Origin of the sequence: Dermatophilus congolensis (genome assembly GCF_900187045.1) — a bacterium.
GTDB lineage: Bacteria > Actinomycetota > Actinomycetes > Actinomycetales > Dermatophilaceae > Dermatophilus > Dermatophilus congolensis.
This window is the reverse complement of sequence record NZ_LT906453.1, coordinates 748,352-979,037: the sequence shown is the minus strand read 5'-3', so window position 1 is coordinate 979,037 and position 230,686 is coordinate 748,352. Positions and strand designations below refer to the sequence as shown.

The window sequence follows — 230,686 nt, the reverse complement described above, 5'->3', positions numbered from 1 at the left end:
CACATGGTTGCGTTGTCGATGATGTATCGGCGTACTGCATCGGAGTTGGGACCGTCGGTGTTGAGGGCCCATCCCCATGGGGTGTGGTGTTTGTCGGTGAAGTAGGGGCCGAATTCGCCGAGGTAGTTGCCGTCTGGGCCGAGATGGTTGTAGACGACGTCGAGGCACACTCCCAGGCCGCGTGCGTGGGCTGCGTCGACGAATCGTTTGAATCCGTCTGGGCCGCCGTAGGGTTCGTGTACTGCGTAGGGGGCCACGCCGTCGTATCCCCATCCGTAGTCGCCGGGGAATGAGGCTATGGGCATGACTTCGACGATGTCTACGCCCAGGTCGACTAGGTGATCGAGGCGTTCGATGGCTGCGTCAAAGGTGCGTCCGGGGGTGAATGTACCGACGTGCATTTCGTAGAAGACAGCGCGGTCTAGTTCGACTCCGGACCAGTCGGTGTCTGTCCAGGTGAAGTTGTGGTCGTAGACCAGGGATAGGCCGTGGGGTCCATCGGGGAGGCGTAGTCCTCGGGGATCTAGGCGCGCTTGTCCATCATCAATGACGAATCCGTACATTTCTCCCGCGGCTGCTTGGGCGCGCACTGACCACATGTGTGCGTAGGAGCCTTCGGTGGTGTTGCGTTGCATTGGTACGCGCTCGCCTCGTAGCACGAGGTCAACGCTTTCTGAGGCGTTGGGTGCCCATACTTCGAATGTGCGCATGCGTATGTCGGAGATGTCCTCGCCGATGTCGGCCTTGTTCTCCGGGTTCTCCGGGAGTTTCGCAGACAGGTCGATGGGAAGGTTCAGGGAAGCGATTGAGGTGGGTTCGTGTGTCATGTTCTGTGGGGTCTCACTGGGCGAGTACGGCTACGGGCAAGCGGTGTAGGAGGTCGGCGAGTCGGACGTGGCCGCCTTCGTAGGTGATGTCGTCGGTTAGCACGTCGTGCCATGTGCCTTCGGGAAGGGTCACGGTGCTTTCACCAAATCCTCCTGCGGCTTCTAGGCGTTGAGGTGCGCGGGAAACAACTGTCACGAGGTTGCGGGATTTGGCCCAACCCAGTGCTGCTGCGATGCGTCCTGCTGTGGTGGATCGTTCGAATCCAACAACGAATTCACTGGTGGTAGTCAGTGGCGTGTAGCTGCTGCTGCCGTTGAACAGTGCGGGGGCATCTTTACGGAGTTTGAGTATCCGGGAGGTGATGTGCAGTTTTTCTTCGTCGAGGGAGGGGTTTTCTCCTAGTCCTAGACGGTTGAGTGCTTCAAGGAGCCCAAGACGGCGAGCGTAGTCCACGGGGCGGCGGTTGTCTGGGTCAACCAGGGACAGGTTCACCACTTCGCAGCCTTGGTACACGTCGGGCACTCCGGGCATCGTCAGTTGGAGTGTTTTAGCTCCGAGTACGTGGGCACGGATTGCTTGAGTGTTTCTTGCAACGATGCGTTCGATAGCGTCATGCAGCGCACCACCTGAGCGCACTTTGTCTGCGAATTCGACTATCCGGCGCTCGTATTCTTCGTCACCGTCAACCCATGAGGTGTGTACTTTCGCCTCACGTACCGCTTTTTGTAGGTACCCCTGGATGCGTTCATGATCGATGTCACCAACTCCGACCAGTGTTTGCCACACCAGGTGTGCTGTTGGCATGTCCACGCCCATTTCCTGGGCACATTCACGTGACAAGCGGGAGAGTTCTTCCCACCCTTGGGTGTCGCCTGCAATAGCCAGGATCCGTGCGCGTACGTCTTCGCTGCGTTTGGTGTCGTGGGTAGAAAGGGTTGTCATGCCGCCGGGCCAGTTCTGGACCTGGTGTTGGGCCCAGGTGTGCAGTTTTTGGGCAGAGCCGTGTTCGAGGTCGTCAGGGTCTCCACCTACTTCGTTCAGAGCTACCAGGCGATGGTTGCGGTAGAACAGGGTGTCTTCGATGCCTTTAGCCATCACCGGCCCCCACGTTTGCTGCAACCGGACGCTGAAGTCGATAGCCGGGGCAGTAGATTCATCGTCGGGCACAGCCAGTGGGACAAGAGCCACCAGCTCATCGTCAAGATCGGGCCGGTTTGCTCGTGCTGTGGAGAATGCTTCGGTCAACCGGCGCCGCGCATCGGGTGAGAGTTTTTCGTCCGCGCGTAGGTAGGCGCGGTACACCTCACCGGAGACAAGTAGTTCAGCAATTGCCTCGCGTAGCCGCTCGGGGTCGCGCTCGGGGAGGACTTCGCGTGCACGACGTGTCAACCGTTCTAGTTCTGGGCCAAGTGATTGGGCCACCACTTGACGTTTGGCTGCTTCGGAAGCGCCAGCGAGATCTTCGTCACCGCCACTGGCGCGCCACTGTTGGGTGATGACTGGCTCAGCGGCTGTGTCCACTAGCGCGGCTTGCACTACGCGCAGTCCGTCGTACCCGGTGGTGCCAGCACATTTCCATTTTTTGGGGAGAACTTCGCTGCCTTCGATGATTTTCTCTACGAAGATGGGGGTACCGCGTTTCGTGGCTGCAGCCAGGTTGTTGAGGTACTGCTCTGGGTCTGCCAAACCGTCCGGATGGTCGATGCGGAATCCATCGATTACGCCTGCTTTGTGTAGCTCGAGCAGGAGGGCGTGGGTGGCGTCGAAGACTTCTTTGATCTCAACTCGCACTGCGATGAGACCGTCTACTTCGAAGAAGCGGCGGTAGTTCAGGACGCTGTCTTTGTCGCGCCAACTCGCGAGGCGATAGTGCTGACGGTCCAGCACTGCACCCACGATTTCTGAGTCTGCGCACCCTGGCCAGGCCTCACCTTCGGTCCCCAACGCGACAGGAAGTACGTGGTCGAAGTAACGGATTACCCATTCGGCGCGGCCGTCTGTGCAAGGAAGTTCCACCCGGTCGAGCGTGATTTCTTGCGCTTCCAGTACAGCGGGAAGGTCATCGCCAAGAATCGGTAGTCCTAGACGGCCACCGCCGACACGCCAGTCAATGTCGAACCATTCTGCTGTCGGGGCGTCACGCCCATCGCGCAGCACTTCCCACAGCGGCTTGTTAGCGCTCTCGGGAGCCACGAATGCCATGTGGTTAGGCACTACATCCACGATGACGCCTAGCCCGCGTTCGTGTGCAGCAGCAGCTAAGGATTCGAGCGCTTCTCGACCACCCAGCTCGGCATTGACACGGCTGTGGTCCACCACGTCGTAACCGTGCATCGACCCTTGTGCAGCCTGTAGCACAGGCGACAGGTACAGGTGCGACACACCTAGGGCGGCCAGGTACGGCACCACAGCCTCCGCGTCCGCGAACCCGAAATCGGCGTTCAGCTGGAGACGGTAAGTACCGGTGACGTTCATCGAAAGGATCTCCTCACAGGGGGCCGTACGGGGGACGAACTAGCAACCGCCACAACCGTACCGACTCCACAGAGTGTCGAAGACATCCTTGGTCACGCCTCACCCACAAGGGCGGGTAGTCACTTGCTAGGCGACACCGAGGGCGAACACTGTGGATCGCATTGCTTCCACGCTCAGTGGATCCCACAACGGGCAGACGAACTCGATCTCGTCGAATTCTTCATCCAGGCTGTCCACACGACGTGCCCCAGTTTCAACGAACCCGGCACCGCGCAGGAGGTCAGCGCATCGGCTTTCTTCCCGGACTGACATGAACACGTTTGAGACCCAGTGGTCACGCATCCATTCAGACAGGCGCGCGATCAACGCAGCCGCCACGTCTACTGCGGGTGCGCCCGGCTCACGAACAACGTGGAGGAAGGCAACTTGCCCCAGTCGTTCTTCACCTTCACGGTCCACATATCCGGACACAAAACCAACAAAGCGGCCATGGGAATCCACGGCAGCAAAAGCCGCGGTGCCCCAGCGCATGAATTCACGGGCGCGCGCCACCCAGTCTGCGTCGCCATGGGCGAGCGCTTCATCCAGGGTCTCGGCATAAACGCCTGGTGCTTCGGCGAGCATGTCGAGCCACACCCGGCGAAGCTGCTCCGCTTCAGGGGGGCCGACAGCAACGAACTTGATGTCCAACTGTCTCACCTGACCCACATTAGGCGCCCTGACCGGCCAAGTCAGCCTCGCGAGCGTATGGATTGATTTCGATTCCACGTAGTGGGCATTTCACAGACCCAGCGGAATCTATACATACGTACAGGAAACGACCGTTCACCTAGTACGTCACGCTCTGGCCGCGCTGACTAGTAAGCGATATACACACAGTCAAAAGTGACGAACATCACGTTTTCCGTGCATGTCCGAAACGGGCCTACCTCACAAGAGCGACGCCAAGTCCCGAACCCACACAACCAACTCCCCCACCTCATCCGAAGCTGTCAGATCAACCACCCCGATAATCCGCCAATCTCGTTCTTGCTCAGGGTCATCGAGGATCTGCTCAACCCGCCACACAACGTGATCTTCCGCCCCGGGGCCAGCCGGATCATCGTCCTCGAAAGCCGGTTTTTCATCGATGCGGAAAAATTTCGGCCCGCGCGCATCTGGCCCAGTACCAATCGAATCCGGCACCTCGCCATATACGTCCTCATAGCCAGCAAGCGCGTCATCCCACTCTTCAGATGTAAGCGGGGGCACTTCAGCTCGGCGCAAATCCAACACATCAGCAGCGGATGAATCCAGCTCCGCTAGACCCAACACGTTGCCCTCAGCCAACAACTCCACGCGTCGCCACATTGCCTGACGCAGCCACATACGGAAGATCCGAGGGTTGCCTGTGATGGGGCGTGCTTCCACCTCCGGTGGGCGGACCTCTTCGGTCTGTTGCCGTTGCGGATCGGTGAGTGCTTCCCACTCATCCAGCAGCGAGGAGTCCGTAGCCCGGATAAGTTGCCCGAGCCAGGTGATGATGTCGTCGACCTCATCGGTGCGATACACCTCAGGCACCGTCTGGCGCAGGGCGCGGTAGCAGTCCGTGAGATAGCGCAACACCACGCCTTCAGATCGGGCGAGCTCATAGACCCGCACGAACTCTCCGAAACCACGTGCGTTCTCGAACATTTCCCGCACCACGGTTTTCGGGCTGAGGAGATCTTCGGTCAGCCAAGGGCGGCCCTGACGGTAGGTGTCGTAGGCCGCGCGCAGCATCTCCTCACACGGCTTGGGCCACGAGACATTTTCCAGCAGTTCCATCCGCTCGGCATAGTCGATGCCGTCGGCTTTCATCTCAGCGATCGCTTCGCCTTTAGCCTTGCGCTGCTGGGCCCACAGCACAGCGCGGGGATCCTCCAGCGTTGCCTCCACCACGGACAACAGATCAAGAGCGTAGGTCGGTGAGTCTTCGTCAAGCAGTTCCAGAGCAGCAAGGGCGAAGGTGGATAGCGGCTGATTCAACGCGAATCCATCTTGGAGGTCATCAACCAAACGCAGGCGCTTACGCAGATCGAAAGCGGGGGTTAGTTGATCAAATTCGATGTCTTCAGATCCGATTCGGTCATCGGTGTCGCAGCTGACTCCGCCGGGAACCGCTGAGGCCGGTAGCCGGAAAGTTTCCACAATGTCCGCGGTCTTCAAGGCACGCAGGATTTCAATTCCGCGGCGCTGCAACCGGTATTTGCGCCCAGTGGGTTCATGGCTGTCCCAGATGAGGCGCCGCATGAGCAGAACCGGGTCTGCATCATCCAGTTCAGAGCGGGCAATGACATCAAGAACCATGGCATGCGTCACCCGCATCCGAGACACCAGCGGTTCTGGCTGGCCTTCCACCAGTCGCGTGAACGTGTTCTCGTCCCAGGAGACAAACCCCTCGGGGGCTTTCTTTTTCTGAGCTTTCTTCTTCTTTTTCGGGTCGGCAGCAGCCTTCTCTTCGGCCTTGATGTTTTCGATGACGTGTTCGGGAGCCTGCACTACGACGGTTCCTGTGGTGTCGAACCCGGCACGGCCAGCTCGACCAGCGATCTGATGGAACTCGCGCACCTTCAGTACACGTTGGCGGCTTCCATCGAATTTAGTCAGACCAGTGAGCAGAACAGTACGGATCGGCACGTTGATCCCCACACCAAGGGTGTCTGTGCCACACACCACTTTGAGCAGACCAGCTTGAGCGAGGGTTTCCACGATGCGTCGGTACTTGGGCAGCATCCCGGCATGGTGGACACCGATGCCGTGGCGGATCAGCTTGCTCAGCGTGGTGCCAAAGCCTTTCCCGAACCGGAACCCACCCAGCATTTCGAGAATCTTGTCGCGGTCTTCACGGCTAGCGACCTGCACACTCAACAAAGCTTGCGCCCGTTCTAGCGCGTCTTTCTGGGTGAAGTGCACTACATACACAGGGGCTTGGCGAGTCTGGATAAGCTCCACAAGCTTGTCCGTGATCGGCTCAGTCGAATACTCAAAAGACAACGGGACCGGGCGTTCAGCGTTATCGACCAAGGCTGTTTCTCGCCCTGTACGTGCCGTCAAATCACTGCGGAAGAACGACACATCACCCAACGTGGCACTCATCAGCAAGAACTGGGCCTGCGGGAGCGTCAAGAGCGGAACCTGCCACGCCCAGCCACGATCAGGCTCAGAGTAAAAATGGAACTCATCCATGACGACGGTGGAAACAGCCAGATGCTCCCCATCACGCAGAGCCAAGTTGGCGAGAATCTCAGCGGTACACGCAATGATCGGAGCATCAGCATTCACCGAAGCATCACCGGTAATCATGCCGACGTTATGCGCCCCAAACTTGCCCACAAGGTCGAAGAACTTCTCACTCACCAACGCCTTAATCGGGGCGGTGTAGTAAGTACGGCGACCAGTACGTTGAAAGTCAGCCAGCGCAAAAAAATGAGCCGCGAGCGCCACCATGGATTTTCCTGACCCGGTAGGGGTGGCGAGGATGACGTTCGCCCCGGCCGCGAGCTCCAAAGCGGCTTCTTCTTGATGGGGGTAGAGGACCACGCCGGTCTCTAGAGCCCACTGGGTAAACCCTTCAAATAGGGCATCTCCCTCGGGAGCGGAATCGGTGGTGGGCGGCATGTGGTCGGTCAACGCAGTCATCACCCACCATGGTGGCAGGTTCAGCCAGCCACAGTAGAGGTGAACCGCCCCACCGACGCCCACAACATCAATGTGGTGGCGTTGCGGGGGCAGGAAACTCAGCTGTGCTTAAGCACAGCTGCCGCGATTCGGTGCCGCGGCGAGCCGATATCTGCTGCGGCGCGGCGGCAAGGCCGGTTTGTCAGCTGTGTTTTTCTGGGCTGTCGGCCTGACGGGCTTCGTCTTCAATGTGGCCGTGAGTGCGGCCTGTGTTTTGGCCGGGTTGTCCGTACCCGGCCTGCCCAGGGTGGGCATCTTCGGCGCGTTGTTTAGCAGCCTCCATCTCTTTGGCTTCGCGGTCGCTGCGTGAGACCTCAACAGGGTCATGTGATTGCGTCATACGACGAGGCTGCCCCGCGCCTGCCCTGACCGCAACACATGCCGGGGCGACACGCTAGTTCTGCTGACTGCGCTGCTGCGAGCAGGCGCACAGCAGCTGTGCGTTTGGGTTTTCTGACCTTGTCCCCATCACAACAGCTGGCGTGCCCAGCACCACCACGTGCCCAGACACGCCAGCTGTTGTGACGGCGCCACCAGATGTGAGCTACGGCTCACACCTCAAGGGAATGCAGCACGTGCTTAATGCGCGTGTACTCCTCCAACGCATAGACAGACAAATCCTTGCCGTACCCAGAGTTTTTGAAACCGCCGTGCGGCATTTCAGCAGCAAGCAGCACGTGCGTGTTCACCCATACACACCCGAAATCCAAATCTCGGGAAACCCGCATTGCTGTGCCGTGATCACTGGTCCACACACTCGAGGCGAGCCCATAGTCCACCCCGTTAGCCAGCTCTACTGCCTCTTGCTCAGTGCTGAATGTCTGCACCGTCAACACCGGAGCGAAGGTTTCCTCCTGGACCAGCTCATCATCTTGGCGAACCCCATCAATGATCGTGGCCGGCACATAGAAACCCTCACGCTCCAACGCCGCGCCACCAGTCAACACCCGCGCGTGCGCAGGAACACGCGCCAGCTTTTCCTTCACTTGAGCGAAGTGCCGAGCATTGTTCAGCGGCCCGAAATCATCCCCCTGCCCTGTGCCCGTGGTCGTGTTGCGCGCAGCAGCCACGAGAAGGTCCACAAACTGCTCATGCACACTCTCCTGCACCAACACCCGTGTCACGGCGGTGCAGTCCTGCCCAGAGTTAAACGTCCCGAACATGACCAGTTGCTCGGCCGTACGCTGCAAATCAGCATCCGCGAACACCACCGCAGGGGCCTTACCACCCAACTCCAGATGGGCCTGCTTCAACCCTGCAGCCGCCCCAGCAGCAACCGCACGACCAGCACGCACCGACCCAGTAATCGACACCAGCCCCGGCACAGGATGCCTACTCATCAACTCACCAGTAGAAGCATCACCAAGAACAACATTGACCACCCCTGCGGGAAACACCTCCCCCGCCAACCGGGCCAACACCAGCGTGGACTCCGGAGTGGTATCTGAAGGCTTCAATACCACCGTGTTCCCCGCAGCCAACGCCGGACCCAACTTCCACAACGCCATCAAAATGGGGTAATTCCACGGAGTGACCTGCGCGACCACACCAATAGGTTCACGGCGCACATACGACGTGTGCCCTTCCAAATATTCCGTCGCAGCACGACCCTCACACGTACGCGCAGCCCCAGCGAAAAAACGAATATGGTCAGCTCCAGCCATGACCTCCTCATCGAGGATCTGCTGACGCGGCTGCCCCGTGTTCCGGGCCTGGGCATCAACAAGTTCCTCCCCAGCCGCCTCAAGCGCATCCGCGAAAGCCAAAAGCATCTTCTGACGATCACCAGGAGTGCTGTTCCTAAACGTCCGCGAAGCACGCAACGCCGCATCAAAAGCAGCATCCACATCACGGGCACCAGAAATCGGCGACACCGCAACAACCTTCCCCGTGGTGGGGTCGACAACATCAAGACTGTCCGTCGCGCAAACATCGACAAAAACGCCGTCAATGAAATTCTGCAAACGATTCATCGTGGTCCTTTCGTAAACCCGGAGAAAAAGTCAGCTCGCAGCGACAACATCCACGAAAGCCTGCTCGAGCACATCAAGCCCCTCACGCAGCAGATCCTCACCAATCACCAGCGGGGGCAGGAACCGCAACACATTCCCGTACGTGCCAGCCGTGAGAGTGACCACCCCCGCAGCGTGACAAGCAGCACTAATACGTTTCGTGACCTGCGGGTCAGGAGTCTTCGTTCCAGGTTTAACGATCTCGAGGGCCATCATCGCCCCCCGACCACGAATGTCACCGATAACGCCACAACCAGCAGCAATACCCTCCAAACGCTCCTGCAGAATCGACCCAATACGGCGAGCCCGCCCAGCCAAATCCTCCTCACGCATCGTGGCAACCGCCCCCAACGCCGCCGCACACGCAACCGGATTACCGCCGTACGTGCCACCCAAACCACCCGCATGCACCGCATCCATGATCTCTGCACGCCCCGTCACCGCCGACAACGGCAAACCACCCGCAATGCCCTTAGCCGTCGTGATCAGATCCGGCACTACCTGCTCAGCCTGGCAGGCAAACCAATCACCCGTACGGCAAAAACCGGTCTGCACCTCATCAGCAACAAACACCACACCGTGCTGCTTGCACCACTGCGCGATCCTGGCCAGCCACCCTGGCGGCGGCACAATAAAACCGCCCTCACCCTGAATCGGCTCAATCACCACCGCCGCCACATTCGACTCACCCACCTGCGCATGCACCGCAGACTCAAACGCCTCAAACGCGTCCTGCACCATCGACTCCGCAGGCCCCGGCCACCGATACGGATACGCCATCGGCATCCGATACACCTCACCGGCAAACGGCCCAAACCCCTGCTTGTACGGCATATTCTTCGCCGTCAACGCCATCGTCAGATTCGTGCGTCCGTGATACGCGTGATCAAACACAACCACCGCATCCCTACCGGTAAACACCCGCGCAATCTTGACCGCGTTCTCCACCGCCTCAGCACCGGAATTAAACAAAGCACTACGTTTGGGATGGCTACCCGGGGTGACCTCATTCAACATCTCACACACCTGCGTATACGCCTCATACGGCGTCACCATGAAACACGTGTGCGTAAACCGCTCCAACTGCTCAGCAGCCGCAGCAACCACCCGCGCATCAGCATTACCAACAGAAGTCACCGCGATCCCAGCCCCAAAATCGATCAGATGATTACCATCCACATCGACCAACACCCCACCACCGGCACGCTCCACATACACCGGCAACCCAACCCCCACCCCCGAAGACACAGCAGCACACGTCCGCTCATGCAACTGCCGACTACGCGGCCCCGGCACCTCCGTCACAAGACGGCGCTCCTGAACAACTTCCGATGAAAAACGGGGCTGGCTGGTCAACGGTCCTCCTCAACAAGACACACCGCGAGCCACCCGCCAACGGGCGACACCGCGACAACTGTGGCGCAGTCCCCCCACTCTCATACCCGCACCCGAAATCTGTCCGATGAATTCCCGCACCGTTGTTAAACAATTCGTAAAAAAATTCAGCACAGCCACAAAATCACCCCCAACCCAACAACCCAACACCGCCTGTCCACCACGACGAACCACCCCGCCAGACGTAGCGTCAACACATGCGCATCTTCCCCACGGTCCCCGCCCCCGCACCAACGACCGTCGATGCCGTCCTCGCCGCCGCACACGGACCCGACATCATCAACGACAGCCTCACCATCGCCACCCACCTATCCCCCATCGCCAACACCCTGGGCAACGACACCCTCGCCTACTTCAACCAACTCGCCCACATCGCAGCCCTCGACCTCACCGTCGCACGCACCATCGAACCCCACCTCGACGCCCTCACCATCCTCACCCAAGCCAACCCCGTCGACCTAAGCAGAATCACCGTCGACCACAACTCCACCTGGGGAGTCTTCGCCGCCAACACCCCCGGCCACGGCCTCCACGCCCACCCAAGCCCTCACGGCCCCACCATCTCCGGCACCAAAACCTGGTGCTCCCTCGCCGACCACCTCACCCACGCCCTCGTCACCGCAACCAACCCCGACAACACCACCAGCCTCTACGCCATCGCTCTCACCGACGGCATCACCATCGACTCCCACGACTGGGCAGCACGCGGCCTCACCCACATCACCACCTCCACCATCACCTGCACCGACGTACCCGCCATCCCCATCGGCCCACCCAACTGGTACCTCGAACGCCCCGGATTCACCTGGGGCGGCATCGCCGTCGCCGCGATCTGGTACGGCGCCGCCCGCGCAATCGCCCAACAGCTCTACCACCACAACCCCCACCGCGAACCAGACCAAATCGCCCTAGCCGCAATCGGCCACACCGACATCGAACTCGAAAACGCACGCCACGCCCTCGAAATCGCCGCAACCCTCATCGACACCGGCCACGCCACCGGAAAACACGGCACCATCCTGGCCCTACGCACCCGCTCCATCGTCGCCGCAGCCGCCGAACACACCATCACCCACGTCGGCCACGCCACCGGCCCAGCACCCCTAACCCTGAACAAAACCCACGCCCGCCGCGTCGCCGACCTCACCGTCTACCTCAGACAACACCACGCCCAACGCGACCACGCCACCCTCGGCAAACACCTCCTCAACACCACCAACACACCATGAACACCACCCCCACCTTCCACCACACCGACCCTGGCACCCCCGAACACACCTGGCTCCAAGACCCCCGCTGGGACCACACCCCCACCCTGAACACCACCACCCTGTTCAACAACCACACCCACCTACTCGTCGCCTCAGCCCACCCCGACGACGAAACCCTCGGCGCCGGCCTACTCATCCAAGAAGCCCACCGCGCCGGCCTACACATCACCATCCTCGTCGCCACCAACGGCGAAGCCTCCCACCCCCACTCCCCCACTTGGACAGCAAACATGCTCTCCACCACCCGCCACAACGAACTACACGAAGCCATCAATACCCTCGCCCCCGGCGCCACCATCACCCACCTCAACCTCCCCGACTCCAAACTCGCCAACCACCACAACCACCTCACCCACACCCTGACCACCACAACCAACAAACACACCATCCTCCTAGCCCCCTACCCCAAAGACGGCCACACCGACCACGACACCCTCGGCGCCGCCGCCCACACCGCCGCCACCACCACCGGCGCACTCCTCATGCACTACCCCCTCTGGCTCTGGCACTGGGGCACCCCCAACGACCTGCCCTGGAACAACACCATCACCCTGCCCGCAACACCCCACACCCTCACCACCAAAAAAACTGCACTCGCCAAACACCGCACCCAAACCCAACCCCTAAGCCCCCTACCCGGCGACGAACCCATCATCACCCCCAACGTCACCACCCGAGCCCACCGCCTCATCGAAACATTCATCCTCACCACCCCCACCCACACCACTGACCTAGCCACACCCCCCACACCTCCAGACCCCACCCCCTTCACCACCATGTACACCCACAACAACGACCCCTGGAACTTCGAAAACTCCTACTACGAAACCCGCAAACGCGCCCTCCTCACCGCAATCCTGCGCCAACCCACCCACAACGCCACCCTCGAAATCGGCTGCGCCGACGGCCGCCTCACCGAAGAACTCGCCAAACACACCCACACCATCACCGGTATCGACATCAACCCAACCGCCATCAACATCGCCCAACAACGAGGCATCCCCGCAGCCACCTTCATCACCGGAGCCACCCCATACGACCTACCCGAAGGCCCCTACGACCTCATCATCAACTCCGAAATCGGCTACTACCTCACCCCCCACGACTGGCTCGCCACCCTGCGCCACTGCCGCCGCATCCTCACCGAAGGCGGCCAACTCATCCTCGCCCACTGGCAACACCCCACCACCAACATCCCCCTCGACGGCCCCCACATCCACGCCCAAGCCGCCCCCCTGCTCGACCTACCCCACACCGCCCATTACCGCGACGCCGACCTCACCATCGACATCTACGGCGGCCCCACCTCCATCGCAAAACAGGAAAACAGATGACGCCCCGACACGTCATCGTCGCCATCCCCGCACACAACGAACAAGACCACCTACCCCGCTGCCTCACCCACCTCACCAAAGCCACCACCCAAGCACACACCCACACCGGAATCACCTGCACCACCGTCATCGCCCTCGACGGATGCACCGACACCACCCCCACCATCGCCCGCTCCTACGGCGCACTCACCACCACCCTCAACGCACACAACGTCGGCGCCGCCCGCCACAGCGCCATCTGCACCGCCATCGCCACCCTCGACCCACACCTCCTAGCCGCCCCCGAACACATCTGGATCGCCAACACCGACGCCGACACCCTCGTCCCACCGCACTGGATACGCGCACAACTCACCCTCGCCAGCAACGGAGCCGACCTCATCACCGGCACCGTCGAACCCACCCCCCACACCAACCCCACCCTCCTCAACACCTGGCACGCCCAACACAACCTCACCGAAACCCACCCCTACATCCACGGCGCAAACCTCGGAATCCGCGCCTCCACCTACCTACAACTAGGAGGATTCCCCACCATCACACTCCACGAAGACAGCACCCTCGTCGAACACGCCCGCACCGCAGGAGCCCACATCATCTCCACCGACACCACCCGCGTACGCACCTCCAGCCGCCTGCACAGCAAAGTCGACGCAGGATTCGCCGGATACCTACGAAACATCACCACCAGCTAGCCACACAGAAAAAGAGGCCGTGCGAAGACAAACTCCACACGACCCCTTTTCACCTCACCCATCAAGCATGCGCAACAGGTGCCTCACTGGTGTACTCCCCTAAAAGAGGCGCCTTCGCACAGGCCTGACGAACCACATCAGCGAACGCATCCACATCCTGCGGTGCCGTATCGAACGAACACATCCACCGCACCTCACGACGCGCCGGATCCCAGTCATAGAAGGCGTACTGCTCACGCGCCACATCAGCCACCCCCTCAGGCAAAATCGCAAAAACACCATTGGCCTTGGTTTCCTGAGTGAACATCACTCCCGGAACCCCCTCCAACGCAGCCCGCAAACGCGCAGCCATCGCATTAGCATGCCGCGCACTACGCAGCCACAAATCACCCTCAAACAACGCAACAAGCTGCGCAGACACAAAACGCATCTTGCTCGCCAACTGCATGTCCGCCTTGCGGTTGTACCGCAAGGCATCCTTAACACCAGGCAGCTTGTCAGGATCAAAAACAACAATCGCCTCAGCGCCCAAAGCACCATTCTTCGTGCCACCAAGACTCAGAATGTCCACACCGGCATCCACCGTGAACGCCCGCAAATCCACCCCCAACGACGCCGCAGCATTAGACAGTCGAGCACCATCCATATGCAGCATCATGCCCAGCTCATGCGCACGATCCGCGAGAGCACGAACCTCCTCAACTGCATAAATCGTGCCCAACTCAGTGGACTGCGTAATCGAGACTGCAGCTGGTTGAGCACGATGCTCATCACCAAAACCCCATGCCTCGGTATCGAGCAACGCAGGCGTGAGCTTGCCATCAGGAGTGTCCACCGAATAGATCTTGAAACCACCAACCCGCTCCGGCGCACCCCCCTCATCAACATTGATATGCCCCGTACGAGCACACACCACAGCACCCCACCGAGGAAGAACTGACTGCAAAGCAGTCACATTGGCACCTGTGCCGTTAAACACTGGGAACGCCTGCGCTTTAGCGCCAAAATGGCTACGAATTACCTCTTGCAACCGTTGGGTATACACATCTGAGCCGTAAGCGGATTGGTGACCACCATTAGCTGCAGCAATCGCGTCCAAAATTTCTGGGTGCACACCTGAATAGTTATCGGAGGCAAAGCCACGGCGGTTGATGTCGTGAAGTGGTTTAGCGGTGGAGGTCATGTCCTCACTGTTCCTCGTGAGTAGTAGGTGTGTGGCTCAGAAGTGTCAGAAGACGTTGCGCCACGTCCGTGACGTCGCTGTACCGCGAGTAGTCCTTATCGGGGTTGGCTGCACGGTCTGCTTCAGTCACTAGGGCCATGACTCGCTCAACATGGGCTACGCCTTGCTTCTCGCGCAGAGCGTGCCCCACGCAGGCGAGCCACGTCTCTGCTGCTGCTTTGGTGGCTAGATAGTTCGCGTTCCCGGCGGTGCAGCGCTCCAGACCGGTAGTGGAAACGATGGCGACTCGAGGTGCAGCCGCGTTGAGCAGAGCTGGTAAGAAAGCACGAGTCGAGTTACGCAGTGTGGTGACAATCCTAGATTCGAGGAAGCGGTAGTCCTCATCGGTTTGTCCGGCTAGTCCTTTGCCACCGCGCCACCCGCCGATGAGGTGAAACAACGCGTCCACGGGGCCGTCGGCAGTGACGGATTCGGCGAGTTTATGGGTGGCGTTCGGGTCGGTGAGATCACAGGCGTGGGTTTGTAGTCCCTGTTCTAGCTCCACTGCGCTGTGGTGGACAGCAACGACGTCGTGGCCTGCATGGATCAGGGCAGCGCAGGTCGCGCGGCCCAGCGGCCCGGCTGCTCCGGTGACAACGACTCTCATGCTGCTTCTCCTGTGATGCCTTTAGTCGAGGCGATCACATCGCGCACCTTTTTTTCGTATGCCTCGAAGAACATAGACAGGGGGAATTCGTCATCGAGTACGGCGTCGGTGAGTTCGCGGGGTGTGCCGTTTAAGGGCAAGTCCCGTGTGGCCCATTTGCTGGCTACGTGGGGTTCAAGCACTGAGGCGACGAGGTCGTAGGCAGCGAACCAGTGGTTCACTTTGGGGCGGTCGATGGACTGCCAGTACAAGTCGTTGACTGCATCGCCTAGTTCGTTGACCATGTCGGGGACTCTGTCCCAGTCGAAGGTCAGTTTGGTGTCGGTCCAGTGCAGGACACCTTTGCGGTGGAGCCAGGCGAACAGGAGTTGTCCGCCCAGACCGTCGTAGTTGCGGTTTCGTCCCCCGGTGACAGTGAAACGGAAGATGCGGTCGAAGATCACTGCGTATTGGACTAGGCGCGCGTGCCGTGCCAGGGAACGTTGTTCATCGGAGACGTCTGGGGAGGCAGCGATGATGCGTTCGATGCGTAGTGCCTCCCGGAAGGCGGTCAGGTCGCATCTGAGTTCTTCTAGCGAGTAGAGGAAGTAGGGCATTCGCTGTTTGATCATGAATGGGTCGAAGGGGAGGTCGCCGCGCATATGGGTGCGGTCGTGGATGAGGTCCCACATGACGAATGTTTCTTCGGTGAGGCGTTGATCGTCGAGGAATGCGCGTGCTTCTTCGGGTGGGTCTAGTGATGTGATTTCGCATGCGGCAGCGAGGACTTTGCGGAATCGTGCGGCTTCCCGGTCAGCGAATATTCCGCCCCAGGTGAATTGGGGGATGGCTCGTACTGCGACGGTTTCTGGAAATAGCACTGCTGAGTTGGTGTCGTATCCGGCAGTGAAGTCAATGAAACGGATAGGGACAAAAGCTGCGTTGGTGTAGTCGCCTGCTTCGAGGGCAGCGACAAAGTCGGGCCAGATCACTTGGATGAGTACTGCTTCGAGGTGGCGTTCGCTGCTGCCGTTTTGGGTGTACATCGGGAAAACGACGAGGTGTACGAGCCCGTCAACTCGGTGCAGTTCTGGGTGGAACGCGACGAGTGAGTCGAGGAAGTCAGGCACGGTGAATCCGTTGTTGGCCCACGTGTGTAGGTCGCTTCTGACTGCGGTGAGGTAGTCGGCGTCGTGGGGCAGCAGGGGCGCTAGTTCTTCGATGCCTTGAGTGATGTGGGTGATGAGTTCGCGTGCTTTTGCGTGTTCGGTGGCTTCTGTGATGGATCCGTCGGAGCTTTGCAGGGCCTGGATGCTGGTTGCGGCCTCACGGATGCTGATCCACGCGGGATGAGCTCGTAGTTTTTCGATCTCGGCGTGAGTCATCGCGGTGCCGGTGGCGTCTTTGACAGCGGCGGAAGTGGTGGTCATGCAACGACTATGACTCTCGCGCATAGCAATAACAAGAGAAAATGCCGGAGCGGCGTCGTTCATTTAACGGAAGTCAGAACCGCTGTCTGAACGGTTCTTTGCGGGGTCTCTTGGTTTGGTTCGGTGCTGTCCAGGGGGTGGGTGGAGGGCACAAAAGGCAGGGCTAGTTCCTCAAGCGCAGGGCTGGGGTTTATGCGTCGAGTCGATAGCCCAGGCCTGGTTCGGTGATGAGGTAGCGCGGCTGGCTGGGGATGGGTTCGAGTTTGCGTCGCAGCTGGTTGGCGTAAACGCGCAGGTAGTTTGATTCACGACTGTATTTGGGTCCCCATACTTCGTGGAGGAGGTCTGTGTGGGGCACGAGTCGGCCGCGGTGGCGTGCGAGTGCGGTCAACAGGCGCCATTCGGTGGGGGTGAGGTGGATGCAGGTGCCGTCGGTGAGGGTGGCGCGGCGTTCTTGGAGGTCGAGGGTGAAGTGGGGGGTGTGTACCGGTGGTGTGGGGTCGTCGGTGTCGTTTGCGCTGCGGCGCATGGCTGCGCGTATGCGGGCCATGAATTCGTCCATGCCGAAGGGTTTGGTGACGTAGTCGTCGGCGCCGAGGTCGAGTGCTTCGACTTTGTCGTCGGCTTCGTGTCGGGCGGAGAGCACGACAACGGGGACGGAGCTGTTTTCGCGCAGGCGGCGTAGTACGTCGACGCCGTCGATGTCGGGCAGGCCTAGGTCGAGGACGATGAGGTCGGGGGTTTCTTCTTCGGCTGCGCTGAGGGCGGTTCTGCCGTCTGCGGCGATGATGACGTGGTAGCCGCGGGCGTTGAGGTTGATGCGTAGGGTGCGGGCGATGGCGGGTTCGTCGTCGACGACGAGGATGCGTGGGGTGTTCGCTGGTGGGGTCATGGTTGTGAGCCTGTCGCAGCCGGTGGTGGCGGGGTGGTGTTTGGGGCGGTGGTGGGTAGATCGATGGTCATGGTGAGTCCGCCGCCGGGGGTTGGGTCGGCGGTGATGGTTGCGCCCATGGTTTCGGCTAGGCCGCGGGCTACGGCTAGGCCGAGTCCAACTCCGTCGCCGGAGGGGGCGTCGCCGCGGCGTTGGAAGGGGGCGAAGATGCGTTCGAGGTCTTCGGTGGGTACGCCGGGGCCGGTGTCGACGACGCGGATTTGGGTTCGTTGTGCGATGACGCCGATGTCGGCGGTGACGTCGTGGCCTGGTGGGGAGTAATGCAGGGCGTTTTCGAGGAGGTTAGCTAGGCAGCGGTCGAGCAACCCAGGGTCGGCCCATCCTGGTGTGGGGGTGGTGGTGTGGATGTGGATGCGGTGGGGTTCGCTGGTTGCGGCGGCGCAGGTGCGGGCTTCTTCGGTGATGTCGAGGGCGCGGCAGCGGGGTTTGACGACGCCGGTTTGGAGTCGGGAGGCGTCCAGGAGGTTACCGACGAGGGTGTTGAGGCGGTCTGCGGAGTCTTCAATGGCGGCGAGGAGTTCGGCTTGGTCTTCGGGGGTGAATTGGACGTCGGTGGAGCGCAGGCTGCTGACTGCTGCTTTGACTGCGGCAAGTGGGGTGCGTAGGTCGTGGGAGACGGCTGACAGGAGGGCGGTGCGGGCGCGGTTGTCGCTGGCTAGGGAGGCTGCGGTGGCGGCTTCGGCTTGGAGGGCGCGGCGGGTCAGGACTGCGTAGGCGTGGGATGCGTATGCGGAGACTAGTGATTGGTCGGTGCTGGCTAGGACGGGGCCGATGAGGACGAGTTCGGTGTTTTCGTCGATTTTTTCGCGGACTGCAGCGTTGTGGAGGTGGTTGGGGTTGTAGTTGTTTGTTGCGGCGAGGGTGGTGGGGGTGGTGGTTTCTGGGTTGTGTCGAATGATGGCGGCGGCGTGCATGTCGAACATGTCGAGGCATTCGTGGACGAGGAAGTCCAGGGGGTCGGGTGCGGCGAGCATGGCGTGGGATGCGCGGGTGAGTGATGCGGCTTCGCGTTCGGCGGCGCGGGCTTGGCTGGCGCGGCGGGCGCTGAGGTGGACGGCAGAGGAGACAGCGGCGGCGACGAGGACGAAAACGATGAGGGCGACGACGTTTTGCGGGTCAGCGATGGTGAAGGTGTGGATGGGGCGGGCGAAGAACCAGTTGAGGGTGAGGGATCCGACGATGGCGGTGAATAGGGCGGGGCCGAGTCCGCCGATGAGGGCTGATAGGACGGTCAGGGCGAGGTAGAGCAGGACGTCTAGGGGTAGGTCGTGGTGGTTGCGAGTTGCGGTCAGGAGGGTGGTGAGTAGGGCTATGCCTGCGGTGCCGATGGTGAATCCGGTGATGCGGCGGGTTCGGCTCAGGGTTGCGCGGGTGGGTAGGTAGGTGCGGCTTGGGTGGGCGTGGTCGTGGTTGACCATGTGGATGTCGATTTCGTCGGCGTGAGTGACGACGGTTTCGCCGACGCCGGGGTCGAAGAGTCGGCTCAGGCGGGAGCGTCGGCTTGTTCCGATGACGATTTGGCTGGCGTTGACGCTGCGTGCGAAGTCGAGCAGGGCGGTGGCGATGTCGTCGCCGCTGACGGTGTGGAAGGTGGCGCCGAGGTCGGCGGTGAGGCGTTGTTGTGCTGCGACGGATGCGAAGTCGGCGCTGGTGAGGCCGTCGCTGGTGGTGACGTAGACGGCGTGGACTTCGCTGCCCGCGCCGCGGGAGGCGATGCGGGTGGCGCGGCGGAGGAGTTGTTCGCCTTCGGGGCCGCCGGTCAGGCCGACGACGATGCGTTCTCGTGCTGGCCAGGGGGCATTGATGCCGCGGTTGGCGCGGTATTTCTGGAGGGTTTCGTCGACGCGGTCGGCTAGCCATAGGAGGGCTAGTTCTCGTAGGGCGGCGAGGTTGCCGGGGCGGAAGTAGCTGGCCAGGGCGGCGTCGACGCGTTCGGGGCGGTAGACGTTGCCGTGGGCGAGTCGGCGGCGGAGGGATTCGGGTGACATGTCGACCAGTTCGATTTGGTCGGCGCTGCGTACAACGTGGTCGGGGACGGTTTCTTGTTGGCGTACGCCGGTTATGGCTAGGACGGCGTCGTTGAGGGATTCGAGGTGTTGGATGTTGACGGTGGAGATGACGTCGATGCCGGCTTGGAGGAGGGTTTCGATGTCTTCGTAGCGGCGGCGGTGTGGGGATCCGGGGATGCAGGTGTGGGCGAGTTCGTCGACGAGAACGACGTCGGGGTTGCGGCGCAGGACGGCGTCGACGTCGAGGTCGGTGAGGGTGGTGCCGCGGTGGGTGCGGGTGATGCGGGGGATTGTTTCTAGTCCGTGCAGCATTTTGGTTGTGTAGCTGCGGTCGTGTGTTTCGACGATTCCGATGACGACGTCGGTGCCGCGTTCGGCTCGTCGGTGGCCTTCGCCGAGCATGGCGACGGTTTTGCCGACTCCGGGGGCGGCGCCGAGGTAGATCCGTAATCGTCCTTTGCGCACGAGTTCATTGTCGCCCGTGGTGGGGTGTGGTGGGGGTGTGTTGTGCATGAGTGTTGGGTGTGTTTTTAGTGGTGGGTGTGGGCGAGGTCGGCGTTGAGTTCGGTGACGTTGACGCGGGGTTGGCCGAGGAATCCGAGGGTGCGTCCTTGGGTGTGGTGGTTGATGAGTGTGTGGATGTCGGTGAGGGGGATGCCGCGGGTTTGGGCGATGCGGGGTGCTTGCCAGTGTGCGTATTCGGGGCTGATGTGGGGGTCTAGGCCGGAGCCGCTGGCGGTGAGGGCGTCGGTGGGGATGGGTGTGGTGGCGTGGGGGTTGGCGGCGGTGAGGGTGGCGCGGCGGTGGTTGATGGTGTTCAGGTGTGTGGTGCTGGTGGGGCTGAGGTTGTCTGATCCGGAGGTGTTTGCGGCGTAGTTGGAGGTTGAGGGGCGGGGGGTGAACCATTCGGGGCCGCTGGTGGGTTGGCCTAGCAGGGTCGATCCGATGGTTTTTCCGTGGGTGTCGTGGATGAGGGAGCCGTTGGCTTGGGTGGGGGCGATGAGTTGGGCTAGGCCGGTAAATGTCAGTGGCCAGGCGAGGCCGAGGGTGAGGGTGAGCAGGGTGAGGGCTTTGATGGCGGCGGTGGTTTGTCGGGTGAGTGTGTGCATGTCAGGCCAATCCGGGTAGCTGGGAGACGAGTAGGTCGATGAGTTTGATGCCGATGAATGGGGTGATGATTCCGCCGATGCCGTAGAGGGTGATGTTGCGGCGTAGGAGGGCTTGGGCGTTGAGGGCGCGGTAGGTGACGCCTTTGAGGGCTAGTGGGATGAGGGCGACGATGATGAGGGCGTTGAAGATGACTGCGGAGAGCATGGCGGTGTGTGCGCTGTGTAGGTGCATGATGTCCAGCACGGCTAGTCCGGGGTAGACGCTGGTGAACATGGCGGGGATGATCGCGAAGTATTTGGCGACGTCGTTGGCGATGGAGAAGGTGGTTAGGGCGCCGCGGGTGATGAGTAGTTGTTTGCCGATGCTGACGATGTCGATGAGTTTGGTTGGGTCGGAGTCGAGGTCGACCATGTTTCCGGCTTCTTTGGCGGCGGAGGTGCCGGTGTTCATTGCGACACCGACGTCTGCTTGGGCTAGGGCGGGGGCGTCGTTGGTGCCGTCGCCGGTCATGGCTACGAGTTGTCCTGCGTGTTGTTCTTTGGTGATGAGGGCGAGTTTGTCTTCGGGGGTTGCTTCGGCGAGGAAGTCGTCGACGCCTGCTTCTTTGGCGATGGCTTGGGCGGTGAGGTGGTTGTCGCCGGTGATCATGACGGTACGGATTCCCATGCGGCGTAGTTGTTCGAATCGTTCACGCATGCCGGGTTTGACGATGTCTTTGAGGTGGATGACGCCGAGGATGCGGCGGTGGGGGGTGTTGTTGTGTGGGGTTTGGGTGGCGATGACTAGGGGGGTCCCTCCGGCGGCGGAGATGTTGTTGACGGTGGCTTCGAGGTTGTCGGGGATGGTGTCTGCGGTGGCACGTACCCAGGCGGTGATTGCGGTGGCGGCGCCTTTGTAGACGGCGCGCCCGTCGGGGAATTGCACTCCTGACATGCGGGTTTGTGCCGTGAATGGGATGAATTCGGCGCCGTTGTTGGTGGCGGTTGTGCGGGTTTGGGTGGCGGTGTCGGTGGTGTGGCTGTTGATGAGGTCGATGATGGAGCGGCCTTCGGGGGTTTCGTCGGCTAGTGAGGACAACAGCGCGGCGTCGCGGACGTCTTCGTCGCTGACTGCGGTGGCGGGCAGGATTTCTACGGCGCGGCGGTTTCCGAAGGTGATGGTTCCGGTTTTGTCCAGGAGCAGGGTGTTGACGTCGCCTGCTGCTTCGACGGCGCGGCCGGAGGTGGCCAGGACGTTGCGTTGGACGAGTCGATCCATCCCGGCGATGCCGATGGCCGATAGTAGGGCCCCGATGGTGGTGGGGATGAGGCAGACGAGCAGGGCGACCAGGGTGATGATTGAGACGGTGAGTCCAGAGTAGGCGGCCAGGGGCGCCAGGGCGGTGACGGCGAGTAGGAAGATCACTGTCAGGGTGGTGAGCAGGATTCCCAGGGCGATTTCGTTGGGGGTTTTTTGTCGTTGGGCGCCTTCGACCAGGGCGATCATGCGGTCGATGAAGCTTTCGCCGGGTTTGCTGGTGACGCGGACGATGATCCGGTCTGATAGGACGGTGGTTCCGCCGGTGACGGCGCATCTGTCGCCGCCTGATTCGCGGATGACGGGGGCGGATTCGCCGGTGATGGCGGATTCGTCGACTGTGGCGACTCCTTCGATGATGTCGCCGTCGGCGGGGATGACGCTGTGGGGGCCGGGTTCGACGATGACATGGTCACCGATGGTGAGTGTGGTTGAGGGTGTTTGTGTGGTGGTTCCGTCGGGGTTGAGCAGCAGGGCGGTGGTGGTGGTTTTGGTGGCGCGCAGGCTGGCTGCTTGGGCTTTTCCGCGGCCTTCGGCGATGGCTTCGGCAAGGTTGGCGAAGATGAGGGTGGCCCACAGCCAGGCTGTGACGCAGATGGAGAAGGTGTTTGGGTCGAGGGCAGTGAAGATGGTGGTCAGGACTGATCCGACCCATACGACGAAGAGGACGGGGGTTTTGACGGTGTAGCGGGGGTCAAGCTTGGCTAGTGCTTGGGGCAGGCTGTTCCAGGCGATGCGCCCGAGCGAGGGTGTGGTGGTCACGGTGTCTCCGTTGTGGGGTGGTGGTGTTGGGGTGGGATAGGCGGCGGTCATAGCGTGGCTTCTGCGATGGGGCCTAGTGCCAGGGCTGGGAAGAAGGTCAGTCCGGCGACGATGATCGCGGTGGCCAGGAGCAGCCCGGCGAATAGGGGTGTGTGGGTGGGCATGGTTCCGGCGGTGATGGCGCGGCGGGGTTGGGCTGCTAGGGATCCGGCGAGGGCGAGGACGAGCACGATGGGCAGGAATCTGCCGATGAGCATGGTCAGGGCGAGGGTGAGGTTGTACCAGGGGGTGTCGGCGTTGAGTCCGGCGAAGGCGCTGCCGTTGTTGTTGGCGGCGGAGGTGTAGGCGTACATGATTTCGCTGAGCCCGTGAGGTCCGGTGTTGGTCAGGCTGGTCAGGGCTTGGGGTAGGAGTGCGGCGGTGGCGGTGCCGGTGAGAACCAGGGCGGGCATGACGAGGATGAATAAGGCCGCGCAGGTGATTTCACGGCGGCTGATCTGTTTGCCGAGTAGTTCGGGGGTGCGTCCGACCATGAGCCCGGCGAGGAAAACGGTGATGATGACGAGGATGAGGGCGCTGTAAAGGCCGGTGCCGACGCCGCCGGGGCTGATTTCGCCCAGCAGCATGTTGAGCATGTAGGTGCCTCCAGCCAGTGGGCTGGCGGAGTCGTGCATGGAGTTGACGGCACCGGTGGAGGTACCGGTGGTGGCTGCGGAGAACAGCACTGATCCGGGCACTCCGAAGCGCAGTTCTTTGCCTGCGAGCGCTCCTTGTGCGGTGGTGGCCAAGGTGAGTTCGGCGGTGAGGGCTGCTGCCCAGGTCAGGGTGGACAGGGTGGCCATGAGGGCGAGGACGACGTGGCCTTGTCGGCGGTCTGCGACGAGGATTCCGTAGGTGCGGGGTAGGGCGAATGGAATGAGCAGGATGAGGACGATTTCGATGAGGTTGGTGGTGGGGGTGGGGTTTTCGAAGGGGTGGGCGGAGTTGGCGTTAAAGAATCCGCCGCCGTTGGTGCCGAGGAGTTTGATGGCTTCTTGGGAAGCTACTGGTCCGGCGGGCAGGGTTTGTTGGGTGCCGGTGATGGTGGTGATGGTGTGGGGCTCGGTGAGGTTTGGGATGACTCCGCCGGCTAGGAGAAGCAGCGCAGCGATGGCGGTCAGGGGTAGCAGGATGCGGAAGATGCTTCGGGTGAGGTCGACCCAGAAGTTGCCGATGCGGTCGGTGTCGTGGCGGGCCAGGCCTCGGATGAGGGCGATGGCTACGGCTAGTCCGACTGCGGCGGAGAGGAAGTTTTGGACAGTGAGTCCGAGCATTTGGACTAGGTGGGTGGCGCCGTTTTCGCCGCTGTAGCTTTGCCAGTTTGTGTTGGTGACGAAGGAGATGGCGGTGTTGAGGGCGCCGTCGATGCTTTGGTGGCGGCCGTCGGCGAATGGGAGTGTGTCTTGAGCGAGGATGAGTCCCCACAAGGTGAGGATGCTGACTGCTGAGAAGCTCAGGACAGCGGTGGTGTAGGTGGTCCAGTGCTGTTGTGATTCGGGGTCTACTCCCACGATCCGGTAGCAGAAGCGTTCTACGCCTAGGTGTTTTTCTGTGGTGAAAACATGGGCTATGTAGGTGCCTAGGGGGATGTGAGTGGTGGCCAGGATGAGCGCCACGCACGCGAATGTGGCTGCTGCGCTGGTGAGGTCGCTCATGAGAATCGCTCCGGCCGGATGAGCGCATATAACAGGTATCCCAGGAGTGCGAGGGCAAGCAGGCCCGCGGCGGCGTAATCAATCACGGTGTTAGTTGACGTGCGCCGGTGGGTGGGGGTGGTTGGTGTTGATGCGGGGTTGATGGATCTTGACGTGTTTTTAATGCGGTGGGTGGCTTGGGGGTGCTCGCATCAGTTTTTTGGCAATGATGTCCAGGGTTTCCTCAGCTGATTTTGTGGTGTTTGATTTATCCCACTTTTGTGGATTGTTGTTTTGCTCACCAGTCCCCCTGGCCGCAGCTGCCGTCAACGGCATACCTATTTGACGCTGTCGCTGCTCGAAAATGGCCAGCGCATCCCACCCAGCTGCCCGTCGCAAAGAGCCTTCCTAGGCCCTGCAGGGGCTCTTGGGGTTCACCCACCCTGCATGCCTGGACCGCCCACCTGTTGCCACCATGAGGGATCATTTCGTCCACATAGGGATCACTTGTGTATTGAAGTGAACTGAGGCGCATTCCGCGCCACATCACGAACCCCCCTCACTCGGAGGTCGCATGTCGCACAGCCATCAAGATCGTCTGCATTCAGAACAAATCGGATATCAGCAGACCCTCGGACGCCGTCACGTCCAGATGATCGCCCTCGGAGGCGCCATCGGCACTGGCCTCTTCCTCGGTTCCGCCTCCCGCCTGCACAGCACCGGACCAGCACTGCTGTTCAGCTACGCCTTCGTGGGCATCGTTGCCTACTTCCTTATGCGTTCCTTGGGCGAGCTTGTCCTGCACCGCGCCACTTCTGGTGCCTTCGTGTCGTACATGCGGGAGTTCTTCGGCGAAAAATGGGCCTTCATCACCGGCTGGATTTATTGGCTTCACTGGTGCTTGACCGGTATCGCTGAACTCTCTGCCGTGGCCTTGTACATCAAGCACTGGTGGCCGGATGTTCCTGCCTGGCTGACTGTCCTCATCAGCCTGGCTGTGGTGCTCATCATTAACTTGCTCTCGGCTCGCGCATTTGGTGAGTTCGAGTTCTGGGCTTCCTTGCTCAAGGTCGCCGCTATCGTCCTGTTCCTCGTGGTCGGTGTGGTGATGGTGCTCTTCCAGCTACGCATTGGCGACCATCAGGCAGGCATCAGCAACCTGTGGAGCAACCCTGGCGGTTTCTGGCCTACCGAAGCGCCTTACAACTGGTACGGCCCCATCCTGGTGATGTCCGGTGTTGTCTTCGCTTACGCCTCCATCGAAATGGTGGGTATCGCTGCTGGTGAGATGCAGAACCCTGAACGCGAAGTCCCCAAGGCTGTCAATGCCGTCATCATGCGTATCGCTGTTTTCTACTGCGGTTCCATCCTGCTGCTCGCATCGATGCTGCCCACCAGCCAATACACCGCAGGTACCAGCCCCTTCGTGACCATCTTCGACACGATGGGCTTCCACTGGATGGGTTCTGCTATCCAGGCCGTGCTCATCATCGCCGCGATGTCCAGCCTCAACTCCGGCCTCTACACCACCGGCCGAGTGTTGCGCAGCATGGGTATGGCTAGCCAGGCCCCGTTCTTCACTACCCGCATGAGCCGCGCCGGGGTCCCCTGGGCCGGGATCCTTTTGACCAGTGCCGTATTGCTCATGGGCGCTGTGTTGAACGCCCTGGCCCCAGACGCCTTCGAAATCGCCCTCGAATGCTCCGCTATCTGTGAGCTTTTCGTGTGGGGAACGATTTTCGCCTGCCAGCTGCGCCTGCGCCAGCTCGTCAACAAAGGCGTCATCCCTGCTGGCCCGTTCCAAGCCCCCGGGTACCCCTGGACCAGCTGGTTCGGTTTGGCGTTCTTGGTGTTCGTCATCATCGGCATGTCTATCTCGGGCTGGAAGTCTTCCCCTGACTTCTGGCACAAAACCGACTTCGTTGTTGTCATCATCGGTATCCCAGTGTTGGCGCTGATCATCGCGCTCGGATGGCGTATCGTGCGCCCAGCCGTGGAGAAAAACACTGGTGGACGCCTTGCCGCCGTCTGGTCCGATAACGGCCTGACGTACCCTGACACCAACCCCGACGTTGCCGACGCGCTGGCCTCGGGCACCACCAACAACGATACGAAACCTGACACCACCGCAGGGAAGTAATCCATGGCAGCCTCCGCCGCTGAGAACACATCCGTTGCCGATCTCGAAGCGCTCCTAGCCGACGTCTCACCATTCTCGGCCCTGCCTTCGAAAAACCGCACCCGGATGGCGGAGGCTGCCGAGATCACCATCTATCAACCCGGTGATCTCATTCTCGACGGGTTCCACCACCCAGCCACCGGTGTCTATCTCGTCATGAAGGGCAAGGTGGGGATTTGGCAAGAGGTCCAGGCCCACGGACACCCCGATGACACTCTGCGCACCGGGGGGTTCTGCGGATTCTCTGCCATGCTCACTGGCCGCACCGTCGGCCCTCGCGCACGTGCCTTAACTAAAGCCACTGTCGCTTTCATCCCCCGGCACGCCTCCAGCGAAGCCTTCCTCACTCCTGAAGGCGCACAATTCATCACCAACCATCTACTGACTTTGGCGGAGAAAACACGCCAACTTCCTGGGTTCGCCACCACCGGAAGCCTCATCGACCAGTCCCCCACCGTGGTTGATGACACGGTCCCGCTCGTGGATGTTGCCCGGGAACTCACCCAACGACGCCAGCCTGGGGTTGTTGTCCGCCGCGCCGACGGCACTTTCGGGCTCGTCACCGACGGGTCGATACGCCGCTGCGTCTTAGCTGAGGGGCTACCTGTCACCGCCACTGCCGGCCAGGCGCTTGCCCGCGATGTGCCCACTGTGCAGATCGGTGATTCTGCCGGGGAATCATTGACCCAAATCCTCACCGCCAAAACTGAAGCCGCCATCGTCACCGATAAATTCGGAGAGCTACGCGGCGTGGTGGGTCTGCGCGAGTTCAGCCTCAGCCCCACCACCGCTGATGTTGCGTTGCACGAGCAGCTACGGCTGGCCGCCTCACGCGAGGAACTCATCCAACGTTCCCGCCAAACCCCAGCAGTGCTTTCCAGTCTGCTTTCGCAAGGACTAGCTGGCGCCCAAGTTATCCGCGTCCACTCCGGTTTCGGAGACGCGATCGTGCGTCGCGCGCTAGAGCTATGCCTCGAAGAACACCCTGACCTGTCTATGGATGGGTTCACGTGGCTCACACTGGGCAGCAACGGCCGCCGCGAAACTGCGCTCTCTTCTGACTTGGAAAGCGCAGTCGTGTTCCTCGACGACACCGACCTGACCACACGGCGGCGGTATCGGGCTCTTTTCGCTGACGTCGAATCTTTGCTTGAACAGGCCGGTTTCGCTGGCGACGACAACGGTGTCAGCGCCCGCCGCGACATCATGTCGCGCACCGCCAGCGCGTGGCAACGCGCCACCAAAGCATGGCTGGCCTCACCACATGAAAACCAAGGCGCCATCATGATCTCTTTGTTCCTGGACAGCAGAGCTGTCTTTGGTGATGTCGCCACGGCCGCTGCCAGTTTTGACCTGCACCAGCTGCGCAGCCACCCCGCCACCCTGCGGCTGCTTTTGGGAGATGCGCTCAGCCAGCGCCCGCACGCCCGCCGTCACGCTCCCGTCTTCCGGCGAGAGGCAACATTCGACATCAAAAAAGATGCCCTGCGCCCACTAGTGAACCTCGCCCGCTGGCTCGGTTTAGCGATGCAATCCACCGAACTGTCTACCGCCGATCGGCTCCGCGCCGCCGAAGAATCTTTCCTACTGGCACCAGGACAGGGCACTCTGCTCGCCGAAGGGTTCGACGTCCTCCAACGCGTGCGGTTACGCAGCCAAATCGCGCAGGTACAGGCAGGTAAACCCCCCACCAACACCATGCGCATGTCTTCTATGTCACCGTTTGACCGCAGCGTTTTGGCCGAGGTGGTCCACGAAATCATTGTGGCGCAGCGCCGACTGGCCAATGTGGCTGCCTGGTCTGACACGGATGACTGGCGCCCCTCACCTGAACGAAGCTGACGATGCACCACGTCGTCATCGGAGATGTAGGCGGACACCTCGACACCCTCGTGAAGGAACTGACCCGCCTTGGTGTCGACCCGCACACTGCCACCATTCCCGCCGGCTTGAGCATCGTGCAGGTGGGAGACCTCATTCACCGCGGCCCAGATTCTGAAGACGTCATCGCTCTGGTCGGCCGTTTGATGGAAGCCAACCCGGGGCGATGGACCCAGCTTGCAGGCAACCACGAAGCCCAATATCTACGGCCGCCCGTTTTCAAATGGCGTGACTGGATCTGCCCAGCAGCTGCAGACACTCTGCGCAGCTGGTGGGCCAGTGGACTGTTAAAGGTCGCTGCCGCTATCCCCACAGCAGGGCGCGACATCCTCGTCACCCATGCTGGACTCACTGAAGGGTATTGGCGCACAGACTTGGGGTCGCCGATGACCGCTGCCGCGGCCGCAGCCCTTTTGAACCAATCCGCGCGCGATAACTTTGCATGTCTATTCCGTCCCGGTGTCATGCTCACTGGCCGCGTGGACCTAACTGCTGGGCCGTTGTGGGCCGAAGCTGGCAGGGAACTCATCACTAGTTGGGAGGGAAACCAGATGCCCTTCAGCCAGATACACGGGCACTCTTCTCTCATTGACTGGGATGGGGGCGCGTGGCGTGCGCACAAAGAGATCGTTGCGCGTACCTTGCTTGACCTGGCTGCCTGCCACGAAACCACCTTGATGGCAAGCGGATTCATCATCGGCATTGACCCCCAGCACGGGGCTACTCCCAGACAACGCTGGCATGCCTGGGAGTTACCCACCACACCGCAGTAGCCCCTGTTGCTTTGCGGGCCGACCTGTAGTGGTTAGCGGTAGCGGACTCACCGTATTGAGCGGCGTAGCGCAGCAAGCCAAGCGCGGTAGGCAACACCGCTGAGGAGCGCGCTCGCTGCGAGGGTCGCTGCCACCGGCAGCGCAGATGTTGCGGTAACCGGCCATCCCAATACACCAATCACCCACAGAGGTGTCTGCGCAATACCGGACCCTCCAAAGACAAGACTGATGACAGCCACAACGAGAAGCACACCGATCGCCGCTGCAGCGCTGAACCTCGTAGCAAGCCACGAACTGACAAAGAAAACAGCCGCACCAACCGCGTAGATCAACACAGCCACCCGGATAGCCGCAATAGCGCTACCACCTGTCGCGATGACAATCACGGCCACCCACGCAACGATTAGTCCAATTAGCAGCAACGCCATCCGCGCCATCACCTGCCCCTGGTGGGCAAGATCTGCACGCAACATAGCGATACGACGTCCTGGAGCCTCAGCGGTTTCGATGAGGCAAGCGCATATGCAACATCCGAATGGAACAACAAGCCACGTGGCTAGCCCAATAACGAAACCGGGTGACCAGATCCACCCTGCTGCGGCAATCACCAGCAAAGTCATTCCTGTCAAAGGCGCGATGCCTGTCCCCCGCCATACGATGTGGTGGGCCTTGCTGATCACATCCGGGCCACGTTGCACTGGTGTGTGGGCCGCCGGTACAGCCGCGTGCACGCTGTGCAGTTGGGAGGATTTCCTAGGTAACCGTGCGCTCAGCCCTGGCCGTTGTTGTACCCAACTGTGGGCGCGCAGGGCAGAGAAGAACAGAGCTGCTGCTGCCACTACAGCTGAGGCAATAGCTGACAACCAGGGGTTCCACTCCCATATAGGAGAGTTCGTTTCGAGGGCTATGCCGTTAGCGTGGACGCCGAGCAAGGGCTGAGCCGCGTGGACACCCCATGTCCACGGCTGCGCCCACCACGTCGCTGTCTCGGACTTCAACGTGCCGACCACTTGCCAGACCATCATGAGGGAAATGGTCGGCAGCATTCCAACAACGCGAGACATCGCGAACCCGACCATCAGTGGTAGCAGCGATGTCGCCCAAAACACCAACCACAGGGAAAGCATCCGAGTGATAGGTGGATCGCTCAGCCCACCGGCCCAGCCGATCAGCAGTAGTGGGAGTGTCAAAGGCGCGTGGAAAAGAAGAGACTGCCACGCAAGCACAAGGCCTCGGCAGAAGGTAGCCATCGGGGCGCTCAGAGGACGCATCCAGGTGCCGCCCTCGCGTGCTCTTTTTTCTCGAGAAACTGTGACCGCGGCAAGGAGAGCAACGATGGGTGCCAGCAGAGCAGTGGCGTACATGGTTTGCCACCCGAAGAGACCGTTCCAGTCGGGGATAGCCCGGGTAGCAACAAACCTCCACCCCATTGCTTGCAGCACAGCGATCGCGGCACCTGCGAGCGCGAACCGTGATGAGGCGCTGGATTTGGTGCGGGTTAGTTCGGCGCGAATAGCTTGCTGGAAAGTGATGTGCTGGGTTGGTGTCGCGGCGGTGTTGGCGATGCTCATCGCTGGCTCCCGGTGGTTGCTGCGAGGTAGGCAGCTTCGAGGTCTCCCTGGGCGAAATCGTTAAGTGGGCCTTCGTAGAGGAGTCGTCCGTGGGCTAATACACCGATGTCATCTGCAAGGCGGACTACTTCGCCGAGTTGGTGTGAGCTGATCAGGATTGTTCGTCCTTGTGCAGCTAGACCTCGGATCATGTCGCGTAGTTCGATGATTCCTTCAGGGTCCAGTCCGTTTTGTGGCTCATCGAGGATGAGTATCTGCGGGTCTGTGAGCAGGGCGATCGCTAATGCCAGACGGGCTTTCATGCCGGTGGAGAAGGTTTTTGTTTTTGCTTTTCCTGTGGTGGCTAGGCCGACATGGGCCAGGACTTCGTTGATGCGGGTGTCGTTGATTCCGGTGAGGTGGGCGTGGACGCGGAGGTTGTCTTTGGCGCTGAGGTGCCCGTAGAGGGCGGGGCCGTCGATGCTTGCTCCTACGTGTGCCAGGGCGTTGCGGGTCAATGGGTTTCCTAGCAGGTAGGTTTGCCCGCAGTCGGGGGTAGCTAGGCCCAGCATGATTTTTAGGCTTGTTGATTTTCCGGCGCCGTTGCGGCCTAGTAGTGCGTAGACGCGTCCTGCGGTGACGGTGAGGTCTAGTCCGTCTAGGACTCGGTGGGTGCCGAAGGTTTTCGTGATTCCTCGGCATCCGAAGGCGATGTTGGTGGTGGTTTCTGTCATGCCTTCAGCGTGCGTTGATGCAGGTCACCTGGTCTTCCTGCTACGGCATGGTTTGTGGGGTGGTGGGCTCCTCCTGTGGGAGGAGTTATCGGATCGGTACGGTTCCTGGTGATCCGGTCAGGCCAACACTGTGGGCGAGGATGACCAGGGCGACGCGGTCGCGGGCGTTGAGTTTGAGCAGCAGGTTGCCTACGTGTGTTTTTACGGTGGTGTGGGCGATGAATAGTTCGCTGGCGATCTCGGTGTTGGTCAGGCCTTGGGCGATGAGTCGTAGTACGTCGATTTCGCGTGGGGTCAGGGCGGCGATGCAGGTGTGTTGTTCGTTGTTTGTTGGGGTGTTGATGGGTGTGTGGAGGGCGGCGAGCAGGGCTGGTGTTGCTTGGGTGGCGATGACTGCTTCTCCTCGATGCACGGTGCGGATTGCTTCGAGGACTTCGGTGGGTTCGGCGTCTTTGAGGAGGAAGCCGCGTGCTCCTGCGCTGATTGCGGCCAGGACGAGTTCGTCGATGTTAAAGGTGGTGAGGATGAGGACGTTGACGTGTTTTATTGCGCGGGCCAGGATGCGGCGGGTCGCTTCGACACCATCGAGGTGTGGCATTCGGATGTCCATGAGGACGACGTCGACGGTGGTGGTTTCAAGCAGTTCGACTGCTGCGGCGCCGTCGGTGGCTGTGCCGACGATGTGCATGTCAGGTTGATTGTCGATTAGTGCTGAGAATGCGGAGACAAGCAGGGGTTGGTCGTCGACGACGGCGACGCGGATTGGTTCGCTCATGTGAGCTCCCGGGGGTGAGCGAGGTGCGGGGTGTTTTCGTGTGTGAGCGGGATGGTGATGTTGAGGTTGAAGCCTTCGCTGCTGGGGGCGGCTTTTATTGTTCCGTTCAGTAGGGCTACACGTTCGGCTAGGCCTATGAGGCCGAATCCACTGGAGTCGCCTTGGCTGATGGTGTCGTTGGTCAGGCGTAGGTGGCAGGTGTTGTTTTCTTCGGTGATGCTCAGCTGTGCGTGGGGGGTTGTTCCGCCGTGTTTGATGACGTTGCTGATGCCTTCTTGCACAGCGCGTATGAGTGCCAGTCGCGCTGCTGCTGGCCAGCGGTTTTGCCAGTCGGCCAGTGTTGTTGGATCTAGGTTGTGTTCGAGGGTGACGCCTGTTTTTTGGGCTTCTTCGGTGAGTGTGATGAGGCGGTGTAGGTCGCCGGAGACTTCGTTGTCTTGTTTTTCTCTGAGCACTTTGACCAAGGAGCGCATCTGGGTGATGGCGTCTTTGCTGGCGTCTTTGATGGTGGTGAGGGATTGGTGCATCTGGTTTTCGGTGCCGATGGCTAGTGCGGTGGCAGCTTGGACGTTCACGACGGCGAGGCTGTGGGCGACGATGTCGTGGATTTCTCTGGCGATGCGGGCGCGTTCGTCGGTTTGGGCTTGTTGCACGCGGCGGTCCAGGTCGCGGCGGTGTTGTTCTTCAGCGCGGCGCAGTTCGGTGGTGTAGGCCAGTTCTGTGCGTCTGCGTCCTGCGGCCCATAGGTAGGTGCCGACCATGCACAGGATGAGCAGGGGTATTGCTGCTTTGTTGTTTCCCCCGGGTAGGTGTTCGAGTGGACTGATGAAGGAGCCGGCTATTCCTAGGAGTAGTGCGGTGGCGCTCCACGCTGGTGGGTCGTGGCGGGCGACTTTGTAAAGGGACAGCGGGGCGCAGAGGATGAGTGGGCTGACTCCGAGGTTGATTGGTGCGAGCCACATGAGGGTGGCCATTGCTGCCAGGAGGGCGTATGTGGCGATGAATGAGCTTCGCCGTGTGGTGGTGCGGGTGGCCAGGGTTGTGGTTAGTCCGATGTGGATGAGGGCGAAGGCGATGGCGTACCAGGTGGGGGTTTGGATGGCCACGGTGGTATAGATCCCGGTGACCAGAGTTGCTCCTGTGGTCAGGAGGATGTCGACGGTTGGTGGTCTGGTCACGGTTTGATCGTAGGCAAGCGGCTGGGTGGCGTCCTCCTTCTTGGGAAGGATTCGTTTGGGTGTTCCAGGTGGTGCTGCCGTGTCGGTGTGCCTGCGGTGTTGGCAGGCACACCGTGATGCATGTGGGTGTGAGGGTGGTTTTTGGCTATGCCTGGGGGGCGGGTTCGGGTGCCGCGGTGAAGGGAATGACTTTGGCGTCTTCGGTTTCGATGACTGGGGCAGCGATTGGCTCGGGGTCTGGGGCAAGTGATGCTGCGGCGTCGAGGTCGGCGAATAGTTCGCTCAGTGGTTTGGTTTCTGACAGGACTGAGCCGATTACTTCGTGGTTGGTGGTGGTGTTTTCTTCTTCGTCGAGCTGGGGCATGAGGGCGTGGAGGATGTCGGCGGTGGTGACGACTTGGCCGCAGCTGCTGGCAACGGAGCGTGCTGCCATTTCGTGTTCTTCGCGGCTGTGGTCGGCCATTGCGTCGGCAACGAAGAAGGGCTGGAGTTTTTCGGCGGAGGCGACTAGCGCGGTGGCTAGGCAGTTAACGTGGGCGTAGATGCCAGTGATGATGAGTTGGTCACGGCCTTCTTGGCGCATCCGTTCACGTAGTTCGGAGTCGTGGAAGTCTGAGTACTGCCATTTTGTCAGGACGGTGTCGTTTTCTTCCGGGGCTAGGTGGTCAAGGATGTCGGCACCGTCGAGGTCGTCGTCGTGGGGTTCTTCGGGGTCTTCGGGGTGGGTTTCTTCTTCACCGTTGTCGGTGGCTGGTGGTGTTTCGTCGTGGCTGGCGCCTAGTACGGGGCCGATGTTGTCGAGTTCCTCTTCGCTGGTTTCTTCTTCGTTGCTGCTCCCAGCGTCGGTGATGTGCTCTTCAGCTGCTTCGCTTTCTGGTGCGGGCTGGTCAGCAGCGTCTTGGTCATCGGTGTTTTCGGCGGTAGAGGGTTCTTCGTCACCGGTTTCTGCCTGCTCGACGTCTTCCTGCTCGACGTCGGCTGTGTCAGCTTCGTCGGTTGGGGCGATGGCTTCGTCGGTGGTGTCTTCGTCATCGTTGGCGTACGGGTCTTGGGCGGTGTAGATGACGGGGATTTCGTGCTCGCGTGCGATGTCGAGCAGGTCGATGATGCGGGCGGTGGCGATGGAGGCTTGGCCGCCGGGTTCGAAGGCATCGATGTAGTGGCGCTGCATGTCGTGGATAAGCAGGACGGCCCGTTCGGGGTCCACTTTCCAGTTGGTGCCGTTCAGGGCTAGGGCGGTGCGGGAGTCATAGGAGTATCGAGCGATTTTGGGCAGGGGCACAGGTGCACCTTTCGATGGGGAGAGAAAGAAGGAGAGAGGGCTTGCACGGGAGTCGCTCACCGTGAGCACGCAAAAAAGGAATGCATATAACCTATCAAGTTACGTTTTTCCTAATCAAGATGTGTCTATCCGGCGGAGTAATCCAACTTTTTTGACGGATTACCTTGGTGAGGTGCTCGCTTCAACTTTTGTTCTCGTCTCTTCGCCGTGCGATGCAGCGTTGTCCTCTGCGCTGTTAACGCAGGCCGAGAAGGCGCGGGCGGAGACTTTTCGTCGTCGTGAGGATGCGGTGCGGCATGCGTCAGGGCGGGTGGTGGCGCGGTATGCGGCAGCGTTGGTAAGCAAAAAGACCCCTGAGAGTGTGACGATTGTCACTATTGAGGATGGGCCGCGGCGCGGTCAGCCAGTGAGTCGCATAGGCGGGCTGCGCGGACCATTTGTTTCGATCGCTCATGCTGGCGGCATAGTTGTGGCAGCTGCTTCGTCAGTGCCGTGTGGGGTGGATGTGGAGGCCGAATCCGCGGTGGCGGCGTTGGGTGCTAATGAGTACGCCTTCACTCGGGGCGAATTGGCATCGCTATCCACCAGCACCTCACCTGGGGAAATGACGCGCTGGTGGACAGCGAAGGAGGCGGTAGCCAAGGCGGTAGGAACGGGTTTTCTTTCCTCGGCTACGGCACCGGGCTGTGTGGACGGGCGGGCAGAGACTGTTTCGGTGGCCGGATGTACGTGGCGGCTGTCCGATGTGCACGTCGCTGCCGGGTATCGCGCGGTGGTGGCGTTACCTGCGTGGTCGACCAGTCCGGTGGAGTCGTATGTGTTTGATATTGCTCACCCGTCTTCGTTGGGGTCGGTGTCTTTTTCCTAGGGCGTGGCTTGGTCTGGGTCTTCACAGGGGTGTTCTGTTGGTGATGATCGTGCCGTGAGGTGGTGGGCGAAGGCGAGCATGGATGCGGCCCGGGCGTCCAGGGCTTGCAGGTCTGCTCCTACGTGGCCACTGGTGGGTTCGTGATGCCAGTGCACGGGTCCGCGGGCACGCCACCGTTGGATGAAGGTGTGAGTGTCGTCAGCGATGCGTGCGTCTGCTCCCATGCTGGCTAGCCACAGTGGCGGCAGGGGGTCGCGGGCGGAGGTGACCAGGTGCAGTGGTGATAGTTCGGTGCGTCGGGCTGGGTCGGTGGGAAACTCGTGGGACCAGAAGGCACCGTTTGCATGGCGGTCGAGGTGGACGAGGTCAAGTAGTGGTGCAGTGACGGCCACGGCTGCGATGGGCGTGGTTTCTGGGTTGTCTGATAGCGCTGCAGCCAGGGCTACGAAGCCACCGTGGGAGGCTCCGCAGACGGTGATGCTGTGTGGGGCAGCGATGTTGTTGTGGCGTAGGTGGTGGGCGATGGCGAGTAGGTCACTGATGGCGTGGTGTTTGTTTTCACCGCGTCCAGCCTCGTGCCAGTGGGGGCCTTCTTCGCCTCCGCCGCGTACGTGTGCGGTGGCGACGATGCCGCCACGGTCGCACCAGGCTGCCACGGTTGGTTCGGGTTCTGGGTAGTTTTCGATGCCGAATCCACCGTAGACGGTGAGGAGTACATGTGCGGGGGTGGGAGTTTCGGGTCGGTGGGTGAGGATGTAGGGGATGGAGGTGCCATCGGGGGCGGTGGCGGTGTGGCGGGTGTGCTGTAGGGGCTGATTGATGTCTTCACTGATGGTGGGGGTTGTGGTGTTCAGGGGCAGGTGATGGAGGGTGGTGGGGTGGTCGGCGGTGGCTGTGACGTACCAGAGTCCCGCTTCAGTGAGTGAGGCCGAGGTGAGGGATTCGCCGATGTTGCCTTTCCAGAGGGCGGTGGCTGGTGTGTGGGGGTGGAGTTGATGAAGGGTGATGTGGCCGTTGTTGCTGGTGGCGACCAGGAGGGTTTCAGGGTCGCGGGGATGCAGGGCGAGCCAGAGCAGTCGCCCTGGGGGTGTGGCCCATTGGTTGGTGGTGGCGGTGGGGTGTTCGGAGATTGTGGTCAGTGTTGTTGTGGTGGCGGCCAGGAGTTGCCCGCCGCTGGTGAGCAGGGTGGTTCCGGCTGGGAGTGTATGCCAGGGGGTCTCATGGGGTGTGACGGTGCAGGTATGTTCGTTGTTGTCGTGGAGGTGGACGTGGTGGATGCCGGTGTGACTGCTGCTGCGTTCGATGAGGTGGATGGTGTCGGTGGTGCGGGTCAGGTGGCGGCGCACGCCTGGCGCTCCGGTGGGGCAGAGTGCCAGGCGGCCGTCGCTGGTGAGGGTGGGGGCAGCGAAGGGGCTGATGTGGTGGGCGATGGTGTGCGGTGTGGTGGTTTCGTTTGTGGTGGGTAGAAGTACGGCGTCGCGGTGTTCGTCGTCGTTGCGGCGGGTGAGTGCGACTGTTGCGTGGGGGCAGGTGAGGATACCTATGGGTTCACCTGGTAGTTCGATGTCCAGGCGGGTTCCTGGGTTGGCGTGTGTGAGTTGGTTGGATGTGGCGGTCCAGATGCTTCGTCGAGTGTGCCCTGGGGGGCAGTGCAGGTGAAGGTGGCCGTATGGGGTGGCGGTTGGTGCTGACCAGCGGGGTTGATGGCCGATGGTGCGGATGGCGTTGAGGTAGTTGGTGGTCAGTTCTTCGGGTGGCTGGGTGGCGGTGGTCATCGGCCCACCCGGTCGCGGTGCTGGGGTGCGATGGCGTCGTCGAACCAGCCGAGGTGGCCGCCGTCTCGTAGTGCGCTGGGGGCGGCGGCGGTGGTGATGGGGTTTTCTGGGGAGCTGGTGTCGATGATGTGCATTTGGCCGTGGCCGCCGCGGGTGACGATGGCTGTTTCGCCGGTGGGGTCGGCGGCCACGGCGCGGCGGTCGGCGGCGTCCCATGGTTCGCGGCCTGCTTTGGGGCCATGTTCCAGGGGTGGCAGGTGCCAGCTTGCGCGCAGGCTGAGGTCAGTGAGGTTGTGGGCGGTGAGTTCGTCGCCGTCGGGGTGGATGCGGCTGGCGATGAGGGCGGTTTCGGTCAGGGCGCAGCGGAAGACTAGTCCGGGGCCGAGGTTGGTGGTGCGGGTGGTGCCGGTGTCTAGGTCGAGGATCCACAGGGTGTTAGTCCAGGTGTGCCAGGCTCGGGGGTTGTCTCCGCCGTGGCGGCAGGTAGCGGCGATGATGCGGCGGCGGGGGCAGTGGCGTAGGAAGTAGGCGCGGCCGGGGTTGGTGTCGGGGTCGCCCCAGGGGTGGATGGGGCCGGGGGTAAGGGTGGTGTCGTCGTGGGTTTCTAGGCCGCGGGCGGTGGCGGTGTAGATGGTGCCGGTGGTGGTGTCGTGGGCGTCGCCGTGGCCGGTGGGGTCGATGTCTTCGGTGGTGGTTCCGGTGACGTGGGGGACGTGTGGGCCTGCGTCGGTGATTTCGGTGTAGGTGAGGCGTTGGAGCGCGCCAGGTTCGCGGTGGCGCAGGATGACTGCGGTGTCGGTGAGAGTGATTCCGGGTTCTCCGCTGCGAGTGCGTACGCGGCGGGCGCGGGGTCGGGGGGTGGTGAGGTCGATGAGGGTGACTTGGTCGCTGGAGGGGGTGAAGGATGCTCCGAGGCCTGTGCTGACGCCGATGTAGTGGCCGGTGGGGTCGGTGGCGATGTGTTCGCCGGGGATAGCGATGGCGATGCGGGTTGGGTTTTCAGGTGCGGCGGGGTCTAAAAGGACGAGTTCACCGGAGGCGTCGTCGGCGAAGGCGATGCGGCCGTCGGGCAGGTGGAGTAGGCCTGCGTGTTCGGCTAGGACGGTGTCTTCTAGTGGGGTGTTCCAGGTGTTGGTGGTGGGGTCGTAGAGGTGGATGAGGCCGGCTTTTTGGTCGGCGACAACGATGGTTTTCATGCGAGTTTCTCCTGGTTTTGGCGTTAGTGTCGGCCTGGGGACTGGGCAAATCGGCTTATTTTGCAGTAACTCTCAGCCAATTCTCTCTTAATGAGATTGACTCTCAATATTAATAGTGCGTATGGTGTTACCACGGCACCAACCGGCGCCGTAAGTCCAGACACAAGGAGCTAGACATGCAGAACGATGCAGTGCTTGCCGAGATCCAGGACACCGAACACCTGGCCCACCTTTCGGCATCCCACTCCAACGCTCTCGTCGAGAACCCCTTCGACGCCTGAGACATCTAAAGCAGGCCCGTGGACACATCCCGTCCACGGGCCTGCCCCGTCCCCGCACGCAAAACCACCACCCCGCACCACCCAGAACGACACGACCACGAACAACACAACAACGGCACCAGCGAGCGAGACATGACACCCCAGCGACTCCCCCACGGCGACGACCAAGCCGTCCGCACCCCCGACGGCACCTACATGCACATCGCCCCCAACACCGACGCCGACACCCTCGCCACCGCACTCGCCACCCGCGCCGAATCACGCCGCCCCCACCACCCAACCATCACCACCCACGGCCACGCCCCCCAACTCTTCGACCCCCTCCTGGCCGCACTCACCACCGCCTGCACCACCCCCAACGACAACACCACCCCACCCACCATCGCCCTGCACGCCATCACCACCCCCGAGGACGAAAACCTCGCCCACACCCACCTCACCAACGGCACCACCATCCTCGCCGTCCACCGCGAAGACGACGTCCTCTACATCCACCCCCTCGCCACCCCCGAAGACCCCCAAGCAATCTCCCCCCACCACATCCGCGCCCGCCGCCTCGCAGCCAGCCCCGCCCCAGACCTCGCCCACACCCACTGGCACACCCACGGCGGCGACCCCCTCACCGACCTACCCCCCCACGCCGCACACCTAGCCAGCGCACACCTCCTCACCAACCTCCTCACCCACCTCCACCACATCCCCCAACGCGGCCCCCACCTCCTCACCCGCATCGAAATGACCCCCTTACGCATCACCACCCACCCCATCATCGCCGTACCCCCCACCGAACCCCTCCCCGCAGGCCGGTGACCCCCCACACCCTCACCGTCCCCGCCCACGACGGCACACCACTACACACCATCCACATACCCGCCGACACCACCACCCAACCCGCCCGGGGCATCATCCTCCTACGCACCCCCTACGGCGCACACCACCTCATCGGCGAAGCAACCACCTGGGCAAAAGCAGGCCTACACGCCTACGCCCAAGACGTCCGCGGACGCCATAACTCCGGCGGAATCTGGCAGCCATACACCCACGAAGGCCCCGACGGCACCGCCACCCTCCACACCCTCACCACCCGCCACCCCAACCTCCCCATCCTCATATCCGGCTCCTCCTACGGCGCCCACGCCGCCATCGAAGCCACCCGCCACACCACCGCCACCAACGGCCCCACCATCACCGGCACCATCGCCATGGTCCCCGCCCTAGGCCTATGGGACACCGCCCACGACCCCGACGGCACCCCCCGCATCCGCGACCGCATCGGCTGGTGGACCCAACACGGCCACGGCCCCCACTCACACCCACCCCTACCCCCACACACCCTCGACCACCTCACCCGCCTAGCCACCACCGGCCACCTCACCGATCTCTTCACCAACACCCCCCTAGACACACCCTGGCGCACCCTCTGGGCCGCCCCACAACCCAACCCCCACACCCGCTGGCACCCCGCCCACACCCCCCTACTCACCATCGCCGGCGACCACGACTTCTTCACCAAAGACGCCCACCAACTCCACCAACACTGGCCAGGACCCTCCGCACTCATCCACGGCCCCTGGGGACACGGACTAGGCACCGAACTGGACAAAAACCACCCCACCCGCACCGCCCTACGCACCCACGGCGGACTCTTCACCCCCATCCTCACCTGGGCAAACACCCTCCTAGACCCCAACACCACCCCCGAACACCCCCACCTACACACCACCACACACCTCCACCTCGACCACGGCTGGCAACACAGCACACCCAGGACAAGGAGCACACCATGACCAACCCCAACCCCTGGCCCCTCGACAGCCTCGTCGACGAACACACCGGCATCATCCGACGCGTACGCACCGTCCTACGCCCCGACCGCGCCCCCACCTCCTACACCTCCATGACCGCCGAAGTCTCCGACGCCCGCCGCCTCGGCGAATGGCCCGCCGACCGCGTCTCCCTCGGCACCACCTTCGGCGACCCCCAAGGCGCCTGGATCGCCGCCGTCGCCGAAGCCTGCGAACGCTACTGCGGCAACCACCTCCCACCCAACGGCGACACCCTCCGCCGCGGCACCGCCACCGAGCTACACAACGACGGCCTACACCTCACAACCCCCGACACCCTCCCCCGCCACGCCCCCTGGCAACACCAACGCCCCAACTTCGAATACACCCCCCTCACCGACACCACCCCCACCCTGTGGACCCGCTGCCACATCGACCACCCAGACCAACCCGGCCGCGGCACCGCCGGCGAAATCTGGGCACCAGCATCCCTGGTCTACCTCAACTGGCGCCTACGCCGATACCGCGACCTACCCCGCACCCACCACCTCAACTACGCCGGAATCGCCACCGGACAAGGCTTCTCCGACGCCTGCGACCGCGCCCTGTTCGAAATCATGGAACGCGACGCCCTCGAACTGTGGTGGCACCTGGGCTACCCCGCCCACGGCATCGACCCCGACACCATCCCCGGCCTACACGAAGCCATGAGCGGCACCGACCTCGAATACCACGTCGTAGCCATGCCCCACGACTACGCCCCCGCCTTCGCCGCCCTCGTCTACGACCCCCAAACCGGGCTCTACGCCGCCGGCTTCTCCGCCAAACCCGACCCCGCCGAAGCCGCACGCAAATCCGTCCTCGAAGCCGTCCACACCTGGATCTACACCCTCGGCACCCAACACGCCGACGGCTGGGTATTCCAAGCAGTCCAAGCCGGACTCATGGCCTCCGGCCTCTACCTACCCCACCGCACCGACGCCCGCTACCTCGACGACGCCGGCCCCCACCAACAACACGTCCGCGACCTAGGCGCCCACGTCCAAATCTGGCAAGACCCCCGCACCCACCACCTCGCCCAACGCTTCACCAACCCCGCCCTAGGCACCATCCCCCTGACCGACATCCCCCCAGTCAGCCCCGCCCAACTACGCCGACGCCTCGCCGACAACGGCCACACCGTCATCGTCCGCGACCTCACCACCCCCGACGTCGCCCCCACCGGCCTAGCCGTCGCACGCGTCCTGGTCCCCGACATGATCCCCAACACCCCCGCAGCATTCACCTACTACGGCATGCCACGATTCACCACCGAAGCACACCGACACGGACTACCCACCCCCACCCCCGAAACCCTCAACCTCATCCCCGCCCCCCACATGTGAGCCCACCCATGCACCCCAACCCCTTCAGCCCACAAACCCCCGGACCAACCACCCACCCCGGCCCCCGCACCAACACCTGGGAAGGCCCCACCCACACACCCACCACCACCGGCGCACCCCTAGCAACCATCATCCGCGCCCTCGGATGGGGCCCCCACTTCCACCCCAACCCCCACACCGGAGAACCCACCAAACTCCGCCAACGCGGCGCACCCTCCGCAGGCGCCTGCCAACCCCTCCAATGGCACATCACCTGTGGCACCGGATACGACCTCCCACCCGGACACCACACCCTCCACCCCGACACCGGCACCTACACCCAACGCAACAACCCCAACGACCCCCCACCACTGCCCCACGGCCACGCCACCATCACCATCACCGCACTCCCCCAACGCACCGCCGCCCGCTACCACCACCGCAGCGCCCCCGCCATCATCGGCGACGCCGCCTACGCCACCGCACTCCTGCACGCCACCACCACCGGCACCAACCTCACCCCCCACCCCCTACCCGGCGACGCCACCGCCACCGCAACCCGTATCGCCCTACCCCCACCCACCACCTGGACCAACCACTGGCCCAACACCCCCACCGAAATCCCCCTCACCGCAACCCACATCACCACCCCCGACGCCGACCCCACCACCACCCCCCACACACACCACACCACCCCCACCGGCAACTGCCAACCCCAACCCCCCACCACCCCCACACCCCCCTACATCCCCGACACCACCGACCTCGGCCTCGACACACCACCCCCCACCCTCAACACACTCGACACACCACCCCCACCCATCACCATCCCCACCCTCCTCACCCGACGCAGCCCCCACCCCCACCAACTCACCACCCCCACACCCCCCAACACCACCGCCCACGGCCACCCCCCACTAGGCCCCTGGTGCGCCAACCAACACTGGATCGACCAAACCCCCCACCTCCACCTCTTCCACGCCAGCCCCAACCCCCACCACCAATGGACCGCCCACTACCAAGCCGCCCACACCCTCATCACCCACCTCACCCACGGCCGTAACGCACGCCCCATCTCAGGCTGGACCCACAACCCCCAACACGGAAACATCAGTCACGCACTCGCCGTGGAGGCCCCATGAAAAACCACCTCAACAAACTCATCAGCCACATCATCGAACCCCGCCTGTGGAACCTAGCCACCCAACACCCCCGCCTCCTGGCCACCACCACCGCCCTCACCATCACCCACACCCTCACCTACTGGATCCAAGCCCTCTTCCTCGCCCTAGCCCTCGCCGCCCTCGCCACCCCCAACACCCCCCTACCCACCATCCCCCTGGCCGCAGCACTCACCTGCATCCTCGCCCGCACCGCCATCAGCCACGCCCTCGCCACCACCTCCGCACGCCTCGGCGAAAAAATCCGCACCAACCTACGCACCAACCTCCTCAACACCCTCCTGACCCCCACCAGACTCCACGACACCGACGAACGACTCGGCGCCCGCCGCCTCGCACTCACCGACGGCATCGACGGCATCGACGCCTACACCACCCGCTACATCCCCACCGCCCTGACCACCCACATCCTGTGCCCCACCGCCGTCATCCTCCTCGCTTTCCTCAACCCCTGGGCCGCCCTGACCACCGCCATCTTCCTCACCATCGCCATCCACGGCCCCCGCCTATGGAAAAAAACCATGACCCAACGCGGCCACCACCACTGGGACAGCTACGAACAACTCTCCGCAGACCACCTCGAATCCCTCCGCACCATGCCCACCCTGCGCGTACTAGGCGCCGTCAACCGCCGCCGACAACTCCTCCAACACCGCTCCGACACCCTCCACCGCCACACCGTCGCCACCATGCGCATCTCCCTAGCCGACACCGGCATCATCGACCTCGGCATCCAAGCAGGACTAACCACCGCAGCCATCCTCGCCGCCCTCACCGCCACCGGAAACATCACCACCCCCACCACACACACCACCATCGGCCCCTTCACCGGAACAGCCATCACCTACCTCATCCTCCTCATGGCCTCCGAAACCTTCCGCCCAGTCCGCGACCTCGCCCGCCACTGGCACTCCGGATACCTCGGCCTCACCGCCCTGGACTCCATCGACACAGCCCTAGGCAACACCACCACCCCCACCCAAACCCCCCACCCCACCACCACCGACACCGACACATCCCTCGAAGCCCTCACCGCCACCAACATCCACTTCTCCTACACCCCCGAACACCCCGTCCTCACCGGCGCCAACCTCTACCTCACCCCCGGAAAACTCACCGCCCTCACCGGCCCCTCCGGATCAGGAAAAACCACCCTCTTCGACATCCTCCTAGGCCTACTCACCCCCGACACCGGCACTGTCACCCACCCTGGCCGCATCGCCGTCGTCTCCCAACACTCCTACCTCTTCCCCGGAACCATCGCTGACACCCTGCGCACCGCCGCCCCCCAGGCCAACGAACAACAACTCTGGCAAGCGCTCGAAGCCGTCGGCCTCGACACCGAAATACGCACCTGGCCTGAACAACTCAACACCCGCCTCGGCGAAGCAGGAACCGGTATCTCCGGCGGACAACGTCAACGCCTAGCCATCGCCCGAGCCCTCCTAGCTGACGCCGCCGTGCTACTCCTCGACGAACCCACCAGCGCACTCGATGACCACAGCGCCAGCATCGTCTGTCAAACCCTGCGTAACGAGGCCCGCAACCGCATCGTCCTGATGATTGCTCACCGCCCCGAAGCACTCGCCGCAGCTGAGCAGACCCTGCGCATCACCGACCACCACATCGAGCACTCCACCACCGCACTCGGCCAGGAAGCATCATGAACACCACCACCGCGACTCGCACCTCAACCTTCCGGGACCTCGCCAGCCTCGCACCTTCTCTCCGATCCGAAGCTGCTCCCCTAGCGTGGACCGTTTTTGTCGATCTCATCGCTAACCTCGCCCTGATCGGCTTGTCTGTTGCTACTGCGCACGTCGTCGCTGTCGCCGTTATTGAGCATCGCGTCGACGATCCGGTGTGGTGGTGGGCTGCCATTGTGTTGGCTTTGCTGCGCCCGATCATCAGCTGGCATGAGATGGATATCTCGCACTCGGTCGCGTATCGGGTGTTGGCTCGGCTACGTATGGCACTGTTCGATGGTTTTGCCCGTGGTGTCCCAGCTCGTACCGGTCTGCACTCGGGCAGGTTGGCGGCTACTGCCATGACTGACGTGGAAAAGCTGGAGTTTTTCTATGCGCACACCGTTGCTCAGCTGGCGGCGGCGGCGTTGCTTGTGGTTTTGGCGTTGCCTGTGGCGTGGCTGGTTGCTCCTGCAGCGGCGTGTGTGGTCGCTGCCGCTGTGGTGGCGTTGTGGCTGGTGACGTGGCCCACGCTGGGCCGTGGCGAACGGTTGGGTGCTGAGCAGCAGTCACGGCGGTCGGCGCTGTCTGAGGCTGTTGTTGACTTGCTTGCTGGAACGCGTGAGGTGCTTGTCTTTGACCGTAAGGAGCAGGCGGTAGCTGGTGTGACTGCGGCGGCAGCTGCGGTGGATGTTCCGGCTCGCAAGATCCGCACGTTGGAGGCTTGGGGTGCGTCGTTGCGTGAGGCTGTTGTGGTGGGAGCTTCGGTGGCGTTGGTTGTGGTGGGTGCTACGTCGGTGACGTTGGATCCGGTGTGGGTGCCGTGTTTGTTGGCGGGGTCGTTGACGTTGTTGGCGCCGGTGGCTGAGGCGGTGGCTGTGGTCTCGACGTTGCAGCCTCATCGGGCTAGTGCGCGGCGGGTGGCTCAGGGGGTGGCGTTGGTGTCAGAGGGTGCTGGTTCGGTGGCGTCTGTTGCTGGTGAGGTGGGTGTTGCCGGTGGTGATGGTGTGGCTGTGTCGACGTCTGGGGTGCAGTTTGCGTATCCGGGGCGTGCGGTGATTGAGGTGCCGGATATGTGTGTGGCGGCAGGTGAGCATGTGGGGATTGCGGGTCCTTCAGGGGTGGGTAAGTCGACGTTGGCGCGGTTGTTGACGGGGTTGTGGCGTCCGGATGGGGGTGTGTTGCGGGTGTGTGGGTTGTTGCCTGATGAGGTGCCTGCTGATCGGTGGCCGGGGTTGGTGCAGTTGGTGGAGCAGGATGCTCCGTTGTTGCATGGTTCGTTGGCGGATAATTTGCGGTTGGGTGTTCCGGATGCTTCGGATGCGCAGTTGGGTGAGGTGTTGGAGCGGGTTGGGTTGCCGGTGGATGGTGGGGTTTTTTCGGCTGGGTTGGATACGCAGTTGGGTGAGGGTGGTGCTGCGTTGTCTGGTGGTGAGCGGGCGCGGGTGGCGTTGGCGCGGGCGTTGTTGTTGTCTCCTGCTGTGTTGGTGTTGGACGAGACGACGGCGGCGTTGGATGCGGTTGCTGAGGCTGGGGTGATGGATGTGGTTGCGGGTGTGGATGCGACGGTGTTGGTGATTTCGCATCGGCAGCGGACGTTGGAGCGGATGGATCGGGTGGTGGTGTGGCCTAGTTGATGGGTGTAGTGGTGTGGCCGTGGCCTCTGGTGGTGGGGGGGGTCACGGCCGTGTTGTTGGAGGGGTGGGTTAGGTGGTGTGGATGTAGTGAGTGGTGGGGTGTGGGTGCATGAGGAATTCGTGGTGGGAGATGTTCCAGGCGTAGGCGCCGGCGAGGCTGAATGCGATGCGGTCGCCGGCGCGTAGGGGTGTGGGGATGGCGCGGGAGAGGACGTCTTTGGGGGTGCAGAGTTGTCCGGAGACGATGGCGTGGTGTGGTGTGGTGGGGCTGGTTGGTCGGGGCCAGGGGTGTGGCCAGTGGTTGATGGGGATGACGGTGGCGGGTTGGTTGTGGTTTTTGGTGGCGGGGGTGCGGATGTGGTGGGTACCGCCGCGGACGACGGCGACGGTGCTTCCGTGGCTGGTTTTTACGTCGAGGATTTCGGTGATGTACCAGCCGCAGTAGGCGGTGAGTGATCGGCCGGGTTCGATGCGTAGGGTGAGGTGGGGGTTGTTGGTGAGGATGGTGTGTATGCCGGTGCCGTAGGTGTTCCAGTCGAAGCGCTGGTGGGGGTTGGTGTAGTCGACGTTCATGCCGCCGCCGAGGACGATTTCGTTGAGGGGGATGTTGTGGCGGTGGCTGAGGGCGGCGGTGTGGTTGATGATGTGGCCAGCGTTGGTGAGGGCTTCGGTGGCGTTGAGGCCGCTGGCGAGGTGGGTGTGGATTCCTTTGAGGTGTAGGTGGGGGTAGGTGCCGTTGGTGAGGAGGGTGAGGGCGTGGTGGGTTTGTTCGGGGTCGAGGCCGAAGGGGGTGGGGGTGCCTGCCATGGTGAGGGCGTGGTGGGTTTGTGTTGGTGGGTTGGGCAGGTTGAGGCGTAGGAGGATGTTGGTTGGGTGGTTGGGGTTGGTGTGGTGGGCTAGTTGGTGGAGTTCGTTGATGCTTTCGATGTGGATTCGGTGGGTGTTGTGGTTGATGGCGGTGGTGAGTTCGGTTTCGGTTTTTGCGGGGCCGCTGAAGGCGATGGGTCGTTGGGTGGTGTGTTGGGTGACGTGGGTGAGTTCGCCGCTGGAGGAGACTTCGAATCCGTCGATGTGGGGTTCGAGGGTGGTGAGGATGTGGGGGTCGGGGTTGGCTTTGGTTGCGTAGTAGAGCTCGAGGTTGGGTGGGAGTGCGGCGCGGATGGTGGTGATGTGGTGGTGGAGGCTGGGGAGGTCGTAGATGTAGGCGGGTAGTTGGGTGTGGTGGAGGTTGCGGGCGAGTCGGGTGATGGCTGGTGGTGTGTTCATGGGGTGTGGTTGGGGGTTAGGGGGGAGGTGATGGGGATGTAGGTTGCTTGGCGGTCGGGTAGGCGGTTCCAGCGGGTGATGAGGTTGGCTTTGGCTGGCAGGGGTGCGCCGTTGAGGAGTTCGGTGAGGGGTTGGGGGTTGTTGTGTTGGTCTGCGTAGTTTTGGAGGGTGGTTCGGGTGTCGTCCCATAGGTGGGTTTCGAGGTGGGGGTGGATGTCGGTGAGGGTGGCGGCGAGTTCGGTGAGGTGGTTGGTGAAGAGGCAGTAGGCGATGCGGTTCCAGCCTTGTTCTGGGGTGTAGGTCAGGGGGGTGGCGATGTGTGGGGGAGGTTGTTGAGGAGTTCGGTGTGGTGGTGGTGGAGGAGTTTGGTGCCTTCGAGGTCGCGGAAGATCATGCGGGTGGGTGTGCCGGTGGGGTCGGTGCAGACGATGACGTTTTGGAGGTGGGGTTCGAGGATGAGTCCGTGGTCGAGGTATGCGGTGAGGACGGTGGGGATGAGGAGGTTGTTGTAGGTCTGCCACCAGGTGCGGATGGTTTCGGGGGTGGCGTTGTGGAGTAGGTGGCTTGCGTGGGCGTTGCTGTGGGGGTGTTCTTCGGCGATAGCGGCGGCGAGGTAGGGGGTTTCGTTGGGTTGGCGGTGGTGTTGGAGGCCTTCGCGGAGGATGACGCTGAGTCCTTCGAAGAGGGTGGTGTTGGTGGTGCCGTCGGGGTTGGGTAGGGCGATGGTGCGGTAGGCGGGTTCGCGCAGGATGGTGGTGTTGGGGTGGGTGTGGTGGAGGGTGTCGAGGGTGTTTTTGAGGTGTTTGGTGAGGGTGATTGAGCCGGTGAGTTCGTAGGTGGCGTTGGTGCGGATGCAGTTGGTGATGCGGATGGCGAGGCTGAATTTGAGGAATTCGTGGCCGTTGTAGAGGGTGCGGACTGATGCGGTGGGGTGCCAGGGGCGTGCGCCGGGGCCTAGGTCGATGATGTCTCGGCGGGTGAGGGCGTGTTGGAGGGTGGGGTTGGTGGCGAGGAGTTGCCATTGCCAGGGGTGGGCGGGTAGGTAGCGGTAGCCGTGTGGTGTGGGTGGTGCGTGGCGGTCGAGGGGTTTGGTGGCGTTGTCGTGGGCGGTTTCTTCGTGGATGAGGTGTTCGCGGATGGCGAGGTTGCGTAGGGGGAAGGAGGTGGTGGCTTCGGGGGCGTATCGGTGCCAGTGGGTGTCGGAGCCGGTGTGGGCTTTGGGGGTGGGGTGGAAGCGGTGTCCGTGGATGAGGGTTTGTTCGGAGTTGATGTAGTTCAGGTGGGGGGTTCCGGTGCGGGGGGTGTGGGTGGTGTGGTGGGTGGTGGCGAGGTGGATGTGGTGGAGGCTGGCGCGGACTTGGTCGATGAATTCGTCGTTGGTATGGCCGGTGTGGTGGGTGAGTTCGGTGTTGATGAGGTGGGCGAGTCGTTCGGCGTTGATGGGTTGCCAGGTGTTGTTGTGGTGTTCGTGGAGGGGGCCGTGGAATCGGGGGGTTCCGGTGTGTGAGGGGCGGCGGAGGTGGATGCGTAGTTGGGTGTTGGTGTGGGGCAGGGTGATGTGGAGGTGGTTGTTGGTGGTGTGGAGGTGGTTGGGGGTGCAGAGTTCTCTGGTGAGGCAGTTGAGGAGGGTGTGGGTGGTGATGGTGTCGGCGTCGGTGGGGGTGGGTTGGGTGGTGGGGGTGGTGTTGGTTTCGGTGGTGGTCATTGGTGTCCTTGGTGGTGGCTGTGTGGTTTAGGGGGTGGTGGTGAGGTAGTTGGGTGCGGGTAGGTAGTACTTGTTGATGTCGCTGGCGTGGTGGCGGGTGCGGTGTTTGGGTAGCAGGGTGCCTGCGGTAAGCATGGCTTTGATGGGGTGGGTGGGTGCGTTGAGGATGTGGGTGCGGATGAGGTTTTGGGTGTGGGGGTTGGTGATGGTGTTTGTGGCTTTTTCGAGGTGTTCGCGTAGGAGGGGCAGGCTTGTTCCGGGGGTGAGGCGTCCGGTGTGTTCGAGGTGGATGGCGGGGGCGGCGCAGCATAGGTGGAGGGTGATGGTGGTGAACATGTCGGTGAGTTGTTGGGGGGTGTGGGCGGTGATGCGGGGGTCGTTGAAGGTGGGGTGGTGGGGTGGTGTGAGGTGTTGGTGGAGGTGGGGGGTGTAGATGCGGGGGCTGTCGTTGTCTTTGTAGAGGAGGCGGATGTGGTGGCCGCTGGGCAGGGTGGTGTGGTTGGGGTGTGGGGTGTGGGTGGGTGGGTCGATGACCAGGGAGATGTTTTGTTGGTGGGATTCGAGGGCGATGCCGTGGTCGAGGAGGGTGATGTGCCAGGTGAGGAGGGTGTCCCAGAGGGTGGTGAGGAGGGTGGTGTGGTTGCCGTTGGTGTGGCGGTCGGCGAGGTCGTCGATGACGAGGCGGCCGGTGGGGGTGGTGGCGGTGAGTGCTGCTAGGGGTAGGACGAGGGAGTTGGTGATGGTGGTGGGTAGTTGGCGGGCTAGGCAGGCTAGGAGGGGGTGGTTGGCGTGTGCGTAGCCTTGTTCGTTGGCGTGGAGGATGTGGTGGTTGTTGGTGGTGGTGGCGATGTGTTGGATGAGTTGGTGGCCGGTGGCGGTGTCGGTGAGGCTGCCGGGGGTGATGGTGCGGGTGTTGCGGTTGCCGAGGGTGGCGGTGTTGATGGGGAGTTTGAGGTGGGTGAGGGGGTTGGTGGTGAGGGCGAGGGTGCGTAGGGAGAGTGTGGGGATGGTTTCTGGGCCTGGGGTGTGGAGGAGGTGGGCGGTGGTGAGGCCTGTTTCTGTGAGGGCGTTGGTGAGGTGGGGGCCGATAGTGAGTGGGTGGATGGGTAGGGCGGTTTCGTGGGGGGCTAGGCCGGGGATGTCGGTGCGGCTGGGGGTGGCGGCGCCGGGGTTGGTGGTGAGGGTTTCGGTGGGTAGGGCTAGCCAGTGGAGGTGGATGTGGGGTGCGGTTTCGGGGGCGTATTTGTGGATGTGGTGGGGGGTTAGTCCTGTGCGTGCGTGGCTGGTGGGGTAGACGGGGTGGGGGGTGCGGGCGGCGAGTGCGTCGAAGGCTAGGGAGGCGTGGGGGCCGTACCAGGTGGAGGTGTCGGGTCCGTGGGTGGTGGTGAGGTGGTGGTGGAGGGTGTGTTGGGTGGTGTCGTGGATGTGGGTGGTGGTGAGGTGGTTGGCGCATTCGGTGGCGAGGGTGGTGAGGCCGTTGCGGGTGTCGTTGTCTAGGAGGGGGGTGATGGTTGTGAGGAGGTGGGGGTAGGTGGTGATGTGGGGGCCGGGGTCGGTGCGTGGGTGGGTGGGTCGGGTGCGCCATTGGCACATGAATTGGGTGGGTTGGACGGGGATGAGTAGGTCGGTGGTGGGGGTGAGTGTGCGGCGTAGCCAGGGGCCGTCGTGGTGGTGTTCGAGGGTGGATTTGGTGCGGATGTTGCCGATGTCTTCGCGGAGGAAGGTGTCGAGGAGTTGGTGGATGAGGTGGGTTTCGTGGGGGTTGGTGGGTTTTGTTGGGGTCATGGTGTGATTTCCCATGTGAGGGTGGCGAGGTGCTTTTCGGCGGCGGTGTTGACGGCGGTGCGGGTGGTTCCGGTGGTGCGTAGTACGCCGAGGTAGTCGCGGTTGGTGTGGTGGAGGGGGTGGGTTTCGCCGATGTTGCGTAGGGGTGTGTAGGTGAGGTGGGTGGTGCCGTCGGTGTGTTCGTGGGCGGTGGGGGCGGCGGTGAGGGTGCCGGGGGTGGTGGCGTGTGGCCAGTCGATGCGGGCGGCGATGTTGGTGCGTAGGGGTAGGTGTGTGGGGAGGGGGTGTCCTAGGTGGGTGAGCCAGACGTGTTCGAAGTAGGGGATGTTGTGCAGTTCGGCGAGGAGGAGGTCGCATTGGTCGCCGATGGAGCGGTAGTTGACTTCGATGAGGTGGACGTGTCCGTTGTTGATGATGAATTCGGTGTGGCAGGCGCCGAAGTTGACGCCGAGGATGTTGAGTTGGTGGAGGACTTGGTTGGTGATGTTGGTGGGGTGTGTGGGGGTGTAGTGGCAGGTTGTTTCGATGAAGTAGGGCGGTGGTGTGGTGGTGGTGTGGAAGCCGCCGAGGATGTGGAGGTGGTTGTTGTCGCCGAGTGTTTCTAGGGTGCAGAGGTCGCCGGGGAGGTATTCCTCTATGAGGAGGGTGTCGTGGGGGCGGCGGGTGCGGATGGTGTTGATGGCGTTGGTGAGGTGGTGTGGGGTGTGGGTGAGGATGACGTCTTCGCTGGCGACGCCTTCGCAGGGTTTGATGACGCAGGGGTAGGTGATGGGGAGGGTGTGGATGGTGTTGGTGGGGGTGTCTGGTGGGAGTTCGGTGGTGGTGATGCCGGCGCCGTGGCGGGCGAGTTGGCGGCGCATGAGTGCTTTGTTTTTGGTGTGGAGGGTGGCGCGCCAGTCTTTGCCGGGGAGGTTGTAGTAGGCGGCGGCGAGGGCGGTTTGGGTTTGGAGGTGGTCGCTGTTGCTGAGGATGACGTCGGGGTGGGGGTGGTTGCTGATGGTGGTGATGACGTCGTGGTGGTTGAGGACGTTGCAGTTGATGATGCGGGTGTTGGTGGTGGGGGTGTAGTCGTTGGGGTGGTCGGTGAGGATGGTGGTGTTCAGGCCGAGGCGGTGGGCGGCTGGGAGGTAGCCGTGGGTGAGTGAGTGGTTGGGGTTGCGTGCGAGTAGGTATGCCTGCATGTGTGGCGGGCTTTCGGTGGGTGCTGGTGGTTGTTTTGGGGTACTTGGTAGGCCAGGCATACCTATCTTATTTCGCTAGTTTGCTTCCGGCAGTGTGATGTTCACTTCTCAATGAGGCGCTTTTTTGCAAGCACCCCCAACCATCTCCATCTTTTTTGGACCACCAATCTTCATGGAAATCCAATTAAGAAGTTCGAGTGAATATCACTGTGGCTCAATCGAATTCGACTGAGCCACAGTGATATTCACTCCTGCGATTAAGCTTTCTGAGGATCTACTTCAAAAATTTTCGCTAGATCATCCATGACCAAATCTGCACCTTGCAGAGAAACAGAAGTCATCCAATTCTGGTCAGAAACTTCATGCACGTTTCCCTCTTTGACTGCTTCTAGGCGACCCCAGAGCGGATTTGCTTCAAATTTGGCTTTTTGCTCTTTCCCTCCAGAAAACGAGCTGACGAAGATGTGATCTGCGTCAGCTAGCCCAATCTGTTCTTCGCTGATTTCTTTGGTCAGCTCGCCTTTCTCCTGCTGAGCGTCGGGCCGTTTGAGCCCCATGTCAGACAGGATGATGCCACTGAAGGAGTCTGGTAGGTAGAGGCGGACAGGGCCATCGACAAACCGCACCACCGAAATGCTTGGGTCTTTACCTTTCTCTTTGATCGCTGATCCTAAGGATTGAGCCCTCTTCTCGTAGGCGTCTAGCTGTGTTTTCGCTGCTTTTTCTTCACCAAGCACCTGGCCGAGGAAGGTGATGTTCTGCTTCCAGATCGGCCCTGTGGTTTTTACGAAAACGGTAGGGGCGATGCTGCTCAGCCGGTCATATAGCGCGTCATGGCGCACGGTGGCCGAGACGATGAGATCTGGCTTCAAAGCCGCGATCTTCTCGAGGTTGGGGTTGTCGAGTGGCCCGACATCAACGGTGTCCTTCACAGCCTCTCCGAGGTAGGGGGGCCAGCCTTTTTGATCACGGTAGTTACCGATTCCACCAACGAGCGGAGATTTCAGCGTCACGACTGCCTCGGCCAGGCTGTTGTCGAGAGCAACCACGCGTTTTGGTTTGACTGCGATAGTGGTGCTGCCTTTGTCGTGCTTGATGGTGCGGGGGTAGCTCTCCCCATGGGTACCCGATGCCGTTGTGTTGGCAGATACTTCTGCGTTTCCGGGATTTTGAGCGCCACCGCACGCAGCGAGAGTAAGAACCAAAAATGAGGCGGCTATCGCTGAGGTAAGAGCGCGTGATCGAGTCGCAATGGACATGGGTGTCCTGTCCCCCCTGAGATGGATTTACGTTAACGACACTCGATTGATCCGAGGCAAGGCTTACCTTAGTGTTTGCATTGATGTCGTCAATCATGCCCACCACAAACGCAAAAGATATTCCGCCCCCCACGGTGCGCCCTCCTTTCCAGAGCCGACGCGTCGTCTTTCTTGCATCCCTGATCGTTGCTCTTTTTTTCATCGTGCTTGCGTCTTTAATGATTGGCACTAAGGACATTCCTTTACGAGATGTCCTTAGTGCGCTCACTGGCAGTTCTGAAGGTGATTCGGTCATTGTCAGCGGCCTGCGACTCCCCCGCACTTTCCTCGGCTTAGCGGCTGGAGCTGCTCTGGGGGCCGCGGGCGCTATCGCCCAAAACATCACTCGCAACCCATTGGGTGATCCTGGCCTCATCGGCATTTCGGCAGGAGCTGCTTTTTCCGTTGCGGCAGCTATCGGCATCCTTGGCTTAGCTTCTCCGTCCGCCTACGTGTGGTTCGCGTTTCTCGGTGGCGCCATTGCTGGCGTTCTTGCCTATGCCGTTGGGGGTACGGGGCAAGGCGGCGCCACTCCCGCCAAACTTGCGCTCGCTGGTGCTGCAGTAACTGTTCTCTCGGACTCTGCTACGCACACTCTCGTCCTTCTTGATGTACGCACCTTGGATCAATACCGCTCTTGGGCGGTCGGAGCGCTTGCTGGCCGCGGTCCGGATGTATGGAGTCAGGTGGCTCCCATTGTTGTAGTTGGCTTAGTACTCGCTTTTGCGCTTTCTGGTCCACTCAATGCTTTGGATTTGGGTGATGATCTTGCGGCGTCGCTGGGAACGAGGGTTGCTGCAACTCGGGCCTTAGGTGCTGTAGCGGTCATTCTGCTCACTGGCGCCTCGGTTGCGGCTATCGGTCCGGTGACTTTTGTTGGTCTTGTCGTCCCACATGTGGTCCGCGCGTATGCGTCGGCCGATCTTCGTTGGTCTATTCCGTGTTCGGCTCTGGGCGGGGCACTACTTCTTCTGGGGGCAGACGTTATAGGTCGTTTGGTGGCACGGCCCGGTGAGCTTGAGGCCGGGGTGGTTACTGCCTTGGTTGGCGCACCTTTCTTGGTCTTTCTGGTTAAGTCGGGGCGACTCAAGGAGCACACACGGTGAGGCACGGAATCACGCTGGGGCCTATTGGTTTTGAGTTCCGCCCTCGAGTGTTGGTTGTTGTCAGCATTCTTGTTCTCGGGTGTTTCTTAGCCGTTATCGGCTCGGTGATGCTTGGCACGGTACCCATCGTTTTTGGGACTGCTCTTCGTGAGTTGGTGGGTTTGCCCAGCGACGCTAGTGCAGGGTTGATTATTCGGGAACTGCGATTGCCTCGGGCGTTGGTTGCCATTTTCGCAGGAGCTGCGTTCGGGTTTGCGGGAGCCGTGTTCCAGACTGTGACGCGTAATCCTTTGGCAAGCCCTGACCTCATTGGTATCTCTGCAGGGGCAGGGGCAGGGGCAGTTGCAACCATTCTTTTTGGTGGTTTTACCTCCGCAGCTGCTGCTTCAGTGGGGGTGGTGCCATGGGGGGCGCTGGTAGGCGGGGTGATTGCTGCAGGTGTGATTCATCTGTGCGCTTCGCGCAGCGGCTCGGTAAGTGGCTACCGTTTCGTTTTGGTGGGGCTGGCAATGAGCGGGGCGTTGGCAGCGTTAACGCGGTGGATGCTGGCCCGGGCGGACATCACTGAGGCTTCACGCGCGATGGTTTGGTTGGTTGGCAGCCTTAATGGCCGTTCGGCTGTGCACGTGCTGTGGATTCTTTCAGCCTTGGTTGTGTGTGTTCCGTTGTTGTGTGCGTTGGCTCGTCCTTATCGGATGCTTTCGCATGATGAAGACACTGCTTGTTCTTTAGGTATGCCGCTTCATCGAGTTCGGGCTGTTTTGTTGCTTGCTGCAACGGTGTTGACTGCGATGGCGACTGCGGTGTGTGGCCCAGTCGGGTTTGTGGCGTTATGTGCACCTCAGATAGCTCGGCGTTTGACTGGAAGACCAGGCATTCCACTGCTGTCTAGTGGAATTCTCGGCGCGCTTTTATTGTCCTTGGCCGATCTATGTGGTCGGACTGTCGCTGCTCCGATTGAGCTTCCGGTGGGAATTGTTACGGGAGTCCTGGGAGCCCCGTATTTGTTATTGATGCTTGCGATGGCCAACCGGGCTGGTAGTGGAGGTTAAAAATGGTCATAGGCGTCCATCCGGAGTCCGGTGTTGCAGAAGATTCTGAAGTAGCGGTGGCGTTACGGGCTCATGGGTTGAGGCTGTCATATGGCGGCCCGGTTGTTTCTGAAGATCTTGAGGTGATCGTTCCCCCAGGGAAAATCACTGTGTTGGTGGGGCCTAACGCGTGTGGAAAGTCAACGCTTTTACGTGCTTTGGCGCGGCTGCTTCGCCCGGAGAAGGGTGCGGTGTTTCTCGGGGATGAGAACGTAACTCAGTTGAGTGCGCGCGATATGGCGTTGCGTTTGTCTTTACTTCCACAATCGCCGCAGGCTCCGGAGGGTATTACGGTTCGTGAGCTGGTTGGGCGTGGCCGCACTCCGCATCAACGCTGGTGGCGACAATGGTCTGCTGCTGATGAGCAAATGGTTGACGAAGCGTTGCATGCTACGGGCACAGAGGAGCTTGCTGACAGGTCTGTGGATGAGCTTTCAGGTGGTCAGCGTCAGCGGGTTTGGATCGCAATGACTTTGGCTCAGGACAGTCCAATCGTTCTTCTTGATGAGCCGACTACGTATCTGGATTTAGCGCACCAGGTTGATGTCCTGCGTTTGATTTCTCGTCTTAATCGTGAAAAAGGACGTACCATTGTAATGGTTCTGCATGAGCTGAATCAAGCTGCTCGTTATGCCGATCATCTCGTGGCTATGCGTCAAGGACGGATTATTGCTGCAGGTTCTGCAGCTGAGGTGATCACTCCCGATGTGGTGGAAGAGGTGTTTGGGTTGCCTGTGGTGGTGGTTCCTTCACCGGTTACAGGCACTCCTTTAGTGATCCCGTCTGAGCCGTCGTAAACCGTGTGAGCCCCCTCCAGATGGAGGGGGCTCACACGGTTTTAGTGGGGTGTGGTGGTTATTTCGCGGGGTAGAAGGCTTCGTTCATGCTGGTGACGGCCTCGAGGTTGCCCCAGGTTCCGGGGAGGAGTTCGGAGGCTGGCAGGGCGACGATGCGGTCGTTTTTGACGGCTTCGACGTTGGCGAAGTTTTTGGCGAGCCATTCGCGGGTGCGTTTTTCGTGGTCTTTTCCGGTGGAGGAGAAGACGATGACTTCGGGGTTTTTGTCGACGAGTGTTTCGCGGGAGATTTCTGCGGCAAAGAATTTGGCGAAGGCGGGGTCGTCGGGGTTGAAGACGTTGTCTCCTCCGGCTGCGGCGACCATGGAGTGTTCTACGCCGCCACCGATGGCGGAGATGGTGTCGCCTTCGATGAATAGTTGGGCGACTTTGGGTTTGGTTTGGTCTTTGGCGCGTTCTGTGGCGGCGGTGAGGATGCCTTGGGCTTTGTTGTGGAGGTCTTGGGCTTCTTTGTCTTTGCCGAGGATTTTGCCGAGGGCGTCGATGTCGGTGAGCAGGTCAGCGACGTCGGCTTTGCCGCGGCGGTCGAGGCATCCGGCTGCGGCGATGTAGACCTCGGCGCCTGCTTGGCGGAGTTGGTCTTCGGTGGCGTAGCCCTTTTCGGCGGTGAATTCGTAGGTGGTGGGTGAGAGAACGAGTTGTGGCTGGGTGCCTAGTAGTTGTTCTTTGGTGGGTGGGGCGCTGTCGGACAGGACTGTGGGTTTGTGTCCGTTGGCGGTGAGGCTGGTTGGGATGGGGGCGCCGTTGGTTTGGGCGATGGCGGTGACGCGCTCGGCTGCGCCGAGGCGGGCGATGAGGTCGCCTTGGCCTGGGTTGAGGGCGACGATGCGTTCTGGGTTTGCGGGGTAGGTGCGTGCTTTACCGCAGTTGGTGATTTGGGCGGCGTTGCCGTTGCCGTTGCTGGCGGAAGAGTTGCTGACTCCTTGGCCGCAGGCGGTGAGGGTGAGTGAGCCGATGAGGGCTGCCGCTGCGGTGGCGGCGAGGGCACGGTTTTTCATGTGTGGTTCCTGTCTGTGTTGTGGGGGGATGGTTGGGTGACGCGGCGACGGAATGAGAGGACGGTGCCGCCTCGGGGGTCTGTGAGGGCTACTGATTCGATGCCGAGCACGTGGTCGATGAGCTCGGTGGTGAGTGTGGTTTCGGTGGGGCCTTCGGCTAGGACGGTGCCGTTGTGGATGACGACGGCGCGTTGGGTGTAGGTCAGGGCGAGGTTGACGTCGTGGAGGGCGGCCAGAACGGTGGCTCCGCGGCTGGTGACGATGTGGAGTAGGTCGTGTTGGAAGCCGAGGTCGGCGTGGTTGGTGGGTTCGTCGAGGAGGAGGACGGGGGTTTGTTGGGTGAGTGCGCGGGCCAGGAGGATGCGTTGTTTTTCGCCTCCGGATAGGGCGGCGAAGGTGCGGTTGGCCAGGTGGGGTGCGCCGACGTCGCGTAGGGCGGTGTGGGCGATTTCGAGGTCTTGTGGTGAGTCTGCACCGAATCCGCGTTGGTGGGGTACGCGGCCTAGGAGGACGACTTCGATTCCGGTGAGGGGGAAGTCGGTGCCGGTTTCTTGGGTCATGACGGCGATGCGTCGGGCAGCTTCGATGGAGGTGAGGCTGTGGATGTTGTCGCCGTTGACGGTGATGTGGCCGCTGGTGGGGTGGTGTACGCGGTAGGCGGTGCGTAGGAGGGTGGATTTTCCGGAGCCGTTGGCGCCTAGGAGGGCGACGGTGGTGCCGGTGGGGACGGTGAAGGTGGCGTTGTTGACGATGGTGTGGCCGCCGAGGTCGACGCGTAGGTCGTGGAATGTGAGGTCCATGGTTTCAGATGTCTTTGTGTCGCATGAGCCAGAGGAAGAAGGGTGCGCCGGTGACGGCGGTGAGGATTCCGATGGGGATTTCGATGGGTTGGAACAGGGTGCGTGCTGCGAGGTCGCAGAGGGTGAGGAAGGTGGCTCCTAGGAGGGTGGCGATGGGGATGACGCGGCGGTGGTCGGCGCCGATGAGCATGCGGGTGGTGTGGGGGATGATGAGCCCGACGAAGCCGATTCCGCCGGCGACGGCGACGGTGGCGCCGGTGAGGAGGGCGGTGATGGCTAGGAGGAGGCGGCGTAGGTGGGGGACGTTGACGCCTAGTGCTGTGGCTGTTTCGTCGCCGGTGGTGAGGGCGTTCATGGCGCGGGTTCGGGTGCCGACGACGATCAGGGCGATGGCTAGTACTGCTGCGGTGGCGGGCAGGGTTTGCCAGCTGGCTGCGGAGACTGATCCGAGGAGGAAGTGCAGGATGCTGTAGATGTTTTGGGCGTCGGTGGTGGTGATGAGGAAGTTGGTGAGGGCTGAGAGTAGTGAGCCGAGGGCGACGCCGGCGAGGATGAGGCGGGCGGGGGCGATGATGCCGCGTTTTTGGGCGAGGTAGTACAGGACTGCGATGGTCAGGGCGGCGCTGGCGAAGGCGGCGGTGTTGAGGGCTAGGCCGGTGATGGCGGTGCTGCCGGTGACGATGGCTAGGACTGCGCCTAGGCCTGCGCCGGAGGAGATGCCCAGGATGTAGGGCTCGGCGAGGGGGTTGCGGACGGTGACTTGGAGGATGACGCCGGCCAGGGCTAGGGATGCGCCGGTGAGGGCAGCGAGGAGGGTGCGGGGTAGCCGAAAGGTCCAGACGACTTGGTCTTGGGCGGGGGTGATGCTTCCGTCGCTCATCCAGGGCATGTTGGGGACGAGGTGTCCGATGACGATGCGGGCGGCGTCCAGGGGTGGGACGGCGAGGGGCCCGTTTGCGGTGGAGACGAGGATGGCGGTGATGAGGATGGCGGTGAGGACTAGGCACCACGGTAGGGTGTGGTGTCGAGTGGTGGGTGGCACTGGGTTCCTTCCGGGTGTCCTGGTCCCTCCTGGCAGAGACTTCGATAATCATTATCATTAACAGATTGGGTGGGGCCACTTTTTTGACGCTTCACGCGACTATTTCGCGAGGCGCTGACCACCCTGTGGATACCCGATGTGCTTTCTGCGGGTGAAAAGTTGTACGGTACGTGTGGAACTTCCACTTTGTGGCGTTCTGAAGCGTCGTCTTACACTGTTCACGCAGCGCAAGGCTTCAAGCGCTTCGGGCCTCTAGCTCAGTTGGCAGAGCATCGGACTTTTAATCCGCTGGTCGTCGGTTCGAGCCCGACGGGGCCCACAACAAACCTCCAGGTCAGACTTCGTCTCGACCTGGAGGTTTTTTGGTTTTCTAATCAGATAATGCGCTCAAAGCCCTGAGATCGATGGCTATGCCCCGCCACCCGTTGCCGGGCGGGCGCGCAACTTACTCACGCATCATTGACATGCTTGCAGGGCCCGGATGGCATCTGTGATCGTGGCACCGGGGTGTTCAGCTCGGTAGCTCTTAATGTCAGCGGCGTCGGGAATCTCCCCAGATATACCCGCGGGGTTACCCACTGTTTCTTTTTCTGACCACGACATGAGGCCAACGAGGAAAAACATTATTCCCATCAGCTGCTCTTGCGTTCCGAACCACACATACAAGCCCACGGTCAAAAAAATCCACGGTACTGAAGCTCGCACCCAAGGAACATATTTACTCATCACGTAAAACCTTTTCTTATAAAGAAGAACCAGTCACAATTTTCCTTCAGCAAAAGGATCAGGATGGCGAGCGGCGCCACTGAATCACCCGAAAACTTCCTCGTAACTACAGGTTTCTTGCACCTCAACCCCGCACCGTCTCTGGGCGTGCCATACCGCAGCGACAGATCTTCTCACCACTACGATACGAACATATTGACAACACCAGGCCGCAGGAGAGAAGTGAAATCACCTTGCGGCTACACAGTCGGCATCGAAGTACTCCCCGGGCTTTTGCTCTTCATCCGGCTCCTGCAGCGAACCACCGCAGTTGATGCACGCATCACGCACTGCAGCAAAGCAATACCGCAGCTTGCTATGCACACCGTTGTGCCCGCGCGAATCGCTCAGCGTCTCTGTAGATACCGATGCTTCAAGGTTGTTCACCTTCGAGCGACTCCGACATGTGAGAGGAAGCTCCATGACCACCACCGTCCCCGGGCCTGAAATCCGCCCCGTCGTCGGCACTTTGCACGCCCTGGATCCCGAACGACCAATTCAAGTGAGCATGGAGCTGGCCAAAAAGTATGGGGAAATATTCCGCCACCAGTTTCCCGGAAGACCAGCGGTGTATTTTGTTTCCTCACTTAAACTCGCCGATGAACTTTGCGATGAGTCCCGTTTCGATAAACGTGTACATGGCTCACTAGAAAATATTCGCTCTTTCGCCGGAGATGGCCTTTTCACTGCATATACCGGAGAAGAAAACTGGGGCAGAGCTCACCGAATCCTCATGCCCGCTTTCTCACCTTTAGCGCTACGCGGAATGTTTGACGGCATGAGCGACATCGCTGAACAACTCATGCTGAAATGGGAGAGGCTCGGCCCGGACGCCGATATCGACGTTGTTAACGATTTCATCAGGCTGACCCTAGACACGATCGCCTTGTGCTCATTTAGCTACCGGTTTAACTCTTTCTACTCCGATTCCTTGCACCCCTTCGTGAACGCGATGGTGGAAGCACTCAACGAATCCGGGCAGCAGAACCGCCGCATTCCTCTGCAGAACCGCCTCATGGTGGTTCACCAGCGCCGATACGCCGAAAACATCCGCGTCATGAAAGAAATCGCTGGCAAGCTCATCACTCAACGGCAGGCCACTCCCCTACCCAACGGCAACAGCGACATCCTCGACACCATGCTCAAAGCCCGCGATCCACAAACAGGTGAAGGGCTCTCTGACGAGAACGTCCGCTACCAAATGGTGACGTTCCTGATCGCTGGCCACGAAACCACCTCCGGGCTACTCAGCTTCACTGTGTACGAGTTGCTGCGTAACCCGCAGGTGATGGCCACTGCACGCGAACTAGTCGATACCGTGCTGCAGGGAAGATTCCCCACATATGAAGACCTCAGCCAGCTGGGCTACCTGGACCAAATCCTGCGCGAAACACTGCGCCTATGGCCCACCGCACCCGCCTTTGCCCTCCACCCGTACGAAACCACTCTGCTGGGAGGCAAGTTCCAGATACATCCCGAGGAGACAGCGATGGTTCTCACCCCGTCGCTGCACCGTGACCCCGCAGTGTGGGAAGACCCCGAACGGTTCGACCCAGACAGGTTCTCCTACGAACGCGCCAAAGATATCCCCGCCAATGCGTGGAAACCTTTCGGCAACGGACAACGCTCCTGCCTGGGCCGTGCTTTCGCCCTCCAAGAGGCACAGCTCGTTCTTGCTCTTCTTCTGCAGCGGTTCGAGATCGACTGGTCTGACCCCACCTACACACTAAAAATTAAAGAAACACTCACTCTCAAACCTGATGGCCTGTTCGTGCGGCTGCGTCGCCGCGAAGGTGTCGGCGCAGCTCGCAGCACCAACGCAGCAAAAAACACTGCCGAAACCGCGCCCGAAACTGCCGCTGAGGCACATGGCACCCCCGTGCAGATCCTTTTCGGCTCCAACGCCGGCACCTGCGAGGCCTTCGCGAACACCATCGCTGGAAAAGCGAAAACCCTGGGCTACTCCCCCACTGTTCAGTCTCTCGATGAGGGCATCGATAATCTCTGCCGCGACGGCGCAACCCTCATCGTCACCGCCTCCTACGAAGGACAACCACCAGACAATGCCCGCCGTTTTGTGAACTGGCTAGGCGAGCAAGCCCCGGATTCTCTGCGTGGAGTGCGTTTCGCTGTGTTCGGTTGCGGTAACACTGACTGGGCTCGCACCTATCAACGCATCCCTACTGTTATTGACCAAGGCTTGCAGGCAGCTGGCGCGCAACGGCTACTCGAACGCGGTGAAGCTAACGTCAAGGGTGACTTCTTCGGTGACTTCGAAACCTGGCAGGAGTCGCTGTGGCCCGCTATCGGTCACGAGCTAGGAGTTGCCACCCCCGCACCAGACACCGTCAACGCGGGAGTACATGTCGAAGTTTTGGGTGAGGGACGTAGCCCCATCCTCGCTTCTTCGGAGCTGGGTTTTGGCACAGTCGTCGCCAACCGAGAACTTGTCGACACCTCCCAGCCCGGTGGCCGCAGTAAACGCCATCTAGAGATCGCGCTACCTGCCGGGGTGGAGTACCACACTGGCGACTACCTGGTTGTTTTGCCATTGAACCCTGCTCCGGTGGTAGATCGTGTTCTCAACCGGTTCGACCTTGCCTATGACACCCGGCTACTTATCGAATCAAGCGAAGAAATCTCCACCAAGCTTCCCTTGGGCGAACCTATTTCGGCAGGTGAACTATTCGCTGAATACGTGGAGCTATCCCGTCCCGCTAGCAGACGCCACATCACCCAGTTGGCTGATGCGTGCTCTTGCCCACCGGAAAAGAAAGAACTGCTTTTCCTGGCTGAAGAAGAAAACTATGAGCAGGAAATCCTGGAGAAACGTCGATCCGTGCTGGATTTGTTGGAGGAGTTCCGTTCGGTTTCTCTTTCTCTATCGAGTTTCTTGAGCATGCTCACTCCGTTGAGCACCCGGCAGTACTCAATTAGTTCTTCACCTTTGTGGAGCAGTGACCATGTCACTTTGACTGTCGCACACCTGTCCGAACCTGCTCGTTCCGGGCGTGGACAGCACCACGGGGTGGCTTCTTCGTATCTGGCTGGCACCCGCCCTGGTGCCAGAATCCCGGTGAGTGTGCGTAGCAGCAGCATGGCAAATAACCTCCCCCAGGATGTGAGAACTCCTGTGATCATGGCGTGCACCGGAACAGGCATCGCGCCGTTTCGCGGGTTCGTGCAGCAACGCGCATTGCAAGCCCAAGAAGAAGGAGTCACACCTGCTGCGGCATTGCTCTTTTTCGGCTGCCACAGCCCTCACACCGACTTGCTGTATGCCGAGGAATTCGCGGCCTGGGAGCAAGAAGGAATTGTTGATGTCCGGCCGGCTTTCTCACGCACTCCCGAAGAAGGCCCTGAAGGACCTATGCGGTACGTGCAAGATCGCATGTGGGCCGACCGCAACGACATTATCGACCTGGTCAACGACGGTGCGAGCCTGTTTGTGTGTGGAGACGGTGAACGTATGGCGCCAGCGGTTCGTCAGGTGTGCGCACGTATTTGCGCCGAGGCGAAAAACATCTCCATCGATGAGGCACAGGAATGGCTAACTTCAATGGAGCAGGAACACGAGCGATATGTTTCTGATGTCTTCGCCTAACCCAGATATTTTCGGGGCATATCAAACACACAAGCAGTTTTAAACCTGTTGTGAATGTGGAGGCCCCTGGTGGAAGAAGAAATTGGTATCGCGCAGCGACAAGCCAAAGTTGCCGAGCTGATCAGAAACACACGCGTGGCGATGATGACAATGGTCGATAAAAGCGGCGGCCTTGTCTCCATCCCCATGGCAACCCAAGAAGCCGAAGTGAACGGGACTTTCTGGTTCATCACCGAGAAAAATTCAGCGAAAGTGCGCCACTTGTCCACGAACCCGCGAGTGAACCTGGCATTCGCGGGCTCTGGCTCTTGGGTTTCTGTCTCTGGCACCGCACGCATCTTGAACGATCCAGAAAAGTTGAAAGAACTGTGGGGCACCTTCACAGACGCGTGGCTCAAAGGCGGGCCAGAAAACCCAGACAACGTGTTGTTGCGTGTCGATGCCGAGACAGCTGAGTACTGGGATTCCTCCGGAAGCGGAATGATTGTGCAACTGGCCAACCTCGTGAAGTCGGCAGTCACCGGCGAGCGCATGGAAGGCGAAAACGAGGTGGTGCGTTTCTCCGCGAAGGAAGAAACGCACCACAACTCGAATTCTTAACAGGTCGGCGGCACACAGAACACGGCACCAAGCACACGTGACCTGATCGCCGTCTACAGCCGGAAACGCGAAACCAACGTGTTGAGAGTGGTTGCCTCATCAGCGAGTTCACGGGCTGAATCAGCCGCGGTGAGCGCCACTGTCGATGATTGACCGGCACGATCCACCAGCGCAGCCAACTCACGAGAAATACCTGTGGTGTCGTTAGCGGTGCGGTGAATGTTGGCGCCCATCTCATTGGTGGTCGCGGTCTGTTCTTCCACTGCCGAAGCGATAGTGGACTGCGTGTCATCGATCTGGCGAATGATCATGCTGATCTGCTCAATAGCAGCCACAGCCGCGGCAGTGTCTTCTTGGATCTCGGTGATGCGTCGGCTGATGTCCTGCGTCGCGGTGGAAGTTTCCCGCGCGAGATCTTTCACCTCACCAGCCACCACAGCGAACCCTCTACCTGCTTCTCCGGCGCGCGCAGATTCGATCGTGGCGTTCAGCGCGAGCTGGTTGGTTTGGTTGGCGATGGTCCCAATGGATTTGATCACCGAGTCGATCTGGATGGAACTTTCACCGAGTTTGGCGATGGTGCGGTTGGTCATCTCGGTAGCGGCAACGGCACGACCGGCAACACCTGCGGCCGCTTCAGCGTTCTTGGCGATCTCTCGAATGGAAGCTGTCATTTCTTCGGCACCGGCGGCGACGGCCTGGACCTGATCGCTAACTCCTGCGGTTCCTTGAGAGACTCGCTGCATTCCCTCAGCAACAGCGGTTGAGGTTTCCCCGAACTCTTCTGCAATTTGAGCTAGTCGGCTCGATGATCCAGAGACGGCAGTGGAAGCAACCGTTACTTCAGAGATCACTTCACGCATCGATAGGCGGGCGTCCTCGATAGCTAGGGCCATCCGCCCCAGTTCGTCTTGCGAGGTCGGCACCGAGGGGACGGTGAGGTCACCGCGGCTGAGAGCACTCACGCTTTCAAGTACGGCGCTGATGTTTCCGAAAATGCGGCGGGACACTCGATACACGGTGAATGCCAGAAGCGCGATTGCCAGCACTAGAACGACCGCGAAAATCCAGCTCATCGTGGTGGCGACTTTAGCTACGTCTTTTTGTTTTTCTGCTGAGCGGGCGCGCACCGATGTGAAGAGGGCTTTGCCGTTGTTGTCGATGATGTCGTAGGCGTGTGCAGCGGTACCGGGGGTTTCTGAATCGTCGATGATTTCGTCAGCTTTATCGAGGTTTGCTGGTGTTTTGGTTCGGTACAGAGCCACTGCACGCGCATCCGCGTCGAAGAATTGTTTCCACGCTGCGGTCATGGCGTCCCAATGAGCACGTTCTTGTGTGCTGAGTTGATCGACAGGGAACGCGGCGAGTTGTTTTTTCAGATCTTCGGTCGCGGCAAGGTATGAGCCACGGTTGGTGTCTTCCCCACCAGCGACAGCCTCGGCTGGATCTTTTCGACGCGTGTCCCAGACATAAAAAGCCTGCCAGCCGCTGACGTCTGCGTTGGCGTAACGGATGGCTTCGACTTTGCGGTTGACATCCCGCAGAGCTTCGATCTCATCGGAAAGGGAACGCTGTTGCCCCACAGCGATGAGTGCGCTGATGCCAAGAAGAATCATCCCGATGATGCCCACTGCCCCGATCACACCGATCTGCGCCTTAATGCCCGTCCACCGGGATTTTGCTTTTGTCTGCTCGCGCATGCGCCATCTCCATCTTTCGCAGCCGGTCGATCTTCCGGGCATGAAAGATCTGGGGGCAGGGTCGTGGATCTCATCGGCGATGACAGCCGTGGTGTGAGTGTCCTTCTGCTGATGCTCTCTTGGCAGTTCTGACATCTCAGAAACTTTTCTGAAACACCGATATGAAGAAGACCTGCATCACCACACATTGGTGCTCACTTTTCGAGAGGACTCTCCCTGTCATGTCGCTTCCTGCCAGCACCGTGGATCAGGCCAGAGAAGGCCGCACTCCTCCATGGCTCGCGAATCTTCCTCTTTCCCGCAAGTTCATGGCCATTGTGGCGGTGATGTCACTGGTCGCGATCGTGATTACGGGCGTGAATGTGTACGCAGGTCAGCAGACAGTGCAGCGAACTGAAAGTGTTCGGGATTTGCAGGAAATCCGTGACCCGCTCAACCTGCTGCGCCGCAAACAACTGTTTATCCGTGGTCTGTTGTCGAGCATTTCGGCTGCTCGCTCCGCAGAAGAAACCCAAACTCTGCAGAAGAAGTACACGACCAATGACGCCGACGTGAAGAAAATCATTGCGGATCTGTCGAACAATCCTTCTGTCGCGGAGGTCATGCCTACGTGGAGCGAGTTCACGAAACGCTACGACACGTGGCTGGCACACCGTGACTCTGTCGTCTACCCGGCAGCTTTAAAGAACGACCCGAAAACATACGAGTCGACGGAAATTCCTGGCCGTAGTCGTGAACTGCTGCAATCATCCGATGACGCACTAGATAAAGCCGCTAAAGAACTCGAAGCTACTGCAGCGCAGTACTCAGATGAGGCCTCCTCTACACAGCGCGCAGCGCTCGTGGAAAGTTTGCTGGTGCTCCTGCTCGGTCTAGCGCTGTCGTTGTTCGTGGCATGGGCGATCATCCGGGCAGTGAAGCGGCCAGTGGAGCAGGTCAAGTCCGCGCTAGAGACCATGGCTGCCGGTGACCTGACACGGCAGGTGCAAGCCACATCCACTGACGAGATCGGTCGCATGGCTTCAGCGCTGAACGAAGCCCAGTCGCACCTGCGTGATCTGATTCAACGTGCCACCGAAGTGGCATCGAACCTGGCTGACTCCAGCGGCCGCATGACTGCCACGGCAGACACTCTCCGTACCTCTTCTTCTGGTGCAGCAACCCAGCTCACAAACGTCACTTCAGACACCAACCTGGTTTCGGACAACATCCAAACCGTGGCTGCAGGGACAGAAGAAATGACCGTGAGCATCCGTGAAATCGCGAAGAACGCGAATGCTGCTGCCGAAGTGGCTGCTTCTGCGGTGCGGGTCGCTGACCGTACGAACGAAACTGTTGGAAAGCTAGGCGAATCGAGCCACGAGATTGGTGAGGTGATTAAGTCGATCACCAGCATCGCTGAGCAGACCAACCTGCTGGCGTTGAACGCCACGATCGAGGCAGCCCGTGCCGGTGAGGCTGGTAAAGGCTTCGCGGTTGTTGCTAACGAGGTCAAGGATCTGGCCCAGGAAACCTCCAAGGCCACCGAGGACATCGGCCGCCGTGTCGAGGCCATCCAGGTGGACACCGAGGCCGCTGTGACCGCTATCGCAGAGATTTCTTCGATCATCGCCCAGATCAACGACACCCAGGCCACGATCGCTTCGGCCGTGGAAGAGCAAACCGCCACCACGAACGAAATGGGCCGCAACGTTTCTGACGCGGCACAGTCGGCAGCGGGCATTGCCGGGAGCGTGGAGACTGTCTCTCGTTCGGCACAGGAGTCCAACGACATCGCCTCCACCATCGCTGATGAATCTCACCAGCTCTCTTCTCAAGCTGATGAACTACGTCGATTGGTGCAGACCTTCCACGTGTAATACCACGACGCAAAGAAGGGGGGTCCGGCGCGCTACTTGCCCGCCGGCCCCCCCTTCTTTGCGTCAGCAGCGGCGATCCGAGATCGATACGCCGGACCTGCCCTGGCTGTTAGTGCGCTGTGCGGCCTCGACTGGGAAACTGTTGTGGCCACGCCAACCGCACATGTTTACCTGGGCTGCTTTGACAGATACGGCGAGAGCAGTCAGCCATCCCCAGCCCTGCCGCCACTAAACCTGCCAAACCCCACATCGGAGCAAGATCTGCAGGGATCCCATCCGTACCGAACACGGCCATAAGCGCGATAGCTAAGAAAAGAGCAGCCGCGCCGAGGATCGTAGCGATCTCGGTGAAAAAACGGGTGAGCACAGAGCTATAGGAACGACCACCGCGGCTGAGTTTCCTGCCGTGATGGATGAACATGCGAGAGGCGATAATCCCCCACGCGGCAAGAGTGACCAGCCCAGTAATGCCCACTGCAGCCAGCATCGGCACCGAATACGTCCCAGAACTGACGCGCAGAGTAAGCGGCGCGGCGCGGCGCTGCCGGTTGGGGTAGGTGCGTGCAAACGCGGTGGCAGCGTAGGACCCATCGAGGATGAGCGGTTGCGGAGAAGACGTGAAAAGTCCGCGGTCGAAGACAAGAGCAGAGTTGCGCTGTTGGGATTCTGGGGTGCGCCCTAGCCTGCCGATGACAGGGTAGGTATTTCCCTGGTAGGTGACTGTCTCACGGCCAGCGTGGTCAACAGTGGTGGCGACGTGACTGCCGACAAGAGCAACACCGCTCTCATCGGGGCGAGGCAACCGCCCCATATAGGTGGAGATAGGCAGCTGGGCGGCATCGGTGGTGGCAACAGCTTGGGCGGTGGTGATGTCGCGTTCGCCAGGCAGTGGCGCGAAGACTGAAAGGTCGTCTTCGGGGGTGGCTCTGGCTAAGAGCTCAGCGGCGACACCGTGCGCTTCAAACGCGGTAAGGGTATGGAGTTTGTTGCCCTCAGCGAAGGTGAGGGTGTGGTGTTCCTTGAATAGGAGAGTGCCGGTAACGAGAGCCAACGCGATAACTGCGATCACTCCCAGGACAAGTCGTTTGTGCCAAGTCATGGGCGCCTCGCCTTTGCTGCTAGGCCGCTGTGGTCAAGTGGGTTCCGCGCCAGCGTAGTGCTTTTCGTTTGTGGGATGTGGGGTGGGTCAGAGCAGACGCATTTTCTTACGTGGACGGAATTCAGGGATGACGTAGTGCTCAAAAAGCTCTAGACCAGTGGAGTCGTATGCGGCCTCGGGGAAGTACGCGATGGCGTAGTCCAGGCCGATGGCGCGCATTTCGTCAAGATAGTCACAAATTTTGTCTGGAGTCCCCACCAACGGTTGGGCCCGCAACTGTTCTACTTGTGCGTGTGCCTGCTCCGGGGTGATACCGCCGTCGATCATGCGGTTGCCGATAGTGCGCAGTCTTTCGTTAATGTCACTGATGTCCGCTCCAACGATGACGGTGTACGTGGCTGTGTGAGTGATGGTGGCCGGGTCTCGGCCAACATCAATGCAGTGGCGGGTAAGAACGTTGGTTTTGTGGGCGAACTTTTCGGCAGTGCCTTCGAAGTTGGTGTAGTCGGCGTGCTGGGCAGCCAGCCGCAAAGTTTTCTTTTCTCCCCCACCAGCAATACACACCGGAATGCCATTGACTGGTGACCCTGTCACTAACGTGCCTTGCAAGGGTCGAGGCTCAACGGTGGCGTTTTCAGCGATGTAATGACGCCCATCAAAAGTGACTGTGCCGGTAGTCCAGGCTTGCCGGAGAATCTGCATTCCTTCAGCAAGCATGCCGATGCGTTCACCAGCACTAGGAAACCCATACCCGTAGGCCAGCCATTCTTCTTCATACCAGCCTGCGCTTAACCCAACATCCAGGCGCCCTTCCGAAATGATGTCGACAGTGGCGGCCATTTTGGCCAAGAGCACTGGGTTTCGGTACCCCATGGTGGTGCTCATCTGCCCCAGCCGAACCCTGCCGGTTACTGCCGCGAGAGCGGCAGTAAGGATCCATGCTTCATGGGTGGGTTCGTTGGTGGGTTCGGGGACTGTGCGGAAGTGGTCATGCACCCAAATGGATTCCCACATGTTGTTGGCGTCGGCGGCGCGGGCTAGCCCTGCCATGACTCCCCAGTGTTGCGCCGCCGGAATCCCCACCAGATCCATCCGCCATCCTTGCGGGATGAACATTCCGAACCGCATGGTTATCGCCCTTTCGCGCTGCGTTTTTTAGGTGCGCGGCGGCCGGGCTTGGTCGTCGTGCGTGTCCAGTCTGCCTTGCCAGAACCGACACGGCTGCGAGCGAAACCACTTGTCCTCAATGGATATCCGTCTCATGTCGGACAGAATCGGGTCGATGAGGAGGCATTGGTCCGTCCTCGCCCAGCGGCGCACCAGCGAGGAGGGGAAATGGCGGTAGTCGATATGGTCGGTTCCTCTGGTCAACGGAACTGGCAGCCACCGCAGAGCGCGCAAGCTGCGCCCCGGTCGGCGTGGTTCCGCCTGACCCGGGTGTTATCGGTGTTGGCTGCCTGCAGTGGTGTCGCATATGGCTGGGTGTTAGCGATGCCGATCGTGGGACACAGGATTATCGACCCGTGGCCGATGTATTGGGGGTTCGCTGCTGCCGGAGCAGGCGCGTTACTGCTGCGCGGGTGGCGGCACCTGCCGGTGTATGTGGTTGCGGTGTTTGTGGGTTGCTGGAACGCCTCCCATATTTTTCGTGCGTCGTTGCCAGGTATGGCTGACACAGATAATGCTCGCGCCAGCGCTATCGCTGCCAGCTGTGTGTTGTGCGCTCTTGTGGGGTTGTTTCTGCATTCCCCGGGCGCGACTAGGTGGATGTGGCTGGCTATCACTGTTGCCTCGCTACCGATGGGCGTCAGCGAAGCCGTAACTGGCGTGCACCACTACACGTGGACAGGCGATCCGCATGCACCAGTAGCCATGTTTATTAATACGAACAATTACGCCACCATCCTTGTCCTGACCATTGGGATCACCCTTGGGTGGGCGACAGAACAGATAGGGATTCTGTCTCGACTGGCGCTCGTAGCAACCGCGGCAACCTGCATCTGGCTCACCTGGATGACCGGTAGCCGTTCATCTTTGATCGCTGTGGCCATTGTCTTGACTTCTGCTTTGGTGCTTGCGCTCACTCGCTCCAGCAATGCCCGCATGTGGTGGTCTCGGCTGCATCACCAACGACGTCACGCTGGCCCTCGCCCGCCGGCGGCACGCATCGTCAGTGCCATGTTCTCCCTGGTGATGGTCGTTGTTGTCGCTGCGGCGCTACTGCCATTCCGGAACGTGGTTTTAGCTGTTCTAAACCCCGGTGATCCTTCCACTATTCGTTCTGACAACCTCCGGCTCGAACTCATCCGGTTCGCGCTCAACCAGTGGAGTCAGCATCCATGGACCGGTGTCGGTGGCGGCTCCCTCACCACGCTGTGGCGGCTCCAAGATCCAGACAACCCCCGCCCTTTAACCCCCACACATAACGGGTTCGTGCAGCTCCTGGCCGAATACGGACTTCTCGCGTCGATCCCCTTGGCTCTTCTGCTCGCTTTCCTGATCTTCCGGGCATTTCCCCGTCGCAACGCCACATCAGCAGCACAACGTCCACGTGGCCTGGACCGCGCTGGCCTCCAGCATCTGCTCATCACTCACCTGGTGGCTTTCACTCTGGCAGGTGTACTCATCAGCAACCCCATCCCATGGATGCCGTGGTGGCTCATGCTCACCACAGCAACGATCTGCGCGATCCATCTACGCCGCCAGGCACCAGCGCCTGGACAGTCAGCAACCTGACAGGTCAGGAAACCCCCTCAACTTCACGTCAATACGTCTGCGTATCGGGCCTATTCATGCCGATGGAGGAATCAAGACCGCAGGAAAGGACCCCTCTCATGCTGATGCGCCCCCGCACCCCCCTGATCGCCGCCGCCCTGGCCACTTCTGTAACCCTCACAACCGCCTTCACTGCCACCGCCGACCCTGCACCCATCTCAAAAATCACCCATATCAACTGGACAACCCCGCCCACCCTCACCCGCATCGCTGGAACTGACCGATACAGCACCGCCACAGCGATCTCCCAAAAATATTGGCCCAACGGCAGCAGCACCATTTACCTCGCGAATGGCCTCAACCGCGCCGACGCCCTAGCTGCTGGTCCAGCAGCCGCACACGCCGAGGCTCCACTGCTCCTGACCACCCCCGACAGCATCCCTGAGACTGTTCTCGCCGAGATCCGCCGACTACAACCCACCACTATCTACCTCGTCGGCGGCACCAAAGCCCTCCCAGAACACCTCACCCAGCAGCTACGCGATATCCCCCACATCACCCGCATCTACGGAACCAACCGATACACCACCGCTGCGGCCCTGGCCGCAACCATCCCCCATCCCAGCAAGATCTACGTCGCCAGCGGCCACGACGATGACTGGCCCGATGCCATCACCGCCGGGGCAGCTGCCGCTGGCGAACACGCACCCTTACTCCTAGCCGCCCCTACTGGCCTACCACCCCAGAGCATCAAGCACACAGGCACCATCCACCTAGTCGGAAACACCAAACGTCTCACTCCTGCCATTCACAAAGCCATCCGCACCAACGCCCCCACAGCCAGAATCACGCACACTAGCGGCACCGGCAACAACATCTACAGCACCAACACCGCACTGATCAGCATCTCCCCCACACTGAGCAAAACCAGCACCGTTTTCTTCACCACTGGCACCCACTGGCCTGACGCCATCGCAGGCATTCCCGCAGCCGGTAAAGCATCCGCCCCCATCACCCTAACCACCAGCACCTGCATGCCCAACAGCACTGCCGACCTGCTCCGAGCGATGCCGCTGCGCTCAGCCATCCAACTCGGTGGAATAAACACCATCGATATCGCCAGCTTTGACGACCGCTGCTCCTGGTAAATCCACCCTTAACCACCCCCGCCACGACGAGCGCTGCACACCTTTATCTCATCGTGACCTTGCCGATAGGTAGTCCTCTGCTTCACCCCAGCGAACGGAATCGCTGAGGAACCAACCAGGAGGGTTCATGAACGCCGTAGCTCTACCCCAAACCGCCATCGAAATCCCCCTCAGCGAGCAAGAAGCAGCCATCACCACTGTGCGGGGCAACCACGCTAACGGCCTGCGCTTCATCGCCTCAGATATCGAACTGGCCCTCTTGGATAACCCCTGCACAGCTCAGCACGCCCTGGTAGCCCTTATCGCTAAAGAGATTGCCTCCAGCCACCCAGAAACCACAGTTATCCGTTACCCCACCCACACCTGTTGGGCGCTGCATGTCCCCACCACGGGGCGCACTTTGCTCATCACCCCCCACATCACCGAACGGGACGTCGATGCCATCTGGTGGCAGGCCACCTACCTCGATGACAAAGACACACCCACTATCAGCGAACAGCTGGGCAGCTCACCAGAAATGATCCACGTACTGCTCGACCTTCTCGGCGAGTAACACAACAGCCCACTCAGCCAGTAACCGAATCCACCCCAGTCACCCGACACTGCACAGGCTTAACCAAATCAGTACGCACCCCCTGGCCACGTTTACGCACTTGACGTCCCGGCTCCACACCACTGGCAATCAACGCCAACGAATCCACCCGCTTACCTTGGTGCATCACTTCCACCGAAGCAACGAAAGTCGCTGTCGCTGAACCGGAATTACGCACAGTAGCCTCTACTACCGCGCGCCCAGCCGGACTCACCTCACAGGTGTGTATCACGGCATCAGAAACACGAGTGGCGTCTTCAGGCCCTAACGCGGGCATCAAGTTCCCGGCCACCATCGTCGCTGCACTATCTGGATCATCCGACTCCGGCGGAACCGCTGAACGCGCACAACCTGTCACCGCCACCCACACCAAAAGCGCCACGCACACATAACGAACACCGCAGATAGCCCGCAGTGTTTTTTCAGAAACCATCGCATTCCTCGCCCAGAAGCATCCACTAACACTCGCACCTCTCCCCCTTGAGCAAACCCCAATGCCCCTTGTTTGAGAATGCGCTATCGCCACTTCAAGGTTAGCGAGGCCTCACACAATCCTCGCTCTGATGACGAAGACACGACGAAAAACATGTCATTTTTCCGAAAAGCGATCCCGCAATACCGTTTTCAAAACTTTTCCTTGAGCATTCCGAGGAAGTTCGTTCACAAACTCGATACGTCGAGGCCATTTGAAACGAGCCACTTTTCCTTCAAGAACAGAACGGAAATCATCCACACCAACACGTTCTTCACCATCTGCCGGAACAACAACCGCCGTCACAGCCTCACCCCACACATCGTCAGCCGTACCGATCACTGCGACCTCTACAACAACAGGGTGATCGAGAAGATGATGCTCCAGCTCAGCCGGATACACATTTTCCCCGCCGGTAATAACAACATCCTTGATCCGATCCACCACATAGTGGAACCCAGCTGCATCACGCCGACCCACATCACCAGTGCGGAACCAGCCAGCCTCGTCGATAGCTGCAGCGGTCGCCACGGGATTGTTCCAGTAACCAACGGTGATATTCCCGCCCCGTACCCAAATCTCACCTTCAGCTTCAGGGCCGGTCTGCTCCACTCCTTCATGCATGAGCTTGACGTCCATATACATGGGCACCTTGCCAACACTGGATGGATGAGTCGCAGCCGCATCGGGCGCCAACACCATGACACACGGCGCACACTCAGTCAGCCCATACGCAGGCACAACGGTGACGCCACGCTCCCCCAAGGTCGTCACTACCTGGGGCGGGACAGGAGCCCCGCCACACAAACACACCCGCAACGACGAAAGATCAGCCTCAGCGAACTCCGGCGCGCGCATCGTGGCCAAGAACATAGCCGGCACAGCCAGAAGTGTGTTTACTCGTTCCGTCTCGATCGTGGACAAGAAAGCTGCCGGCGTGAACCGCCGCATCACAACAACACGGCCACCGCGCTTCCAGGTCATCCCTACCGTGACGTTCAAACCAGCGATATGGAACAGCGGAGCCACCGCTAACGTGGTGTCTTGTGCCGTGACATGGAAAATCCCGAACAGCGACTCATCGTTCCACCACAGATTCGCATGTGTGAGAACAGCTCCCTTCGGGCTCCCCGTAGTCCCCGAGGTGTACATAAGCAGCGCCGGGTCATCGTTACGCACCAGCGCAGGAGCATCAATGGGTGCGCTGCCCCCCACAACTTCAGTGAACTCCTCCCACCCAGCACAAGGCTGGTCCACAACCAGCCGCACGCGCCCCGCCACGCCTTCGTGCCCCGCCGCAAACACACTGTCCAACAGCTGTGCACGAGGCGGATCAGCCACCACCGCGACAGCGCCCGAGTCAGCGAGAATAAACGCCAGCTCTTCTTCGGCCAATCGGAAATTCACCGGAAGCATGATCGCGCCGATACGACCGGCAGCAATCAGCGTCATCAACAACGCTGCGTGGTTTTCCCCCACATAGGCGATTCGGTCTGCCTGACGAACTCCCCGTTCACGCAGCCCTTGCGCTAACCGGTCCACCTCATCGCAGAGTTCACCGTAGGTCCAGGTGCGCCCCTCGAACGTCAACGCTGCCCGCTGCGGCTCTCTGCGTGCACGAGCTGTGAACCAACCGGAATAGGTCATGTCGGGCACGGTGAATCCTCCTCAGCACACGGACGCTCTCGCAGCGACGCTGGTCACAGTGTTTCACGCTGCTGCGCACCACCCCCCCAACGAAACCCGAACCTGACCCCATCTTTTTCCCGGTAATTAAGCAAACCTTCTCGTCACTTTTTTCATTCGAGTACTCAACATGCCCCCCGCAACAGCCGAATAAAACCTCGGATGCAGAACAAGCGTCCATAACTCCTGTGTTACCGAACATTCACGGTCCAGGGATGGGCCCATCGCAGAACTTCCTCCACCAAACAACCCAAGAAAGAACTGCGAGTCGAGCTAGGAAGGCTCCCACTATGCGTTCGTTTCCCGGCACGCTCATGCGTCCCAGTATCGCCATCGCCGCCGCCCTGACCCTCACCGGTGTTCTCGGCTCTCCTCTTGGCGCAGCAGCTTCAGATCGGACCACTGCATCCACAGCTGTCACTCATCAGGGCCCCCTGGCAAAAGCAACTCACGTTTATGGAGTCAACACCAAGAACGGCTCCCCCATTCAAGGCCTCACCGTGGAAGTGGCTGGCGCCCCGGTTGTCAGCGGCACCGCACCAAATGGCACCAACATCGCCACGAGTGCTCGCAAGAATCGCCAGTCGTTAACGAACCAGCTCCGCCAGGGCACAGATGCCAGCGTCCACGCCGCTGTCACCAGCACGGTTCCTCGATTGGGCACCGAGAGCGTCTATGACTCAGCCGTAGCTATTTCGCAGCGAGCCTGGCAACCAGGTAAAGCTGAGACGGTCTATATCACGCGGGGCGATCGGGTCACCGACGCTCTCTCGGCTGGTTCTTTGTCCGATGGCCCCATCCTTATGGTTCCTTCCACTGGCGCTGTGCCTGACAACGTCCGCCAAGAAATTGACCGTCTGGCGCCTTCTCAGGTGATCGCTTTGGGCGGTGAAAGCGCTGTCTCGGCCGAGACTCTGCAGTCTGCAGCTCAAGGACGTAACGTCAGTCGGCTCTCTGGCGCCAACAGCTACGAAACCGCTGCTGCCATCGCCCGCCGGGCTTTCCCCAACGGCGCTGAAGAGGTTTACCTTGCTGGACTTGGGCAGGTTGCCCGAAAGCAGATTCAGTCTTCGCCTGACGCTGCTGCGGCTGGTGCTCTAACAAAAGGTCCGGTCCTCCCTGTGCCCCACACCGGACAAGTTCCTGCTGCCATCAAAAATGTGATTGCTCAGCTGACTCCTCGCAAGGTGTACGCCCTCGGTGGCAGCAATGTCGTCACACCCCGCGCTTTGACCTTAGCGGCTGCTGGTCGCAGCACTGGGCGTTTAGCTGGTGTTGACCGTTACACCACGAGCGCAGCCATCGCTCGTCACGCTTTCCCCAGTGGGTCGAAAGTTGCCTACTTGGTTTCCACTTCGCGTTTGCAGGAAGCGGTCCTTGGCGGAACTCTCAGTGACGGCCCCACCTTATTTGTTCCTCCGGCAGGAGCTAAGTACAAGAAGCAAGCCTCGACGGTGGCTGGAGCGCTCAATGTTCTAGGTGTGCGCTATGTAGGTGCGCTGTCTCCAGCTTCGGCGCTGTCGAATACCGCTCTAGCTGCGGTGTTAACCAAGGCTCCGAATGTCACCGACAATCCGCTTCCGCCCTACCCTGGGGGAGACGACACCGTATCAACTCCGGCTCCAACACCAAATCCAGCCCCGGCAGGTGACACGTGTGAAAGTTTGGTCACGTCATTCCATCCAGTGCCCATGTCTTCGAAGTACTCGATTAAATGTGTGGACTCCATCGATAACAACCCGAACATTTTGGGTTTGACCACAAGTTACGTGTACACCGACACCGGGGAACTGGCGAACGGAGTTGTGGAGATTAACCGCAACCAGTCGATCACATCAGTGAAGCAAACCATCGCGCACGAACTGAGCCACGCCTACAGCTACGCCTACCTCTCTTCAACTCAGCGGGCCTGGTTTGTCACCGAGCTTCGGAAAGTTGATTCCGGTGTGATCAACAACGACTTTGGTGGAAGCGACTACGACCACATGCCTGCAGAGCAGTGGGCACGCGGACAAGCAAAGTGCGTCGGATGGGGCGACCCGTTTAACCGGCCTACAGCTTCCTGTTCTCTGATCAACGGCGCCATCAACTACGGCCGCTGATGACACGTCATTGGGGGGCACCCAACTTGGGTGCCCCCCAATGACGTGTCACTTATAGGCAGCGAGCGGCGGGGAAGTTAACTGAGCGGATGCGGGTGTGGAAGCTATATGCGGCACTGCTCTTGTTTTGTCTGGAACGGTGGCAAACGTGATTCCTGTGGCAGCAGTTAGCAGCATGGCTGCCAGTGCGCTTAAGGCGACGTTCGTCACCGCTCTAGGCGGCGTGACGATGTCCATCAGTCCTCCTGCAGGGCCAGGTGTATTTACTCCATCGCGTCACTTCACGGTCCCGTATTAATGGTGTTGGGTCGTGGCGGGTGCTCAGGCACGGTGACTGCGTTTGTTCCTGTATATGTGTCCTGGACGACAGGGCCAAGCATCACTACCAATGATGTGGAGAGTCTTTACCTCACCCAGAAGGATGGTTTAGAACTGTTCTTCTGCGTGGCATGAGGGGAGCGAATCATCACTGAATTCGCCCCTCCTCATGCGTTATTTGGATGGCTTAGTTATTTGGTTTGCTGCTGTGTTGTGTTCCGCGGCGTTTTGCGGGGCGTTTACGGCTTCGGCTTCGCCCTGCAGTGGGTGTGCCGTTGGGTGTGTGGCTACCGGCGTTCGTGCTGGTGTTACTTCGGGCGGGGCGGGGCTGTTCGGTTCCGTGGCGGGGTACGTTTTCGTTGTTGCGGGTAGCGCTGGGGCCTGCGCTGTCACGGCCTCGACCACGACTGCGGCCACGGCGGCCAGTTCCTTGGCCTGCTGGACGTTGTTTGGGGGTGGGGACCGGTGAGGTCCATGCACCGGGGAGGTTGGGTTCGCCGGGGACAAGCTCGGCGATGAGAGTGTGTTCTGGGGTGACGCGAGTGGTGGGCGCCTTGATTCCTGCTTTGCGTAGGAGGTCGCGCACGTCACGGGTTTGTTCGTCGGTCATCATCGTGATGACTGTTCCTGCTGCGCCAGCTCGGGCGGTGCGTCCGGAGCGGTGCAGGTATGCCTTGTGTTCCACGGGTGGATCGGCATGGATGACTAGGTCAACGTGGTCGATGTGGATGCCGCGGGCGGCGATGTCGGTGGCGACGAGGACGCGTGCATCTCCGGAGCTGAAGGCGGCCATGTTGCGGGTGCGTGCGTTTTGGGCGAGGTTGCCGTGGAGTTCGACGCTGGGCACTCCTGCTGCGTTGAGTTTTTTGGCCATGCGCTTGGCGCGATGTTTGGTGCGGGTGAATACGACAGCTTTGTCGGTGCGGGCCAGGAGGTTAACCAGCACGTCGAGGTGGTGTTCGTCGGTGACGTGAAGGACATGGTGGGTCATGGTGGTGACCGGTGATTGGGCTGAGTCAGCCTCGTGTGTGATGGGGTTGTGGAGGAATTTATCGACGAGTTTTTTGATGCCTGAGTCCAAGGTGGCAGAGAAGAGCATCCGTTGGCCGTCGTCGGGGGTGGCTTTGAGGATGCGGGTGACGCCGGGCAGGAAGCCAAGGTCGGCCATGTGGTCGGCTTCGTCGAGGATGGTGATTTCGACGTCGGAGAGGTCGGCGTGGCCTTGGTTCATGAGGTCTTCGAGGCGTCCGGGGCAGGCGATGAGAATGTCTGTGCCTTTGCGGAGGGCGTCGACCTGGGGTTTTTGTCCTACGCCACCGAAGACAGTGACGTGGGTGAGGTCGTATTCCTTGGCGAGGGGTGCCAGTGCGGTGTTGATTTGGGTGGCGAGCTCGCGGGTGGGGGCAAGTACGAGGGCGCGGGGTTTTTTGGGGCGCGCTTCGTAGTTGTTTTCGTCCAGGCCTACAACGAGGGGTAGGAGGAAGGCCAGGGTTTTTCCTGAACCGGTGCGGCCGCGGCCGAGGATGTCTGCGCCGTCGAGGGAGTCCGGTAGAGAGGCGGCTTGAATGGGTGAGGGCTTGGTGATGCCTTGGGCTGCGAGGATTTTTGTGAGTTCGGCGGGCACGCCAAGGTCGGTGAAGGTGTCGATGGACACTGTTTTGTCACTCCAAAGGAAAAGGGTCGATGCGGTCGGTTCTGCCTGCGCGACCTTGTTCCCTGGATGTTTACCTGGGGTTTGTGTGCGGCGGTTTTTCACACGCGATGGGGTGTGAGTGGGGCCGGGTCGCAGCGCAACGACATCTGGCTGGCATCGAAATGGTGCAGCTCGCGGCAGAACAGGGCGAGCACGTGTGGTCTACGTTACACGGTTAGGTTGGTTGGGGGTGGGGTGGTGTCGACATGGATGGGTGGCTGTGGGGGTTTTAGGGCTGGTGGGGGGCGGTGAGTGCGTGTGCGAGGTCGTTGATGTGGTGCAGGAGCATGGTGGGTTCTGCGGTGAGGTCGAGGCCGTGTCGGTGGATGGTGATGTTGGTTCCGGTGATGTGGTGGTGGCTGGTGGTGTTGGTGGTGTGGGGGTAGATCAGGTGGCCGTGGTTGAGGTTGAGTCGGGTGCAGTAGGTGAGCATTTGGTGGATGTCGGTGTGGGGGTTGGTGGTTTCTGGGGTGGGGTAGGTGGCATTGATGGCTGCGCTGGGGGTGGTGGGGGTGGTGTGCCAGAGCAGATCTGGGTTGATTTTGATGGTGTGTTCTTGGTCGAGCCATTGGCTGTTTTGTTGTTCGAGAGTGCCGTGGTGTGTGGGGGTGGCTTTGGTGAGTGCTTTGGTGATGAATCGGGTGAAGAGGTCGGGGAGGTTGAGGAGGAATCCGTCGGTGGGGGTTGGGCCGTGGTGGGCGTCGATGGAGGCGTTTTTGAGGATGAGTTCGCCGAGTCGTAGTGCGGGGATGTAGCGGGTGTTGAGGCGGCTGGGGCGCCAGTGTGGGGGGTTGTTGCTGGTGAGTCGGTGGGGGACGTCTGCCATGAGGAGGGTGAGGCGGTGCAGGGCGGTGCGGGTGGGGGCTGGCAGGTTGGGTAGGCGTAGGAGGCGGTCGGTGGTGGCGCGCAGGATGCGGTTTTCGGGGGTGTCGACGTTGTAGTCGTCGTATCGGATTTCTAGGGGCATGGGTAGGCCGAAGCGGCGTTGGAGTTGTTCGTCTGTGCGTAGGCGGCCGCGTAGGACTGGGGTGGCTTCTTCGATGGTGGTGTAGCCCTGGATGAGTCCTTGTTCGGTGGCGCGGGTGGCGGCGCGTTCGAAGGCAGTGGCCATGGCTATGTGTAGGTCGGTGTTGGGGGCGACGTTGACGTTGCCGTCTTGCCATCCGGTGAGGTCTTCGGCGTAGCCGAGGAGGAAGAGTAGGCGTGGGATGGGGATGGTGGGGGTGATGCGTAGTTCGATGGGGTGGTGTTTGCCGATGCGGGCGACTCCGACGTGGTTCCGGGGTGTGAGGGTCCAGGTGTTGGTGGCGTGTTCGGGTGTGAGGGTGACGAGTTCGCTGGTTTGGAGGTTGTGGACTTGGGTGGGGGTGAGGTGGATGTTGGGGGTGGGTTGGTTTTCGGTGAGTTGGAGGTGGAGGGGGGTTTGTGTGGTGGTGGGCATGATGGTTGTTAGTTGTCGGTGTCGGGTTTGTGGGTGAAGGTGTCGAGGCCGTAGCGGGCGTTGATGTCGATGTCTTCGCCGTAGTGGTATTCGACGAGGAGGGGGAGGATGGCGGTTCGCCAGGTGCGTTCGAGTCCGCCGGGGCGGCGTACTTCGGGGCGCATGAAGTAGCTGGGGCCGATGGCGAAGTCGGGGTCGTCGATGCGGGTGTTGAGTTCGTCGTGGAGGTCGGCGAGGGTTTCGTCGTGGCCGTTGTGTTTGAGCCAGCCGCGCAGGATGGTGTTGGTGGGTTCTTCTTGGGGGTGCAGGTGTAGGAAGGCGAAGCGGCGGCGCATGGCGGCGTCGACGAGGGCGATGGATCGGTCGGCGGTGTTCATGGTGCCGATGATGAAGACGTTGTCGGGGAGGGTGAATCCGGCTTTGTCGCCGGTGGAGTAGAGCAGGTCGATGGTTTCGTCGCGGTATTCGAGAAGGAAGTAGAGTTCGCCGAATACTTTGGCGAGGTTGGCTCGGTTGATTTCGTCGATGATGAGGATGTGGGGGGTGGCGGGGTTGTTTTTGGCGTTGTTGACGAGGCGTCGGAAGGGTCCGGGGGTGAGTTGGAAGCCGACGCGGCCGTCGTCGGTGGGGGGTGCGGGGCGGTATCCCTCGAAGAAGTCTTCGTAGCTGTAGGCGGGGTGGAATTGGACGAGGCTGACGTTGTCGGGGTGGGTGAGGTGGTAGGCGATTTTGCGGGCTAGGTAGGTTTTTCCGGTTCCGGGTGGGCCGTAGAAGATGATTTGGCGGCGGTCCCAGAGCAGGTCGATGGTTTCTTGGAGCCAGCGTTGGGAGACGTGGTTGGTTTTGGCGAGTTTGGGGGTGGCTTGTTTGAGGGCGGTGAGTTTGGGTTCGGGTAGGGCTGGTGGGGTGGGGGTGGGTTGTTGGGTGAGGAGGTTTTCGAGTTCTTGGATGTTGGGGGTGAGGTCGGTGAGGGGGTTTTGTGTGTTCATGGCGTTGGTGAGGTTGGGGGTGAGGTTGGTGTAGTCGCCGGGTGTGGTGGGGTTGTGCCAGGTGACGGCGCGGCGGAGTTCGGTGTGGTGGTTGGGGTTGGGGTGGGGTGCGGGGTCGCCGGTGATGTGGCCGAGGTAGTAGCCGGTTTCGGTGGTGGTGATGATGATGTCGTTGGGGTGGATGAGGTTGAGGAAGATGTTGAGTTGGGTGATGAGGTTGTCGCGGGCTTCGTAGGTTTGTTCGGGGTGGGTTTGGTTGATGTGGTCGCTGAGGTGGGCGCGGGTCATGTGGGGGTGGAGGTGGGGGGTGTGGGGGGTGGGTAGGGCGATGTAGCCGTGGGTGATCCAGGGGGTTGGGTCGTGGCCGGTGGTGGTGTTGTGGATGTGCCAGGCGTGGCGGGTGTGGGTGTTGAGGCCGAGGATGGTGGCGTAGTCGTGGCTGGTGATGCGGGCGGCGTGGCCGGCGTGGCCGGCGTTGTCGAAGGTGAGGCCTTCGTTGGTGAGGATGTCTTTGGTGTATTGGTTGTGGCCGTCGTGCCATTCGAGGTCGGGGTCGATGGTGCCGTTGGGTTGGAGGACGCGGTGGCTGGCGGCGTGGCCGAGGGTTTGCATGTGGGTGTGGACGGCGTGGGGGGTTAGGCCGGTGGTGTGGGCGAGGTCGTTGTAGGTGGTCCAGTGGCCGGGGGTGAGGGCGTTGAGGGCGCGGGTGAGGAGGGCGACTTCGGGGCTGGGTTGGGTTGTTTCGTTGTAGGGGTGGCGTTCGCGCCAGAGGCGGTCGAGTTCGTCGACGATTTGTTGGGTGGGGTAGTTGTAGAGGACGCGGCGTCCTGCGGTAGTGATGGTCCAGCGGTTGTCGTCTTTGGTGAGCCAGCCGATTTGTGCTGCCCAGTATGAGTCGAAGCGTGCGGTGACGATCCAGTGGGTGTTGCCGTATTTGTTTGTTGCTGCTTCGTGTGGTGTGGGGGTGAAGCGTTTTTCCATTTCGGCGATGACGTCGGAGGAGTGGAGGGTTCCTCCGGCGTTTTCGATGACGGAGAGCATGAGTGGTACCAGCACGTCGCGGCGGATCGTTTGCTTGGTGTTGATGGGGTAGACGTCCTCGACCATGTGTTTAGTTTGGCGTGTCGGTGGGTATGGGGTTGTGTCGGGTGTTTTTGGGTGGGCTGGTTTGGGTAGGGATTTTGTTGTGTTGGAGGTGTTTTGGTGTTGTTTGTGGTTTTTTGGGGTGGGGTTTGTGGGGTGAAGTTCGCGGTGTTGTGGGTCGTGTGGGCGTAGCGGACGCACGAAAGGAGGGGCTCTCCGGACGCAAAGCACCTCCCGTCCGGGGAGCCCCTCCTTTGTAGGGGTGTTCTTATTTACCGTCGTATCCCTTTTATTCGGGTGGCTTTGCTAACCCGATGGGTGAGGTGGACGGATTGTGGGGGTGCCCCTGGCGGGCTGGGGTTTCACCCTGCCAGGGGCGTGTCGTTGCCGTTGTGAGCGCGTCAGTTGACGAGCTGGCGAGCGGCGTTGACGAGGGCGTCGGCGATGACGTCGGTTCCGCCGACGGGGGTGACGTCGGTGAACAAGGTGTTGTTTGCCCGCAGGAAGTCTTGCGTGTCTGCGGGGAGCTTGTTCCCTGCGGTGAGGGCCAGAGCGTTGCCTTCAGCGGCTGCGCGGGGCGCCAAGGCAAGTGCGTCAGCCCACTTGGTGTCATCGGCTTGGCCGAGTGAGTTGTAGCCACCGTTGACGAGGTAAGGCGTCGTGCCGGTGCGTCCGAAGCCAGGCTCGGTGTTGGTGGAGCTGGCGGTGGCGCTCTTCACGAGGAAGTTACCGATGTGCTCGGCGGTGTTGAACCGGTTGGTGCCTGCTAGGCGGGTGACGTCGGTTGCGGACTGTGTGGCGAGGGCGTCAGGCAGTACTGCGGCGCCTCCCACGAAGATGGTGCGGCCGATGTTGAAGCCTTTGAGCTGGCTCATGGCTTCGGGGCGGAAGGTTGAGGCGCTACTGGTCAGGATGATCGGTAGGCCAGTTCCTGCCGTGGTGATTCCGGTCTGACCACCGACGAGCGGGCCAGCGGCCAGGGCGTCCCAGGGCTTTTCACCGTTGGCGATGATGGCGCTGGGTTTGGCTGCCTTGCCGTAGGTGCCGACGGTCATGCCCACACCCGAGCTGGTGGCGGCGTAGGAGTTCACGACACGGTTGGTGTCGTAGCGGTTGGTGCCGGACAGGCGGGTGACCTGAACCTTGCTGGTACCAGTGGTGGTGAGGGTCGTCTTGTCGGTCGGGGTGGTCCAGTCGGTGGCGGTGAGGCCAGCGAGCTCGTTGGCAACAGCGGCGGAGACAGCGGTTTCACCACCGACGATGAAGGCTCGCTTGGCGCCGTGGTTGTACATGAAGTCCTTGACCACCTGGGGGGCGGTGTCGGGCTGCACGAGCAGGACGGGAGCCTTCTTTTCGTAGGCGAGGTAGGTCGCAGAGAGGGCGTCGGCGAAGTTGTTCTTCGCACCGGATGCGATCACAACGTTGTCGGTCTCGGCGTTGGCGTACTGGCCGTTGGCGACCTGCAGTGCGGTCTCGTAGCGGCTGGCACCGGAGACGCGGTTGGCGTTGTTGGTCAGCGGGATCATTGCCATGGAGTTGGCGGTGTCAACAGCAATGTCAGTTTGGTTGACGTTGGTGCTGGTGAGTGGGCCAGCTGGCGGGGTGATGGCACCGAGGGTGTTCACCGCGATCTTGACCTGGGTCTGGCCAGCGATGGGGGTGACGATTGCGCCGGAGACCACTGCGCGCACAGCTGCGTCAGGCACCTGGGCATCAGCAACGGTGATGACGCCGTCAGCTGGGGCAACCTTCTCTGGGGTGGTGTTCAGGGCGTTGCCGGAGGCGTCGTAGAAGGTCACGGAGACCTGGTCGGTGGCCGTGGTTGCCGTGGCGGGGTCAATGGTGAGTTTGAAGTCACCAGCGCCGAAGGTGCCAGAAGTGGCGCGGACCTCTACGTCGCCCAGGGCCTGAGCGGTTGGCGTCGTGGAGTTGATGAGAGCGGAGCTGGAGGTGGTGATGGCGGTCCGCGAGATGTAAGCCGGAACGGTTTCGGGCTTGGCTGCTGTCGAGCCGCCGAAGAATCCGTCGCGGACTGTACCTGCAGCGTCGTGAGCAGATGCGGTGACAACAACTTCACCGTTCGTTCCACCAGCAGCCTTGGAGCCAGCATTCACCTTCAAGCCGCTGAGGGTCACTACGAACTTGGCGTTGAAGTTGGAGGCGTCAACGCTGGAGTTGAAGGTCAGACGAATGGTCTTGTCGCCGTAGGCTCCACCGACGATGGTGGGGGTGATAGACGGTGCCGTGGGGGCAACGTCTGAACCAGTGGGGGCGAAGTTGGCAGCCTGGCCCTGAGCGGCGTTGTTCGCAGCTGGGGAGGCGGGGCTGGTGGGGTTGACAATCGTGCCTGTGGCTTTAGGGCCGTCAACCTTGATCGAGGGCAGGCCTGCCCAGGTCACGCGAGCGTTCGGGTCGACCTGCTGAGGCAGGGCGAGGTCGATGTAGTCGCCCTTCTGATAGGTGGCGGGAACGGCCATGACGATGTCACCGACAGCCTGCGAAGACTGACCGGCGATGACTGCCTTGGCGCCTTGCGTGCCCTCGGTGGTCACGCTGGTGTCCATGAGGCCAATCGAGCCGGTCTTGGCGACCTCGGGCGTAGCGTCCGGGGCTTCCCAGGCCATGGCGGCGGGGCCGAAAGCGGTGGCGACGAGGACGGTGGCGCCGAACGCGGCGATTCCACGGGTACGCAGCTTGGCTGCAGAGTTCACTTGAGCCTCCTGAAGGCGATGCTGTGAAAGAACTCGGTTTAGTGGTGAATAGGCCCCACCAAATATGAAGGGGACTTTCACAAAGGGCCGACGGGACGCTATGGGGAAACGCAACTCCGTCATTCCGGCCACAACATCGAATGTAGCCACAAAACCGTTACCCGCAATCCCCGCGACCACCCCACCCCGTTCATACGAAAAGAAACCAGAAATAAGTAAATAGAAATTTTGCGCGCGGTCGGAGAAACACTAATGAACCTGAGGAAAAAAACTCACCGAAACCCCTCAACCCCACACCCACCAGCACCTATACGCTCTCAACTCTGACTGAACAGCCAGCACACAGGAACAAAAACCTCATCCAAGAACCACCTGTAAACCACCCGAAGGAAACTCAAAATTTACTTAAAAACCACCACATCAACACACTCAAACTTGTCGACAAGGAACGACCAAATAATGAAATGAACGAACACCCAAGTCACCCGTCCATATTCACTCACAAAAACCACCCAACGAACACAAAAAACTAAACACACGCCCTGAACACACGTCCACAAAAACACAACTTCACAACCCCTCACCCCTTTCAGACACAACCCACCTCCCCTGCTCACAAACCCCCTGACACACTAAAAACACCACCATCCCCACCCCACCGAGGTCACCCAGTGCGTAAAGCCATCGCCACCATCTCCATCGCCGGCACCCTCACCCAAAAACTCTCCGCCATCGCCGCAGCCGGCTACGACGGCATCGAACTCTTCGACAACGACCTCATCGCCAGCCCCCTAACCCCCACCGAAATCGCTCAACGCTGCAGCGGCTTAGGCCTAACCATCGAAATATTCCAACCCCTACGCGACATCGAAGGATGGCATCCCGATCACTTCCCCGCCGTCCTGCACCGCCTCCGCCACAAATTCACCACCATGCAACGCCTCGGCGTACACCTAGCCCTGGCCTGCTCCAACGCCCTCCCCACCGCCATCGACAACCCCGACCTACGCGCCCACCAACTCCACCACGTCGGAAACCTCGCCGCCGACCACGGCATCACCATCGCCTACGAGGCACTCGCCTGGGGCACCCACATCAACCGCATCGGTCACGCCTGGAAAACCGTCACCGACACCGACCACCCCGCCATCACCCTGGCCATCGACACCTTCCACATCCTCTCCCGCGGCGATACCCCCACCGCCCTCACCAACATCCCCGCCAACCGCATCGGCTACATGCAAATCGCCGACGCACCCCACCTAGACATGAACGTCCTCACCTGGTCCCGCCACCACCGCTGCTACCCCGGCCAAGGCGACCTCAACCTCGTCGAACTCGTCGGCACCGTCATCGACCTGGGCTACCGCGGCCCCCTGTCCCTCGAAATCTTCTCCGACATCGTCCGCGACGCCAACCCCCGCATGAACGCCCTCGACGGCATGCGCTCCCTACTCATCCTCGAAGAACAACTCCGCCACCGCCGCAACCACCAAACCACCGCCGGCCACCCCACCCCCACCATCGACCTCTTCGACCCACCCCCACCACCTGAACGCGTCAACCCCGCCTTCATCGAAATCGCCATCAGCACCACCGACAACGACGACCTCAACCCCACCACCAGCATCACTTCCCTCCTCAAAGCCCTCGGGTTCCACCACGCCAGCACCCACACCACCCGCCCCGTCCAGTGGTGGAGCAACGGCAACGCCCACATCTGCCTCACCACCCTGCCCACCCCCACACCACCAGCAACCCGCCCCTACATCTCCGCCATCGCCCTCGAAGTCGACCACGTCCGCGACGTCGCCACCCGCGCCACCGCGCTCCTATGGCCCCCCGTCACCCACCGCCGCGGCCGCTACGACTCCGCCCTCCCCGGCATCGACGCCCCCGGAGGCCTTCACGTATTCCTCACCGGCCCCGAAAACGCCGACGACGACTGGCGCAATGGCTACCCCACCCCCACACCACCATCCCACCAGGCAACACTGACCGGAATCGACCACATCGGCACCACCACCCCACCCACCCTGCACCCCGCCGAACAATCCTTCTACCAATCCGTGTTCAACCTCCAACCCGGCCCCACCAGCGAATTCATCCGCCCCATCGGCCGCCGCCTCAGCCGCCCCTACCGCCCCACCCACGGCGACCTACGCATCATCCTCGCCAACGGCCACACCCACTCGACCATCGACCAAATCGCCTTCAACTGCGCCGACATCACCACCACCATCACCACCGCACGCAACAACGGCATCCGCTTCCTCCCCATCCCCGCCAACTACTACGACGACCTCCAAGCCCGCTATAACCTCGACACCACCACCATCAACCATCTACGCCACCACAACCTCTACTACGACCAAGACAACAACGGCGGTACCCTCCTACACACCTACATCACCACCCCCGGAAACAACTTCATCATCGAACTCCTCCAACGCAACAACGGATACAACGGCTACGGCGAACCCAACACCCACATACGCCTCGCCGCCCAAACACACCACCAGCCCTAACCCACCCCACCAGCACCCTACTGCCCCAACAACACTCCCATAGCTACAAGACGGCGCGCCTAAATCCCCACCAACGCCCACTACCCACAAAAAGTTGTCAGACTGCACCCAAGCGTGGCCAACGGGGGCCACACAGCACGGGAGGCACCCATGAGTCACGACCTCACACACATCGCAGACCAAGCAACCACCAAGGTCCGCCAATGGCTCACCACCAGCGCCCAACACACCATCACCGAACCCGGCGCAGCCCGCCTCGCCGCAGTGCTCTCTGACCCCAACGGCCTCGAATTCACCGTCGGATTCGTCGACCGCGTCATCCGCACCGACGACCGCCGCGCAGCCGCCCACGCCCTCGCCGAACTCGGCAACATCACCCCCCAAACCCTCTCCCACCTCGACCGCGCCCAAATCAACGCCGGCTCACTCCTAGCACCCACACTCCCCAACATCGTCGTACCCGCCGCAAGCACCCGCATCCGCCAAATGGTCGGCCACATGATCGTCGACGCCCGCGAGCGCCACCTCGACCGCGCCATCAGCAGCCTCACCAAACAAGGCAACCGCCTCAACATCAACCTCCTCGGCGAAGCAGTCCTCGGCGAAGAACAAGCCACTATCCACCTCGATGAAACTCGACGACTTCTCAGCCGTGACGACGTCGACTACGTCTCCATCAAGGTCTCCTCCATCGCCTCCCAAATCTCAATGTGGGGATTCGACCAAACCGTCCAATACGTCACCGAACGCCTCACCCCCCTCTATCTCGAAGCATCCCGCGCCCCCGCAGGCACCAAATTCATCAACCTCGACATGGAGGAATACCGCGACCTACGCCTGACCGTCGAAATCTTCCGCCGCCTGCTATCCACCCCCGAAACCAAAAACCTCGAAGCCGGCATCGTCCTGCAGGCTTACCTGCCCGACGCCCTCGGCGCTATGCAAGAACTCGCCGAATTCGCTAACCAACGCGTCACCGACGGCGGAGCAGGCATCAAAGTCCGCCTCGTCAAAGGCGCCAACCTCTCCATGGAACGTGTGCACGCCGAAATAGCCGGCTGGCCCTTGACAACCTGCCCCACCAAAACCGACACCGACGCCAACTACAAACTCGTCTTGCACTGGCTCCTCAACCCCGAGAACATGCGCGGCCTACGCATCGGCGTCGCTGGCCACAACCTCTTCGACATTGCCTTCGCCCATCTTCTGGGCACCGAACGCGGCGTCACTGACCGCATGGAATTCGAAATGCTCCAGGGCATGGCTTCCAGCCAAGTCGAAACCATCGGCAACGATCTAGGACGCCCTCTGCTATATGTGCCAGCTGTCCGCCCCGAAGAATTTGACGCCGCCATCTCCTACCTCGTACGCCGCCTCGAAGAAAACGCCGCTACCGAAAACTTCATGTCCGGCATCTTCGATATCACCCCGGACAACCCCACCTTCCAACGCGAAGAAAAACGCTTCCGTGAATCCCTGAGCGCGCTGCAGCACATCCTCAACACCCGCGGGCACACACCCCCACCACCCAACGACCAACAGAACCGCGCCACCGAACAACTCCCCGACCCACGCCCCACCGCCGAGCTGCTCCCACCTTTTACTAACGAACCTGACACCAATCCGGCTCTGCCCGGCAACCAAACCTGGGCACGCGAAACCATCCAACGAGCCACCCCCGAATGGCTCAACCAGCAAACCACTCCTGCCCCCCTGCACCTCAACGACGTCGACGACCTCGTCGAAACCACCCGCAAAGCTGCCCACGAATGGGCCGCCCGCCCCGCACTCGAACGCGCCCACATCCTCTACCGCGCCGCTGACATCCTCGCCCACCGCCGCAGCCACCTCATCTCCCTCGCCGCCGCCGAAGCAGGAAAAACCATCGGCCAAAGCGATCCCGAAATCTCCGAGGCCATCGACTTCGCCCGCTACTACGCCCACAGCGCCCTCGAACTCGAGGGCATCACCGACGCCACTTTCACCCCTGACCGCGCTGTCCTGATCACCCCTCCCTGGAACTTCCCCATAGCCATCCCCGCTGGCTCCACAATCGCCGCCTTGGCTGCAGGAGCAGGTGTCATCCACAAACCTTCCGCACCCACCCCACACTGCTCCGCCGCCATTGTCGAAGCACTATGGGACGCAGGTGTCCCCCGCGATCTGCTCCACGTCATCGCCCCCGACGAAGGCGACGTCGGCCGAGCACTGGTCACCCACCCAGGCATCGACCGCATCATCCTCACCGGCGCCTACGAAACCGCTGCCATGTTCTCCTCATGGCGCCCCGGCCTAACCATCAACGCTGAAACATCAGGCAAAAACGCCATCATCATCACCCCATCAGCTGACCGCGACCTGGCCACAGCTGACCTAGTCAACTCCGCTTTTGGGCACGCTGGCCAAAAATGCTCCGCAGCGTCCTTGGCCATCTGTGTCGGCAGCGTCTACAACTCCGAACGCTTCCGCCGCCAACTCGTTGATGCAGCAAGCTCACTCATCGTCGATCTGCCCCACAACCTCAGCGCCACCGTAGGGCCCCTGACCGAAAACCCCAGCGATAAGCTCCACCGCGCACTGACCACCCTCGAACCGGGCGAAACCTGGCTGCTGAAGCCACGTCAACTCGATGACACCGGACGCCTCTGGAGCCCAGGCATCAAAGACGGCGTCAAGCCCGGCTCTTTCTTCCACCACACCGAAGTTTTCGGCCCTGTTCTTGGACTCATGCACGCCGAAAACCTCAACCACGCCATCGCACTTCAAAACGATGTCGATTACGGCCTCACCGGAGGCATCCACAGCCTCGACGCCGACGAGGTCCGCACCTGGCTCGACCAGGTCCAGGCCGGTAACGCCTACGTCAATCGAGGCATCACCGGCGCCATTGTTCAGCGCCAATCGTTCGGCGGCTGGAAGAAATCTTCAGTTGGGCTTGGTTCCAAGGCAGGCGGCCCCAACTACGTCATGCTCATGGGCACCTGGCACGACACCGACACCACCAGCAGCACCCCCACATCCCCTGCGCCTGTAGTCACGCAATTGGCTACTGCGGCCCAGCTTGACGAAAACGACACAGCCTGGCTGGCAGCTGCCGCTGCCAGCGATAGCCGTGCCTGGGAAAAAGAGTTCAGCACTCCTCGTGACCGGACCGGCCTGACATCTGAAGCCAACCTTTTCCGCTACCGTCGCGCCGATGTCGCGCTGCGCATCAGCCAAGACGCACCCGCCCGCGAAATAGCGCGCGCAGCACTGGCTGCACACACCACTGGCGCTCGGGTGCTTATTGCCGCGCACCCTCAAGTAAGCAGCACTGTCAAAAACCTGTTGGAGCACATCGAGCAGACGCTTCCTACCCCACCTGTTCGCTGGCTCGATGACACTGGTTTCGCTGACGCCCTAGCAAACACCAGCCTGGATAGCGGTATCGGGGCACGGGTACGCATCATCGGTTCCCTTCCCGATCTTGTAACAGAACGGCTTGCTTCACGTCCTTCCGTGGCTTTGCTCGCTGACCCCATCACTGCCTCAGGACGGGTAGAGCTACGCAACTGGGTGAAGGAGCAGTCTTTGTCGATCCCACTTCATCGGTTCGGTAACGCGTCAGGGCCTTTCCATGCCCTCGCAGCTGAACTCAGCACACCAAGCAAAAACTAAACATCGCACGACAAATTACCGGCCCAAACGATGGGCCGGTAATTTTTCACGCCCTTTTAGAATGACTTTTTACTGCAGAGCGAAAGCGCGTGTACTCTTATCACCCACACTTTCAAATCTCGCCCACCATGCGAGTCAACTACGTGATCGGAGTCCCCTCGTGCGAGCCCTAGCGATTACCGCTGTTGCAAGCATCACTTTCACTGGGCTTGCCTGCCAAACCACTTACGGCTACGAAAGAATTCCAGATAAACCTTCCACCGTCACATCAACAACTATCAATGTTGATAAACAAACCACGTCACCGGATACGCCTTCTAAAAGAGACAAAGACCCTGGCAACTCTGGAAGAACAGACAGGCAAAGCCCTAGCCCCACCCAAAGCACGACAGGCTCTCCTCGCCCCACTTCCACTGGAACACCGAGCACCTCCGCCACCGCCTCACCGGTACCCACTCCCCCAAAAAATGACACTCAAAGCCACGATGAAGAAGAGTTGGAACGACCAATGTGGCTTAAGTGCAGTGTCGGAACTTCAACGTCGGCTTTCGGTGGCGCTGTTGCTGCAGCCACCCTCGGCTCTGCGGTACCTGGCTTGGGGACGGTATCAGGGGCTCTTATCGGTGGTATCTCCGCAGGGGCAGTTGGTGCAGCTGCGAACTGCTTCGACTAACTCAATCATTAAAGGAAACCGATGAAGAACATTACTCGCCGCAAACTCGGTTACGCCTCCCTTGTTGCAGGGATTATTGTCGCAGTCGCGCATATTGCAATCGGAACTAACCTAGTTTCAATTTCACCAATTCTTGCAATGTGTTTCATTAGTTTTATTGTCGGCGCCAGGAGCCCCAAAGACACAAAAACAGCGGCAGCAAAATCAGAAAAAGAAACAACATCAGCCGTACCTGCGTCACCCACCCCAACTGCTACCCAGTAAATAAATAAAAACTGGACCAGTCGGAAGTTTTCTTTCAACCATACATGCAGGTCCAGTCGCTCTTACTGCACAACATGTATGTGGCGGACACCGGAAACCCAATGCCCGCCACTTTCACACTGATCGCACGTGTCAGAACGGCACCCCGCACTCCAAGATGACATTGGCGTACGGGCTTTGTTCACCAGTTCGTACCGCAAACGCCACCCGAGGAAGCATCGCTTTTAGTTCCTCATGCAGGACCGTTACTTGCTCACCGAGCTGTCCTGCACGCTGGGAAATCCATTGCCCTGCCACTTCATCAAAAGCCTCATGCGCCACCGTGTGACGTTGCACTACAAGCTCACTCAACAACGCATCAAGGGCCGCTGTAAACGGGACCATCCCAGGCGCCATAGCTAGGTCGATCACCGGAATCGACCGCGGCAATGGCAAACCACTATCTGCGACTGCAATCAGGTCCGTGTGCCCTAAAAGAGCTATCTGTCGTGACAACTCAGCATGCAAAATCCCTGACTTTTTCACGCAAGCTCCTCCCACCCTGGGTAGGAGTGTTGTGTTCCCTCGGCTCCGACGGCACGAGCTGCCGCAGAGTTCGCGGCGGTAGCTGCTTCAACCAACGACATTCCAGTAGCCAAACCCGCAGCAACAAAACCGACGAAACAGTCACCTGCCCCCGTAGTATCAACCACCTCGACCGTCTTGCCTGGTACATGTTCTTTCCCCTCAGCGGAGGCAACGAGAGCACCTTGCCCGCCGAGAGTAATCACCACTGATTCAACGCCTGCCTGCAGTAGCCGATCTGCCACATTTTCAGCCATCTCGTACACGTCTTCAGCAAGCACGCCCCCCGCACGTTGTGGGTCCACGATGTCTGCTGCAGCGAGTGCTTCGTGTTCATTGACCACGAGTGGGTTCGCAGCCAGAAGGGTCGCCGAAGCCACATCGACAATAGGGGCAAGGTTAATCACCGGACGGGCCCCAGCAGCCACAGCGGCAGCAGCTGCTGCATCGATCGACTCCACGGGAATCTCACCTTGGAGTACGAGAACGTCAGTATCCCGAATAGCAGGTACATCATCAGGAGTAACTTTCCCGTTAGCTCCTGGGATAACAATGATGAGGTTCTCACCTTGACCCGAAACGGCAATGATGGCAGTGCCAGTCGGCCCTGGGGATACTTGTACGCCGGTGCAGTCCACTCCAGCTTTATTCAAAAGGGACAGCGCTACCTCAGCATTGGCATCCTCGCCGACAGCTCCCACCATCGTGACCGAAGCACCCGCAAGCGCGGCTGCGACGGCTTGGTTGGCGCCTTTTCCTCCGGGGCGACTGAAGCCACCGGTGCCTAGAACTGTTTCGCCGGGCATAGGGTGGCGTTCCACTCGGGCGTAGAGATCAGCGTTGAGGGATCCGAATACGACTACTCGTGAGTGTGATGTGTTCTCGTGGTTATTGGTCATTTGAGGAACTCGCTGACGTTGTCTTTGGTCACGATCTTGACCGGGACGGGAATGTTTTTCTCTACTTTTTGTCCGCCGATAACTTTGAGTGCGTTTTCAACAGCTACTTTGCCCAGTTCTGCGGGCTGTTGAGCCACGGTTCCGGCCATTTTGCCTTCTTTGACTGCTTTGAGGGCGTCTGCGGTTCCGTCGAATCCGAATACGTGAACGTCTTTTCCTGCTTTGGCTCCGAGTGCTTGGATTGCGCCGAGGGCCATTTCGTCGTTTTCGGCGAAGATGCCGTTGGTGTCGTCGTGTGCTTGAAGCAGGTTGGTGGCGACGTTGAGTCCTTGGGTACGGTCGAAGTTGGCGGGTTGGGCAGCGGCGATGCTGATGCCGGAGGCAGCTTTAATTCCTTCGGTAAACCCTTGCCCTCGGTCTCGGCTGGCTGATGTGCCGGGCACTCCTTGGAGGTGGATGAGTTTTCCTTTTTCTTCCATTGCTTTAGCTAGTGCAGTTGCGGCGTCTTTTCCGCCGGTGATGTTGTCGCTGCTGACGAGAGTGGCGATATCTGCGCCGTTGACTGCGCGGTCTACGGCAACGACAGGGATTTTTGCGTTGATGGCAGGTTTTACAGCTGCGCCAGCGGCATCAGAGTCGACGGGGTTGATGATGATGGCTGAGGACTGGCGTGTGACTGCGTCAGCGATTTGGTTGGCTTGGGCTGCGGGGTCGTTTTGTGCGTCGACTACGTTGAGTGTGGCTCCTGCGGCTTCGGCGGCTTTTTGAGCTCCGTCGCGTAGGTCTACGAAGAATGGGTTGTTAAGGGTAGATACGGCCAGGGTGATTGTTTTTCCTGTGCCAGCTGCTGAGCTATTTCCTGCTGGTGCGCGGTTGCAGGCGCTGGTCCCCAGGGCGAGGACGCCGATAGCACTGGCGGCGATGATGGTTCGGAAGATGCTGCGTGACATGGTTTCTCCTGGTGAACTCTTCGTTGAGCCCGAGAGGGGCAGGCCGGGCATGCCTGTTTTTAGGGTGTTATTTGCGGTTGCGGAGTACGTCGATACCGACGGCTGCCGCGATGACCAGGCCGATGACGACCTGTTGCCAGAATGCGGTGACGGATAGGAGGTTGAGCCCGTTGCGGATGACGGCTAGGACTAGTGCTCCGATGAGGGTTCCGGTGGCTTTTCCTGATCCGCCGGTGAGGCTTGCTCCGCCGATGACGACTGCGGCGATGGCGTCGAGTTCGTATCCGGTGGCGGCTTGGGGTTGTGCGGAGGCTAGTCGTCCGGCAAGGAGGAGTCCGGCGATGCCGGAGTACAGGCCAGAGAGTGCGTAGACCGATGCGAGGGTTCGTTTGACGGGTAGTCCGGTTAGGCGTGCGGCTTCTTCGTTGCCGCCGATTGCGTAGAGGGATCGTCCGAAGACGGTGCGGTTAAGGATGAATGCCGTTGCTGCCCAGGCTAGGAGTAGTACGAGAATGGGAACGGGGATGGGGCCGAGGTTGCTTCCGAGCCAGTTGACGGCTTCGGGCATGAGGATGGGACGGCCTTCGGAGATCACCAGGGCGAGTCCTCGGGCTATGGACAGCATGGCCAGGGTGGCAATGAAGGCGGGGAGTTTGCCGTAGGCGACTGCGGTTCCGGTGACGCTGCCTGCGATGAGTCCCATGAGTGGGGCGAGGATGAGCGCTAGGGGGCCGGGCATTGCGCCGGTGGTGACCATCCAGCCTGCGCCGATGGCTGATAGCGCGGCGATTGATCCGACGGATAGGTCGATTCCGGCGGTGACGATGACGTAAGTCATCCCGAATGCGATGACGGCTGTGACTGCGGCTTGTACGCCGACGTTGAGCAGGTTGGGGATGGTTAGGAATGCGGGGGTGGCGATGAACATGATGAGGCATACCAACGCGAGTCCGACGATGGCGCCGTTGTTGGATAGCCAGGTGCTGAGTGTTTTTCCGCGGCTTGGTGCCAGGGTTGGTGTTGCGGTTTCAGCGGACACGGGACGACTGGACCTCCTTTACGGCCAAGTGCATGACCGCATCTTGGGTAGCTTCCGCGGCGGGAAGTTCTCCGACTATGCGTCCGTGTGCCATGACGAGGACACGGTCGCTCATACTGATGACCTCGGGGAGGTCGCTGGAGGCGAGGAGGACTGCTCCACCTGCCTGGGTGATGGTGTTGATGAGTTCGTAGATTTCGACTTTTGCTCCGACGTCGACGCCGCGGGTGGGTTCGTCGAGGAGGAGCACGGTTGATTCGGCCATGAACCAGCGGCCGAATACGACTTTTTGTTGGTTGCCTCCGGAGAGTCCGCGGACGGGTTGGTCGATATTTGCCATGCGGATGCGGAGTTTTTTTGCGACGTCTTGGCCGCGTTTGCGTTGTCCGGTTATGTCGGCGAGTCCGGCTTTGCTGGTGGTTTCGAGGGTGGCGTAGCCGAGGTTTTCGCTGACGGGGGCGTTGAGAACGAGTCCTTCATGTTTGCGGTCTTCGGGGACGAGCCCGATTTTGGCTGTGACTGCGGCGGCGACGTCGTGTTTGCGTAGGGGTTTTCCGGCGACATTGATGTTTCCGTGGTGGTATGTGTCGGCGCCTGCGATGGCGCGGAGCACTTCGGTGCGTCCGGCGCCCATGAGGCCAGCGAGGCCGACTACTTCGCCTGCGCGCAGTGTGATGGAGATGTCTTCGAATGCGCCCTCTCGGGTGATTTCGTTGACTTCGAGGAGTGTTTTTCCTGGTTGGCTGGGTCTGCGGGGGTAGAGGTCTTCGATGTCGCGGCCGACCATGAGTCGGATGAGTTCTGGTTCTTCTGCTGTGGAGGCGACTGTTTCGACGGCTGTTCCGTCGCGTAGCACTGTGATGCGGTCTCCGATTTCGGTGATTTCGTCGAGGTGGTGGCTGATGAACACCATGGCTACGCCTTGTTCGCGTAGTTCGCGCATGACGGTGAAGAGTGTGTCTGTTTCTGCGCGGGTGAGGGCCGCGGTTGGTTCGTCGAGGATGAGGATGCGTGCGTCGATAGCGAGTGCTTTGGCGATTTCGACCATTTGTTGACGGGCGACGCCGAGGGTGCATACGGGGCGGTCTACGTCGATGTCTAGGCCGATGCGTTCTATGGCTTTGCGTGCGTAGTGGCGCATCTGTTTGCGGTTGACGAGCCCGAAGCGGGAGGGGGTGCGTCCGAGTGTGATGTTTTCGGCGACGCTGAGGTTGGGGACGAGGTTGAGTTCTTGGTGGATGGTGGCGATTCCGAGGGCTTCGGCGTCGTTGGTGTTGGTGATGCGTACGGTTTTGCCGTTGACTTCGATGCTGCCTTTGTCGGGTTGGTGGACTCCGGCAATCATTTTGATCAGTGTTGATTTGCCGGCGCCGTTTTCGCCGAGGAGTACGTGTACTTCGCTGCGGTGTATGTCCAGTGTTACGTCGTTGACTGCGGAGATGCCGCCGAAGGACTTGGAGACGCCCTTCAGTCGGAGGATGACGTCATCCATGGTGGTTCTCCTGGGGTTGTTCTCCTCGTTTGAGGAGGTGGCTGGTTGTTGGGGGGCTCTCTCCGAGGGAGGAGCGTTTGACCAGGCGGGTGGGGATGGGGGTGGTTGTGGTGTGTTGGTTGTTCATGGCGTTGATGAGTGTGGTGACGGCTTTTTGGGCGAGTGTGGGGATGTCTTGGGCGATGGCTGTGATGGGTACTTCGAGTAGTTCGAACCAGGGGTCGTCGTCGAATGCTGCGATACCGATGTCGGTTCCTGCGCGTAGTCCGTGGCGGTTTGTGACGGTGATGAGTCCTGTTGCCATGAGTACGTCTGCTGCGATGATGACGTCGGGGCGGTTGGGTCGGGTGAGGAGTTGTTCGGCTGCGTGGACGCCGCTGGCGAATTGGAAGTTGCCTTCGATGATGTCTTTGTTGTGGATTGTCAGGCCGTGGTGGTTGAGGCGGTTTTTGGCTGCGGTGAGGCGTTCGATGCCGGTGGATGTTTGTAGTGGGCCGGAGATGATGGCGATGTGTTGGTGTCCGAGGCTGACGATGTGGTCGATGAGGTTTGCCATTCCGCCGGTGGAGTCGGAGGTGATCAGGGGTGCGTCGAGTTGGGCGTCGCGGTCGAGGCAGACTGTGGGGCGGAGTGTTACGGCTTCGTGTAGTGCTGGGGTTGCTTGTCCTTGGGGGACGAGTAGGAGTCCGTCGACGTGTGCGCGGTCGAGTGCGGTGAGGTAGCGCTCTTGGGCTGTGGTGTCTTCGTCGGCGTTGCCGATCATGACGGCTAGGCCTGCTGCTGCGGCGGCTTGTTCGGCTTCGTAGGCGAGGGCAGTGAAGAAGGGGTTGCGGACGTCGGGGATGAGCAGTCCGATGATTCCGGATTTGTTGGTGCGTAGGCTTCGGGCGAATCCGTTGCCTCGGTAACCGAGTTCTTTTGCTGCGGCGTGTACGCGTTTACGTACTTCGGTGGAGGCTGGGCGTTGTGGGTCGAGTGCGCGTGATGCGGTTGATGGGGCTACGCCTGCTCGTTGTGCGACGTCGCGGAGCGTCACTGTCACCGCTGCACCACCTTGTGCACTCGTGTGTGGAATCGATTCCAGTTTGAATCGATTTCATGAGCATGGGGTACGTTCGCGGTTCACGTCAAGGTGATGTGAGGCACCTGGGTGTTTCTTTTTGTTGGTGTTTTTGTGGTGTTTGGCGGCAGCGGCAAGCCGATTTTTCGGCAGATTAGTTGCGGCGTAGCGCTTTTCGCGCTAGGTCGGCGTGTAGTAGGCGCGTGACCATGGCTGCGGCTGCCTCTAAATTTTGTTCTCCGGCTGCTAAGGCAGTGGGTAGGTCTGTTGCTTCCCGCACGATTGGCACTGTGGCGATCACTCCTGCGGGTGGGGTTCTGGCTATTTTTTCTTCTATTCGTCCTGCGAAAACTACTGTGGGCACTCCTGCTTGGGCTGCTCGGTGGGCTACTTGCATGGGTGCTTTGCCGGCCATGGATTGTGTGTCTACGGACCCTTCTCCCGTGAATACGTAGTCGGCGTTGTGTAGGTGTTGGTCGATGTTGATGGCGTCCATCACTAGTTGGGCGCCGGGGCGTAGTTCGGCGGAGGTGAATGCAAGGAAGGCTGCGCCGACTCCGCCTGCGGCTCCTGCTCCTGGGGTGTTGCGTATCGGCTTATTGAGCGTGGTTTCGACGATGTCTGCCCAGCGGGTCAGTGCGTGTTCTAGTTCGATGATGTCCTCTGGGGTTGCGCCTTTTTGGGGGCCGAATACGGCGCTTGCTCCGTGTTTGCCAAGGAGGGGGTTGTTCACATCGCAGGCGACCATGATTTTTGTTTTCGCGAGTCTCCTGTCGAGTTGTGTGATGTCGATGTGTGCGCAGTTGCGCAGGGCTGATCCGCCCGGGGGTAGCTGGTTGCCTTCGGCGTCGAGGAATCGTGCTCCGAGGGCGCTCATCATTCCTGTGCCTGCGTCATTGGTTGCGCTGCCGCCGATGCCTATCAGAAGCGCGTGAGCACCGGCGTCGAGTGCTGCGGTAATGAGTTGTCCTACGCCGTATGTGGTTGCTGCGCAGATGTTGCGTTCGTGTGGGGAGATGTGTTCTATGCCTGCGGCGGCTGCCATTTCTATGACGGCGGTGGTTGTTGATTCGGTGTGTATGAGGCCGAAGGTAGCGTTGATGGGGCGTCCGAGGGCGTCGGTGCAGGTTGTGGAGCGGGTGTCTCCGTCGAGGGCGTTTACGAGTGTGTGCATGGTGCCTTCGCCGCCGTCGGCTATGGGCAGGCATGTCACTTCGATGGAGGGTTCGGCGGAGAGTATTCCGCGGCGTAGCGCTTGGGCTGCGTTTGTGGCGGTGATGGATTCTTTGAATGAGTCGGGGGCGCAGATGATACGCATGTGTTTATCTTGCCGTTGGTGAGGTGCTGTTTTGGGGCCACTTTTTGGGTGTGGTTTTTCTTTTTGTGTGGTTTTTATTTGCCCTGGTGTTCGCTGCCGGTGGCGCGTGGAGACTCTACTGGGTCTTGTTGGTCGCGTGGTGGATTCGGCTGGATAACGATTGGGCTAAGACGCGGTTTGAGTGCGTTTTTATGGGGTGGGAAGACAGCATTATTGAGGTTGTCGGGGCTCTTGGTTCGAGCCCTGAATGTGTTCGTTCTCTGTGAGTTTTGTGTTTGGAGAACGGTGACGCCCGGTCGGATGGGCAGTCGATCACGTGCGGAGCGGGGTGCCGCTCATCAGGGCGTGCGTGGTTCGACTGTTCCTCCGGCCGGGCGTTTTACGTGTTTTTAGTGGGTGAGTCGGTTGCGGAGGGTTTCTCCTTTTGCGTGGGCGTGGTCGCGTAGTTCGCTTTGGAAGGTGCGCATTTTTTCGCGTAGGTGGGCGCCGTGTTCTGTGTCGGCGGTGCTGATGATGCGGGTGGCTAGGAGTCCGGCGTTTCGTGCGCCGCCGATGGAGACGGTGGCTACGGGTACGCCTGCGGGCATTTGGACGATGGATAGGAGGGAGTCCATGCCGTCGAGGTGTTTGAGGGGTACTGGTACGCCGATGACGGGTAGTTCTGTGACGGCGGCGAGCATGCCGGGTAGGTGGGCGGCGCCGCCAGCGCCAGCGATGATGACGCGTAGGCCGCGGCCGGCGGCGCTGCGGCCGTATTCGATCATTTCGGTGGGCATGCGGTGGGCGGAGACGACGTCGGCTTCGTAGGGGATGCCGAATTCTTCGAGGGCGTGGGCTGCGGCTTCCATGGTGGGCCAGTCGCTGTCGCTGCCCATGACGAGGCCGACGAGGGGGGTGGTTTCGTTGAGGGTGGTGTCGTTCATTGTGTTGCTCCTGGGTGGGTTGGGGGGCGTTACTGGCGGATGGTGCCGCGGAGGTATCCGGTGGCGTGGTTGGCGCGTTCGCGCAGTTCGAGGAGGTTGTCACCGCAAACGTTGACGTGGCCAATTTTTCGGCCGGGTTTTACTGCTTTGTTGTAGAGGTGGATTTTGAGGGCTGGGTCGTGGGCCATGAGGTGTTTGTAGGTGGAGTAGAGGTTTTCGAATTCGGGGATTTGTCCGCCCAGAACGTTGCCCATGACGGTCCAGGTGTTGCGTGGGCTGGTGTCGCCTAGGGGGAGGTCGAGGATGGCGCGGAGGTGTTGTTCGAATTGACTGGTGGTGGAGCCGTCGATGGTCCAGTGGCCGGAGTTGTGGGGCCGTAGGGCTAGTTCGTTGACGAGGAATTGGGGGTTTCCGTCTTCGTCGGTGGTTTCGAAGAGTTCTACGGCCATGACTCCGGTGAGGTCGATGGCTTCGGCGATGCGTAGGGCTGCGGCGGTGATGTGAGTGGCTGCGGCGGGGGGTAGGTCGGGTGCGGGGGCGATGACTTCGGTGCAGATGCCGTCGGTTTGGACGGTTTCGACTACTTGCCAGGTTGAGGCTTGGCCCATGGGGCTGCGGGCGACCATGATGGCTAGTTCGCGGGTGAAGGTGATGGCTTGTTCGGCGAGGAGGCCGTCGGGGAAGGTGGTGGCGCGGGCGAGTTCGTTGGTGGGGTCGTTGGTGGGGGTGGTGCCGGTAATGGCGTTGAACCAGGTGGCTGCTTCGCCGGTGGTGTGTTCGCCTTCGTTGACGAGGAGCACGCCTTTGCCGTCGTATCCGCCGCGGGGGGTTTTGAGGATGATGGGCCAGCCGACGCGGTCGGCGAAGTGGGCGAGTTCGTCGGGGGTGCGGACTTGGGCCCATTGTGGGGAGGGGATGTTGAGGTTGGCCATGAGTTCGCGCATGGCGAGTTTGTCTTGGGCGTAGCGCAGGGCAGCGGGGCGGGGGTGGAGGGGGATGTTTTCGTTTTCGAGGGCGTGGAGTACGTGTGGGGGGATGTGTTCGTGGTCGAAGGTGATGACGTCGCAGTGGCGTGCGAATTTTAGGACTGTGTCGAGGTCGTCAGCGGATCCGACGGGTGCGGAGGGGATGACTTGGGCGGCGGCGCTGTTGGTGTTTTCGGCGAGGTCGCTGAGTGTGATTCCGAGGTTGATAGCCGGGGGTTGGCACATGCGTGCAAGTTGTCCGCCGCCGATGATTCCGACGATGGGGAACCCTCCGGGGGCGTGGTTCGGTTTGAGGTCCCTGGTTGTTGGCTCGTTCACGAGGCTGAGCCTAGTTGTAGTGGCGCGTGGGGTGGGGGTGCGGGCGTGTGTGCTTTGGGTTGTGGTGGGTTAGTCGGTGGCGACTGCTTGGAGGAAGAGGGCGAAGGTGGCGGGTTTGGTGCGAAGGAGTTCGAGTCTGCCGCCGTATCCTTCGGCGAGGGATCGGGCTATGGATAGGCCGAGTCCGGATCCGCTTGTGGAGACTTCTTTGTCGAAGACGTAGGGGGCCAGGTCGGGGTCAACGCCGGGGCCTTCGTCGGTGATGGTGATGATGACGGAGGGGCCAGAGAGTCGGACGTCGACGACGGTGGTGCCTGATCCGTGGGCGAGGGAGTTTTCGATGATGACGCCGAGGATTTGGGTGAGGTTGACTGAGGTTGTCCATACGGAGACGCCGCGGATTCCGGTGACGTGGATGGCGCGGCTTTCTCGTTCGAATTTGGGTTGCCAGAGGCGTTGGAGTTCGGCGAGGGTGCGGTCGACGCGGACCATGCGTGGGGTTTCGACGGAGCGGCGGTTTTTGCGTAGGAGTGCTTCGACGGTGTCGGTGAGTCTTTCGACTTGTTGGATGGCGATGTCTGCTTCTTCGTGGGCGACGTCGAGGTCGTCGGTGGCGGCGATTTCTTCGAGGCGCATGAGGAGTGCGGTCAGGGGTGTGCGTAGTTGGTGGGAGGCGTCGGCGGAGAAGTCGCGTTCGGCGGCGAGTGAGGTGATGAGGCGTCGGGCGGATCGGTCGAGTTCGCTGGTGACGAGGTCTATTTCGGTGATGCCGGAGGCGGTTTGGTGAATGCGGGGGTCGCCTTCGCCGAGGCGTTTGGCGTCGTTGGCTAGTTCGACAAGGGGGTCGGATACTTTTCCTGCTTGCCAGCGGACGACGGCGTAGACGGCTGCAGCTGCGGTGGCGATGAGGATGAGTGCGAGGGTGGTGATGGTGATGGTGATGTTGTGTGGGGTGGGGTATCCGGGGGTGTCGTTGAGGAATTGGGTGGTGATGATGGTGAAGGCGATTGCGGGGACGGTGACGATGAGTAGTGAGAGCACTACTGCGAGGCTGGTGGAGCGTAGGAGGGATTCGCGTACGGAGACGGATCGGTGAGTTTTGGTGGTGTTGTCCGGGAGGAGGCCGGGTGTCATGGGGGTTAGGCGGCGTTTGCGGGTCGTTCGAAGCGGAACCCGACTCCTCGGACGGTGGTGATGTAGCGGGGGCGGGTGACGTCGTCACCGAGTTTTTTGCGGAGTACGGAGACGTGCATGTCGAGGGTTTTGGTGGAGCCGAACCATTGGGTGTCCCAGACTTCGCGCATGAGTTGTTCGCGGGAAACGACTTTGCCTTGTTCGCGGACGAGGACGCGTAGGAGGTCGAATTCTTTGACGGTGAGTTGGAGTTCTTTGTTGCCTAGGAAGGCGCGTCGGGCTTGGGCGTCGATGCTGACGCCGTCGTCGTCGCCTTCGGTGGTGGTGGTTTTGGTGGTGGTTCGGCGTAGGACGGCGCGGGCGAGGAATTCGGCGAGGCGGAAGGGTTTGGTGACGTAGTCGTCTGCGCCGGCGTCGAGTCCGACGACTGCGTCGACTTCTTCTGCTCGTGCGGTGAGCATGAGGATGGGGGCGGTGCGTCCTTCGGCGCGTAGGCGCCAGCAGACTTCGAGTCCGTCCATGCTGGGTAGGCCGATGTCAAGGATTACCAGGTCTGGGTCGGTTCGGCCTTCTTCGTAGGCTTCTTGTCCGTCGGCGCAGATGGTGACTTCGTATCCTTCTCTGCGGAGGGCTCGCGCCAAGGGCTCGCTGATGGCCGAGTCGTCTTCAGCGAGTAGAACACTGGTCATGCGGTCATGCTAGACGTGCTGTTGGGTTCTTCTGGATCATCCGACTGAGACGGTCGTGTTTGTGCTGTTCAGGGGGTGTCCTATGGGTGGGTTTGCGCGTGTCGCGGGTGGGGTGGTTATTCGGTGACGGTGCGGGCGTCTGTGGGGCCGCGTCGTTTGGGGGTGGTGCTGCGACGTAGGGCCCACATTTGGGTGAGCCCGAGTCCGCGCAGGGGGGTGGGTTCGAGCTGCATGAGTTCGAATCCGGAGACGGTAGTGAGTCGGGTTTGGGTTGCGGTGTCGATAACGACGGTTCCGGGTTCGGCGGCGGCGGTGAGGCGGCTGGCTCGGTTGACGGTGGTGCCGAAGACGTCGCCGAATTGGGAGACGACGGCGCCGGTGGATATACCGACGCGGAGTTGGGGCATGCCGGGCATGTCGTGGAGTGCGTCGATGAGGTCGAGGCCGATGGCGCCGGCTGCGGCGGGTCGGTCGCAGGCGAAGAGGATTTCGTCGCCGATGGTTTTGACGATTTTTCCGCCGTGGATGGTGACGATGTCGGAGGCGAGTGTTTCGAATTCTCCTACGAGGGCCGAGATTTCGCGCTCGTTCATGTTTGCGACGGTGGAGGTGAATCCGACGAGGTCGGCGAAGCCGATGGTTCGGGCGTTGGCGGGTAGTCCGTCTTTGGTGGTGGCTTCGTCGTCGTCGACGAGTTGGGCAAGGGCGGCGGCGAGGTGGCGTCGCCAGGCGTAGATGAGGATTGGTTCGATGCTGCTTGAGGCTTCGAGGATGCGATTGATAACTGTTTCGCGTTCTTGGGGTGTGAGTTGTTCTGTCCAGCGTGATTGTTCGTCGTGGTGGCGTCGGGAGGCGACGAGTTCCATCATGAGGCTGGTTTGCCAGGTGGCGAGGCGGTCGGTGCTGCGTGCGATGGCTCGGGCGATGTCCAGTACGAGGTCGTCGTTCATGCCGGTGAGGCGGCGCAGTTCGGCGATGTCGGGGATTGCGTTGAGGTCGGCTTGGGTGAAGGGCATGCTGCGGGCGCCGAGTTCGGGGAATCCGAGTGCGTGCCAGACGCGGCGGGCTGTGATGAAGGGTAGGCGGGCGGTTCGGGCTACTTCGCGGCGGCGTAGGGGGGATTCGGTTCCCAGGAGTTGTCCGATGATATCGGCGCGGCGGGTGGCTGCGTCGCTGGTGCGTAGTGGGGTGGGTTTGTTGTAGCGGTCTTCGATGCGTCGCAGGGTTTCGTGGAGTACGACGTATGGGCGTGGAGGTGTGACCTCGGTGGTGGCCGAGGGTATTTTCGGGTCGGTGGGGATGTTTTTTTCCTCCCGATCGCCGTATTGCATGGGTTAATTCTGACGGTTTGTGGGTCGAATGTGAACTACGTCACCCGCTCGGAGGGTTGTGGGGCCGTGGGGTGTGGCGATGAGGAGTTCACCGTGTGGGGTGATGGCGGTTGCTGTTCCGGTGAGGGTGGTGTTGTTGGGTAAGTGGGCGGTGATGGGGGTGTTGATGGTGGCGCAGGCTGCGGTGTAGTCGTTGTGGAGTGGGTTGGTGTGGGGGTTGGTGATCCATTGGTGATGTCTGTGGGCTACGTGGTTGGCGATGTTGATGGCGATTTCTTCTCGGGTGGGTGTTGTTCCGCCGATGGTGGTGAGGGCGTGGTGGAGAGAGGTTGCGGGTGGCGCGGTGTCGGTGGGTGTGGGGAGGAGGTTTTTGGGTACGGCGACGTTGATGCCGATTCCGGCGATGACGGTGTTGGTGTTGGGGGCGAGTTGGCAGAGGATTCCGCCGACTTTGGCGTTGTTTTCAGTGTTGGTAGCGGTGCGGATGAGGATGTCATTGGGCCATTTGAGCTTGGCTTGGATGGTGGGGTGAGGTGGTTTTGGGTTGGTGTGGGGAGTGTGTGTGGTGATGAGTTCGGCGAGGGCGTCGTGTGTGGCTAGGCCGATGAGGAGTGGGAGCCATCCGGGGTCGTGGTGGGCTGGGCTGGTTGACGTGGGGGTGGGTAGGGGCAGTGTCATGCTCATGGCGATGCTGGTTCCTGGGGGTGTTATCCAGGTTCGTGAACGTCGGCCGCGGCCTGCGTTTTGGTGGGCGGCGATGATGAGCCGGTAGGGGGTGGGGTCAGCGAAGGCGTCGTCGTTGGTTGATCCGGTGGTTTCGTGGATGTCGACGCGGCTCCAGGGGCCTGTGGGGGCGAGGGTGCCGTTGGTGATGTGTTGCGTGTTGAGGTGGGGGTGGTGGCCAGTGTTCACGGTGTCAGGTTAGGGGTCGTGGCTGGGGGTGGGTTGGGCAGTGTCGTGTTGGCGAATCTTTTACTGGTGGGTAGGGGGTTAGGCTGCGTCGCATGAGCGATGCGGCCATGAATGATGCGCAGGGTGAGCAGTCTGATGTGAGCACGACGGCGGGCAAGCTTGCTGATTTTGAGCGTCGGGTTGTGGAGACGGTGCATGCAGGGTCCGAGCGTGCGGTGGAGAAGCAGCATGCTAAGGGGAAGCAGACTGCGCGTGAGCGTATTGAGCAGTTGTTGGATGAGGGCTCTTTTGTTGAGCTAGATGGTTTTGCGCGTCATCGTTCTCGTGATTTTGGTCAAGAAAAGAACCGTCCGTATGGGGATGGGGTGGTGACGGGCTATGGGACGGTTGATCATCGGCCGGTGTGTGTTTTTGCTCAGGATTTCACTGTTTTTGGTGGTTCTTTGGGTGAGGTTTTTGGGGAAAAAATCGTCAAGGTTATGGATTTAGCGATGAAGATTGGCTGCCCGGTGGTGGGTATTAATGATTCGGGTGGAGCTCGGATCCAGGAGGGCGTGGCGGCGCTGGGGATGTATGGGGAGATTTTCCGCCGTAATGTGCATGCCAGTGGCGTTATTCCGCAGATCAGTTTGGTGATGGGTCCGTGTGCGGGTGGCGCGGTGTATTCGCCGGCGTTGACTGATTTTATTGTCATGGTTGATAAAACTAGCCACATGTTTATTACTGGCCCGGATGTCATTAAGACGGTGACGGGCGAGGATGTGGCGATGGAGGAGCTGGGTGGCGCAGCTGCGCAGAATTCACGCTCGGGGGTGGCTCACTATATGGCTCATGATGAAGATGATGCGATTGAGTATGTTCGTGAGTTGTTGAGTTTTTTGCCGCAAAATAATTTAGAAGAGCCTACGGTGTATGGGTTTGAGGCTGAACCAGAGGTCACCGAGGCTGACGCATTTTTGGATTCGATTATTCCGGATTCTCCGAACATGCCTTATGACATGCGTGAGGTGATTTCTGGGATTGTTGATGATGGTGAGTTTATTGAGGTGCAGGCTTTGTTTGCGCCGAATATCTTGGTTGGTTTTGGTCGTGTCGAGGGGCGCAGTGTCGGCATTGTGGCGAATCAGCCAATGCAGTTTGCTGGGACATTGGATATTAATGCTTCAGAGAAGGCCGCGCGTTTTGTGCGGACGTGTGACTCTTTCCATATTCCGGTGTTAACTCTGGTGGATGTCCCTGGCTTTTTGCCGGGCACCGACCAGGAGTGGAATGGGATTATTCGGCGTGGCGCGAAGTTGATTTATGCGTATGCGGAGGCGACGGTTCCGCTGGTTACTGTTATTACTCGTAAGGCATACGGTGGCGCTTACGATGTGATGGGGTCAAAGCATTTGGGTGCGGATATTAATTTGGCGTGGCCGACTGCGCAGATTGCGGTGATGGGTGCGCAGGGCGCGGTGAACATTCTTTATCGGAAGCAGTTGCAGGCTGCTTTGGATGCTGGTGAGGATGTGGATGCCGCGCGTGCGAAGTTTATTGAGTATTACGAGAAGACTTTGGCGAATCCGTATATTGCTGCGGAACGTGGGTATGTGGATGCGGTGATTCGTCCTTCGGAGACTCGGGTACAGGTTGTTCGTGCGTTGCGCACGTTGCGTAGTAAGCATGAGAAGTTACCTGCGAAGAAGCACGGCAACATTCCGTTGTGATGTGGCTGAGTGCGCTTGTTAGTGAGCGGTTTTGGCGAGAGGAGGTTTGAGATGGCTATGTCTGCCGGTGGTGGTGATGCCGGAGAGCCGTGGCTTCGTGTGGTGCGGGGTAATCCTTCGCAGGAGGAGCTGGCTGCACTGTTGGTAGTGGTGTTGGCTTTATCGAGGAATGAGTGCAGTAGTGCGCAGGAGCTAGGGCAGCGCAGTAGCGGGTGGGCGAATCGTCGTCGGATGTTGTCGGGATGGGCTGGCCGTTCTGGCTGGGGTGGTATTTCGAGCTAGAGGCGTGGTCTGCAGTAGGAGTGGTGGCGTAGCAGAATCGGTGGCATGAATCGTTTGGTTTTGGCTTCTGCTTCTCCTGCTCGTTTGTCGACGTTGCGTCGTTGTGGTGTTGATCCGTTGGTGATTGTTTCTGGTGTTGATGAAGATGTTGCTTTAGCTGAGGCGCGGGAAAGGTTTGGAGAGCTGGAGCCTGATCAGGTGGCTTTGGTTTTAGCGCGGGCGAAGGCAGAGGCTGTCGCCCGAGTGGTGGAGGATGCCCAGGTGAACGGGGGTTTCTTGGAAGATATTTCTTCTGGTTCTGCTGTAGAGTGCGACGCGTTTGAGGCGGGTTTTTTGGTGGGGTGTGATTCGGTTTTGGAGTTTGAGGGGCAGGTGCTGGGAAAGCCTGTTGATGCTTCTGATGCGATAGAGCGGTGGCGTCGCATGGGGGGACGTTCGGGAGTTTTGCATACGGGGCACTGGTTGATTGATGTGCGTGGTGTTGATGAGGGAGGCACTGGGGCGACGTTAGGGGCTACTGCAAGCACGACAGTTTCTTTTGCTGCCCTTTCGGAGGAAGAAATTAAAGATTACGTGGCTACGGGTGAGCCACTTCATGTGGCAGGAGCTTTCACTGTCGATGGGATTGGTGGCCCGTATGTAGAGTCGATTGAGGGCGACTTCCATAATGTGGTGGGTATCAGTTTGCCTTTGATGCGGAGTTTGCTAGGTGAAATCCAGGTTCCATGGATGTCTCTACGCACGAAGTAGCATCGTTCTTTCTTGAGGCTTAAATCGTGAACTTTTGAGGCGGAAACATTTATGTTTCCGCCTCAAAAGTTCACGATTTAATTTTAGAGCTTTGCGCTGGTGTTTTTGGGTATGCGGAAAGGGCCTGGAACAATGTTCCAGGCCCTTTCCTTTCACGTATATTCCGGCGGTGACCTACTCTCCCACACCGTCCCCAGTGCAGTACCATCGGCGCTGAAGGGCTTAGCTACCGGGTTCGGAATGTAACCGGGCGTTTCCCCAACGCTATAACCACCGAAAAACCAACAGAACCAATCAGAAACATATCTGTCATGATCCTGTAGGGCTGATGCCCCAAGAACCGCACAGTCGACGCGAACAAAACTCTTAAAAGTGTGTATCAAGCCATCGGCCAATTAGTACCAGTCAGCTCCACACATCACTGCGCTTCCACACCTGGCCTATCAACCCACTCGTCTAGTGGGAGCCTCACACCTCGCAAGGAGGCATCGAGATCTCATCTTGAAGCACGCTTCCCGCTTAGATGCTTTCAGCGGTTATCGCTCCCGAACGTAGCCAATCAGCCATGCCCTTGGCAGGACAACTGACACACCAGAGGTTCGTCCATCCCGGTCCTCTCGTACTAGGGACAGCCCTTCTCAAATCTCACACGCGCGCAGAGGATAGGGACCGAACTGTCTCACGACGTTCTAAACCCAGCTCGCGTACCGCTTTAATGGGCGAACAGCCCAACCCTTGGGACCAACTCCAGCCCCAGGATGCGACGAGCCGACATCGAGGTGCCAAACCATGCCGTCGATATGGACTCTTGGGCAAGATCAGCCTGTTATCCCCGGGGTACCTTTTATCCGTTGAGCGACCGCGTATCCACTAACCACGGCCGGATCACTAGTCCCGACTTTCGTCCCTGCTCGACACGTCCGTCTCACAGTCAAGCTCCCTTGTGCACTTACACTCAACACCTGATTACCAACCAGGCTGAGGGAACCTTTGGGCGCCTCCGTTACCTTTTAGGAGGCAACCGCCCCAGTTAAACTACCCACCAGGCACTGTCCCTGAACCAGATCATGGTTCGAAGTTAGACATCCAATACGACCAGAGTGGTATTTCAACAACGACTCCACACACACTAGCGTGCATGCTTCACAGTCTCCCACCTATCCTACACAAGCCGCACCGAACACCAATACCAAGCTATAGTAAAGGTCCCGGGGTCTTTCCGTCCTTCTGCGCGAAACGAGCATCTTTACTCGTATTGCAATTTCGCCGAGCTCATGGTCGAGACAGTAGAGAAGTCGTTACGCCATTCGTGCAGGTCGGAACTTACCCGACAAGGAATTTCGCTACCTTAGGATGGTTATAGTTACCACCGCCGTTTACTGGCGCTTAAGTTCTCAGCTTCACCCCGAAGGGCTAACCGGTCCCCTTAACGTTCCAGCACCGGGCAGGCGTCAGTCCGTATACATCCACTTACATGTTCGCACGGACCTGTGTTTTTAGTAAACAGTCGCTTCTCCCTGGTCTCTGCGGCCATCACCCCTAGACAGAAAAGTCTTCAGGGCTCCGGCCCCCCTTCTCCCAAAGTTACGGGGGCATTTTGCCGAATTCCTTAACCATGATTCACTCGATCGCCTCGGTATACTCTACCAAACCACCTGAGTCGGTTTAGGGTACGGGCGGCTCACACCTCGCTAGAAGTTTTTCTAGGCAGCATAGGATCACCCTACTTCCCCCAAAAGGGGTCATCATCACACCTCAGGACACACCGGGCGGATTTACCTACCCGGCACCTCACATGCTTGAACGTGGACAACCATCGCCACGCGGAGGCTACCTTCCTGCGTCACTCCATCGCTTACCTACTACCAAATCGGATCACGCACTCAACCCGCAAACAACCCCGAAGGGCCATAAACAAGCATCACACGCTTAGCATCAAAGGCCTCAGTATTGGCGGTGTTTCGCCGGTACGGGAATATCAACCCGTTATCCATCGACTACGCCTGTCGGCCTCGCCTTAGGCCCCGACTTACCCAGGGCAGATTAGCTTGACCCTGGAACCCTTGGTTATTCGGCGGACGGGTTTCTCACCCGTCATTCGCTACTCATGCCTGCATTCTCACTCGTGTAGCATCCACCACTGGATCACTCCGCAGCTTCACACGCTACACGACGCTCCCCTACCCAACTTTCGTTGCCACAGCTTCGGTGGTGTACTTGAGCCCCGCTACATTGTCGGCGCGGAATCACTTGACCAGTGAGCTATTACGCACTCTTTCAAGGATGGCTGCTTCTAAGCCAACCTCCTGGTTGTCACTGCAACTCCACATCCTTTTCCACTTAGCACACGCTTAGGGACCTTAGCTGATGATCTGGGCTGTTTCCCTCTCGACTACGAAGCTTATCCCCCGCAGTCTCACTGCCACGCTTCACTTACCGGCATTCGGAGTTTGGCTAACGTCAGTAACCTGGTAAGGCCCATTAGCTATCCAGTAGCTCTACCTCCGGCAAGAAACACGTGACGCTGCACCTAAATGCATTTCGGGGAGAACCAGCTATCACGGAGTTTGATTGGCCTTTCACCCCTACCCACAGCTCATCCCCTCAGTTTTCAACCTAAGTGGGTTCGGTCCTCCACGACGTCTTACCGTCGCTTCAACCTGGCCATGGGTAGATCACTCCGCTTCGGGTCTAGACCCCGCGACTCAAACGCCCTATTCAGACTCGCTTTCGCTACGGCTACCCCACACGGGTTAACCTCGCCACGAAGCACTAACTCGCAGGCTCATTCTTCAAAAGGCACGCTGTCACCCCACAAAGAGGCTCCAACGGATTGTAGGCACACGGTTTCAGGTACTATTTCACTCCCCTCCCGGGGTACTTTTCACCTTTCCCTCACGGTACTAGTCCGCTATCGGTCACCAGGTAATATTTAGGCTTATCGGGTGGTCCCGACAGATTCACACAGGATTTCACGGGCCCCGTGCTACTCGGGAAACGCACACGGAGTACACGCCATTTCGTCTACGGGGGTCGCACCCTCTACGCCACGCCATTCAAGACGTTTCGACTATGACACGTATTTATCACTCCGCCGCACCATGTCAGTGGTGCACGCACGATCCCACAACCCCGATCACACAACGCCTGACAGCTATCACATGCAATCGGTTTAGCCTCATCCGCTTTCGCTCGCCACTACTCACGGAATCACTGTTGTTTTCTCTTCCTGCAGGTACTGAGATGTTTCACTTCCCCGCGTTCCCTCCACACACCCTATGTGTTCAGGTGTAGGTGACTGGACATGACTCCAGCCGGGTTTCCCCATTCGGAAATCCTCGGATCACAGCCTGTTTATCGACTACCCGAGGCTTATCGCAGATTACTACGTCCTTCATCGGTTCCTGGTACCAAGGCATCCACCGTGCGCCCTTAAAAACTTGACACACAAAGAATCAGATGCTCGCGTCCACTGTGCAGTTCTCAAAACACCAGCCCACACCCGAATCCAAGTAGGAAACCTACTCGTTTTCGAGAGAGGCACATTCGTAGAGTTACCAGCCATACGGCCGATACCTCAAAACCCAACAACGCGCCAAACGTGACCTAACCGAAAACTGTTTTTGTTTCCACGCTTATACGTCTCAATAAAGAGACAGAAGCAGTACTCCAAACCAGAAACCAGATAAGCCACATAATCGATGTTCCACCCATGAGCAACACCCCAGTTCGCACACTCGACGAACATAAAGGGTGCCTCTATTAAGAGGGGCTCCTTAGAAAGGAGGTGATCCAGCCGCACCTTCCGGTACGGCTACCTTGTTACGACTTAGTCCCAATCGCCAGTCCCACCTTCGACGGCTCCCCCCACAAGGGTTAGGCCACCGGCTTCGGGTGTTACCAACTTTCGTGACTTGACGGGCGGTGTGTACAAGGCCCGGGAACGTATTCACCGCAGCGTTGCTGATCTGCGATTACTAGCGACTCCGACTTCATGGGGTCGAGTTGCAGACCCCAATCCGAACTGAGACCGGCTTTAAGTGATTCGCTCCACCTCACGGTATCGCAGCACTCTGTACCGGCCATTGTAGCATGCGTGAAGCCCAAGACATAAGGGGCATGATGATTTGACGTCATCCCCACCTTCCTCCGAGTTGACCCCGGCAGTCTCACATGAGTCCCCACCATTACGTGCTGGCAACATGCGACGAGGGTTGCGCTCGTTGCGGGACTTAACCCAACATCTCACGACACGAGCTGACGACAACCATGCACCACCTGTACACCGACCAAAAAGGGGAGTACATCTCTGCACTTTTCCGGTGTATGTCAAGCCTTGGTAAGGTTCTTCGCGTTGCATCGAATTAATCCGCATGCTCCGCCGCTTGTGCGGGCCCCCGTCAATTCCTTTGAGTTTTAGCCTTGCGGCCGTACTCCCCAGGCGGGGCGCTTAATGCGTTAGCTACGGCGCAGAATCCGTGGAATGGACCCCACACCCAGCGCCCAACGTTTACGGCATGGACTACCAGGGTATCTAATCCTGTTCGCTACCCATGCTTTCGCTTCTCAGCGTCAGTAATGGCCCAGAGACCTGCCTTCGCCATCGGTGTTCCTCCTGATATCTGCGCATTTCACCGCTACACCAGGAATTCCAGTCTCCCCTACCACACTCTAGCCTGCCCGTACCCACTGCACGTCCAGGGTTAAGCCCTGGATTTTCACAGCAGACGCGACAAACCGCCTACAAGCTCTTTACGCCCAATAATTCCGGACAACGCTCGCACCCTACGTATTACCGCGGCTGCTGGCACGTAGTTAGCCGGTGCTTCTTCTGCAGGTACCGTCACTTTCGCTTCTCCCCTGCTGAAAGAGGTTTACAACCCGAAGGCCTTCATCCCTCACGCGGCGTCGCTGCATCAGGCTTTCGCCCATTGTGCAATATTCCCCACTGCTGCCTCCCGTAGGAGTCTGGGCCGTGTCTCAGTCCCAGTGTGGCCGTTCACCCTCTCAGGCCGGCTACCCGTCGTCGCCTTGGTGAGCCGTTACCTCACCAACAAGCTGATAGGCCGCGAGCACATCCCCCACCGAAAAAACTTTCCACCAAACCTCATGCGAGGAAAGGTCATATTCAGTATTAGACCCCGTTTCCGGGGCTTATCCCAAAGTGAGGGGTAGATTACTCACGTGTTACTCACCCGTTCGCCACTAATCCACCCAGCAAGCTGGGCTTCATCGTTCGACTTGCATGTGTTAAGCACGCCGCCAGCGTTCGTCCTGAGCCAGGATCAAACTCTCCAAAAAGAAATCACACCCACGTACACGTAACTAGAAACCTAGTCACCACGAACGCGGGAAAATCCTGGCCGAAACAACACTGACAATTAATGTCACTACATTATTTATAGCGACTATTGTCCGAATTGACTTCAACCAACAAACAATTGGCATCGATTATTCATGGCACGCTGTTGAGTTCTCAAGCATCGGACGCACAATCGAAGTTTTTCCTTAACTTCGATTGTGCAACTCCTCTAAGTTAGTTTATTCTCTTTCGCTTTGTCAACTTCACTCTTTCGAGTTTGAAAGATTTAAATAGTTTCTGATTAATTAGTCTTATATCTATTTAAATCTCTCGCGAAGTTTTAAGCTTCGGAGAACCTCGACCTAACTTATTAGGTCTGCCGTTCAGGAGTCAAATCATCTTTTCGCCAGCATTTACAGCCAGCGAATGGATCTTTAGCCCCCGAAGCAGCTCGCCAAGCTTAGACAGAGCCGGCATGAGAAACCAAATCAACCTGCCACCCACATCGCGACATCTACTCCTCTCTCCCAAAAAGTGCGCCACGCACTATCTCTTGTTCACCCCTCCACCTGCCCCCAACGCGAACATCCAAATCAACCCCCAAACACGGCAGTAGAGTCCCGACATGGCCCCCATCTCCAAAGTTCTCATCGCAAACCGAGGCGAAATCGCAGTCCGAATCGCCCAAGCATGCAAAGACACAGGCATCCACTCCATCGCCGTCTACGCAGAAACAGACCGCGACGCCCTCCACGTCAAAATCGCCGACGAAGCCCACGCACTCGGTGGCAACACCGCCGCAGACAGCTACCTAAACCACAAAAAACTGCTCGACATCGCCGCGAAAACCAACGCAGACGCCATCCACCCTGGATACGGTTTCCTCTCCGAAAACGCCGAATTCGCCCAAGCCGTCACCGACGCAGGCCTCATTTGGATCGGACCATCCCCCGCAGCAATCGACTCACTCGGCGACAAAGTCAAAGCCCGCCACATCGCCACACGCGCTAACGCCCCACTCGTCCCCGGCACCACAGACCCCGTCGCCGACGCCAACGAAATCATCAGCTTCGCCGAACAACACGGCCTGCCCGTCGCAATCAAAGCTGCATACGGAGGCGGCGGCCGCGGACTCAAAGTCGCCCGCAACATCGACGAAATCCCAGAACTCTTCGAATCAGCAGTACGCGAGGCCACCGCAGCCTTCGGCCGCGGTGAATGCTTCGTCGAGCGATACCTAGACAAACCTCGCCACGTCGAAACCCAATGCCTCGCCGACACTCACGGCAACATCGTTGTCGTCTCCACCCGCGACTGCTCACTCCAACGACGCCACCAAAAACTCATCGAAGAAGCCCCAGCACCCTTCCTCACCGACGAACAAAACACAGAACTCATCCGAGCCAGCAAAGCCATCCTCCACGAAGCTGGCTACATCGGTGCAGGCACATGCGAATACCTCATCGGCCAAGACGGAACCATCTCCTTCCTCGAAGTCAACACCCGACTCCAAGTCGAACACCCCGTCACCGAAGAAATCACCGGCATCGACCTCGTACGCGAAATGTTCCGCATCGCCGAAGGCAAAAAACTCACCTACACCCAAGAAGACATCGCCACACGCACCCGCGGACACAGCATCGAATTCCGCATCAACGGCGAAGACCCCGGACGCGGATTCCTCCCCGCACCCGGAACCCTCACCACCTTCACCCCACCCACAGGCCCCGGAATCCGCCTCGACACAGGCGTCGAACAAGGCGACACCATCGGCGGACAATTCGACTCAATGCTCGCCAAACTCATCGTCACCGGAGCCACCCGACAAGAAGCACTCCAACGCTCACAACGTGCCCTGACCGAATTCACCATCGACGGAATGGCCACCGCACTCACCTTCCATCGTGCCATCGTCAACCACCCCGCCTACGCCCCCGAAGACCCCAACCACCCCTTCTCCATCCACACCCGCTGGATCGAAACCGAATTCGACAACACCATCCCCCCTTACACCGGAGCCACCGCCCCCGGAGACACCCCACCACCAGAACGTCACAGCATCGTCGTCGAAATCGAAGGAAAACGCATCGAAGTAACCCTCCCTGACAACCTCACCCCCACCAACACCACCAACACACCAAAAAAGAAAACATCTAACCGCCGCACCAACAGCCGCAACAACACCACCAACACCTCCGGCGACGCCCTCACCGCCCCCATGCAAGGCACCGTCGTCAAAGTCGCAGTCTCCAACGGAGACACAGTCGCCGAAGGCGACCTCATCTTCGTTCTCGAAGCAATGAAAATGGAACAACCCCTTACCGCACACAAATCCGGAACCATCACAGGCCTAAGCATCAACGTCGGCGACACCGTCACCAGCGGCACCGTCCTCACCGAAATCAAAACCCCCTAACCCACCAACACAAAAGGCCCGCCTCCCACGAGGCGGGCCCCAACCACAATCACACCGGCTTAGGCGGCTCAACTCCCTCAGGCGCAGCAATCGGATCCACCGACACAGCCTCAGGCTTGTGCTCCCCCTGCAACTCCTCCTTCAACGCCTCCTTCGCATCACCAGCAACACCCAACGCCGACTCCAAACCATCCTTGCCCTTAGCCACTACCTCCGCATACTTTCCCCCCGTCTTCTCATTCACAAACTCCTCGGCCTTCTCCAACCCAGAAGTCACCTTCTCCGAGTTCTCACCAGCAACCTCACGAGCCTTACCCAACCCCTGCTCAGCCAAGTCCTTCGCCTTATTCACAAAACTTCCCAAATCCATCAGAACTCCTTCTCACACCGCCAACACACGGCACCACCACCTCGCGATCTGACGGAAACCACGAAACACACACGGCAGCAACCGAAACAGTGAAAACAGACTAAGCGCTCGGCAAACTATCCACAGCGTGCAACCGCCGCGCAGCCTCCGCCAACGACCCCGACAACGACGGATAAACCGTGATAGTCCGCGCCACATCATCGGCCGTCAACCGATGCTCCACAGCCAACGCAATAGGAAAAATCAACTCCGACGCCCGTGGAGCCACCACCACACCCCCCACCAACTGCCCCGTCCGCCGCTGAGCAAACAACTTCACAAACGCATTCTCAATGTGCTCCATCTTCGCCCGAGGATTCGTATCCAACGGCATCACCACCGTCCGATACTCCGACTCATCCGCAACCTCCGCTGCAGACATACCCACCGTCGCAATCTCCGGATCCGTAAAAATATTCGCGCTAATCCCCGTCGTCGTTAACGGCCGCACCTCATCACCAATCGCATGCGCCACCGCAATACGACCCTGCATCGCCGCCACCGAAGCCAACGGCAATACACCTGTACAGTCACCCGCCGCATATACCCCCGAAACCGACGTACGCGACACCCGATCCACCACAATCTGGCCACGCTCATTCACCTCCACCCCGGCCTCCTCCAAACCAATCCCCTCCGTATTCGGCAATGACCCCACCGCCATCAACGCATGAGACCCCACCACCTCACGACCATCCTGCAAACGCACCACCACACCATCACCAACACGCTCCACCGACTCCGCACGCGAACGCGCCAACACCTCCATACCCCGCCCCCGAAAAACCTCCTCAATCGCACGCGCCGCATCCTCATCCTCATTCGGCAATACATGCTCACGCGAAGACACCAACGTCACCCGCGACCCCAAATGCAAATACGCCTGAGCCAACTCCGCACCAGTCACCCCAGAACCAATCACCACCAAATGATCCGGCAACCCCTCCAACGACCAAATGTCCTGCCACGTCAAAATCCGCTCACCATCAGGCATAGCCGACCCCAACCGCCGCGGACGCGCCCCCGTCGCCAACAAAACTGTGTCCGCCTCCAACACACGAGAACCACCCCCCTGCACATCCACCACCACACGCCGGGCACCATCCAACCGCCCCCTGCCCCTAACAACCTCAATCCCCTTAGCCACCAACCCCGCCTCAATATCACCACTCTGCGCCGCAGCCAACGACCGCACCCGATCATTCACCTCACGCAAATCAAACCGATCACCCTCAGCAGCACCATCAAGAACCGACCGATAATGCACCCCCAAATGCTGAGCACTGGCCACTAAACGCCCCAAATACCCCGCAGAGGCAATTAATGCCTTGCTCGGCACACAATCCATCAACACCGCAGCGCCACCCACACCCTGCGAATTAACCAACGTCACCTCAGCCCCACCCGAGGCCGCCACCAACGCCGCCTCATAACCCCCCGGGCCACCACCAACTACAACAAACCTGTGAGATCGATTAGACACACCGCAAGTGTTCCACGCCACACCACCGAAAACCGGTCAGTCGCCACAATCAAACACACCCTTGCAAAACCACTCACTCACACATCCACAAACCCCCTCCCCGCAACCTTCGCCGCAGCAAACGGCAACGCCGCATATAACTGAGCCCCAAACACAGCCGATGCCGGATCCACCACCAAATCCCCCCGATGCAAGTCATACGTACACCCACCCGGAGTCCGCGTACCCAACCGCAACAACGCGCCCTCCACCCCCTGCAACAACCACGCAAAATCCTCACCCCCCATCGACTGCACAGCATCCACCGCAGCATCAACACCAAACGCCGAAGACACCGCCAACCGCGCCCCCTCCACCCCATGAAGCGTATTCACCACCGGCGGAACACCCTGCACATACTCCACATCCACCTCCACCCCAAAAGGCGCCACCACCTGAGACACCAACCGCCTCACCAACGGCTCCAACGTCTGCCACACCCCAGCATCAGCAACACGCAACGTCCCCCGAGCCACCCCACTATCCGGAATCACATTCCCCGCATCACCAGCATGAACAGAACCCCACACCAACACCACCGACGCCCGCGCATCCACCACCCGCGTCAACAACGCCGGCAACTCCGTCACCACCTTCGCCAACGCAAACGTCACATCCTGCGTCAAATGCGGACGCGACGTATGACCCCCAGCACCAGAAACCCTCACCTCAACCCGATCAGCCGCAGCAGTAATCGGCCCCACCCTCAAACCCACACGCCCCAAATCCGTCGCCGGATCACAATGCAACGCATAAAAAACATCCACACCATCAGCCGCCCCCGACCCCTGCACCATCCGCGCACCCGAAGGATGCGACTCCTCAGCAGGCTGAAAAAAACACCTCACCCCCACACCCGCATCACGCAACACATCCGCAACCCCAGAAAGCCCCACCACCGCACCTAACAACGACGCCGTATGCACGTCATGACCACAACAATGCGACACATCCGCCACCCTCGAAGCCCACGGCAACCCCGTCCGCTCCGCCAAAGGCAACGCATCCATATCTGCCCTCAGCCCCACACGGAAATCAGGTACCTGCGCCCCCACATCCACAAACAATCCCGTCGAATCCACAAAACGATGCGCCGATACCCCCGCAGGCAACCGTTCCTCAACCGCACGAGTCGTCCCCACCTCACACCACGACAACTCCGGCGACCGATGCAACCACCTCTGAAACCGAACGATCTCATCCGCCCGCGCACGAATAGACCGCAACACCCCACCCAACGGGCCAGACGGCACGGGCAAACCAGAGACATCGATCATCGACGGTTCCACCAACAAGAGTCTAACGAGAGCACCCCAACTCACGTCAGCTCAGCACGGCCATCCGCCTTCAACATGTCGACAATCCCCTTCACCCGCTGCGCAGCCGCCCGTGACGTCACCAACAACGCATCCGGCGTGTCCACAACGACGACATCATCCAAGCCCAACACCGCCACAGTACGACCCGACGTCGAAGCCACCAACCCCGAAGCATCATCAACAAGAACATCCGAAGACCCCAACATACGCACAGCATCCTCACCCCCAGTACGCCCCAACAACTCATGCAACGACGCAAAATCACCCACGTCATCCCACGGGAAATCCCCAAGCACCACAGCCACATCACCACGATCTGCAACCGGCTCAGCCACCGCATGATCAATCGCAATCTTCTCCAACGACTCCCACCGCTCCGCCAACGACGAAGGATCAGCAGCAATACTCCGCAAGTCAGCAGCCAACCTTGGATGAAAGTCCGCCAACATATCCAACAAAACAGACGCCTTCACAACAAACATGCCCGCATTCCAGCGATACTCACCCGTCGCCAAATACCCCGCAGCCGTCGCAGCATCAGGCTTCTCCACAAAAGCAGCCACAGCACGCGCATGCGGCGCCCCCCGCACCTCCAAAACAGAACCCGTCCGTATATACCCAAAACCCGTCGACGGAAAAGTCGGTTCAATCCCCAACGTCACCAATTTGCCCGTACGAGCAACCTCCACCGCCTCACGAACCCGCGCCCGAAAACGCCCCTCATCCCCAATCACATGATCGGCGGCAAAAGACCCAATCACCGCATCAGGCTCCACCGCCTCAATCATCGCCGCAGCCAACCCAATCGCAGCCATCGAATCCCGCGGCGAAGGCTCAGCCACAACTCCACCCTCACCCAACTGCGGCAACTGAGCACGCACCGCCTCCTCATGCCGCACACCCGTAACAACCACCACATTCGTCCCAGTCAACGGCTCCAACCGCGCCACCGTCGACTGCAACAACGACGACCCATCCCCCAACAAATCCAAAAGAAACTTCGGCTCACCCGAGCGCGACAACGGCCACAACCGCGTCCCAGACCCACCAGCAGGAACAACACCCCAGAAACCCTCAATAACCTGTGTCTGTTCGGTAAACATCACGCCCCCACAATCCCAGAAAAAGAAACCAACACCGCCAAAGACAACCCGCAAAAACGCAAGCAACCCACACAACGGCAACAACACGAACAGGCAAAACACCCGCTCACCACGCGACGCCCCCGCCATCCCAACTCCGCCGCCAGTCCATGACCTCAACCCGCATCACAGACCCACCACCACGCTATCAGCGCACAACCAGCCCACCCGAAACAGGACCAACACAAGATCACCAGCCCAACAACCCCCTCAATCCCACCCACGAACACACAACAAGGGCCCAGCAAGCAGACAGTCTCCGTACACTAGGGTCCGCATGCCCGGCGAGACCACCCCGACAAACAACGGCTGTCACGCCAAACCCACAAGGAGCAATCCCGATGGCCGACCCCACCGACGCGCCGCGACGACGACGCCTCGCGCAGCGACACGCACGCCACATCGCCGCGCTCACCACCGCAACCACCCTCGGCATCGCCCCCAGCCTCACCGCCAGCATCACCGCCAACGCTATCCAACCCTCTATCGCCTGCTCCCCCCAAGCCCCCAGCACACAACCAGACAAAGACACACCCACCCCAAACACCCCAACCGACCCCACAGCCACCCCCACAACACCAACAGCCACCCCCACAACACCACCCGCCCCAGGCACACCCACCACCCCCTCCAACGACCCCAAAACCAACGTCATCGGCGGCAACGCACTCGCCAACAAAGGCACCATCCTCAACCTCCCCACCGGCACCCCCCCACCCCCACCCCTACACGCCTGCGCATGGGTCATCGCCGACCTCAACACCGGCGACATCATCGCCGCACACGACCCCCACTCCCGGTTCCTGCCTGCCAGCACCCTCAAGACCCTCACCGCCCTGACCGTCATCGACAAACTTGACCCCAACCAAGAAATCGAAGGCAGCGGCGAAGACATGGCCGTCGACGGAACCAAAGTCGGCATCGAAAAAAACGCCACCTACCCCATCTCTGCCCTACTCCAAGCCCTCATGCTCTCCTCCGCCAACGACGCAGCAAACGCACTCGCCCGCGCCAACGGCGGTATGGACATCACCACCGAACAAATGAACAAACTCGCCGCCCACCTCGGCGCAAAAGACACCCACGCGATGAACACCAGCGGCCTCGACGCCAAAGGACAAGTAACCAGCGCCTACGACCTCGCCCTCATCGGACGAGCAGCAGTCTCACACCCCAAACTCGCCCCCCTATTGACCCTCAAAGGCGCCCACTTTCCCGCCGGAGCCCCCAAACCCGGCCAACAACGCAAATCCATCGAAATCGGCAGCCACAACCGACTCCTCTGGAACTACCAAGGCACCATCGGCATCAAAAACGGATACACCGTAGCCGCACGCCACACCTACATCGGCGCCGCCCGCCGCGGCGACAAAGCCTACGTAATCAGCTACCTCAGCTCCTTCGACGGCCACTGGCGCAGCTCAGCAGCATTGCTCGACTGGGCCTTCAACCACGGATCAAAAGCCCGCCCCATCGGACGACTCGTCAACCCCGGCGAACTCGACGCACCACCCCCCAGCAAAGAAAAACCCACCCCACCCAAAGGAAAACCCACCACTCCCAAAGGTGGAAGCAACAAACCCGACAATGCCAAAGACACCCCCATCACCAGCGCTCAAGACGCCAGCCCCGTAGCAGCCACCAGCTTCCACGGACACACCAGCCTTCCCACCAACCTCGCACTGGCCCTAAGCGGTCTCGCGACCCTTGCAGCAACAGGCGCGCTCATACTCCACCGACGCCACTAACCCCTCACCACCACCACGAAACTCCCACAGGTCCAGGCTCCACCTCCGACAACATCACCACCTGACGCTCGCCCTCCACCGACACCCGCGACACCCGCGAACGCCCCTGCCACCTCGCCGCAACCGACATCGCCAACGGCTCATCCCCCGGGCAAAAAATCCCCATCACCACCAACATCTGCGTCGACGACGACAAAAAAGACAGCATCCCCTCATCCGCCCCAGACGACAACCGATCAATCCGAACATCAACAACCGCACACTCCCCCACCCCCACAGGCGCATCCAACCGAATAGACGCCACCGACAACGCATTACCGTCCGAAGAAGAAACCACCCCATCCACCACACCACCCCTCTCCACCACAAAAACCAAATCACCAGCACCACCCGCAGCATGAACAGCTATCGGAAACCGCAGCACCCCACCGGAAGCACCCACCACAACCAGCCGCGCACGCAATGACCCCACCGACCGATCCCGCCGCAGCATCACCTCCACATGCTCACTCACCATCGCAGGCACATCACCAAACGACGTACCTAAACCTCTCGCCAAACCCTCACGAACCCGCTCTGACTCCACAGAACGCTCCACATCCCGCAGCATCGGATTCACAATCGGCACATCACGAGACTGTTCCTCACACACAGCCAACACAGAGACCGGTCGGCCTCTAGCACGCGCCAACGCGTCAACCAACACCCCCTCATCAACCCCCAACACGTCCTCCAAATCCCCCAATGCAGCAATCGAGCTCGACCGCTCCGGACGCGAACGACCAGACTGCCAATAACTCAACGTCGCCGCGCTAACGTCATGGCCCCGCACAGCTAAGTGATAACGAACCCTCTCCAACGACAACCCCCGAGCAGAAACCGCCCCACGCAACACCTCAGCAAAAACATCCCCCGACTCACACACAAAAATCACCACTCCACATAAACAACAACCCCATCACCACACCCAACGCACCCCATACTTTCCCGGCTTCGCCGCACAAAACACCACAGATAAACCAGCATCAGCAACACGCACCGGCTTGACCAGCTCTTCCTCCTCATTTACGCACCACGACTCCACCGACAACGGCCCCTGCCCCTCCTCAAAATCCACACACCACACCAACTCCCCCACATCCACCCCAAGCTCACGCGACACCCCACACTCAGCATCCACCGCCCCCACCACCTCACCTCGAAACTCCACCACAGCCGCCTCACCCAACCGCAACGGACGCTCTAAAAACACTTCACTGACCTGACCAGAGGCAGTCAACATTTGTCTTCCAAAACGACAATTCGACATCGCTCGCAACAACACTTGAGCACCATCAGGCGGACAAAGCGTCACAACTGACAAACAATCAACTCCATCCGCTTCAGCAGACAAAGTAATCCGCACACGAAAACTAGATATCGCCCCAAACGCATTAAGGCGAAAAGATTCATGAAGAGACAACAACCTAATTGGATCATCCCGCACATCTCCCCGCCACACAAAATCCAAGGAAGACCCCGCCCCCTTCTGGCGATCACAGACGCACGATAATTCCTCACCACCTACTGATCGACCAGGTACACCCGAAATTATCGACACCAATCCCCCCGGCGGAGCCCCCACAATCCGCTCGATTTCCCCAACAACCACCAAAGATCGATCTTTCAAAGGCACCGAACGCCCCGTCTGCCACTGACTTAACGTGCCCACCGAGACAGATAGCCCTCGCTCCAACAACTCCGCACGCAGTCCCGTCAACGTGAATCCAGCCTCTGCCACAGCAGAGCGCAACGCCCGCGCAAAAGTTACTTCACCTTCATTCACACCATCATCCTAAATAGAAAAATAGTCTCTTTAATAAACGGGCAACTACAAAACTGGACAGAAAAAACAAACAAACACGGCACCAGAAGAGAGCAGCGCAGAACTGTCCCAAACACAGCAACTACATCGAAGCGAACTCTCACAGGGAGGAATCACATAAATCTCAGCAAAAATCCGAAATCAGCGGAGCGTGATCACTCCAGCGCTTCTCATAAGTTTCAGCCCTCCCCACCCATACAGACTTAACAACCTCCGCTAATTCAGGTGTCGACAGGTGATAGTCAATACGCCAACCAGCATCATTATTGAAAGCTTTACCGCGCCAACTCCACCATGTATACGGCCCAGGACCATCACCGCCATACCTGCGCCCCAAATCCACCATTCCCCCATCCACCAGCCAACGGTCGAAAAAAGCCCGCTCTTCAGGCAAAAAGCCAGCTTTTTTCAGATTTCCCCGCCAGTTTTTTAGATCCACCTCACGATGAGCAACATTCAAGTCCCCAGTTACCAGAAGATGCTCCCCCGAAGCTAAAGCAGCTTGGAACCGCTGCGACATAGCCTCCATCAGGGCATATTTCTCAGCCATTACCTCCGGCCTGTCCACATCACCGCTATGCACATATGCCGAAACAACTGTCACCTTCTCAATACCGCTGCCCCACTGCCCTAAAACAGGCACTTCCAACCAACGACCTGCCGAAGCGAACACCCGCCCCGAATCATCAAGACGCATCCGCTCTGAAAAATCCCCCCCATGCTGCCCAGCGATCGCCCCCTCCATCGGCAAACCCGTAACCGCATTTCCCACACCACAACCAGGACGCACCAGGACCGCAACGCCTGCTCTTCCTGCTACTTCCCCCTCATGCAACACCACTGACCACTCCTGCAGCGCGCTCTGCTCCAAAGCGGAATCTAGTTGCGCACGCGAGGCACGTACCTCTTGCAGCGTCACAACATCCGGCGCCGACTCATCTACCCAAGGCAGCATGCCTCGACGCACAGCCGCACGAATACCGTTCACGTTGGCGCTCACTACTCGCATGAATCCATCATGCCCGCAGGATCACCCACGCCAACGCCCAGAAGGACCTCAGGCGGCCTCTTCTAGCCCTGCAAGTTTTTCCTCCAACAAGTCACGCAGCTCCGGATCATTAAGAACTAGGTAAGCCAACTGGCAATCCTTTGGCCCCGATGCCCCCGGCTGACACAAACGGCATGGTTCTCCGACTCGCACCACACACTGATCTTCACCACGCGAACCCTTACTCATCTGCATAAATCCACGGTAGATAGCCAAAGTTCGCTACACAGTCACACATTTGCGCGATGAAAACGACTACACAAAATAAATGCGGTGGCTGCCTGCAAAACCCCAGGAGCCACCGCACTCATATGCCACAAATCACACGATCTCAGCGCTTACAAAGCGTCAATAATCGTATTCAACGTGCCACTAGGCCTCATCGCCGCTTCCACCTTCGCCACATCTGGGCGGAAGTAACCACCCAAATCCACTGCAACCCCTTGGGCGGCGATGAGCTCACGATCAATCTCCCCTGCCTTGCCAGACAACTCATCAGCAACAGCTGCAAACTTTGCAGACAACTCAGCATCCACTGACTGCCCAGCCAGTTCCTGTGCCCAGAACAAAGCAAGATAGAAATGACTACCCCTGTTATCAATCTCACCCACAATACGCGCGGGAGATTTGTTTTCTTCCAAAAAGCGAGAGATAGCCCGATCCAAAGCATCAGCTAAAACTTGTGCTTTCGGGTTACCTGACCTATTCGCCACATGCTCCAATGAGGCCCCTAGAGCAGAAAACTCACCCAAGCTATCCCACCTCAAATAGCCTTCGTTCACGAACTGCTGCACATGCTTGGGAGCAGAACCTCCCGCACCAGTCTCGAAAAGTCCACCCCCAGCAAGCAAGGGAACCACCGATAGCATTTTCGCGCTCGTGCCCAACTCAAGAATTGGGAAAAGGTCAGTTAAGTAATCGCGAAGCACATTTCCTGTGACCGAAATAGTGTTTTCGCCACGACGGATGCGCTCCAAGGTGAATTTCATGGCTTCAACCGGAGCCAGAATCTCAATAGATAGACCAGATGTGTCATGTTCCCCCAAATACTCGCGAACCTTCGCAATGAGATTCGCGTCATGAGCACGTTCAGAGTCCAACCAAAATACTGCTGGCGTACCCGACAACCGTGCCCGCTCCACGGCAAGACGCACCCAATCACGTACTGACACATCTTGTGTACGCGCCATACGCCAAATATCACCAGCCTCAACATCATGAGACATCAAAACCGAGCCGTCTTCAGCGATCACCTCCACCTTGCCCGACTCCGACATCACAAATGTCGTTGGATGCGACCCATACTCCTCAGCCTTTTTAGCCATCAACCCCACATTAGGAACATCACCCATCGTTGCTGGATCCAATGCCGCGTTAATTCGGCAATCCTCCATAATTGCCGCATACATCGTTGAATAGCTGCGATCAGGGATCATCGCCAATGTTGCCTGACGTTCGCCCTTCGCATTCCACATCTGGCCACCATCGCGCACCACAACCGGCATCGATGCATCCACGATTACATCATTGGGAGCATGAAGATTGGTGATCCCTTTATCTGAATCCACCATCGCTAGTGCCGGGCGTTCGGCAAATGCCTGGGCAATCGCTTTCTCGATAGCTTTCCTGGTCTCATCGGGAAGTTCCTGAATCGCAGACAACAAATCACCTAGACCCAGGTTCGGGTTTACGCCTACTTCACGCAGCTCATCGCCAAATTCTGCAAATACATCAACAAAAAAGACCTTTACCGCATGCCCAAACAGCACCGGATCCGAAACCTTCATCATTGTTGCTTTCAAATGCAGGCTCAGCAGGAGATCATCGCGCTTCGCTTCCTCAATCTGCTCTGCATAAAATTTTTGCAATACCGAAACGCTCATGAAGGTACCATCAAGGACTTCCCCAGGAGACGCTTGTAAACCTTCAACTAAAGAACGAGCTTCACCAGCATGATTTGTGAATCGAATTTCAAAACCACACCCTTCAGCCGTGACTACAGACTGTTCGTTTCCGTAAAAATCACCATCACTCATATGCGCTACACGCGCTTTAGTTCCTGCATCCCACTCCCGAAGACGATGGGGATGCCGCTGCGCAAACGCTTTCACAGACGCAGGAGCACGCCTATCCGAGTTTCCCTCACGCAAAACAGGATTAACAGCAGAACCTAAAACTTTTGCATAACGCGAAGAAACATCCCGCTCTTCATCAGTCGAAGGATCCACAGGAAAATCGGGAACAGCGAAACCTTGATCCTGCAACTCCCTAATTGCCGCCTTCAACTGCGGAACCGACGCAGAAATATTCGGCAACTTAATAATGTTGGCAGAATCATCTTGAGTCCATTCACCCAGAACAGCTAGATAATCTGGCACGCTCTGCTCATCCGTCAATCTCTCCGGAAACTGAGCCAAAATTCTTCCCGACAAAGAAATATCGCTCGTTTCCACCTCAACATCAGCAGCCTTCACAAAAGCACGAACGATCGGCAGAAGTGAAAAGGTCGCCAAAGCCGGAGCTTCATCGGTCAACGTCCAAACAATCTTGCTGCTCACAGGCTCTCCTTTGAGACACGACAAAACACAATCAGTGCCGACCCTACTTCCCCAAACCCCTCACCAAGCTAAGAAACGACAGAGCACCTACCGCAGCCCCGCACACCACCACGAGCGACCCAATGCGACACCATAGAAACCATGGCCGGATCCGCACACCCCCACATCATCTTCACCACCACCAACACAACCCTCACCAAAGACAAACTCGAAACCATCCTCGGTGACCTGTTCACCGGACACGAACCACCACCAGTAACCACCACCAGCGTCCTCAACGTCACACTCTCGCTAGGCAGCTACACCTTCACCTTCTGGTACGACGACGAAGCCGAAGGACTCGGCGACCGCTATGCCGAATACGCCCCCACCCTCGAACAACGACGCATCTCACGCTGCACCACCATGATCGACTTCTCCGGCGACCACGACCCCACTAACCAACACAACAAAGCCGCACGCACAATCATCGAACACCTCGCATCCTTGCCCGATACCTACGTCTTCTCCGAAGAAAAAAAGACTTTCATTGCGATGGACTACACCGACCCATTCGCCACCCCCACCGAAGAACCTCCCACCCCCGAACTAACCACCGAAGAACCACTACCGCCCGAAACCAACGACAAAAAAGACACAACACCAGGAGACGAACACCCCAGCACAACAGAAACAACCACAGAAAACAGCCCTCTGCCACCTCAACACCCAACACCCCAACCCGAAGCAAAACCCGACAAAAAACCCGGATTCTTCAAAAAACTCTTCGGCAGAAGCTGACCCACCACATCAAGCGTCGGCCCGCCACACACGGGCCGACCTCCACCATTTGTAACCCGCTACACAACACCCAGACACCCCCATTTTGATAGCGTCAAACCCAAGACCGACACGGTCCGATCGCGCGGCAAGCACCACCCAACGGAGCCAAACCGCACGGACACTCACACCAAAGCAGCACCGTCGCTGGAAGGGTTGATGAACCTGTGAGCACCACCCCCGTCAAGATCGCCGTCACCGGAGCCGCCGGGCAGATCGGCTACAGCCTCCTATTCCGAATCGCAGCCGGAGACCTTCTCGGTCCCAACACCCCCATCGAACTGCGACTGCTCGAAATTGCCCCAGCCCTACCGGCTCTCAAAGGCGTCGTCATGGAACTCGACGACTGCGCCTTCCCCACCCTCACCAACATCAAAATCGGTGACAACCCCGAAGAAATCTTCGAAGACGTCGACGGTGCCATGCTCGTAGGTGCCATGCCCCGCAAAGAAGGCATGGACCGCGCCGACCTCCTTGCCGCCAACGGGAAAATCTTCACCGGTCAAGGCGCCGCGCTCAACAAAGTCGCCCCCAAAGCCAAAGTTCTCGTCACCGGCAACCCAGCCAACACCAACGCCCTCATCGCCATGAAAAACGCCCCCGACATGGCCCCAGAGCAGTTCAACGCCCTCACTCGCCTGGACCACAACCGCGCCAAATCCATGCTGGCCAAAAAACTTGGCGTGACAGTCGAAGAAATCAAAAACCTCGCTATTTGGGGTAACCACGACGACTCGATGTACCCAGACCTGTTCAACACCACAGTGAACGGCAAAGCCGCCACTGAACTGGTCGAACAGACTTGGATCACTGAGGAATACATTCCCACCGTCGCAACCCGCGGCGGAGCCATCATCAAAGCACGCGGTGCATCCTCCGCTGCCTCGGCCGCCAACGCCACCATCGACCACATGCGTGACTGGATGCTCGGCACCGACGAAATCGTCTCCATGTCCGTACCCTCCGACGGCTCCTACGGCGTACCAGAAGGCATCATCTCCTCCTTCCCATGCCGCGTAAAAGACGGAAAATACGAAATTGTTCAGGGCATCGAACTCAACGAATTCAGCAAAGAACGCATTATGGCATCAGCCGCGCGCCTGGAAGCCGAGCGCAACCAAGTCAAAGAACTCGGCCTAATCAAATAACACGCCCCAACACACATTGAGGCGGCCACCCCAGGTGGCCGCCTCAATGTCATCACTGCCCCGGTCGGCCAGCGTTACGCCCCTCAGCTTTCGTCCAATACGCAACCGCATCAACCTGATGCCGATCCAAACCACCCTGCGTAACAAGAGCGTTACGCAGCTGCCTTACTGCCGCAGACTCCCCCGCAATCCACACAGAGCTACGAGCAGAAACCTCACCAGGCAACGAAGCAGCCAGCTCACTCATACGCGAGCCATGAGCAGCACCACCCCGATCCATCCAGACAACATCCACCTCAGCACCCGTCACAGACCTCACCGGCTGATGCTCAGCTGCATCCGCAACCTCAACAAACGCTCGCACCGGCAGCTCAGCAGTCAAAGAAGCAACAATTGCCTGCAACGCAGGCAATCCCGTCTCATCAGCAACAAGAACTACCTCTTCAGCTCCTTCAACTGGAACGAAACCACCGACCGGCGCAGTCAACATCAACTCATCACCCACCTGCACCTGCGACGCCCATGCTGCAGCCACGCCACCGGGATGCAACACAAAATCGACAGTCGCCTCACCTGCCTGCGCATCAAGCCACAACAACGTGTACGTACGACGCTTTCGCCGAGCCCGCGACATCTCATCCGCATCACCGGTAAACCTATGTGAATCAGGAAAACTCAACTTGACCCGCTGATCTGGGCCCGTCGCTACTGCCTCAGCCAATCCCGACCCACTAAACGTCACACGACGCATGCGCGGAGTCACATCCTCAACCGCCGTCACCACGCACACACCCAACCCCTCGCGCGCACGACGAACCCGTTCAGTCACTCACATCCCCCGATCCACTTTGCGACGCCGAAACCGCCACTCGTGCATTCTTTCTCGACAACACCAACATGACTAAACCCCACACGACCAGGGCAAAATCAGCGATTACCAGCCAGCGCACACTCATATTTCGAGTCACCAACATGGAAGCGCCCGCCATATTAATGACAGCAGTGCTGTACAGCCACGCATCCATCGACCGTGAACGTAACTGCACAGCACCCAAATCAAACCCACGCGACTCACCAAACACGCGCAGCAGAAGACAGACCGCCAAACCAATAGCGACCAACCCACCACCAATCAACACGCGCCCAAAAGCCGCAAAAACCAGGCCAACGACAGTGACCGCCGCCAAAGCCCACCACAACCCCAGCCCCGCGAACGGGTTACGCATCAGACCTCAGCCAACCCTGCCTGCCGCTCCGCAGCCTCAACAAGATTGCTCAACAACATCGCACGCGTCATCGGCCCCACACCACCAGGATTTGGTGAAACCCAACCCGCAACCTCAGCAACGTCCAAAGCCACATCACCAGCAATTTTCCCGTTTACACGAGAAACACCCACATCAAGCACAGCCGCACCGGGCTTGACCATCTCCTTCGTCACGATGCCCGGTACCCCAGCAGCTGCAATGACAATATCTGCCTCACGCGTATGCGCAGCCAAATCCTTCGTGCCCGTGTGACACATCGTCACCGTCGCATTCTCTGAACGCCGCGTCAACAACATTCCAATAGGCCGCCCCACAGTCAGCCCACGCCCAACAACCACCACATTCGCACCGGCCAAAGGCACATTAAAACGACGCAACAATTCAACACACCCCAACGGAGTACACGGCAACGGCGCTGGCCGATTCATCACCAAACACCCCAAGTTATACGGGTGCAACCCATCAATATCCTTAGCCGGATCCACGCGCGACAACAACGCAAACTCATCCAACCCCGTGGGCTGCTGCACAATGAACCCGGTCACCTTCGGGTCCTCATTCAACTGATCAATCAGCTCTTCAACCTGCGCTTGCGAAGCATCAGCCGGCAAATCGTGCCGCATGCCGCGCACACCAATCTGCTCACAATCCCGATGCTTGGCATTCACATAAATCTGCGACCCCGGATCCTCACCCACCAAAACCGTAGCCAGCCCAGGGACAACACCACACTCACTCAAACGCACCACCCGCGCCTTCAACTCTTCCTTAATGGTCGCAAGCGTGGACTTTCCATCGAGAATGCCAGCAGTCATGGCATGCATCATTTCACAGCCAAACTCAGCTCTCGCTTTATCCTGAAATCAATCCCCACCTGAACTCTGATCACTCTCTCCCCCAAAGTAATCCAGCACAACATACGGTCACACAGCCCAACTCCTAGAGAGGCAGCCACGCGTGCGGACTCACAACCACCCTGTAATACGCCTGACCACCACACTCCTGGCACTCACCACACTCTCTGCATGCGGCTCCACCCCCAACAGCACCCCCACCATCACCACCACCGCCACCGCTGCCGCCACAAACAACAACACATCCCCCGCCCCCAGCACCACGACCCCCACCAACACCACCCCCACCATCGACCCCACCACCGTCGCGCGAATGACCGGCGGAAACGGCACATCTTTGAAATACATGCTCGGCGAATCATTCCTACCCGTGGGATGGAACGTCACTATCCCCCGAGACTCCGGCGGCTACCGCATGAACATCTGCGGCGTAGACATCGAACCGCACCCTCCAGTCGATACAACCGCAAAACGCTGGCAACAAACCCCTACCGGCCCATGGATCGAACAACACATCCGCACCTACGAAGGCAACACCGCAACCAACATCATCACCGCACTCAAAACACGCATCACCGACTGCCAGCGCTACACCGCTACCGACACCAACGGCGGCTCCAGCACTTACACCGTCTCCGGCCTCACCCTCCGCAGCGCCGACCCCGATACCGTCACCTGGCGACAGCAACTCGTGCCACCACCACCGGCCACGACAACACCCACCTCACCCGCCGCAACCCCCTCCCCATCCAACAGCCCCACCCCCCACCAACTCACCCAAGACGTAGCCATGACCAAAATCGGCAACACCACCGTCATGCTGATCTCATACGCCGTCGACCAAACCCCCTCCGTCCCCCTCTTGGACGCCGCAGTCTCATACCTGAAAAAACGCCATTGAGCAGACAAAGTAATGGCCCGGGCCCCTCTCAAAGGAACCCGGGCCATTCGCATCACATCACTCAGTGCGCAAAATGCCGTGTACCCGTGAAGTACAAAGTCACACCCGCGCTCTCAGCAGCAGCAATCACCTCATCATCACGAACAGACCCACCAGGAGCCACGACCGCACCCACCCCAGCGTCAATCAACACCTGCAAACCATCTGCAAACGGGAAAAACGCATCAGAAGAGGCCACCGAACCCTGAGCCCGCTCCTGGCCAGCACGCGACACCGCCAAACGACACGAATCAACACGGTTTACCTGTCCCATACCGACACCAACCGATGCGCCATCCTTAGCAAGCAAAATGGCATTCGACTTCGTCGCACGCACAGCACGCCACGCGAACTGCAAGTCCGCCAACGTCGCCTCATCGGCAGCGGCACCCGCAACAAGCGTCCACTGCGCAACATCATCACCATGGCCAGCTGAAGGCTTGTCATCATCAGAAACTGGAACCTCAGCATCAATCAGGTCGCGCTGCTGAACCAGCAAACCGCCCGAGATATGCCGCACCTCAAAACCTTCACGCACAGGCGTAGGTGTCTTCAACAGCCGAATGTTCTTTTTTGCCCGAAGAATGTCCAAAGCCTCTGGCTCGAAATCCGGCGCAACAACAACCTCAGTGAAAATATCCTTCACCATACGAGCCATCTCCACCGTCACTGGACGGTTCACAGCAATAATGCCGCCAAACGCGCTCGTCGGATCACACTCATGCGCCTTCCGGTGAGCAACAGCAATCCCCTCTTCCTCCGAAGCGATAGCGATACCACACGGATTGGCATGTTTGATGACAGCACACGTCGGCTGATCCCCATGATCATGGCAAGCACGCAACGCTGCGTCGGCATCCACATAGTTGTTGTAACTCATCGCTTTACCGTGCAATTGCACAGCCTGCGTCAAACCCTCTACACCACCGGCATAAAGCGCCGCGTTCTGATGAGGATTCTCGCCATAGCGCAACACGTCAACGCGCCGATACCCCGCCCCTACCCATTCAGGAAAACCTGAATCTTCCGGAGCCTGCTCCACCACCGAACGGCTCATCCACGCCGCAATCGCAACGTCATACGAGGCTGTCATCGCAAAAGCCTGCGCAGCCAACTTCTTACGCTGCTCCAACGTAAAACCACCAGCACGCACAGCCTCAACAGCCTGCGCATACTGCGACGGATCCGTCACGATCGCTACCGACTGATGATTCTTCGCAGCCCCACGAACCATCGATGGACCACCAATGTCGATCTGCTCCACCGTCTCATCAACACCCGCCCCCTGAGCCACCGTCTCCTCGAATGGATACAGGTTGACAACAACCAACTCAAATGGCTCCACACCCAGCTCACCCAGCTGCTCCAAGTGGTCCGGCTTACGCGTATCCGCCAACAACCCCGCATGCACGTTTGGGTGAAGAGTCTTCACACGACCTTCAAGACACTCCGGGAACTTCGTGATGTCCTCAACCTTCACCACCGGAAGCCCCGCCGCCTCAATAGCACGCGCCGAACCACCCGTCGACACCAGCTCCACACCTGCATCGTGCAAACACGTAGCAAACTCAATCAAAGACGTCTTGTCATACACCGACAACAACGCACGACGAACAGGACGACGCCCCTGCGCATCACTACCAGCAGCAGGGCCAGACGCTGCACTCACTTTGACAGCCACAACTCTCCTCTAAAACAACAACCCGAACAAAACCAACAAGCTCAATGCATCAAACCACGCACGAGCCACCACTCATCCTGCCCTCACCCACCAAACAGAACTCTGCGCCCCTGAACACGCGCACCATCTACCGCCAAACGCCGCACCACCTCCACCAGCATCTCCCGCTCAACTACCTTGATACGTTCATGAAGCGAATCCTCAGTATCACCATCAGCTACAGCAACCACCCGCTGATCAATGATCGCTCCAGTGTCCACACCCGCATCAACAAAGTGACACGTAGCTCCCGCCACGCACACCCCATACGCCAGCGCATCTCGCACCCCATGAGCGCCAGGAAAACTCGGCAACAACGCCGGATGAGTATTGATAAACCGCCCCCCAAACCTGGCCAAGAACGCTGGCCCCACAATTTTCATAAAACCAGCCCCCACCACCAATTCCGGCTCAAAAGAAGCCACAGCCTCCATCAATGCCACATCCCACCCACTCCGATCCGCGAAATCCCCCATCGGAACCACAAACGTCGGAATCCCCGCTCGCTCAGCACGAGCCAAACCCTCAATCCCCCCACGATCAGCGCCCACGGCAACAACACGCACCGGATAGTCCTCATGCGAGGAAATCGCATCCAGCAACGCCTGCAAATTTGTGCCCCCACCAGAGACCAACACCACCACAGAAAGCGGCTTACCCACCGACGCGCCGCCTGGAAACAAGCACAACAAATCACTAGTCACGCAACGAGCCTAACTGCCACACCCACAATCGCTACTCTGCGCGCATGAACGCAACCCCCACCATCATCCTGGACTGCGACCCCGGCATCGACGACGCCATCGCCATCCTTCTCGCTCAAGGACACCCCGACATCAACCTCGCCGCTATCACCACTGTCGGAGGCAACTCTTCCCTCCACAACGTCACCCACAACGCACTCGCCTTAGCAACCCTCAGCAACATCACCGCGCCCATCGCAGCCGGATGCGCACAGCCCCTCAACAACACGTACAAAAACGCCACCCACATCCACGGCACTGACGGAATCGGCGGCATCCCACTGCCCACCCCTGACCGCTCCACCGATCCCCGCCACGGCGCACAACTGATCATCGACACCATCATGACCAACGACCCCGACACCATCACTCTGGTTCCCATTGGCCCCATGACCAACATCGCCACCGCGATCACCCTCGAACCCCGCATCATCAACCGCGTACACGAAGTCGTCTTTATGGGTGGAAGTCACGGAACCGGCAACGTCACCCCCGTCGCCGAATTCAACATCCACGCCGACCCCGAAGCCGCATCTATCGTCCTCAACGCCGACTGGCCCATCACCATGATCGGCCTGGACCTCACCCGCCAAGCCATCGCCACCCCCGAGGTCATCACCTCCATCCGCAACATCAACACAACCACCGCAACCCTTGTAGCCGACCTCCTTGACACCTACAGCGCGAACTACCGCACCACCGGCAGCTCCCACACCGGAGCAATCGTCCACGACCCCTGCGCAGTTGCACGTGTCCTGGCCCCCACACTCATCACCTGCATCCCAGCCCCCATCCACGTCGAGCAACACGGCACACTCACCCGCGGCATGACCGTCACCGACCTACGCACAGCAACCACCACCGACTGCCACACCCGCACCGCAACCCACCTCAATGCCGACGGATTCTGGGAACTTGTCCGTACCGCACTTCGACGCCTCCCCTAGAAGATCACCGACGCCCTGACGTAGCGGGCTCCTTCGTGCTCTCCTCCGGAGAAACAAAACGAGCCCGCAACACTATCGAGGCAAACACCACCACCCACGCACCCGCCAACATCTCAGCAGCCAACGTGGCTCCCATAGCCACACCACTAACTCCTACATCCACCAGACGCTGATTACCCAATGACCCAGCCGTCAACACACCAACCGCGCCCATCATCACCGCACACAACAGCACTGCACCAGAAACCACCAACAAACGCCCCAACAACAAGCCACGCCCAGACCTAGGAGCCAAACCAGCACGCCCCGCCTCACGCACGCCCACCGCAGGCAAAGAACTCCCCACACTCCGCAACGCCCACACAGCCACACACATCCCCACCACGACAGGAACAGCCACTGACGCTGTCATCCACCCCGGCAATGGCCCAGGGTCGGGCAAAGCCCCCAACACCGGCACCAACGGCACCGGCTCCACACTCGCATTACCCCACGTGATCAACGTGTCCTCACCAATTGAAAAACCAGGGCCTGCAGCGAAACCCACCGCCCACGTAGCCAACGTCAACGCATAGGCCAACTGCACAACCGTGAACAAAACACCGCCAACCAACCCCGGACTCACATAGCTATTCACCACCTCAACACGCTGCCACCCAACAACCACCGCAGCCACAACCGCAACAACCCCCGCAGCCAACAACACCACCACACCACGAACGGCCGGGCCAACAACCCGCTTACCCCAATCAGGAACATCAACCCGCCAAAACCACCCCAGCCGTGGAATAACCCGTCCTAAACCACCCTCAAACCGACGCTGAACAGCAACCACAAAAGCAATCACAGGCCAGCACACACCAGCAAACGGCGCCCACAGCACCGACGCAGACAACCCCTCACCTCTGGCCAATACCGCCACTAACACCAGCACTACCGCATACCCAGAAACAAAACCGATCCCACCACGAACTACATCTCGCCGCGCACCCGAACCGGTCAACTCCACCGAACTAGCAGAACCACCTGCATCAGGCATGCGCCCCAACAAACGTCCACCAGCCCACACCAACGACCCCAACGGCACCACAGCTGCCAACCACGGCACCACGCTGACCGTTTGCTCCTGAATCAACAACGGCACCCCCTGGGCGAACAACCACGATTGCAGCCCAAAAACCACTGCCCCCAGCCCCGAGCCCGACCCAGTCGAACCAGCCAACCACCCAACTAATACAAACAACACAAACAACACACTCGACACCAACGCCGCCCATACAGCCTCAACAACACCACCAATAAGCGGCGGCCTTTTCACACTCACAGACGACAACGAACCCGACTCACCCGCGGAGGAACCACGCGGACCACGGCGACGGAACTTAAACGAAGGCATACGTAGCGCAGACATCCCACCCATCTTCCCCGCCAACCCTCAAACACCCAAGCACCACGACACCCCCAAACACGTTCACCCCATACACAACTACTCCACAACCCCTCCGCACTCACACATCACCCCACACAGCCCCAGCGCCACCAACCTCACAACGACCACCATGAAGCCACCAACACCACCAGCGGAGACACACCATGCTCACCCCGATAACCATCACCATCACCATCACCCTGGACATTGGTTTCCTCTTATGGGCCATCCCCCTCACCTACAACGACATCCGCTACCACCGTTTACCCCGACCGCTGACCCTCGGCGCCATCGCAGTCATGCTCGCTGCCGGCATTCTCCTATGGGCCACAACCGCCCTAATAACTAACGACCCCTCCAGATGGCACACCCACCTCGCCACCGCAGCAGCAGGCGCACTCAGCCTTCGCCTCCTCTATCGTTTACTCCACCACTGCGCACCCAACAGCCTCGGCCGCGGAGACGTAACGCTTGCGCTACCACTAGGGGCTTTCCTCGGTTGGCACAGCATCGACACCCTCATATTCGGCGCCTGGCTTGGCTTTGCTTTCTCCGGTATTACCGCCCTCACACTTCTGCTCACCCGACAAGCGCATCGCCACACGCACATACCCCACGGCCCAGCCATGCTCATCGGTGCTGCATGCGCCATCAGCGCAGGACATCTCACCTAAGTTGCAAAGACACAACCACTACACCTATGGCTGACCTTTATAACTTCTTCCCTCTGACGCCTACACGCGCACTCACCACAGGGGTGTGGGGTTTCTCCTGCTAGGAGAAACCCCACACCCCTGTCACAACACCGCAAGCAAACGGATCAATGCTCAGAAGCCATGAGCTCGCGCATAAGATTTGCAGTCTCCGTAGGAGTCTTCCCCACCTTTACTCCAGCAGCCTCAAGAGCGGCTTTCTTTGCATCAGCCGTACCTGCTCCACCAGAGACAATCGCGCCAGCGTGCCCCATGGTTTTGCCCTCCGGAGCCATAAAACCAGCCACATACCCCACAACAGGCTTCGTCACATTCTCCTTGATATAAGCAGCTGCTCGCTCCTCAGCATCTCCGCCGATCTCACCTATCATGACGATGCCTTCGGTCTGCGGGTCAGCCTCAAAAGCCGCAATCGCATCAATGTGCGTGGTTCCCACGATCGGGTCACCACCGATACCGATTGCGGTGGTAAACCCAAGGTCCCGCAGCTCATACATCATCTGGTACGTCAATGTGCCTGATTTAGAAACAAGCCCGAGCTTCCCTGTCGGAGCGATATCTGCCGGCGTGATGCCTGCGTTCGACACCTCAGGAGTGATGATGCCTGGACAGTTCGGACCAATAATCCGTGTAGTCCCTTTAGCCTGCGCGTAGTTGAAGAACTCGGCAGTGTCCTTGACCGCAATACCTTCTGTGATGACCACGAGCAATGGCATCTGAGCATCTACTGCCTCGATCACCGCGTCCTTGGCGAACTTTGGCGGCACGAAGACTACCGAGACGTTGGCGCCTGTCTGGGCCATTGCTTCGGCCACTGTGCCAAAGACCGGAACAGTGTGCCCGCCATCGAACGTCACTTGCTGGACCGCCTTACGCGGGTTAACACCGCCAACAATGCGCGAACCAGCTGCCAGCATGCGCTGCGTGTGCTTCATACCTTCAGAGCCGGTCATGCCTTGAACAATGATCTTGCTGTCGGCGTTAAGGAAAATAGACATTTTGTTCCCTCTCAAGTGCTCGCAGATCAGTGGCTCGCCGCAGCGAGTTCGGCAGCCTTGCGGGCACCGCCGTCCATGGTGTCTTCGATGGTGACAAGAGCGTGACCATAGTCAGCCAAAATGCGTCGCCCCTGCTCGACGTTGTTACCATCCAGGCGAACCACCAAAGGCTTGGTTGCTTTATCCCCCAACTTGTTGAGTGCACCCACGATGCCATTCGCTACCGCATCGCATGAAGTAATCCCACCGAACACATTTACGAACACAGCTTTGACTTGCTCATCTCCGAGAATGACGTCCAACCCATTCGCCATAACCTCAGCAGAAGCGCCACCACCGATATCAAGGAAGTTAGCCGGTTTACTGACTCCACCGGTGTGGTCTTGACCCGCGTAGGCAACGACATCGAGGGTGCTCATCACTAGCCCTGCACCGTTACCGATGATGCCTACGTTGCCATCCAGCTTCACGTAGTTAAGACCAAGCGACTTAGCTTTCGCTTCTAGAGGGTCTTCGGCAGCTTCGTCTACTAGGTCAGCATGGTTTGGCTGACGGAACACCGCATTGTCATCAAGAGTGACTTTTCCATCTAGTGCAACAATCTCGCCGGAAGCAACTTTGACGAGAGGGTTCACTTCAACAAGCGTGGCGTCTTCGTCACGATAGACCTGCCACAGCTTCATAAGTACTGGCGCAACTTTTGTCGCTGTATCAGCGTCAAATCCTGCAGCAGCGGTAATCTCGTCTGCTTTTGCCTCGTCAATACCCACGTTCGGGTCTACCGCTACGCGCGCTAGTGCTTCAGGACGCTCGATGGCAAGTTGTTCAATTTCCATGCCGCCCTCTTTGCTGCACATGGCAAGGTAGGTGCGGTTAGTTCGATCCAGCAGGATTGAGAAGTAGTATTCTTCTTCAATCTGAGCGCCTGCCGCGATCATCACTCGGTGTACGGTATGTCCTTTGATGTCCATCCCGAGGATCTGCTCAGCGTACTTTTCAGCTTCATCTGAGGTTTTGGCGACCTTAACTCCCCCAGCTTTACCTCGGCCACCAGTTTTCACTTGGGCTTTGACCACAGTTACTCCGCTTGAGATTTCTTCCGCAGCAGCACGGGCCTCTGCAGGAGTATCAGCGGTTTTACCAGCAAGCACGGGAACACCATGCTTCTCGAACATGTCTCGGGCTTGATATTCGAAAAGATCCACGAGGGACAACCTCATTGTCGTCGGGTGGCTCATGCGTCACTGGCGCACTGTGCCGCGGTTTACTTCTGCAGATGACATCTCGAAGGTACAGGAAAAGTGAGTTTCAACACCGGAAAGATATCGCGGTCAGCGAAATATAGTTATTGACCAGCATATTCAGTAGGCGTATATACATCTATTTTTTTCTAAAAAGAATTTTGTAAACGTTATCATCGGCGTGTCGCGGCGATGTGGTGTGAGCGCATGTCACAAATCCATAACGGAGTTGGTAGTGTCACCCCCGTTCGCCCCCCTGATGGCGAATCGGCATATGCCACCCTGCTCGACCACGCATCACCGTCGAAGGAGTCGGTCGAGGATTCCCTGTGCTTCATCTGGGGAAGTGGGGTACGCCGCGTGCAAACGCGGCAGCAACTGCCGCACCCCTTAAGAAGGAATACGATGTCGCAATACCAGGGACGCCACCGAGCGCAAAAACAGCAAAACAACGTCGGACGCGGAATTGTCGCTTCAGCTGCTCTGGCAGCCGGCATCGGCCTCGTGGGCAACGGCACCGCTGAAGCAGCCGCCCCCGCCATTGCCGGACAGACCGCTGCTTCCAGCGCAGCACAGGCCGCAGTTAAGTCCTTCGCCTTCGCCGCTCCCGTTACCGGAACCCACATTTCTTCCGGCTTCGGAATGCGCTGGGGCCGCATGCACAAGGGCGTTGACTTCGCTGGCCGTAAGGGAACCCCGATCCGCGCCGTTGCAGCCGGACGCGTCACCGTGGCAAGCAACCTTGCTGGGTACGGCAAGGTCGTTTACGTCGACCACGGCGATGGCACGCAGACCCGCTACGCACACCTGAACTGCTTCTCCACCAAGGTTGGCGCGCGAGTCAAGGCTGGCGAGAAGATCGGTGAACTCGGCAACACCGGACACTCCACCGGACCTCACCTGCACTTCGAAGTCCGCATTAAGGGTCGTGCGATCAACCCCCTGCCGTGGCTTGACGCCCGCGGCGTTCGTCCCTGACGAAATCCACAGACTTCTTACGAGGAGATCGGGTCGCCTGGGGGTATAAAAGGCGGCCCGACTCCCCGGGCTCGACGCTCAGCTGAGATAATCGTTCCGATGAATGGCTGCACCAACAGCCGGTAATAGGTCAGAAATCTCATCCTACTTTTCTGCCCTACGACCCAGGCTGTCATCGAGTGCGCCTACCATCCGGGAGCGGGAATACTCCAAACCTGCGCTACCTCTAGCCACGGTTGAGTATTAGGTGTGTCTCAGCTGCGTCGATCCATGCTTTACCACCTTCTGGGAGCAAGTGCGCTCACTGTCACTACAACTGCAGTGACGGGGGCATGTGCGCGCTCGCATCCAGACACGTGACGCGCTGCGACATCCACCCGCACCTCACGTGTAGAGGATTAAAACTGCTGTCGCGCTGCCCTATGGGCAGCGCGACAGCAGCAAATAGCATGTTGATGGGGCCGCGTTATGTCGCGGCCCCATCAACATATTCATTGCCGCATCACAGCTTCTCTAACGGCGCATACCTCAGCAACAGCCTCTTCACTTTGCTCTCACCGAAGTCAACGTGCGCAATTGTGCGATCACCTTCACCTTCGATCTGGACCACACGCCCTAGACCAAACGAATCGTGCGTTACCCGATCACCGGGAGCCAGCGCAATAATCGGTCGGTTCGCAACTGGCCTCATCCGCGACGCCGAAGACAACGTGGCCACCGACGGAGCCGCACGCAAATCCCCACTTACAGCAGACTCTGTTCTCTCCCACTCCACCAACTCCTGCGGAATCTCCGAAAGGAACCGTGAAGGCGGATTGTATTTCGGGGTCCCCCACGCAGAACGAACAACAGCCCGCGATACATGCAACCGTTCCCTCGCGCGCGTAATGCCCACATAAGCCAGACGGCGCTCCTCTTCCATCTCATGGGAACTTTCAAAAGCCCTGAAATGAGGGAACGTCCCATCCTCCATCCCGACCACAAACACCACGGGGAACTCCAACCCTTTCGCCGTGTGCATGGTCATCAACGTGACTGCGCCCTCATACTCACCCGAAGCCTGCGCTTCTGCACCCCCTGCAGCAACCGCTTCATCTGGGACATCATCCGAATCTGCTACCAACGAAACCCGCTCAAGGAACTCAGTCAGCTCAGCCAAAGGACTATCCGCCATAGTCTCTGCTGACATCGTCTCCGCCGGTAGGTCTTGCCCTTGGGCTAACGCATCCGCGACCGCTTCCTCATGTGCAACGGCCTGGGCCTCAGACCGCCGACTTTCGCGTTCTTCATCGAACTCCCGCGCCACCGAAACAAGCTCCGCAAGGTTATCCAAGCGAGTTTCATCCTGTGGATCTTTACTTCCACGCAGCTCGTCAAGATATCCCGACTGTTCAAGAATCGCCTCGACCAATCCAGCTACGCCAACTCCATCTTCCAAAATATTGCGGAGCGCCTCCAACAAAGTAGTGAACGAACGAACCGCATTCGCAGAGCGTTTCGCCATCATCGGGATTTCATCAGCACGCCCCAACGCCTCAACAAACGCAATGCGCTCACGATCAGCGAAATCAGCAACAAGCGCTTCAGCACGGTCACCAATACCACGCTTGGGAACATTAAGAATGCGGCGCAAGTTAACCGTATCCATGGGATTAGCGATTGTTCTCAAATACGCCAAGACATCTTTTACCTCGCGGCGCTCATAGAAACGAGTCCCACCAATAACTTTGTACGGAAGCCCAGTCCGCACCAAAACCTCTTCAAGAGCACGCGACATCGCGTTAGTGCGATAAAAGATAGCAACTTCGTGCGGTTTCACAGACTCGCTCTTCATAAGCCGCTCGATCCGCCGTGCAACGAAGGCAGCCTCATCGTGCTCAGAATCTGCTACATAACCAACAATTTTTGACCCCGCGCCACCCTCACTCCACAACTTCTTCGGGCGACGCTCACTGTTTTGCGAAATAACAGCATTAGCTGCAGAAAGAATAGTCTGCGTAGAACGATAGTTCTGCTCAAGGACAATCGTGGTGGCCTCAGGGTAATCTTGTTCAAATTCATTGATGTTTCGGATAGTTGCCCCACGGAAAGCATAAATCGACTGATCAGAGTCACCCACGACAACTAATTCAGCCCCAGGAACCCGGGGTTGCGACAGTAATCCTTTTTCGGGATCAGCAGGCTTCTCCGGGATAGGAGAAGCCAGCTCCCGCACCAATGCATACTGGGCATGGTTCGTATCCTGATACTCATCCACCATAATGTGCCGGAACCGGCGTCGGTAATATTCAGCAACCTCTGGGAAAGCTTGCAACATATGAACCGTCACCATGATGAGGTCATCGAAATCAAAAGCGTTCGCCTGACGCAGCCTTCGCTGATATTCCGAGTACACATCAGCAACAATTCCTTCAATGACCTCTGCACCCTCAGAACGAGCCTGAGAAGCGAACTCATCCGAATCAATTAATTCATTTTTCAAGTTACTAATCCGGTGAGCAAAACTGCGCGGAGTATGCCGTTTAGTGTCAATATTCAGCTCACGCATAACCAACGCCATCAAACGTTGGCTATCAGCAGCATCGTAAATAGAAAAACCGCTCTTCATGCCGATCTTGTCGGCCTCACGCCGCAAAATACGCACACACGCAGAGTGAAACGTGCTCACCCACATCGCCCGCGCCCTACCACCCACCAGCTGCTCAACCCGCTCACGCATCTCACCAGCAGCCTTGTTGGTGAAAGTAATCGCAAGAATCTGCCCCGGCTGGACACCACGAGCACCCAACAAATACGCAATGCGATGCGTCAAAACCCTCGTTTTGCCCGAACCAGCACCAGCAACGATCAACAACCGCCCACCCTCATGCAAAACCGCCTGCTTCTGCGGCTCGTTTAACCCCTCCACCAACGCGGCAGCATCAAACACCGAACGCCCCTCAGGACGCCTCACACCCCCCAAATCACGATCAGGTGACTCCTGCGGAGCAGGCACACGTCCCCCAGCTCCATCCACGTCACTCGCAGTTACAGGCCCTTTCGGCGCAACATCGCCCAGAGCCTCAAAAGGCACATTCTCGAACAGGTTGCTCATCACCGATAACTGTAGGCGGCCGCCCCGACCAGCACGCAGGGACAGCCGCCTTACAACACGCCGACAAACTCACACACGACGCATCACACACCGTGCTCCACCAGGCAAATCAGCCCATAAACCCCAGCCCAATCACGGTGTTAACCAACGTCAACCCAAGTGCAGCATGGGCCAACGTAAACGAATCCTGACCACGCTTAGCCTTCGCATTCGACGCCTCACACAAACCAACAACAGCAACCGCAACAAGCAGCTTGATACCGACCATCATGTGGTTCACCGTGCCGCCAGACATCTCCAGCACACCCACCAAACCCAAACCAATCAACAGCTGCAGGCGTGCACCCCACACCATCAACACGTGAATCCGACGGGCCGCGAAGGACATCGCCCAACCAACCAGAATGAGCAGCAGCCCAAGCCAGTGCATAAGACCAAGGACGGTGAAAGTAGTTGCCATACACCCACACTAACGACTGCCCAGCACTTACCTGCACAAGCAGAACACCCCGAACCCGCTCACTCCACCTGGACAACCCGGCTCTGTGCAGCACTGAGGCGCGCCGCCTGCCCAACCCGGATGGAATGCACCGCATCCATAGGATCAACCGGCATCCCCGCCTGCCTATCCTCATACCCCTGAACCTGCAACGCCGCCGACAAAATCCGATAAAACTCCGCGCCCGTCTCACTCACCGCTGGCCCCGGCCACCGCTCAGACCCCGCATACACCCACCCCGTTCCGCCCTGAGCATCAGCCAAATCCGGCAAAACACCAATCGTGTCCGGACCGTCTTCATACACAAACGCAGCCTTCGTTCCCGTCACACGGAACCGAGGCGCAGGAAACGGATCAAACGAACTAGCCCGCAAAATCGAAGACCCACCACCCACGTGACGCAACCACAACAAAACATCATCATCCGCAGGAGTAGTAAACGCATTCACCTCCGCATACACACTGGCAACTGGCCCCATCACCTGCACCGCAGTATCAATCACATGCGGACCCAAATCGTTAAGAACACCACCACCCTCACGCCAATCAGCGTTCTCCCTCCACCGCTGCTTCGGCTCCGGACGCCACCGACTAAACGACATCTCAAAACGACGTACCTGCCCCAAATCACCCCGCTGCATCACCCGCGCCAACGCCAACGGACCGGCATCCCACCGCCGATTCTGAAACACCGTCAACGGCACACGCTCCTGACGTGCCAACTGAACCAACGCATCAGCCTCATCAGCAAAAACTGCCATCGGCTTATCCACCACACACGGCACCCCAGCCGCAATCACCTGACGCACATGCTCAACATGCTTACCCGTAGGAGTACACAAAACCACCGCATCAGCACCAACATTCGCAACAGCATCCACCAACGCCGTCACATCAGGAACCACCACCGCCCCCGGTAGATCCGCTTTCGCCTGCGCAACCCGATCAGGATGCGAAGTCGCCACAGCAACGATCTGCCCACCCGCCTGCGCAATCAACGGAGCATGCAAAGTACGACCATAGGAGTAACCCGCAAGAGCAATACGCATACCCCAACCCTGCCACCAGCCCCCGGGGAACAACACCTAAGACACTACAGATGCCCCGTCGCAAGAAAAACGCTGAACTCGCGAGCAACACCACCCTTAGCCTTCACAACTGTGGCCGCCGTCTCCACCTGCACATCAACAAAACCCTCCCGCACCAAATCTTCCCGCAACACATCCCGCTCAATACCCCGGTGCCCAGTGTGCGTATCCGCATGAAAAAGATTCTCTGGATCATGATCAAGATCCGCCAGCGCAACCCAACCTCCCGGTGCAAGCGCTCCCCGAATGCTTCGCAAAGCAGCCCTGGTGTCAGGAATGTGGTGAAGAGCCATCGTGCTGACAACAAGATCAAAGGAATCGTTCAATGGCTCATCGAGAAGGTTATGAACCCGAGCCTGAACACGAGAGTGACCAGCAATCGCATCCATAGCAACATCGATCATGCCCTCAGATGTATCGATGAGAAGCACATGCGCCACATGCTCAGCCAAGGCACGGCCAAGCTGGCCAGTACCAGCACCCAGATCAAGTACATGCCACTCCGATCTCATCGGAATGCGCTGCCGAATCGCATCAGCAATGCGCTGTGAACGGGCAGTTTTTTCAGGACTTTCCCACGTTTTCGCAGCGTCATTGAAGTATGTGGCGTCGCTATTGCCAGAGTGCTCATGGGCCATGCTCCCACCCTAAACAGCAGCCTCAGGCGCCACCTTCACAACCGCACCGGTGGTGCTCCTACGCTCGTGCAATATCTGCAAAAGAGCGCAGGAACACCCCCAGCCGTAGCGGTTAATTCGTTTGTGTTGCAGCGGCATCAACATCCGTGTTGTTGTGCGCGGCATCCACCCCCGGACGTTTCCCAATCGACATCGTCACCGACGCCGCGACAGAAGCAAAGAAATCATTGCCTTTGTCATCAACAACGATGAAGGCAGGGAAATCTTTCACCTCAATCTTCCACACCGCCTCCATACCCAACTCGGGGTACTCCAAAACCTCCACCTTCGTGATGCAGTCCTGCGCCAAACGTGCAGCTGGGCCACCAATAGAACCCAAGTAGAAACCGCCATGCGCTGCACACGCATCCGTCACCGCCTGGCTACGGTTACCTTTAGCAAGCATCACCATCGACCCGCCCGCAGCCTGGAACTGGTCAACATAACTATCCATGCGTCCGGCAGTCGTCGGCCCGAACGACCCCGAAGCCATCCCATCGGGAGTCTTCGCAGGACCGGCGTAATACACCGGATAATCCTTCAGATACTGGGGCATCTGCTCACCTGCATCAAGACGCTCCCGGATTTTTGCGTGCGCGATATCGCGGGCCACCACAAGCGTGCCCGTCAAAGACAAACGCGTCTTAACCGGATACTTCGTCAGCTCCGCTAAAACTTCAGACATCGGACGCCGCAAATCAATCTCTACAACTTCCCCACCCAATTCATCCTCAGTGGGGGCTGGCAAATACTGAGTCGGATCAAACTCAAGCTGCTCCACGAACACCCCCTCCGGGGTGATCTTGCCCAGACACTGCCGATCCGCCGAACACGAAACTGCGATCGCCACCGGCAACGAGGCACCATGACGCGGCAACCGCACCACCCGCACATCGTGACAGAAATACTTACCACCAAACTGGGCGCCAATACCGATCTGACGAGTCAGTTCAAGAACCTTCTCCTCCATCTCACGGTCCCGGAACCCACGACCCGTAGCCGCATTACCCGTGGTCGGGAGGTTGTCCAAGTACTTCGCTGACGCGTACTTAGCTGTCTGCAGCGCCTTCTCCGCAGACGTACCGCCAACCACAATCGCCAAGTGATACGGCGGGCACGCTGCCGTACCCAAACTGCGGATTTTTTCCTCCAAAAACGGCATGATCCGCTCCGGAGTAAGAATGGACTTCGTCTCCTGGAACAAGTAGCTCTTATTCGCCGAACCACCACCCTTAGCCATAAACAAAAACTCATACTCCAGCTCATGCCCTGGATGCGTATCCGCATAAATATCGATCTGCGCAGGAAGATTGCAGCCCGTGTTCTTCTCCTCAAAGAACGTCACCGGAGCGTTCTGGCTATACCGCAAATTTAACTTCGTATAAGCATCAAACACACCCCGCGAGATGGGTTCAGCATCATCACCAGCAGTAAGCACATGCTGCCCCCGATGCGCTGAAACAATCGCCGTCCCCGTGTCCTGACACATAGGCAACACACCACCGGCAGCGATCCCCGCGTTCTTCAACAAATCAGAGGCCACAAACTTGTCATTGTCACTGGCCTCCTCATCCTCAAGGATGTTCCGCAACTGCTGCAGATGAGCCGGCCGCAAATAATGCGCGATGTCATGCATCGCTGTCTCCGTCAACAGGCGCAGCGCCTCAGACTCAACCTCAAGAAAACGACGACCCCCTGGCCCCTCCAACACATGCACGCCCTGCGACGTCAACTTGCGGAACGGGGTCTGTGTGTCCTGCCCAACAGGCAGCAAGTCCTCGTAGGCGAAATCCGCCATGGCACAACTCCTTCACAACAGCCCGGGTGCACGGGCAACAACAGCCGGTAACAGCGCCCTGGCAACGCCGCCATCTGACAGATCACGGAAAAACCACGACCGGCACACCCAGTCTGTCCCCTCACCCCCAACGCCGCGGCCCCAAACCTGCCTTTCACCACAACAAAACCACGTCAAACACATCACACCCCCCGCACAGCCCGCTCATACAACCCCACCGCACCAGCCACAACCGCCCCCTGACCAAACCGCTCCGGCAACTCAACACCCGCCTGCTCACGCAACCTTGCAACCCACCCCCCATCCACCGCACACCGCGCAACCGCCCGCGCCAACCCAACGTCACTATCCATCAACACCCCATCAACACCCGAGCGCACAAACTCCCCCACCCCACTACCCACCCGCCCAAACACCGGCACCCCACACGCCCGCGCCTCCAACGCAGCAATCCCAAACGCCTCATCCACCACCGGCGACACAAACACATCCGCACCCCCATACATCTGCACCAACTCTTCATGAGACAACCGACCTCGCAACCGCACCCACCCACCAGCACCATGCCTACGCACCCACCGCTCACACACCGGCCGCAACGGCCCATCCCCGGCCACCTCCACCGTAATCGGCACCCCCGGAACCAACCCCCGCGCCACCCGCACCAACTCCAACAACGCCACCGGCCGCTTAATCCTCGACAAACGCATCGCACTCACCACCCGCACCCCACCAGCACGCGTCCTGCCCCCACATCGCCGACGCCACACCTGCCTATCCACCCCATTAGGAACCACCTCCACCTCCACATCCCCACACGCAGCCGCCGCCAACCGCTGCGCCGCAACACCCGAAACAGCCGACAACACCGCACCACCACACACCCACCGATCCACCCGCCCCGACAACCGCAACCACAACCTGCCCGCCCCACCAACCAACGAATGACACGTCACCACATGCGCCAACCCCAACTGCGCCGCCACCTGAACCGCATCAAACGCAAACGGACTGACCACCCCCATATGCACATGCACCACATCAAAACCACCCTCACCCAACACCGACCGCAACCACCCCGCCCCCGCCGGATTCACCACCACTGACCCCGGCAACCCCACCGGCAACGCAAACCGCAACACCTGCACCCCACCCTCAACCACATCCGCCTGCGCTCCCGGCGTAATCGTCAACACCACCACCTCATGCCCAGCACTGACCAACCCCCGCGCCAACCGATCCACCTGCACCTCAATCCCACCCAGACGCGGCAAAAAAACATCCGAAACCAAAGCAATACGCACCCAAACACCCTGCCACGCCCGACATACCGCCACACGCCACCAACCCCCGCCAGCCACCAATGACACACTGACCGATGTGAGCCGCACCATCGTCGCCGTCAACGCCCACCCCGACGACGAAGCACTCCTCATGGCAGGCACCCTCGCCAAAGCAGCCGCTGCAGGAGACCGCGTCATCCTCGTCGTGGCCACCGATGGTGAACTCGGCGAAGCCGACCCCCGCTACCACCACAACGGCGACCTCGGCACCACCCGAATCAACGAACTCCACCGCAGCGCAGCAGCCATCGGCGCCCACAACGTCATCCGACTCGGCTACGCAGACTCCGGCTCCGGCCCCACCATCCCCCCCAACCCACCCCATACAACCCGATTCGCACGCACCAACACCCACCACGCCGCAACCCAACTGGCCAACATCCTGCGCAGCGAACACGCCGACCTCGTCATCGGCTACGACAAAGCCGGCGGATACGGCCACCGCGACCACATCAAACTCCACGAAGTAGTCCGCGCCGCCTCCGCGACCACAGGCACCCGACTCCTCGAAGCAACAATTCCCCGCGAACTCATCACCCAAGCCCTACGCATCGCAACCCGCCTCTACCCCTTCCCACCCGAATTCGACCGCAGCACATTCGAAACCGCCTACACCCCCCGCAACCTCATCACCCACCGCATCACCATCGGCCATCACAGCACAGCCAAACGCAACGCCCTACGCGCCCACACCTCACAAACAACAGGCCGCACCACCCGAACACTCAACGTCCTAAGCAACCTGCCCTCACCACTATTCAACCTCATCCTCGGACACGAATGGTTCACCGGGCCAACCACCCGCACCCATAAACACCCCGCCCACAACATCTGGGATACCACGCCGTGACAACACCATCCACACTCCTGCGCAGCACACTGCACACCGCCGCAAGCCTGAGCATCACCATCGCCCTACTCGGCTGGCTACTCCCCACCCTCACCAAAACCACCTGGACCGAAATTCTCCACACCATCACCGGAGTCGGCTGGCTCAACTTCCTCGGCCTACTCACCCTCATGATGACCGGGCTCTACTGCTACACCTTCACCCTCAAAGCCTCCCTGCCCGGCATGACCCACCTCCAAGCCCTCACCAGCAACCTCGCCGGCTCCTGCATCAGCAACATCCTGCCCGCAGGCGGCGCATTCGGCACCGCACTCAACTTCGCCATGTGGCGATCTTGGGGATTCGAAGTCACCGCCATCACCTCATCCATGCTGATCACCACAGTGTGGAACATTCTCATCCGCGCCTCCCTACCCGTCCTCGCTGCGCTCCTGCTACTCACCCACTCCACCGGGCTACCTACCACCATCTGGGGCGGAGTCGCCCTCGGCGCCCTCATCGGCACCATCACCGTCGCCACAGGAATCGCCCTCATCACCTCACGCCGCGCAACCACAACACTGGGCACACTCGCCGATACCATCAACAAGCACCTACGCCCCAACCACCACGCCCAATTCGCCACCAACGCCCTCACGCTACGCACCCGCATCATCGGCCTAGCCCACAACCGCTGGCACCAACTCACCTTCGGAGTAGTGGCCTTCTTCGGTGTCTACTTCCTCCTGTTCACCGCCTGCATCACTCTCTCCGGCGTTCAAGTCTCCTGGCCAGTAGCTTTCGCTGCCTTCGCCATCGGACGACTCTCCACAGCAGTACCTCTCACCCCCGGAGGCCTAGGAATAGCTGAGGCCGGATCCGCCGCAGTGCTTATCGCACTCGAAGCAGATCCGGCCTCAACCGGAGCAGGTGTGGCACTCTTCGCCCTCTTCAGCCACCTACTCGAAATCCCTTTCGGTGCAGTGGGACTCACCCTCTGGCTAGTGACTCGTCCACGTCACACACCAACCACCACACACACCATCACACTCAGCGACGCATCGCTCGAGCACGACGCAAAGCGGCCCGAGCCACATCCCTGACACTCGGCAACACAGACGAACCACCATCGTCATACCCGGCCAACAACCGCTCTACCTGACGATGCCGAGCCTCATCAGCCAACGTGTCATCCAACGCCTCAGGCTCAAACCCACCTTTATCCTGCCGCTCCACCGCAGCCCGAAGCAGCTCATCAGTAAACGCTGGGTTAGAAGGCAACACCGGGCCATGCAAGTACGTGCCATACACGTTGTCTTTCACCGCACCCTCAGTGCCATCCTGGCCATCATTACCCTGGCCATACAACACCGTTCCCAACGCAGCCTGCCCTGGCCCACGCAAAGTCCGGCCCGAATGGTTCTCATACCCGACCATCTCACCAAACTTGCCCGAAATAACCACCGGGCCAACCATGCGCGTTTCCGCACCAGTAGTGGTCACATCCAGAATGCCTAGCCCAGGCAACCGCTTACCAGCCACCGTCGTGAAATCACGACCCAACAACTGGTACATGCCACACACCACCAACATCGGCGCTTTATCAGCAGCCAATTGCCGCAACATGTCACCATTAGCGGCCAGATCATCCTCAACACGAGCCTGACCCGAATCCTGACCACCACCACCGACGATGATATCTACGTCATCACGCAAAACCGTTCCCGGATGATGCGCCAGCACCTCCACCTCGTACCCATGACGCTGAGCACGCACCTGCAACGCACGCACGTTGCCAAAGTCGCCATAGATGCTCATCTCACGCGGATACAAGTGAACAATCTTCAACTTGCCCTTCACCGGGCCGTGATAACTGTCCGCCATCGACCCCGACTGCAACGCTCCCGGAGCATCTGCCGCGGTCAACGTGCCCGAACCGTGCATCTCCTCGGACACAGAAGTACTCGAAATAGTCATCGCTTTCACGCGTCCTGTCCGATGTCGGGAAGGTCATAGCGCTCAGCAAGAGTGCGGCGCAGCGACATCATCGCGGTGTAAGTGCAGAAAAGTCGAAGCGGCTGCCCCGGATGAGCCGCCAAGAAAGTGTCGAGAGCTTCCGTCAAGTCAGGAATGACGCTACCGACCTCAACATCGTCATACCGCAGCCGCAACGCCATGTCATAGGCACGGATACCTGCCGTCGCATACACACCCTGCTCCCGCAGCGACTCAAACGACACGTCATACAACCAACTGACGTCACGCCCATCAGCAGTGTTGTCATTAATCGCGACCATCGTCGGAACCGGAGTTCCCCCATACGTGGACAATGCCACCGAGAAACCCGCCGGGTTCTTCACCAACACCAACTCAAGACTCGAATCGCCCGCCTGAATGACCTCACCACGACCAAACGGTGGAGCCACCGACGCCAACGCCGCCGCAGCCACACGCGCATCGAACCGAGCGCCCAGAAGACGCTTAGCCATCGACGTGGCCGCCGTGGCATTAATCATTGCCGCCAAACCACGCTGCTGAAGCTCCAACGGACCAACCGTGTCAGCACCAGGAAAATCGATCGCGAACTTGCGCTCATCAATCGTGCGCAGCAAACCATCAGCAGGCCCCGGATCCGGAACACCCTCATGACCTGAGGCACCAGCACCACCCTCAGGAACCTCACGCACATCCGCTTCCTGCAGCTCAGCTACCCGATCAGCGATCGATGGGTCCAAACCAAACCACGTCGCCTCAGGAACATTCGCGTTCTGCGCAGCCCGAGAAATAAAAGAATCATCCCGGTTTAACACAACACCGTGCGTGGTGCGACTAGCCAAATCCTCCAAAAGACGCGCCGTGTAGTCGATCTCCGCGAAACGATCCAACTGATCACGAGCAACGTTCAACAGCAACGCATGCGTAGGCTCAACAGCCTCCGCGAAACGAATCGAATGAGCCTCATCCAACTCCAGAATCGCGTAATCAGCCTTCAACCGGCCCGAAGGACCGATCTCATCGAGCATCGCGGAAATGACCCCACGCGTGAAGTTACTGCCAGTCGGGTTAGAAAAAACCGAGAACCCGTGGGCACGCACCACCGCTACCAGCATCTTCGTCGTAGTGGTTTTTCCGTTAGTACCACTGACAACAACAATCCCGCCGTGCGTGTCAGCGAGCGCGTTACGAAGAAAACCTGGATCGAGACGCTCGGCTACCAGGCCGGGCAACGCCGACCCTCCCGAACGTCCACCCGTACGGAGACGCGAAGCGAGCCGAGTGGCCTTACCCGCGAGGACGGCTGCGTTAGTCCTTAGCACAACTCAAGAGTAGTGGCCGTGGGTCACACAAAAGGCCATCCGAAGCGAAGGTGCTGTTCCACGCCCCCGCCACAACCAGCATCGATACTGTGGAAAACATGAACGACCGCACCCCACACCCCCCAACCCAACAGGCCTCAGAAACACTACGCACCAGCCTCATCAACCCCGCCAACCTGGATGAAGTCCGCGAAGTCTTCAACCTCAAAGCACTCGTATTCCACTCACCCCGACTCACCGAAACAGACCTCAGCACCTACGCCGAATCCCTAAACCAAGACGGATTCCGCACCACCGTCATCCACGACACCGCCGCCCCCAACACACCCGCCGTCGCCTCCTTCCTATCTATGGACTCCATGTGCTCCCTACCAGGCGGCGCCGACATCCCCACCACCGCAATCAGCGACGTCGTCGTCCTACCCACACACAAAAGGCAAGGCATCCTCCGACGCTGGATGACCAGCGAACTACACCGCGCCAAAAACGCAGGAAACGTCTGCGCCGCCCTCCACGCAGCCGAATGGGAAATCTACGGCCGCTACGGATTCGGCATGTCCGCAGCACGAACCGCCTGGACCCTACGACCTGACCGAAGCCACTTCCTCAGCCAACCCAGCGGACACATACGCATCATCACCCCACACGAAGCCGCCACCATCTTCACCAACATCGAAACAGCCGTGCGCGCAGCACACCCCGGAACAATCACCGCACCCCTGACCTACTGGAAACACCACACCGACCCCACCACCTACACACCCAACACCCCAGCACGATGGTTCGCCGCCCACACCGACAACAACGGAAACATCGACGGAGCAGTCTCCTACTCATTCCCCGACGGCTGGAAAATGGGACGCCACGAAAACCGCATGACCATTCACGAACTACGCGCCAGCACCCCCACCGCAGAACGCGAACTATGGCGCCACTGCGCCAACACCGACTTCATCACCGAAATCGACTACGCCCTAGGACACCCCGACCTACCCCTGCCCTGGTACCTCAGCAACCCCCGCGCTGCCCAATCCGGCCCCATCTGGGATGGCCTATGGACCCGAATCCTCGACGTGCCAGCCGCCCTCAGCGCACGCATCTACCCCCTACCCGGTGAGATAAACCTCACTATCACCGACCCACTCCACCTCACCGACGGCACCTACACCCTCACCATCAACACCAACAGCCAAGCCACCTGCCACCCCACCAGCACCCCAAACCCCCAGACCCCACACCTACACATCGACATAAACGCCCTGGCCAGCCTATGGCTCGGCGGAGGAGGCGGAATCCCCACCCTGCCCGACCTCATCCTCCAAGACAAAGCACACCTCACCCAAAAACGTGACCTACACCGCGTCGCAACCCTTTTCACCTGGCCCAATGCACCCCACGACCTCACCAACTTCTAAACCAACACAGAGTTAGACTCGCCGCACAATCCACGACGCGACCCAGCGCCTAACACCCCCACCACCCTGGGAGCCCCTCATGATCTGGTTCCACCTACTCATTGCCCTCCTCTTCATCGTCATCGGCGCCAGATTGGGGGGAATAGGAATCGGACTCGCCGGAGGCGCAGGCGTCGTCATCCTCGTCGCAACAGGCCTGCACACCACCGCCACCAAAGACGTCCCCTGGTCCGTCATCGGCATCATCATGGCCGTCATCTGCACCGTCGCAGCAATGCAGCTCGCCGGAGGCATCGACCACCTCGTCCACCTCACCGAAGTACTCCTACGCAAACACCCCAAACACATCACCTACCTAGCACCCTTCGTCACCTACATGCTGTCCCTGCTCTGCGGCACCGGACACACCGCCTACTCCGTCATCCCCGTCATCGTCGACGTCGCCAAAGAACACAAAATCCGGCCCTCCCGCCCCCTAGCCATCGCCGTCGTCGCATCCCAAGTCGCCGTCGCAGCCTCCCCCATCTCAGCCGCAATGGTCGCCCTAGCCGTCGCCCTAACCCCCCTCAACGTCGGCTACCTCCAATGCCTAGCCATCGTCATCCCCACCACCTTCATCGGCTGCATGATCGGCGCATTCGTTTCCTCCCGCCAAGGATGCGAACTCGAAGACGACCCCATCTACAAAGAACGTCTAGCCCAAGGCCTCATCCGCAAAAACGCAGCCAACACCACCCACACATACAAACCCGCCCCCAGCGCCGTCCCCAGCCTCATCATCTTCCTCATCGCCCTCATCCTCGTCGTCACCTACGCCACCGTCACCTCAAAACAACTCGGACTCATCGCCCACGCCCCCATCGACTCCACCTCGGCCATCATGGCAATCATGCTCGCCGCAGCAGCCCTCATCTGCGTCGTAGCCAAACAACCCACCAAACTCATCGCCACCCAAAACACCTTCAGCTCCGGCATGACCGCCGCCATCTGCATCATGGGACTGGCCTGGCTCGGCAACGTATTCGTCGGCAACTACATGGAAGAAATCAAAGCAGCCCTCGCTGCCCCCCTCCAGGCACAACCCTGGCTCGCAGCAGTCTTCTTCTACTTCGCCGCACCACTCATGTTCTCCCACGCAGCAACCACCACCGCATTCATGCCACTGCTAGTCAACCTCAAACTCCCCGCAATCGCGCTCCTGGCCAGCTACCCCGCCGTCGCCAACTACTACCTCCTCCCTAACTACCCCACCACCGTCGCAGCCATGGAAATGGACGACACCGGCTCCACCCGCGTAGGTAAATTCGTCCTCGACCACCCCTTCGTCCTACCCGGAACAGTGGCCATCCTCGTCACCGTCATCCTGGGCTTCATCACCGCACCACTAGTCGCCTAACTCCCCACCCGCGGTGGATGAGCCCGCCGACACACAATCCAGCTCATCCACCGCAACAACCGACAACACCATCAACACACACGTCGCCACACCAATCGCCCCGAACGTCACCGCAGCAACCACCACATTGCTCGGCTCCTCATGAGCCACTAAACCCAACGCAATCAACACCACCCCAGCAGCCACCGACCCCGCCAAAGCCACCACCCCATACGCAACCACACCCCGCACCGACACAGACCCCTCTAACCCCACATCCCGACCGCGCGACCTCAACCACACAGCCACCAACACCGCAACACCAGACCACAGCGCCAACACCCCCACCGCAGCCACCACATCACTAGGCCGATGCCACCGCATCACCACAATCACAGCGCCAGCCAACGTGCACGCAAACGCCGACAACATCATCAACGGCACCCGCACCAGCCGAGGCACAACCACCAACAACGCCAACGCCAACCCCGTAATCACCGTCATGTGACCACTAGGCAACGTATTCTCCGCCCCAATCCCCACATCACGACGCGGAATCACCACCTTCCCCACCTGCGTCGTCACATTCGCCAACCCCACAAGAACAACCGCAAACACCGCCAAATCCCACCGACGACGCAACAACGCAATCCCCACCACCACCAACAAACCCACCGCCACCGCAGGAACGCTCACAAGCGTCAACACAGCGTCAAACCGCTCATTCACCTCCGGCGGCAACAACGCAGACCAACGAGACCGCTCATCCACACGCTGCCCCAACCGCGTCCACACAAAAAACGGAATCACCACACAAAGCAGCACCACCGCCGCAACAACCAAACCCGCCCCAAACAGACACGCCCGACGCCCAGCACCACCAATCCGCTCCAAAAAACCCGAAAACACAACACGCTCACAACGACTCAACTGCATACTTCCGCTTCCATAAAAATCAACACTCACAAAACCCCAACAGCATCCGCCACCAGCACCCACGCCAACGACGCCACATCCACGCAACAGCAACAAACCCCCTCCCCCACCCGACGCCCAACACAATGTGACCGTTCCCGCACCCCACCCCAACACAGCTCACACGCACAACACAGACACCCCCGCTACTGTGGGAAACACCCCCTATCCCCCACACACCGAGGTAACCATGAACCCCGCCACCGACACCCCGACCTCCGTCATCGTCGTCGGCGGAGGCGTCACAGGACTCCTCACCGCCCGCCGCCTCTGCCAAGCAGGCCTAACCACCACCCTCCTCGAACGCAGCCCCCGCACCGGCGGCCAAATCCACACCACCGAACTCAACAACCTACCCATCGACCTCGGCGCCGAATCCATCCACCTGGCACACCCCGGCATGCGCGAACTCGTCGATGAACTCAACCTCACCCCCAACCTCACCGGCTCACGCCCAGGCACCAGCTGGCTGTGGACCGGCACACGCCGACGCCCCCTACCCGAAGGCGTCGGCCCAGCAGGCCCCACCAAAATCCTGCCCGTCCTCACCTCCGGCATCCTCAACATCCCAGCCCTAGCCCGCGCCGGCCTCGAACCCCTCTACGCACACCTCACCGGCCGCATCGACCTGACCCCCGGACACGACATCTCCGTCGGCGAATTCGTCACCAACCGATTCGGCCACGCCGTCACCAACGCCTTCGTCGACCCCCTCCTAGGCTCCCTCCACTCCGGAGACGTCAACCGCCTCAGCCTCCGCGCCACCTCACCAGCCCTCATCCCCGCAGCCACCCAAGGACGCTCCCTCCTACGCCGCCGCCAACCAAAAACCACACACACCACCACCCCACTCCCCATGTTCGCCAGCTGGCCAACCGGCCTAAGCACCCTCACCAACACCCTCCTACGCGACACCAACGTCACCGTCGAACTCGACGCCAACGTCACCACACTCACCCGCCACACCACCGAAACCGGAACAACCACCTACACCCTCACCCTCTCCGACGAACGCCAGCTAACCGCCGACGCCATCGTCATCGCAACCCCCGCACACACCGCCGCCAACCTCATCCGCCCCACCACCCCCACCGCAGCCGCCATCCTCGACAACATCGAAACCGCACACACCGCCACCATCGTCATGGCCTTCCCCCGCCACGACGTCGCACACCTACCCGCGCTCAACGCAAACGGATTCCTCATCCCCTCCGCACACGCCCCCCTCCTCAAAGCAGGAACCCACCTCGACCGCAAATGGGCACACCTTGACGACGGCAAAAACACCCTCTTCCGGCTCTCTGTAGGACGCGCCGGAAACAACCTCCTCGCCACCCTCGACGACGACGCACTCATCGACCAAGTACTGCGCGACCTCCACACACTCACCGGCATCAACACAAAACCAGCCATGACACACATCCACCGCTGGAAACCCGGACTGCCCCAACTCACCGTCGGCCACACCGACCGCATCACAGCCGTTCGCACCGACCTAGCCACCTCACTACCCGGAGTAGAACTAGCCGGAGCCTCCTACGATGGTCTAGGAGTAGGAGCCTGCGTCACCTCCGCAAACAAAGCCGCACAACGCCTGCTCAAACACCTCGACATCACCAACACCCCGGCACACACAACACAGCCCTAACCACCCACACAAAAGAGGGTGCGAGCGCCACACAGCACCCGCACCCTCTTTCGCTACACCTCTACAGCATTAGCAGAGGCCAACTCCTTTGGGGATTCACTCCCACTCGATGGTGCCCGGCGGCTTGGACGTGCAGTCCAGAACCACCCGGTTCACTTCTTCGACCTCGTTAGTGATACGGCTAGATATACGTGCCAACACTTCATACGGCAGGCGCGTCCAATCTGCTGTCATCGCGTCTTCCGAAGAAACAGGGCGCAGAACAATCGGGTGGCCATACGTACGGCCATCGCCCTGCACTCCTACGGAGCGCACGTCAGCCAGGAGCACCACCGGGCACTGCCAAATGTCACGGTCCAGCCCGGCGGCAGTGAGCTCTTCGCGTGCGATGCGGTCGGCGTCTCGCAATGTTTCAAGACGCTCTCGCGTGACTTCACCAATAATGCGGATACCCAAGCCCGGGCCAGGGAATGGCTGACGCCACACGATTGCCTCAGGCACTCCAAGTTCGAGACCAACCTGGCGCACCTCGTCTTTAAACAGGTCTCGCAGCGGCTCAATGAGAGCGAACTCAAGATCATCAGGAAGCCCACCAACGTTGTGATGCGACTTGATGTTGGCTGTTCCCGAACCACCACCAGACTCAACCACGTCCGGGTAGAGGGTGCCCTGGACGAGCCACTTGACTGGATGCTCTTCGTCACCGCGGTCAGTCACAATGTCACGGGCAGCGCGCTCGAACGCGCGAATAAACTCACGGCCAATGATCTTGCGTTTGGTCTCGGGGTCTGTCACGCCAGCGAGAGCTTCCAGGAAAACATCCGCTGCATCGACAGTCACAAGGTCAACGCCTGTGGCAGCAACGAAGTCCTGCTGAACCTGCTCCGCTTCTCCAGAACGAAGCAGACCGTGATCAACAAACACACAGGTCAGCTGGTTACCCACCGCACGCTGCACCAGCGCTGCCGCAACAGAGGAGTCCACCCCACCAGAAAGCCCGCAAATAACGCGGTCCTCACCGACAGTCTGGCGAATCTTCGCTACCTGATCGTCAACAATGCTTGAAGCATTCCAATCACCAGGAAGTTCCGCAGCCTTGAGGAAGCTTTCCAAAAGTTTCTGACCATAGTGAGAGTGGTGTACCTCTGGGTGCCATTGGACACCGAACAGACGACGAGCCGGGTCCTCAAAAGCAGCCACCGGAGCACCGGGAGAAGTGGCAGTGACCGTGATGCCTTCGGGCATCTCAGCGACAGCATCACCGTGGCTCATCCACACGACCTGAGTGTCAGGGCTGCCCTGGAGAAGAATGCTTTGGCCGTTGCGGCTAATTTCGGTCGATCCGTACTCACGGCTACCGGTGCGAGCCACCTCACCCCCCAGAGCGTTCGCCATGGCCTGGAAGCCGTAACACAACCCCAGAACAGGGATGCCAGCTTCCAGAAGAGCCGGGTCAAGGGCTGGGGCCCCATCGGCATAAACAGAGGACGGGCCACCAGAAAGAATCACTGCCCCTGGATTACGGGAAAGGATTTCAGCGACAGAGGTGGTGTGCGGAATTACCTCCGAATAGACGTTCGCTTCCCGGACGCGTCGCGCGATGAGTTGCGCGTACTGGGCTCCGAAGTCCACGACGAGGACGGGGCGAGAATGCAGGTCGGCGCTCACTCCGGTGAGTGTAGTGCTTGTGTGTCCACAGGTGCGATGCCAGCACCGGTGTTGAAAGACACCAAAGAGCTACACCTGCGGGTTACAGCTCCCTTAGGAGTTCAGGTGAAAACGAGTGCGAATTTCTTGAGTCACTTTGTGCTCCACCCAGAAAGAAAGGAAGGGAATGCACCCGGAAAGCATGATGCCCAACGTTTTACCCAACGGCATACGGGTGGTGCTGGACAGGGCGAAGGTGACAGCGATGTACACCATGTACAGAACACCGTGAGGGATCTGCCACCAGTCGAGCATGTGATTGTTGAAGCCGTATTTGAGGACCATTTCGAGCAAAAGAAGCAGTAGACCAACACCGACGATGAAGGCCATGACCCGGAAAAGCATGAGTGAGCGAGCAATTTTTTCTTGGTCGTAAGGCAGTGAGGGTGTGGTCATGGTTTTTCTCCTGTGGGGGTGTCTTTCCAGGGGTCGATAGGTGCAGTGGTGGCAGTTTCGCCTCGCGCTATCGCTGCGTCGGTGGCGGCGTCGTCCCGAACCATGCGTATCCACATATATACGGCGAAGGCGGCGAAGAACCACCACTGCAGGGCATAGGCGAGATTGCGCCACTGGATACCACCTGTGTCGGGCTGTGGCGCAGGGATGGTCTCAGGGCGCCAGCTGGTGATGGGGGTGGCTTTCCCATCTGGTCCGGGTGTGGTTTCGGTAGCGGTGATAACGAAGGCACTGTAGGTCTGGGTGTTCCAGGTGTTGACCAGATGGGCGAGGTCGATGGTGGCGACTTGCCCACTGGGAAGGAGGGTAGGTTCGCTGGGTGCAGATTCAGGTGGAGCAAGCACACCGGTGACAGTGACGGTGCCGGTTGGTGGGGGCTGTACGTGCGCGGGATCTCGGACCCAGCCACGCACGACAGGCACGTAGGCGTCACCGGTGTTGAGCGGTGTCATGACCCACGCTCCGGCCTGGCCGTTGTTTAAGCGCGGGGTGACGATGAGTTGATGTTCGGGTACGTAGGCGCCGGTGGCAGTGACTTTACGTCCGACGAGCTGCTGAGTGAGGGGGTGATGAGGTGGCAGGAGGCTGTTGATGGGGGCGTAGGGCTGTGAACGTGCATATTCGGCTGCCTCACGTTGCTGTTTGGCTTGGGCGACGTCGAGTTGCCAGAAGCCGAGCCACGTGAAAGAGACAACGACCAGGAGCACGAGCAGGAGCAGGCCGAGCCATTTGGGTTTAAGGGCGGTCCGCAGCACGGGTCCACCCTATCGAGAAGAGCTAGGCCAGCGGGGTTTGCTGGCGTGGCTTACATCATGGTGAAGCGTCAATGTTGTTTTTTGGGAGTGTTTTGGGGCCGAGGATGGCTGTTATTCCGTTTCCCTCGGCCCCGCTGGAGTAAGAGATGATCAGGTTTAGGCCCTGCTGCAGTCGCTCCTAGTCGTGGGGTTACTTACCGAATGTGGCTCCGGTGACGACACCAACACGCTGGAAATCTTTAACGTCGACATAGCCGGTGGTGGCCATGGCGCGGCGGAGCGCACCAACGAAGTTGGTTTTGCCGCCAGCTGCGTGGGCTGGGCCGAAGAGGATCTCTTGCATGGTGCCGAGCGCACCTACGGCGACGCGCTCGCCGCGCGGGAGTTCGGGGTGATGGGCTTCTGCTCCCCAGTGGTATCCGCCGCCGGGGACGTCGGTGGCTCGGGCCAGGGCCGCGCCGAGCATGACGGCGTCAGCTCCGCAAGCGATGGCTTTGACGACATCGCCGGAGCGCCCCATTCCTCCGTCGGCGATGACGTGCACATAGCGGCCGCCGGATTCATCCATGTAGTCACGACGGGCTGCTGCGACGTCGGAGATGGCGGTGGCTAGTGGTGCCTGGATGCCGAGGGTTTGCTGGGTGGTGAGCGCTCGCCCTCCGCCGAATCCGACGAGGACACCTGCGGCTCCGGTGCGCATGAGGTGCAGTCCGGCTTGGTAGGTGGCTGCGCCACCGACGATGACTGGTACGTCGAGTTCGTAGATGAAGCGTTTGAGGTTGAGGGGTTCAGCTTCGCTGGAGACGTGTTCTGCCGAGACAGTGGTTCCGCGGATCACGAAGATGTCGACACCGGCGTCGATGACGGTTTTCCAGTGTTCCTGGGTACGTTGCGGTGTCAGGGAGCCAGCAACGGTGACGCCCGCTTCGCGCATTTCTTTGAGCCGGGCGGTGATGAGTTCGGGTTTGATGGGTTCGGCGTAGATTTTTTGGAGTAGAGCAGTAGCTTCGGCTGGCTCGGCTTCGATGATTTGTTGCAGGTGCGCGGTGGGGTCTTCGTAGCGGGTCCATAGGCCTTCGAGGTCTAGGACGCCCAGTCCTCCGGATTGGCCGAATTGGATCGCAGTGGCGGGACTCATCACTGAGTCCATAGGAGCTGCAATGAAAGGCAGGTCGAAGTGGTAGGCATCGATCTGCCATGACGTTGAGACGTCACGCGGGTCGCGGGTGCGGCGTGAGGGCACTACCGCGATGTCGTCAAGCGAATAGGCGGCGCGTGCGCGCTTGCCCCGGCCGATCTCAATCTCAGTCACGGGTTAAGGCTAACGTGCAGATCGGGTCGTGGCGGTGACGGTTGAGTGTGCGGTGGGTGTGTGCTGGGTGTGCGGTGGTGATTCCCGTTTTTGGAAAAATCTTGTGTGTTTGGTGTCACATCGGGAACCTTGGTTGAACGGTTTTCGTTGGAACAGAGCGTTAGTCACATTTTCGGGAAGGTTCACTCTCGTAGGGTCTTGGCTTAGCTGAGGCTGTATGGGCGGAACCACAGAAAGGGGCATAGTCATGAAGGGCATTCGTATCGCTACTGCGATCACCGCGACCACTCTTCTGTTGGGTGGTGCCGCATACGCCGCTCACGCTGCCGTGTCTGCGCAGGACCCGGTCAGTGGACACTCCTGGCACCTGGTGATGCCGGGCGTCGACTCCAAGATCACTAAAGACGCGAAGTTCACCATCAAGAAGGACGGCACCTTCGAGGGCGAAGACGCCTGCAACCACGTTTTCGGTAAGGCCAAGGTTGCTGACAAGACCATCACCACCTCGGGTCTGGCCACGACTCAGGCTGCTTGTGTCGATGACAAGGTGAACAAGGTCGCAGATGTTTACCACTCCATCTTCGAGAAGCCTGCGAAGTTCGAGTACAGCGACAAGAAGCTCACGCTGACCACTAAGGACGGGGCTAAGTACACCGCGGTCCGCACCGACTGATAGGTCGATCGACTGTTGTAACCGTGCACGGTTTCGGTGACGGCTTATGCCGCGCCATCCCGGGGTTGAGTTTTTCTTCCGGTGAGTATCGGCACCGAAACCGTGCTTTTAGAGTTGGCAGTTTGTTTATCGGTTAGTTCGTTGTGCTGTGCCTGCTGTTGTGGTGCAGGTGTGCGTTTGTGAACGCATTGAAGATGGCCGCCGTGTGCGTGTTGCTTCCGCTTATTGCTCGGTGAGTTCTTCTTTTCCACCTCATGTGGGGGTGGCGTGTTCTCAGTTCAGGCAACTGTCGGTCCGTGAGGATGAACAGTTTTCTTGATGGGTTTTTGAACACGTTCGCATGTGTGGTGTTTTTCCTTCGTCGCCCGCGCGTTCTGCCGTGCTTCCCGAACCCCATCTGTGGGGCGGCGCGCGGGCGAGGAAGCGTTTTTGCGTAGTGTGGTCTTTACCAGCTGCTGCGTGTGAAGTTCGCGGATGAGTTGCGGTGGCGGGCTCACTGGATTGTGTACTGCGGGCAGGTCCTGGTGGGGCTGTGTTTTGTCGGCTCGTTCCTTATCTTTCGCGAAGTCATCTCAAAAATCCGGAGTTTCAAGAGCGTTGAGGGTTCCTGCAGCCGTGAGACGGTGGACGTATGCGTTCTTGTTGTGCGGTGTATGTCGACGCCGGATACCTCCTTGCTTCCTCATCCATGTTGGTGAGTGGCACTTCTTTACGGGCTGCGGTGAGCATTGATCACGCTTTGCTTATGAAGAGGCTCGCCGAACAGGTGGAGCGCGACAGTGGCTTACCTCTTCTGCGCATTAATTGGTACGACTCTGGTAATGCGGCGACGGGTCGTGCGGATGCGACACAGCAAGCGCTTGCTCTTCTTCCTCGGGTCAAGGTGCGTTTGGGGCGGCGTAGTTATTCCGGTGAGCAGAAGGGCGTCGATCTTCGGCTGGGGTTGGATTTGGTAACGCATGCCCGTAATCGGGCTGTTGATGTCGCGTATTTGCTTTCTGGTGATGATGATTTGACCGAGGCGGTGGAGGAGGCGCAGCTGCATGGGGTGCAGGTGAATGTGTTGGCGGTGCCTGATGCGCAGGGGCAGGCGTATGCGGTGGCGCGTCATCTGCAGATGGAGGCCGATGGGGTGACGGTGATTGATCAGGAGACTATTCCGGCGGTGGTGAAGAGGATTCCGCGTCCTGCTTCGTCGGTGGAGGGTGAGGTAGAGGGGTGTGGGGTGGATGCGGGTTTGGAGGAGTCAGCGCAGGAGTCGTTGTCGGGCCGGCCGACTCCGGCTTTGTTGGATAGGCGGCGGCCGCATCCGGGTGATGTGGAGGTGGGTGTGCATCTTCCTGCGGATGCTAGTCCGGTGGTGGAGCCAACTCAGATTGTGTATTCGAGTGATGTGGTGAGTACTGACTGGGTGTTTGAGCAGGTGTCTGGTGCGGTGGAGGCCAGTCCGGAGAGTATTGATGCGGTGTGTCGCAGTGTGTTGGCGGCGTGGTTGGAGGCTGCTACTGATGAGGATTGGGATCGGTTGTTGCAGCGTCGGCCTACGGTTCCGCCGGAGGTGGATCGGGCTTTGTTACGGGATTTGTCGTTGCGGATTGATACTCCGGAGTTGGGTGAGAATGATCGGCACGCGTTGCGGGGTCATTTTTGGCAGGTGGTGGATGAGCGTCAGAAGAATGGTGTGTAGCGGGGTGGGTTTGTTGGGTGTTGTGGTGGGTTTGTGAGTGGGCCCGCTGTTCCACGGTGATTGCGTGGAATATCGGGCCCATTGAGTGTGGTGGGTTAGCTGTGGGCCATGGTGATGTTTTCGGTGTGGCTGGGGGTGGTTTCGTTGAGGTCTGTGTTGGGTGCTTGGTAGGTGTCGTGGTCGAGGAGGTTTTCGCGGGCTGCGACGACGGCGGTGATGGCGGCTTGTCCGGTGACGTTGGTGGCGGTGCGGATCATGTCGATGATGGGGTCGACTGCCAGGAGGAGTCCGACGCCTTCGAGTGGCAGTCCGATGGTGGACAGGGTGAGGGTGAGCATGACGGTTGCGCCGTTGAGTCCTGCGGTGGCGGCCGAGCCGATAACGGAGACGAAGACAATGAGGGCGTATTGGGCCAGGGTGAGGTCTACGCCGAAGATTTGGGCTACGAAGATTGCTGCGATGGCGGGGTATACGGCGGCGCAGCCATCCATTTTTGAGGTGGCTCCGAAGGGGATGGCGAATGCTGCGTAGCCGCGGTCAACGCCGAGTCGTTCGGTGGTGATGCGTTGGGTGAGGGGCATGGTGCCGACGGAGGAACGGGAGACGAAGCCGAGTTGGATGGCTGGCCAGGCTGCGGCGTAGAACTTGCGGACGGATAGGCCGGCGCCCAAGCGTAGGAAGAGTGGGTAGAGGATGGCTAGGACGACGAAGCATCCGATGTAGATGTCGGCGGTGAAGGTGGCTAGGGGGCCGATGAGGTCCCAGCCGTATTGGGCGACGGCGCGGCCGATGAGTCCGAGGGTGCCGATGGGGGCTAGGAGGATGACCCACCAGAGGGCTTTTTGGACGATTTCGAGGAGGGAATCGACGAGGTCGAGGAAGGGTTGAGCTGCGTCGCCGACTTTGATGGTGGCTACGCCGATGACGGCGGCGATGAAGACAATTTGGAGGACGTTGTTTTCGACGAATGCGCCGACGACGTTGGTGGGGATGATGCCGGTGATGAAGTCGAGCCAGCTGCCTGTGTTTTTGGGTGCGTGGGCGGCGCTCATGTCGAGTGTGACGCCGCGGCCAGGGTTGGTGATGAGGCCGACGGCCAGGCCGGTGAGTGAGGCGGCTAGTCCGGTGGCGGCGAACCAGAGGAGGGTTTGGCCGGCGAGGCGGGCTGCGCCGGTGACACCGCGTAAGTGGGCGATGGAGCTGACGACGGCGGTGAAGACGAGGATGGGGATGGTGAGTTTGAGGAGTTGGACGAAGAGGGTGCCGGTGATGTCGAGGGTGGCGGCGAGCCAGGTGATGTTGGCTGTTCGGGCGATGAGTCCTAGGGCGACTCCCAGGACGAGTGCGAGGAGTACTTGGACTGTGTAGGAGGGGAATATGCGGCGTTTGGGTGGGGCGGTTTCGGTCGACATGCGTGTGCCTTTGTTCTCGGTGTGATGGTGTGGCGGTTAGGCGCGTGTCGGTGTGTTTTAGCCCCCACGCCACTCAGTGCGTTATGGATAACCAAACACTATGTGTGTTTATTTCGCCAGTTGGGGCTAGTTGTTGTGCATGGTTTGGATGGTGGCGAGGGTGTGGTGGATGGAGCGGCTGTTGCGTTGAGGGATGCGCAGTAGTTCGTAGAAGGTTGGTAGGTGGGTGTTGTCGTAGCGGAATGTTTCGGTCAGCAGGGTGGTGGTGGCGTCGACGGGGTCGAGGTCGTAGCGCCAGTGGTGTCCGCCGGGGTGGCGCCATTCGATAACGCGGTCGGTGGTGATTTCGGTGGCGGTGCTGGTGATTTTGTAGCGGATTGGTCCTAGGCGCATTGCGACGGTGAATCGGTCACCGAGGTGTAGTTCGCGTGGGCCGATGACGGTTGGTTGGACTGTGCCGGAGCCGTCGAATTCGTGGTGCCGGTGGGGGTTGGCGATCATTTCGAAGAGGCTGTGTGCCGGTGCGTTGATGAGTGCGCGTTTGGCTACCTGGTGGGATGGGCAGTCGATTGTTTCGATGTCGTGAATATTCATGTGGTCACGTTACGCATTGCATTGGCTTTATTTGGTTGTGTTTACGTAGCGCGGGCGTGGCGGTGAGGTGAAGGGCTGGGGTGTGGTGGTTTTTGGGTGAGGAGGTGCATGTTGCGGATTTGGTAGCCGGCGACGAGTTCGTCCCAGGTGATGGTGGGTGGGGCATGTAGGTGTGGTTTGAGGGCGAGCAGGCGGGTGAGGAGTACGTCTGTTTCGAGTAGTGCGAGTGTTTTTCCTGGGCAGGCGTGGGCGCCGTCGCCGAAAGCGAGTCCGGTGGCGTCGATTCCGGGGCTGGTGGTGCGGCCTGGGTGTAGGTGGTGGGGGTCTTCGCCTACTGCGCTGGGGTCTGTGTTTGCGTTGCGGATGTTGATGTCGATGAGTTGGCTGGCTTTGATGCAGGTGGTGGGGTTGGGGTTGATGTCGGTGGTGGCGCGGCGCCATATGTGCCCGACGACGGGTTCGAGTCGGATGATTTCGGCGAGGGTGGCTAGGCGTGCGGGTTGGTCGCTGGTGAGGTAGTGGGTGCGTAGGTCGTGGTTGGTGAGCAGGTGCCAGGCGGCCATGCAGATGAATTCGCGGGTGGTGACCATTCCGGCGGTGCCGTAGGTGATGGCTTCGATGAGGATGTCGGTGGTGGTGGCGTTGTGGGCTAGGAGGTGGCTCATGACGTCGTCGCTGGGGTTGCGGCGGCGTTGTTGTAGGGCGGGCCGAACGTCGTGCCACCAGAATTGGATGATGGGTTTGAGGCCGTTGCGGGCGGCTTGGAGCCATTGTTTGTGGGTGCGGCCGAGGTCTTTGCGGGTGATGTCGAAGGGTGGTTGGTTGAAGAAGGTGGTGAGTCGGTGGGACATGGCGGTGATGCGTTGGTGGCGTTGGGTTTCGGTTTCGCCGGGGCGGTTGTGGGTGAGGCCAACGATGTGGGCGGTGACTTCGACGGCGTAGTGCAGGGCGAGTTCGTCGAGGTGGATGTGGCCGTGGTGTTGGGTGGGGTCGAGTGCGATTTCGGCGGTGCGGGCCATGAGGGGTTGGTAGGTGGCGACGACGGTGGGGGCGAAGAAGCGGGCGACGTGGCGGCGTTGTTCGTCGTGGAGTGGTCCGTCGGAGATGAGGATGGGGCGGTGTTTGGTGTGGATGTGGGGGATTTTTTCGGCGGTGAATCCGGCTTGGGTTGTGTGGTGTCTGGCTCGGAGTATGTGGCGGGCGGTGTGGAGTGATCGGATTCGCCAGGCGCCGTTTGTGAAGGTGGCTAGGCAGTTGCTGGTGGGGGGTGGTTCGTTGGGGTGGTTGGCGCGTCGGTGGCTTGGGGTGGTCATGGGGTGTCCTGGTGGTGGCGTGGGGTGTCCTGGTGGTGGCGTGGGGTGTCCTGGTGGTGGCGTGGGGTGAGGTTGGTGGTGGCTGCGATGAGGGTGGCGCGGGTGTCTGGGGGCAGGTTGGCCCATTGGGTGGTGAGGGCGTTGAGGAGGGTGGGGGCGTTGGTGGTGGGGTCCATGATGGCGCGTTGTTTGTGTGCTGGGAGGTGGTTGTAGGCGTCGAAGAGGTTGAAGGTGTGGTGTCCGTTGAGGCGGGTGAGGGCATTGAGGGCCAGGCGGCGGATGATGGTTGTGGCTGGGGGTGCCGGTGGGAGGTGGCCGTGGTGGATGAGGGTGTGGGCGGCGGTGTCTGCGGCGGCGAGGCTGGCGAAGACGCTGTAGCCGGTGAGGGGGTTGTTTTGGTGGCTGGCTGCGCCGAATCGTGGGTGTCGGTGGTGAGGGGTGGTGGGGAGCATGGGGATGTGGACGTGTTCGGTGGTGCTGGTGGGGTCTGGGTGTATGCCGTGGCGGGCTAGGCGGGTGTGGAGGCGTTGGGCGAGGTGTGTGGTGGGGATGGGGGGTGTGGCGGCGAGGATGGTTTCTTCGGTGAGGATGCGGCCGTTGGGTAGGGGGATGGTGTAGCAGAAGCTGGCGGTGTGGTGTCCCCATGTTGGGGTGCCGTCGTGGGGGCGCCAGTCCATGAGGACGGCGTCGGCGTCTTGGAGTAGGGGGGCGGCTTGGGTGGGGTGGAGGGTGATGCCGTAGGCGGTTTGGATGGGGGTGTGTGCTGGTGGGGGGTGCTGGTTGCCGCGGGTGTCGATGACGATGGGTGCGAGGGTGTGGAGTTGGTTGGTGTTGATGGTGGTGGTGTGGATGGTGACGTTGTCGAGGGTGAGGGCTTGTTGGAGGGCGGGGGTGTCGAGGATGACGTATTCGTCGAAGAGGGGGGCGCGGTGGTTGGTGTGGATGACGGTGGTGGGGGCGCGGGTGGTGGCGGTGTGGGGTGGGAGCCAGGTGGGGAGTTGGTGGGCCCAGCCGCCGAGGGTGTGTTTCCAGGGGCGGTGGGGGTGGGGGTCGTAGGCGGTGACGTGGGCGCCGTGGGTGGTGAGTCGGTGGGCGAGTGCGCGTCCGGCGGGCCCGAGTCCGATGATGGCGATGTCGGTGTTCATTGGGGGTGGGGTGGGGTGATGAGTCCGTGGGTTGCGGTGAGTGCTTTGCGCCAGGTGGGTAGGCGTAATCGTTTGGAGAAGATGTCGTAGTCGGCGTTTTCGATGAGGTTGAGGATGCGGGAGTAGAGGACTCGGGCGGTGGCGACGCAGCGTGCGGAGGCGTTGGGTAGTAGGGGGATGCCGGTGTCGGCTTGTTGGTAGAGCTGTCTGTTGCGGGCGATTTGGAAGGTCATGAGTTGGCGCCAGGGTTCGTCGACGTGGCCTTGGGTGGGGTCGGCGCCGAAGTGGCGTAGGTCTTCTTGGGGGATGTAGATGCGTCCGCGGTCAAGGTCTTCTTTGATGTCGCGCAGGAAGTTGGTGAGTTGGAATGCGAATCCGAGGGCTCGGGCGGGTTCGCGGGCGTCGGGGTGGGTGGCGCCGAGGATGGGGAGCATCATTTCGCCGATGACGGCTGCGGATCCGTCCATGTAGTGGAGGAGGTCGTTCCAGGTTTCGTATTTTTCGGTGTCGAGGTCCATGGCCATGGCATTGAAGAAGCGGTCGAAGCATTCCATGGGGATGTGGGTTTGGCGTACGGAGGTGGCGATGGCGGCGAGGGTGGGGGTTTCGTTGGCGGGGTTGTCGATGGCGTTGTGGAAGCGGTTGGCGAAGGTGGTGAGGGCGTTGCGGGTGGCGGGGATGAGGGTGGGGTCGTGGGTGGCGTTGGGGGCGTCGACGATGTCGTCGGCGAGGCGGCATAGGGCGTAGATGGCGTGGACGTGGCGGCGTTGTGGGGGTGGTAGGAGGGCTGCTCCCCAGTAGTAGGTGGTGCCGTGTTTCCAGGTGAGGTGGCGGCATTGGCGGTAGCCGAGGGTGAGGTGGTTGTGGGTGGGTAGGCGGGGGGTGAAGGTCATAGGTGTTTTTTCCGTAGGTAGTTTCTGGTTCGTTGGGCGGCGAGTTTTCCGCTGATGAGGACCATGGGGACGCCTACGCCGGGGATGGTTGCGGATCCGGCGAAGAAGAGGCCGGGGATGCGTGGTTCGTGGTTGGCGGGGCGGAAGGGGCCGGTTTGTCGGAAGTGGTGGGCTAGGGCGAAGGGGGTTCCGGCTGCCATGCCGAGGTTTTTCCAGTCCAGGGGGGTGATGAGGCGTTCGGTGATGATGTCTGTGGGGTAGTTGTTTTCGTCGAGGAAGGCGTGGAGTCGTTCGCGTATGTGGGTGGTTTCGGTGTTCCAGTCGATGTTGCCGTTGAGGTTGGGGACGGGTTCGAGGATGTAGAGGGTGTGGGTGTCGGGTGGGGCGAGGTGGGGTTCGCCGAGTGAGGAGATGGTGACGAGGCGGGCTGGGTCACTCATGAGGGTTTGGTGGTTGATGAGTTCGGTGAAGCAGTTTTCCCAGGCGTGGCCGAAGTGGATGTTGTGGTGGGCGGCGTTGGGGGGTAGTGGTCCGCGGGCGCCGACGTGCCAGACGACGGCTGATGGTGAGTAGGTGGGGTTGCGTAGGGGGCGGGGTAGGGGGAGGTCGGGTAGGAGGTATCGGTAGGCGGTGGGTGTGTCGATGGTGCAGATGACGGCGTCGGCGGGGATGGGGCCGTCGTTGGTGTTGACGCCGACGGTGCGTCCGCCGCGTCCGCGCATGAGGCTGTGGACGGTGGTGTCGTAGTGGATGGTGGCGTGGGGTGCGAGGGCTTGGGCCATGCCGTGTGGGATGGCGCCCATGCCGCCTTCGGGTAGGTAGACGCCGCGGAAGGTGTCCATGTAGGTGATGAGGGCGTATACGCCTAGGGCGGTGGTTGGGGATAGTCCGGCGTAGAGGGCTTGGAAGGTGAGCATGCGGCGGAGGCGTTCGTCGCTGATGCGGGTGTTGATCATTTTTGCCATGGGTGCGAAGGCGCCCATTTTGAGGAGTTTGAGTGCTGCTTGTGGTGAGCGGAGTAGGTCTAGTGGGGAGTCGAAGTTGGTGTCGATGAAGTGGGGTAGGGCGGTGGTGTAGAGCTCGGCGAGGAAGGGTTCGAGTTCTCGGAGTGCTTGTGCGTCGTGGGGTCCGCAGAGGTGGTGGATGTGTTGTGCGGTTGCTTCGGTGGAGTTGCGGATGAGTAGTTCGCTGTGGTCGGCGAAGACTCCGCGGTAGGCGGGGTCGAGTTGGCGCATGGGGACGGCTTTTTGTTGGGATGAGCCGATGGCGCGTAGGGGTTCGTCGAGGAGTTCGGGCATGGTCATCACGGTCGGGCCGAGGTCGAACGTGAAGCCGTCTTGGCGTATGCGTAGGGCGCGTCCTCCGGGGCCGGATTCTTTTTCGATGACGAGGACTCGGTGTCCTTGTGAGACGAGGTGGCAGGCGGCGGATAGGCCTGCCAGTCCTGCACCGATGACGACGACCGTGCTCATGTTGCCCCTTCGGACGGGTGTGGGTGACCGTCACACGGATCGTATTGAGCTGTTTGGTTTTCTCCGGGATCTTGGGTTCTTCGGCGGGTCTTGCCTGGTGGGTGGTGGTTGAGGTGGGGTTACCAGGGGTTGTCGCCGAGGGCGTTGATTTGTAGGACGCTCCATGGGCTGAGGAGGTGGGGCATGGTGCGTGCTGTGTGGCGTAGGTCTTCCCAGTGGACCCAGGCGTGTTCGGCTACTTCGTTGGGGTTGGGGTTGAGGGTGGTGTGGTCGATTTCACCGACGAGGACGGGGCAGATTTCGTTTTCGACGATGCCGGAGGCGTCGGTGGCGCGGTAGGTGAAGTTGGGGATTTTGGTGCGGAGGTTTAGGGGTGGGGTGCCGAGTTCTTCGGGGACACGGCGGGTGGCGGCTTGGGTGGGTGTTTCGCCGGGGCGGGGGTGTCCGCAGGCGGTGTTGGTCCAGACTCCTGGCCAGGTGGTTTTGGTGATGGCGCGGCGGGTGATGAGGACGCGTCCGTCGTCGCGGCGTAGGTAGGTGGAGAAGGCGCGGTGGAGGGGGGTGTTGGTGGTGTGGATGTGGAGTCGGTTGGCGGTGCCGATGTCGTGGCCGTTTTTGACGAGGATGACGAGGTCTTCGTTGGGGGTGGGGCGGATGCGGTTTAGGAGTGCGCGTAGTGGGGTGTGTTTGGGTGTTGGTGGCCACGGTTGCCCGGTGGTGGTGTTGGTGGGGGTGTCCGTGGTGGGTGGGGTCACGTGGGTGAACTTATCAATGGGATTGTGTTGTTGGTGTTATCTAGTGTTTTTGGGTGTTGGGGTGTTGTGGTGTGTGTTTGGTGAGGCGGCGTAGTGCGCGGCGGGCTAGTGGGATGCCTGGTAGGCGTGGTGTGGTGGGGGTGGTCCATATGTCCGCCCCGTGTATGCCCCAGGTTTTTAGGAGGTGGTTGGCGGCGAGGACTCCGGTGGTGGCGGCGCGTTCCATGAGGGCTACGGGGTAGTCGCAGCGGATTGCGTCACCGGCCAGGACGATGCGTGGGTCGGGTGTGGTGGTGTTGGGGCGTTGGTTCCAGGGTGAGGTGTCGATGAGTGCGCAGTCGTTGCGTATGAGCCATTGTTCGCCGAGTTGTTTGGCGTTGGCGAGTTCGGGGTGGAGTCGGTTTTGTTGGTGGGTGAGTTGGTTTTTGAGGGTGGTGGGGTCGGTGTTTTCGGGGAGGGCGTAGGCGTGGAGTTCGATGACGCTGCCGTGGTTGGTGTGGGCCCATTGGTGTGCGGTTTTTTCGAATTGATGGATCATTGAGATGTTGTCGAGGGGGCCGTATCCGCTGGTGCCGAGGAAGTCTGGGGTGTTGGGGGCGGGTGGGGTGTCGAGCCAGCGGCGCCATACGGCGAAGGGTGGGGCGGTGCGTAGTTGGGTGATGTTTTTGCGCCAGGTGGGGGTGCCGAGGTTGGGGCTGGCGGTGATGAGGTGTTGTAGGGGTGTGATGTCGGTGGCTAGGACGATGGCGTCGGCGCTCAGGGTGGTGGTGGGGGTGTGGACGTTGATGCCGTGGGGGGTGGGTTCGATGTGGTTGGCGGGTGTGTTGGTGCAGATGGTGGCGCCGTGGTGGGTGAGGTATTGGGCGAGGGGTTGCCAGAGGGCGGTGTCGTATTGGTCTGCGGCGACGTCGAAGAGGAGTCCTTCGGCGGATCCGATGAAGTAGGTGTGGAACATGGCTATGAGTTCTCCGCCGGAGAATTCGTGGGGGTCGGCGAAGAAGCTGCGGGCGAAGACTTCGAGGGCGAGGTGGCGGGCGCTGTGGGGGAAGTTGAGTTGGTTTAGGACGTCTGCGGCGCTGATTCCGTCGTGGTCGGTGTAGGTCTGGGGGAAGTGCACGTCGAGTAGGCCCATGGCTTTGTCGATGTTGACTTTGGGGAGGGCGCGTAGGGGGAATGAGGGTGATTGGGTGAGGAATCCGATGAGGTTGAGTGGTGGTGTTCGGAGTATGTGGGTGAAGGAGTCGCGGGGCCCGTCGGCTAGGTCGAGGGGGTAGTCGGTGACGGGGCGTAGTGCGTTGAGGTGGGGGTCGGTGCGGCGTAGGAGTGCGCGGAGTTGGTAGTACTGGCGGAAGAAGGCGTGGAATCCGCGGCTCATGTTGGTGGGTTGGCCGTTGATGGTGATGGGCCAGGAGCTGACGCGGCCGCCGAGGTGGTTTTCGCGTTCGAGGATGGTGACTTTGACGCCGCGTTCGGCTAGTTCGGTGGCTGCGGAGAGTCCGGCGATTCCGGCTCCGATGATGATGACGTGTTGGCCGTTGGCGTGGGGGGCGCCGGTGGGGCCGGGGTGGTGTTGGGCGCGTTTGTCGCGGCCTGGTGGGTGGGGGCGTGGGGTTGGGTGTGTGGTCCCGGCCATGTTTCGCAGCCTAGTGGTGTTGTCTTCTGGGTCTGGGTGATTCGGGGTTGTGTCGGTTGGTGGTGTTGTGGGCGGGGTGGGTTTTTTGTGTGCGAGGGGGTGGGGGTGGGCGGTCTTCTATTTCGCTTCTCAAGTTGCGTTCAGGTTGTTAATCTCGTTGCACCTCAGGCCCGGTGAGTGTTCTGCGCGCAGGGGGTTCAGATTCGGTCACATAGATGCGCCCTGCTGCCACATTGTGCGGTTCGGCGGCGATTAGGGGCGGCTTATGTGCCTTAGCCGCACCGCTTGAGGGGGATTTATGAAATTAAACCGCTGGTTTTTACCTCCGGTTTTGGCACTAGTATTCGGACTACTGCTCACTGGCACAGTGATGGCAGTTTTAGATCTCGAAGGACCTGTCGGAAGTTCACGAACCATATGGGTGAAAGATCATAAAGAAAACGCTTCTCCTTCTCCTCAGGAAAAAGTCGATGAAGCGCTCGCTGAGTACGCTGTAAAACACGGCGTATCGATCGCTCGAAAACGCAACGATCGTTCTCGCATTTTCCGAAACAGATCTCTCTACATCACTGAATCACCCACCGGACCCCGCGTCCCCCGGACAACATTCCATCCTTCAGTAGAGCAACAAGTAGCAGGACTCCCCAAAGATCCAACTAACGAAGTTAGGGCTTTCTACTATGTCTTCGGGGACGATCATCATGGCCTGATTAATCTTTTTAACTCACACGGATACATAGCACAAGATTTTCCTTCCTCACTTAGCTGGGAACCACTTCTATACGCATTCAGCGGATACGTTGCTCCCAGTGCTTCTCTAATCGTCCTTCTCCTCAGCGTATTGACACTGGGTTTGTCACTACAGTCAGCAAGACCATTCGCGGTTGCCCGGTTACATGGGCACAGCAGGATCAGAATTATCGCAGCCACCATCAGAAGAGGAGCAGCTCCCGGGGTAGCTATTGGCCTTCCGGTAATAACGATAGCTTTGGTAGCCCTTAAACTAATTAATGACTGGAATGAAATTAGTCGTTTCTTTTTGTTAACTACAGGAGTCACCTTAGTTTTACTTATTGTCACCATCATTTCATTATTTGTTGGTGTCAATTTAGCGACATCTCGAAGCATCCGAAACAGCCTTGCGGGACGCACCGACGCTCTTCCTACCCTTACTGCGCTGACTGTCATGAACATTGTTACAGTTAATGACTGCAATTACTGTGCTCATCTCACTGCTTTTACTTTCTTCGAAAATGCAGCGCTTCTCGCAGCAAATATCTGAAAACATGCAGGGAATCACCTACATGACACTTTCGGGATCCACCAACAGCGCAAAAAAATCTGATGAAATTAATCTCATTCTTAGCGAAGAGCTGCGAAAATCTGACATCTACGGGGGTGTTCTACTAGCCCAGGAGATAGAGAGCAGCTCACAACCTCAGGACCTTCCCGGCGGACCCACTTCCATACTGTTAGTGAATTCTACTTACCTAAAAGCATATCCAGAATTGAAATCTACAGTAGGAGAAACTCCGTCAACCGACAATAGAATAAATATCTACATTCCGGAAAATCGCCGACCTTATGAAGAAGCAATTGACAAAGGAGTGAAGGCTTACCTTGAGCTACAAGCCGGAGAGGGGTCTGGAAATCTCGCTCAAATTAGTACGCACGTGATCACCTCTGCCGCTTGGCCGCTAATAAATGACATCTACGGCTTAAATACAAAAACGTCGATAAAAGATCCGGTTGTTGTTCTTTTGTCGGATGGGTTAACACCGGTTTCAAATGTTGATTTAGCTGCCGCGATCACAAAATCGCAACTTGTTTTCACATCGCGCGCAGCAGCAGAAAAAGTTGTCTCTGATGGGAAGCTAACTACATATGTACATTCTCTTGTTAGTTCTGATCAGGCACGCATAGAGGCTCGCGATAAGGCTGCGCAAGATTTAGCGCAGCAAACAGTCACCTTCATCTTGGGAATCATCATCCTGATCATTTCCTCAACAGCACTAGCTGCACTCTGGGTCCAATCCAGACGCCAACGCCTCTTCGCTGAATGGGTAACCGGCCACTCCTGGCTACGCCGCCACAGCATCGCCGTATTTGGCTACACGCTCCTAACCATCGCCACCGTGACCGCATGGAGCATCTTCATCACCCCAAGCACCAGCGAATCACTCCCCCCAGGCGAAGACGACCGACTCGCCCTCCTGGGATGGGCAGGAACGCTCGGATGCGCCATCGCCATCACCGTCTTCATCACATCACTAGCCATCACCACAGCCCGCACCGACCACCGCCAGGAAGGCCACGCATGAACACCACAATCACTTCTGCAGCATCTACGGGTGTGCAGGTAGAAAACGCTTCCAAGGCCTTCGGCGACCACGTGCTCTGGCGTGACCTCAGTTTCACTGTTTCCCCTGGGGAGATGACTGCGCTTCGCGGGTCAAGCGGATCAGGGAAAACTACCCTGCTAAACGCGGTCGGAGGGCTGGAAAAACTCACCACAGGCACCATCACCGTCGCGGGGAAAAACATCTCCCGAGCTAACAGCCGCAACCGCAGGTTGCTGCGCCGTGATGTCCTCGGCTTCGTGTTTCAGGACTACGCCCTCATCGAAAACACCGACGTCATGGGCAACCTCGCCGTGGTCTATGGTGCTTGGTCCGCGCGCCGCCACCGCGACGACATGGAAGAAGCCCTCTTCAAAGTCGGGCTTCCCGGGTTCCTCAAACGCTCCATCCTTGAACTCAGCGGCGGCGAACGTCAACGCGTCGCTCTGGCTCGCCTGTTACTTAAACACCCTTCCGTGGTGCTAGCTGACGAACCAACCGGATCCCTGGACAACGACAACGCACGCGCAGTAGTCGACCTGCTTCGCGGATTAGCCAACGATGGCGCCGCAGTACTCATCGTCACTCACGACGATCGAGTAGCCCAAGACTGCGACAACATCATCAACCTCGACACCATGAAGTAACCACTCCCCCACCACGCCACCCGAAAACAGCAGATGGCTGTGGCGCCCACCCCGCAACTACAGGACTGGGCGCCACAGCCATCTGGCACACGTACTGCTTAGGCGCGTGCCATTACCTTGTCGACGATCATCTCGGCGATAGGCATCGAACTCGTCGCCGCTGGCGAAGGTGCGTTACACACGTGCACCATGCGGTCAGTTTCCATGAACAGGAAGTCCTCGGCCATCGAGCCGTCTTCCATGACTGCCTGAGCCCGAATACCTGCTGGCTCCGGCCCCAAATCCGACACCTGCAGCTCAGGGGCATACTTGGTGACCAGCTTGAGATAGCCCGGTTTGAACGCCGAGTTCTTCATCTCAACCAAACCGGTTTTCAGCACGCTCGGCACCAATTTCCAGAAGCCCTTGTACAGAGCAAAATCCGCGATGTCTTTGGCGTTCATCGACCAGTGCGGGTATCCCTCGCGAGCGAAACCCATCACCGCGTTCGGTCCCACGGTTACCCCACCGTCCATCATCAGGGTCAAATGCACACCCAAGAACGGCAAACCTGGATCAGGCACCGGGTAGATCAACGAATTCACGATCGTGTTCTTGCTCGCGGGCAGTCGGTAATACTCCCCACGGAACGGAACCATGTGGAATGACGGGTTCAGTCCCGCCATCCGCGCCAACCGGTCGGCCTGGATACCGCCACACACAACCAGCTGTTTACCGAACACTCGCTCAACATCCCCAGCAGTGTTCTTGGCGTGCGCGGCAGTAACATCCACACGCACCTCAGAGAACGACTCCGTGATGTCTACAACCTTGGTTCCCAAACGCACCTGACCACCAGCGGCCTCGATGACCTCAGCCATCTTCTGGCACACCTGGGTGTAATCGATGATGCCGGTGTTCGGGCTCCAGATCGCCCCGATACCGTTGATGCGTGGCTCGCGGCGCTTGAGCTCTTGGCCATCGAGCTTCTCTACATCCATGCCGTTGGTGACGGCGCGCTCGTAGAGAGCTTCCATGCGCTCCAGCTCAACCTCGTTGGTGGCCACAATCAGCTTGCCAACATTGCGGTAAGGGATGCCGTGTTCGTCAGCGAATTCGCGGGTACGTTCGGCGCCTTTTTTGCACAGAACAGCTTTCAGCGAGCCCGGCGTGTAGTAGATACCGGCGTGGATGACGCCCGAGTTGTGGCCTGTCTGGTGGAAGGCGACCTGTGATTCCTTCTCGATCACGAGAAGAGATGCCTCAGGTTTACGGTTCAGCAACTCCATAGCCGTGGCCAGGCCGACAATTCCGCCGCCAATAACAACGAAGTCATACACCTTCTGCGCAGTTGTCATTACTGCACCGCCGGTTGCGGGAACGTTGTGTCTTGCTCCCGGCGCAGCTCATCGGCCAGGCGGCCCTGCGGGACGATCACGTCGTTGTAGGAGATTGCTTCATCTTTGGCGATATCGCGGGTGAGTACACACCCGTGTGCCAACCCGACCGGCAAGAGCTTCTCCGCGGCAGTGACATCTGCGCGTTCGCACTCACCGTAGTAGGTGTATCCGCCCAGAGCATCCAGGGTCTCCCCCGCTTTGAGGTCTTTCTTAGCGATGGTGATGACCTCAACCTTGGGTGCTTGGCGCAATGGTTTGATGCAGGCATCGCCGAGCAAGACCGCGCGGGCCAGGGTGTCCGGAACTTCGAAGTGGCACAGGTGGTACGGCGTGTAGAAGCTGTACAGCGGGCCTTCGCCAAGCTTGTAAAGGTTCAGATAATGCTGCTGTTTGGGGTCATCATGTGTCCCCAAAACGTACACGCCTGGGCCTGGTTTCGTTCCGACCACGTAGTCAACTGCGCCGCCAAGCTTTTTGAGCTCGTCAACGTCATACATGCCGGTCAAGTCATCGACGTGGCCGCGGTGGTCGCGCTGCAACAAACCACGCTTGTGAATAGACAGGTCAGCGGCGTTAGCCACGAGGGCTTGCTCAACGGACACTTTGGTGCCGTCAGCGAAGCTGGTCACCATGTGCGGGTCTTGGCCCCACTGACGCGCGAACCCTTCCTGGGTGCTGGGGTTGCGGTACGGGTCCTGCAGGCCCTTGATATTTCCTGCCACTAGCGGGGTCACACCCAAGCCGCGCACAAACCGGATGAGGTTCATTTGCACACCAGGCTGATCACCGTCGGCACCGGTGTACACCAGGCCAGCGTCCTCGAATTTGGCGTTGAGGATGGTGCCGATGGTGGCATCGACCTCAGCGTTCAAAAGCACGAGGTGTTTCTTTGCCGCCAGGGTGGCCATGGCCAGGTGGGCACCGAATTCCACTGATCCGGTCGCATCCAAAACGGCTTCGACGCTGGTGGCGTTGACCATCGCCTCATAGTTGGAGGTGACGGCGGTTCCGCCGGTTGCGGCGAGGGCATCAATTTCTTCAGCAGTCTGAACGATCTTCACCTGATCACCGGATTTACCGGCGAATTCCAGTGCTGCAACACCTTTCTCGGGCGTGCGGGCGTACACCACGGCCACGTCCATGCCAGGTTTGCTGTTGAAGATGTGGTGCATCGCGCCGCGGGCCATGAACCCTGGGCCAGCGATAGCGACCTTGACCGGGTTACCTTCGGCCTCGCGCTGGGCCAGAAGAGTGTCAACAACGATCACTTGACGATCTCCTTTCCGTCCCAGTCCGCCCATGCTTTGTCTTTGTCCGAGATGACCTCAACGGGGATGGGCCATTGCAGTCCGAAAGCAGGGTCGTCGTAGCGCTGACCGCGCTCGTGCTCTGGGGAGTACATGCCCGACACCTGGTAGGTGACTTCGGTGTCGTCGGTGAGGGTGAGGTATCCGTGCGCGCAGTACGGCGGAATCCACAATGCTCGGTGGTTGTCTGCAGACAGTTCGACCATCACGTTCTTACCGAAGGTGGGGCTGTCTTCACGCAGGTCAAGGCAGCAGTCCACGATGGAGCCACGCACACAGCGAACCAGTTTGCCCTCCGCGGCCGGGGCGATCTGGCGGTGCATACCGCGCATAGTGCCCTTCTTGTGGTTCCAGGACATGTTGGCCTGTTTCACATCCGTGGGGATGCCGTGTGCTTGGAACTCCTCCACGCAGAAGGTCCGTGCGAAACCACCACGGTTGTCTTCGAACGCCTTCAGGTCGATGATCCAGCAGCCTTCAACAGCGGTTTGAGTGAATTCCATCAGGCGTCAGCCTTCTTCCAGAACAGCTTCTCGTCGACCTGGCCGGTTTTGAGGAGGTGGTCAATCATCTTCAAACGCGTGTGGCCGCGGCCGTAGAACTTGTCTGCGTCGAGCTGGATCGCTTCGAAAACCGAGTGCAGCTGCTTGGCACCATCGGCGAGGTTCCAGTCGCAGGAGAATCCAAGGGTCTGCTCGATCTTGTCGAAACGGACCTTGTAGGAACGGTTGTCTTGACCGGGCTCGCCGAAGGAAAGCTCGCAGCCGGGGAACTCGTTTGCCACGGTCTCGGCGATCTGGCGCACCGTGTAGTTGTTGTCGTAAGAGCCGACGTTGAACACCTGGGCGTGGACCTTCTCGATCGGAGCGGCCAGCGCCAACCGGATCGCTTTGCAGATGTCCAGGGCGTGGACCATGGGGCGCCAGGGGGTGCCGTCGGAGGTCATTGCGATGTTTTTCTCAACCCAGGCCAGGCCGGCGAGGTTGTTCAGGACGATGTCGAAACGCTGGCGTGGGCTGGCGCCGAAGGCGGTGGCGTTACGCATCGCGGTGGGGTGGAAGTTGTCGTCAGCGAGTTTCCACAGGTCTTGTTCGGTGAGGTATTTGCATTCGCCGTAGGCGGTTTGCGGGTTGACGGCGCTGGTTTCGTCAACGTCTCCTTCGGCCACACCGTAGACGGAGCAGGAGCTCATGTAGACGAATCGCTCGACGCCAGCAGCTTTAGCTGTGGTGGCGACGTGGACTGAGCCTTTGTGGTTGATGTCGAAGGTCAGGGGGCCAACCAGGTCACCGACGGGGTCGTTGGACAGTTCAGCCATCGCGACAACGGCATCGAAACCTTGAAGGTCTTCGACGGTGAGGTCGCGCATGTCTTTCTTGATGGTCATGGGGGTGCGCTGGTGGTCGCTGAACAGCCAGCCCTCTTCATAGAAGCCGGTGTCTAGGCCGACGACCTCGTGCCCGTCTTCCATGAGCAGCGGGGCGAGCAGGTATCCGAGGTAGCCCTCGGTGCCGGTAACGAGAATCTTCATGTCAGTTCCACACCTTCCAGGGCGCGCTGCCAGCGGCCCACTGCTTCTCCAGCTTGTTTTTGTCGTTCAACGTGTCCATGGGGTGCCAGAAACCAGGGTGTTTCCATGCGTTGAGCTGGCCGTTATGGGCGAGGTTGCGTAGGGGTTCTTGTTCCCAGGTGGTGTCGTCGCCGTCGATGTAGTCGATGACGCCGGGTTCGCACACGAAGTAGCCGCCGTTGATCCAGGCGCCGTCGCCATCGGGTTTTTCTTGGAATGTTTCGATGGTGGTTTCGCAGGCTCCCAGGGAGATCGCTCCGAAACGTCCAGGTGGCTGCACCACGGTCATGGTGGCCAGGCGGCCAGATTTCTTGTGGAAGTCGATGGTGGCGGAAATGTCGGTATCGGAGACGCCGTCACCGTAGGTGAAGCAGAATGTTTCGTCGCCGATGTAGTCCTTCACGCGTTTGAGGCGGCCGCCGGTCAAGGAGCTAAGGCCGGTGTCGACAACGGTGACTTTCCAGTCTTCAACGTCGCGTTTGTGCACAACCATTTCGCCGGTGCGCAGGTCAAACGTCATGTCCGAATTGCGTAGCGCGTAGGAGGCGAACCACTCTTTGATGTATTCGGCTTTGTAGCCGCCGCACACGATGAACTCGTTGACGCCGTGGTGGGCGTACTCGTGCATGATGTGCCAGATGATCGGTTTGCCACCGATCTCAACCATTGGTTTGGGCTTGAGCGTGGTCTCTTCGCTCAAGCGAGTTCCCAGGCCACCCGCAAGGATGACTGCCTTCATCGGTTCCCCTCCCGTGAATCGCAAACGCGCCTGCGGCTCTTCGGTCCGCTGACGCAGTGTGAGACGGTCAGGAGGTCTGGCTTTCCGAACGATCCCCCCGGATGGCCCCTTGCATCTGCTGCGCGTGCCTTTGACCAGCACGTGTGTGAGGTCTCTCGGGTCCCGGCGAGGTCGAGGAGGCCCGTTGCAGCTTTTCGTGAAGACCCCCGTCTCACGCCCCGCCGGTAACTATACAGCCGTCCTACTAGGCGGTCAGATGTGGCGGTATCTGAGCTGAATGCCATGCACACAACGCTTCCGATGCACGTGAACGGCAACGAAACCGCTGCAGCACTCCTGCGGCATTGCTGCTGAGCAAGCCCGCAGAAGTGGTGATGTTCACGTCAGCCTTGACACACAGCAGCAGGCAGGCCGCAGCCCCTGTGAGGCAACGGTCTACCTACTGCGGAAGAAACGGTCAGTGACGTGAATAGTTCGGCGCTTCGACCGTCATCTGGATGTCGTGCGGGTGGCTTTCCTTCAACCCTGCCGAGGTAATCCGGACGAACTGGCCGCGTTCTTTCATCTGCGGGATAGAGCGGGCACCGACGTAGAACATTGTTTGCCGCAGACCACCGATGAGCTGGTAAGCGACCGAGGCCAGCGGGCCACGATAAGGAACCTGCCCCTCAATTCCCTCCGGAATGACCTTGTCGTCATCAGAGACATCGCCCTGGAAGTAGCGGTCCTTGCTGTAGGACTTAGCACGGCCACGGGACTGCATAGCACCCAACGACCCCATACCCCGGTAGCTCTTAAACTGCTTACCGTTAATAAACACCAATTCGCCAGGGCTTTCCTCACACCCAGCCAACAGCGAACCCAGCATGACAGTGTCAGCACCAGCAACAATCGCTTTACCGATGTCGCCAGAAAACTGCAGACCACCATCACCAATCACCGGCACACCGGCAGCTTTAGCTGCCAACGAAGCCTCATAAATCGCGGTCACCTGCGGCACGCCAACCCCAGCAACCACGCGTGTTGTACAAATCGACCCCGGCCCCACACCAACCTTGATCGCATCGGCGCCAGCATCAACTAGTGCCTGCGCACCCGCACGCGTGGCAACGTTGCCACCAATCACGTCGACAGCTTTACCTGCGGTTTCTTTCTTCAAACGACGAATCATGTCAGTCACGCCACGCGCGTGACCATTCGCGGTGTCCACCACCAGTGCGTCCACACCTGCATCCACCAGAGCCATCGCACGATCCCAAGAGTCACCCCAGAATCCCACCGCGGCAGCGACCCGAAGACGCCCACCATCATCTTTTGTGGCGTCGGGGTACTTCTCCGTCTTAGTGAAGTCTTTCACCGTCATCAAGCCGCGCAGCTTGCCGGTGTCATCTACCAGCGGCAACTTTTCAATCTTGTGTGCCGCAAGCAGAGCCAAAGCCTCGTCACGATCAACCCCCACTGGCGCAGTAACCAGCGGCATCTTCGTCATGACTTCAGCCACACGACGGCTCGTGTCCATCTCGAAGCGAAGGTCACGGTTGGTGATGATGCCAACCAGCTTCCCATCAGCGTCAACCACGGGCAGGCCAGAAATACGGAACTGGCCACACAGGGCATCCACCTGAGCCAACGTCATCTCCGGTGAAGCCGTCACCGGGTCAGTGATCATGCCGTTCTCGGAACGCTTCACGCGGTCAACCTGTACCGCCTGATCCTCGATGGACAGGTTGCGGTGAATAACACCAATCCCGCCCTGACGAGCCATCGCGATCGCCATCCGCGACTCGGTGACCGTGTCCATCGCCGCACTCGTCAACGGCACCCGCAGCGTGATATTCCGGCTGAAACGCGTAGACGTATCCGCTTCAGAAGGGATCACATCAGTCTCGCCGGGTAGCAGCAGAACGTCATCGAAAGTCAGACCCAAATTCCTGAACGGATCCGTGACGCAAGACTGCTCGAACTCAGAAGTCGAATGAGGCGTGGAACTCATTCCCTAATGGTAGTTCTCACCGTGTCTCTTCGACAGAAGTGGTGCCCTTCCCATCCGTGGAAGACTTCCCCGACTCCGTGACCGGAGCAGACGCCGCCCCCGAAGACTTCTCAGACACAGCACTGGTAGGAGCAGGCACAGAACTCTGCTCATGCGATGACGTTGTACCCGAAGGCACCACCCCACCTGGAGTCGTCACCGAACTCGAATCCTTCGGCGGGGCAGAAGGAGTAGCAGTAGGTGCACTACTAGTCGGCTTCGGGTCCGGACGATCACTGGACGTAGGCGCAGGCTCCTTAGTCGGGCCCGGTTTGCCCTTACCGCTATCCGACGGCACCCCAGGACGGCTAGCCGAACCATCCTCAGGACGCGAAGGAACCAACGGAACAGAAGTCGGACCCACACCCTCATCACCAGGCTGAGCTGGAGAAATCACACTGCCCGAACCAGTGGGATCCCCCATCGTCACCCCCGGAATGCCTGGCATACCCACCGAAGGAACAACCAGCAACGGCCGCCCCGGCATAGGCGAAATAGACAACGAACCCGCACTAGGCACAGAAATCACCGGTGAAGAACCATCAGGAACAGTCACCGCATCCCCCGAACCAGGCAGCATGCTCCGCACTGCCTGACGCACCACACCCAAAGGCCCAGCAGAACCCTGCGTAGGAACATTCAACGCTACCGCTGCCATCCCCCCAGACAGCGTCACAACAACAGCCCCAGCTACTGCAACTACACGTGTGGCCCGCAACGACCGCGGCTTGGGCAACAGCCGCTCGCCACACCACGCAGGTGGCGTGCCCGCCATCTCGTCTGCGTCTTCGTCAATCTCCCTCGTCCAGGCCCCCAACAAAGCTTCCAGACCCTCATCAGAGGCACACTCACGATTTGCGAGACGATCCAAAAACTCATCATCAGCTCGAACCTGTTCCAGGTCGAGACTTTCTCCCCCGGCTATCACTGTTCCTCCTCGAACTGCGCCGCATACAGCTCCCGCAAACGACTCATCGCCCGGTGCTGCGCGACCCTGACCGCTCCCGCGGTCTTCCCCAAAGATCTCGCCGTTTCTTCGGCAGACAACCCCATAGCGATACGCAGGTGAAGAATCTCCTGGTCCGCTGGTTTGAGCTTACTGATCAGCGCCCCCGCCTCCTGGGCATCAATGCCCGTGACAACCGTTTCCTCCGGCCCTGGAACCAAATCTTCCCGGTCCGGGAACTCATCCGTCGGAACCGGCTGCCGCATAGAGACACGCTGAACATCCGCCACTTTGCGTGAACAGATGGAATACATGAACGCCTCAAAAGGCACGCCGCGGTGATCGTACTTCTCCAACGACATAAGAACCGCCACGCACACCTCCTGAGCAACATCCTCAGAAGCACTGGCTGCCCGAGGAAAACGACCGAGCCGTGCACGCGCATACCGGAACGAGCGCTCCCGCACAATCCGCATTAACTCGTTCCGCGAAATGGAATCCGCCCCACTCTTCGCAGCGAGCGCCAACTCAGTCAGGCGAGAAACCTCGCCCGTTGATCCCATCGCGGCAGCACCCCAGGGCGTTACTGCCCGGGAAGCATCTGCCTCGGAATTTTTCTTCCGAGCTCCGCGAAAAGGAATGGTCACTAAGCCTGCTCCTGACGATCGAGACCCACCGCCACTGGCACGACGGACAAGCCGGAAGGTCACACCAACACCCCCAAGACAGTGCAACACCCACTCAAAAGAATATCGGACGCGCCGAACAGGTCCACAACACAGCGCACACCACCCACAGCTTCAAGCAAACCTAATTCGCACCCGACACAACTGAATTACCCAGCCCAAATCCAGCCTCCTGCCGAATAATGATTTGAGGCATCAAACTCAAAAGCGACCCACACACACGACCACATACCCACAGCGTTCGCCCCAGGCGTCACCACCTCACGAAGGAACGTCCGCCTCACCCCCACAGACTCACACCAGAACGCACAAGGAAAACCAATGACCAACGCGACCCGCCTACCCGGCCCCATCGCCGACATATGGGACTGGCAACTGCACGCCGCATGCCGCGACGCCGACCCCGCCATCTTTTTCCACCCCGAAGGCGAACGCGGCTCAGCCCGCCGTAACCGGGACCACGCAGCCCAAAAAATCTGCGCCTCCTGCCCTGTACAACCCCAATGCCGCGAACACGCCCTCGACGTCAACGAGCCCTACGGCGTCTGGGGAGGACTCACCGAAACCCAACGCGAAGAACACAGCAACACTGCCCGCCGCAGCCGCGCCAGCTAAAACCACACCCACCGAGGGCGGTCCCGCACACCCAGCGAGACCGCCCTCCTTTCATGCCCACACACCACAATGAACCCAATACCCAAACCTCACCTTGCCCAAGGAACATCAATGAACACTTGGACCCAGACCATGAGCGCCGGGCCACTACTTGGCATCGCAGCCGCAGCCATCACCGTCATCCTCATCCTCGTCATAGGATTCCGCCTCCACGCATTCCTCACCCTCATCCTCGTCAGCCTCCTCACCGCCTTCGCCACCGGCATACCCACCAGCCACATCATCCCCACCCTGACCGAAAGCTTCTCCAAAACACTCGGCTCCGTTGCCCTTCTCGTCGGCCTGGGCGCCATGCTCGGCAAACTCGTCGAACACTCCGGCGGCGCCCACATCCTCGCCGAACGACTCGTCCACCTCTTCGGCGAAAAACACGCCCCCACCGCCCTGGGCATCGCCTCACTCCTCATGGGCTTCCCCATGTTCTTCGACGCTGGCCTCATCGTCATGCTGCCAGTCATCTTCGCCATCGCCACCCAGCTTCAGCGCCCCATCCTCCACTACGCCATCCCCGCCATCGCTGCCTTCTCCGTCATGCACGTCTTCGTCCCACCCCACCCAGGTCCAGTTACCGCATCCGAAACCTACGGGGCCGACCTGGGCCTACTCCTCGCCTTGGGACTACTCGTAGCAATCCCCACCTGGTACATCTCCGGAATCATCTGGGGACGCATCTGCTCCCACACCTACCCCTTCCCCGCACCCACCACCCTTTTCGGCGACACAACCAACACCTCCATCACCAACCCACCCCGAGTCCGCACTGTCCTGTTCGTTCTGCTGCTGCCAATGCTGCTCATCTTCATGAACACCGGACTGGACTATCTACGCGCAGCAGGATTCGTTGACAAAAAAACAGCCTGGTACCCCACCCTCACCACACTGGGCTCCTCCCCCATCGCACTGCTCATCTCCGTACTGACCGCACTGATCCTGCTAGGCCACCGCCGCGGCAACGACGGCACCGCCCTAGAAAAACTCCTCGACTCAGCACTAGGACCTATCTGCTCAGTCGTCCTCATCACCGGTGCAGGCGGAATGTTCGGTGGCGTCCTACGCGAATCGGGAATCGGAGCCGCCTTGTCCCAATCCCTAACCAACCTCGGCCTACCCCTCATCATCGCGGCATACCTCATCTCCGTAGCCATGCGCATCGCCCAAGGATCAGCAACCGTCGCCCTCATCACTACCGCCGGACTCTTGGCTCCGTCTGTTGCCGCAGCGGGCTACAGCCCCGGAGAAGTTGTCGCCATCGCTCTAGCCACAGCCAGCGGATCCGTTTTCGGTAGCCACGTCAACGACTCCGGATTCTGGCTCGTTGGGCGACTGCTGAACATGGACGTTGCAACAACACTGCGCACCTGGACCCTGCAACAAACCATCCAATCAGTCGTTGGGTTCGTCCTTGCGAGCGCTGTGTTCCTCGTGCTTTAGGTGCACAACTACAACAAGGGCGGCCCCGCACCATCACTGGTGCGGGGCCGCCCCTTTTTTAACGAATTAGCCAGCTTCGCAGCCAGCTGTTCACGTCACTCAGTGGCCGTGACCATGGCCGTGGGTCTCGGGCTCTTCTTCCTTCTTCTCCACCACGAGCGTGTCGGTGGTAAGAACCATGGAAGCAATCGATGCGGCGTTACGCAGCGCCGAGCGGGAAACCTTCACCGGGTCGATGATGCCGTTGCCGATGAGCTCGCCGTACTCGCCCGTCGCAGCGTTCAGGCCCTGGCCGAGCGGAAGCTCGGAGACCTTCGCCACAGCGACGTAGCCCTGCAGGCCTGCGTTCTCAGCGATCCAGCGCAGCGGCTCAGCCGTGGCCTTCTTCACGATGTTCGCGCCGGTGGCCTCGTCACCGCTCAGACCCAGCTCATCGATGGCAACAGAAGCGTGCAGCAGAGCCGTGCCACCACCGGCGACAATGCCCTCCTCGATCGCAGCGCGAGTTGCGGCGATCGCGTCTTCGATGCGGTGCTTTTTTTCCTTCATCTCCACCTCGGTGTACGCACCGACGCGGATCACGCAGACGCCACCAGCAAGCTTGGCCAGGCGCTCCTGCAGCTTCTCGCGGTCCCAGTCAGAGTCCGTGTGCTCGATTTCGCCCTTGATCTGAGCAACGCGAGCGTCGACCTCGTCCTGTGCGCCGCCACCATCAACGATGGTGGTGTTGTCCTTGGTGGAAACGACGCGGCGAGCAGTACCGAGCATGTCCAACTCAGCCTGGTCCAAACGCAGACCAACCTCTTCGCTGATGACCGTCGCGCCCGTCAAGGTAGCGATGTCCTGCAGCATGGCCTTACGACGGTCACCGAAGCCGGGGGCCTTAACCGCAATGACCTTCAGGATCTCACGCATGCGGTTAACAACCAGCGTGGACAGGGCTTCGCCCTCAACGTCCTCGGCGATGATGAGCAGCGGCTTCTTGGACTGGGCGATCTTCTCCAGAACCGGAAGCAAATCCTGCACCGAAGAGATCTTGCCGCTGTTAACCAACACGTAGGCGTCCTCCAGGACGGCCTCCATGTTTTCGGTGTCCGTCACGAAGTACGGGGAGAGGTAGCCCTTGTCGAACTGCATACCTTCGGTGAACTCAAGGCCCGTGGAAGAAGTCTGCGACTCCTCCACCGTGATCACGCCGTCTTTACCGACCTTGTCGAAAGCTTCACCGATCAGGCCACCGATCTCGGTGTCCTGAGCAGACAAGGATGCAACCTGAGCAACCTCGTCCTTACCGGCAACCTCACGGGCGTTGGAGAGCAGGCGGTCGTTCACCGCTGCCACAGCCTTGTCCATACCGCGCTTCAACGCAGCCGGGCCAGCGCCGGCAGCCACGTTACGCAGGCCCTCGTTCACCATCGCCTGCGCCAAAACCGTTGCGGTCGTGGTGCCATCACCAGCGATGTCGTTCGTCTTGGTGGCGACCTCTTTGGCCAGCTGAGCACCGAGGTTCTCGTACGAGTCCTCCAGCTCAATCTCGCGAGCGATCGTCACACCGTCGTTCGTGATCGTGGGAGCGCCCCAGGACTTGTCCAGAACCACGTTGCGGCCCTTGGGGCCCAACGTGACCTTGACCGTGTCCGCAAGAGCGTTCACACCCCGCTCCAACGCCTTACGCGCGGAGTCACTGAATTCAAGAGTCTTAGCCATGAGAATCCTTACCTTTGCGCTGCTACGACGAGATACCCCGCCCCCACACAGGGAAGCGGATAGCGATCACGACGCGAGCCTCGATGGGCCCGCGCCGTGCTCGGAACTGCGCTGGATCAGGCGACGACGGCCAGAATGTCGCGGGCCGACAGGATCAAGTACTCCTCGCCACCAACCTTGATCTCGGTGCCGCCGTACTTGCTGTAGATGACCTTGTCACCGACCTTGACGTCGAGGGGAAGACGAGCGTCACCCTTCTCGTTCCAACGGCCCGGGCCCACAGCCAGGACCTCGCCCTCCTGGGGCTTTTCTTTAGCGGTGTCCGGAATAACCAGGCCGGAAGCCGTGGTCTGCTCCGCCTCGCTGGACTTGACGACGATGCGGTCTTCGAGCGGCTTAAGAGAAACCGACATGTTCTCGACCTTCCGATCGGGCCCACACCCAGTGCGGGCAAGTTCGATGATTGTCGGAGGCCGGGTGCGCGAACGCCGTCGCGGGGGTCGAACTCGCAAGCCCCGGTCGCCGTACCCGCGTATGCATGCCAACCCGCGAGCTGCTCCGGACCGCCACCGGCGAACCTCACACACCCTCGCAAAGCTGGCACTTGAACATCACGAGTGCTAACTCTGAATTTAGGCCTGGTCTGGCACTCGGTCAACTCGAGTGCCAGAAATAATTCCCCACACCCAACCCGACGTGCATAAATCGCCCAACCCAACACAACACGAGAAGATGAGCACATGGACCTCGCCACAGTGCACCAACTCGCCTCACCCCAAGGATGGAGCCTGCTGGCCGCCCTCCCCCCATACGACGAAACCCACGCCGCCGCACTCAACACCGAACTACGCAACGCCGGCTACCCCGCCGACCTCATCGCCGCCGCACTCACCCAATCCCGCCTACGCGCCAAAGCAGCCGACAAATTCGGCGAATTCGCCGACGGCATGCTCTTCACCCCCGACGCACTCGAACAAGCCACTCGCCTAGAAATCGCCGCACACCACGCACACCGCTACGTACGCGCCAATATCCACCACATCCACGACCTCGGCTGCGGCATCGGCTCCGACGCTATGACCTTCGCCAGCCTGGGCATCGCCGTCACCGCCATCGACGCCGACCCCGCCACCGCAGCCCTAGCCGCCCTCAACCTGCGTCACTTCCCCCACGCCGAAGCACACACAGGACTAGCCGAAGACACTCCCCTCCCCACTGACACCACCCACACCGGCATTTGGCTCGACCCAGCCCGCCGCGACACCACCCACGCCACCTCCACAGGCAAGGCCACCCGCCTACACAACCTCGACACCATCAGCCCACCATGGTCCTTCGTCGAGTCCGTCGCCACCCAGATCCCCGCCACCGGCGCCAAACTCTCCCCCGCATTCCCCCGCAACCGCATCCCCGACCAAACCCAAGCCGAATGGACCTCCCTGCACGGCGACGTCCTCGAATGCGCCATCTGGTGGGGCCCCTTGGCCGAACAGCCCGGCCGAACCGCCACCATCTTGGGCAACCACCCACCCATCCACATCCATCAAAACGACACACCCACCACCCACCCCTACGCCGCCACACTCCCCAGCGAAGGAACCCACCTCTACGAACCCGATAAAGCCATCATTGCCGCCGACCTCACCGGCGCCCTTACCGCCGCCGTCGACGGAACCGAACTAGCCCCTCACGTCGGCTACGTCACCTCGCCTACCCGCACCGAACTGCCCTGGGCCACCCGATACACCGTCATCGCTGCCATGAAACCCAACCCCAAACGCGTCCGAGCCTGGCTACGCGAACGCGGCAGCGGACGACTCACCCTTAAACGACGCGGAGGACGCATCGCTCCCGAAACATTCCGCCGCGAACTCAAACTCGATGGGAATGGCCCCGAAACCATCGGCATTTTGACCAGTGTCGCGGACTGCCCAGCTTTCCTTATCGTCGAACGCGACTGAACCACCACTGAGTGACAAACCCCGGCAGGGGACAAACAGGCAAAACAAAACCAGGTGGCCGCTGACCTCTTCACGAGACGAGCGGCCACCTGGTTGGACCAAAGCAGCCCCTACTCCTTGTAGGCACGCCCTTCCAGATCCTTAAGAGTGGCCAGAGGAAGCTCAGCAAGACGACCCAACACAACCGCCTTCTCTTCATCAAGCGTGTGCTGCGCAGCCGGAGCAGGCGTGCCTTCGGGCTTGCTCGCCTCCTTCCTACCCATTCCCTTAGGAACAGTCATCACAATCGCGATGATCGCAAGGAGCAAGAAGACCAGGTTGACTCCCAGCGCGATCATGCCCGCCTGGCGCAGCCCAATGTTGTCCACACGGCCCTGCATGTGAAGCACATTGCCAACAATGTCCGCAGGCACGCTGGCCATAGCGGTGAAAACTGCCAAAGAAATTGCCGCGCCGATAGCGCCACCGAGGCTAGAGGCCATCTTGTAAATACCAGCACCCGAACCGGCCTGCGCAGCAGGAAGGTTAGACAAAGCAGCGTCAGTCGAAGGCGTGGCATAAAACGCCAGACCAAAACCGAAGAGGCAGTAAGCGATGATCGCCATAACTACGTACTGGCCGATGAGCAGGTGCGTCATCATGAGCAACAGGCAGGCCGTGATGACGATGAGGGTGCCCCACAGCATCGGTTTACGAGGTCCGAAACGCTGCAGCAGCTTTTCACCAACGCGGATGAACGCAATGATGAACACGGCATAACCAATTGTCAGCAGGCCAGCATCCCATGCGGTGTAAGCAGACCCATCAGCTTTGCGACCAGCAAGCTGAATGAGCTGCTGGCTGACGATGAGCATGCCGATCGTGGCATTAAGCAAGAAGTTACTGAGCGTGGCACCGGTGAAAGTGGTGTTTTTGAAGAGCGTGAAATCAATAAACGGATTGGCTTTGCCACGCTCAACAAAGACGAATGTGCCCCACGCCAAGACAGCAAGAACCGCAAGTCCCAAAACAGTCGGGCTGCCCCAACCGAGCTTCTTACCGAAGAGCAGCACGATCATGAGAGACAAAGTGCCGACAATGAACAAGATGAGGCCGACGATGTCGAAGGCCGCACGACGGCCAGTGCTGGCAACCTTGTTTTCGGGAGTTCCCCAGATCATCACAAAGGCGATCACCGAGATGACGATGGAGGCAGCGAAAATGCCCCTCCAACCGACGTACTGAACAACGAAGCCACCAAAGAGAGCAGCAAGTCCAGAACCGCCCCAGCTACCGATAGACCACATCGATACTGCACGTTGACGGGCCGGGCCATCCCAGTAGGACTTCACCAACGCCATGGACGCTGGCATGATGCAGGCCGCCGAGAAACCCTGGATAGCGCGGCCGGTGAGCAGCAACGGCAGAGCCAACGGGCCAGAAGAGAACAGCAACAGCGCGGATCCGATAATGCCCGCGATGATTCCGACCTGGGTGATCTTGACACGACCAACTTTGTCAGCTGTGCCACCCATGAGCACGATAAACAGACCTGAGAACAGCGCGGTAATGCTCACAGCTAAGTTCATCGACGATGCGTCGACGTACTGTTTTCCGCCAGCGTTGACATCAGCCATGATGGCTGGCGCGACGGTGCCAGCTGTTCCAGCGAACAACCAGAACGTGATGACAGCAAGCACGATGCCCCAAAGGAGCTTTTCCGTGCCTTGGTAACCCACGGGTGGGGTGGTGTCAGTGGCATTCATGTGGGGGACCTTCTTTCTCAGACGCCGCGGGGAAAGGCGCCGGTTGGGGGAACGGGAAGGTGGTGACCCACCCGAACGGAGATCACGCTTTGCGGAGGAAACCAAGAACCGCCGAAACGGCGGCTTCGGTGCCGGTGGTCAGCGTCGGTTGAATAGCTGGCGCGAAACTGGGGTTGTGGTTCGGATAAACCGGGGAACCTTCGGTGTAGCCACCGAAACCCCAATAGACGTAGGGAACGTCGAAAGCGCGAGGAATGTTGCTGAAATCTTCCGAAGCAGTAACAGGAGGCATGTGCTCAACACGCTCGGCCCCCAGCCCTTCACGAAGCGCTTCGGTGACGGTCAGGGCAGCCTGCTCATCGTTGTCGGTGAGCGGATAACGATCGGAGTACTCAAACTCTGGTTCTCTAGGGCTACGCGAAGCCTCGCATTCGGCTTTGACGATGCGTTCCATCGCCTCAACGAGCTGGTCACGAATGTCCTCGGAGTAGGCACGGAAGTTGATGCGCAGCTCAGCATGATCAGGAATGATGTTGGCTTTTTGTCCGGCCTGTAGCGCACCGATAGTGATGACGCCAAAGTCGCTGGGGGCAATCTCGCGGGCCACCACAGACTGCAAACGCATCACGATGGAGGAGGCAAGCAAGACCGGGTCGACACCCAAGTGCGGCATGGAACCGTGGGACCCCTTGCCATACACGGTGACTTTGGCAGACACCGCGGTTGACAGGATCGGCCCGGACGCAACCGCTACTTTGCCAGCTACGGGGGCAGCCAACACATGCTGCCCTAGGCACACATCAGGCTTTGGAATCGCGTCAATGAGTCCAGCATCCACCATGGATTGGGCGCCCTGAGCAGTTTCCTCTGCGGGCTGGAACAGGGCGATGTATGTACCGCTCCAGGTGTCTTTATGCTCAGCAAGCAGCTGAGCAGCGCCAAGGCCAGCGACGACATGCATGTCGTGACCGCACGCGTGCATAACGGGCTGTTCGATGCCGTCCTGATCTTTCATGACCTTTGTTGAGGCGTAGTCAAGGCCGGTTGCTTCCTGCACGGGAAGAGCATCGATATCTGCGCGGAACAAGACGGTGCGCCCCTGACCATTGGCCAGGACTCCTACCACGCCGCCGCCAATTTCCTTGACGTCATAACCGTACTCAGTAAGCTTGCCCGCGATGAGTGCGCGAGTTTCAGTCTCGACCATGGAAAGTTCAGGGTTCTCATGGAGGTGCTTGTAAAGAGTCTCCTGCATTTCAGCTAATGCCGGAACCTTGGCGGTGATATCAGCGATAGACACGACCGGACCTTTCCTCTAAGAAGATGAAGGGCAATGGCAACCGGGTATCGAGGAGTCAGTCGATCGCCCTCATATATTTTTATTTACCCAGTGTTATCAGCACCGGACGCAGCGGCAAGAACCCCGCATAACCACACCGAAATCTTGACCTCTACAAGAGATAAGGATCGACCAAGACAAAGAAATCTTGAAACTATTGAGGTGTTCTCCCCCAAGAACCCACCTCAGATGCCGGGGCCTCCGATGCCATCCTCCAGCGACTTTCACTCGAGAGAAGGCAGGAGAGGTGGCAGTCAGCAGCACACCTCATTCAAAAAACAGCCACCATCAGGACATAAGCACTCAAAGTGACATAGGACACAAATAGGTGATCCTGATGGCCAGATTTTCTGCAAAATATTTACAAATTATCTGACTTTCCCGAAAAGACCAATCTTATATTTACAGGAACCTCACGCACCTGATATATCCCCTCAAAGTCCTGGAGAATCACACACATAGCGATAAGCGCCCCCCAACCGTTGATTCCACCACTGCACCCGCTCCACAGGCACCTCAAACTGCTCCACCAAACCTGAATCCACCTCTACACACCCCACCGGAAGCACCCCTCCCCTAGGCACCAACGAACTGCGCGATACATCCCCAGCCAGCAACGCAACCGTGCCTAAACCACACGCAAACTCAAGCTCTGGAAGCGCAGCCGCAAGCGCCACCCCAGCCCCAATACCCACCGAAGTGTCCAAAGCACTACTCACCACAGTCGGTAACCCCACCTGCTCAGCAATCTCAAGGGCACGGCGCACCCCCCCCAACGGCGCAACCTTGACCACAATGAGATCAGCAGCCTCAGCACGAGCAACTCGTAAAGGATCTTCCGCCTTACGGATCGACTCATCAGCAGCGATACGCACACTGCGACCCGCCGTCACAAGAGCACGACGAAGACGCGCCAAATCCTCCACCTCAGCCACAGGCTGCTCTACATACTCGAGGCTGTACCGCGACAACACAGCAATAGCCTCCATCGCGGCGCGCACGTCCCAGCCCGCATTAGCATCCAAACGCACCGGGACGTCCACTCCAACATAATCCCGGACCGCTGCAACCCTATCCGCATCCTCAGCTAAGCTCTGCCCCTGCTCAGCCACCTTGACCTTCACCGCAGCGAACCCGTCATAACGATCGAGAATGTCCGCCACTCGATTAGCTGGCACAGCTGGAACCGTGGCGTTGACCGGAACAACTTCACGAACAGGTTCAGGCCAGCCGCACCAGGCAGCCTCAATCGCCGCAGCCAACCACCGTGAGGACTCAGCCGGGCCATACTCCACAAAAGGCGACCACTCCCCCCAGCCAGTAGGCCCTCGAAAAAGCATGGCCTCCCGATGAGTCACCCCACGGAAACGCGTGTTCATAGGAATACGGACCACACTCGAGGAATCAAGCAATTCCGCCAAAGTTGGCCAAGAAGACACACACGCAGGACGCAGCGAAGGCACAGAAGAATGCACCGTCCTATCCTGGCGCCTAGAACAGAACAGTGCATCCACTACTTACTCGTTTCCACCCGCCGACACACCGGCTCAGGCGCGGTCTGTGAGAACCGCCGTTAAACCAATCGTGTCCGTGATCTCCGGGCCACCACCACGCTGCGGCAACCCCGCAAATGGCTTGGCGTAACCATTCAGCAGCGGACCAACCTGGCTCCCCTCGACATGCCGCTGAGCCTCACGCAGCGCTTGCTTTCGAGCCTCAGTCGAACGGAACACAAGAATCGAGGCGTTACCAACAGAGCCACCACCAGAACGCACACCCCCCTCAAGCGGACGGTCAAAGAACTCTTTGAGCTGGATCGGCTCTGCAACAGCCAAATCAGGACGGCGAGTAACAAGAAGATCCCGACACTGAGTCATCAACTCCAGAGTTCCCGTAGAGCAGTCCCCCTCAGAAACGAACGTGACCGTCGGGTAGATACCCAAAGAAATAGCGCGATCAGCTGCAAGCTCAGCAGAAATCACAATCTGCTCAACCGTGGCGTTCTCCCCGTAGGCAGGGCCAGCATAAATCTGGATGGACTCCTTATCGAGAAGATACGTACTGGTCCCTACCGAAGTAACTCCAGGAGACAAACCAATAAGTTCGTCAGCCAAACGCACCAAATCCGAACCAGTATCGATACGGTCCCCCACCACAGACTGCACTTCCTCCATCGCAAGCAAAACCATGGAGTAAGTAAGCGGATCAGCCAAATCTCGAACAGCCACCTGTTCCTCAACACCACGTTTAGCCGCCAAATAGCGCACAACCTCAGGAGCAGGGCTTGCAACATCAATGATGTGCGCCGCATCAGGCATGGGGATGTGGTGAAGAGCAGCAACCTCACTGATCTGTTCCGTAGACCCAACAAACAAGCACGTAGCCATACCGAAATCGAGCAACGCCCGAGCAGAACGGAGCATGTCAACAGTGACAGGCCCAGGCAAAGCTGTGGCGTAACGCTTAGTACCCAACCGCTCCATCACCGAAGCCCGCAGTTGAATATACGTAGCGCGACGTGGCTGCTCATTCTCTTGCAAACTGCGCAGCCACTCAGTAGAAAACGCTTCGGCATACGTCTGTTTCGTCAACTGTGCACGTTCTTCGTCATCAGCGGGAATCTGCATCTGGATGCCATTCACCGCCGAAGCCGCCTCATACGTGAAATCATCCGTCGCCAACAAAGGCATCCCTGCCTCCAACGCTGGCGCGCACAAACTCATCACATTCTCACTAGGCAAAAGACCGCTCGTCAGAAGCACACCCGCTGGACGAACCCCTTTAATCTCAGCAAGAGCAGCAGTCATAAGAACATCAGGACGATCACCAGGGGTGATAACAAAACGCCCCGCCTCAGCGGTACGGTCCACAACACCTGGCATACCTTGAGCAGCGATCATCATGTGCTCAACACGACGATCCATATCGCCTTCAGAAACAACAGTCAGACGCAGCTGATGGACGATGTCACGCACCCGCAAACGCTCAAGCTGAGGACTATGCGCAACAGCAGCAACAACCTGCAAATTCTGGGCCTCAAGATCACGCCGAACATCACCCAGCAAACCCTTGTCATCGTCCTGAATACCGACAATGACAACACCAATAACCCGACCTGGGCGACGGTCAGTAAAAGGACGCGCAGCCATCGCGACATGATCAACAACTTCGGCCAAACCCTCGGCAGCTGTGGCAACAAGAAGCACATCAGCATCAACACCCACGGCAAACTCTTCATTGAACTGATTCGTCAAAGAAGTCCCGCGAATAGGGGAAAGACCCTCAAAAACCACCGCTTCATGCGCCAAAACATCACGCATCTCAAAAAGCACCGAAGACAACATCGTGTCACTGCCATACATAGCGTAATTACGCATCGCGATATCAGAAGTAACCGGCTGCGGCGGACGCAACCGCGTCACCAACCGAAACACCTCAACAGATTGATCCTCGTTACCCTTGCTGAACTCCTGCGCAATAGGTTTGGCATAAGCCACATTCACACGCATCTCGGACAGCGCCTGAACCAGGCCTAGGCACACAGGAGTCACAGGCTCCCGATGACCGGCGGGTACCACGAGAATCCGTCGTTGCATGCTGCGCTCCTCACCACGACACCGCCCACGGCCGTGGGCGGAGACTAGGACAGTCCTGCCTCCTCATCGACCAATGCGACCGGTTAGCAAGCACATAGCGCAATCGTGTGCACAAGAACACGCATCAGTCGTAAACGACCTCACCATCATCACGACACGCAATCTCAATCGCCTCACGATGACGATCCTCCATCGGCGGAAGATCTGCCACCGGCCACCACCCCACCTCAGAAGACTCATCGTCCCCCACCCGCAGAACACCACCTACCCACCTACACCGAAAAGCAACATCAACATACGCGGACTGATCACCATTGGGATAAGTAACAACCGGCGTCACCCGCACAGCGATCAACCGCTCAACCTCAACATCAATACACGCCTCTTCCTTCGCCTCACGCACCGCCGTCACCGCAGGGGACTCCAACGGATCAACCACACCAGTGACCGGGGTGTACTCACCGTTATCAGAACGACGCACCAACACCACCTCCACCCCCCGATCCCCCTCACGCACCACAACAGCAGTCACACCCGGCAGCCACAACAGATCGTGCCCCACCTTGGCCCGTAACCTCGCAACATGTTCAGGGATCGGCATACATTCAAGGCTAGACCCACCCCTACAGCTCTTTTTCTAGGCCTTACCTAGCCAGCCGATGCGACACAGCTGACTTCACTTCCCACGAGACGCTTCCCGCTGCGCGACCACTTCCCCTCATGGTCTATCCCCCACAGCCCCCGAAGACTCCACACTATGCACAGCCTCTTTGGAGTAATACTCATGCTCCTGGATTGGGTCTACATACGCAGAAATAAAACTAGCCCCCATAAACAACGCCGCCACACCTACAAAAAATCGTTGCCTCCTCATGGCAACCAGTCTTTCCCTGCACCACCCCACCGGTCATCCACCCCCAGTCTGCAAACCACTCCACACCCCTACACCTAAAGTCGCACCCCACCTACTCCCAAAGTTGCATCCCACCGGAACAACACCGCAAGCCTAGGCTTGCCACATGGACACCGTGTCACAGACCTTCGACCCCACTACATGGGAGACAGTTCCCGGCTTCGAGGACCTGACCGACATCACCTACCACCGCAGCACCGCCCCCGGCCCCGTCCCCGGACGCCCCCTAGGCTGCGTACGCATCGCCTTCAACCGACCCGAAGTTCTCAACGCATTCCGGCCACACACCGTCGATGAGCTCTACCGCACCCTCGACCACGCCCGCATGACCCCACACGTGGGAACCATCCTCCTCACCGGCAACGGACCCCACCCCACCCCCGGCAAATCCCCCACCACCAACGGATGGGCCTTCTGCACCGGCGGAGACCAACGCATCCGCGGACGATCCGGATACCAATACGCCAGCAAAGACGCCACCACCGGCGAAGAATCCCACACCAACATCGACGAACAACGCACCAAAGCCGAAGGCGGCCGCCTCCACATCCTCGAAGTGCAACGCCTCATCCGCACCATGCCCAAAATCGTCATCGCCGTCGTCAACGGCTGGGCAGCAGGCGGCGGACACTCCCTCCACGTCGTCTGCGACCTAACCATCGCCTCCCGCCAAAACGCCCGCTTCAAACAAACCGACGCCGACGTAGGCTCCTTCGACGCCGGCTACGGCTCCGCCTACCTCGCCAAAATGGTGGGCCAAAAATTCGCCCGCGAAATCTTCTTCCTCGGCCGCGAATACACCGCCGAAGACATGCACCGCATGGGCGCCGTCAACATCGTCACCGACCACGACGACCTCGAACACGAAGCCATCCGCGTCGCCACCGAAATCATGAGCAAATCACCCCAAGCCCAACGCATGCTCAAATTCGCATTCAACCTCACCGACGACGGACTCATGGGCCAACAAGTATTCGCCGGAGAAGCCACCCGACTGGCCTACATGACCGACGAAGCCATCGAAGGCCGCGACCAATTCCTCGAAAAACGCAACCCCGACTGGAGTCCCTTCCCCTGGTACTTCTAACCTTCCTTTATCTGGAATTTCGCAAGACAAAAGTTCTCGCGGTTCAGAGAACTCTTCATCACTACTGTGATGAAGAGTTTATTCGCTGCGCCTGACACTTTACCTCTTGCCCATTCACCCCTTCCTGCTGAGCAATCACTTTCCCCTCGTGATCAATGATCTTGCAGCGCAAAGTTCCCGAATCAGGAGCAACAGCAGAGACTTCCGGATCCGCACCAGCGACCATTTTCTTACTCCATGTCGAATCAGCTACCTTTTCCGAAACAACCATGGGGCCATTCAAACCATCCCACTCCAAGGGGAAAACCTCCCCCAAAGGACCTGAAGACTCCAGCCGATATTCAACCTCTTTCGAGTAGTAATCCCTCACATCTTCAGGTTTCGCGTTTGCATACACATAAAAACCACTAGCGCCTACAAACAGCGCTGCCATACCCACACACATTTGTTTCACCTTCACAGAAACAAGTGTCGCCACTCACCACCCCTCAGTAATCCACCCCCAGTCCCAAACTCACCTCACATAACTACCCCCAAAGTCGTACCCCCCTCTATCCCTCCAGTCGCACACCACTTCACCAGCACATTTGCCGCACCACACCCCACATCCGTAGCGTCAACACCAACCCCCTAACAAAAACCCCACAGCAGCCCCACCGCCGCGGCCTGCCTAGGATGAACCCCGCACCCCACCCCCACACGCACCCGCACCGACACACCGAGAGGGAACCCCAACCGACGTGAGCAGTCACGCCACCTCACCGTCTCCACACCCCTCCCCCACCCCCACAACACCACCACGACTCCGCTGGATCGACACCTCACGCGCCGTCGCAGTCATCCTCGTCGTCCTCTTCCACGTCACCATCGGCCACTACTACCTCATGGCCTGGGTCGGCGGACTCGAAACCGGACGATGGGCACGCATCAACCAAATCCTCTCCATCATCCGCATGCCCCTCCTATTCGCCCTCTCCGGCGTACTCGCATCCGGAAAAATCCACCGAGGATTCCGCCGCGGCAAAGCCATCCTCGGCGCCGCCACCAACTACTGGCTCTACACCATCTGGCTCATCACCTACGGCATCTTCATCCTCTGCATGCCACCAGACTTCCCCACCCCCCACAAAGTCGCCTCCCTCGACCAGTGGCTCATCCAACTCTGGCTACCCAACACCTACCTCTGGTACCTCTTCGCCCTATCCACCTACATCCTCCTCTTCACCGCACTACGACGCGTACCACCCTGGATCACCCTCACCGCACTCTTCATCCTCCACCTCATCGCCGTCCAAGCCTGGTCCCTCGAAAGCGCACTCTGGACCCGCGCCTTCACCTACGCCATCTTCTTCGGCCTAGGCGTACACGGCCGCGCCATCCTCACCCGCATGGCAAGCAGCCCACCCCTGACCATCCTCACCGCCATTACCTCCTGGGCCATCTACCAACCCATCGGCATGACCCGACTCCTCAGCCTCGCCCCACCCGGCCCCGGCTACGCCACCCTCATCGCCCTCCTCTACATCACCCTAGGCCTGACCGCCGTCGGCTTCGTCGGATGCCTCGTCCGCATCCCCCACCTAGCAACCCCCCTGACCTACCTCGGCCACCACACCCTCGGTATCTACACCCTCCACATCCCCCTAGCGACCATCCTCAACCTCATCACCCTCGGCCTAAGCACCGGACTCGGCAGCACCATCCGCAGCATCCCCTGCGCCGTTTTCCTCTACCCCATCCTCGCCACCACCATCGTCATCGCCGGATGCGTCCTCCTAGAAAAAATCCTCCGACGCATCCCCACCCTCGCCTTCCTCTTCACCCTTCCCAAACCCCTCGCCAAAGCATGCGAACACCTACGCACCACCCTCAACAACACCACCCCCACCCGCAAAAACAACACAATCACCACCCCCTAACCCCGCACCCATCCACCCGCACATGAGTAGGGTGACCCCGTGCCGGAACCCACAACCACCACCCCCATAACCCCCCTCACCATCCCCACCCACGGCGACCTCACCCCCACCTACACCACCCTCCGACACGCCCTCGACGGAAACACCCCCCTCCTCATCCCCACCGCCCCCGGCCACACACCCCCCACCACAGCAACCACCGCAACCAACCTCCCACCCCAAGCCACCCTCGCCATCTCCACCTCCGGATCAACAGGAACCCCCAAACTCGCCACCTGCACCGCCACCGCACTCCACGCCTCCATCACCGCCACCGAACACGCCCTCGGCGGCCCCGGCCAATGGATCCTCACCCTCCCACCCCACCACATAGCAGGACTGCAAGTAATCCTGCGATCCCTCGCAGCAGGCCACAACCCCATCCCCATCCACCGCACCACCAGCTTCACCGCCACACACCTAGCCACCGCCCTCCACCAAGCCCAAATCACCACCCCCAACACCCCCCACTACACCTCGCTCGTCCCCACCCAACTCGCCCGACTCCTATCCACCACCGAAGGCATCACCACACTGCGCCAACTCGACGCCATCCTCGTCGGCGGCGCAGCAACCCCAACCGAACTCATCAACCGCGCCAAAGACCACAACATCAACCTCATCACCACATACGGCATGAGCGAAACCTGCGGCGGCTGCGTCTACAACGGCCACCCCATCGGCGACACCACCATCACCTTCACCACCAACACCACCACCGCCACCGCCACCGCCACACGCATCCAACTCACCGGCACCCACATCGCCCACGGATACCTCCACCCCACCGACAACCCCACCACCCTCACCCTCAACACCAACACACCCTTCACACACCACCCCAACGGCACCCGCACATACCTCACCGACGACATCGGACACATCAACCCCGACGGCACCCTCACCCTCGAAGGCCGCACCGACGACATCATCAACACCGGCGGCCTCAAAGTCCTCCCCACCCACGTCGAAAACGCCCTCGCCCCACACCTACCCCCCGGAACAGCGATCCACGTCACCGGAATCCCCCACCCCGAATGGGGAACCACCGTCGCCGCAGCCTTCGCCCCCACCAACCCCACCCACATCAAACACCTTCAACAACTCATCCCCACCGCACTGACCGCCGCCCGCGAAACCCTCCCCCCACACGCCATCCCCCGCCACACCATCGTCCTACCCCACCTACCCCAACGCGGCCCCGGAAAACCCGACCGCACCGCCATCCGCAACGCCCTCATCCGCGCACAACCCCACCCTGAGAACCCCATGCCAGAATGAACCCCACCCCCACACCCACCGGCGAAAAGAACGGAAAACGTTGTGATCCGGGTACTTGGCACTCTGCTCATCCTCGCCTACAGCATCTACACCCTCGTCGACTGCCTCAACACCGACGAACAACACATCCGCGCCCTGCCCAAACCCATCTGGGCACTCGGAATCTGCCTCTTCCCCATCGTTGGAGGCACTGCCTGGTGGCTCGCAGGACGCCCACAACGCCCCCGCCCCCAACGACCTATCGGCCCCGACGACGACCCCGATTTCCTCCGCGGCCTCTAACCCCACGCACCACCACCGCACACCACACCCGTCCACACGCCACAATGACTACCTCCAACCGAACAACCCACCAAGCAAACTGACTAGCCACACAAGGATTCACACCCCATGGCCACGTACAAGGAATGGGTTCAAGGTGCACGCCCCCGCACCCTGCCCGCAGCCGTAGCGCCCGTTGTCATCGGCGCAGGATCCGCCTACGCGGTCGACCGAGGAATCTTCCCCTTCGCCGTGCTAGCCCTACTCGTCGCCCTCGCCCTCCAAGTCGGCGTCAACTACGCCAACGACTACTCAGACGGCATCCGCGGCACCGACGACACCAACGTACGTATTGGCCCAGTCCGCCTCGTCGGCCAAGGACTCGCCACACCCCAAGCAGTCAAAAACGCCGCATTCATCTCCTTCGGCGTCGCAGCATTCTTCGGCTTAGCCCTCGTCGCATTCGCCAACACCCTATGGATGATCGGCGTTGGCCTACTGGCTATCATCGCCGCCTGGTTCTACACCGGAGGTAAAAAACCCTACGGATACCTCGGACTCGGCGAAGTCATGGTCTTCATATTTTTCGGACTCGTCGCAACCTTGGGAACCACCTACACCCAAACCCTCTACATCACCCCGGCCTCCATCGCCGGAGCAGTCGGCGTGGGCTCGCTCTCCTGCGCAATCCTCATGGTCAATAACCTCCGCGACATCCACACAGACCCCGGCGCAGGAAAAATCACCCTGGCAGTCCGCCTCGGAGAACCCGGCGCACGCTTGGCCTACGCAGGCATGATCGCCATCGCAGCAATCTGCTCACTTGTCGCTGGTTTCTTCCACCCAGGTGCCTGGTTCTGCCTCATCACCTTCGTTTACATCATCCCCGGCGTACGCCAAGTACTACGCGGATCCAGCGGTCGTGATCTCATCACCGTCCTGGGCCGCACCGGAAAATTCACTCTCATCTACGGCATTTTCCTAGGCCTGGGCATGGCCATCTGGCGTCTACCCGCCATCGGCTAATCAGCGGAACGAATCCGCCTCAGAATCCTCCTCAGCAGAAGACTGATCTGTCTGAGCCCGGCACTCGGCTTTCTCTTGCCGGCGACGCTCAACTCGTTCAGCCACATCAACTGCAAAGCGATCTCGCAACGTCCCCAAAGTAAACAACGAAATCAACATCGAAACCGTCGCAGCCACCAGCAGCAGCACCAGTGGGTCTTTAAGACCCACCAGCCAGAGAACCAACAGGCACGCAAGGAAAATGCTGATCCGAGCGAAGGAATAAACAATAGAAGGACGCATATCAATCACAGCCCCGAGTAAGAGTGCATGCCTGGGAAGAACATGTTCACGATGGTGAAGTTCACAATAATCGCCACGTAACCGATCACAGCGATGACATTCGACCTTTTCAAGCTCCACCCACTTGTGGCGCGAGAGTGCAAATAAGCCGCGTAGATCACCCAGATAACAAAAGTCCATACTTCTTTGGGGTCCCAACTCCAATAGACGCCCCAGGCTTTCTGCCCCCAGATCGCTCCTGCAATGAGTGTGAAAGTCCACAACGGGAACGCAGTGATATGTAGGGCATAAGAGGCCCGATCCAGAGCCGCAGCGTCTGGAAGCAGTGCGAGCAATGAAGCCTGCTTACCTGTTCCTTCACGCAGTTTTCGTTCATGGCGAGCTTTAGCCAAATGAAGCAGCAACACCACGAATGCGAGCGTGAACACGGCTGTCGCCAAAATCGCGATCGGAACGTGAATAACCAGCCAGGTGGACTTCAATGATGGAACCAGTTCCGCTGCAGGGGCATACCACACTGTGATGGCAAGCCCGAGCATCAACAACACCGGCGTCACAACGAACACACCCATCCATTTGAGTGGTCGTTTCAGCCCCAATCCCAAAAAAACCGCCATAACGAGAAAAGCCGCGGCAACCGCAAACTCGAACATGTTCGATACAGGAGCTCGCTGCACGGAAAGACCTCGTAGCACCATCGACACAAACAAGGTCATGGTGCCGAGCCACCCCAGCATGGTTGCTATCGCACCGGAACGAGCATCGACTTCCTCAATTTTCCGGTTACTCAACTCCTCGACGGCTGAGCCGTGCAAGATTCCCAATCCGCTCGAGTCGAGAGAACCAATACCTGGGCGTTTTTCATTTTTGTCTGCTCTTCTGTCAGCTTCGGCTGGGACCGGAGCATTCCCGGCGGCTACTGGTGTCTGTTCGTTTTCTGCTGCAACGCGGCTGCCTCCGGTAGCAGCGCGAGCCACCCCCAAGAAGATTGCGTATCCGATCATGGCGCAGGACAGCATGGCCATGGCGGCGTAGAGGGCGTAGTTGGACAGCAACGCCAGCTGCTGGTTCGTCATCATGCCTGCCTCGGTGTATTGGGGTGGCCGTTGGTGGTTGTCGTTTCTTTGGCTTCGACAGCTGCGCAGAGCCTATGCGCCAGTTCAGTTATCGCGTCGTTCAGTAGAGGGTCTTCGCCGCGGGCGAGGCCACCGACGTGAACGGTGTTGTGTGTGGAGCCATTGTCGGTGGTGTCTGTGGTGACGCGGATGTAGACGCGTCGACGGCGAACGGTAAGAGAGACCATCAGGCCGATCAGTGCGACAAGGGAGGACACGAGCGCGAGTGTCTTGCCCGGATCGTAGCGGGTGGATAGGCCTGCCCAGCGGGGGATGTCTTGTTCGAGGGTGACGCTGCCCAGGTTGTTGGGCAGTTGCACGGTGTCACCGGGGCGTAGCCAGAGTTGGGCTGGTTTACCGTCGGCGTTTTTTACTTTGGTCATGCGGGTGGTGTCCAGGCTGTAGACGGATTGAGGGCCACCGGAATAGAGGTCACCGGTGTAAACGTCTAGTGCTAGGAGGGGGTTTTCGAGGTCAGGGTAGACAGATACGGGGCCGTTTTTATCGGTGAAAGCACTGGGTAGGAGCACTCCGGTGAATCCGAGTTGTTTGGGCTGTGCGCCTACGACTTTGACGGCTCCAGTGGAGGTGTAGACGCCGTCTTGGGGCAGGAAGGGTGTGGATTGCCGATAGAGCACCTCACCGTCTGGGTTCCGGACAGTGATGGTGGGGGCGTACCCGTTGCCGAGGAGATATGTCCAGGCGTCTCCGAATTGGAGAGGTGCGTTGACTGCGAGGGTTTTTTTGCTGGTTGTTCCATCGGGCATGGTGATGGTGGTTTGGGCGGAGAAGTCACGAGCCTGGCCGAATTGGGGGGCGTCTGGGCGATCTTGGAACTTGACGTGCAGCGAGTCGATGCGCAGTTGCCAAGGGTCGAGGGTGTTGGGGTTGACCCATGGTCCGGGCGCGAAGGTGTCGTAGCTGGAGACGTCGTTAACGAAGCCGGTGCCGACGGGGACGATGCGGTCTGCTTTCCAGCCGACGAGGTAGCCGATGGCCAGGGCCACGATGACGACAACTAGGCCCAGGTGGAAGGCGATGTTTCCGGTTTCGCGTAGGTGGCCGCGTTCGGCAGCGATGGAGCGGTCTTCGTCTGCGGGGCGCATGCGGAATCTGGCTTTTCCGAGCATGGCGCGGGCGGTGTGGAGGATGTCTTCTTCGCTGGCTGTGGTGGTGAAAGAGCTGTAGGCGGGGAGCCTGTTGAGGTTTCGTGGAGTGCGCGGTGGTAGGGAGCGCAGCGCTTTTATGTGTGCGCCGATGCGGGGAATGATGCAGCCGATGAGGCTGAGGACGAGCAGGAGGTAGATGGCGGAGAACCAGGGAGATATGAATACGTCGAAAAGTCCGACTGTGTCGAATATGGCTCCGATGGTTGGTCGTTGGTTGATCCATTGGGTGACGGCAACGGCGTTGGTGGTGCGTTGGGGAAGCATGGAGCCGGGGATGGCTGCGACGGCGATCAGCAGCAGTAGGAAGAGTGCCGTGCGCATAGATGTGATTTGTCGCCAGGCCCAGCGGGCCCATCCTCGTGGGCCGAGGCGTGGCTGGGAGCTGGGGGCTTGGGGTGGGGTGTGAGTGCTCATGTCCTGTTCCCGTTGCTGCCTGCCGGTGGGCTGGGTGTTAGAGGGCGGTCTGGAATCGGTTGACGAGGGTGGTTTGGAGGTAGTGGACGATAGTGTCCCATGCTCCGGTGAGCAGGAGCAGTCCGACGGTGAGCAGGAGCAGTCCTCCGGCGATGTGGATTGCGTGTTGGTGGCGGCGCAGCCAGGTGGAGGCGGTGAGGGCGTGTTGCCAGCCTGCGGCGATGAGCAGGAATGGGATGCCTAGTCCTGCGCAGTAGGCGATGCCTAGGAGCGCGCCGCGGGTGATGAGTCCGGTGTCGCCAGCGAGGTTGGTGGCTAGGGCGTAGATGACGGCGTAGGTCGGGCCCATGCAGGGTGCCCAGCCTAGGCCGAAGATGATTCCGAGCAGGGGGGCGCCGGCTAGGCCGGTGCGTGGTCGCCAGGTGGGTGTGTAGGTGCGTTGGGTGCCGAAGCCAAGGAAGATAAGTGCGAGGGCAATGATGATGATGCCGCCGAGGCGGGTGAGCCAGGGGGTGTAGTTGTGTAGGGCTGCGCCTGCTGCAGAGGCGAGGAGGGTACCGGTGATGAAGACGGTGCTGAATCCGAGGACGAATAGCGCGGCACCCAGGAGGGTGCGGTTTCGGATTGGGGTGGGCTGGTTGGGGGTGTTGGTGGTGTGAGCGATGCCGCCGACGTATCCGAGGAATCCTGGCACTAGGGGTAGGACGCAGGGGGATGCGAAGGAGATGCTTCCTGCGGCGAGGGATATGGCCAGGGCGAGGAGCAGGTTGCCGTCGGCGAGGACCTGTGTGAGGTCTGTCATGTGGTTTTTCCGTTGCGGACGTCGTCGATGAGTCCGGTGAGGGTTGAGGCGGTGGTGAGGGCTCCGGAGATGCGGGCGGCGACACGGCCTTGGGTGTCGATGACCAGGGTTGTGGGGGTGGCGTTGGCTAGGCCGTTGAGTGAGGAGGCGAGTTTGCGTTCGGGGTCGGTGAGTGAGGGGTAGGTCAGACCCCATGCTTTGGCTGCTGCAGAACCGGTTTCTGGGCTTTCACCGACGTTGATTCCGATGAATTGAACGTTGGGGTCTTTGCTGTAGGGGGCGTGTGCTTTTTCGAGTTGGGGTGCTTCGTTTTGGCAGGGTTGGCACCAGGAACCCCAGATGTTGAGTACGGTGATTTTTCCGCGGTTGTCGGTGATGTTCCAGGGGGCGCCGTCGAGAAGTTTTCCGTTGAGGTTGATGGGGTTTTTGCGTTGGTCGGCGGGTAGGCGTTGTACGGCGCCGTCTCCGGTGACGTAGCCGAGGTCGTCGCCGCGGCGGGCTTGGTCAGCGATGGTGTTGCCGCTGGTGCTGCAGGCGGTGAGGGTGGTGAGGGTGGCGGTGAGGAGAAGGGTGGTGAGGGTGCGTGGGGTGTTTTTCATGCGCCGACTCCTCCGGTGGAGCCTGGGTAGAGTTCGGCGGCTGGTTCGCTGTAGGCGATGGCGATGATTTCGTGGTCGCGCAGGGTGAAGCTGGTGATGGAGGCGAGGCCGCATTCGCGTTTGCGGGGGTCGTGCCATAGGCGGCGGCCTTCGACGGATAGGCGCAGTTCCCAGATGGGGAGTTGGTGGGAGACAGCGACAACGTCGGCTCCGTCGGCTAGTCGGTGGGATGCTTCGACGGCGGCGTGGAGGGCTTCGCGCATGCGGGTGGCGAGGTGGGTGTAGGGCTCGCCCCAGGAGGGGCGGAAGGGGTTGCGGATGAGTTTCCAGGTGGCGGGGTTGCGCAGGGAGGCTTGTCCTTGGCCGAATTTGTGTCCTTCGAAGGAGTTTTGGGCTTCGATGATGCGGGGGTCGGTGTAGATGGGCAGGTTGTGGGTGGCGGCGACGGGTTGGGCGGTTTCTTGGGCGCGTTCTAGCGGTGAGGAGACGACCAAGCCAATGGGGAAGTTGCGGAGGGATTGTGCTGCGAGTTCTGCCATGGCGTGGCCGCGTTCGGAGAGGTGGTAGTTGGGTAGGCGGCCGTAGATGATGCGTGCCGGGTTGTAGACCTCGCCGTGTCGCAGGAAGTGCACCGTGGTTTCGCGGCTGCTCTTGCTGCTTGTGCTCATCGTTGACGCCTTTCGTGCCGGTTTGTGGGGTCAGTTGGTGGTTGCTTGTGCGGCTGCGTTGGCTGCGGCGGGTAGGGCGGTAATGATCTGGTCGATGGCGGTGTCGTCGTGGGCTGCGCTGACGAACCAGGTTTCGTATGCGGAAGGGGGTAGGTGGACGCCGTTGCTGAGGAGGCTGTGGAAGAAGGCGGCGAAGGCGTGGGTGTTTTGGGTGCTGGCCTCGGCGTAGTTGCGGACTTCGCCTTCGCGGAAGAAGACGGAGAACATGGATCCTGCCCATCGAATGTGGTGGGGGACGCCTGCGGTGGTGAGGGCTTGGCTAGTGGCGTTGGCGATGGTGGTGGCGGTGGTGTGGATGCGGGTGTAGAGGTCTGGGGTGCAGGCGCGGAGTGTGGCTAGGCCTGCGGCTGAGGCGATGGGGTTTCCGGACAGGGTGCCTGCTTGGTAGACGGGGCCGTTGGGTGCCAGGTGGGCCATGTGTTCGGCTTTGCCTCCGAAGGCTGCTGCGGGGAACCCTCCGCCCATGACTTTGCCGAAGGTGAACAGATCGGGGGCTCCGGAGGCGGTGGGGCCTTCGTGGCCGTACCAGCCTGCAGCGGATACGCGGAAGCCGGTCATGACTTCGTCGGAGATCATCAGGGCGCCGTGTTGGCGGGTGATGGATCGGATGGTTTCGGTGAATCCGTCGGCGGGTGGGACGACTCCCATGTTGCCTGGGCAGGCTTCGGTGATGACGCAGGCGATGTCCTCGCCGTGGTTGGCGAAGGCTTCCTGGAGGGCTTGGGGGTTGTTGTAGGGAAGGACGATGGTTTCGGCGGCGGCGGTGGTTGGGACGCCTGCGGAGTCAGGTAGGGCGAGGGTGGCGATGCCTGAGCCTGCGTGTGCGAGGAGGGCGTCGACGTGGCCGTGGTAGTGGCCGGCGAATTTGACGATTTTGGAGCGTCCGGTGATGCCGCGGGCGAGGCGGACTGCGCTCATGGTTGCTTCGGTGCCGGAGTTGACGAGGCGGACTTGTTCGACTGGTTCGACGCGGGCGACGATTTCTTCGGCGAGGGCGACTTCGTTTTCGCTGGGGGTGCCGAAGCTGAAGCCTTTGTGGGCTGCGGTGGTGACGGCTTCGAGGACGTCGGGGTGTGCGTGGCCGAGGATCATTGGTCCCCAGGAGCAGACGAGGTCGACGTAGCGGCGTCCGTCGGCGTCGATGAGGTAGGGGCCGGAGGCGCTTTCCATGAACCGTGGGGTGCCGCCGACGGCGCGGTAGGCGCGTACGGGTGAGTTGACGCCGCCGGGGATGACTGCGCTGGCGCGGTCGAGGAGGTGTTCGGAGGCGGGGGCGGTCATGGGGTAAGGCATGGCCCCATCATGCCGCACGTGTCGCTGGGGGTCAGTTCTGCGTGTGATTGTGGTGTGTGTTGGGGTGGCTGTTGTTGGGGTGTGGTGGGTTATCCGAGCAGGTGGGCGGCGTGGAGGGCGTGGTAGGTGAGGATGGATCCGGCTCCGGCGCGGTTGAGGCAGGTGAGTGATTCGAGGATGGCGCGGTCGCGTTCGAGCCAGCCGTTGGCTGCGGCGGCTTCGAGCATGGCGTATTCGCCGGAGACTTGGTAGGAGCAGACGGGGACGTTGACGTTGGCTGCGATGGTGGCTAGGACGTCCAGGTAGGGCATGCCGGGTTTGACCATGACGATGTCGGCGCCTTGTTCGATGTCGAGTTCGGTTTCTAGGAGGGATTCGGCGATGTTGGCTGGGTCTTGTTGGTAGGTTTTGCGGTCGCCGGTCAGGGATGAGGAGACAGCTTCGCGGAAGGGTCCGTAGTAGGCGGAGGCGTATTTGGCGGAGTAGGCGAGGATGATGGTGTCGGTGTGTCCGGCTTGGTCGAGGGCGTCGCGGATGACGCCGATTTGGCCGTCCATCATTCCGGAGGGGCCGACGATGTGGGCTCCTGCGTTGGCTTGGGATACGGCCATGGATGCGTAGCGTTCGAGGGTGGCGTCGTTGTCGACGTAGGTGTTTCCGCGGCTGTCGGTTGCTAGGACGCCACAGTGGCCGTGGTCGGTGAATTCGTCGAGGCAGGTGTCGGCCATGACGAGTAGGTCGTCGCCTACGGTGTCGCGGACGCGGGAGAGTGCGGTGTTGAGGATGCCGTTGGGGTCGTCGGCGCCGGAGCCGGTGGCGTCTTTGTGGGTGGGTACGCCGAAGAGCATGATGCCGCCGATTCCGGCGGTTGCTGCTTCGCGGGCTGTGGTGAGTAGGGAGTCCATGCAGTGTTGGACGACTCCGGGCATGGAGGTGATGGGGGTGGGGTGGTCGGTGTCTTCGGCGATGAAGACGGGAAGGATGAGTTGGGCTGGGTGGAGTCTGGTTTCGGCGACGAGTCGGCGGATGGCGGGGGTGCTGCGTAGGCGGCGGGGGCGGCGGCGTAGGGATTCGTGGTTGGCGTTCATGGCTTCTCCGGCTGCGTGGTGGTGTGGTTTTAGGTGTTTTTTGGGTGGGTTGGGTTGGTTTGTGCGTAGGTGGCGAGTGCTTCGACGAGTGCTTCGGAGGTTGCGTGTGAGGGGATGATGTCCACGCGTAGTCCTGCGTTGCGTGCGGCGGTGGCTGTGGAGGGTCCGATGCAGGCGATGAGGGTGTTGGGGTGGGGTGGGCCGGTGAGTTTGATGAGGTTGTTGACGGTAGAGGCTGAGGTGAATAGGGCGGCATGGTAGGAGCCGTTGGTGATGGCGGCGTGGATTTCTGGTGGGGGTGGTGGTGCGGGTGTGGTGCGGTAGGCGGTGACATCGATGGGGTTCCAGCCGAGTTTGCGTAGGCCTTCGGGTAGGAGGGGTGGGGCGATGTCGGCGCGGGGTAGGAGGATGTCTGTGGGGGTGGTGGTGGCGGTGGGCCAGATGTCTAGGAGTCCGGCGGCGCTGAAGCGGTGGGGTGGGGTCAGGATGGTGTTGATGCCCCAGGTGTTGAGGGCGGCGTGGGTGACGCCTCCGACGCAGGCGACGCGGGTGTGGGTGAAGTGGGTGTTGCTGGGTTGGTTGGGGTGGAGTTGTTCGAGGGTTTTTCGGGTGGCGGTGACGGCGTTGATGCTGGTGAAGATGGTCCAGGCGAATCGGCCGGTGGGTAGGTCGACCAGTGCGTTGTGCAGGGGGGTTGGGTCTTGGGGTGGGGTGATGCAGATGGTGGGTACGGCGTGGCCGTGGGCGCCGTGGCGGGCGAGGGCGGTGATGGTGGCGGCGGCTTGTTCGGGGGTTCTGGGGACGAGTACGCGCCAGCCGTGGAGTGCAGGTGGGGTGGTCACGTTAGTGCTGGGTGGGTTGTTCGGCCAGTACGTGTTCGCGTAGTTCGGTTCCGACCTCGATGGCGAGGCGTTCGGCTTGGCAGGTGGGGGCGGTGCGGCGTAGGCGGATGGGCCCGGTGGTGGTTTGGACGAAGGTGTCGAGCAGGATATGGGGTTCGGTGTCGGTGGCTGGTGGGGTGAGCCCGGTGGCGGTGGCGGCTTCAGTTGCGGTGAGGAGTTGGGCGTAGACGCCGATAGGTGCGGTGCATCCGGCTTCGAGGGTGGCCAGGACGGTGCGTTCGATGTGTGTTTCGAGGCGGCTGGTGGGGTTGTCGATGAGGGCGAGGGCTTGGCGGATGTCGGTGCTGTCGCTGCGGCATTCGATGGCTAGGGCGCCTTGGCCTGCTGCGGGTAGAACTGTGTTGGTGGGGAGGTATTGGCTGATGCGGTCGGTGAGGCCGAGGCGGCGGATTCCGGCTCCGGCGAGGATGACGGCGTGGAGGCGGCCTTCGTCGACGTGGGCGATGCGGGTGCCGACGTTGCCGCGGATGGGTTTGAGGTTTAGGTCGGGGCGAATGGCGTGGAGTTGGGCGGCACGGCGGGGTGAGCCGGTGCCAATGGTGGCGCCGTGTGGAAGTTCTTCGAGGGTTTCGTTGTTGGCGCTGATGAGTACGTCGCGGACGTCTTCGCGGGTGGGGATGGCGGCGATGGTCAGTCCGGTGTGGGGGGCGACGGGGAGGTCTTTGAGTGAGTGGACGGCGAAGTCAACGTCGCTACTTAGGAGGCGGTGGCGTAGTGCGGATGCGAAGACTCCGGTTCCGCCGATTTGGGTGAGGGGGGCCATGTTGATGTCGCCCTCGGTGATGACCTCGACGAGTTCAGATTCCACCCCAGCTTGAGCGAGTTGATCTCGTACCCACCTGGATTGGGTGGTGGCGAGTGCGCTGCGGCGGGTTCCGAGCTTGAGGGTGCGGCTCAACGGTTCAGTCTCCTGGGGTCCATGATGGCTCCGGCGACTTCGCCGGGCATGGGTGCGCGAGGCCCTACGGTGGGTGGGGCCGATACGGTGGCGGTTTCGGTGGCGTCGAGGTCGAAGAGTGCGCGCAGGGCTCCGGTGTAGTCACCGAGTGGTGATGATGCGAGTTCTTTGACGCGCACGGTGGGGGTGTGCAGGATTTTTGTGGCGACGCGGCGGACTGATTGTTCGATTTCGGCGCGGACTTTGGGGTCGAGGTCGGTGGGTAATTTGGTTGCCAGTCGCGCGAGTTCTGCTTTGACGACGTCGGCGGATTGGCGTCGTAGTGCAGCGACAGTGGGGGCGACCTCGGATTGGCGTCGCATGAGCATGAATTCGGCGACTTCGGCGGTGACGAGGTCGGTTACTTCGGAAACAGCTGAAGCGGTGGCGTCTCCGCCGCGCAGGGATTCACCGATCACGGCGAGGTCTGCAACGTAGGCGTGTTCGGTGACTTCAGGGGCGATGTCGCGAGGTAGCGCGAGATCGAGGTAAGCCTGTGGGCGGCCTTGGCGGGCTTGGGCGATGCGGGCGGCCATGTCGCCGGTGACGATGTGGTCGGTTGCGCCGGTGCAGGCAACGATGAGGTCGGCGCGGGTGAGGTGGGTGTCGAGGTCGTCCCAGTCGCCGCTGGTGAGGCCGAGTCCGGATGAGAGGTGGTCGGCTTTGGCTCGGGTTCGGTTGATGACCAGGACGTCGGTGATTCCTGCGCGGACGAGGGTGGTGGCGGCCAGGGCGCTGATTGCTCCGGCACCCATGACAACGACGCGTTTGGTGTTGAGGTCGCCGATGGCTTGTGTGCATAGGTGCAGGCCGCGTTCAACGAGTGAGGGTCCTGCTTTATCGATAGCGGTGTCGGAGTGGGCTTTTTTCCCAACGCGTAGGGCTTGTTGGAAGAGGGTGTTGAGTACCGGGCCTGCTGTTTCGTGGCGTTGAGCGTCAGCGAGGGCTGCGCGCATTTGCCCGAGAATTTGAGCTTCGCCGACGGCCATTGAGTCCAGTCCACAGGCGACGGAGAATGCGTGGGCTACGGCGCGGTCTTCGTAGTGGACGTATAGGTGGTCGGCCAGGTCGGCGCGGCAGACTCCGCTGGCCATTTCAAGGGCGTCGCCGATGTCGTCGATGGCTCCGTGGAAGGTGCGGGCTTCGGCATACACCTCGATGCGGTTGCAGGTGGTGATGAGTGCCGATTCGGCGATGTGTTGCGAGGAGCGCAGGCTGTCGCGGAGGGCAGCGATGCCGTTGGCGTCGAGGCTGGCGCGTTCCAAGAGGTCCAGCGGGGATGTGCGGTGAGACAGCCCCAACACGACAAGACTCACGTGTTGCTCCTCCTACGGCGTTTTCCCGAGTTGGTGTTTCCCGGGGGCGGGCCCGGTGTGAGGGTCCGTTGGTTCTGCGACGGTAGTGCCTACTTTTGGCACTCTTCTCACGATAGGCCAGTTCAATTGCTTGATCGGCGATTCGGAGAGAGTGAGGACATACCGTTCAGTTTTGGCTGTTTTGTTGCATACGTTCGGTTAACTCTGCGCGCAAACGAGATTCGCTCACTCGCCAGTAGTCGTGTGGCTCACCGTCGATGTATGTGACAGGGATCTGCTCCCACAGGATGGGGTCTGGGTCAGTCATGTCGGGGAGAGATTTCTCCTCGAAACCAACTGAGAGTTGGTCAGCGACTCGGGTCACAACATCACGGGCCAGGTCACACAGGTGGCATCCAGGCTTAGTGATCAGGGTGATCGTCGGCACATGCGAATCCATGCCTAAAACTCTAGTGCCGCTGCACCTGCTCCACGGCATCAGCCCGTGTGGTTGGGGTTTTTGCGCAGTGGCCGGGTGGCGCCATGGGCACAGGAACGGGGCCGACCGGTGCATCCGGTGACCCCGTGCGGACACGTTGTCCGGGAGACAACGTGTCGCCCCCCGGACTCGGTGTCACTTCTTGTTACGACGCTGGTGACGCGTCTTACGAAGCAGCTTGCGGTGCTTCTTCTTGGCCATGCGCTTGCGGCGCTTCTTGATCACAGATCCCATGGGGACACCTCAATCATCGTTGTCGGAGCGGCCGGTACGGGATCTCGTGCATTACGAGCCTCGTCACGTCCACTACATTCGGCCGACCATTCGATTCGGCATTCGGCTCGAATCCGCAGCTCGTGCTGCGGCGTTCGGCTGCATGAAGGTGACGGCTCGGCAACTCGTGAGGTGCACGTTCCGCTACATCAGCAGCCCCCGAGGCGGGTGCGAACCGGGGCCGGGCAGTTGACGGTCTGGGCAATCGTACTCCGGGCGCATGCCTGTACCCAAAGCCAGTTGACCGCTGCGTGTGGCCATGCTGGTGGGACGGCTGCGCTGATCAGTCATACCAGGCATCCAGACCGTGATAACTGAACACGGCCTCCCGGGTTGCCATCACAGCGGCATCAAGGCTATTGCCGGGGTCATATCCGTGTTCCCAAGAACGGAAAGCCACATGCCCATTCTCATAGGCACCATCCCCCATAGTCTCGGGCAAATCAGCACTGATCTGGTAGGCGTGATTAAGCCAGCTAGTCGGGATAGCAGTAGCCACATCAACAGGGCGATGCGCCGCAATGGCCACAAGGTGACTCCACGTGCGAGGAACTACAGAAACAGGCTGGTATCCCCCTCCCCCTAATGCAACCCAACGTCCTTCGCACAGCTCGTGAGCCAAGTCATGCAACTGAGTCATCACGGCACGTTGAGCATCAACAGAGATAGCTAGATGCGTAAGAGGATCGGTGTAATGCGTATCGGCGCCGTGCTGACTAACAAGGATCTGGGGACGAAAGGCACGCAGCAAGGCAGGCACGGTGGCATCAATAGCGCGTAACCACTGCGCATCACGCGTCTGTGTGGGAAGAGCGAGATTCACCGCGCAGCCCAGTGCTTCCACTCCCCCGATCTCACGCGGGAACCCCGTGCCAGGAAAAAGAATTTTTCCGGTTTCATGAACAGAGAGCGTCAAGACGCGGGGATCATCCCAGAAAGCCCCCTCCACGCCATCGCCGTGATGAGCATCAACATCGACATAAGCAACACGTGTGGCCCCTGCCTGCAGAAGCCAGTCAATGGCCATGACTGCATCGTTATATACACAGAACCCAGCTGCTCGATCACGCATCGCATGGTGAAGACCACCGGTGAAGTTCACCCCGTGATCCATATGACCACTCCACACCTGCTCGGCAATCAAGCGCGACCCATCAGCGATCCGCGCACTCACCTCATGCATACCCACGAACGCCGGATCATCTTCAGTGCCTAAACCAAAGCGAGGATCTGCCGCTCGTGGATCAATCGAAGCCCGCTGCACAGCAGCGATGTACTGCGGGTCATGAACCCGCACTAACGCCTCAGTGGAAGCCTCCACCGGAGAGACCATTACCACCGCATCTGCGAACAAACCCAGTGCGTGGCACAGCCGCGCAGTCAGATCTAAACGCACGGGATCCATCGGGTGCCCCGTACCGAAGTTGTATCGAGTGAACCCCTCATCCCACACGACACTCACGCGTGCGTCGTCCATGCGGGCAGGCTACGCGAGCTGACCTCCTTAGGCGGCACATCGACAGGCCTACCGCCAAAAGAGCCTCTGCGCAGACTTAGCGCCCCAAAGCCAGACTCAACGCAATCTCTTCGGAGCTTGCCTCTTGCGAAGCTTCTTCGCCAGCGCTGTGCACTCGCATTGGGCGGCGATGCTCAGTGGGGCGGAATCCGAAACTGCTCGCGAAGGCTACCCCTCGGGCATTTTCGGTGCCTACCCAATACAGCAGCTGACCCCGCTCATGGGCGGTAGCCACCTGAGCCGCTTCTTGCACCAGTCGAGATGCGAGCCCCGTTCCTCGCAAATCTGCAGCTACCCACAGCCCGAACACCTCTGAGGCGTTTTCGAATAGGTCGTCACTGAGACGAACTGAAGCAATCCCAACAGGGCGCCCATCTTGTTCAGCAACCAACCGCGAGGAACGCTTCACCCGGTCTTTCCATAACTGGTCATCGGCTGCGGCCTCGTCCTCATATTTGGCCGCGAATCCTTCTGGTGACTCTTTAAGAGCGCGCAGGCGGCCCTCGCGGTACACCTGCCAGTCATCTTCACCCAGGATACGAATGGAAATATCGGTCATATGTTTGAAGGCCTTTCTGCTCGGGGCGCGTGGCCCGCATCCCGCCCGTGAAGCAGGGGGCCACGCACGAGATCTTCGTGCCCGTCTTTCCCATCGACCGCTCGCAGAAGGTGCACAGACCCATTTGCCATGAGATTAACAGCGCACCTTCACGACTTTGCCTGGGTAAGAGGTATCGGCCTCAGCAATAGAACGAACACTGCACAAACGCCGAGTAAACACCCCGTAGCCAACGAAAAGCATTGAATACCAATATTTTTATGGTTAGCCCAGTTCGCGAGAACGGTCACGGCAGGCAACCATGCCATCAAGAACAGCCGACTCGAACCCCCCACGAGACATCTGCGCCAACGCCGCTGCTGTCGTCCCTCCAGGCGAAGTGACTTGCTCCCGAAGTTCTCCTGGGCGCACCCCCGACTCAGCCAGCATCAACGCCGCCCCTTGAGCTGTAGCCACGGCCAATGTGGTGGCATCATCACGCGTCAACCCCAACAACACACCACCATCAACCATTGCCTCCACCAAGCGATACACGTATGCCGGGCCCGAACCACTGACTGCAGTGACAGCCTCGATGTATTGTTCCTGCACTTCAACGAAAGTGCCCACTGCCCCAAACAGAGCACGCACTCGCTCCATCTGCTTTTCATCAACATGTGCCCCTGGCGTCAAGGATGCTGCCCCCGCGCGCAGCAAAGCTGGCGAGTTGGGCATCACCCTTACCACTGCAACGCCATCGGGAAGCGCCTGAGCCATGGTGTCCAACGAAACCCCGGCCGCCACGCTCACCACCACAGCGTCATCACGCAAGGACGCCCCAATCTCACCCAACACTTCGGTAACCTGCGCAGGTTTAACCCCGATAAGCACCACGTCTGCATCTTTGACCGCATCGCAGTTCTCATCGGCCACTTTCACACCGAAGCTTTCCCACTCTTCTTTGGTCTGCTCAGAACGGGTGCTGACCACCACGTTCTGCCGCTCAAGCCCTTCTGAGATCGCACCTTTAACGATTGCGCCTGCCATCGTGCCTGCTCCAATTGCTGCCAGCTTCGTGATGGCTTCTGCAACAGCACTGGAGTTGTTTGTGCTCTGTTCCATCTGCACTCCTTCGTCTCGACCGGTCTCATCCTTCATCGCTTATCGCTTTCCTCGCGCTTTGGCACGCCGAGCAGCTTTAGTGGGTCGAAACAAAGCCAAAAATTGCCCCGGCTGGTCGGCGACTCTGCCCATCAGGTAGGGGTACCAGTCTCGCCCGAACGGCACGAGCACCCTCATGCGGTCGCCTCGGTCAGCGATCGTGGCTTCGGCAATCGGGTGGGTCCCCATCCGTAGGTGGTATTCGAATGTTCCTGCTTGCCGTTCCCCTGCAGCTACCAGAGCCTCGGAAATTTCCACCACACGACGATCTGCAGCCGAGACAGAAAACGTTGCAGAGCTTCGCATCAACTCTGTTAAAGAGCGCACATACGCCAGGTCGGTGTCGCGAGCGCCGTGAGTTTCGTCTTCGCCGCCGCGGGCTTCATCGGTTCCGTAGGAAAGTCGGACGCGGCATTGGCTATCGATGCGTTCGAGAATGTCTTGTTCGGTGCGTTTACGCATCGACCACAGCTCTACTCCTGTGTCGGGGTAGTCCCGTCGGAGGGCGTCGGTGAATGAGAGGGTGTCGCTGGCGGGCAGGCCTGGTTCGCTTTCGATGAGGACGCGGGCGCCCATTTCTGTGGCGGTGTGTGTGATTCTGCGGGCGTGTTCGAGAGCGAGTTCGTGTCCGTTGTTGGGTAGGCGTGCGCCAAGAGCTCCGGGGCGTATGGCGATTTCGATGCGTTCTTCGACGTTGTAGCCAGCTTGTACGGTGCGTCGCAGGGCTTTGCGTAGCCGTTTGCGGTGGGTGCGGGCTTGTGTTGTGTCCAGTGGGTCCGGGGCTAGGTGGCTGATGGTGACGTATCGTCCGCGGGCGAGGAGCTCACCGGTGGCGTTGAGGGCGTCGGTGGCGGTTTCGCCAGCGACGAATTTGGATACGACGTGGGAGTTGACCGATCTGGTCTCCACGAAGGTTCGGAATCTCGGGTCGTGGGCCATGCGCAGCAGCATGGTTGCGGGGCTGACATCGTTTTTCACCAAGCGGAACCTCTCGCGCAGTCAGGCGACGTCGGCGGGTGGGTCGCCGGTGTCAGTCTTGCAGACCGTTGCGTTGTGCGCCGCGGCGTAAGTGGGTGCGGGCGAATTCGACTGTTTCTCTGAGGTCTTTTTCGCGCTGGGCGTCGTTGGCTTTGCGGGTGCTTACTTCGGTGGCGATGACTCCGTCCCAGCCGGTTTGGCCAAGGTCGGCGAGAAAGTCGGCGATGGGCATGTTTCCTCGGCCGGGGACGAGGTGTTCGTCCATGAATGATCCGGTGCCGTCGCCAAGGTGAATATGGTGTAGACGGGTGCCGAGCTGTTTTTTCATTGCCATGACGTCGTCGTGGGCGATTGCCGCGTGGGAGAAGTCGAGGGTGACGTGGGCATAGTCGAAGTCGACGGGGTTCCATCCGGGCCGGTAGACCTGCATCCAGACTGATCCGGCTCGCCAGGGAAACATGTTTTCTACGGCGAGGATGGCACCGGTGCTGGCTTCGCGGGCGGCGACTCCTTCGGCGAATTCGCGGGCATATTCGCGTTGCCAGCGAAATGGTGGGTGTAGGACGACGGTGTTGGTGCCCACGGCGTGGGCTAGGTCGATAGAGCGGTCGATTTTTTCCCAGGGGTCGTTTGTTCCCCAGACGCGTTGGGATACCAGCAGGGTGGGTGCGTGGATGGACAGGATGGGGGTGTTGTATTTGTCGGCCAGGGCGGTGAGTGTGTCGGCGTTTTGTGTTGCTGGGTCTCCTAGCACCATCACTTCGACACCGTCGTAGCCGGTGCGTGCGGCCATTTCGAACCCGTCTTGGAGTTTTTTGGGGTAGACGGAGGAGGTACCGAGGGTGACTTTCGGTATCTGTGGGGGCGTCGATTGCTCCTGGCTCACGTTTCCACTGTAGTGAGGGTGCTTGTGCGTTCCGAGTAGTGAGGCATACGTGCGGTGGGTGGTTGTGCTACGGCTGCGTTGTCGGTGGGGGCGCCTAGGGTGGCTGCCATGGTGGTTGGTAAGGAAAGCGGTAAGCGCGGTAAGGGCGAGAAGTCGACGTGGCGTTGTACTGAGTGTGGCTGGTCGACGGCCAAGTGGGTGGGTCGTTGTGCGCGCTGTCAGGAGTGGGGAACGGTGGCAGAGGTGGAGTCCTCGGGGGCTGCGCGGACGGTGGCAGCTCATGTTGTTGCCCCTGCTGCTCCGATTACGAGTGTTGATGTCACTCCTGCTGATGCTCGCCCGACTGGGGTGTTTGAGTTTGATCGGGTGTTGGGTGGTGGGTTGGTTAGCGACGCGGTGGTGTTGCTTGCTGGGGAGCCTGGGATTGGGAAGTCGACGTTGTCTTTGGATGTGGCTGGTCGTGCAGCGCGGTCGGGGTTGCGGGTGTTGTATGTCTCGGGTGAGGAGTCGGCTGCTCAGGTTGCGACGAGGGCGCGGCGTATTGGGGCGGATCATGAGAATTTGTTGCTTGCTTCTGAGGGTGATTTGGGCACTGTGCTGGGGCATATTGAGGCGGCTTCACCGCAGTTGCTTGTCGTGGATTCTGTGCAGACATTGGCTAGTGCGCAGGTTGATGGTTCGCCGGGGAATGTGGCTCAGGTGAGGGAGGTAACGGCTGCGCTGGTTCAGACTGCGAAGTCGGGTGGGTTTGCTTCGATTTTGGTCGGGCATGTGACTAAGGACGGGACGATCGCTGGGCCGCGGGTGTTGGAGCACCTCGTGGATGTGGTTCTGCATTTTGAAGGTGAGCGTGGGTCTCGGTTGCGGATGATCCGGGCGGTGAAGAACCGGTTTGGCCCTACGGATGAGGTGGGGTGTTTTGATTTGTCGGAGTCCGGGATTGAGGGGTTGTCTGATCCGAGTGGGTTGTTTTTGTCTTCGCGGGATGTGGTGGTTCCTGGCACTGCGGTGAGTGTGACGTTGGAGGGTCGGCGTCCGCTGGTGGTGGAGGTGCAGGCGTTGTTGGCACGCACTAAGGCAGCTATGCCTAGGCGCACTACTTCTGGGTTGGATTCTTCGCGAGTGTCGATGATTTTGGCTGTGTTGGAGCGTCATGCGCATGTGCCGATGAGTGATTGTGACTGTTATGTGTCAACCGTGGGTGGGGTTCGTATTGCTGAGCCTGCGTCGGATTTGTCAGTTGCGATTGCGGTGACTGGCTCGGTGGTGGATAGGCCGATTGCGCCGGGGTTGTTGGCCTTGGGTGAAGTGGGGTTGGCTGGTGATGTGCGTCGTGTCACTGGTGTGCAGAAACGCCTGACGGAGGCGGCTCGGTTGGGGTTTACGCACGCGATTGTGCCGCATGGTTCGATCGATATTGCTGATGTGCCTCAAGGGATGCACGTAGCTCGAGTGAGCACTGTTGCTGAGGCGATTGATGCTGCTTTGGGGTTGCCCGGTGGTGGGCATCAACGGCCTGAGAGTCGGGGGGCTAGACGCGGGGTTAGGCGTGATCGTTCAGGCCCGGGTGGGCGTTCTGAGGCGGACAGTGTTGGGGTTCGTGGGGGGCCGCGGCCGCTGGCGGATGTGCCTGGGCTTACCGGAACGCATGATCAAACGGCGCGTCTAGACAGTCCTGAGGGGCTGCAGACCAGTGAAACACCGGGCACGTAGACTGCAGGGGACCAACAGCGGCGGTGAATGTCACGGCAAATGCTGACGCTCACGTCGCACACCAGCCCCACAGTGGTGGCCCCACGGCCGAAGGGTGATTTTCGTGAGTCTGGACCCCACCGAGCTAATGCGGAGCACTCTGGCAAAAGTCGCGCCTGGCACTGAGCTGCGCGATGGCATCGAGCGAATCATTCGGGGCCGTACAGGGGCCCTGGTGGTGCTCGGCCATGACGAGGTGGTGGAGTCGATCGCTTCAGGCGGCTTCCCCTTGGACATCGCTTTTTCTGCTACTCGTTTACGTGAGCTGGCAAAGATGGACGGGGCCGTCATCATTGATCCGGAGTCGAACCGGATCACGCGTGCTGCCACCCAGCTCGTACCTGACGCCAGTATCGAAACAAGCGAATCAGGCACACGGCACAGGACAGCTGAGCGAGTTTCTAAGCAGACGGGCTTCCCTGTCGTTTCCGTCAGCCAGTCGATGCAACTGGCTGCCGTGTATGTCAGCGGTGCCCGACACGTTTTGGAAGGGTCAGCGGCGATCATTTCGAAAGCGAATCAAGCCGTTCAAACCCTTGAGCGATACAAGAACCGCTTCGACGAAGTGGCGGGCTCGCTTTCGGCGCTGGAAGTCGAAGACATGGTGACTGTCCGGGATGTGGCAATGGTGCTGCAGCGCGTGGAGATGCTGGGCCGGATCGCTGCGGAAATATCTGGCTACGTCAATGAGCTGGGTACTGACGGGCGGTTGTTAACGCTACAGCTGGAAGAAATGTCGGCAGGGATGGACCGTGAACGTGACAACGTGGTCCGGGACTATATCGCTGAAGAAACCGACCGTGACGTGGATTCAGTCATGGCCGAAATGAGCATCCTTAATGCTACAGAATTATTGAATTTGTCAAACGCAGCAGCTGCGTTGGGATATTCAGGCCTTCCTGAACGTCTGGATGATCCGGTACGGCCGCGTGGTTACCGCATGCTGTATAAGATTCCCCGGATCCCGCGACTCATCACTGACCGCTTGGTAGAACATTTCGGCGCCTTGCAGCCCATGCTGTCCGCGACCGTAGACGACCTGCAGGCAGTTGACGGGATTGGTGAGGCCCGAGCCCGCACAGTGCGGGAAGGCCTATCGCGATTGACTGAATCGAGCGTGCTGGAGCGTTACGTGTGAGTGCAGCTGTCATCACTGAACCGGTATGTCCTGACCGGCTAGTGAGTGTTCATGACGCCGTCATGAACTGGTTTGACGAAAATGGTCGCCCCCTGCCCTGGCGTGATCCCAACTGTTCGCCGTGGGGTGTTTATCTTTCCGAAGTAATGAGTCATCAGACTCCCGTCGCGCGCGTGGAGCCTGTCTGGCGTCACTGGCTCAATCGTTGGCCTGAGCCTGCCGCACTGGCTGCTGAGCCTTCAGGTGAGGCGGTCCGAGAGTGGGGGCGGCTTGGCTACCCGCGCCGGGCACTGCGGCTACATGAGTCGGCAGGCGTGATGGTAGACCACTATGACGGTCAGGTTCCCGGCACGTATGAGGATCTGCTCGCATTGCCTGGGGTGGGGCCTTACACGGCGGCAGCTGTGGCCGCTTTCGCGTTCGGGCAGCGCACTACTGTTTTGGATATCAATATCCGCCGAGTTCAGGCTCGTCTTTTCCGCGGTATGCCTTTGCAAGATCCTTCGCTGACTCGATACGAGTCGACGTTGGCAGCACAGCTAGTGCCAGAAGAAGCAAACGCAAGCGTGCGCTGGAACGCGGCTGTGATGGAGTTGGGCGCGCTGGTGTGCACTGCGCGTTCTCCGCGCTGCCAGGTCTGTCCTGTACGCGCAGAATGCGCGTGGGTGGCGCAGGGCTGCCCCGCATATGACGGTCCCGCTCGACGCGCACAAGCCTGGGAAGGCACGGACCGGCAGGTGCGTGGCCGAATCGTGGCGTTGCTACGTGCCAGCACTGCTCCAGTAGATGCCGAAGAGATCATCTCGGTGTGGGCGGACACAGCTCAGCGTGAGCGCTGCTTGGAGAGTCTTCTCGTTGATGGGCTCGTGCAGCGTGTCGGGTCACAAGACCACCCTGCTTACCAGCTTCCTACGTAGACAGCCACTGACCGCTGTGAGTATGGCAACGGCTGGGGCCGGTTGCGGCGTTCTTAGCCACAACCGGCCCCAGCCGTTGCCATACGTGTTTTAGCTTTGTGCCGCTGAGGCTTCACCCGTTCCGTCGCTGCCGTCTGAACGAGGCACATCTGTGCCCGAGTCAGCATTGTCGGAGGAGTCTGCACCCTCGGTAGAAGCGATCAGCTCATCTACCTCTTTGCGGTAAGTGCCAGTGAACGACAGCTTCTCATCTTCACCTTCACCTTCGGTGTCGATCGTGACAACTTCGCCTGCGCCAACTTCACCGAACAGGATCTTCTCGGACAAGACATCTTCGATGTTGCGTTGGATCGCACGGCGCAGCGGGCGCGCACCGAGCACGGGGTCGTAGCCACGCTTGGCCAGCCAACGCTTGGCGGCATCGGTGAGTTCTAGACCCATGTCTTTGTCTTTCAACCGCTCATCGACTCGAGCGATCATCAGATCAACGATCTGAACGATTTCTTCCTCGTTCAGCTGCGGGAACACGATGATGTCATCCACGCGGTTGAGGAACTCGGGACGGAAGTTCTGCTTCAGCTCGTCCTGAACCTTGACCTTCATCCGCTCGTAGTTGGATGTGTTGTCTTCGACCTGAGCGAAACCGAGGCTGACAGCCTTGCTGATGTCCCGGGTACCCAAGTTGGTCGTCATGATGATGACGGTGTTCTTAAAGTCCACGACACGGCCTTGCGCGTCGGTCAAGCGGCCATCTTCCAAAATCTGCAGAAGGCTGTTGAAGATGTCCGGGTGGGCTTTCTCCACCTCATCAAACAAAACCACGGAGAACGGTTTACGCCGCACCTTTTCGGTGAGCTGGCCGCCTTCTTCGTAACCGACGTATCCGGGCGGGGAACCGAACAGACGCGACACGGTGTGCTTCTCAGCAAATTCGGACATGTCCAGGGTGATGAGGGAGTCCTCTTCACCAAACAGGAACTCGGCCAATGTCTTGGCCAGTTCGGTCTTACCAACACCGGTGGGGCCAGCGAAGATGAACGAACCGGAGGGGCGGCGCGGGTCTTTCAGGCCAGCGCGGGTACGGCGGATCGACTGCGACAAGGCTTTGATCGCGTCGTCCATGCCCACGATCCGCTTGTGCAGCTCTTCTTCCATGCGCAGCAGGCGGCTGGACTCTTCTTCGGTGAGTTTGAAGACAGGAATGCCTGTCGAGGCAGCGAGCACCTCAGCGATTAGCTCTTCGTTCACCTCGGCGACGACATCCATGTCGCCGTTCTTCCACTCGGTTTCGCGTTTTTCTTTCGCTTCGATGAGCTGACGTTCGTCATCGCGCAGCGAAGCTGCTTTCTCGAAGTCTTGCCCATCGATTGCGGCTTCTTTTTCACGCCGCACGTGTGCGATTTTCTCGTCGAACTCGCGCAGGTCCGGCGGTGCAGTCATCCGCTTGATCCGCAGGCGTGCGCCTGCCTCATCGATAAGGTCGATCGCTTTGTCCGGTAGGTAGCGGTCGTTGATGTACCGGTCTGCCAATGTGGCCGCCGAGACTAGCGCTGCATCTGTAATGGAAACGCGGTGGTGCGCTTCGTACCGGTCACGCAGACCTTTAAGGATCTCGATCGTGTGGGCCAGCGACGGCTCGGCCACCTGAATCGGCTGGAAACGGCGTTCCAGTGCTGGGTCTTTCTCGATGTGCTTGCGGTACTCGTCCAGGGTCGTTGCACCGATGGTCTGTAGCTCCCCACGAGCTAGCATCGGCTTGAGAATGCTGGCTGCGTCGATCGCGCCTTCAGCCGCGCCAGCTCCAACAAGTGTGTGGATCTCATCAATGAACAGGATGATGTCACCGCGCGTCTTAATCTCTTTGAGAACTTTTTTCAGTCGCTCTTCGAAGTCACCGCGGTACCGCGAGCCAGCCACCAGAGCACCCAAGTCCAGGGTGTAGATGTGCTTGTCTTTCAACGTTTCTGGGACTTCACCGCGCACGATGTCTTGTGCTAGCCCTTCAACCACAGCTGTTTTTCCAACGCCGGGCTCACCGATGAGGATTGGGTTGTTCTTAGTGCGGCGGGAGAGGACTTGCATAACCCGCTCGATCTCTTTAGCCCGTCCGATGACTGGGTCAAGTTTGTTTTCACGCGCGGCCTGGGTGAGGTTCCTACCGAACTGATCCAGCACCAGCGAACCTGCAGGGGTCCCTTCGGCCTGTCCACTAGCTCCAGCACCTACGCCAGCACCAGCTGTTTCTTTACCTTGGTAGCCCGAAAGCAGCTGGATCACGGTCTGGCGGACCTTGTTCAGGTCTGCGCCGAGCTTGACCAAAACCTGTGCCGCGACGCCTTCGCCTTCACGGATCAGCCCAAGCAGGATGTGCTCGGTCCCGATGTAGTTGTGGCCAAGCTGCAGCGCCTCACGCAGCGACAGTTCGAGGACCTTCTTAGCGCGCGGAGTGAATGGGATGTGCCCGCTGGGCGCCTGCGTGCCCTGGCCGATGATTTCCTGCACCTGCTCACGCACTGCATCCAGCGAGATGCCGAGGCTCTCCAATGCCTTAGCGGCGACACCCTCGCCCTCATGAATGAGACCAAGGAGGATGTGCTCGGTCCCGATGTAGTTGTGGTTAAGCATCCGCGCTTCTTCTTGCGCGAGCACCACCACACGACGGGCCCGATCCGTGAACCTCTCGAACATGTATTGCTCCCTCGCTGTCGAGTTCCCTCGATGCTATCCGTATAG

At 59.9% G+C, this 230,686-nt stretch carries 188 protein-coding genes, 1 tRNA gene and 3 rRNA genes (1 of these 192 only partly in view); 61 read left to right on the top strand and 131 right to left on the bottom strand.

The window, feature by feature from the left end:
• The 7 genes from treZ to gabT form a co-directional block, all read right to left on the bottom strand.
• Nucleotides 1–827: the 5' end (the start) of a malto-oligosyltrehalose trehalohydrolase gene (treZ, locus tag CKV89_RS04180; protein WP_231935443.1), read on the bottom strand. 1,153 nt of this gene lie to the left of the window's left edge; 827 of the gene's 1,980 nt are visible here — the first part of the coding sequence; the start codon lies at nt 825–827; its stop codon lies off the left edge, out of view.
• A gap of 13 nt (nt 828–840) precedes the next feature.
• Nucleotides 841–3,303 (bottom strand): malto-oligosyltrehalose synthase, encoded by a 2,463-nt coding sequence (gene treY / locus CKV89_RS04175; protein WP_028327168.1) that lies wholly within the window; start codon nt 3,301–3,303, stop codon nt 841–843.
• 126 nt (nt 3,304–3,429) lie between these two features.
• Nucleotides 3,430–4,002 (bottom strand): hypothetical protein, encoded by a 573-nt coding sequence (locus tag CKV89_RS04170; RefSeq protein ID WP_051277499.1) that lies wholly within the window; start codon nt 4,000–4,002, stop codon nt 3,430–3,432.
• A 231-nt stretch (nt 4,003–4,233) separates the two neighbouring features.
• A complete protein-coding gene (locus CKV89_RS04165) occupies nt 4,234–6,963 on the bottom strand; it encodes a DEAD/DEAH box helicase (protein ID WP_028327169.1) in 2,730 nt (909 codons plus the stop codon).
• Nucleotides 6,964–7,144: 181 nt separating this feature from the next.
• Nucleotides 7,145–7,342, bottom strand: coding sequence for a hypothetical protein (locus CKV89_RS04160; protein WP_028327170.1), 198 nt, complete (start codon nt 7,340–7,342; stop codon nt 7,145–7,147).
• A gap of 211 nt (nt 7,343–7,553) precedes the next feature.
• Nucleotides 7,554–8,975, bottom strand: coding sequence for an aminobutyraldehyde dehydrogenase (locus tag CKV89_RS04155; protein ID WP_028327171.1), 1,422 nt, complete (start codon nt 8,973–8,975; stop codon nt 7,554–7,556).
• A gap of 30 nt (nt 8,976–9,005) precedes the next feature.
• Nucleotides 9,006–10,370, bottom strand: coding sequence for a 4-aminobutyrate--2-oxoglutarate transaminase (gabT, locus tag CKV89_RS04150; protein ID WP_028327172.1), 1,365 nt, complete (start codon nt 10,368–10,370; stop codon nt 9,006–9,008).
• Nucleotides 10,371–10,606: 236 nt separating this feature from the next.
• Between gabT and CKV89_RS04145 the strand changes: the two genes are divergently transcribed.
• The 3 genes from CKV89_RS04145 to CKV89_RS04135 are packed head-to-tail and all read left to right on the top strand — an operon-like array spanning nt 10,607 to nt 13,709.
• Entirely contained in the window at nt 10,607–11,638 is a 1,032-nt protein-coding gene (locus tag CKV89_RS04145; protein WP_051277500.1) for an acyl-CoA dehydrogenase family protein, read from the top strand.
• Nucleotides 11,635–13,014 carry a bifunctional PIG-L family deacetylase/class I SAM-dependent methyltransferase gene (locus CKV89_RS04140; RefSeq protein WP_028327173.1) on the top strand — a complete coding sequence of 460 codons (1,380 nt, stop codon included), beginning with the start codon at nt 11,635–11,637 and terminating at the stop codon, nt 13,012–13,014. Before CKV89_RS04145 ends, CKV89_RS04140 begins: the two co-directional genes overlap by 4 nt.
• Nucleotides 13,011–13,709 (top strand): glycosyltransferase, encoded by a 699-nt coding sequence (locus tag CKV89_RS04135; RefSeq protein ID WP_028327174.1) that lies wholly within the window; start codon nt 13,011–13,013, stop codon nt 13,707–13,709. Before CKV89_RS04140 ends, CKV89_RS04135 begins: the two co-directional genes overlap by 4 nt.
• Before the next feature lie 61 nt (nt 13,710–13,770).
• Here the strand turns inward: CKV89_RS04135 and CKV89_RS04130 are convergent, their stop codons facing one another.
• The 9 genes from CKV89_RS04130 to kdpF all read right to left on the bottom strand — a co-directional run bounded on the left by CKV89_RS04130 (nt 13,771) and on the right by kdpF (nt 24,856).
• A complete protein-coding gene (locus CKV89_RS04130) occupies nt 13,771–14,892 on the bottom strand; it encodes a threonine aldolase family protein (protein WP_051277501.1) in 1,122 nt (373 codons plus the stop codon).
• Between the two features lie 4 nt (nt 14,893–14,896).
• Nucleotides 14,897–15,538 carry an SDR family NAD(P)-dependent oxidoreductase gene (locus CKV89_RS04125; protein WP_028327175.1) on the bottom strand — a complete coding sequence of 214 codons (642 nt, stop codon included), beginning with the start codon at nt 15,536–15,538 and terminating at the stop codon, nt 14,897–14,899.
• Nucleotides 15,535–16,947, bottom strand: a complete 1,413-nt coding sequence (locus tag CKV89_RS04120) for a DUF6421 family protein (RefSeq protein ID WP_407919580.1) — start codon at nt 16,945–16,947, stop codon at nt 15,535–15,537. The genes CKV89_RS04125 and CKV89_RS04120 overlap by 4 nt, the downstream gene beginning before the upstream one ends.
• 190 nt (nt 16,948–17,137) lie before the next feature.
• Nucleotides 17,138–17,839, bottom strand: coding sequence for a response regulator transcription factor (locus CKV89_RS04115; RefSeq protein WP_028327177.1), 702 nt, complete (start codon nt 17,837–17,839; stop codon nt 17,138–17,140).
• Nucleotides 17,836–20,421, bottom strand: a complete 2,586-nt coding sequence (locus tag CKV89_RS04110) for an ATP-binding protein (protein ID WP_084440996.1) — start codon at nt 20,419–20,421, stop codon at nt 17,836–17,838. Before CKV89_RS04110 ends, CKV89_RS04115 begins: the two co-directional genes overlap by 4 nt.
• Nucleotides 20,422–20,438: 17 nt before the next feature.
• Entirely contained in the window at nt 20,439–21,017 is a 579-nt protein-coding gene (gene kdpC, locus CKV89_RS04105) for a potassium-transporting ATPase subunit KdpC (protein ID WP_028327179.1), read from the bottom strand.
• Between the two features lies 1 nt (nt 21,018).
• On the bottom strand, nt 21,019–23,127 hold the full coding sequence (gene kdpB, locus CKV89_RS04100; RefSeq protein ID WP_034400969.1) for a potassium-transporting ATPase subunit KdpB: 2,109 nt from the start codon (nt 23,125–23,127) through the stop codon (nt 21,019–21,021).
• Nucleotides 23,124–24,770: a potassium-transporting ATPase subunit KdpA gene (gene kdpA, locus CKV89_RS04095; protein ID WP_028327180.1), complete on the bottom strand. Its 1,647-nt coding sequence runs from the start codon at nt 24,768–24,770 to the stop codon at nt 23,124–23,126. Before kdpA ends, kdpB begins: the two co-directional genes overlap by 4 nt.
• Nucleotides 24,767–24,856 carry a K(+)-transporting ATPase subunit F gene (gene kdpF / locus CKV89_RS12690; RefSeq protein ID WP_115029224.1) on the bottom strand — a complete coding sequence of 30 codons (90 nt, stop codon included), beginning with the start codon at nt 24,854–24,856 and terminating at the stop codon, nt 24,767–24,769. The genes kdpA and kdpF overlap by 4 nt, the downstream gene beginning before the upstream one ends.
• A gap of 467 nt (nt 24,857–25,323) precedes the next feature.
• Here kdpF and CKV89_RS04085 point away from each other — a divergent pair, with 467 nt between their 5' ends.
• The 3 genes from CKV89_RS04085 to CKV89_RS04075 are packed head-to-tail and all read left to right on the top strand — an operon-like array spanning nt 25,324 to nt 29,582.
• Nucleotides 25,324–26,889 carry an amino acid permease gene (locus CKV89_RS04085; protein WP_034400971.1) on the top strand — a complete coding sequence of 522 codons (1,566 nt, stop codon included), beginning with the start codon at nt 25,324–25,326 and terminating at the stop codon, nt 26,887–26,889.
• 3 nt (nt 26,890–26,892) lie between these two features.
• Nucleotides 26,893–28,770 carry a putative nucleotidyltransferase substrate binding domain-containing protein gene (locus CKV89_RS04080; protein ID WP_051277502.1) on the top strand — a complete coding sequence of 626 codons (1,878 nt, stop codon included), beginning with the start codon at nt 26,893–26,895 and terminating at the stop codon, nt 28,768–28,770.
• 2 nt (nt 28,771–28,772) lie between these two features.
• Nucleotides 28,773–29,582, top strand: coding sequence for a metallophosphoesterase (locus CKV89_RS04075; RefSeq protein ID WP_028327181.1), 810 nt, complete (start codon nt 28,773–28,775; stop codon nt 29,580–29,582).
• 47 nt (nt 29,583–29,629) lie between these two features.
• Here CKV89_RS04075 and CKV89_RS04070 read toward each other — a convergent pair whose 3' ends face one another.
• From CKV89_RS04070 to CKV89_RS04050, 5 genes are all read right to left on the bottom strand, one after another.
• Nucleotides 29,630–31,153, bottom strand: a complete 1,524-nt coding sequence (locus CKV89_RS04070; protein WP_028327182.1) for an ABC-2 family transporter permease — start codon at nt 31,151–31,153, stop codon at nt 29,630–29,632.
• Entirely contained in the window at nt 31,150–31,866 is a 717-nt protein-coding gene (locus CKV89_RS04065) for an ATP-binding cassette domain-containing protein (protein WP_051277503.1), read from the bottom strand. Before CKV89_RS04065 ends, CKV89_RS04070 begins: the two co-directional genes overlap by 4 nt.
• An 85-nt stretch (nt 31,867–31,951) precedes the next feature.
• Nucleotides 31,952–32,641: a response regulator gene (locus CKV89_RS04060; RefSeq protein ID WP_028327184.1), complete on the bottom strand. Its 690-nt coding sequence runs from the start codon at nt 32,639–32,641 to the stop codon at nt 31,952–31,954.
• Nucleotides 32,638–33,819: a sensor histidine kinase gene (locus CKV89_RS04055; protein ID WP_028327185.1), complete on the bottom strand. Its 1,182-nt coding sequence runs from the start codon at nt 33,817–33,819 to the stop codon at nt 32,638–32,640. Before CKV89_RS04055 ends, CKV89_RS04060 begins: the two co-directional genes overlap by 4 nt.
• 145 nt (nt 33,820–33,964) lie before the next feature.
• Complete coding sequence (locus tag CKV89_RS04050) at nt 33,965–35,101, bottom strand: isochorismatase family protein (RefSeq protein WP_051277504.1); 1,137 nt, start codon at nt 35,099–35,101, stop codon at nt 33,965–33,967.
• Nucleotides 35,102–35,273: 172 nt separating this feature from the next.
• Between CKV89_RS04050 and CKV89_RS04045 the strand changes: the two genes are divergently transcribed.
• Nucleotides 35,274–35,969 carry a 4'-phosphopantetheinyl transferase family protein gene (locus CKV89_RS04045; protein WP_157728081.1) on the top strand — a complete coding sequence of 232 codons (696 nt, stop codon included), beginning with the start codon at nt 35,274–35,276 and terminating at the stop codon, nt 35,967–35,969.
• Here the strand turns inward: CKV89_RS04045 and CKV89_RS04040 are convergent.
• Nucleotides 35,966–37,744, bottom strand: a complete 1,779-nt coding sequence (locus CKV89_RS04040) for a prolyl oligopeptidase family serine peptidase (protein ID WP_028327187.1) — start codon at nt 37,742–37,744, stop codon at nt 35,966–35,968. The genes CKV89_RS04045 and CKV89_RS04040 overlap by 4 nt on opposite strands.
• Nucleotides 37,741–38,940 carry a hypothetical protein gene (locus CKV89_RS11725; RefSeq protein ID WP_051277505.1) on the bottom strand — a complete coding sequence of 400 codons (1,200 nt, stop codon included), beginning with the start codon at nt 38,938–38,940 and terminating at the stop codon, nt 37,741–37,743. The genes CKV89_RS04040 and CKV89_RS11725 overlap by 4 nt, the downstream gene beginning before the upstream one ends.
• 176 nt (nt 38,941–39,116) lie before the next feature.
• Between CKV89_RS11725 and amiA the strand changes: the two genes are divergently transcribed.
• From amiA to CKV89_RS04010, 7 genes are read left to right on the top strand one after another with little or no spacing between them, the layout of a single operon-like run.
• The gene (gene amiA / locus CKV89_RS12505; protein ID WP_243886421.1) at nt 39,117–39,221 is read left to right on the top strand and encodes a streptamidine family RiPP; all 105 of its coding nucleotides are present in this window, start codon (nt 39,117–39,119) and stop codon (nt 39,219–39,221) included.
• A gap of 18 nt (nt 39,222–39,239) precedes the next feature.
• Complete coding sequence (locus CKV89_RS12500; protein WP_028327188.1) at nt 39,240–40,031, top strand: hypothetical protein; 792 nt, start codon at nt 39,240–39,242, stop codon at nt 40,029–40,031.
• Nucleotides 40,028–41,008 (top strand): CocE/NonD family hydrolase, encoded by a 981-nt coding sequence (locus CKV89_RS04030; RefSeq protein WP_051277506.1) that lies wholly within the window; start codon nt 40,028–40,030, stop codon nt 41,006–41,008. Before CKV89_RS12500 ends, CKV89_RS04030 begins: the two co-directional genes overlap by 4 nt.
• Nucleotides 41,005–42,390, top strand: a complete 1,386-nt coding sequence (locus CKV89_RS04025; RefSeq protein WP_028327189.1) for a YcaO-like family protein — start codon at nt 41,005–41,007, stop codon at nt 42,388–42,390. The genes CKV89_RS04030 and CKV89_RS04025 overlap by 4 nt, the downstream gene beginning before the upstream one ends.
• Complete coding sequence (locus tag CKV89_RS12495) at nt 42,387–43,511, top strand: hypothetical protein (RefSeq protein ID WP_157728080.1); 1,125 nt, start codon at nt 42,387–42,389, stop codon at nt 43,509–43,511. The genes CKV89_RS04025 and CKV89_RS12495 overlap by 4 nt, the downstream gene beginning before the upstream one ends.
• Complete coding sequence (locus tag CKV89_RS12490) at nt 43,508–45,217, top strand: ATP-binding cassette domain-containing protein (protein ID WP_051277730.1); 1,710 nt, start codon at nt 43,508–43,510, stop codon at nt 45,215–45,217. The genes CKV89_RS12495 and CKV89_RS12490 overlap by 4 nt, the downstream gene beginning before the upstream one ends.
• Nucleotides 45,214–46,872, top strand: coding sequence for an ATP-binding cassette domain-containing protein (locus CKV89_RS04010; RefSeq protein ID WP_084441379.1), 1,659 nt, complete (start codon nt 45,214–45,216; stop codon nt 46,870–46,872). The genes CKV89_RS12490 and CKV89_RS04010 overlap by 4 nt, the downstream gene beginning before the upstream one ends.
• 69 nt (nt 46,873–46,941) lie before the next feature.
• On the opposite strand, the gene CKV89_RS04005 is transcribed toward CKV89_RS04010, so the two are convergent.
• The 6 genes from CKV89_RS04005 to CKV89_RS03985 form a co-directional block, all read right to left on the bottom strand.
• Nucleotides 46,942–48,138: an alanine racemase gene (locus CKV89_RS04005; RefSeq protein WP_028327826.1), complete on the bottom strand. Its 1,197-nt coding sequence runs from the start codon at nt 48,136–48,138 to the stop codon at nt 46,942–46,944.
• Nucleotides 48,135–48,443, bottom strand: a complete 309-nt coding sequence (locus CKV89_RS12685) for a ferric iron reductase (RefSeq protein ID WP_407919586.1) — start codon at nt 48,441–48,443, stop codon at nt 48,135–48,137. Before CKV89_RS12685 ends, CKV89_RS04005 begins: the two co-directional genes overlap by 4 nt.
• A complete protein-coding gene (locus CKV89_RS04000) occupies nt 48,440–49,843 on the bottom strand; it encodes an IucA/IucC family protein (protein WP_197697067.1) in 1,404 nt (467 codons plus the stop codon). The genes CKV89_RS12685 and CKV89_RS04000 overlap by 4 nt, the downstream gene beginning before the upstream one ends.
• Before the next feature lie 27 nt (nt 49,844–49,870).
• A complete protein-coding gene (locus CKV89_RS03995) occupies nt 49,871–51,628 on the bottom strand; it encodes an IucA/IucC family protein (protein WP_028327825.1) in 1,758 nt (585 codons plus the stop codon).
• Complete coding sequence (locus tag CKV89_RS03990; RefSeq protein ID WP_028327824.1) at nt 51,625–52,809, bottom strand: ATP-grasp domain-containing protein; 1,185 nt, start codon at nt 52,807–52,809, stop codon at nt 51,625–51,627. Before CKV89_RS03990 ends, CKV89_RS03995 begins: the two co-directional genes overlap by 4 nt.
• A 257-nt stretch (nt 52,810–53,066) precedes the next feature.
• Nucleotides 53,067–54,068 (bottom strand): ABC transporter substrate-binding protein, encoded by a 1,002-nt coding sequence (locus CKV89_RS03985; protein ID WP_028327823.1) that lies wholly within the window; start codon nt 54,066–54,068, stop codon nt 53,067–53,069.
• Nucleotides 54,069–54,151: 83 nt separating this feature from the next.
• Here CKV89_RS03985 and CKV89_RS03980 point away from each other — a divergent pair, with 83 nt between their 5' ends.
• Genes CKV89_RS03980 through CKV89_RS03970 form a run of 3 tightly spaced genes read left to right on the top strand, consistent with a single transcriptional unit; the run spans nt 54,152 to nt 57,101 of the window.
• Entirely contained in the window at nt 54,152–55,213 is a 1,062-nt protein-coding gene (locus CKV89_RS03980) for a FecCD family ABC transporter permease (RefSeq protein ID WP_095068576.1), read from the top strand.
• Complete coding sequence (locus tag CKV89_RS03975) at nt 55,210–56,265, top strand: FecCD family ABC transporter permease (RefSeq protein ID WP_051277729.1); 1,056 nt, start codon at nt 55,210–55,212, stop codon at nt 56,263–56,265. The genes CKV89_RS03980 and CKV89_RS03975 overlap by 4 nt, the downstream gene beginning before the upstream one ends.
• A gap of 2 nt (nt 56,266–56,267) precedes the next feature.
• The gene (locus CKV89_RS03970) at nt 56,268–57,101 is read left to right on the top strand and encodes an ABC transporter ATP-binding protein (RefSeq protein WP_051277728.1); all 834 of its coding nucleotides are present in this window, start codon (nt 56,268–56,270) and stop codon (nt 57,099–57,101) included.
• 58 nt (nt 57,102–57,159) lie between these two features.
• On the opposite strand, the gene CKV89_RS03965 is transcribed toward CKV89_RS03970, so the two are convergent.
• Genes CKV89_RS03965 through CKV89_RS03955 form a run of 3 tightly spaced genes read right to left on the bottom strand, consistent with a single transcriptional unit; the run spans nt 57,160 to nt 60,000 of the window.
• Nucleotides 57,160–58,158: an ABC transporter substrate-binding protein gene (locus tag CKV89_RS03965; RefSeq protein WP_034401603.1), complete on the bottom strand. Its 999-nt coding sequence runs from the start codon at nt 58,156–58,158 to the stop codon at nt 57,160–57,162.
• The gene (locus tag CKV89_RS03960) at nt 58,155–58,958 is read right to left on the bottom strand and encodes an ABC transporter ATP-binding protein (protein ID WP_028327818.1); all 804 of its coding nucleotides are present in this window, start codon (nt 58,956–58,958) and stop codon (nt 58,155–58,157) included. The genes CKV89_RS03965 and CKV89_RS03960 overlap by 4 nt, the downstream gene beginning before the upstream one ends.
• A 4-nt stretch (nt 58,959–58,962) precedes the next feature.
• Nucleotides 58,963–60,000 carry a FecCD family ABC transporter permease gene (locus CKV89_RS03955; protein ID WP_051277727.1) on the bottom strand — a complete coding sequence of 346 codons (1,038 nt, stop codon included), beginning with the start codon at nt 59,998–60,000 and terminating at the stop codon, nt 58,963–58,965.
• A gap of 246 nt (nt 60,001–60,246) precedes the next feature.
• Between CKV89_RS03955 and CKV89_RS03950 the strand changes: the two genes are divergently transcribed.
• The 3 genes from CKV89_RS03950 to CKV89_RS03935 all read left to right on the top strand — a co-directional run bounded on the left by CKV89_RS03950 (nt 60,247) and on the right by CKV89_RS03935 (nt 64,969).
• A tRNA-Lys gene (locus tag CKV89_RS03950) sits at nt 60,247–60,319 on the top strand.
• Nucleotides 60,320–61,186: 867 nt separating this feature from the next.
• A complete protein-coding gene (locus tag CKV89_RS03940) occupies nt 61,187–64,369 on the top strand; it encodes a bifunctional cytochrome P450/NADPH--P450 reductase (RefSeq protein WP_028327815.1) in 3,183 nt (1,060 codons plus the stop codon).
• A 69-nt stretch (nt 64,370–64,438) separates the two neighbouring features.
• The gene (locus tag CKV89_RS03935) at nt 64,439–64,969 is read left to right on the top strand and encodes a pyridoxamine 5'-phosphate oxidase family protein (protein WP_231935442.1); all 531 of its coding nucleotides are present in this window, start codon (nt 64,439–64,441) and stop codon (nt 64,967–64,969) included.
• Between the two features lie 53 nt (nt 64,970–65,022).
• Here CKV89_RS03935 and CKV89_RS03930 read toward each other — a convergent pair whose 3' ends face one another.
• Nucleotides 65,023–66,669, bottom strand: coding sequence for a methyl-accepting chemotaxis protein (locus CKV89_RS03930; RefSeq protein ID WP_161626198.1), 1,647 nt, complete (start codon nt 66,667–66,669; stop codon nt 65,023–65,025).
• A 221-nt stretch (nt 66,670–66,890) separates the two neighbouring features.
• On the opposite strand from CKV89_RS03930, the gene CKV89_RS03925 reads away from it, so the two are divergent.
• Nucleotides 66,891–68,528 carry a HAMP domain-containing methyl-accepting chemotaxis protein gene (locus CKV89_RS03925; RefSeq protein ID WP_095068460.1) on the top strand — a complete coding sequence of 546 codons (1,638 nt, stop codon included), beginning with the start codon at nt 66,891–66,893 and terminating at the stop codon, nt 68,526–68,528.
• Between the two features lie 109 nt (nt 68,529–68,637).
• Here the strand turns inward: CKV89_RS03925 and CKV89_RS03920 are convergent, their stop codons facing one another.
• Entirely contained in the window at nt 68,638–69,627 is a 990-nt protein-coding gene (locus CKV89_RS03920; protein ID WP_028327795.1) for a hypothetical protein, read from the bottom strand.
• Between the two features lie 87 nt (nt 69,628–69,714).
• On the bottom strand, nt 69,715–70,755 hold the full coding sequence (locus CKV89_RS03915; RefSeq protein ID WP_028327796.1) for a TIGR03560 family F420-dependent LLM class oxidoreductase: 1,041 nt from the start codon (nt 70,753–70,755) through the stop codon (nt 69,715–69,717).
• Nucleotides 70,756–71,118: 363 nt separating this feature from the next.
• On the opposite strand from CKV89_RS03915, the gene CKV89_RS03910 reads away from it, so the two are divergent.
• The 3 genes from CKV89_RS03910 to CKV89_RS03900 all read left to right on the top strand — a co-directional run bounded on the left by CKV89_RS03910 (nt 71,119) and on the right by CKV89_RS03900 (nt 74,043).
• A complete protein-coding gene (locus CKV89_RS03910) occupies nt 71,119–72,363 on the top strand; it encodes an O-antigen ligase family protein (RefSeq protein ID WP_157728079.1) in 1,245 nt (414 codons plus the stop codon).
• A gap of 98 nt (nt 72,364–72,461) precedes the next feature.
• Complete coding sequence (locus tag CKV89_RS03905; protein ID WP_028327798.1) at nt 72,462–73,490, top strand: cell wall-binding repeat-containing protein; 1,029 nt, start codon at nt 72,462–72,464, stop codon at nt 73,488–73,490.
• A 127-nt stretch (nt 73,491–73,617) separates the two neighbouring features.
• Nucleotides 73,618–74,043: a hypothetical protein gene (locus CKV89_RS03900; RefSeq protein WP_028327799.1), complete on the top strand. Its 426-nt coding sequence runs from the start codon at nt 73,618–73,620 to the stop codon at nt 74,041–74,043.
• A 13-nt stretch (nt 74,044–74,056) separates the two neighbouring features.
• Here CKV89_RS03900 and CKV89_RS11715 read toward each other — a convergent pair whose 3' ends face one another.
• Both CKV89_RS11715 and CKV89_RS03895 read right to left on the bottom strand, forming a co-directional pair.
• A complete protein-coding gene (locus CKV89_RS11715) occupies nt 74,057–74,515 on the bottom strand; it encodes a hypothetical protein (RefSeq protein ID WP_154657703.1) in 459 nt (152 codons plus the stop codon).
• A 156-nt stretch (nt 74,516–74,671) separates the two neighbouring features.
• On the bottom strand, nt 74,672–76,201 hold the full coding sequence (locus CKV89_RS03895) for a class I adenylate-forming enzyme family protein (protein WP_028327800.1): 1,530 nt from the start codon (nt 76,199–76,201) through the stop codon (nt 74,672–74,674).
• A 329-nt stretch (nt 76,202–76,530) separates the two neighbouring features.
• Between CKV89_RS03895 and CKV89_RS03890 the strand changes: the two genes are divergently transcribed.
• Nucleotides 76,531–78,342, top strand: coding sequence for a cell wall-binding repeat-containing protein (locus tag CKV89_RS03890; protein ID WP_051277719.1), 1,812 nt, complete (start codon nt 76,531–76,533; stop codon nt 78,340–78,342).
• A 148-nt stretch (nt 78,343–78,490) separates the two neighbouring features.
• Nucleotides 78,491–78,640 (top strand): hypothetical protein, encoded by a 150-nt coding sequence (locus CKV89_RS11710; RefSeq protein WP_154657704.1) that lies wholly within the window; start codon nt 78,491–78,493, stop codon nt 78,638–78,640.
• 207 nt (nt 78,641–78,847) lie between these two features.
• On the opposite strand, the gene CKV89_RS03885 is transcribed toward CKV89_RS11710, so the two are convergent.
• The 4 genes from CKV89_RS03885 to CKV89_RS03870 all read right to left on the bottom strand — a co-directional run bounded on the left by CKV89_RS03885 (nt 78,848) and on the right by CKV89_RS03870 (nt 86,577).
• Nucleotides 78,848–80,314 carry a DEAD/DEAH box helicase gene (locus tag CKV89_RS03885; protein ID WP_095068574.1) on the bottom strand — a complete coding sequence of 489 codons (1,467 nt, stop codon included), beginning with the start codon at nt 80,312–80,314 and terminating at the stop codon, nt 78,848–78,850.
• Nucleotides 80,315–80,582: 268 nt separating this feature from the next.
• A complete protein-coding gene (locus CKV89_RS03880) occupies nt 80,583–81,794 on the bottom strand; it encodes an McrC family protein (RefSeq protein WP_051277721.1) in 1,212 nt (403 codons plus the stop codon).
• Nucleotides 81,795–81,802: 8 nt separating this feature from the next.
• Entirely contained in the window at nt 81,803–83,890 is a 2,088-nt protein-coding gene (locus CKV89_RS12200; protein ID WP_231935441.1) for an AAA family ATPase, read from the bottom strand.
• 377 nt (nt 83,891–84,267) lie between these two features.
• Nucleotides 84,268–86,577, bottom strand: a complete 2,310-nt coding sequence (locus CKV89_RS03870) for a cell wall-binding repeat-containing protein (protein ID WP_028327801.1) — start codon at nt 86,575–86,577, stop codon at nt 84,268–84,270.
• Between the two features lie 671 nt (nt 86,578–87,248).
• Here CKV89_RS03870 and CKV89_RS03865 point away from each other — a divergent pair.
• From CKV89_RS03865 to CKV89_RS11705, 3 genes are all read left to right on the top strand, one after another.
• Nucleotides 87,249–89,105 carry a sugar phosphate isomerase/epimerase and 4-hydroxyphenylpyruvate domain-containing protein gene (locus CKV89_RS03865; RefSeq protein ID WP_028327802.1) on the top strand — a complete coding sequence of 619 codons (1,857 nt, stop codon included), beginning with the start codon at nt 87,249–87,251 and terminating at the stop codon, nt 89,103–89,105.
• A 150-nt stretch (nt 89,106–89,255) separates the two neighbouring features.
• Nucleotides 89,256–92,762, top strand: coding sequence for a proline dehydrogenase family protein (locus CKV89_RS03860; RefSeq protein WP_028327803.1), 3,507 nt, complete (start codon nt 89,256–89,258; stop codon nt 92,760–92,762).
• Between the two features lie 694 nt (nt 92,763–93,456).
• Nucleotides 93,457–93,699 carry a hypothetical protein gene (locus CKV89_RS11705; protein ID WP_154657705.1) on the top strand — a complete coding sequence of 81 codons (243 nt, stop codon included), beginning with the start codon at nt 93,457–93,459 and terminating at the stop codon, nt 93,697–93,699.
• A 132-nt stretch (nt 93,700–93,831) separates the two neighbouring features.
• On the opposite strand, the gene rbsD is transcribed toward CKV89_RS11705, so the two are convergent.
• From rbsD to CKV89_RS03790, 13 genes are all read right to left on the bottom strand, one after another.
• A complete protein-coding gene (rbsD, locus tag CKV89_RS03855; RefSeq protein ID WP_028327804.1) occupies nt 93,832–94,224 on the bottom strand; it encodes a D-ribose pyranase in 393 nt (130 codons plus the stop codon).
• Nucleotides 94,221–95,162: a ribokinase gene (locus CKV89_RS03850; protein WP_034401581.1), complete on the bottom strand. Its 942-nt coding sequence runs from the start codon at nt 95,160–95,162 to the stop codon at nt 94,221–94,223. Before CKV89_RS03850 ends, rbsD begins: the two co-directional genes overlap by 4 nt.
• Nucleotides 95,159–96,112, bottom strand: coding sequence for a substrate-binding domain-containing protein (locus CKV89_RS03845; protein ID WP_028327805.1), 954 nt, complete (start codon nt 96,110–96,112; stop codon nt 95,159–95,161). Before CKV89_RS03845 ends, CKV89_RS03850 begins: the two co-directional genes overlap by 4 nt.
• Nucleotides 96,113–96,179: 67 nt before the next feature.
• Complete coding sequence (locus CKV89_RS03840) at nt 96,180–97,151, bottom strand: ABC transporter permease (protein ID WP_028327806.1); 972 nt, start codon at nt 97,149–97,151, stop codon at nt 96,180–96,182.
• On the bottom strand, nt 97,141–98,643 hold the full coding sequence (locus CKV89_RS03835) for a sugar ABC transporter ATP-binding protein (protein WP_028327807.1): 1,503 nt from the start codon (nt 98,641–98,643) through the stop codon (nt 97,141–97,143). Before CKV89_RS03835 ends, CKV89_RS03840 begins: the two co-directional genes overlap by 11 nt.
• Entirely contained in the window at nt 98,636–99,685 is a 1,050-nt protein-coding gene (locus tag CKV89_RS03830) for a LacI family DNA-binding transcriptional regulator (protein ID WP_084441365.1), read from the bottom strand. The genes CKV89_RS03835 and CKV89_RS03830 overlap by 8 nt, the downstream gene beginning before the upstream one ends.
• Nucleotides 99,686–99,857: 172 nt before the next feature.
• Entirely contained in the window at nt 99,858–101,021 is a 1,164-nt protein-coding gene (locus tag CKV89_RS03825; RefSeq protein ID WP_034401582.1) for a glycerate kinase, read from the bottom strand.
• 389 nt (nt 101,022–101,410) lie between these two features.
• Nucleotides 101,411–101,944: a 5-(carboxyamino)imidazole ribonucleotide mutase gene (purE, locus tag CKV89_RS03815; protein WP_028327809.1), complete on the bottom strand. Its 534-nt coding sequence runs from the start codon at nt 101,942–101,944 to the stop codon at nt 101,411–101,413.
• A gap of 29 nt (nt 101,945–101,973) precedes the next feature.
• Nucleotides 101,974–103,248, bottom strand: a complete 1,275-nt coding sequence (locus CKV89_RS03810; RefSeq protein ID WP_084441367.1) for a 5-(carboxyamino)imidazole ribonucleotide synthase — start codon at nt 103,246–103,248, stop codon at nt 101,974–101,976.
• A gap of 69 nt (nt 103,249–103,317) precedes the next feature.
• The gene (locus CKV89_RS03805; RefSeq protein ID WP_051277723.1) at nt 103,318–104,382 is read right to left on the bottom strand and encodes a sensor histidine kinase; all 1,065 of its coding nucleotides are present in this window, start codon (nt 104,380–104,382) and stop codon (nt 103,318–103,320) included.
• Nucleotides 104,383–104,387: 5 nt separating this feature from the next.
• Nucleotides 104,388–105,071, bottom strand: coding sequence for a response regulator transcription factor (locus CKV89_RS03800; RefSeq protein WP_028327811.1), 684 nt, complete (start codon nt 105,069–105,071; stop codon nt 104,388–104,390).
• Nucleotides 105,072–105,187: 116 nt separating this feature from the next.
• Nucleotides 105,188–106,402 (bottom strand): adenylate/guanylate cyclase domain-containing protein, encoded by a 1,215-nt coding sequence (locus tag CKV89_RS03795; RefSeq protein ID WP_051277724.1) that lies wholly within the window; start codon nt 106,400–106,402, stop codon nt 105,188–105,190.
• Between the two features lie 3 nt (nt 106,403–106,405).
• Nucleotides 106,406–107,314: a biotin--[acetyl-CoA-carboxylase] ligase gene (locus CKV89_RS03790; protein WP_028327812.1), complete on the bottom strand. Its 909-nt coding sequence runs from the start codon at nt 107,312–107,314 to the stop codon at nt 106,406–106,408.
• 92 nt (nt 107,315–107,406) lie between these two features.
• Here CKV89_RS03790 and CKV89_RS03785 point away from each other — a divergent pair, with 92 nt between their 5' ends.
• Genes CKV89_RS03785 through CKV89_RS03775 form a run of 3 tightly spaced genes read left to right on the top strand, consistent with a single transcriptional unit; the run spans nt 107,407 to nt 110,055 of the window.
• Nucleotides 107,407–109,023: an acyl-CoA carboxylase subunit beta gene (locus CKV89_RS03785; protein WP_028327813.1), complete on the top strand. Its 1,617-nt coding sequence runs from the start codon at nt 107,407–107,409 to the stop codon at nt 109,021–109,023.
• A 51-nt stretch (nt 109,024–109,074) separates the two neighbouring features.
• Nucleotides 109,075–109,305, top strand: a complete 231-nt coding sequence (locus tag CKV89_RS03780) for an acyl-CoA carboxylase epsilon subunit (RefSeq protein ID WP_084441369.1) — start codon at nt 109,075–109,077, stop codon at nt 109,303–109,305.
• Between the two features lie 45 nt (nt 109,306–109,350).
• Nucleotides 109,351–110,055, top strand: coding sequence for a Maf family protein (locus tag CKV89_RS03775; RefSeq protein ID WP_084441371.1), 705 nt, complete (start codon nt 109,351–109,353; stop codon nt 110,053–110,055).
• A 161-nt stretch (nt 110,056–110,216) separates the two neighbouring features.
• Here CKV89_RS03775 and rrf read toward each other — a convergent pair.
• From rrf to CKV89_RS03760, 3 genes are all read right to left on the bottom strand, one after another.
• Nucleotides 110,217–110,333, bottom strand: a 5S ribosomal RNA gene (gene rrf / locus CKV89_RS03770).
• 97 nt (nt 110,334–110,430) lie between these two features.
• A 23S ribosomal RNA gene (locus CKV89_RS03765) occupies nt 110,431–113,501 on the bottom strand.
• A 334-nt stretch (nt 113,502–113,835) separates the two neighbouring features.
• A 16S ribosomal RNA gene (locus tag CKV89_RS03760) occupies nt 113,836–115,356 on the bottom strand.
• The 16S, 23S and 5S rRNA genes sit together here, the layout of an rRNA operon.
• A gap of 626 nt (nt 115,357–115,982) precedes the next feature.
• Between CKV89_RS03760 and CKV89_RS03755 the strand changes: the two genes are divergently transcribed.
• A complete protein-coding gene (locus CKV89_RS03755; protein WP_034401345.1) occupies nt 115,983–117,773 on the top strand; it encodes an acetyl/propionyl/methylcrotonyl-CoA carboxylase subunit alpha in 1,791 nt (596 codons plus the stop codon).
• A 49-nt stretch (nt 117,774–117,822) separates the two neighbouring features.
• Here CKV89_RS03755 and CKV89_RS03750 read toward each other — a convergent pair whose 3' ends face one another.
• The 4 genes from CKV89_RS03750 to CKV89_RS03735 all read right to left on the bottom strand — a co-directional run bounded on the left by CKV89_RS03750 (nt 117,823) and on the right by CKV89_RS03735 (nt 122,126).
• Complete coding sequence (locus CKV89_RS03750) at nt 117,823–118,143, bottom strand: antitoxin (protein WP_034401344.1); 321 nt, start codon at nt 118,141–118,143, stop codon at nt 117,823–117,825.
• 100 nt (nt 118,144–118,243) lie between these two features.
• The gene (locus tag CKV89_RS03745) at nt 118,244–119,665 is read right to left on the bottom strand and encodes an NAD(P)H-quinone dehydrogenase (protein WP_084441236.1); all 1,422 of its coding nucleotides are present in this window, start codon (nt 119,663–119,665) and stop codon (nt 118,244–118,246) included.
• Nucleotides 119,666–119,742: 77 nt separating this feature from the next.
• Entirely contained in the window at nt 119,743–120,993 is a 1,251-nt protein-coding gene (locus CKV89_RS03740) for an amidohydrolase (protein WP_231935440.1), read from the bottom strand.
• Nucleotides 120,994–121,022: 29 nt separating this feature from the next.
• Nucleotides 121,023–122,126, bottom strand: a complete 1,104-nt coding sequence (locus tag CKV89_RS03735; RefSeq protein WP_084441272.1) for a mannose-1-phosphate guanylyltransferase — start codon at nt 122,124–122,126, stop codon at nt 121,023–121,025.
• Nucleotides 122,127–122,506: 380 nt separating this feature from the next.
• Here CKV89_RS03735 and CKV89_RS03730 point away from each other — a divergent pair, with 380 nt between their 5' ends.
• Nucleotides 122,507–123,913 carry a D-alanyl-D-alanine carboxypeptidase family protein gene (locus CKV89_RS03730; protein WP_154657693.1) on the top strand — a complete coding sequence of 469 codons (1,407 nt, stop codon included), beginning with the start codon at nt 122,507–122,509 and terminating at the stop codon, nt 123,911–123,913.
• A 4-nt stretch (nt 123,914–123,917) separates the two neighbouring features.
• On the opposite strand, the gene CKV89_RS03725 is transcribed toward CKV89_RS03730, so the two are convergent.
• The 5 genes from CKV89_RS03725 to CKV89_RS03705 all read right to left on the bottom strand — a co-directional run bounded on the left by CKV89_RS03725 (nt 123,918) and on the right by CKV89_RS03705 (nt 129,383).
• Nucleotides 123,918–124,850: a hypothetical protein gene (locus CKV89_RS03725; protein ID WP_157728078.1), complete on the bottom strand. Its 933-nt coding sequence runs from the start codon at nt 124,848–124,850 to the stop codon at nt 123,918–123,920.
• Between the two features lie 21 nt (nt 124,851–124,871).
• A complete protein-coding gene (locus CKV89_RS11700) occupies nt 124,872–125,738 on the bottom strand; it encodes a ubiquitin family protein (RefSeq protein WP_154657691.1) in 867 nt (288 codons plus the stop codon).
• A gap of 163 nt (nt 125,739–125,901) precedes the next feature.
• Nucleotides 125,902–126,786: an exodeoxyribonuclease III gene (locus CKV89_RS03715; protein ID WP_028327648.1), complete on the bottom strand. Its 885-nt coding sequence runs from the start codon at nt 126,784–126,786 to the stop codon at nt 125,902–125,904.
• A gap of 48 nt (nt 126,787–126,834) precedes the next feature.
• Nucleotides 126,835–127,020, bottom strand: coding sequence for a DUF6767 domain-containing protein (locus tag CKV89_RS03710; RefSeq protein ID WP_154657690.1), 186 nt, complete (start codon nt 127,018–127,020; stop codon nt 126,835–126,837).
• Nucleotides 127,021–127,163: 143 nt separating this feature from the next.
• A complete protein-coding gene (locus CKV89_RS03705) occupies nt 127,164–129,383 on the bottom strand; it encodes an NADP-dependent isocitrate dehydrogenase (protein ID WP_028327647.1) in 2,220 nt (739 codons plus the stop codon).
• Nucleotides 129,384–129,524: 141 nt separating this feature from the next.
• Between CKV89_RS03705 and CKV89_RS03700 the strand changes: the two genes are divergently transcribed.
• Together CKV89_RS03700 and CKV89_RS03695 are read left to right on the top strand one after the other, a co-directional pair.
• The gene (locus CKV89_RS03700; RefSeq protein WP_028327646.1) at nt 129,525–130,163 is read left to right on the top strand and encodes a hypothetical protein; all 639 of its coding nucleotides are present in this window, start codon (nt 129,525–129,527) and stop codon (nt 130,161–130,163) included.
• 206 nt (nt 130,164–130,369) lie between these two features.
• Entirely contained in the window at nt 130,370–131,350 is a 981-nt protein-coding gene (locus tag CKV89_RS03695) for a malate dehydrogenase (RefSeq protein ID WP_028327645.1), read from the top strand.
• A 52-nt stretch (nt 131,351–131,402) separates the two neighbouring features.
• On the opposite strand, the gene CKV89_RS03690 is transcribed toward CKV89_RS03695, so the two are convergent.
• Genes CKV89_RS03690 through CKV89_RS03680 form a run of 3 tightly spaced genes read right to left on the bottom strand, consistent with a single transcriptional unit; the run spans nt 131,403 to nt 133,433 of the window.
• A complete protein-coding gene (locus CKV89_RS03690; RefSeq protein WP_154657689.1) occupies nt 131,403–132,179 on the bottom strand; it encodes a siderophore-interacting protein in 777 nt (258 codons plus the stop codon).
• Nucleotides 132,172–132,576: a hypothetical protein gene (locus CKV89_RS03685; protein WP_028327643.1), complete on the bottom strand. Its 405-nt coding sequence runs from the start codon at nt 132,574–132,576 to the stop codon at nt 132,172–132,174. The genes CKV89_RS03690 and CKV89_RS03685 overlap by 8 nt, the downstream gene beginning before the upstream one ends.
• Nucleotides 132,576–133,433, bottom strand: coding sequence for a bifunctional methylenetetrahydrofolate dehydrogenase/methenyltetrahydrofolate cyclohydrolase (locus CKV89_RS03680; protein ID WP_028327642.1), 858 nt, complete (start codon nt 133,431–133,433; stop codon nt 132,576–132,578). Before CKV89_RS03680 ends, CKV89_RS03685 begins: the two co-directional genes overlap by 1 nt.
• Before the next feature lie 142 nt (nt 133,434–133,575).
• On the opposite strand from CKV89_RS03680, the gene CKV89_RS03675 reads away from it, so the two are divergent.
• Complete coding sequence (locus CKV89_RS03675) at nt 133,576–134,373, top strand: hypothetical protein (RefSeq protein WP_028327641.1); 798 nt, start codon at nt 133,576–133,578, stop codon at nt 134,371–134,373.
• Between the two features lie 61 nt (nt 134,374–134,434).
• Here the strand turns inward: CKV89_RS03675 and purH are convergent, their stop codons facing one another.
• The gene (purH, locus tag CKV89_RS03670; RefSeq protein ID WP_028327640.1) at nt 134,435–136,093 is read right to left on the bottom strand and encodes a bifunctional phosphoribosylaminoimidazolecarboxamide formyltransferase/IMP cyclohydrolase; all 1,659 of its coding nucleotides are present in this window, start codon (nt 136,091–136,093) and stop codon (nt 134,435–134,437) included.
• An 83-nt stretch (nt 136,094–136,176) separates the two neighbouring features.
• Nucleotides 136,177–136,836: a phosphoribosylglycinamide formyltransferase gene (gene purN / locus CKV89_RS03665; RefSeq protein ID WP_231935439.1), complete on the bottom strand. Its 660-nt coding sequence runs from the start codon at nt 136,834–136,836 to the stop codon at nt 136,177–136,179.
• 44 nt (nt 136,837–136,880) lie between these two features.
• Between purN and CKV89_RS03660 the strand changes: the two genes are divergently transcribed.
• The gene (locus CKV89_RS03660; RefSeq protein ID WP_028327638.1) at nt 136,881–137,822 is read left to right on the top strand and encodes a nucleoside hydrolase; all 942 of its coding nucleotides are present in this window, start codon (nt 136,881–136,883) and stop codon (nt 137,820–137,822) included.
• A gap of 4 nt (nt 137,823–137,826) precedes the next feature.
• On the opposite strand, the gene CKV89_RS03655 is transcribed toward CKV89_RS03660, so the two are convergent.
• A complete protein-coding gene (locus CKV89_RS03655; RefSeq protein WP_154657688.1) occupies nt 137,827–139,233 on the bottom strand; it encodes a cell division protein PerM in 1,407 nt (468 codons plus the stop codon).
• 182 nt (nt 139,234–139,415) lie between these two features.
• Between CKV89_RS03655 and CKV89_RS03650 the strand changes: the two genes are divergently transcribed.
• Complete coding sequence (locus tag CKV89_RS03650) at nt 139,416–139,925, top strand: prepilin peptidase (RefSeq protein WP_051277664.1); 510 nt, start codon at nt 139,416–139,418, stop codon at nt 139,923–139,925.
• Nucleotides 139,926–140,071: 146 nt separating this feature from the next.
• On the opposite strand, the gene sucD is transcribed toward CKV89_RS03650, so the two are convergent.
• Both sucD and sucC read right to left on the bottom strand, forming a co-directional pair.
• A complete protein-coding gene (gene sucD / locus CKV89_RS03645) occupies nt 140,072–140,962 on the bottom strand; it encodes a succinate--CoA ligase subunit alpha (RefSeq protein WP_028327636.1) in 891 nt (296 codons plus the stop codon).
• A 26-nt stretch (nt 140,963–140,988) separates the two neighbouring features.
• Nucleotides 140,989–142,167, bottom strand: a complete 1,179-nt coding sequence (gene sucC / locus CKV89_RS03640; RefSeq protein ID WP_028327635.1) for an ADP-forming succinate--CoA ligase subunit beta — start codon at nt 142,165–142,167, stop codon at nt 140,989–140,991.
• 441 nt (nt 142,168–142,608) lie between these two features.
• Between sucC and CKV89_RS03635 the strand changes: the two genes are divergently transcribed.
• Nucleotides 142,609–143,181, top strand: a complete 573-nt coding sequence (locus CKV89_RS03635; RefSeq protein ID WP_051277663.1) for a M23 family metallopeptidase — start codon at nt 142,609–142,611, stop codon at nt 143,179–143,181.
• 502 nt (nt 143,182–143,683) lie between these two features.
• Here CKV89_RS03635 and CKV89_RS03630 read toward each other — a convergent pair.
• The 6 genes from CKV89_RS03630 to CKV89_RS03605 all read right to left on the bottom strand — a co-directional run bounded on the left by CKV89_RS03630 (nt 143,684) and on the right by CKV89_RS03605 (nt 151,641).
• Nucleotides 143,684–146,275, bottom strand: coding sequence for a UvrD-helicase domain-containing protein (locus tag CKV89_RS03630; protein ID WP_028327634.1), 2,592 nt, complete (start codon nt 146,273–146,275; stop codon nt 143,684–143,686).
• Between the two features lie 109 nt (nt 146,276–146,384).
• Entirely contained in the window at nt 146,385–146,735 is a 351-nt protein-coding gene (locus CKV89_RS03625) for a hypothetical protein (RefSeq protein ID WP_028327633.1), read from the bottom strand.
• A gap of 59 nt (nt 146,736–146,794) precedes the next feature.
• Nucleotides 146,795–147,823 (bottom strand): Gfo/Idh/MocA family protein, encoded by a 1,029-nt coding sequence (locus tag CKV89_RS03620; protein WP_028327632.1) that lies wholly within the window; start codon nt 147,821–147,823, stop codon nt 146,795–146,797.
• Nucleotides 147,824–147,867: 44 nt separating this feature from the next.
• Nucleotides 147,868–148,500: a class I SAM-dependent methyltransferase gene (locus CKV89_RS03615; RefSeq protein ID WP_028327631.1), complete on the bottom strand. Its 633-nt coding sequence runs from the start codon at nt 148,498–148,500 to the stop codon at nt 147,868–147,870.
• Nucleotides 148,501–148,612: 112 nt separating this feature from the next.
• Complete coding sequence (locus tag CKV89_RS03610; protein ID WP_051277662.1) at nt 148,613–150,337, bottom strand: fumarate hydratase; 1,725 nt, start codon at nt 150,335–150,337, stop codon at nt 148,613–148,615.
• A 182-nt stretch (nt 150,338–150,519) separates the two neighbouring features.
• Entirely contained in the window at nt 150,520–151,641 is a 1,122-nt protein-coding gene (locus CKV89_RS03605) for a glycosyltransferase (protein ID WP_161626195.1), read from the bottom strand.
• Nucleotides 151,642–151,717: 76 nt separating this feature from the next.
• Here CKV89_RS03605 and CKV89_RS03600 point away from each other — a divergent pair, with 76 nt between their 5' ends.
• Nucleotides 151,718–152,530: a PIG-L deacetylase family protein gene (locus tag CKV89_RS03600; protein WP_028327629.1), complete on the top strand. Its 813-nt coding sequence runs from the start codon at nt 151,718–151,720 to the stop codon at nt 152,528–152,530.
• On the top strand, nt 152,527–153,612 hold the full coding sequence (locus CKV89_RS03595; protein ID WP_051277661.1) for a lysylphosphatidylglycerol synthase domain-containing protein: 1,086 nt from the start codon (nt 152,527–152,529) through the stop codon (nt 153,610–153,612). Before CKV89_RS03600 ends, CKV89_RS03595 begins: the two co-directional genes overlap by 4 nt.
• Here CKV89_RS03595 and CKV89_RS03590 read toward each other — a convergent pair.
• Complete coding sequence (locus CKV89_RS03590) at nt 153,560–154,486, bottom strand: type 1 glutamine amidotransferase (RefSeq protein ID WP_231935438.1); 927 nt, start codon at nt 154,484–154,486, stop codon at nt 153,560–153,562. The two genes, CKV89_RS03595 and CKV89_RS03590, sit on opposite strands and share 53 nt — an antisense overlap.
• Before the next feature lie 5 nt (nt 154,487–154,491).
• Nucleotides 154,492–155,826 (bottom strand): Mur ligase family protein, encoded by a 1,335-nt coding sequence (locus CKV89_RS03585; RefSeq protein ID WP_028327628.1) that lies wholly within the window; start codon nt 155,824–155,826, stop codon nt 154,492–154,494.
• Between the two features lie 98 nt (nt 155,827–155,924).
• On the opposite strand from CKV89_RS03585, the gene CKV89_RS03580 reads away from it, so the two are divergent.
• Together CKV89_RS03580 and CKV89_RS03575 are read left to right on the top strand one after the other, a co-directional pair.
• Nucleotides 155,925–157,241, top strand: a complete 1,317-nt coding sequence (locus tag CKV89_RS03580; protein WP_154657687.1) for a GNAT family N-acetyltransferase — start codon at nt 155,925–155,927, stop codon at nt 157,239–157,241.
• Between the two features lie 79 nt (nt 157,242–157,320).
• A complete protein-coding gene (locus tag CKV89_RS03575; RefSeq protein WP_028327626.1) occupies nt 157,321–158,637 on the top strand; it encodes an anaerobic C4-dicarboxylate transporter family protein in 1,317 nt (438 codons plus the stop codon).
• Here CKV89_RS03575 and CKV89_RS11695 read toward each other — a convergent pair.
• A complete protein-coding gene (locus CKV89_RS11695; protein ID WP_157728077.1) occupies nt 158,626–159,582 on the bottom strand; it encodes a hypothetical protein in 957 nt (318 codons plus the stop codon). The genes CKV89_RS03575 and CKV89_RS11695 overlap by 12 nt on opposite strands.
• Nucleotides 159,583–159,781: 199 nt before the next feature.
• On the opposite strand from CKV89_RS11695, the gene hemG reads away from it, so the two are divergent.
• Nucleotides 159,782–161,239, top strand: coding sequence for a protoporphyrinogen oxidase (hemG, locus tag CKV89_RS03570; RefSeq protein ID WP_154657685.1), 1,458 nt, complete (start codon nt 159,782–159,784; stop codon nt 161,237–161,239).
• A 96-nt stretch (nt 161,240–161,335) separates the two neighbouring features.
• Here the strand turns inward: hemG and guaA are convergent, their stop codons facing one another.
• The 4 genes from guaA to CKV89_RS03550 all read right to left on the bottom strand — a co-directional run bounded on the left by guaA (nt 161,336) and on the right by CKV89_RS03550 (nt 165,469).
• Nucleotides 161,336–162,907, bottom strand: coding sequence for a glutamine-hydrolyzing GMP synthase (gene guaA / locus CKV89_RS03565; RefSeq protein ID WP_028327624.1), 1,572 nt, complete (start codon nt 162,905–162,907; stop codon nt 161,336–161,338).
• 93 nt (nt 162,908–163,000) lie between these two features.
• Nucleotides 163,001–163,342, bottom strand: coding sequence for a DUF3817 domain-containing protein (locus CKV89_RS03560; RefSeq protein ID WP_028327623.1), 342 nt, complete (start codon nt 163,340–163,342; stop codon nt 163,001–163,003).
• On the bottom strand, nt 163,339–164,157 hold the full coding sequence (locus CKV89_RS03555) for an SURF1 family protein (RefSeq protein WP_034401342.1): 819 nt from the start codon (nt 164,155–164,157) through the stop codon (nt 163,339–163,341). The genes CKV89_RS03560 and CKV89_RS03555 overlap by 4 nt, the downstream gene beginning before the upstream one ends.
• Before the next feature lie 190 nt (nt 164,158–164,347).
• Nucleotides 164,348–165,469 (bottom strand): GuaB3 family IMP dehydrogenase-related protein, encoded by a 1,122-nt coding sequence (locus CKV89_RS03550; RefSeq protein WP_028327622.1) that lies wholly within the window; start codon nt 165,467–165,469, stop codon nt 164,348–164,350.
• Nucleotides 165,470–165,716: 247 nt separating this feature from the next.
• On the opposite strand from CKV89_RS03550, the gene CKV89_RS03545 reads away from it, so the two are divergent.
• On the top strand, nt 165,717–166,142 hold the full coding sequence (locus CKV89_RS03545) for an META domain-containing protein (protein WP_157728076.1): 426 nt from the start codon (nt 165,717–165,719) through the stop codon (nt 166,140–166,142).
• A 631-nt stretch (nt 166,143–166,773) separates the two neighbouring features.
• A complete protein-coding gene (locus CKV89_RS03540) occupies nt 166,774–167,829 on the top strand; it encodes an NYN domain-containing protein (RefSeq protein WP_028327621.1) in 1,056 nt (351 codons plus the stop codon).
• 95 nt (nt 167,830–167,924) lie between these two features.
• Here CKV89_RS03540 and CKV89_RS03535 read toward each other — a convergent pair whose 3' ends face one another.
• The 8 genes from CKV89_RS03535 to CKV89_RS03500 form a co-directional block, all read right to left on the bottom strand.
• A complete protein-coding gene (locus CKV89_RS03535; protein WP_084441221.1) occupies nt 167,925–169,241 on the bottom strand; it encodes a dicarboxylate/amino acid:cation symporter in 1,317 nt (438 codons plus the stop codon).
• 126 nt (nt 169,242–169,367) lie between these two features.
• On the bottom strand, nt 169,368–169,835 hold the full coding sequence (locus CKV89_RS03530) for an SRPBCC family protein (protein WP_028327620.1): 468 nt from the start codon (nt 169,833–169,835) through the stop codon (nt 169,368–169,370).
• Between the two features lie 41 nt (nt 169,836–169,876).
• Complete coding sequence (locus CKV89_RS03525) at nt 169,877–171,148, bottom strand: cytochrome P450 (RefSeq protein WP_051277659.1); 1,272 nt, start codon at nt 171,146–171,148, stop codon at nt 169,877–169,879.
• Nucleotides 171,145–172,293, bottom strand: coding sequence for a lycopene cyclase family protein (locus CKV89_RS03520; protein WP_028327619.1), 1,149 nt, complete (start codon nt 172,291–172,293; stop codon nt 171,145–171,147). Before CKV89_RS03520 ends, CKV89_RS03525 begins: the two co-directional genes overlap by 4 nt.
• Nucleotides 172,290–173,186, bottom strand: coding sequence for a phytoene/squalene synthase family protein (locus CKV89_RS03515; protein ID WP_051277658.1), 897 nt, complete (start codon nt 173,184–173,186; stop codon nt 172,290–172,292). Before CKV89_RS03515 ends, CKV89_RS03520 begins: the two co-directional genes overlap by 4 nt.
• Nucleotides 173,183–174,658: a phytoene desaturase family protein gene (locus CKV89_RS03510; protein WP_028327618.1), complete on the bottom strand. Its 1,476-nt coding sequence runs from the start codon at nt 174,656–174,658 to the stop codon at nt 173,183–173,185. Before CKV89_RS03510 ends, CKV89_RS03515 begins: the two co-directional genes overlap by 4 nt.
• 119 nt (nt 174,659–174,777) lie before the next feature.
• Nucleotides 174,778–175,413, bottom strand: a complete 636-nt coding sequence (idi, locus tag CKV89_RS03505; RefSeq protein ID WP_231935437.1) for an isopentenyl-diphosphate Delta-isomerase — start codon at nt 175,411–175,413, stop codon at nt 174,778–174,780.
• Nucleotides 175,414–175,453: 40 nt separating this feature from the next.
• Entirely contained in the window at nt 175,454–177,046 is a 1,593-nt protein-coding gene (locus CKV89_RS03500) for an FAD-dependent oxidoreductase (protein ID WP_051277657.1), read from the bottom strand.
• 298 nt (nt 177,047–177,344) lie between these two features.
• On the opposite strand from CKV89_RS03500, the gene CKV89_RS11690 reads away from it, so the two are divergent.
• Genes CKV89_RS11690 through CKV89_RS03490 form a run of 3 tightly spaced genes read left to right on the top strand, consistent with a single transcriptional unit; the run spans nt 177,345 to nt 180,032 of the window.
• Nucleotides 177,345–178,328 carry a hypothetical protein gene (locus CKV89_RS11690; RefSeq protein WP_154657684.1) on the top strand — a complete coding sequence of 328 codons (984 nt, stop codon included), beginning with the start codon at nt 177,345–177,347 and terminating at the stop codon, nt 178,326–178,328.
• Nucleotides 178,252–179,367 carry a hypothetical protein gene (locus CKV89_RS11685; protein ID WP_161626194.1) on the top strand — a complete coding sequence of 372 codons (1,116 nt, stop codon included), beginning with the start codon at nt 178,252–178,254 and terminating at the stop codon, nt 179,365–179,367. The genes CKV89_RS11690 and CKV89_RS11685 overlap by 77 nt, the downstream gene beginning before the upstream one ends.
• Nucleotides 179,364–180,032 carry an ABC transporter ATP-binding protein gene (locus tag CKV89_RS03490; protein ID WP_051277656.1) on the top strand — a complete coding sequence of 223 codons (669 nt, stop codon included), beginning with the start codon at nt 179,364–179,366 and terminating at the stop codon, nt 180,030–180,032. Before CKV89_RS11685 ends, CKV89_RS03490 begins: the two co-directional genes overlap by 4 nt.
• 98 nt (nt 180,033–180,130) lie before the next feature.
• Here CKV89_RS03490 and lhgO read toward each other — a convergent pair whose 3' ends face one another.
• The 8 genes from lhgO to CKV89_RS03445 all read right to left on the bottom strand — a co-directional run bounded on the left by lhgO (nt 180,131) and on the right by CKV89_RS03445 (nt 188,652).
• Complete coding sequence (lhgO, locus tag CKV89_RS03485; protein WP_028327614.1) at nt 180,131–181,369, bottom strand: L-2-hydroxyglutarate oxidase; 1,239 nt, start codon at nt 181,367–181,369, stop codon at nt 180,131–180,133.
• Nucleotides 181,369–182,679, bottom strand: coding sequence for an NAD(P)H-dependent oxidoreductase (locus CKV89_RS03480; RefSeq protein ID WP_028327613.1), 1,311 nt, complete (start codon nt 182,677–182,679; stop codon nt 181,369–181,371). The genes lhgO and CKV89_RS03480 overlap by 1 nt, the downstream gene beginning before the upstream one ends.
• Nucleotides 182,676–183,221: a dTDP-4-dehydrorhamnose 3,5-epimerase gene (gene rfbC / locus CKV89_RS03475; RefSeq protein WP_028327612.1), complete on the bottom strand. Its 546-nt coding sequence runs from the start codon at nt 183,219–183,221 to the stop codon at nt 182,676–182,678. The genes CKV89_RS03480 and rfbC overlap by 4 nt, the downstream gene beginning before the upstream one ends.
• On the bottom strand, nt 183,221–184,249 hold the full coding sequence (locus CKV89_RS03470; protein WP_028327611.1) for an NAD-dependent epimerase/dehydratase family protein: 1,029 nt from the start codon (nt 184,247–184,249) through the stop codon (nt 183,221–183,223). The genes rfbC and CKV89_RS03470 overlap by 1 nt, the downstream gene beginning before the upstream one ends.
• Nucleotide 184,250: 1 nt before the next feature.
• Nucleotides 184,251–185,027 carry a glucose-1-phosphate cytidylyltransferase gene (gene rfbF, locus CKV89_RS03465; RefSeq protein WP_028327610.1) on the bottom strand — a complete coding sequence of 259 codons (777 nt, stop codon included), beginning with the start codon at nt 185,025–185,027 and terminating at the stop codon, nt 184,251–184,253.
• A 457-nt stretch (nt 185,028–185,484) separates the two neighbouring features.
• Complete coding sequence (guaB, locus tag CKV89_RS03460; RefSeq protein ID WP_028327609.1) at nt 185,485–187,020, bottom strand: IMP dehydrogenase; 1,536 nt, start codon at nt 187,018–187,020, stop codon at nt 185,485–185,487.
• A gap of 16 nt (nt 187,021–187,036) precedes the next feature.
• Nucleotides 187,037–187,987 carry a hypothetical protein gene (locus tag CKV89_RS11680; RefSeq protein WP_154657682.1) on the bottom strand — a complete coding sequence of 317 codons (951 nt, stop codon included), beginning with the start codon at nt 187,985–187,987 and terminating at the stop codon, nt 187,037–187,039.
• A complete protein-coding gene (locus tag CKV89_RS03445; protein ID WP_028327606.1) occupies nt 187,984–188,652 on the bottom strand; it encodes a sigma-70 family RNA polymerase sigma factor in 669 nt (222 codons plus the stop codon). The genes CKV89_RS11680 and CKV89_RS03445 overlap by 4 nt, the downstream gene beginning before the upstream one ends.
• A 360-nt stretch (nt 188,653–189,012) precedes the next feature.
• On the opposite strand from CKV89_RS03445, the gene CKV89_RS03440 reads away from it, so the two are divergent.
• On the top strand, nt 189,013–189,306 hold the full coding sequence (locus CKV89_RS03440) for a WhiB family transcriptional regulator (RefSeq protein ID WP_028327605.1): 294 nt from the start codon (nt 189,013–189,015) through the stop codon (nt 189,304–189,306).
• Nucleotides 189,307–189,417: 111 nt separating this feature from the next.
• Nucleotides 189,418–190,797: a GntP family permease gene (locus CKV89_RS03435; protein WP_028327604.1), complete on the top strand. Its 1,380-nt coding sequence runs from the start codon at nt 189,418–189,420 to the stop codon at nt 190,795–190,797.
• A 99-nt stretch (nt 190,798–190,896) separates the two neighbouring features.
• On the opposite strand, the gene groL is transcribed toward CKV89_RS03435, so the two are convergent.
• Nucleotides 190,897–192,504, bottom strand: a complete 1,608-nt coding sequence (groL, locus tag CKV89_RS03430) for a chaperonin GroEL (RefSeq protein ID WP_028327603.1) — start codon at nt 192,502–192,504, stop codon at nt 190,897–190,899.
• A 116-nt stretch (nt 192,505–192,620) separates the two neighbouring features.
• Entirely contained in the window at nt 192,621–192,917 is a 297-nt protein-coding gene (gene groES, locus CKV89_RS03425) for a co-chaperone GroES (protein WP_028327602.1), read from the bottom strand.
• A gap of 327 nt (nt 192,918–193,244) precedes the next feature.
• Between groES and CKV89_RS03420 the strand changes: the two genes are divergently transcribed.
• Nucleotides 193,245–194,465, top strand: a complete 1,221-nt coding sequence (locus CKV89_RS03420) for a THUMP-like domain-containing protein (protein ID WP_028327601.1) — start codon at nt 193,245–193,247, stop codon at nt 194,463–194,465.
• A 110-nt stretch (nt 194,466–194,575) separates the two neighbouring features.
• Here CKV89_RS03420 and CKV89_RS03415 read toward each other — a convergent pair whose 3' ends face one another.
• The 6 genes from CKV89_RS03415 to CKV89_RS11675 form a co-directional block, all read right to left on the bottom strand.
• Entirely contained in the window at nt 194,576–196,210 is a 1,635-nt protein-coding gene (locus CKV89_RS03415; protein WP_034401339.1) for an MFS transporter, read from the bottom strand.
• 82 nt (nt 196,211–196,292) lie between these two features.
• A complete protein-coding gene (locus CKV89_RS03410) occupies nt 196,293–197,510 on the bottom strand; it encodes an amidohydrolase (protein WP_028327600.1) in 1,218 nt (405 codons plus the stop codon).
• 473 nt (nt 197,511–197,983) lie between these two features.
• The gene (locus tag CKV89_RS03405; RefSeq protein WP_034401338.1) at nt 197,984–198,988 is read right to left on the bottom strand and encodes an o-succinylbenzoate synthase; all 1,005 of its coding nucleotides are present in this window, start codon (nt 198,986–198,988) and stop codon (nt 197,984–197,986) included.
• Nucleotides 198,989–199,096: 108 nt separating this feature from the next.
• On the bottom strand, nt 199,097–201,145 hold the full coding sequence (locus CKV89_RS03400) for a phosphotransacetylase family protein (protein WP_028327599.1): 2,049 nt from the start codon (nt 201,143–201,145) through the stop codon (nt 199,097–199,099).
• A gap of 124 nt (nt 201,146–201,269) precedes the next feature.
• A complete protein-coding gene (locus CKV89_RS03395; RefSeq protein ID WP_034401337.1) occupies nt 201,270–201,746 on the bottom strand; it encodes an NUDIX hydrolase in 477 nt (158 codons plus the stop codon).
• Nucleotides 201,747–201,863: 117 nt separating this feature from the next.
• A complete protein-coding gene (locus tag CKV89_RS11675) occupies nt 201,864–202,019 on the bottom strand; it encodes a hypothetical protein (protein ID WP_154657681.1) in 156 nt (51 codons plus the stop codon).
• A gap of 145 nt (nt 202,020–202,164) precedes the next feature.
• Between CKV89_RS11675 and CKV89_RS03390 the strand changes: the two genes are divergently transcribed.
• The gene (locus CKV89_RS03390) at nt 202,165–203,145 is read left to right on the top strand and encodes a 1,4-dihydroxy-2-naphthoyl-CoA synthase (RefSeq protein ID WP_028327597.1); all 981 of its coding nucleotides are present in this window, start codon (nt 202,165–202,167) and stop codon (nt 203,143–203,145) included.
• Nucleotides 203,146–203,206: 61 nt separating this feature from the next.
• Here CKV89_RS03390 and CKV89_RS03385 read toward each other — a convergent pair whose 3' ends face one another.
• Nucleotides 203,207–203,605 carry a hypothetical protein gene (locus CKV89_RS03385; protein ID WP_154657680.1) on the bottom strand — a complete coding sequence of 133 codons (399 nt, stop codon included), beginning with the start codon at nt 203,603–203,605 and terminating at the stop codon, nt 203,207–203,209.
• Between the two features lie 280 nt (nt 203,606–203,885).
• On the opposite strand from CKV89_RS03385, the gene CKV89_RS03380 reads away from it, so the two are divergent.
• The 4 genes from CKV89_RS03380 (at nt 203,886) to CKV89_RS03365 (ending at nt 207,671) form a co-directional block, all read left to right on the top strand.
• Nucleotides 203,886–205,064 carry an acyltransferase family protein gene (locus CKV89_RS03380; protein WP_028327595.1) on the top strand — a complete coding sequence of 393 codons (1,179 nt, stop codon included), beginning with the start codon at nt 203,886–203,888 and terminating at the stop codon, nt 205,062–205,064.
• Nucleotides 205,065–205,103: 39 nt separating this feature from the next.
• Nucleotides 205,104–206,384 (top strand): AMP-binding protein, encoded by a 1,281-nt coding sequence (locus CKV89_RS03375; protein ID WP_051277655.1) that lies wholly within the window; start codon nt 205,104–205,106, stop codon nt 206,382–206,384.
• A 42-nt stretch (nt 206,385–206,426) separates the two neighbouring features.
• Nucleotides 206,427–206,666: a PLDc N-terminal domain-containing protein gene (locus tag CKV89_RS03370; protein WP_028327594.1), complete on the top strand. Its 240-nt coding sequence runs from the start codon at nt 206,427–206,429 to the stop codon at nt 206,664–206,666.
• 108 nt (nt 206,667–206,774) lie between these two features.
• Nucleotides 206,775–207,671 carry a 1,4-dihydroxy-2-naphthoate polyprenyltransferase gene (locus CKV89_RS03365; protein WP_028327593.1) on the top strand — a complete coding sequence of 299 codons (897 nt, stop codon included), beginning with the start codon at nt 206,775–206,777 and terminating at the stop codon, nt 207,669–207,671.
• Here CKV89_RS03365 and CKV89_RS03360 read toward each other — a convergent pair whose 3' ends face one another.
• The 18 genes from CKV89_RS03360 to CKV89_RS03275 all read right to left on the bottom strand — a co-directional run bounded on the left by CKV89_RS03360 (nt 207,672) and on the right by CKV89_RS03275 (nt 224,146).
• Nucleotides 207,672–207,953, bottom strand: coding sequence for a DUF4229 domain-containing protein (locus CKV89_RS03360; RefSeq protein ID WP_154657679.1), 282 nt, complete (start codon nt 207,951–207,953; stop codon nt 207,672–207,674).
• 5 nt (nt 207,954–207,958) lie between these two features.
• Entirely contained in the window at nt 207,959–209,032 is a 1,074-nt protein-coding gene (gene ccsB / locus CKV89_RS03355; RefSeq protein WP_231935436.1) for a c-type cytochrome biogenesis protein CcsB, read from the bottom strand.
• Nucleotides 209,029–210,651 (bottom strand): cytochrome c biogenesis protein ResB, encoded by a 1,623-nt coding sequence (resB, locus tag CKV89_RS03350; RefSeq protein WP_051277653.1) that lies wholly within the window; start codon nt 210,649–210,651, stop codon nt 209,029–209,031. The genes ccsB and resB overlap by 4 nt, the downstream gene beginning before the upstream one ends.
• Before the next feature lie 37 nt (nt 210,652–210,688).
• Nucleotides 210,689–211,453, bottom strand: a complete 765-nt coding sequence (locus CKV89_RS03345; protein WP_028327591.1) for a cytochrome c biogenesis CcdA family protein — start codon at nt 211,451–211,453, stop codon at nt 210,689–210,691.
• Nucleotides 211,450–212,052: a TlpA family protein disulfide reductase gene (locus CKV89_RS03340; protein WP_028327590.1), complete on the bottom strand. Its 603-nt coding sequence runs from the start codon at nt 212,050–212,052 to the stop codon at nt 211,450–211,452. Before CKV89_RS03340 ends, CKV89_RS03345 begins: the two co-directional genes overlap by 4 nt.
• Nucleotides 212,049–212,720, bottom strand: a complete 672-nt coding sequence (locus CKV89_RS03335; protein WP_028327589.1) for a histidine phosphatase family protein — start codon at nt 212,718–212,720, stop codon at nt 212,049–212,051. Before CKV89_RS03335 ends, CKV89_RS03340 begins: the two co-directional genes overlap by 4 nt.
• A 30-nt stretch (nt 212,721–212,750) precedes the next feature.
• On the bottom strand, nt 212,751–214,073 hold the full coding sequence (hemL, locus tag CKV89_RS03330) for a glutamate-1-semialdehyde 2,1-aminomutase (RefSeq protein ID WP_028327588.1): 1,323 nt from the start codon (nt 214,071–214,073) through the stop codon (nt 212,751–212,753).
• 89 nt (nt 214,074–214,162) lie between these two features.
• Nucleotides 214,163–215,161, bottom strand: a complete 999-nt coding sequence (hemB, locus tag CKV89_RS03325) for a porphobilinogen synthase (RefSeq protein WP_028327587.1) — start codon at nt 215,159–215,161, stop codon at nt 214,163–214,165.
• Between the two features lie 29 nt (nt 215,162–215,190).
• Nucleotides 215,191–216,003, bottom strand: a complete 813-nt coding sequence (locus CKV89_RS03320; RefSeq protein ID WP_051277652.1) for a uroporphyrinogen-III synthase — start codon at nt 216,001–216,003, stop codon at nt 215,191–215,193.
• A 1-nt stretch (nt 216,004) separates the two neighbouring features.
• Nucleotides 216,005–216,961 (bottom strand): hydroxymethylbilane synthase, encoded by a 957-nt coding sequence (gene hemC, locus CKV89_RS03315; protein ID WP_051277651.1) that lies wholly within the window; start codon nt 216,959–216,961, stop codon nt 216,005–216,007.
• Complete coding sequence (locus CKV89_RS03310; protein WP_028327586.1) at nt 216,958–218,316, bottom strand: glutamyl-tRNA reductase; 1,359 nt, start codon at nt 218,314–218,316, stop codon at nt 216,958–216,960. Before CKV89_RS03310 ends, hemC begins: the two co-directional genes overlap by 4 nt.
• Nucleotides 218,317–218,482: 166 nt before the next feature.
• Nucleotides 218,483–218,755, bottom strand: coding sequence for a glutaredoxin family protein (locus tag CKV89_RS03305; RefSeq protein WP_028327585.1), 273 nt, complete (start codon nt 218,753–218,755; stop codon nt 218,483–218,485).
• 174 nt (nt 218,756–218,929) lie between these two features.
• Nucleotides 218,930–219,028 carry a 30S ribosomal protein bS22 gene (locus tag CKV89_RS03300; protein ID WP_003792170.1) on the bottom strand — a complete coding sequence of 33 codons (99 nt, stop codon included), beginning with the start codon at nt 219,026–219,028 and terminating at the stop codon, nt 218,930–218,932.
• 322 nt (nt 219,029–219,350) lie between these two features.
• Nucleotides 219,351–220,544 carry an acetoin utilization protein AcuC gene (locus CKV89_RS03295; protein WP_028327584.1) on the bottom strand — a complete coding sequence of 398 codons (1,194 nt, stop codon included), beginning with the start codon at nt 220,542–220,544 and terminating at the stop codon, nt 219,351–219,353.
• Between the two features lie 76 nt (nt 220,545–220,620).
• Nucleotides 220,621–221,142 carry a GNAT family N-acetyltransferase gene (locus tag CKV89_RS03290; protein WP_028327583.1) on the bottom strand — a complete coding sequence of 174 codons (522 nt, stop codon included), beginning with the start codon at nt 221,140–221,142 and terminating at the stop codon, nt 220,621–220,623.
• Between the two features lie 264 nt (nt 221,143–221,406).
• Nucleotides 221,407–222,243 carry a pyrroline-5-carboxylate reductase gene (gene proC, locus CKV89_RS03285; protein WP_084441264.1) on the bottom strand — a complete coding sequence of 279 codons (837 nt, stop codon included), beginning with the start codon at nt 222,241–222,243 and terminating at the stop codon, nt 221,407–221,409.
• Between the two features lie 39 nt (nt 222,244–222,282).
• The gene (locus tag CKV89_RS03280; RefSeq protein WP_028327581.1) at nt 222,283–223,260 is read right to left on the bottom strand and encodes a proline dehydrogenase family protein; all 978 of its coding nucleotides are present in this window, start codon (nt 223,258–223,260) and stop codon (nt 222,283–222,285) included.
• 52 nt (nt 223,261–223,312) lie between these two features.
• Nucleotides 223,313–224,146, bottom strand: coding sequence for a sugar phosphate isomerase/epimerase family protein (locus CKV89_RS03275; protein WP_051277649.1), 834 nt, complete (start codon nt 224,144–224,146; stop codon nt 223,313–223,315).
• A gap of 108 nt (nt 224,147–224,254) precedes the next feature.
• Between CKV89_RS03275 and radA the strand changes: the two genes are divergently transcribed.
• The 3 genes from radA (at nt 224,255) to CKV89_RS03260 (ending at nt 227,953) form a co-directional block, all read left to right on the top strand.
• Nucleotides 224,255–225,859 carry a DNA repair protein RadA gene (gene radA / locus CKV89_RS03270; protein WP_084441220.1) on the top strand — a complete coding sequence of 535 codons (1,605 nt, stop codon included), beginning with the start codon at nt 224,255–224,257 and terminating at the stop codon, nt 225,857–225,859.
• Nucleotides 225,860–225,986: 127 nt separating this feature from the next.
• On the top strand, nt 225,987–227,036 hold the full coding sequence (gene disA, locus CKV89_RS03265; protein WP_084441260.1) for a DNA integrity scanning diadenylate cyclase DisA: 1,050 nt from the start codon (nt 225,987–225,989) through the stop codon (nt 227,034–227,036).
• A gap of 62 nt (nt 227,037–227,098) precedes the next feature.
• Complete coding sequence (locus CKV89_RS03260) at nt 227,099–227,953, top strand: HhH-GPD family protein (RefSeq protein ID WP_034401414.1); 855 nt, start codon at nt 227,099–227,101, stop codon at nt 227,951–227,953.
• 90 nt (nt 227,954–228,043) lie between these two features.
• On the opposite strand, the gene CKV89_RS03255 is transcribed toward CKV89_RS03260, so the two are convergent.
• Nucleotides 228,044–230,641: an ATP-dependent Clp protease ATP-binding subunit gene (locus CKV89_RS03255; protein ID WP_084441218.1), complete on the bottom strand. Its 2,598-nt coding sequence runs from the start codon at nt 230,639–230,641 to the stop codon at nt 228,044–228,046.
• Nucleotides 230,642–230,686: the final 45 nt, after the last annotated feature.

Bases quoted from the DNA above. Each gene is read 5' to 3' on its own strand.
- treY (WP_028327168.1), bottom strand. From the start codon at position 3,303: ATGAACGTCACCGGTACTTACCGTCTCCAGCTGAACGCCGATTTCGGG.
- CKV89_RS04165 (WP_028327169.1), bottom strand. From the start codon at position 6,963: ATGACTGCGTTGACCGACCACATGCCGCCCACCACCGATTCCGCTCCC.
- CKV89_RS04160 (WP_028327170.1), bottom strand. From the start codon at position 7,342: ATGACGCAATCACATGACCCTGTTGAGGTCTCACGCAGCGACCGCGAA.
- CKV89_RS04155 (WP_028327171.1), bottom strand. From the start codon at position 8,975: ATGAATCGTTTGCAGAATTTCATTGACGGCGTTTTTGTCGATGTTTGC.
- CKV89_RS04145 (WP_051277500.1), top strand. From the start codon at position 10,607: ATGCGCATCTTCCCCACGGTCCCCGCCCCCGCACCAACGACCGTCGAT.
- CKV89_RS04140 (WP_028327173.1), top strand. From the start codon at position 11,635: ATGAACACCACCCCCACCTTCCACCACACCGACCCTGGCACCCCCGAA.
- CKV89_RS04135 (WP_028327174.1), top strand. From the start codon at position 13,011: ATGACGCCCCGACACGTCATCGTCGCCATCCCCGCACACAACGAACAA.
- CKV89_RS04130 (WP_051277501.1), bottom strand. From the start codon at position 14,892: ATGACCTCCACCGCTAAACCACTTCACGACATCAACCGCCGTGGCTTT.
- CKV89_RS04125 (WP_028327175.1), bottom strand. From the start codon at position 15,538: ATGAGAGTCGTTGTCACCGGAGCAGCCGGGCCGCTGGGCCGCGCGACC.
- CKV89_RS04120 (WP_407919580.1), bottom strand. From the start codon at position 16,947: ATGACCACCACTTCCGCCGCTGTCAAAGACGCCACCGGCACCGCGATG.
- CKV89_RS04115 (WP_028327177.1), bottom strand. From the start codon at position 17,839: ATGACCCCACCAGCGAACACCCCACGCATCCTCGTCGTCGACGACGAA.
- CKV89_RS04110 (WP_084440996.1), bottom strand. From the start codon at position 20,421: ATGCACAACACACCCCCACCACACCCCACCACGGGCGACAATGAACTC.
- kdpC (WP_028327179.1), bottom strand. From the start codon at position 21,017: ATGCACACACTCACCCGACAAACCACCGCCGCCATCAAAGCCCTCACC.
- kdpB (WP_034400969.1), bottom strand. From the start codon at position 23,127: ATGACCGCCGCCTATCCCACCCCAACACCACCACCCCACAACGGAGAC.
- kdpA (WP_028327180.1), bottom strand. From the start codon at position 24,770: ATGAGCGACCTCACCAGCGCAGCAGCCACATTCGCGTGCGTGGCGCTC.
- CKV89_RS04085 (WP_034400971.1), top strand. From the start codon at position 25,324: ATGTCGCACAGCCATCAAGATCGTCTGCATTCAGAACAAATCGGATAT.
- CKV89_RS04080 (WP_051277502.1), top strand. From the start codon at position 26,893: ATGGCAGCCTCCGCCGCTGAGAACACATCCGTTGCCGATCTCGAAGCG.
- CKV89_RS04075 (WP_028327181.1), top strand. From the start codon at position 28,773: ATGCACCACGTCGTCATCGGAGATGTAGGCGGACACCTCGACACCCTC.
- CKV89_RS04070 (WP_028327182.1), bottom strand. From the start codon at position 31,153: ATGAGCATCGCCAACACCGCCGCGACACCAACCCAGCACATCACTTTC.
- CKV89_RS04065 (WP_051277503.1), bottom strand. From the start codon at position 31,866: ATGACAGAAACCACCACCAACATCGCCTTCGGATGCCGAGGAATCACG.
- CKV89_RS04060 (WP_028327184.1), bottom strand. From the start codon at position 32,641: ATGAGCGAACCAATCCGCGTCGCCGTCGTCGACGACCAACCCCTGCTT.
- CKV89_RS04040 (WP_028327187.1), bottom strand. From the start codon at position 37,744: ATGACCACCGCCACCCAGCCACCCGAAGAACTGACCACCAACTACCTC.
- CKV89_RS11725 (WP_051277505.1), bottom strand. From the start codon at position 38,940: ATGAAAACCATCGTTGTCGCCGACCAAAAAGCCGGCCTCATCCACCTC.
- amiA (WP_243886421.1), top strand. From the start codon at position 39,117: ATGCAGAACGATGCAGTGCTTGCCGAGATCCAGGACACCGAACACCTG.
- CKV89_RS04025 (WP_028327189.1), top strand. From the start codon at position 41,005: ATGACCAACCCCAACCCCTGGCCCCTCGACAGCCTCGTCGACGAACAC.
- CKV89_RS12490 (WP_051277730.1), top strand. From the start codon at position 43,508: ATGAAAAACCACCTCAACAAACTCATCAGCCACATCATCGAACCCCGC.
- CKV89_RS04010 (WP_084441379.1), top strand. From the start codon at position 45,214: ATGAACACCACCACCGCGACTCGCACCTCAACCTTCCGGGACCTCGCC.
- CKV89_RS04005 (WP_028327826.1), bottom strand. From the start codon at position 48,138: ATGAACACACCACCAGCCATCACCCGACTCGCCCGCAACCTCCACCAC.
- CKV89_RS04000 (WP_197697067.1), bottom strand. From the start codon at position 49,843: ATGACCACCACCGAAACCAACACCACCCCCACCACCCAACCCACCCCC.
- CKV89_RS03995 (WP_028327825.1), bottom strand. From the start codon at position 51,628: ATGACCCCAACAAAACCCACCAACCCCCACGAAACCCACCTCATCCAC.
- CKV89_RS03990 (WP_028327824.1), bottom strand. From the start codon at position 52,809: ATGCAGGCATACCTACTCGCACGCAACCCCAACCACTCACTCACCCAC.
- CKV89_RS03985 (WP_028327823.1), bottom strand. From the start codon at position 54,068: ATGTCCATTGCGACTCGATCACGCGCTCTTACCTCAGCGATAGCCGCC.
- CKV89_RS03980 (WP_095068576.1), top strand. From the start codon at position 54,152: ATGTCGTCAATCATGCCCACCACAAACGCAAAAGATATTCCGCCCCCC.
- CKV89_RS03970 (WP_051277728.1), top strand. From the start codon at position 56,268: ATGGTCATAGGCGTCCATCCGGAGTCCGGTGTTGCAGAAGATTCTGAA.
- CKV89_RS03965 (WP_034401603.1), bottom strand. From the start codon at position 58,158: ATGAAAAACCGTGCCCTCGCCGCCACCGCAGCGGCAGCCCTCATCGGC.
- CKV89_RS03960 (WP_028327818.1), bottom strand. From the start codon at position 58,958: ATGGACCTCACATTCCACGACCTACGCGTCGACCTCGGCGGCCACACC.
- CKV89_RS03940 (WP_028327815.1), top strand. From the start codon at position 61,187: ATGACCACCACCGTCCCCGGGCCTGAAATCCGCCCCGTCGTCGGCACT.
- CKV89_RS03930 (WP_161626198.1), bottom strand. From the start codon at position 66,669: ATGCGCGAGCAGACAAAAGCAAAATCCCGGTGGACGGGCATTAAGGCG.
- CKV89_RS03925 (WP_095068460.1), top strand. From the start codon at position 66,891: ATGTCGCTTCCTGCCAGCACCGTGGATCAGGCCAGAGAAGGCCGCACT.
- CKV89_RS03920 (WP_028327795.1), bottom strand. From the start codon at position 69,627: ATGACTTGGCACAAACGACTTGTCCTGGGAGTGATCGCAGTTATCGCG.
- CKV89_RS03915 (WP_028327796.1), bottom strand. From the start codon at position 70,755: ATGCGGTTCGGAATGTTCATCCCGCAAGGATGGCGGATGGATCTGGTG.
- CKV89_RS03910 (WP_157728079.1), top strand. From the start codon at position 71,119: ATGCCGATCGTGGGACACAGGATTATCGACCCGTGGCCGATGTATTGG.
- CKV89_RS03905 (WP_028327798.1), top strand. From the start codon at position 72,462: ATGCTGATGCGCCCCCGCACCCCCCTGATCGCCGCCGCCCTGGCCACT.
- CKV89_RS03900 (WP_028327799.1), top strand. From the start codon at position 73,618: ATGAACGCCGTAGCTCTACCCCAAACCGCCATCGAAATCCCCCTCAGC.
- CKV89_RS11715 (WP_154657703.1), bottom strand. From the start codon at position 74,515: ATGGTTTCTGAAAAAACACTGCGGGCTATCTGCGGTGTTCGTTATGTG.
- CKV89_RS03895 (WP_028327800.1), bottom strand. From the start codon at position 76,201: ATGACCTATTCCGGTTGGTTCACAGCTCGTGCACGCAGAGAGCCGCAG.
- CKV89_RS03890 (WP_051277719.1), top strand. From the start codon at position 76,531: ATGCGTTCGTTTCCCGGCACGCTCATGCGTCCCAGTATCGCCATCGCC.
- CKV89_RS03880 (WP_051277721.1), bottom strand. From the start codon at position 81,794: ATGCCCACCACCACACAAACCCCCCTCCACCTCCAACTCACCGAAAAC.
- CKV89_RS12200 (WP_231935441.1), bottom strand. From the start codon at position 83,890: ATGGTCGAGGACGTCTACCCCATCAACACCAAGCAAACGATCCGCCGC.
- CKV89_RS03860 (WP_028327803.1), top strand. From the start codon at position 89,256: ATGAGTCACGACCTCACACACATCGCAGACCAAGCAACCACCAAGGTC.
- CKV89_RS11705 (WP_154657705.1), top strand. From the start codon at position 93,457: ATGAAGAACATTACTCGCCGCAAACTCGGTTACGCCTCCCTTGTTGCA.
- CKV89_RS03850 (WP_034401581.1), bottom strand. From the start codon at position 95,162: ATGACCAATAACCACGAGAACACATCACACTCACGAGTAGTCGTATTC.
- CKV89_RS03845 (WP_028327805.1), bottom strand. From the start codon at position 96,112: ATGTCACGCAGCATCTTCCGAACCATCATCGCCGCCAGTGCTATCGGC.
- CKV89_RS03835 (WP_028327807.1), bottom strand. From the start codon at position 98,643: ATGGATGACGTCATCCTCCGACTGAAGGGCGTCTCCAAGTCCTTCGGC.
- CKV89_RS03825 (WP_034401582.1), bottom strand. From the start codon at position 101,021: ATGCGTATCATCTGCGCCCCCGACTCATTCAAAGAATCCATCACCGCC.
- purE (WP_028327809.1), bottom strand. From the start codon at position 101,944: ATGAACGACACCACCCTCAACGAAACCACCCCCCTCGTCGGCCTCGTC.
- CKV89_RS03805 (WP_051277723.1), bottom strand. From the start codon at position 104,382: ATGACACCCGGCCTCCTCCCGGACAACACCACCAAAACTCACCGATCC.
- CKV89_RS03800 (WP_028327811.1), bottom strand. From the start codon at position 105,071: ATGACCAGTGTTCTACTCGCTGAAGACGACTCGGCCATCAGCGAGCCC.
- CKV89_RS03795 (WP_051277724.1), bottom strand. From the start codon at position 106,402: ATGCAATACGGCGATCGGGAGGAAAAAAACATCCCCACCGACCCGAAA.
- CKV89_RS03785 (WP_028327813.1), top strand. From the start codon at position 107,407: ATGAGCGATGCGGCCATGAATGATGCGCAGGGTGAGCAGTCTGATGTG.
- CKV89_RS03780 (WP_084441369.1), top strand. From the start codon at position 109,075: ATGGCTATGTCTGCCGGTGGTGGTGATGCCGGAGAGCCGTGGCTTCGT.
- CKV89_RS03775 (WP_084441371.1), top strand. From the start codon at position 109,351: ATGAATCGTTTGGTTTTGGCTTCTGCTTCTCCTGCTCGTTTGTCGACG.
- CKV89_RS03755 (WP_034401345.1), top strand. From the start codon at position 115,983: ATGGCCCCCATCTCCAAAGTTCTCATCGCAAACCGAGGCGAAATCGCA.
- CKV89_RS03750 (WP_034401344.1), bottom strand. From the start codon at position 118,143: ATGGATTTGGGAAGTTTTGTGAATAAGGCGAAGGACTTGGCTGAGCAG.
- CKV89_RS03735 (WP_084441272.1), bottom strand. From the start codon at position 122,126: ATGTTTACCGAACAGACACAGGTTATTGAGGGTTTCTGGGGTGTTGTT.
- CKV89_RS03730 (WP_154657693.1), top strand. From the start codon at position 122,507: ATGGCCGACCCCACCGACGCGCCGCGACGACGACGCCTCGCGCAGCGA.
- CKV89_RS03715 (WP_028327648.1), bottom strand. From the start codon at position 126,786: ATGCGAGTAGTGAGCGCCAACGTGAACGGTATTCGTGCGGCTGTGCGT.
- CKV89_RS03710 (WP_154657690.1), bottom strand. From the start codon at position 127,020: ATGCAGATGAGTAAGGGTTCGCGTGGTGAAGATCAGTGTGTGGTGCGA.
- CKV89_RS03700 (WP_028327646.1), top strand. From the start codon at position 129,525: ATGGCCGGATCCGCACACCCCCACATCATCTTCACCACCACCAACACA.
- CKV89_RS03685 (WP_028327643.1), bottom strand. From the start codon at position 132,576: ATGCGTAACCCGTTCGCGGGGCTGGGGTTGTGGTGGGCTTTGGCGGCG.
- CKV89_RS03680 (WP_028327642.1), bottom strand. From the start codon at position 133,433: ATGACTGCTGGCATTCTCGATGGAAAGTCCACGCTTGCGACCATTAAG.
- CKV89_RS03660 (WP_028327638.1), top strand. From the start codon at position 136,881: ATGAACGCAACCCCCACCATCATCCTGGACTGCGACCCCGGCATCGAC.
- CKV89_RS03655 (WP_154657688.1), bottom strand. From the start codon at position 139,233: ATGTCTGCGCTACGTATGCCTTCGTTTAAGTTCCGTCGCCGTGGTCCG.
- CKV89_RS03650 (WP_051277664.1), top strand. From the start codon at position 139,416: ATGCTCACCCCGATAACCATCACCATCACCATCACCCTGGACATTGGT.
- sucD (WP_028327636.1), bottom strand. From the start codon at position 140,962: ATGTCTATTTTCCTTAACGCCGACAGCAAGATCATTGTTCAAGGCATG.
- CKV89_RS03635 (WP_051277663.1), top strand. From the start codon at position 142,609: ATGTCGCAATACCAGGGACGCCACCGAGCGCAAAAACAGCAAAACAAC.
- CKV89_RS03630 (WP_028327634.1), bottom strand. From the start codon at position 146,275: ATGAGCAACCTGTTCGAGAATGTGCCTTTTGAGGCTCTGGGCGATGTT.
- CKV89_RS03625 (WP_028327633.1), bottom strand. From the start codon at position 146,735: ATGGCAACTACTTTCACCGTCCTTGGTCTTATGCACTGGCTTGGGCTG.
- CKV89_RS03620 (WP_028327632.1), bottom strand. From the start codon at position 147,823: ATGCGTATTGCTCTTGCGGGTTACTCCTATGGTCGTACTTTGCATGCT.
- CKV89_RS03615 (WP_028327631.1), bottom strand. From the start codon at position 148,500: ATGGCCCATGAGCACTCTGGCAATAGCGACGCCACATACTTCAATGAC.
- CKV89_RS03610 (WP_051277662.1), bottom strand. From the start codon at position 150,337: ATGGCGGATTTCGCCTACGAGGACTTGCTGCCTGTTGGGCAGGACACA.
- CKV89_RS03590 (WP_231935438.1), bottom strand. From the start codon at position 154,486: ATGACTATTTCGAGTACTTCTGTGTCCGAGGAGATGCACGGTTCGGGC.
- CKV89_RS03580 (WP_154657687.1), top strand. From the start codon at position 155,925: ATGAACGACCGCACCCCACACCCCCCAACCCAACAGGCCTCAGAAACA.
- CKV89_RS03575 (WP_028327626.1), top strand. From the start codon at position 157,321: ATGATCTGGTTCCACCTACTCATTGCCCTCCTCTTCATCGTCATCGGC.
- hemG (WP_154657685.1), top strand. From the start codon at position 159,782: ATGAACCCCGCCACCGACACCCCGACCTCCGTCATCGTCGTCGGCGGA.
- CKV89_RS03560 (WP_028327623.1), bottom strand. From the start codon at position 163,342: ATGACCACACCCTCACTGCCTTACGACCAAGAAAAAATTGCTCGCTCA.
- CKV89_RS03545 (WP_157728076.1), top strand. From the start codon at position 165,717: ATGAAGGGCATTCGTATCGCTACTGCGATCACCGCGACCACTCTTCTG.
- CKV89_RS03540 (WP_028327621.1), top strand. From the start codon at position 166,774: ATGCGTTCTTGTTGTGCGGTGTATGTCGACGCCGGATACCTCCTTGCT.
- CKV89_RS03535 (WP_084441221.1), bottom strand. From the start codon at position 169,241: ATGTCGACCGAAACCGCCCCACCCAAACGCCGCATATTCCCCTCCTAC.
- CKV89_RS03530 (WP_028327620.1), bottom strand. From the start codon at position 169,835: ATGAATATTCACGACATCGAAACAATCGACTGCCCATCCCACCAGGTA.
- CKV89_RS03525 (WP_051277659.1), bottom strand. From the start codon at position 171,148: ATGACCACCCCAAGCCACCGACGCGCCAACCACCCCAACGAACCACCC.
- CKV89_RS03520 (WP_028327619.1), bottom strand. From the start codon at position 172,293: ATGAACACCGACATCGCCATCATCGGACTCGGGCCCGCCGGACGCGCA.
- CKV89_RS03515 (WP_051277658.1), bottom strand. From the start codon at position 173,186: ATGACCTTCACCCCCCGCCTACCCACCCACAACCACCTCACCCTCGGC.
- CKV89_RS03510 (WP_028327618.1), bottom strand. From the start codon at position 174,658: ATGAGCACGGTCGTCGTCATCGGTGCAGGACTGGCAGGCCTATCCGCC.
- CKV89_RS03500 (WP_051277657.1), bottom strand. From the start codon at position 177,046: ATGGCCGGGACCACACACCCAACCCCACGCCCCCACCCACCAGGCCGC.
- CKV89_RS11690 (WP_154657684.1), top strand. From the start codon at position 177,345: ATGAAATTAAACCGCTGGTTTTTACCTCCGGTTTTGGCACTAGTATTC.
- CKV89_RS11685 (WP_161626194.1), top strand. From the start codon at position 178,252: ATGACTGCAATTACTGTGCTCATCTCACTGCTTTTACTTTCTTCGAAA.
- CKV89_RS03490 (WP_051277656.1), top strand. From the start codon at position 179,364: ATGAACACCACAATCACTTCTGCAGCATCTACGGGTGTGCAGGTAGAA.
- lhgO (WP_028327614.1), bottom strand. From the start codon at position 181,369: ATGACAACTGCGCAGAAGGTGTATGACTTCGTTGTTATTGGCGGCGGA.
- rfbC (WP_028327612.1), bottom strand. From the start codon at position 183,221: ATGGAATTCACTCAAACCGCTGTTGAAGGCTGCTGGATCATCGACCTG.
- CKV89_RS03470 (WP_028327611.1), bottom strand. From the start codon at position 184,249: ATGAAGATTCTCGTTACCGGCACCGAGGGCTACCTCGGATACCTGCTC.
- rfbF (WP_028327610.1), bottom strand. From the start codon at position 185,027: ATGAAGGCAGTCATCCTTGCGGGTGGCCTGGGAACTCGCTTGAGCGAA.
- guaB (WP_028327609.1), bottom strand. From the start codon at position 187,020: ATGAGTTCCACGCCTCATTCGACTTCTGAGTTCGAGCAGTCTTGCGTC.
- CKV89_RS03440 (WP_028327605.1), top strand. From the start codon at position 189,013: ATGACCAACGCGACCCGCCTACCCGGCCCCATCGCCGACATATGGGAC.
- CKV89_RS03435 (WP_028327604.1), top strand. From the start codon at position 189,418: ATGAACACTTGGACCCAGACCATGAGCGCCGGGCCACTACTTGGCATC.
- groL (WP_028327603.1), bottom strand. From the start codon at position 192,504: ATGGCTAAGACTCTTGAATTCAGTGACTCCGCGCGTAAGGCGTTGGAG.
- groES (WP_028327602.1), bottom strand. From the start codon at position 192,917: ATGTCGGTTTCTCTTAAGCCGCTCGAAGACCGCATCGTCGTCAAGTCC.
- CKV89_RS03420 (WP_028327601.1), top strand. From the start codon at position 193,245: ATGGACCTCGCCACAGTGCACCAACTCGCCTCACCCCAAGGATGGAGC.
- CKV89_RS03415 (WP_034401339.1), bottom strand. From the start codon at position 196,210: ATGAATGCCACTGACACCACCCCACCCGTGGGTTACCAAGGCACGGAA.
- CKV89_RS03400 (WP_028327599.1), bottom strand. From the start codon at position 201,145: ATGCAACGACGGATTCTCGTGGTACCCGCCGGTCATCGGGAGCCTGTG.
- CKV89_RS03395 (WP_034401337.1), bottom strand. From the start codon at position 201,746: ATGCCGATCCCTGAACATGTTGCGAGGTTACGGGCCAAGGTGGGGCAC.
- CKV89_RS11675 (WP_154657681.1), bottom strand. From the start codon at position 202,019: ATGAGGAGGCAACGATTTTTTGTAGGTGTGGCGGCGTTGTTTATGGGG.
- CKV89_RS03390 (WP_028327597.1), top strand. From the start codon at position 202,165: ATGGACACCGTGTCACAGACCTTCGACCCCACTACATGGGAGACAGTT.
- CKV89_RS03365 (WP_028327593.1), top strand. From the start codon at position 206,775: ATGGCCACGTACAAGGAATGGGTTCAAGGTGCACGCCCCCGCACCCTG.
- CKV89_RS03360 (WP_154657679.1), bottom strand. From the start codon at position 207,953: ATGCGTCCTTCTATTGTTTATTCCTTCGCTCGGATCAGCATTTTCCTT.
- ccsB (WP_231935436.1), bottom strand. From the start codon at position 209,032: ATGATGACGAACCAGCAGCTGGCGTTGCTGTCCAACTACGCCCTCTAC.
- resB (WP_051277653.1), bottom strand. From the start codon at position 210,651: ATGAGCACTCACACCCCACCCCAAGCCCCCAGCTCCCAGCCACGCCTC.
- CKV89_RS03345 (WP_028327591.1), bottom strand. From the start codon at position 211,453: ATGACAGACCTCACACAGGTCCTCGCCGACGGCAACCTGCTCCTCGCC.
- CKV89_RS03340 (WP_028327590.1), bottom strand. From the start codon at position 212,052: ATGAAAAACACCCCACGCACCCTCACCACCCTTCTCCTCACCGCCACC.
- CKV89_RS03335 (WP_028327589.1), bottom strand. From the start codon at position 212,720: ATGAGCACAAGCAGCAAGAGCAGCCGCGAAACCACGGTGCACTTCCTG.
- hemL (WP_028327588.1), bottom strand. From the start codon at position 214,073: ATGCCTTACCCCATGACCGCCCCCGCCTCCGAACACCTCCTCGACCGC.
- hemB (WP_028327587.1), bottom strand. From the start codon at position 215,161: ATGAACGCCAACCACGAATCCCTACGCCGCCGCCCCCGCCGCCTACGC.
- CKV89_RS03305 (WP_028327585.1), bottom strand. From the start codon at position 218,755: ATGGATTCGCATGTGCCGACGATCACCCTGATCACTAAGCCTGGATGC.
- CKV89_RS03300 (WP_003792170.1), bottom strand. From the start codon at position 219,028: ATGGGATCTGTGATCAAGAAGCGCCGCAAGCGCATGGCCAAGAAGAAG.
- CKV89_RS03295 (WP_028327584.1), bottom strand. From the start codon at position 220,544: ATGGACGACGCACGCGTGAGTGTCGTGTGGGATGAGGGGTTCACTCGA.
- CKV89_RS03290 (WP_028327583.1), bottom strand. From the start codon at position 221,142: ATGACCGATATTTCCATTCGTATCCTGGGTGAAGATGACTGGCAGGTG.
- proC (WP_084441264.1), bottom strand. From the start codon at position 222,243: ATGGAACAGAGCACAAACAACTCCAGTGCTGTTGCAGAAGCCATCACG.
- radA (WP_084441220.1), top strand. From the start codon at position 224,255: ATGGTGGTTGGTAAGGAAAGCGGTAAGCGCGGTAAGGGCGAGAAGTCG.
- disA (WP_084441260.1), top strand. From the start codon at position 225,987: ATGCGGAGCACTCTGGCAAAAGTCGCGCCTGGCACTGAGCTGCGCGAT.
- CKV89_RS03260 (WP_034401414.1), top strand. From the start codon at position 227,099: ATGAACTGGTTTGACGAAAATGGTCGCCCCCTGCCCTGGCGTGATCCC.
- CKV89_RS03255 (WP_084441218.1), bottom strand. From the start codon at position 230,641: ATGTTCGAGAGGTTCACGGATCGGGCCCGTCGTGTGGTGGTGCTCGCG.